Genomic DNA, 188,732 nt, shown 5'->3' with positions numbered 1-188,732 from the left:
GGGTCCGGCACCATGTCCGACGTGCCCGGGTCCGGCACCATGTCCGACGTGCCCGGGTCCGGCACCATGTCCGACGTGCCCGGGTCCGGCACCATGTCCGACGTGCCCGGGTCCGGCACCATGTCCGACGTGCCCGGGTCCGGCACCATGTCCGGCCTGGGCACCGGCCTGTCGTCCCCTGGCGGCTCTTCCGGCGGCGGTGGCGCCGGCGTTCCGGGCGGGATCGGGATCGGCGGGCCCATCGGTGACGCGCTGAGCGCCCTGGACCGGACGTTCACCGAGCTGGTCGGCTCGGACTCGCTGACGGTGCCGCTCGGGCTGCTGGCCGTCGGGCTGGCCGTGGTGCTCGGGGCCGGGCACGCGCTGATCCCCGGGCACGGCAAGACCATCATGGCCGCGTACCTGGCCGGGCGGCGCGGCCGGCCACGCGACGCGCTCGTCGTGGGGGCGACGGTGACGGCCACGCACACGGTCGGGGTGCTGGTGGTGGGGTTGCTGCTGACCGTGTTCACGGCGCTGGCCGGGGAGTCGGTGCTGTCCTGGCTGGGCGTGGCCAGTGGCGTCTTGATCGCCGTCATCGGCCTCCGCCTCCTCCTGAACGCCCGACGCGGCGCCCTCCACGGGCACGGACACGGACACGGGCACGGACACGGCCACGGACATGCGCACGACCACGAAAGCGACGATGATGGTGACGGCAGCGGCAGCAACGACTCTGGCAACGCCGGCAGGGCCAGGCGCGCCGGACTTGTCGGACTCGGCGTAGCAGGAGGCCTCGTCCCCAGCCCTTCAGCCCTGATCGTCCTCCTCGGCGCGATCGCCCTCGGCCGCACCTGGTTCGGCGTAGCGCTGGTGACCGCCTACGGCGTCGGCATGGCGGCGACGCTGACCATCACGGGCCTGCTCCTGGTCAAACTGGTGGACCGCCTGGAACAACGCGCCTCCGCCGGCCGCCGCCTGGCCGCCAGGGTGTCCGGCCTGGCCCCGCTCGGCACGGCCGCGATGGTCGTCCTCCTGGGCACGGGCCTCGCCCTCCGCTCGGCGATCGCCCTCTAGCACGACCGCCCACGCCACACTTATAGTCATGTCCATGACTACTCATGGGCATGACTAGTCCATGGCCCTCCGACACGCGGTCCTGGCGGCCCTGCTCGACGGCGAGTACAGCGGCTACCAACTCACCAAGATCTTCGATATCGGCGTCTCCAACTTCTGGTACGCCGCCCCACAGCAGCTCTACGCCGAGCTGACCAAGCTCGAGGCCGATGCCCTGGTGTCCGGCCGGGAGGTCGTCCAGCAGGGCCGCCCCAACAAGCGGGTGTTCAAGGTCACCGAAGCCGGCGTCGACGAGCTGGCGGCCTTCGCCGCGGCCCCGGCCAAGCCCCTGTTGATCCGTGAGGACCTGGCCGTCAAGGTCCACGCCATTGACGTGCTCGACCCCGCGCCGGTGATCGCACAACTCCAGGAACGGGCCGAGCAGGCCGCGGTCAAGATGGCGTTCTTCGAGCAGACCCTGGTACGCCTGCGCGGCGACCTGGATGAGGAGACGTTCCTGCGCGAGGGGGACCGCATCGGCCCCTACCTGTCCTGCCTGGCCGGCTGCCGGCTGGAGCGGGAGATGCGCGACTGGTGCCTGCAGACCGCGCGGACGCTGAGCGAGCGCGCCGCCCACGCCGGAAGGAAGACCGCATGACCTACAGCCGATACGTCGCGCTCGGCGACAGCCAGACCGAGGGCCTGGGCGACGGCGACGACGTCCGCGGCCACCGCGGCTGGGCCGACCGCTTCGCCGAGCAGCTGGCCCGCGCCAATCCCGATCTGCTCTACGCCAACCTCGCCGTCCGCGGCCGCCAGGCCGCCCAGATCCGGGACGAGCAGTTGCCGGTCGCTCTGGAGCTTCGCCCCGACCTGGCCACGGTCATGGCGGGCATGAACGACATCATCCGCCCCGGCTTCGACGCCGCTCAGGTGGCCGCTGTGCTGGAGGACATGTTCGTGGCTCTGACCGGCGCGGGAGCTCGGGTGGTCACGGTGACGTTCCCCGACATCGGCGCGATCGCGCCGCTGGCCAGGCCGCTCCGGCCCAGGGTGCTCGACCTCAATGCCCGCATTAGGGACGCCGCCGCACGCCATGGCGTCACGCTTGTGGACACGTTCCGGCTCGCCTACGTCACCGACGCGCGGATGTGGAGCCTCGACCGGCTGCATGCCAGTCCAGAGGGCCACGCCCGCTTCGCCGCCGGAGTCGCGCATGCCTTGGAGCTGCCGGGCAGTGACGACACGTGGACGGCTCCGCTCCCGGCGCTGGCCGCGCCACCGGCCTGGCGCGCGGCGGCGGTGGAAGCGCGGTGGCTGGCCACGTTCCTGGGGCCGTGGCTCGCCCGCCGTTTGCGCGGCCGCTCCTCAGGCGACGGCCGCACGGCCAAGCGCCCCCTGCTCACACCGGTGATCGTCGGCGATCAGTCGATCTCGGGCACGTCGGGATAGTCGTAGTCCGCATCGCCGTCGTCGGCCCGCCGAAGCTTGATGTCCTCGAGCCATGCCTGAGCGAAGCGCCGGACCTGTCTGATCTGCACCTCGTCGAGCCCGTAGGCTTCGAACTCCTCGCTCCCCATGAGATCGACGAACTCCAGCCGCATGGCCAGCTCATAGGGCGAGAAATGATCGTTGTGCGGCTTGGCCAGGCTCTCCAGCGCGTGGAAGGAGTAGAGATGGCTCACGGACTCGACGTCGATGATGTCGCGGGCGTAGCTGCGCTCGTGCAAGGCCCGCATCTTGAGCCCGATCGCGTCTTCCACACTCAGCACTCGCACCGTGCCGCACGTGACCGGAGGCTGTTGGAGGGCTTCCCGCAGCAGGTCGAATTCGCAACGCTCACTGGTCGCCGTGTCCTCGATCATCAGACGGCCCATCCGCGGTGTCACCTCGATGATCGACGTCTGCAGCGCCGCAGCGTGGAACGCGCCCGTGACGCCGCTGACCACATCGGGCAGCCCCATCTCCGTGGCGAAATCGAGGTCTCGGCTCAGCCGGTCCGTGAAGCCATGGGCCCGCATCGCATAGCCACCCGCGAGCGCCAACGCATAGCGCTCGCACACCGGCGACACCACGTCGAGCAGCCGCTCCTGGAAGGGCGGAAAGCGCATCAGCCGGACGTCTTCCTCCGGAGGAGGAGCTTGTTCTCCCAGGCCTGACGGTATCCCGGACCAAGCCCCTTTCTCAGCACCGGCCAGTCAGCGACGAGATGATCCGCGTTCAGGTAGGCCTCGTAGTCGCCCCGCCGGCCAGTGGTGATCACGGTGCGATACATCTCCATCCGGATCCCCCGCTTGGACAAGTCGAATTCGGTCAGTCCCGACCACACCAGGTGCTGCGGCAAGGCCACGACACCCTCGGCCGGGCCTTGGAGGTCGTCCAAGGAGTCAGGGATCTTGTCCTCCAGCCCTTCGTACCAAGAAGGAAGCGGCATGACGTCAAGTATGCCGACGACCACGCCGCGTGGAAGGCAGATCATGGCGCCCGGAGAGAAACTCCTGGAAGGCGATCTTGACCCCGATCACCGGCCGCCGCCACCTCTCCTCACGGTGGATGGCCCTGGCCATCTTGCGCGGCGACTTCTTGGCAAAGAACCAGTGCGCCCACGGCGACCCGGGCCGCGCCAGCCGTATCGCCCCCACCAGGAGCATCGGCGGCACGAACAACCCCGCCATCCCGGTCCAGATCTTGCCCTTGAGCAGCGTGATCACCGCCAGCGCCGAGTTCGCGACGATCAACGCGGTGGGGTTGACCCACGTGCCGTAGTCCCATATCAACGGGCGCAGACCGATGAGGAGCAGGCCGGTGACCGCGATGGCGATGAAGACCGCGTCGACCGACGTCCGCCCTTCCTCCTCCCAGTACACGTCGTGCAGGTGCAGGATCAACGCGAACTCGTCCAGCACCAGCGCCGAGCCGACGCCGAACACGCAGGCCGCGAGCACGTATCCCGTCTGGGACGCGGGCGAGACGATGAACCCCGTCACCCCGCCGATCAACATCAGGATGACACCGAACACGACGTGGTGGATGTGCATCTCCCCCACGTTCACGTTGCGGAACCAGCCCACCTTCGCCCTGATCAGGCGCACATTGATGCGGGTGGCGATGAACGCCACGATGAGCGTGACGAAGTAACAGAACAGCGGCAGCCGTCCCGTGTCGACGATGTTGTAGCGAAACCAATCCCCCATGACTTGTAAACGATGGTACGAGCCACTTGCCGGGATCGCGTCACGAGAGGAAGCCTCTCAACAGCGCGGCCGTGCCTTCCAGGTGTTCGGTCATCGCCCGGCGCGCCGCCTCGGGGTCGCCTGCGAGGATGGCGTCCACGATGGCCTGGTGCTGCAGGGCGGCGTGGTCCAGGTTGACCTGGAGCATCGGGATGGCGTTCAGCAGGTCGCTCACCCGCGACCGCGCGTCGGCGCAGGTGGTGGCCAGCAGGGTCGAGCCGGTCAGCTCGGCGATGGACAGGTGGAAGGCCGTGTCGAGACGACGGTAGTCCGTCAGCGAGGCCTCGTTCAGCTCCGACAACCTGCGGAGCAGCACGGCCCGCTTCTCGCTGGTCAGCTCGGAGGTGGCCAGGACCTGGGCCGCCCCGCACTCGACGGCCAGCCGGAACGTCAGGGCGTCGGAAAGGTCGTCCATGCCCATCTCCGCCAGGACCTGCCGCAGGTCGCCCGCGTCCGGTTTGGGCGGCTCGTACGTGACGAAGGCCCCTCCATACCGTCCCCGCCGCACGTCCAGGTAGCCCGCGTCCGACAGGGCACGGATCGCCTCGCGGAGGGTCACCCTGCTGATGCCGAGCTGGACGGCCAGCTCACGCTCGGGGGGAAGCTTGTCGCCCGGCGCCACCACGCCCAGCTTGATGGCCTGGAGCAGCCGTTCCACGGTCTCCTCGAAGGCGTTGCCCGCCCTGACCGGGCGCAACACCGTCATCAAACGCGCCGACTCGTCCAACGTGGCCTCAGGTCTTGACAAGCGATCCCGGCATGCACATCAATGGTCTGAGACTAGCCCAATCACCGGAAAGCGCGCCATGCCAGATGGGAGCGACGTCACGTGAGCAGCGAAGGGTTCCTGACCGCCGACGAGCTGCGTGACGAGGTGGCGGCCGGGCGGATCGACACCGTTCTGCTGGCGATCGCCGACATGCAGGGCCGGTTGCAGGGCAAGAGGTTGTCGGCGCGCTACTTTCTCGAAGAGGTGCTGCACCACGGCTCCGAGGGCTGCAACTACCTCCTCGCAGTGGACGTGGACATGAACACCGTCTCGGGCTACGCGATGTCGTCCTGGGAGCGCGGGTACGGCGACTTCGTGATGAAGCCCGACCTGGCCACGCTGCGCCGGGTGCCGTGGCAGGAGGGGACCGCGATGCTGATGGCGGACCTGGCGTGGGAGGACGGCGGCGACGTGACCGCCTCACCCCGCCAGATCCTGCGCAAGCAGCTGACCCGCCTGGCCGAGCGCGGCCTGGCCGCGTATGTGGGCACCGAGCTGGAGTTCGTCGTCTACGAGGACAGCTACGAGGACGCCTGGAAGCGCGCCTATCGCGACATGTCGCCCGCGAACCTCTACAACGTCGACTACTCCCTCCTCGGCACCGCCCGCATCGAGCCGCTCCTGCGCCGCATCCGGCTGAGCATGGAGGGCGCCGGCCTGTACGTCGAGTCCGCCAAGGGCGAGTGCAACCTGGGCCAGCACGAGATCGCCTTCCGCTACGACGAGGCGCTCAAGACCTGTGACAACCACGCCATCTACAAGAACGGCGCCAAGGAGATCGCCGCCCAGGAGGGCAAGTCGATCACCTTCATGGCCAAGCCGAACCAGCGCGAGGGCAATTCCTGCCACATCCACATCTCGCTGCGCACCGTGGACGGCGACCCGGTGATGGCGGGCGAAGGGCCGTTCGGGCTGTCGCCGCTCGGCGCCCGCTTCATCGCCGGCCAGCAGGCCTGCCTGCGCGAGCTCACCCTCCTGTACGCCCCCAACATCAACTCCTACAAGCGCTACGTCCCCGGCAGCTTCGCCCCCACGGCCGTCAAGTGGGGCGTCGACAACCGCACCTGCGCGCTGCGCCTCGTCGGCCACGGCCAGTCGCTGCGCGTGGAGAACCGGGTGCCGGGCGGCGACGTCAACCCGTACCTGGCGGTGTCCGCGCTGATCGCGGCCGGGCTGTACGGGATCGACAACGAGCTGCCGCTGGAGGATCCCTTCGAGGGCAACGCCTACGCCTCGGGCGCCGAGACCGTGCCGCACACGCTGCGCGACGCGCTCGCCCTGTTCGAGGGGTCGAAGCTGGCCCGCGTGGCGTTCGGCGAGGACGTGGTCGAGCACTACGCGAACAACGCGCGGGTGGAGCTGGCCGCGTTCGACGCGGCGGTGACGGATTGGGAGATGTTCCGTGGGTTCGAACGGATGTGAGCATGAAGATCGTTAATCCGGCGACCGAGGACGTGCTCGCCGAGGTCGAGATGGCCGACGCGGCCGAGGTCGACCGGGCGGTGGAGCGTGCCAGGAAGGCGTACCCGGCCTGGCGCGACGTGGCCCCCGGCGACCGGGCGCGGCTGCTGCGGCGCTTCGCCGACCTGGTGGGCGAGCACGGCGAGGAGCTGGCAGGGCTGGAGCTGGCCAACGCCGGGCACCCGATCGGGAGCGCCCGCTGGGAGGCCGGCGCCGTACGCGACGTCCTGCACTTCTACGCCGCCGCCCCCGAACGCAACCACGGCAAGCAGATCCCGGTGCCGGGCGGTGTGGACATCACGTTCCAGGAGCCCCTGGGCGTGGTGGGCGTCATCGTGCCGTGGAACTTCCCCATGCTGATCATGTCGTGGGGCGTGGCCCCCGCGCTGGCGGCCGGTAACACCGTGATCGTCAAGCCGGCGGAATGGACTCCGCTGTCGGCGCTGAGGCTGGCGGAGCTGGCCTTGGCGGCGGGCCTCCCCGAGGGGGTGCTCCAGGTTCTGCCTGGGGCAGGGGAGGTCACGGGGGCCCGGCTGGTCGAGCACCCGGACGTGGCCAAGATCGTGTTCACCGGCTCCACCGAGGTGGGCAAGGAGATCGCCGCCAAGGCGGCCACGCAGGTCAAGCGGGTGACGCTAGAGCTGGGCGGCAAATCAGCAAATATCATCTTCGCGGACGCCGACCTCGAGAAGGCCGCGAAGGCGGCTCCTTACGCGGTCTTCGACAACGCCGGCCAGGACTGCTGCGCGCGTTCCCGGCTGCTCGTCCAGGCCGACGTGTACGACGACTTCATGGCCCTGCTCGCGCCCGCCGTCCAGGCCATCAAGGTCGGCGACCCGCTCGACGAGAGCACCGAGATGGGCCCGCTGATCAGCGCCGAGCACCTGGAACGCGTCCGCGGCTTCGTCCAGGAGCCCTACCTCCAGGGAACGTGCCCGCAGGGCAAGGGCTACTGGTTCCCGGCGACCGTGCTCACCCCGGACGTCACCGACCGGGCGTTCACCGAGGAGATCTTCGGGCCTGTGGTCTCAGTGGCGCCGTTCAAGGACGAGGCCGACGCCGTCAGGATCGCCAACGACACCCCGTACGGGCTGAGCGGCTCCATCTGGACCCGCGACGTCGGGCGGGCGCTCCGGGTGGCCAGGGCGGTCGAATCGGGCGCGCTCTCGGTGAACTCCAACTCCTCGGTCCGCTACTGGACCCCCTTCGGCGGCTTCAAGCAGTCCGGACTCGGCAGGGAGCTCGGCCCGGACGCCCTGGCGGCGTTCACCGAGACCAAGAACGTCTTCATCTCCTGGGAGTGAAACAAGTGCAGCGGTTGCAGGATCGGGTGGCGGTCATCACCGGCGCGGGCAGCGGCATCGGGCTCGCCACGGCCCGCAGGTTCGCCGAGGAGGGCGCCAAGGTCGTCTGCGTGGACGTCGACGAGGAGGCGGGCGCCAAGGCCGCCAACGAGGTCGGCGGCCTCTTCATCAAGGCCGACGTGACCAGCGAGGACGACGTCGTCAGGATGTTCCAGACCGCCTACGACACCTACGGCAGCGTCGACATCGCCTTCAACAACGCCGGCATCTCGCCGCCCGACGACGACTCGATCCTGGAGACCGGCATCGACGCCTGGCGCCGCGTCCAGGAGGTCAACCTGACCAGCGTCTACCTGTGCTGCAAGCACGTCCTCCCGTACATGCGGCGGCAGGGCAAGGGCTCGATCATCAACACGGCGTCGTTCGTGGCCGTGATGGGGTCGGCGACGTCGCAGATCTCCTACACCGCCTCCAAGGGCGGCGTGCTGGCGATGTCGCGGGAGCTGGGCGTGCAGTTCGCCAGGGAGGGCATCAGGGTGAACGCCCTGTGCCCCGGGCCGGTCAACACGCCGTTGCTTCGGGAGTTGTTCGCCAAGGACCCGGAGCGGGCGCAGCGGCGGCTGGTGCACGTACCCGTGGGGCGCTTCGCCGAGGCGACGGAGATCGCGGCGGCGGTGGCGTTCCTGGCCAGTGACGACGCGTCGTTCATCACGGCCAGCGAGTTCCTGGTGGACGGCGGCATCTCCGGCGCCTACGTGACGCCGCTCTAGGAGGAAATCGTGCGTCCGGTCATCGGGATCACCTGTTACGTCGAGCCGGCGAAGTTCACGGTGTGGGCGGACATGACCGTCGCGCTGCTGCCGTACATGTACGTGGAGCAGGTCGTCCGCGCCGGCGGGCAGCCGGTCGTGCTGCCGCCGGCCGGCGATCCCGCGCCTGTCGTGGGGCGGCTCGACGGGCTCATCCTGGCGGGCGGGGGCGACATCGACCCGGCCCGCTACAGCCAGGAGCTGGGGGAAAAGGTCGGCTATGTTCGCAAATTTCGGGATGAGGCCGAGTTTGCGGTGCTGAATGCCGCTCTCGAGGCCGGTCTGCCGTACCTGGGGATCTGCCGCGGCCTCCAGGTGCTCAACGTCGCCCTCGGCGGCACCCTGCACCAGCACCTCCCGGACGTGGTCGGGCACGAGGGGCACTCCCTCGCGCCCGGCCGCTTCGGCCCGCTGCCCGTCGTGCCCGTGCCGGGCACGCGCCTGGCCAAGGCCCTCGGCACGGAGCCGGTGACAGTCCCGCACTACCACCACCAGGCCATCGACTGCCTCGCCCCGGGCCTCACGGTGTCCGCGACCGCCGAGGACGGCACGATCGAGGCGGTCGAGATGGACACGGAGTCGTTCACGATGGCCGTGCAGTGGCACCCGGAGGCGGCCGAGGACTGCGCGATCTTCGAAACCTTCGTGGCGGCCTGCCGCTAACCGACGGGCTTGAGCACGCTGTCGAGGACGACGACGCCCGCGCCGTACTTCTGGTCGAACGTGCGGCGCAGGTCGTCGGAGGCGAGCCAGGTCTCCACCTCGACCCGGTTGCGGGTGACGCTGGGCGCGGAGGAGATGAGGGCGTCGCCCAGCTCCTTCTCGACCTCCCGCTGGATCGCGTGCAACTCGGCCTCGGTACGCTCCGCGCCGCTGACGCACAACGCGCCGCCCCAGACCTCGCGGATCCACGCCTCGCGCCCCGCCAGGTCGCCGGTGAACCTGGGGTTGAGCACCTGCCCCCGCGCGTAGGCGTCGAGTTCCTCCGACGGGTCGGGCTTCGGCCCGATGGGCTCGATCCAGGCGCCTGCGAACTCCTTGGCCGTCCCCGCCCGCTTCATCGCCTTCTCCAGGGTCGCCTCCGTGGCCTTGGCGGGATCGACGGGCCGCCAGCCGCCCTCCGGCTCGGGGCACGGGGTGGTGAAGTCGGTCGTGGGAGGCTCTTCATACACGGGCGAGCCGGGCGGCTCCGTAAGGGTCAGCCGGGCGCCGTCCCAGGTGCCGACGACCCGGTACGAACCCCATTTCACGCCACCCTGCGACTCGTGCTCGACCTTGCTCCAGTCCCAGCCGACCACGTCGGGGCCACCGCACTGAGGCGGGAGGGACTCGGCCACCGCCCGGCACAGCTGAGGCCCGTGCCCGTGGCCTTCGAGCACCGTCAGGCTGGCTTCGTACCGAGGAGGCGGCGCCGGGGACGCGGCGCTCTCGGCGCCGCAGGACGTGATGGTCAGGGCCGCCGCGAGTCCGAGGGCCGCCATTCGCCTGTTCATGCCCCTTCAACGTCATCACCGCCCGAGCGGTTCACGGGCGTCCGAACGCGACAAGACCCCCGTAACGGCACTAGGCTTACGGGACATCACCCACGAAACCGTGCGGGAGAGCACCCTGACAGCCGGTCAGGGTCCCTGAAGGAGCAAGCCCTCCCCGCGAACCTCTCAAGGCAAAGGACCGCACGGACGAGGTGTCCTCTGGAAAGCAGGCCTGTGGGCCTCGCCGAAGGTGAAAGTCCGGCAAAACCCGGGCGAAGCTCTCAGGCATCGATGACAGAGGGGGAGGATGCTGGCATCCGATCCTGTCCTGAGGTGCGATAAATGTCCCGACCGACACCGCTACGAGACGTTCACGAGAGCCTCGGCGCCACGCTGACCGACTTCGCGGGGTGGCTCATGCCCCTCCGGTACGGCAGCGAGTCCGCGGAGCACAACGCCGTCCGGCAGGCGGCGGGGCTGTTCGACCTGTCGCACATGGGCGAGATCTTCCTGACGGGCCCGCAGGCCGGCCAGGCCCTGGACTATGCGCTGGTCGGGCATCTGTCAGCGCTGGAGCCCGGGCGGGCCAGATACACCATGATCGTGAACGAGCGTGGCGGGGTGCTCGACGACCTCATCGTCTACCGGCTCGGGGACGAAGAGTTCATGGTGGTGGCAAACGCCTCAAACTACGAAAAAGTCGGAAATGAGCTGAAAGAGCGCGCGAAGGCGTACAACGCCGTCGTGGACGACCGCTCCGACCAGTACGCGCTCATCGCCGTCCAGGGCCCGCGGGCGCAGGAGATCCTCGCCACGCTCACCGACGCCGACCTCGGCGGCCTCAAGTACTACGCGGGCCTGCCGGGCGTGGTGGACGGACGGCAGGCACTGATCGCCCGCACCGGTTACACCGGCGAGGACGGCTTCGAGCTCTTCGTCGCGAACGAGGATGCCGCGCCGCTGTGGCACGCCCTCATGGCGGCCGGCGAGCCGTACGGGCTCAAGCCCGCAGGCCTGTCCAGCCGCGACACGCTCCGCCTCGAGGCGGGCATGCCCCTGTACGGCAACGAACTCAGCGCCGAGCTCACCCCGTTCGACGCAGGGCTCGGCAGAGTGGTGAAATTCGACAAGCCCGGCGACTTCGTCGGCAGGACGGCGCTCGAGGCGGTCAAGGACGACCCGCCGCGGCGCCGCCTCGTCGGCCTGGTCGCGCGGGGCCGCCGGGTGCCGCGCCACGGTTACCCGGTTACCAAAGACGGCGCCGTCGTCGGCGAGGTCACCAGCGGTGCGCCTTCCCAGACTCTGGGCAAGCCCATTGCTATGGCTTACGTGGACACCGGCATCGAAGAAGGCCTGGCCGTGGACATCCGGGGCAGCCAAGAACCTATGGACCTGGTAGAGCTGCCCTTTTACAGGAGGAAGAAGTGAGCAACATCCCTGACGAGCTGAGCTACACCAAGGAGCACGAGTGGGTGGCCGGGCTCGATGACGGGCTGACCGTGACCGTCGGCATCACGGCCTTCGCCGCCGACGCCCTCGGTGACGTGGTCTACGTGCAGCTCCCTGAGGTCGGTTCGACCGTAGAGGGCGGCGACTCCGTCGGCGAGGTGGAGTCGACCAAGTCCGTGAGCGAGATCTACACGCCCGTCGCCGGCGAGATCGTCGAGATCAACCAGGCCGTCGTGGACGACCCGTCGGTCGTCAACAGCGACCCGTACGGCGAGGGCTGGATGTTCCGCGTCCGCATGGAAGGCGACGCGGAGGACCTGCTGTCCGCCGAGGAGTACAAGGCGCTCACCTCAGGCGAGTCCTGACCCATTTCGCCGGGGCCCGTTCCGCGGGCCCCGGCCTTGCATGAAAGGCGCCCATCAATGGCGATCAGCGTCTTCGACCTCTTCAAGATCGGTATCGGCCCGTCCAGCTCGCACACGGGCGGCCCGATGGCGGCCGCGCACAAGTTCGCCCGGGGGCTGCACGAGGACGGCCTGCTGCCGCGCGTGGCGCGCGTCCAGGCCATCCTGTACGGCTCACTCGGCCTCACCGGCAAGGGTCATGGCAGCGACAAGGCCGTCCTGCTGGGCCTGTCGGGCGAGAAGCCCGAACTCGTGGACGTGGACACCATCGACGACCGCCTGGCCGCGATGCGCGCCTCCGGCACCGTCAAGCTCTACGGCACCCATGAGGTCCCCTTCGTCGTCGGCGAGGACCTGATCTTCGAACGCAAGATCTCCCTCCCCGAACACCCGAACGGCATGCGCTTCACCGCCTACACCGCAGACGGCGACACGCTGCGGGAAAAGGTCTACTTCTCGGTCGGCGGCGGCTTCGTCGTGGACGAGAACGCCACCGGCGCCGACCGCATCAAGCCCGACGACACCGTGCTCCCCTACCCCTTCACCACAGGGGAAGAGCTCCTCAAACACTGCTCGAACACCGGCCTGTCGATCTCCGCCCTCATGCTGGAGAACGAGAAGGCCTTCGGCCGCACCGAGGAAGAGATCCGCACCGGAATCCTCAACCTGTGGAACGTCATGTCGGACTGCGTCCGCCGCGGCATCTCCAAAGAAGGCGTCCTGCCCGGCGGTCTCAAGGTCAAGCGCCGCGCCAACCAGCTCTACCGCCGCCTGCAGACCGAGCCGCCCGAGAAGGACCCGCTCCAGGCCATGGACTGGGTGACGCTCTTCGCCCTGGCGGTCAACGAAGAAAACGCCGCCGGCGGCCGCATCGTCACCGCCCCCACCAACGGCGCCGCCGGCATCATCCCGGCCGTCCTGACGTACTACACCCGCTTCGTCCCCCACGCCGACGACGACGGCGTAGTCCGCTTCCTCCTCACCGCCGCCGCCATCGGCGTCCTGTTCAAAGAGAACGCCTCGATCTCCGGGGCCGAGGTCGGCTGCCAGGGCGAGGTCGGCTCGGCCTGCTCGATGGCCTCCGCCGCCCTCACGGAGGTCATGGGCGGCACGCCCGAGCAGGTGGAGAACGCCGCCGAGATCGGCATCGAACACAACCTGGGCCTGACCTGCGACCCGATCGGCGGCCTGGTCCAGATCCCGTGCATCGAACGCAACGCGGTCGCCTCCAACAAGGCGATCACGGCGGCGAGAATCGCCTTGCGCGGCGATGGGAAGCACTTTGTGGCCCTGGACAAGGCGATCAAGACGATGAGGGACACCGGCCGGGACATGCTGGACAAGTACAAGGAGACGTCGCGAGGCGGCCTAGCCGTCAACGTGATCGAGTGCTGACCTGACCGATGGCACCCCGGCTAAGCGGTGGCCACCTCACTCCATCTTCATCCAGCGCAAACGCTCCAGCGTGCCCCTCCTGAAACCGTCAAACGACTCTTGAGGCGACAAGTCCATGGCGAGCCAGCCGCCGCGATTGAGCATGGAAACCTTGAGAACCTGTGAAGGCATGGATACCGTTCCGCTCCAGGAGGCCCGAGAGAGGCTCGGCGTTCTCGTCGCACAGGCCCACCATGCGCATCACCCGGTGACGATCACGCGTCATGGCCGTCCGGAGGCCGTACTGGTTTCGGCGTCAGATTACGCCGCACTCAAGGAGAAGCTGCAGCGGCTCCAAGATGAGGAGGACCGACGGGTTATCCGGGAGGGTATTGCGCGGATCGAGCGCGGCGAGCCCGACCCCGAAGGTACGGTCGTCATCACCGCCGACTCACGCGAAGAGCTGGAAGCCAAGCTGGCCGAATCGCTAGGACTGCATGCACCTCGGCCCTGACGGTGAAGTTTACGATCTACGACGACGAGGTACGTCTTCTCGTCATTAGCCTGAACAGTTGAACCACATGCGGGCCCCAACGGTCGAGATTAGGCCTGTTTGCGCAGGTACGGCGGGTGGTTCAAGCGGCGAATCTTCCCGACTTCGCCTCCTGTGAGTGACGGCTCCTCTACGATCGGTCATCGATGATGACAGGAGGCAAGCCGTGTTCCGCGAGCGCAAGCCGAGTGTCCGGCGGGTCCTTCCAGAGGGGCAGTACAACCCAGAGGTCGGGGAGGGAGTGCGGTGGCTCGACTATGAGCGGGCCGCCGAGATGGACGCCGCGTCCATGCCCGAGGGCGGGGCTTTCCAGGGCGCGACCACCTTAGAGCCTTTCGACGTGCCGGAGCCGGTGGACGTGCCCGAGCCTGTGGACGTGCCTCGCGCGGATCGGCCTGGCGATGCGCCGCCCCTTGTCGACCTGGGTCCGGCGCCCCTGGGTGAATGCCGTGTGTTGCCCGACGCTGAGTCCGGCATGGCGCCTGCGGCCGACTCCCGAGCCACCCCGTCGACCGACTCCCGAGCCACGCCACCTCCGGCCGACTCGCCCGCTGCGCCTCCGGCCAACCCTGGAGGCACCCATCCGGGCAACTCGCGAGCCACGTCTCTGGCCGAATCCCAGGTCGTGCCTCACCCTGCCGGGTCCCTCCCCGCACCTCCCGCCGGGCCGTGTGCGGCGCTCCCTGGTGAATCCCGTGCGATGCCGTTGAGCAACGGCGACGGCGTTGTCGCGACCTCCGGTCGGCGGTTCGACATTCTAGACGCGCCTGCCGAGCGGATCGTGGACGGCGACTGGTTCGAGCGGCCGCACCGGCCGCCCAGGCTCGCCGAGAGCCGCCCGTACGGTGTGCGGGGTGGGCTCGCACACCCGGATCCGCAGGTCGAGCGGGACCTGATTGAGGCGCTGCCGCTGGGCACCCGCTTCCCCGACCCCCGCGGCACCTGGATCCGGCTCATCAACAGCGGCGGGCCGGCCGACGACCCGTTCCGGGCCTCCAACGCGGCCGACTGCGCGCTGGCCGTGCTGTCCACGTGGCACGGGGAGCCCACCACGGCAGCCCCCAGGCTGCCCGAGTACGACAGGATCGGACGCCCGCTGCTGACCGGTGAGCACGACAGCCGGGCCAGGATCGAGCGGTGGGTGGGGCAGCGGCTGGAGTACGCGGGGCAGGGGCGGCACGCGTACCCGATGATCGCGCGGCGGCTGGCCGGGGCCGGGCACGGGGCCTGTGCCGTCATCGTGGTGCGTTGGCCGGGAGGTGGCACCCACGTCTGGAATGCGGTCAACGCGGACGGTGAGGTGATCTGGATCGACGCGCAGCGGGGGCACATGTCCGTCGAGCCGCCTTACACGACGGTGACCGGGGTGTTCTGCGTGATACTCGACCGCCAGGGGCGGCCGCGATGAACCTGGAGCAGGCTCGGGCTCTGGCTGAGGAGTACTTCAACGGGGTCCGGCCGCTGGGCGAGGCGCTGCCCGTGGGGATTTTCGGGTTCCACGACGGCTATGTCGCCTGGGTGCGGGAGCTCGATCCCGACGATCCCGGCACGTTGCCGGAGACCGTCGGCGGCGGGTGCATCGTGATCGACCGGGCCACGGGAGAGGTGGTGGCCCGGCCGCTGCTCGACCCGGAGACGGTCGCCGAGTTGTGGCCCGGTCCCGTCCCCAGATAAAGGAACCAGACAAAGGAAAGGGCCGGGCGCCGCCCCCATGAGACGCCCGACCCTTGGCGTGCGGGCTGCCGGGAACGAGATACCGGGGCAGCCCGCACCGCGTGTTCCCTCTATCCGCGTTTTTCGGATTTATTCGCGTTAGGGGCTCTTCGTCCGATCAGCCGGTGGCGAGCGCGCCGACGATCGAGGCCCGGGCCGCACGGCGGGCCGGGAGCACAGCGGCCACCACACCCGCCGCCCCCGACAACACCACGAACAACGCGATCTGCGGCACCGGCACCGACAACACGGCCCCGTCCAGCATCGCCATCACGGCGGCCCATCCGAACACGCCACCCAGCACGACCCCGACCAACGCCCCGATCAGCCCCAGCACCAGAGCCTCGATGAACAACATCCGGCGCAACTGCGGCCGGGTCAGCCCGAGCGCCCGCAGCAGCGCAGACTCCCTGGTGCGTTCATGGACCGACAACGACAGGGTGTTCGCGATCCCCAGCAACGAAATCAGGATCGCCAGCCCCAGCAAGCCGGTAACGATCAGGAGCAGCATGTCCAGCGTCTCTTCGAACTGGCCGCGTATCTCGGTCGAGCTCGCCAACTGGACGGTCGGGTGGGCGGCGACGGCCGCCTCCACCACCGCGCGCGCCCGCTCGGCCGGCACACCGTCGCGGATGTTGATCATCACACTGGAGTCGGGCAGCCGGTCGAAGTACGTGTCGAACGGCTGCTCGGCAACGGTGAGGGCGGGCAGTGTGGAGTTCTCGCCCTTCAACACGGCGACCACGCGCAACGGCACGGTCCCCGCCAGGTCGGTCTTGGCCCTTACGGTGCCGCCGACCGTCACGCCCAGCTCCTCGGCCGCGTAGTCGAGCAGCGCCACCTCACCGGTGGACATCCCGGTCGTGGACCCGGCGACGACCTCGGGGGTGACGGTCCCGTGGTAGGTGCCGATGTCGTAGCGCCGGTCCCCCACCTTGATCGGAGTCCTGCGGAACTGCAGCACGGAGGCCAGCTCCGGCTTGCCGCGCAGCTCCTCCGCCACCGACCGGGGCACACCGGCCTCGCGCCCCTGCGTGGCCAGCATGTAGTCGACGGGGAACTGCTCGTCGAGCTTGCTCCACACGCTCACCCGGGTGGAGGCGCTGAGCACCGACAGCAGCGTCATAAGCGTCACGCCAATGGTCAGCGCGACGGTCGTCGTGGCGGCCCGCGAGGGGTTGCGCGCGGAATTGTCCAGCGCCAGCCGCCCCGGCACGCCGAACAACCGGGCCGGGATCCAGCCCACCGCCGCGCTCAGCGGCTTGACCAGCACCGGCCCGAGGATCAGCACGGCGAGGAAGGTCAGAGCGCCGCCGGCCATCACGACGAACAGGGTGGGCGGCTCGCCAGGCCGCATCCCCCATACGCCGAAGCCGGTCGTCCCCATCCCGGCCAGCAGGAACAGCGCCGCGAAGAGCCAGCGCAGCACGCCGGTGCGGTACGTCTGCTCCTCCACCTGCGTGCGCAGCGCCGCGACGGGCGGCACCCGGGTGGCCGAACGGGCAGGCAGGAGCGCCGCGCACACCGTGACCACCAGGCCGACGGCCAGGCCGATGGCGATCGTGGCCGGCGCCAGCGTGACGGCCGCGTCGGTGGGCAGCGGAGCGTCGAGCGCGCCGAGGACCGCGAGCGTGAGAACGGCCAGGCCGTACCCGATGACCAGGCCGGACGCGGAGGCGATCAGACCGACCGCCACCGACTCCAGCAGGATCGAGCCGAACACCTGCCCCCGCGTGGCCCCGATGCACCGCAGCAGCGCCATCTCCCTGGTCCGCTGCGCGACGAGGATGCCGAACGTGTTGTAGATGACCAGCGCGGCCACCATCATCGCCACCGCGCCGAACAGCAGCAGCCCCACGGTCAGCGTCCGCATCTCGAACCCGGCCGCACTGGCCAGGTCGGCGGCCAGCTCATCGCCGGTCCTGACCACGGCGGCGCCGCCGGCGGCCGCCGCCACGAGCTGCTTCAGCCCGGCGGACGGGCCGGCGACATCGATCTCGCGGTACCCCTTCGCGCCGGTCATCCGCTGCGCGGTGGCCGCCGTGAAGCCGACGACGCCGGTGTACGCGAGTTCCTGGTCCACGCCGGGATCGAGCAGACCGACCAGCTTGAACCGGTGCTGACTCTGCGAGCCGTCGAGCACGGTGATCGTGTCGCCGATCTGGAGTTTCTGGGCCTTGGCGGTGTTCTCGTCGAGGACGGCCGCCTGGTCGTCGGTGCCGGGGCCCGAGCCGGAGACGATCGCGGTGCGATCCAGCGGCCCACGCACGATCGAGACGGCCGTGGTGGGCACGCTGCCCACGACCTTGCCGTCCTTGCCGAGCAGCGGCGCGGGCTCCCGGATCAGGCCCTGCGCCTCGGTGACGCCTTCGACGGCGCGTACGCGCTCCAAGATCTTCTCGGACAACACGCCGCCGGGGTCCTTCGGCAGGACGGCCACGTCGACCTTGGCGGCGTCGGCCGTGACCCGCTGGGAGAAGCCGGCCTGGATGGTGTCGTTCAGCACGAACGTGCCCGCGATGAACCCCACCCCCAGCATGATCGCCAGGGAGGTGAGCAACAACCGGAGCCGGTGCGCGCGCAGCCCGGCCAGTGCCGTCTTCAGCACCTCACCCCTCCAGTTTCACGAGCGTGTCCAGCACGGACTGCGGCGTCGGCGCGGCGAGCTCGGTGACGAGCTCGCCGTCGTGGAGAAAGACCACGCGGTCGGCGTACGCGGCCGCCACCGGGTCGTGCGTGACCATGACAATGGTCTGGCTCAGCTCGCGTACGGACGTGCGCAGGAAGGACAGGATCTCGGCGCCGCTGCGCGAGTCCAGGTTGCCCGTCGGCTCGTCGGCGAAGATCACCTGAGGCTTGCTGATCAGCGCCCTGGCCACGGCCACGCGCTGCTGCTGGCCGCCGGACAACTCGGTCGGCCGGTGCGACAGCCGGTCGCGCAGCCCGACCGTGTCGATCACGCGGTCGAACAGCGCCTGGTCGGCCTGGCGGGCGGAGATGTCGAGCGGCAGCCGGATGTTCTGCTCGGCGGTCAGCGTGGGCAGCAGGTTGAACGCCTGGAAGACGAAGCCGATCCGCTCGCGGCGCAGCAGCGTGAGCTGCCGGTCGGTCAGCCCGGTCAGCTCCACGTCACCGATGTGCACGGTGCCGGAGGTGGCGGTGTCGAGCCCCGCCAGGCAGTGCATGAGCGTGGACTTGCCGGAACCCGACGGGCCCATGATCGCGGTGAACGCCCCGGTCGCGAAGGTCACGTCGACCCCGCGCAGAGCGTGCACCTCGGCGTCGCCGTGACCGTACACCTTGGTCAAATTCGTGGCCACCACGGCAGGCGGGGCCTGGGTGAGCGTCACATTCACTCCTTGTCGCGGACCAGAACAACGCGAACCACGCTAGGAGTGGAAATTTCTTGATCCATGGGTCCTGAGGAGGGACTTCTTGTAGGACTCCAGACGACCCGGGTCAGACTTTCGGTCGATGGGACGGCACGATCAGGCCGCTCTCGTACGCGTACACCACCACCTGCGCCCGGTCCCGCAGGCCCAGCTTGGCCAGCACCCGCCCCAGATGCGTCTTCACCGTCGCCTCCGCCACCTCCAGGCGGCCCGCGATCTCCATGTTGGACAGGCCGCGCGCCACCATGAGCAGGACCTCCCGCTCACGGGGCGTGAGGTCGGCCGTCCTGGCCGGCTCCCCCGACGGCAGCTGCCCGGCGAACCGGTCCAGCATGCGCCGCAGGGTAGGCGGCGCCACCACGGCGTCGCCCGCGTGCACGTGCCTGATGGCGCTGACCAGGTCGTCCGGCGGCACGTCCTTCAGCAGGAAGCCGGCCGCGCCTGCTTTGACCGCCGCGAACGCGTACTCGTCCAGGTCGAACGTGGTCAGGATCAGCACCTTCGGCCCGTCGATCCGGCTGGTCGCCTCGACGCCGTCCATGGTGGGCATGCGCACGTCCATGAGCACGACGTCCACCTCGGTGGTCTTCAGCAGCTCCAGGGCCGCCGCCCCGTCGCCGGCCTCGGCCACCACCTCGATGTCCGGCTGTGCTCCGAGCACCATCCTGAAGCCGGCGCGCAACAGCTCCTGATCGTCGACCAGCATCACACGTATCACCAGGCCGCCTCCTCCTACGCCGCTTTGACCATGGGCAACCTGGCCAGCACCTCGAAGCCGCCGCCAGAGCGCGGGCCCGCCGACATCGCGCCACCGTACATGCCGACCCGTTCGCGCATGCCGATCAGCCCGTGGCCGTCGGAGCTGTGCGGGGCGGCGGCTCCCCTGCCGTCGTCGGTCACGCGGACGACCAGGTCGGGGGCGCCGTACTCGATCTCCACGATCGCCTGGACGTCCGGGCCGCCGTGTTTGAGCGCGTTGGTGAGGGCTTCCTGGACGATGCGGTAGATCGCGAGCTGCTGGCCCTCGGGCAGCTCTCTGGGCACGCCGGAGACCCGCAGCCTGGCGGGCACGGCCGAGCCGCATATCAGCTCCTCCAGCTGGGCCAGCCCCGGCTGGGGGGTGTAATCGGTGTCTCCGTGCTCGTTCTCGCGCAGCACGCCGACCAGCCTGCGCATCTCCGCGAGCGCCGCCCGGCCGGTCTTGGAGATGGTCCTGACGGCCTGGCGGGCCTGCTCGGGGTCGCTGTCCAGGGCGAAGCCCGCGCCGTCGGCCTGCACCACCATGACGCTGACGTTGTGGGCCACGACGTCGTGCAGCTCCCTGGCGATCCTGGCGCGCTCGGCCGCGGCGGCCATCCTGGCCTGCTGGTCCCGCTCGCGTTCGGCCCGCTCGGCGCGTTCCTCCAGGCCCTCCAGGTAACGGCGGCGGGTGTTGGCGTACAGGCCGGTCAGCCAGATCGTGACCACGAAGATCGAGCCGCTGAAGAACATCCCGAACGTCGGCGCGTCCCAGCTGACCAGCGCCATGAACATCCCCAGCTCCGCCACCAGGCCAGCGGCCAGCGCCCAGCGGAACGAGCACCGGTAGGCCACCGCCCACAGCGCGACCAGCACCGAGAGGTTGGCCGGCAGCAGGTCGACGTCCGCTAACCACTGGCCGAAGCAGACCAGCGAGATGGCCGCGAACGCCGCGAGCGGCCAGCCTGGCCACAGCAGCGGCACCAGCAGCAGCACCGACAACCCCACGTAGCTGGCCAATCCGACATATTGCCCACCGCCCGGCGACGTGTTGGTCGCGAACGGCACCGCGAGAATGGCGCACAGCGCGGCGAGAGGCGCGACCCGGAGGGCGCCCGCCAGCTTCTCATGGCGTCTGGACCACGCCCGTACCCTGCCGAACACATCCTCACGATACGTAACCCGGGCCCGCCATCGCTCCGCCTCCAGGCGGAAGTAGGAGTACGACCCAGGTCGCACACCAGCGAAGGTCTTACGCGGGTCTTACGGCCGTTTGGGCATTCTCTATACCGGGAGCGCCCCTCCAGCGGGCGAGTAAAGGGAGATCGTGATGGCGGATCATGATCGCGACGCTGGGTCGCGCGGTGAAGAGGAAGCACCGCGCGACCCTGCCCGGGAGGAGCCTGCGGCCCCCTCGAACGAGCGCGACACGGACGTGTACCCCAACCAGCAGCCCAACCTGAAGTACGGAGAGATCCCCCCGGGCCCCCAGGTGAGCCAGGACGACACGGCGGCCGCGCACACCATGCCCGGCTCAACCGGTTGGGATTCCTCCCGGCGCCCCGACGCCTCTTTCCGTGACTATCTCCGGCAGAAGCCGACCCAGATTGTCGGCGCCGGTCTGATCGGCCTGATCGTGGGCGCCCTGTTCGGCGGTACCGCAGTGGCGGTGGTGAGCAATCTGGGCGACCGGCACGACCGTCATGGCGTGTACATGCAATATCCCGACTTGGGGCCGAGACGCCTCGTGATCCCGGATCGGCTCGGAGAGGTCTGCCAGGAGACCGGGAACGGCGTCGTCTGCGAGGCGCCGTTCGGCCAGAGAATCCGGCCCAATACCGAGCCGACCAGCACCGGCTAGTCCGACCAAATCGCCTATTTCACGAAATACGGACAGCTCGAGGCGCAGGTCATTCGGAAAATTGTCGGTTGGCCTTCCTACGCTGTATCCATGCGGAACGCCGATCTCACTGCGGAAGAGCTGGCCCGAGTCGCGAGTCAGGCCAGGTCGATGACAGAGCTCCTGTCGCTGCTCGGCTTGAACAACTCTGGCGGCCGCCGCGCCGCACTCAAACGGAAGATTGCCGAGCTTGGGATCGATGCCAGTCATTTCCGGCGCTCATCCTATAGCAAATACACGCCCGAGATCCTGTCCGCTGCGGTGGCCGCTTCTACAAGCGTCAACGGGGTTCTCGAGCACTTGGGAATGACTCGCAGCGGTGGGGCGCATTCACATATCAGCCGCCGCATCAAGGCTCTAGGTCTCGACATCTCCCATTTCTCACACGTTAACGGGCATCGGCCGACACCCCATCAACAGTTCGATCGCGGCACTCTAGAAAAGGCGGCGGACGGTGCAAGGAGCATGCGGGAGATTCTGCGACGTCTTGACATGCCCGAGTCCGGGAGGTCGCGAGAAGAGATCCGCCGTCAACTTAAGGCGTTCAGGCTGCCGGAACCCTCCGGGTTTCAGCGCATCCGACTCCGCGAGGCGGACGTCAGATCGGCCGCCGAGGCGTCACGCTCGGTCGTGTCGATGATGCGCCTTCTCAATCTGCCGGTCACCGAGACCAACCGGCGACGTGTCCTGCGCTACATCGCCCGTTACCGCATCGACACGTCCCGCTTCGACCGCACGCTCACCAGTTCTCTTCTGATTCTGAGCAGACCGCGCAGCGACCCGCGCGCAATTTTGGTGGTACGACCTCCCGGCGCAGGCCGTACCCCAGGACGCGTCCTCCGACGTGCACTAAGCGATATCGGCGTGCCCGCTGCCTGTGAGAAGTGCGGAGTCGGTGACCTGTGGCAAGGAGCACCACTGACGCTCGAGGTCGACCACATCAACGGCAATCCCCTCGACAACCGCCAAGAAAACCTTCGCCTGCTGTGCCCGAACTGCCACTCGCAAACGGCGACATTTGCCGGGCGAAACAGAGGCCGCCGAAGTGCGTAGAGGTGCGGGCGGGGGGACTCGAACCCCCACGGTGTCTCCACCAACAAGACCTAAACCTGCCGCGTATGCCATTTCGCCACGCCCGCACAGCCCCGCCCAAAGCAGGCCTCACATAGTTTAGCGCTCCAGACGGGGCACAGGCGCCCCTGTGATGACGACACGGTTTCCCTGAGGACGCTCGTCAACGGTGTCCCGCGGCGGGGGTCAGGCCAGGCCCAGCTTCTTCTTCAGCGAAGCCACGTGCCCCGTGGCCTTCACGTTGTAGAGGGCCTGCTCGACCTTCCCCTCCCCGTCGATGACGAACGTCGAGCGAATGACGCCCACAACCTCCTTGCCGTACAACTTCTTCGTGCCGTACGCCCCGTACGCCTGATGGATGGCCAGGTCGGGGTCCGACAGCAGGGGAAAGGTCAGCGCGTCGCGCTCGGCGAACTTGGCGAGTTTCGCCGGCTTGTCCTTCGACACGCCGAGCACCACGAAACCCTCGTCCGTCAGCTGTGCCAGGTTGTCGCGGAAATCGCAGGCCTGCTTGGTGCAGCCGGGCGTCATCGCGGCAGGGTAGAAATAAAGGATCACTCGCTTGCCGCGGTAGGCGTCGAGCGAGACGGTGCCGCCGTCGGCAGTGGGGAGCGTGAATTCGGGCGCGGCGTCGCCGGGCGCGAGCTTGGTTGCGGTCTGCTGGGTATCGGTCACGGGGCCCTCCTCAGTTCCTCCCGCAAACCTACCGGTTACCGGCCCTGTCGCCGTGCCGTGCGGTGTGGGGACCTGACAGACTGATCAGGACCAGAACGGACGGAGCTCGCACGGCACGCGGAGCGGGCGCGGCCCCTCATACGGTCGAAAGGAGAGCCATGGCTGACACCGATCCCGACGAGTTGGAGCGGCGGATCGCGCGCACGCGCGCGGAGTTGGCTCAGACGGTCGACGCCATTGCCGACCGGGTGAGCCCCAAGCGGGTCGCCGAGCGCACGGTCGCCGACGTCAAGAGCAGGGCCGGGCATTTCGTGGCGTCCGTGGGCGATGCCCTGGGGGTGACGCAGAAGCCGGTCGAATACGCCGACACCGTTGAAGGGGTGTGGGAGGAGGAGCGGCCCAACCTGGCTCCGGTGCTGATCGGGGTGGGTGCGGCGCTGGTCGTGGGGGCCGCCATCGTGCTCTGGCGCCGCCGGCGCCGGCTCCGCTGACCAGACGGCTCCGCTGACCAGGCGGCGTCCCTGACCAGGCGGTACGGCACCCCTGACCTGACGGCGCCGCTCTTGGGAGGAAGGGCCGGGCTTCAGAGGAACGTCTGGCCTTCGCCCCTGTACGTGGGCACCGACTCCACGAGCGTGTCACCGTCCACGAGATGCAGGGTGTCGAAGCGCTCGCACAGCTCGCCCGCCTTGGCGTGCCTGAACCACACCCTGTCCCCGATCCGCAGATCCTGCGCCGCCTGGCCGAGCAGCGGCGTCTGCACCTCGCCCGCGCCCTCGTCGGGTGTGTACCGCAGGCCGGCGGGCAGGTACGGCTGCGGCAGCCGGCTCGGCCCCGCCGCCCCGGAAGCCACGTACCCGCCGCCGAGCACCGTCACCGTGTCCGGGCCAGGCCGGCGCACCACCGGCAGCGCGAACAGCGCGGCGGGGTGGCCTGTGAAGCGCCGGTAGAAGTCGAACAAGCGGGGATGGAACAGGCCGGAGCCGGCGGCGACCTCGGTGATCGCCTTCTCGCGTACGGTCCGCTCGATGGAGCCGGTGCCGCCGCCGTTCACAAATTCGAGGTCGGTGACCTGGCGGACGGCGTTCACGATGCGGCCGCGTCTCATGACGAGTTCCCTGGCCGACTGTGCCTGCATGAGGCGGATGGCGCGGGCGTACAAGGCCTTCCCCGGCGGGGCGTCGCCGACGCCGGCGATCTGGGCCTCGTACGCCAGCAGCCCGGTCAGCCGGAAGCCCGGTCGTTTGGCGACGATGGCGGCCAGGTCGGCGGCCTGCTCGGATTCGCGGATGGATGATCGCAGCGCGCCCGCCCGAAATTTCCCGCCGAAGGCGACATATCCGGCATCAAGGTCGATGCACACCCGGATCTCGGCCCGCGGCCGTGCCGACGCCACGGCCGCCTCGATGAAGTTCAGGTGAGCCGCGGAGTCGATGGTCACCGTGATGTGCCTGGCCGCCTGCGCGTCCCCGGCCAGCGCCGCCAGCGCGTGCCGGTCGGCCGTCGGATAGGCCACCAGGATGTCGGTGAAGCCGTGACCGGCCAGCCACAGCGCCTCGGGCAGCGTGAAGGCCATGATGCCGCGGAAGCCGTCCATGGCCAGGACACGTTCGAGCACGGCGCGGCTGCGTACCGACTTGCTGGCCACCCGGATCGGCTTGCCGCCCGCCCGCCGTACGAGATCCGCCGCGTTGGCGCGCATGGCCGCCAGGTCGAGGATCGCGAAGGGCGGCTCCAGAGCCGCTGTGGCGCGGTCGTAACGCTGGCGCTCGTCCATATGAGCAGGGTAACGGCATATGGGGCAAATGAATATGAGCCCAATTCATGTTCATCCGCTTCCCCGTAATGTTCGGGCAAATCGGCGGCGAGGGGCGGTCCAGGCCGTGCATGCCCCATGTACGTCTGTCGTTGTGATGACCACGCTTCAGCGGCAACGGCCCAGCGCCCCGGCGACCACGCAACCCACCGGGCTGCGCAGGGCAAGCCGGGCGCTCAGGCCGGCGCGGACCCTCCCGGGCGCCGTCGTCTCGCTCGCGCTGGCGGCCGGGCTGGGAGCGACCGCGGCGGAGGTGGTGTCGGCGCTGCTCGGCCACCCCCTCGGCTGGGTGCCCGTGAACGAGCTCGTCGAGCTCGCCGGCGACACCACGTGGCCGGAGGCGGCCACGGCCGCGCTGGCGACGGCGGTGGCGGGCGCGCTGATGGTGCTGCTCGCGATCGTGCCCGGCCGCTACAAGCTGGTGCCGGTGCAGACCTCGGATCCGCTGATCGTCATCGGCATCACCCGCTCCGGCCTGCGCCGTACCCTGCGCGCGGCCGCCCAGCAGGTGGCCGAGGTCGACAAGGCGCGGGTACGGCTGCGCAGAGGCACCATCGAGGTCACCGTCGTGACCCGGGCGGAGAGCTCGGGCTCGATGCTCAGGCAGGTCGGCACCGCGGTCGGCGATCGGCTGGCCGGCGTGGGCACGCTCGGCGCCGGCCAGGTCGTCGTCCGCCTGCGCAGGAAGGGCGGGTAATGCGCCAGTATCTCGGCAACCGCATCGGGCTGGGCATCGTCGGGGGCACGCTGCTGGGCCTGGGCGCCTACGCCTGGCTCCGCGGCCAGGACCGCCTCCTCGACCTCCCGCCGAACGCCAAGATCCTCCCGCCTCAGGCGTACCGCGCCCTGGCCGCCGAGCCCTGGCTGCTGTGGGCGCTGGCGCTGGCCCTGCTCCTGCTGTCCCTGGCCGCCCTCCGCTGGCTGCTGCTCTGCCTGGGCTGGGGCCGCCGCGGCACCCGCAACGGCACCGGCACGGCCATGCTGTACGTCGGGCTCAAGGCCGTCGAAGGGGTGGGCCGGGCATGGGTGCGGGTCGGTCAGGACGGCATGCGCATCGCCCTGTCGTGCCCGGCCACAGCCGATGTCGGGGCGGTGGCGAGCAAGCTGGACCAGGACATCGTCGGCAAGATCCGACGCGAGCTCCATGACGACGACGCCCCCACCCTCGTACGGCTGCACGTGCGCCGCCAGCGGTCCGCCGGCGCTAGGCCACCAGCACTGTGAGTGTGTGCCAGCCGGTCGCGCCGTCGGGGGCGGGCGGGGCCTGCTGCTCGGTCTGGGTATGTCCGGCGGCGTCGGTCGCCCGTACTTGGATCGTGTGCCGGCCAGGCGTGGCGTCCCAGTCGAGTGACCACTGCCGCCAGGTGTCGGGGCCGGGGACCTCGGCCAGCCGCGCCTGACGCCATTCGCCGCCGTCGACCCGCACCTCCACGGCGTCGATCCCCGTGTGCTGGGCCCACGCCACACCGGCGATCGTGGTACGCCCCGCCTTCAGCGAGGCCCCCGACGTGGGCACGTCGATGCGCGACTGGGTCTTGATGGGGCCCGTGGCCGACCACCCGCGGGGAGTCCAGTACGCCTGGTCCCTGTCGAACCTGGTCACCTTGAGGTCCACCACCCACTTGGTGGCCGACACGTACCCGTACAGTCCAGGCACCACCTGCCGTACCGGGAAGCCGTGGGCCACGGGGAGGGCCTCGCCGTTCATCGCCACCGCGAACAGCGCGTCGCGGCCGTCCATGACCACGTCGACCGGGGTGCCGCAGGTGAAGCCGTCGGCGGAGGTGGACAGCAGCATGTCGGCGTTCGCGTGCAGGCCGACCTGCCGCAGCACCTCGGCCATGCGGACGCCGAGCCAGCGGGCGTTGCCGACGAGGTCGCCGCCGACCTCGTTGGAGACGCAGGTGAGCGTGACGTCGGCCTCGGTGAGCGGCATCTTGAGAAGGTCGGCGTAGGTGATCTCGATGGGGCGGTCGACCATGCCGTGGATGCGGAGCGTCCAGTCGTTCGGATCGACTTGGGGGACGATCAGGGCCGTGTCGATCCTATAGAAATCCTGATTTTTCGTGATAAAGGGAGACAAACCGCTGATGCGGAAGTCCGCGCCTGCGGGGATGGGCTTGGCCGGAGTCGCCGGGGTGGGGAGCGCCAAGCGCACCCGGGCGGCGCTCACCGTCCGCCGATCGCCGACCTGCCACCCGAGCAGGGCGGACGCGCCGGCGACCACCGCACCACCGGCGACCCCGGTCAGCAGCCGCCGCCGATCGAACGCCGGCTCCGCCCCCGTCCGTGGCTCCTCATCCGTGGCGCCGTGATCGGTGACCTCGGCCGCCTGGTGGCCGCGTGCGCCTGCCGCCCGGCGTACCAGCCACGAGAGCGCCCACGCACCGGCCGCCACTCCCACCACGGTCGGCAGCGCGTCCAGGCCCCCGGCGCTGTCCGGCCGGGTCACGACCGCGAGCACCCCGACCACCCCGAACACGGCCAGCCCCGCGAAGCCGTAGGCGAGCCGCCGCAGGGCCAGCACCCCGATGGCGGCGGCGACCCCCGCGAGCACCACCAGCACCCCGCCGACGAGCACGGGCTTGTCGTAGAAACCGAACGTCTCTTTCGCGAACTCCACGACCGGGGCCGGCGACAGATCGACCGTGGCGTCGGCCACCGCGAGAACGGGAAACGCCTCCGGTCTGACGAACCCCGCCACGAGCAAGGCCGTCCCCAGGGCCACTCCCCCGGACACCCATCCCACCAAGGCTCCCGCCCAGGCGGGCGCCATCGAATTCCTCTGCACAATGCGACGCTACGCCGCCTGGCACCGCCGGGTTCTTACACGACGGTTACGAGGTCACGCACGATCGGCGCCAGCGCACGGAAGGCCCGCCCCCGGTGGCTGATGGCGTCCTTCTCCTCGGCGGACATCTCGGCCGTGGTGCGGTCGTGGCCGTCGGGTAGAAAGATCGGGTCGTAGCCGAACCCGTTGGACCCGCGCGGCGTGGTGACGAGACGGCCCTGGAGCGTGCCCTCGACCACGCGGGACTCACCGGACGGCAGAGCCAGCGCGGCGGCGCAGGCGAAGAAGGCGGTCAGCCGGTCCGCCGGCACGTCGGAGAGCTGCGCGAGCAGCAGGTCGAGATTGGCCTGATCGTCACCGTGCCGCCCCGACCAGCGGGCGGAGAAGACGCCGGGCATGCCGTTGAGCACGTCGACGCACAGCCCGGAGTCGTCGGCGACCGCCGGCAAGCCGGATCCCTGGGCGACGGCGTGCGCCTTGAGCAGGGCGTTTTCCTCGAACGTCACCCCGGTCTCGGCGACCTCACCGATCGAGGGGAACTCCTCGAGCCCCACGATCTCGAACCCGGACAGGATGCGCCGCAGCTCGGCGATCTTGCCCGCGTTGCGGGTGGCCAGCACGATCTTCATGACCCCAGCGTCTCCCGCTGGATCAGCGTGAGCTCCTCGCAGCCGACCACGGCGAGGTCCAGCAGCTGGTCGAGCGCGCCCCGGTCGAACGGGGAGCCCTCGGCGGTGCCCTGCACCTCTACGAAGCTGCCCTCCCCCGTCATGACGACGTTCATGTCGGTCTCGGCGGCGACGTCCTCGGTGTAGCAGAGGTCGAGCATCGGCACCGCGCCGACCACTCCGACCGAGACCGCCGAGACCGAGCCGATCAGCGGGTCCCCCGGGCACATGCGCCGCTCGCGCATCCAGGCGACCGCGTCGGCCAGCGCCACGTATGCACCGGTGATCGCGGCGGTCCTGGTGCCGCCGTCGGCCTGCAGGACGTCGCAGTCGAGCAGAATGGAGTTTTCCCCCAACGCCTTGTAATCGACGCAAGCGCGCAGCGAACGCCCGATCAACCGCGAAATCTCGTGAGTGCGTCCGCCGATTTTGCCGCGGACCGATTCGCGATCGTTACGAGTATTGGTCGCTCGCGGGAGCATGGCATATTCGGCCGTAACCCAGCCCTGCCCGCTGCCTCTCCGCCAGCGCGGCACGCTGTCCTGGACCGAAGCCGCGCACAACACCTTGGTGCCGCCGAATTCGACCAGCACCGAGCCTTCGGCATGGGCGAGCCAATGCCGGGTGATGGTGATCGGGCGAAGCTGGTCAGGGTTGCGGCCATCCTGTCTGGACATGCAGATCACCCTATCTCCGAGCCACAACGCTCTTGACCAAATGTGTCCGACACATGGATCCTTACGCAATGACAACGGGGGTGTTGCGGAACCCTGACTTCCTTCGCTTCCTCAGCTCGCATGTCGCCAACGAAGTTGGCGCGAATGTCTCCCGCGTGGCTCTCCCGCTGGTCGCGGTGTTCGTGCTGCACGCGGGTCCCGCGGAGGTCGGCCTGCTCGCCTCGCTGCAGACGGCCGCCTATCTGCTGATCGGCCTGCCCACGGGGGTGTGGGTCGACAGGATGCGCCGGCGCCGCGTGATGGTGGTCTCCGACCTGTCCAGGTTCGTGCTGCTCGGAAGCATTCCGGTGGCGGCCGAGCTGGGCGTGCTGACCATCGAGATGATGTTCGCGGTGGCGCTGCTCGCTGGCACGGCCCAGGTCTTCAACGACGTGGCGGACCAGACATATTTGCCCAAGCTGGTCAACAACCAGCAGCTCACCGACGGCAACGCGAAGCTGGAGGCCGTGCGCTCGGGGGCGGTCCTGGCCGGGCCCGCCCTGGGAGGCGCGCTGGTGCAGCTGTTCGGCGCGTCGCGCACGATGGTCGCCACCGCGCTGGCCTCGCTCGCGTCGGTGCTCGTGCTGTCCTCGATCAAGGCGCCGGACAAGCGGCCCGCGCACGCCGAGCACCCGCCCATGCTGCGCGGGATCGGCGAGGGGCTTGCCTACGTTTGGAACGATCGCTTACTGCGCATGTTCGTGGCGTCGTCGACGATCGGCAACCTCTGCGTCAGCGCGGTGCTGGGCCTGTCGGTGTTGTTCCTGGCCGAGGAGGTCGGGCTGGCGCCCGGCGTCATCGGCGTGCTGCTCATGTCGGGCGGGCTCGGCGGCCTGATCGGCGGCTTGAGCGGGGGCTGGTTGTCCAGGAAGTACGGCACGGCCCGCATGACCTGGCTGGCCGTCACGGTGGGCGCGCCTTTCAGCCTGCTGCTGCCGATGACTCAGGCCGACTGGCGGATGGTGTGCTTCGCGATCACCTCGATCATGTTGTCGTGGAGCGCTGCCCTGTCGAACGTGGGACAGATCACCTATCGGCAGACGGTGACCCCCGAGCACCTGCTGGGCCGGGTCAACGCCTCGGTGAGGTTCATGGTGTGGGGCGCCATGCCGCTGGGCGCGCTGCTCGGCGGCCTCGTCGCCCAGCAGATCGGCGTACGTCAAACGCTCTGGGTGTTCCTGGCGGGCAGGGTGCTGGCGTTCGTGCCGCTGCTGTTCTCCCCGCTGCCCCGCCTGCGTGACTTCGACGAGGTTCAGGCGAGGTCGTAGACCGCGCCGCTGCGGGCCAGCTCGAACGGGCCGTCGTAGCCGCCTCTGGAAGCGTCGTCGAGCACGGTGGCCTGGTCGTTCCAGGGGACGAGGTGGGTGAGCACGAGCCGGCCGACGTCGGCCTTGGCGGCGTGCTCGGCGGCCTGGCGGCCGGTCAGGTGCAGGTCGGCGGGCAGGCCCGGCTGCTCGACGAACGACGCCTCGCACAGCAGCAGGTCCGCGCCCGCGGCCAGCTTCACCAGCTCCTCGCACTCGCCGGTGTCGCCGGAGTAGGTCACGGCCTTGCCGCCGGCCGCGACGCGAAAGCCGTAAGCCTCGACCGGGTGGTTGACCAGGCCCGCGGTGAGGGTGAACGGTCCGATCTCGAACGAGCCGGGTTCGAGCGGCACGAAGTCGAACGCGGTCTCCAGGCCGGGCTCGTCCGGCATGCCGTACGCGGCCGACAGCCGGGCGGGGGCGGCGGCGGGCGCGTAGACGGGCACGGCCGGATACGGCGCGGCCGGCCCGTACGTCCGCGCCACGTGGTAGCCGCAGATGTCCAGGCAATGGTCGGCGTGCAGATGGGTCAGGCAGATCGCGTCCACCTCGTACAGGCCGATGTGGCGTTGCAGCGCGCCCAGCGACCCGCTGCCGAGGTCGAGCAACATCCTGAACCCGTCCTTCTCGAGGAGGTAGCAGGACGCTGGGCTGTCGGGCCCGGGAAAGCTGCCTGAGCATCCGACGATGGTCACCTTCATGTGGGCCTCCCGTTAAAGGTAGTACCCCCCACTGGTGCGACTTCGACCGCATCGATCTCCGGGCCCAGGAAGCGTCGCCCGAGCCGAGCGAAGAGCAGGGAGTCGCCGGTGGCGCGGAAGCGGTGCCGGGGGGTGGCCTCGCTTCCGGCCGCCAGTTCGCGGTCGTGCAGGATCCGGTAGACGTCCTTGGCCGTCTCGTCCGCGCTGGAGACCAGCGTGACCTCGTCACCGGCGACGTAGGAGATCGCGCCGGTGAGCAGGGGATAGTGGGTGCAGCCGAGGATGAGAGTGTCGCACCCGGCGGCCCTGACGGGCTCCAGGTAGTCGCGCACGACCTCGATGAGCTCGTCGCTCATCGTCTCGCCTCGTTCGACGTATTCCACCAGGCGCGGGGCGGCCACGCCGGTGAGCTGGACGTCGGGAGCCGCGGTGAAGGCGTCGTGATAGGCCATGGACTCGATGGTGGCCCGGGTGGCGATCACGCCGACTTTCCCGTTGCGGGTGGCGCGCACCGCCCGCCTGGTGGCGGGCTGGATCACCTCGACGACCGGCACGTCGTAGCGCTCGCGGGCGTCACGCAGCACGGCGGCGCTGGCGCTGTTGCACGCGATCACGAGCATCTTGACGTCGTGCTCGACGAGGTGGTCCATCACCTCCAGGGCGTAGGCGCGGACCTCCGCGATGCGTTTCGGCCCGTACGGCTGACGGGCCGTGTCGGCCACGTAAGTGATCGATTCGTGGGGCAACTGGTCGAGGATCGCTCGGGCGACCGTCAAGCCGCCGACCCCGCTGTCGAAGATCCCAATACTCGTGTCCGGCACGCTTCAGAGGGTAAGCGACCTGCCCTCCGAACACTGCGTAAGAATCCTCACAGTCCCTTCGGGCCTGTGAGGAACCTGCTGTGTCTATTGGCTCACTCGCTACGCTCGCTCACAGTCCCTTCGGGCCTGTGAGCAAGCTGCTGTGTCTATTGGCTCACTCGCTACGCTCGCTCACGGCAACACGTGGGCTTGAAGGGGTGTTGCGTTGCTCACATCAGCCCCTGCCGACGCGTGCGAGCTGACGCGCCTGAGCCACCAGGCGACCGGCGGAGTCGCGCACCTCGACCTCTTCGTCGAACCAGCCGTCGGAGATCAGCCGGCCGCTGCCGAGCAGGGTCAGCCAGCCGGGCGCGGGCAGCGCGCGCAGGTGCCAGGTGAGGTCCACGGTCGGCGCCCAGCCGCGCGCGCCCGCCGAGAACACCACGGGCGGCAGCGCGTCCACGGCCAGCGCCAGCACGTACGGGTCCGGGTCCTGCGGCTCGGCCATCCTGAAGTACGCCCGCGACTCGGGCCTGCCGGTGGGGTTGCCGGTCAGCCAGCCGATCGTGGGCGGGTCGAAGAGCAGCTCCATCTGGGCGCTCAGGGTCATACCCGATTCCGGCTTGGGGTCGGGGAGCTTGACGCAGTCCTCGAGGGCCGGCATGTCATGCGCTGATTTTTCGGCATAAATCGGCCCGACGTCATTCAACGTGGCCGTCGTGATCAGGCTCTCGATCTGCGCCACGCCATCCTGTACGAGCGTGGCCCGGGCGAAGGCGGCCGTCCTGCCCGCCTTCAGCGGCTCCACCTTGACCTGGGCGGGACCGGGCGCCGGCGCCTTGAGGAACTGCGCGGTCGTGCTCACCGGATGGTCGAACGGCGAGGCGTCCACCGCCGCGCGCAGGATCACCGCCATGAGGTAGCCGCCGTTGAGCGGGCCGCCGATGGCGTATCCGGGGTCGATGCACACGTCGTAGGTGCCGTCGTCAACCCTGATCGCCTGCGTGGCCTCGTCGAACTTGGTCATCCGCTCCCGCCTCAGCCTGGAACTATATTCTAGTAGCCCCATACTCTACGACATGCGTCTGCCAGCGCGCCTACCTGCGAAAACATAGTCGGGCTGAGAGAGTTTGATCATGGCAGTTGTCACCGAACTCATAGGCCAGTCCGTCTGGGACTGCCACGGGGTGTGGGTCGGTCACGTCGTCGACATCCGCATGATCAAGCACAAGGGCGAGCTCCAGCAGAGCCACACCGTCAACGGACTTGTCGTGTCCAGCCGGCGCGCGCCGCTCCTGCTCGGGCTCACCCGCACCCTCCACGGGCGCGTCCCCTGGCTCTCCCGGGTCCTGTCACGGGTGATCTACGCGGGGTGCACGTTCGTGCCGTGGTCGAGCGTCGCCGACTACGCGAGCGGCGAGGTGCATATCGATGTGCTCAGAAAGGAGCTCCCCAGAGTCTGATTTCGACTTCAGCACATTGCAAGCGGCTGACAAGCAACATCAGATAACTTCTCTGTGGCTAAAAGTCCACATTGTGAGTTGAGTGATGTCTGCGAATAATCCCCCTTACGGCCAGGATCCTGACCGGACTACGGCGTACAACTGGAACCAGGGGCAGCCGTACCCTCCGCAGCAGCCTTACCCCCAGCAGCCGTCCTACGGCGAACAGGGGGCTTATGGGCAGCAGGGCCATGACCAGCAGGGCGCCTACGGTCAGCAGGGCAACCCTGGTCAGCAGCCCTACGGCCAGCAACAGCCGGCCCATGGACAGCAGGCGTACGGTCAGCAGGCTTACGGGCAGCAGCAGCAGCCGTACGGGCAGCAGGCCCAGGGTGGCTGGCAGCAGGAGCAGATGCCGCAGGGCGGCTGGCAGCAGGAGCAGAGTTGGCAGCAGGGCCAGTACGCGCAGCCAGGATGGCAGCAGCAGGGGCCTGAAGGCTTCGGCCCGGCCGGGCCGGCCAAGAAGAGCCGCAAGGGCTGGCTGATCGCGGGCGCCGCGACCCTCGCGGTGGTCCTGCTCGGCGGCGGCGCGGTGTGGGCCGTGGGCGCCATCGGCGGCGGCGGCGCGCAGCCGAACGACGTCCTGCCCGCCAACTCCATCGCCTACGCCCGCCTCGACCTGGACCCGGCCGCGAACCAGAAGCTGGCGCTGTTCCAGCTCGCCAGGAAGTTCACGGTCACCAAGGACTCCTTCACCGGCGAGGACCCGCGTAAGGCGCTGTTCGACACCATCAACAAGGACTCCGACAGCAAGATCGACTTTGCCAAGGACGTCGACCCGTGGCTGGGCAGCAGGATCGGCTTCGCCGCCGTCCCCTCCGGCAAGCAGGAGCCCGACTTCGCGGTGGCCGTCCAGGTCAAGGACCAAGAGCAGGCCAAGGCCGGCATCGCCAAGCTGATGGACGGCGACAAGTACGGCATCTCCTTCCGCGACGACTACGCGCTCCTCACCGCCAACCAGGGGCTGGCCGACAAGTACGCCCAGGCCGAGGGCAGCCTGGCCGACAACGCGGAGTTCAGCGAGGACATGGGTGCGGTCGGCGAGCAGGGCGTGCTGTCCTTCTGGGCCGACATGGGCGGCCTGATCGACCTGGCCAAGAAGGAGCTCCCCGCCGACCAGCGGGCGGCGATCGACAAGATCAAGGACGCCAGGTTCGCCGGCGCCCTGCGCTTCGACAGCGCCTACGTCGAGCTCGCCGGTACGGTGCGCGGCGGCACGGGCATGCTGCCCCAGGGCGACCTGCCCAAGGCCAACCTGGGCACCCTGCCCGCCACCACGGCCGGCGCGCTGTCGATCTCCGGCCTGGACCAGGTCGTCACCAAGCAGTGGTCCGAGATCGAGAAGCAGGCCTCGGCGACCGGGGCCGCGGAGATCAAGCAGCTCATCGAGCAGGCCAAGACCCAGTTCGGCCTGGAGCTGCCGGCTGACCTCGCCACGGTCTTCGGCAAGAACTTCACGCTGGCGGTGGACAGCGAGGGCCTGAACAGCGACCAGATCAAGGGCGGCGTCCGCATCGCCACTGACCCGGCCAAGGCGCAGGCCATCCTCGACAAGATCCAGCAGGCGATGACCTCCAGCGGGCAGCCGGCTCCCCAGATCGCCAAGGTCGCCGGGGACGGGGTCTTCACGGTGGCGACGACCGACGAGTACGCCAAGAAGCTGGCCGAGGAGGGCACGCTGGGCGACTCGGAGACGTTCCAGACCGCGATCCCGAACGCGGGGGAGGCCACATCGGCGGTCTTCGTCGACCTCGACAAGCTGGAGAGCCTCTACCTCAAGACCATGCAGGGCGACGAGAAGGCCAACCTGCAGGTGCTGAGGGCCATCGGCATCAGCGGCACCCAGACCGACACCGAGGCGACGTTCTCGATGCGGGTCCTGTTCAACTAAGGGCATAACGAAAGGGCGGCCGGTCTCCTGACCGGCCGCCCTTTCGTGTTCCAGGCGCTCAGGCCCAGAGCTGGCCTTCGAGGCGTTCTTCCGCCTCGTCCAGGGTGCCCTCGTAGGCGCCCGTGGACAGGTATTTCCAGCCGCCGTCGGCCACCACGAACACGACGTCGGCACGCTCTCCCGCCTTGACCGCCTTCGCGGCCACCCCGAGCGCCGCATGCAGCGCGGCCCCTGTCGAGACGCCGGCGAAGATGCCCTCCGCGGCCAGCAGCTCGCGAGTGCGCCGCAGCGCGTCCGCGGAGCCGACCGAGAAGCGGGTGGTCAGCACGGACTCGTCGTAGAGCTCGGGGATGAACCCCTCGTCCACGTTACGCAGCCCGTAGACCAGCTCGCCGTAACGCGGCTCGGCGGCGACGATCTGCACGTCCGGCACCCGCTCGCGCAGGAACCGGCCCACTCCCATCAACGTCCCCGTCGTGCCGAGCCCGGCCACGAAGTGGGTGACGGTCGGCAGGTCCTCGAGGATCTCGGGGCCCGTGGTCTCGTAGTGCGAGCGCCAGTTGGCCGGGTTTCCGTATTGGTAGAGCATCACCCAGGAGGGGTTTTTTGCCGCCAGGTCCTTGGCCACGCGCACGGCCTCGTTCGAGCCGCCGGCCGCCGGAGAGGAGATGATCTCGGCGCCCCATATGCGCAGCAGCTGGCGCCGCTCCTCGGAGGTGTTCTCCGGCATGACGCAGATCAGCTTGTAGCCCTTGAGCTTGGCCGACATGGCGAGCGAGATGCCGGTGTTGCCGCTGGTGGGCTCCAGGATCGTGCAGCCGGGCGTGAGCAGGCCGTCCTTCTCGGCCTGCTCGACCATCCACAGTGCGGGCCGGTCCTTGATCGAGCCGGTCGGGTTGCGGTCCTCCAGCTTCGCCCAGATCCGTACGTCGGCGGACGGCGACAACCTCGGCAGGCCGACGAGCGGCGTGCGACCCACCGAGTCGATCAGCGATTCGAAACGCATGTCACCCGCCGGCGACGGCAGGAAGGACGGTCACCGTGTCACCGTCGGACACCGGCGTGCCGAGGCCGCCCAGGAAGCGCACGTCCTCGTCGTTGAGGTAGACGTTGACGAAGCGGCGCAGGCCGCCCTGGTCGACCAGGCGGTCCTTGATGCCCGGGTGGCGGGACTCCAGATTGGTGATCAGCTCGTCAAGGGTGGCGCCCTCGGCGCTCACGGCCTTCGCACCGTCGGTGTAGTTGCGCAGAATGGTCGGGATGCGAACCTCGATGGCCATCGCGGTCAGTCTCCTCATGTCATGTCGTCGTCCCATCGGCAGACAACGCCGACGGCTGAAAGGGGATTCCAGGCTCAGTGACGTCAGTGGCGACAGTCGTAGACGACGACAGCCGGAGTATGCGCGAAGAGGAAGCTCTGCACCGGCCGGACCATCATGGGAGAAACCTTACCTCTTCCTCGGTAATCACTCCGTCGAGGATCCGGTAGGAGCGGAACTCCGCCTTGTCGTCGTCCCTGGTGGAGACCAGGACGTAGTGCGCGTTGGGCTCGGAGGCGTAGGACACGTCGGTGCGTGACGGGTAGGCCTCGGTGGCGGTGTGGGAGTGGTAGATCACGACGGGTTCCTCGTCGCGGTCGTCCATCTCGCGCCACACGCGCAGCTGCTCCATCGAGTCGAAGCGGTAGAAGGTGGGCGAACGCTCGGCGTTCGCCATGGGGACGAACCGCTCGGGAACGCCGTTCTTGCCCGCGATCACACCGCACGCCTCGTCGGGGTGGTCGGCCCGGGCATGGGCGACGATCTTGTCCGCCAGTTCCTGCGAGATCGAGAGCATGCCCGGAAATTACCAGAGCGCTCGGACCAGGCTGTCCTGGAGGTAGGTCAACCAGTCATAGGTGACATAGGCCGGGTATCTGGGGTCGTCCTCGGACATCATGGCGATCTCATCGTGGATCTCCTCGGTCACCTCCAGCTTGGTGCCGAGGGTGAGCCGGATGTCGTTGAGCGCCCGCAGCCACGCCTGGGCCTGCTCGGGTGTCAGGTCGAAGCGCCCGGACGCGGCGCTGTCGAGCACGGTCTGCGCGTCGGCCCGTTTGCCGTCGCGCAGCGTGGCCTCGGTGTAGCGGCGGAACTCGGCCGCCTCTTTGTCGTCTTCGTACGCCGACGGGAACAGGCGCGCCAGCACCGGGTCCGACGGAGCCTCGGTCGAGCCGATGCCCAGCGCCCGCTCCAGCGGATCGTCGCTCGTCTGCCCAGGCGTCACGAGGCCGAGCGTCATCGACACGAGCGAGCGCAGCAGCGAGACCTCCGCGGCCTCGAAGCGCGCGACGACTCCGCCACCTTTGCCCGGCGAGAACCCCGAACTCACCCGCACCTCTTCACGTGTATCACTTGACCGAATCCGGCTGGAGCGTCGCCCACAGGCCGTAGGAGTGGAGAATCTGCACATCGCGTTCCATCTCTTCGCGCGTGCCGCTGGACACGACCGCCTTACCCTTGTGGTGTACGTCCAGCATGAGTTTCTCGGCCTTCTCCTTGGTGTAGCCGAAGACCGTTTGGAAGACGTAGGTCACGTAGGACATGAGGTTGACTGGGTCGTTCCAGACGATGGTTACCCATGGCAGATCGGGCCGGACGTCCGATGACGGACGCTCGACGGCGATTGGAGCGGTGCTACCCACATCCCCGAGTCTGCCCTATCTGGGCCGTAGTCTTCGAGTCGTGACAATGACCATGAGCACTGCGTTGCTCACAGATCACTATGAGCTGACGATGCTGCAGGCCGCGCTGCGAAGCGGGGCGGCCCACAGACGCGCGGTCTTCGAGGTGTTCGCCCGACACCTGCCGGGCGGGCGGCGCTACGGGGTTGTCGCCGGGACGGGACGTGTCCTGGACGAGCTCGAACACTATCGTTTTGGTGACAATGAACTCACCTACCTGCACGCGCGCCAGGTCGTGGACGACGCCACTCTGGCGTTTCTGGCTGATTACCGGTTTTCGGGCAACATCTACGGCTACCGCGAGGGTGACCTCTATTTCCCCGCCTCTCCCATCATGGTCGTGGAGGGCACCTTCGCCGAGGCTGTAGTGCTGGAGACGCTGATCCTGTCGATCCTCAATCACGACTGCGCGATCGCCTCCGCCGCCTCCCGCATGACCAACGCCGCGGGCAAGCGCCCGATCATCGAGATGGGCTCGCGGCGGACGCACGAGAGCGCGGCGGTGGCCGCCGCCCGGGCCGCGTATATCGCCGGGTTCGCCTCGACCTCCAACCTGATGGCCGGGCAGAAGTACGGCATCCCCACGGCCGGCACGGCGGCGCACGCCTTCACACTGCTGCACGACTCCGAGCGGGCGGCGTTCGAGGCCCAGATCGCCTCGCTCGGGCCGGAGACGACCCTGCTGGTGGACACCTACGACGTGCCGGAGGCGGTCCGCACGGCGGTGGAGCTGGCCGGGCCCAAGCTCGGCGCGGTCCGCATCGACTCCGGCGACCTGGCCGCCGCGGCGCAGGAGGTGCGCGAGCAACTCGACGCGCTCGGCGCCTTCAACACCCGCATTCTGGTCACCTCGGACCTGGACGAATACGCCATCGCCGCGCTCGCCGCCGCCCCGGTGGACGGGTACGGGGTGGGCACCTCGCTGGTGACCGGGTCAGGGGTGCCCACGGCGGCACTGGTGTACAAGCTGGTGGCGCGGGAGACGGCCGCGGGCAAGCTGGAGCCTGTGGCCAAGCGCTCGGTGGGCAAGCCGTCGCGGGGCGGGCGCAAGGAGGCGTATCGGGTGCTGGACTCCTCCGGCCATGCCGAGACCGAGCTGATCACCACTGGGGGCGTGGTCCCCGAGGGCGGCATTCCCCTGCTGCACGAGCTGGTGCGCGAGGGCGAGGTCGTCGGCGCGGAGCCCCTGTCCGCCGCCCGCGAACGCCACGCGCAGGCCGTCGCCACACTCCCGCTGGAGGCCCTCCACCTGGGCCGGGGGTACGCGGCGGTCCCCACGGAGTTCGCCTGACGTATCGTGCCACTATGGGCACCGCATTGATCATCGTCGATGTGCAGAACGACTTCTGCGAGGGTGGCAGCCTTCCCGTGGCCGGCGGGTCCGCGGTGGCGGCGGCGATCACCCGCCACGTGGCCGACCACGGCTACGACCATGTGGTCGCCACCCGCGACTACCACGTCTCCCCCGGCGACCACTTCTCGGAGTCGCCCGACTACCTTTCGAGCTGGCCGGCCCACTGCGTGGCCGGCACGCCGGGGGCGGACTTCCATCCGTCGTTCGACGTGTCGGCGGTGGAGGAGGTCTTCAGCAAGGGGACCTACGCGGCGGCGTACAGCGGGTTCGAGGGCGTGTCCGGCGACGAGGTGTCGCTCGTGGACTGGCTCAGGGAGCGCGGGGTGCGCGAGGTGGACGTCGTGGGCATCGCCACCGACCACTGCGTGCGCGCCACGGCCCTGGACGCGGTCAAGCACGGCCTGGCGGTGCGCGTCCTGCTGGACCTCACGGCCGGCGTCTCGCGCACCACGACGGAGGCGGCGATGGAGGAGCTGAAGAATGCCGGCGCCACCTTGCGGGGAGCGCCTGCCGTGGGCTGATCTCCTGCCGTCCATCACGCTGCGCAACGCTGCGGTGATGTGATATCAAGAGGGGCGGACGCTCTCCGCAGTCATGACGACACGGAGAGTGACACGTCTTCCTCGTCGTGGGAGGTTCTTCATGCTGGCCCTCTCCTTAGGAGCGGCCTGGCTGCTCCTCGGCCCGCTCAGCCTGTGGCTCCTCATCAAGGGCAGCGCCGCCGAGCGCATGCGCGCGATCGTCACGCTGGCGCTGCTGGAAGGCGGCACGATCGTGATGAGCCAGCTCGCTCAGGATTCCATCCCTGAGCACTCCGTGGTGTCCCACGACGTGTCACCGGCACCTGTCTGCGACGAACGCACCCCTGCCCCACGATCCGCCAGGGTCGGCAGGGCGCTCGTGCTGGCCTGGCCCGCCGTCCGCCGCGAATGCGAGACGGCCAAGGTCACCGTCCGCACCAAGGGGAGGCGGCTGCTGGTCTGGGTGCGTACGGCCCCGGGTCCAGGGGATCGCCGGACCGCCCTTCCCGTACGCGTCAAAGGCGACACGGCCCGCGTAACAGTCCCGTTGCCTGAAAAATCAGGCCATATCCCGGTTGATGGCCGCAGCGGCCGCCGGATCCCGGCACCGATGACGTAGCCATCTGGATGGAGCACTGCCATGCCGTACATCACCGCGGCCGACCGCACCGCGATCTTCTACAAGGACTGGGGCTCCGGCCAGCCGGTCGTGTTCAGCCACGGCTGGCCGCTCAACGCCGACGCCTGGGACAGCCAGTTGCGCCTGGTGGCCGAGAACGGCTACCGCGCCATCGCCCATGACCGCCGCGGCCACGGACGCTCCACACAGGCGTGGAGCGGCAACGACATGGACACCTACGCCGACGACCTGTTCAGTCTCCTGGAGACGCTGGACCTGCGCGGCGCGATCCTGGTCGGCCACTCGACGGGCGGCGGCGAGGTGGCGCGCTTCCTCGGCCGCCACGGCAGCTCCCGCGTCTCCAAGGCCGTGCTCCTGGGCGCCGTGCCGCCGCTGATGCTCAAGACGGACGCCAATCCCGGAGGGGTGCCCATCGAGGTCTTCGACGACATCCGCGCGGGCGTGCTGGCCGACCGCTCGCAGTTCTACAAGGACCTCAGCGCCCCCTTCTACGGCGCCAATCGGCCCGGCTCGACTGTCTCGCCGGGCACGCGGGAGGCGTTCTGGCTGATGAGCATGCAGTGCGGGCTGAAGGGCGCCTACGACTGCGTCAAGCAGTTCTCGGAGACGGACTTCACCGAGGACCTGCGGCGCATCGACGTGCCGACGCTGATCGCGCACGGCGACGACGACCAGATCGTGCCCATCGCGAACGCCGCCATCAAGTCGGCCGAGCTGGTCAAGGATGCCACGCTGAAGGTGTACGAAGGGGCTCCGCACGGCCTGACGGGCTCGTTCAACGACGACTTCAACGCCGATCTGCTGGCCTTCATCCAAAGCTGATCGATTGGGGCCGATCGGTTCGGCTAGGGTGGTCCGCCGTGACCGAACCGGACTTCCTGCGCGCCACCCGGGCGTCCTATGACGCCATGGCCGTCGACTACGCCGACTTCTTCCGTGACTCGCTGGCGGGCATGCCGCTGGACCGGGCGATGTTCGCCGCGTTCGCCGAGCTCGTACGGGACTCCGGGCCCGTGGCGGACGTCGGCTCCGGTCCGGGGTGGGTCACGGCGCACCTGCACGAGCTGGGGCTGGACGTCTTCGGCGTGGACCTGTCGCCGGAGATGGTGGCACTGGCCGGGCGGACATATCCCGGCCTGCGGTTCGAGGAGGGCTCGATGCTCGCCCTGGATCTGCCCGACGGGAAGCTGGGCGGTCTGGTGGCCTACTACTCGATCATTCACGTTCCGCTGGAGCGCGTGCCCGAGGTGTTCGCCGAGTTCCACCGGGTGCTGGCTCCAGGGGGTCACACGCTGGTGGCGTTCCAGGTCGGGGACGAGCCGGTGCACCGTACGGACGGGTTCGGCCACCCGATCTCGCTGGACTTCCACCGCCGGCAGCCGGACCAGATCGCCGAGCTGCTCTGCGCGGCGGGCTTCGTCGTGGATGCCCGTCTGCTCCGCGAGCCCCGGCCGGGCACCGCCTACGAGTTGACGCCGCAGGCCATGCTCCTGGCTCGCAAGCCTCTCGGTCTCTAGGGGTTCAGGGCGTGGCCACGGCCAGCCGCAGGGCGTCGTCGAACTTCGCGAAGACCTCGAACGCGTGCCGCAGCCCGGTGATCGACAGCACCCTGGCCATGACCCCATGAACCCCGCCGAGCAACAGCCTGGTCCCCCGGGCCTCGCAGCGCTGCATGACGCTGACGAGCTCGCTCATCCCCAGGGAGTCGCAGAACGCCACCCCGCCGAGGTCCAGGATCAGGAAGGGCTGCGGGGGCAGCTCCCAGATGCGTTGCAGGTGCTCGCGCAGCACGGGCACCGCGTTGACGTCGAGCTCGCCCTCGAGCCTCATGATGATGGCGTTTCTTGAGAGGCCTGAAGTCACACTGAGCGTCGGCTTCCGGTAGGCCTCAGATGACATTGGCGAAGTCCTTTGCACATCTCAAGACGAGCCAAGAGAGGTTGTTGCCGCTTCCACCAAGCTTCTAACAGAAGGCCACTGCTCTGTGTCCAAATGCATAGGCCGCGGCGGAAGCGGCCAGGCCGGACGCGCGCAGCGCCGGGGGGCGAAGCGCCGCGCGGGAAGGCGTACTCAGACCGCGAGGGTCAGGTACGCGAGAACCAGGACGGTGAGGATCACTACCAGGACGCTCGTGCCGCTGACCACCATGATGATGCGCGTCCGCCGGGCCATCCAGCGGATCGCGGCCACCACCAGGGTGATCATGGTCGCCACGATGAGGAGCGACCAGGTCTTGGTGTCGGTCGGAGGGGGCATTGCCACTGAGAGGTACAGAGCCAGATCTGTCATAAAGGTTTCCCTGGTGCGATGCGCTGTGACAGGAACCTTGCCTGTATTCAGAGAACTTCAGCATCCTTAACTGAAGTTTGTCTCTCTTTATGATTCCCTCGCTGAACCCAGGACATTCGCACACTGCCGCCAGAGATGCGTGGCTAGACTGAGGGCTCTTGTGCGCCCGATTCTCGCCAGTAGACCGTTCCGTTACGGCCTAGCTGCGAATTCTCCATCGACTCGGGCAGCCGAATAGGCGTTTACTAGAATTTTGTGAAGTTCACACGAATGAGGCCGACATGAGCGGTGACGACGTCGCGGGGACGGCGCTTGCGCACCGTCTGCGTGAGCTCCGCGAAAGCCACTGGCCTGATGTGCATGTCACGCAGGCCCAGCTGCGCGAGGCGTTCAAGATCAGCGTGCCGCTGATCTCCTCCTGGGAGTCGAGCTCGGTGATCAAGATCCCGCCGTTGCATCGGCTGGAGAAGTACGCCAGGTTCTTCGCGACCAAACGATCCGTCGACAACGGCAGGGCCCGCCTGCTCGACGAATCCGAGCTGACCCCGGACGAACGCGAGGAGCACAAGAAGTTGCTCGCCGAGCTGATCAAGCTCCGTCAGCAGGCGCTGCGGCAGCAGAGCGCAGGCGAGGTCTTCGAGCCGGACCTGGCCGAGGGCGCCCGCCGCCGCGGCCCGTGGCATTTCCCCAGGGGCGAGCCGATCACGATCATCTGCTCGCAGATCCCCGAAGAGGACCGCGCCAGGATCCCGAAGGCGGACCCCGACAACGCCGATTACGTCGCGCTCTACCGATACTCGGATCTGGACTCGTTATTCGAGTTGTGGGGTCACGTGCGCAGCGTGAACCCGCACAGCCGGGGGGTCGTGCGCACCATGGCCGATCTCCAATCCGACGACCTGACCACCCATGTCGTGCTCCTGGGCGGCGTGGACTACAACGCGGTCACCGAGTACACGCTCACGCGGATCGAGCTCCCCGTGCGGCAGATCCCCGACTGGGCGGGCGAGAAGGGACCCTATTTCGAAGTCGAGAGGGACGGGGACACGCAGCGGTATTATCCGGTCACGGTGGGTTCTGGCGATAGCCTGCGACTACAGGAGGACGTCGCCTTCTTCTACCGCGGCGTTAACCCCTTCAACGTCGAACGCACTTTGACCATATGCAACGGGATATACGCCAGAGGCGTGTACGGGGCGGTCCGGGCGCTGACCGACGCTCGATTCCACGACAGGAACGCCGGCTATCTGGAGTCGCGTTTCGGCGACGCGGAGTCGTACAGCATTCTGATGCGGGTCGGGGTTCAGGGCAGGGCCGTGATCACGCCTGACTGGACGATCGACGCGTTCCGGTTACACGAATGGCCGGAGCCCACCCATGGAGACTGAAATAGCAACGGTCAGGACGCAGCATCACCACGGCTCCCACAGACATCTGGTGGACGTGTACGGCGAGGGTCTCGCCGGCGCGAAGCCGGGAACCGTCGATGCCATCGTCGTCCCCACGATCCGGCATCCGACGTGGCTGAAACACGTCATTCGGCTCGCGAGCACGCTCGGCTGTCCCCTGGTGACGCTGCACAGCCGCCGCAAATGGAGCAAGCCGGAGCTCGCGGCCTTGTTGATGCCGAGTGACGTGCAGTTCATCGCGATCGACATCGGCAGTCCGGCCTCGCTCAACCTGCCGGACTTCCGGACGACGACGCTGCTGAAGAACACGCCGTTCGTCCGGGCGACCGACCTGAGCGCGAAGCGCAACATCGGGCTTCTGCTGGCCCGGCTGATGAGCTGGGAACGCATCGTCTTCCTGGATGACGACATCGAGGTAGGCAGTCATGAGGAGGTCGCGCGCGCGGCGGGTCTGCTCGACAAATACGACGCGGTGGGCATGCATATCGGTGGCTACCCGGATAATTCAGTGGTGTGCCACGCTCACCGGCTGGCCGGAGGGGATCAGGACTCGTTCGTGGGCGGCGGCGCCCTCGCCGTCGAGACGACGCGCAATCCGTCGTTCTTCCCCAACATTTACAACGAGGACTGGTTCTACCTCCTGGGTGAGACCTCGCTACGTCGGCTGGCGGTGACCGGGCAGGTGACGCAGCGCGAGTACGACCCTTTTGACCGTCCCATTCGCGCACGGGACCAAGAGCTCGGCGACGTGCTGGCGGAGGGCGTCTACTGGCTGCTGGACGGAGAGAAGAAGACGGGTTGGGCGGGCGCGACCGACCCGGCGTACTGGACCGGCTTCCTCGCCCAGCGCAAGGCGTTCATCAGCCACGTGCTGCGCCGAGTCAGGCGGCTCCCGGCGGGCTCGCTGAAGAACCGCCAGGCCATGGAGGCCTCGCTCGAAGCCGCGCTCGGCCGCCATCACCGCATCGATGAGGTGCTCTGCGTCTCCTATATCGAAGCCTGGAGGGAAGACCGCCGCCGATGGGCCGAGCACTTCGCCGGGACCCCGCAGCTGGACTCGACCGCTGACGCGATGAAATGGCTCGTGAAAGACAGTGAGCCGCAATTGCGCTGGTGGACATCCATGGCCTAGGCGCCGCTGATTCACCGGAGTGTCAACAGGGAATCTGTCCGTCCGTGGGGGCACCAGATATACGCAAAGCCGACCATACCGATCTCCGCAGGATAGTCCGGTCGCTCGGGCAGAAGACGTATTTCAGCGACCGGCTGGCCAGGCAAGAGGCCGGGCACGGGTTCCTGCTCGTCGCCTGGGAGCGGAACCTTGCGGTGGGCGACGTCTACGTGTGGCTGGCCCCCGCCGAGGAGCCGGAGTTACGCGCCCACTTACCGGGTGTGGCGCTGCTCACCCACCTGGAGGTCGTCGCCGGGCGCCGTAACGAGGGCATCGGGACGCAACTGCTGTGGGCGGCCGAGGACCGGCTCTTCGCCACCGGCCATGAACAGGTCGCCCTCGGCGTCCGGCTGGACAACCTCGCCGCGCGGCGGCTGTATCACCGCCGAGGGTATGTCGAATGGCCGCATGGGCAGGTGGCCACGACGGAGGTCGTGTATCACCCGGACGGCACGTACGAACGGCGGCCGGAGATGTGCCGCATCATGGTCAGGCAACTCGGCCGCAACCGCTTCCGCTGACGCGCCAGAAGCGGGCCGATCGCCCTGCGGGCAGGGCGATCGGCGCAAGTGCGCGAACCGGCTAACGGCGCTGGGTGGCCCAGCGGCGGATCGTGTCGATCCGCTCCTGGATCTGCTCGGCCGTGGCCTGGGCGATCGGCGGGCCGCCGCAGGAGCGTCGCAGCTCCGCATGGATGACCCCATGCGGCTGCCCCGTGCGATGGTTCCAGGCGCCCACCAGGCCGTTGAGCTCCCGCCGCAACTCGGCGATCTGCTCGTGCGGCGCCAGGGTCTCGCGCGGCTGCTCCTCCGGCTGCTGCTTGCGTTTGGCGGCCTGCTGGTCCGACTGCCGTTTGCGCAGAAGGGTCGCCACCTGGTCGGGCTCCAGCAGCCCGGGCAGGCCGATGAAGTCCTCCTCCTCGGCGGAGCCGACCTCCGCGCCGGTGCCGAACTCGCCGCCGTCGAACAGCACCCGGTCGAACGTGGCCGACGTCTCCATCGTCTCGAACGGCAGCTCGTCGCCAAGGACGTCCGGGTTGTCCTTTTTGCGGTTGGCCTGCTCCAGGAGGCTGTCGTCGAGGCCGTCCTCCGGAGGCCGCTTGTTGAGCACGTGGTCGCGCTCCACCTCCATCTCGTTGGCCAGCCCCATGAGCGTGGGCACCGAGGGGAGGAAGACCGAGGCCATCTCGCCGCGCTTGCGGGCACGCACGAAACGCCCCACCGCCTGGGCGAAGAAGAGTGGGGTCGAGGTCGAGGTGGCGTAGACGCCGACGCACAGGCGGGGGATGTCGACGCCTTCCGACACCATGCGCACGGCGACCAGCCAGCGGTCCTGCGACGCGCCGAACTCCTTGATCTTCTTCGACGCGCCGGGGTCGTCGGAGAGGACCACGGTGGCGCCCTCGCCGGTGATGTTGCGCAGGTGGCGGGCGTAGGCGCGGGCGGTCTCGTGATCGGTGGCGATGACCAGGCCGCCCGCGTCGGGCACGCCCCTGCGCACCTCGGTGAGGCGGCGGTCGGCGGCCTGCATGACCTGGCGGATCCAGTCGCCCTTGGGGTCGAGCGCGGCCCGCCACGCCTGCGAGAGCTGGTCCTTGGTGAGCGGCGTGCCGAGGGTCGCGGCGAGCTCGTCACCGGCGCGCGTGCGCCACTTCATCTCCCCGGAGTAGGCCAGGAAGATGACCGGCCGCACGACCCCGTCGTCGAGGGCGGGCCCGTAGCCGTAGGAGTAGTCGGCGACGCTGCGTTTGAGGCCCTCCCCGTCCTCCTCGTAGGCGACGAACGGGATCGGGTTGTCGTCGGACCTGAACGGCGTCCCCGTGAGCTGGACCCGGCGCGTCGCGGGCTCGAACGCCTCCTTCACGCCGTCGCCCCACGACTTGGCGTCGCCCGCGTGGTGGATCTCGTCGAAGATGATCAGCGTCTTACGCGCCTCGGTGCGCGCCCTGTGCAGGGCCGGGTGCATGGCGACCTGCGCGTACGTCACCGCGACGCCGGTGTAGTCGCGTGACGTCGTGCCCTGGCTGTTCTTGAACTCCGGATCGATGCCGATGCCGACCTTCCCGGCGGCGTCGGCCCACTGGCGCTTGAGGTGCTCGGTGGGGGTCACGATGGTGATCGCCCTGATCACCCCGCGGCTGAGCAACTCGCTGGCGATGCGCAGGGCGTAGGTCGTCTTGCCCGCCCCCGGCGTCGCCACGGTGAGGAAGTCACGTGGCTCGCGCCTGAAGTAGAGGTCGAAGGCCTCTTGCTGCCAGGCGCGCAGCTTGGGGGCGGTGCCCCACGCGGCGCGGTCTGGATAGGAAGGCGAAAGGTGGGACGCGGCGAAGGTGCTCACCGCATCACCTCTGGGGTTCGTGTGCTTCGCTCTCTCACAGTGACCCAAGACTAATCGGGCCCACCGACAAGACGTGCCGTGAGCCGTGGATTCTGGCCAAGGTCTTCCTCACGTGCTAGGCGGCTTGTCCAAGGCTGTTCATGACCGCGTCGAGGGCCTGTCTGCGTGCGGTTTCCTCGGGTTGGAGCAGCCCGACCAGCAGGACGGCCTTGTCGCCGCGAGTGACCAGCATCACTCTCATGAAGGCGGGCCGGTTGACCACATCCTGATATTCCGCCCGTAGCGCCCGGGTGTGGCCCCCGGGGATCTCCTTGTCCTCGACGATGTTCACGCGGTCGCCCTTGAGCAGGAGTCGCGAATACAGCTCCGCCGCCTGGGCCGTGGCCTCCTCGGCGTTCTCCAGGCGTCCGGGCACCGGCCTGGCCATGACCAGGCCCCCGTTCCCGTCCCTGACCACCGACGTGAACCCGGTCACCGGCGGCACCGCGCCCACGCTCCACCCCTGCGGCAACGTCGCCGTCACCCCGGCCAGCGTGTCGCTCAGCGTGCTCGTCTCCGCCTGCGGCTCGGTGATCCGCAACACCACCGCGGTCGCCCCGGTCACCAGCCCCGCCCCGGCTAACAGCGCGGCGAGCACGCCCGCCCACCGCCGCCACACGCGCGTGCCGGCGCGCCGGCGCGTCCCGGGGTCCACCGGGGTGCCGTAGAGCCGGGCGGACGGCGGCAGCGTGTCCCAGGGCGGCGCGGACAACGGCCCTCCGCCTTCCGCGCCTCGCCCCCAATCGTCACGTTCCAGGCCCCGTCCCCAGCCGCTGCCCGCGGGCGGCTCCGGGCTTCCGCCGGGGGGCCAGTCCGGACCGGAGTCGTACGCGGGGTCGCGTTCGGTGGCTCTGCGGATGCGGGGGTTCCACGGCTCGCCGAGGTCCTCGCTCTCCCCCGCGTCCAGGTCGAGCGGGTGCCGCTTCCGGGGACGCGGCTCCTCGTCGCGCGGGCTCCGGCGCGCCGGAGCCCCGCCCCCCTCGGGCTCCGTGTCCTCTGGAGGAGTACGGCGGTGCCTGGCCCCCGGCTGAGGCGGCCAGACACGGTGATCATCCTCCATGACACCTCCTTGTCCCGCTGTCCTATCACTCCTCGCCACGAGGATCCGGCGAACCGTGATCGGTGTGACGGAAGATGCGGAATTCAGCGGATGCGCCCGGCAAGCAGCGTGGCGGCCAGCCCGATGACCGCCATGAAGAGGCAGATGACGACGAACCCCGTGGCGATCTCGGCGGAGGTGTGCCCGATGAGGTTGACCAGCGCCCCGCCGACCCCGATCGCCAGCGCGGAGCCCAGCATGTCCGTCACCGACAGCGCCGCCGAGTTCGCCCCCTGCTCGTTCTCCGGCGACTGCTTGAGCGTCGTGACGCTGATCGTGGCCATGCCGAGCCCCATCCCGAACCCGGCCACGATCCACGCGGGCACCGCGACCCACCCGGTCATCCCCGGCAGGACGGACAGCACGGACAACAGGATGCCTCCGGTCACGCCCATCGCCCCGAGCCTGATCCTCCGGTACGGTTCCACGTCCCGCCGGCTCTGCAGGTAGGAACCCGCCGACCAGCCGAGCGCCCCCGTGGTCAGCGCGATCCCCGCCTCCCTCGCGTCGAACCCTCTCACTTCCTGCAGCGCCAGCGGGATGAAGGAGTTCACCCCGAAGAAGGCGGCGGAGAAGAACCCGCGCATCAGCACCGTCATGGGCAGCCCTCGGGCGAACCGCAGCGCGCCGGGCGGCAGCAGCCGGTAGAGACCGTAGATCAGCAGCCCCAGCCCGGCCAGCGTCTCGAGGGCGCCCGACACCGGAGCGAGGTGGAGCCGGTCCACCCCGTGCAGCAACGCCGCCGCCCCGCCGGCCGTCGCGGCCGCGGCCAGCGTCATCGCCAGCGGCCGCGAACGCGGACCGTCCCCAGGCGCGTCGTCGGAAGAGGCCGGTCTGCGCAACGCGGGAACGAGCATGAGCAGCGCGGGCACGATCAGCGGGATGATCCCGTAGAAGACGTACCGCCAGCCCCATTGCCCCGCCACGGATCCCGCGACGGCCGGGCCGACCATGGAGGGCACGACCCAGGCGGCCGAGACCGCGGCGAACGCCTTGGGCCGCATCTCGGCCGGATAGACCCGCGCGATCATCACGAACAGCGCCACGATCGAGGCCCCCGCGCCCAGCCCCTGGACGGCCCGCGCCGCCAGGAACATCATCGCCGACTGCGCGGCCCCCGCCAGCCCCATACCGGCCACGAACAGCATCAACCCCGCCACGAACGGCATCGGGTAACCGCGACGGTCCGCCCAGAGCCCGGCCACCACGTTCGCGAACAAGCTGGAGATCAGGAAGGCGGAGAAGCTCAGGCCGTAAAGGTCCAACGCGTCCAGCTCATGGGCCACGTCCGGCATGACCACCCCGACCGACATGCCCTCGAAGGCCACGAGCGTGACGACGAGCAGGATGCCGAGGGTGGCGGTGCGGTAGGCCGGGCCGAGGATCCGGGGAGGTTGGTGGGGAGCGTCGAGTGCTTTCGGTCCTGTCACCCCAACATCGTAATTTGTCGCACAATCTAAAGATCTGAGGTGTGACGGTAGGCCGCCCACATCTGATGCATCCTGTTCGCCTGCCCCCGCGTGAACTCCGCCATGCACCGGTCGTGGGCGTAGTCCATGAAGTTCCGCATGGGATCCAGCCCGGCCTGCGCGCAGGTGTCCTTGTTTGCCGGGCATTCTTCGGTCGGCTTGGCCTCCGCCGGGGTGTCGTCGATGCCGTCGCCGGGCTCCCGGCAGCCGTTCTCGAAGGTGTGGAACAGGCCGAGCCAGTGCCCGATCTCGTGGACGCCGGTGAAGCCCCGGTTGTAGTTGGTCATCGTCCCGCCGGGCAGGCCACGCCAGTCGATCACGACGCCGTCGAGCCGGGGCGCGTCGGCGTACCAGTAGGGGTAGCTGGCGAAGCCCAGCATCTGCTCACTGAGCTGGGCGATGTAGAGGTTGAGCGTGCCTGCCGAGCCCTGGTGCAGCGCGTTCTTCATCGCCTGCTCGTGGCCCACGGGATCGGCGAACCAGGTGGGGTTCGCCTTGACGGAGATGCCGTCGAGCCGGAAGCGCACGCCGGTGTCCACGCCGCCGAAGGCACCGCCGTACGCGGAGTTGAGCACCGCGATCTGGCTCCTGATCGCCCGGTCGGAGACCTTGCGTACGCCGCGGGTGAGGATGTGCACGCGGGTGGGCACGGTGATCGTCGTGGGCGGTGTAACCCCGGCCAGCCGCCGGCCGAGCTCGGCCAGGACCTTGGCCACGTCTCCCGGATGGGGCGAGCGCGGCCCGGGCGTGCTCGGGTGAGGAGATCCGGCGCAGACGTCGGCCCGGGCGGCACCGAGCTGAAGAGGTGGCGCGATGCCCACCGTGAGCAGGCATGCCAACGAGACGGCGGTCGCGCGCCGGGCCATGCGGTACCCCCATGACGGTATGAGCTGGTCTGGCTACAGACCGTAGCTCTACCTGGGAGGATTACCGCTCAGCAACACTCACTGTTTGTTGTCGCCCTGGTCGCCGCCGCCCACAGGCAGACCTTCGTAGATCTCCTTGCACTCCGGGCATACCGGATATTTCTTGGGATCACGACTGGGGACCCAGACCTTGCCGCACAGGGCGCGGATGGGCGTGCCCGTCACCATGCTCTCAGTGATCTTGTGCTTGTCCGCGTAGTGCGCGAACCGCTCGTGATCACCGTCGCCGTGCGACGTCTGCGGCGTGGTTTTCTGCTCTGGGAGGATCTTCGTGCTCACCTCACCGAGTTTATGCCCCGCCGCAACCGCCCCCCACATGGCAGTACGGCCCCCGCCGCGCGACGGAGGCCGTACGCGGTGATCAACCCATGTGGACCGGCTGGCCCTCGGACTTGCGGCCCGCCTTCACGAAGAGGGTCAGGGCGGCGGTGAGCACCGCGATGCCGGTGCTGACGAGGAAGGCCACGGACATGCCGTCCATGAACGAGTTGTGCACGGCGTCCACGATGGGCTGCCCCAGCCCGGGCGGCGCCGACCCGAACGCGGCCGCCTTCTCCAGCCCTGCCAGCTGTGCGGCCGGGATCGCCTGGGCCGCAGGGCCGAGGTGGCCGGGCAGCGTGGCGGAGATCTGGGCGGCCATCACGGCGCCCAGGACCGCGGTGCCGAGCGAGCCGCCGACCTGCATGGCCGACTGCTGCACCCCGCCGGCCACGCCGGTCAGCTCCACGGGAGCGTTGCCGACGATGATCTCCGTGGCGCCCACGAACACCGGCGACATGCCGAAGGCCAGCAGCAGGAACGGGATGCCGCTCTCGATGAACGACGCGTCGATGCTGAGCCTGGACATGAGGAACATCGAGGAGGCGGTGATCAGCAGACCGGCCGCCATCGTGAGCCTCGGCCCGAACCTGCCGAGCGCCATGCCCGCCAGCGGCGAGGCGAAGATCATGCCGGCGCTCATCGGCAACATGCGCAGGCCGGCCTCCAGCGGGGACAGGCGGTGCACGCCCTGGAAGAAGAAACCCAGGAAGAACATCGCGCCGAACATGGCGAAGGCGACCATCATCATCAGCACGGTGCCGATGGAGATCGAGGCGTTCCTGAACAGCGACAGCGGCACCAGCGGCTGGCGGGCCTTGCTCTGCCAGAAGATGAACGCCCCGATGAGCACCGCGAACACGGCCACGAAGGTCAGGGTCGTGCTGTCGCCCCAGCCCCACTCGGGGGCCTTGATGATCGTCCAGACCAGGGAGAACATCGCGCCGGACAGCAGCAGCACGCCCAGCCAGTCGATCCTGGCCAGCGTCTGAGCCCGGTTGTCCTTGATCAGGAGAATGCCCATGATCAGGGCGACGACGCCGACGGGCGCGTTGATGAAGAAGACGGTCTGCCAGCTCGCCTGCTCGACCAGCACGCCGCCCACAATGGGCCCGGCGGCGCTGGACAGGCCGATGATCGCGCCCCAGGCCCCCATCGCCTGGTTCAGCTTCTCACCGGGGAACGCGGTGCGCAGCAACGCCAGTGCGGCGGGCTGGAGCAGCGCGCCGAACAGGCCTTGCAACACCCGCAGGCCGATCAACGCGCCGACGGGCGTGACGCCGGGAATGACGTCGGCCAGTTCGGCGCTGAAGCCGATGCCCACCGAGGAGAGCGCGAAGCCCCCCACGCCGATGAGGAAGACCCGCTTGTGTCCGAACAGGTCGCCCAGCTTGCCCGCAGTGATCAGGAAGACCGCCAGGGCCAGCAGATAACCGCTGGTGACCCACTGCAGGTCGGACAGCGAGGCCTTGAGGTCGGCCTGGATGGACGGGTTGGCGATGCCCACGACCGTGCCGTCGAGCATCACCATGATGACACCCAGGCTGACGGCCAGCAGCACCAGCCACGGGTTGCCCCCTGCTCCTGTCTTCACAGAGCCAGGCGATGGCGGTGCCTCGACCGCCTTCGCGTTCGCCATGAAGTCCCCCTCAGTACACGTACGCCCACATCAGGGCATAGATCTCGTAAGCCTCGGGCAATCTATGTCAGTCGATGACAAATGACAAATGACTTTTAATCGGCGGCCGATGACTTATGGCACACTGTGACAGAATGGTATCGAGGGAGTGACTGCTGTGAGTCTTCGGGAACGCAAGAAGGAGAAGACACGCCTGGCGATCTTGGACGCCGCGCTCGACCTATTCCTCGAACAAGGATACGAGTCGACCACGGTGGAGCAGATCGCGGGGGTCGTCGACGTCTCCCCCCGCACCTTCTTCCGTTACTTCACCAGCAAAGATCACCTGGTGCTGTGGTTCCACGACCACGGTGAGGAGATCATGCTGGAGACCCTGGAGTCCCGCCCTCAGGACGAGCCCCCGTTCAACGCCCTCATGCACGCGCTGCGCGCGGTGCTGAGCGACATGCAGGGCTCAACGCCGGACGAGTCCGCGAGGTTCCTGAAACTGCGCCGGATCCTGGACGAGAATCCGCGCCTGATCGGCCAGTCGGTGGCCAGGGGCGCACAGACCGAGCGGCGTCTGGCGGAGCTGGTGGCGGCGCGCCGGGGCGCCGATCCCGACACCGACCAGCTGTCCCACCTGATCGTGGCGTTCGCCATGTCCACCTTGCGCGTGGGGTTCGAGTGCCCGCGCCGCGAAGGGACGCTGTCGGAGGTCACCGGCCGCATGGGCGAGACGATCGAGCTGGCCGAGCGCTCGCTCCAGCCGGGCTGGGACCTTCAGCGGCCCGGCTAGTTCATCGTGGGGTCGTCCGGGCACGTGGCCACGAAGGCCAGCTCGCCGGGCTGCCTGCGCAGCACGTGCCGCCAGAGCGAGCTGGGATCGGCGTGGAAGGTGTCGCCGGCCTCGGAGTCGACGACGTACCAAGCACCCTCGGCGATCTCGCTCTCCAGCTGACCCGAGGACCAGCCCGCGTAGCCGGCGAAGATGCGCATCTGCGCGATCTCGCCCTGCAGGATCTCGGGCGGAGCGTCCAGATCCACCGTGCCGAGCCGGGAGACGGCCGGGGTGCCCGCGTGCAGCCTGCGCCAGCCGAGCGGCTCTTCCCCGCTCGGGACCGCCGCCAGCGCCAGCGCGCTGTCGGTCTGCACGGGCCCGCCCTCGAAGAGCACCGGCGGCCCGGTGACCAGCGGGTCCCACACGGGGAGGACCTGGGTCACCGAGATGTCGCTCGGTCTGTTGAGCACCACACCCAGAGTGCCGCCGTCATGGTCGTGTTCGAGGACCAGCACGACGCTACGCCGAAAGTTGGGGTCGTCGAGAAGCGGGGTCGCCACCAACAAACCGCCGACGTAGATCGCTTCCGCCATACATCCATCATGAAGGGTCGAAGGGGGTTCGCGCTGCCCCAGTGCGCTCATGTTACCGTACGCGGTCAATTGGCCACTTGAGGTTGGGGCGGCGGCCGTCGATGTTTCGTCCGGCCCCTATGCGATGAATGCCCCGGCCCGGGCGGCGGCCAGCGTCCGCTGGACCGACCGTTCGGCGACCTCCGGGGTCACCGGCTCCCGCGTGACGACCAGGCGGTAGTAGAGCGGGGCCGAGACCGCCCGGATCACCTCCATGGCGTCGGTCCCCCTGGGGAGCTCGCCCCGCCGGACCGCCAACTCCACGGCGCCGGCCCATTCTTCGATGCGGCGCAGATAGAAGGCCCGCAAGGCGCCGGCCGCCTGGGGGTTGCTGGTGGCAGCGGCGATCATCGCCTGGAACGTGGCCCCGAGCCGCCCGTCGTTGACCGCCTCGCACACGGCGAGGGCGTTGGCCCGCAGGTCGGTCTCGACCGAGCCGGTGTCGGCGTGCGGCGTGGACTGGTCGGCCAGCTCGATCATGAGGTCGGTGACCAGGCCCGCCGGGCTCCCCCAGCGCCGGTAGACCGTCGTCTTGCCGACGCCCGCCCTGGCCGCCACCTGATCCATGGTGAGGCCGTGGAAGCCGTGCTCGACCAGCTCGTCCTGAGTGGCCTCGAGCACGGCAGCGCGCACGCGCGCCGTGCGGCCGCCTGGCCGCACGGTTCCCGCCGAGCGGGAAAGTTGTTCCATCAAGTCTCCTCGTTGGACTACGGCATGCCCAACTAACGGGACGGCTATCCCGTTAGTTGCAATGCGTGGGCGGCGTGGGCTGTTCCTGAGCTTTCGCCGCCGGCCGCGTCGTTCGCGGGGCTGTCTGCGCGCTGTGGCTCGAAGGAAGCGTTTGCCGCCGGCGCAATTCTAGGGCCGAGCGGCCGGAAAAATAGGGGCGAATGACTCGTTCGGCAATACCGAACCGCACTGCGCTAGTCTGCCGGTTGTGGGAGAGACGATTCAGTCGGTCGAACGGGCCGCCGCGATCCTGCGGCTGCTCGCCTCCGGTCCCCGCCAGCTCGGGGTGGCCGAGCTGGCCAGGGCGCTGGGCCTGCCGAAGGGCACGCTGCACGGCATCCTGCGCACGCTGGTCCGTGTCGGCTTCGTCGAGCAGGACCAGGCCACGGGGAAATACCGGCTCGGGGCCACGCTGCTGCATCTGGGCAGCAGCTACCTCGACGTCAACGAGCTGCGCACCCGAGCCATCAACTGGGCCGACGCGCTGGCCGGGCGGAGCAGGGAGAGCGCCTGGATCGGCACCCTGCACGAGGGCCACGTCCTGGTGATTCATCACGTGTTCCGGCCCGACGACAGCATGCAGACTCTGCAGGTGGGCACATATCTGCCGACCCACGCCAGCGCGCTGGGCAAGGTCCTGCTCGCCTACGACCCGTACGGCGAGGCCTTCGCACCGCCGCTGCAGCCGCATACCAAGAAGACCATCGTCGACCCCGGCCTCCTGGAGACGGAGCTGGAGCTGACCAGGACGCGCGGCTGGGCGGCCGAGATGGAGGAGCTGACCGAGGGCGAGGTGGCCATCGCCGCGCCCATCAAGGACTCGCGCGGCATCGTGGTGGGCGCCATCGGCATCCGCGGAGCGGTCGAGCGGCTGGCGCCGGAGGGGGGCTTGCACATGGACTACGTCTCATACGTCCGCGACGCGGCCCGCGCGATCACCCGCGATCTCACCCGCTGAGCAAAACAGTTGAACGCCCTCGGGCGACCGAATAATATTTCTCCTGTCGTTCGACATTGTCGAACCCGAACTTGCGAGGAACCGCCAGTGCCTCGACCGCATTACGTAGCCGCCATCGACCAGGGCACCACGTCCAGCCGCTGCATCGTCTTCGACCAGGCCGGCAACATCATCTCCGTCGCCCAGCGCGAGCACCGCCAGATCTTCCCCAAGCCCGGCTGGGTCGAGCACGATGCGGCCGAGATCTGGCAGGCCGTGCAAGGAGTGCTGGAGGAGGCCGTCGGCGGTCTGGACGGCCAGATCGCCGCGCTCGGCATCACCAACCAGCGCGAGACCACCGTGTTGTGGGACCGGGCGACGGGGCAGCCGGTGTGCCCGGCCATCGTCTGGCAGGACACGCGCACGGCGCCGCTGACCCATGCGCTGGCCGCGCACGAGCAGCTGTTCAAGGAGAAGGCCGGGCTGCCGCTGGCGACCTACTTCTCCGGTCCGAAGATCCGCTGGCTGCTCGACGAACACCCGGGGCTGCGGGAGCGGGCCGAGCGCGGCGAGGTGCTGTTCGGCACGATGGACAGCTGGCTGCTGTGGAACCTCACCGGCCGCCACCTCACCGACGTCACCAACGCCAGCCGTACGATGCTGATGAACATCCACACGCTGGCCTGGGACGACGAGCTCCTGGCCGCGCTGGGGGTGCCACGCGCGATGTTGCCGGAGATCCGCCCGTCCGCCGAGGTCTACGGCCGCACGCCGGGCGGCTTCCCGGTGGCCTCGGCGCTCGGCGACCAGCAGGCGGCGTTGTTCGGGCAGACCTGCTTCGCGCCGGGCGAGACCAAGAGCACCTATGGCTCCGGCAGCTTCCTGCTGATGAACACCGGCCACGAGCCGGTCGTCTCCAAACACGGCCTGCTGACCACGGTCGGCTACCAGATCGGCGACACCCCGGCCACCTACGCATTGGAGGGCGCGATCGCGGTCACCGGCTCCCTCGTGCAGTGGCTGCGTGACAACCTCGGCCTGATCTCCAGCGCCGCCGAGATCGAGACACTGGCCAAGACGGTGGACGACAACGGTGGCTGCTATTTCGTGCCGGCGTTCTCGGGGTTGTTCGCGCCGCACTGGCGCTCGGACGCGCGCGGCGTGATCGCGGGGCTGACGGGGTTCGTCACCAAGGGGCACCTCGCGCGGGCCGTGCTGGAGGCCACCGCGTGGCAGACCCGCGAGGTCGTGGACGCGATGAACGGCGACTCGGGTCTGGACCTGACGTCGCTGCGTGCCGACGGCGGCATGACCGCCAACAACCTGCTCATGCAGACGCTCGCGGATGTGCTGGCGGTGCCGGTGATCCGGCCCATGGTGTCCGAGACCACGGCGCTGGGCGCCGCCTACGCGGCGGGCCTCGCGACCGGCTACTGGCCGGACATCGACAGCCTGCGCGCCAACTGGCACAAGGCCGCCGAGTGGCGACCGGCGATCGACGAGGCCGGCCGCGATCGGGAATACCGCAACTGGAAAAAGGCCGTGGCCCGCACCCTCGACTGGGTGGAGCAGTAGGAGTATGGCGATGATGATCGCGATGGGGACCGAGCGCGCGCGGATCCGCGAGGAACTGTCCAGCGCCACCTTCGACCTGCTCGTGATCGGGGGCGGCATCCTGGGCACGTCGGTGACCTGGATGGCGGCCCAGGCCGGGCTCCGGGTGGCGATGGTGGACGCGGGCGACTTCGCCGGCGCCACCTCCAGCGCCTCCTCCAAACTCGTCCACGGCGGCCTGCGTTACCTGCAGACCGGCAACGTCCGGCTGGTCGCGGAAAACCACCGCGAGCGGCGTGCCCTGGCCGCCGACATCGCGCCCCACCTGGTCAAGCCGCTGACGTTCCTGGTGCCCATCTACAAGGGCGGGCCGCACGGGGCCGCCAAGCTGGGCGCGGGGGTGTTCCTCTACTCGGCGCTGTCGGTGTTCGGCGACGGCATGGGCAAGGTGATCACGCCGCAGCAGGCGGTCTCCAAGGTGCCCGCGCTGCGCACCGAGGGCCTGCGGGCCGCCGCCGTCTACGGCGACCACCAGATGAACGACAGCCGGGTCGCGGTCATGACCGTGCGGGCCGCGGTGGACGCCGGCGCGATCGTGCTCAACCACGCGGAGGTCGTGGATCTGCGTAAGACCGGCGGCACCGTGACCGGCGCCGAGTTGCGCGACCGGCTCGACGGCACCGAGTTCGGGGTGTCCGCACGGCTCGTTCTGAACGCCACCGGGCCGTGGGTGGACCACCTGCGGCGGATGGAGGACCCGGATGCGGCCCCGAGCATCCGGCTCTCCAAGGGCGCGCATCTGGTCCTGCGCCGCCACGAGCCGTGGAAGGCCGCGCTGACCACGCCGATCGACAAATACCGGGTGTCGTTCGCCATCCCGTGGGAGGACCATCTGCTGCTCGGCACGACCGACGAGGCCTACGAGGGCGACCCCGCCGAGGTGCGGCCCACCGAGGCCGACATCGCGCAGATCCTCGACGAGGCCGGGCATTCCGTACGCGAGGAGCAGCTCAAGCGCGAGGACATCACCTACGCCTTCGCGGGGCTGCGCGTGCTCCCCGGCGGCCCTGGCCAGGTGGCGTCGGCCAAGCGGGAGACCGTGCTGAGCAGGGGCAAGGGCGGCATGCTCTCGGTCGCGGGCGGCAAGTGGACGACCTACCGGCACATCGGCAGGCACGTGCTCGACACGCTCACCCACCTGCCGGGGCGGCCGCTGGGCGACGACCTGGCCGACATCCTGCCCGCCGTGCCGCTGCCCGGGCTGGCCAGCCCGGACGCGGTCGCGATGCGGCTGTGGACGGACCGGGAGCGGGGGGGCCGCATGGATCCGCTGGTGGCCAGACACCTGGCCTCGCACTACGGGTCGATCGCGTTCGACCTGGTCAGGCTCATCCGCGAGACACCCGCGCTGGGCGAGCGCATCCACCCGGACGGGCCTGACATCTGGGCCCAAGCGGTCTTCGCGCGCGACCACGAGTGGGCGGCCACGGTGGACGACGTCGTACGCCGCCGCACAACGCTCACCGTACGCGGCCTCGACACACCCGAGGTACGCACCAAGATTGCGCAGCTGCTCGGACAGGCACTGAAGCCCTAGACCCGCACCCCTGCTGCCGGAGAACGCGATGCATGTCCGCGCCGGGGCTGGTCGGCGCGATCGGGGGACCTGCACGGGGGCGGGCTGTGAGACCCGGGGGTGCGTCGCTAGCCGTCCAGCCAGGCATCGATGAGTCGCTCGGCCGTGGTCCACGCCCAGTCCCACAGCTCCGCTGGGGACTGACCGAGGGACGCGGTCACCAGCAGCCCGCCGAGGATCAGCACCATCACGATGAAGGCGGCCTTCGGCCCATGGTTACTCGCCGCCTTCCCGCTGCTCCTCTCACGTCTCTCGCGGCGGTGCCGGTCCGCATCGTCTTGCGCCCACTCCTTAAGGAAATCCTCGAACCGGCGTTGACCCCAACTGCCACTCATCCGCTCCCCTTCCCTCGGGTGACGCCATGGTTGTCACCCACTGCTTGTGTGACGCTACGGACCGTCAAATTGTTCGCGGCCGGTCCCGGCCGATGAGAGCGGCCCGTGCGCACCCGCCTGGAACAGCGAGAGCACGACTCCTGCCCCATACGCGGGGAAGGGGGTAGGCATGCGTACTCCCATGAACGAAGCCCTGATCCGCCACTTCCGCGACCTGCGCGACGGCAGCCACGGCCAGGCCATCTCGCGGGAGGACAAAGAGAGCCTGTTCGTCACGGCGATCGAACTGCTCGACCCGGTGGCGAAGACGGCGCTGGAGGAGCTCAACGCCGACCTGCTGCTCGGCACGGGCGAGGTGGTGGCCAGCGGGGTCACCAGGTCGAAGGAGGGCGGGCTCAACGCCATGTGGTCGCTGACGTGGCCCGAACAGCGCGCCTGCCACGTCCAGCCCATCGCGGTCGTCGCCCACTACGGCGCCGGATTCCACCACCCGCATCTACGGGGCAACACCGTCGGTGACTGGCCGATGAATATCTTCGACACCGCGGACGCCCAGGCGCAGATCGACACGCTCCGAGTGATCGCCGCCGGCGACGCCCATAACCTGGTCTTCCAGGAAAGCTACCGTCTCATGCCCGCCATCGCCCACCGAGCCGACGCGCCCTCCTGACAACCACCCACACCCGAGCACACCCCACGCCTGCCCCCCGCGCAGGCAGAGGCGTGCAGGCCCACGTTGTGAACCACGGACCCTGGTCAACTATTGGGCTCGCGTAGCGGCGGGCGACTTGTGAAGGGTCAGAGGCCGTTTCCTGGAGGGCCACCAGCCGACGTACGGCGGGTGGCAGACCACGGCACCGCGTAAGAGAAAATGGTGGTTATGCCTCGGTGAAGCCGCGGACGCGGCCGCCGGCGGATTCACGGACGGCCGCCGCGACCGCGCCCGCGACATCCGGGTGGAACACGCTGGGGACGATGTAGTTGGGCCCCAGCTCCTCCGGCGTGACGACCGCGGCCAGCGCGCCGGCCGCCGCCAGCAGCATCTCCTGTGTCACCCCACCGGCCTGCGCGTCCAGCAGCCCACGGAACACACCGGGGAAGGCCAGCACGTTGTTGATCTGGTTGGGGTAGTCGGACCGCCCGGTCGCCACCACGGCCGCGTGCTCGCGCGCGTCGTCGGGCGACACCTCGGGCTCCGGGTTGGCCAGCGCGAACACCACCGCGTCGTCGGCCATCGTCGCGATGTCGTCCCCGGTGAGGATCCCCGGCGCGGACACCCCGACGAACACGTCGGCCCCCTTGACCGCCCCCCGCAGGTCCCCGGCGTATCCCTCGGCGTTGGTGTGCTCGGCGATCCAGCGCAGCGACTCGTCGAGGTCGTCGCGCCCCTTGTGCACGGCGCCCAGGTAGTCGCACACGATCACGTTGCGCGCCCCCGCCGCCAGCAGCAGCCGCAGCACGGCGTTTCCGGCCGCGCCCGCGCCGGCCATGGTGATCTTGACGCCCTCGAGGCTCTTGTTGACGACGCGCAGCGCGTTGGTCAGCGCCGCCAGCACGCAGATCGCGGTCCCGTGCTGGTCGTCGTGGAAGACGGGGATGTCGAGCAGCTCGCGCAGCCGCCGCTCCACCTCGAAGCAGCGCGGCGCGCCGATGTCCTCCAGGTTGATGCCGCCGAACCCGGGCGCGATCACCTGGACGGTCCTGACGATCTCGTCCACGTCCTGCGTGTCCAGGCAGATCGGCCAGGCGTCGATGCCCGCGAACCGCTTGAACAGCGCCGCTTTGCCCTCCATGACCGGCAGCGCCGCCTCGGGCCCGATGTTGCCCAGTCCCAGCACGGCCGAGCCGTCCGTGACGACGGCCACGGTGTTGCGCTTGATGGTCAGACGCCGCGCGTCCTCCTTGTTGCGCGCGATCGCCATCGACACGCGTGCCACGCCCGGCGTGTAGGCCATCGACAGCTCGTCGCGGTTACGCAGCGGCACCTTCGACACCATCTCGATCTTGCCGCCGAGGTGCATGAGGAACGTGCGGTCGGACACCTTGTGAATGACCACGCCCTCGACGGCCTCGAGCTGGTCGACGATGGCCTGGGCGTGGTCGGTGTCCCTGGCGGCGCAGGTCACGTCGATGCGGAGCTTCTCGTGGCCGGCGGTGGTGACGTCGAGGGCGGTCACCACGCCCCCGGCGGTCTCTACGGCATGGGTGAGCTGGCTGACGGCCTTGCCGCCTGCGGGCACCTCGAGCCGCACGGTGATGGAATAGGACACACTCGGGACGGTCGCCACGTCAATCGCTCCTTCGGGACTGACCAAGAAGTCCTCCCATGTTAGGGGGAGTTAGGTCAATCCAATGCCTCGGCAGCGGTGACGATCAGGTCGACGCAGGTCGGAACGGGGATCGTGGTGCTGTCCACGACCAGATGATATTGACACGCGTCCGCTGGATCCGTGCGGTAGAAGTGGCGCCAATAGGCCATTCTGGCCCGGTCGTTGTCCTCGATGATCCGGCGCGCCTCGCGCTCGCTGACCTCGCCCAGCGTGGCCGTCTGCCGGATCCTGCGTTTGACCGGGGCGTCAAGCCTGACGTGCAGCGCACCGGGGTGCTCGGCGAGGACCACGGCGCCGGCCCGGCCCAGGAAGACGCCGCCCTGCGTGCGGGCGGTCTCCCTCATCATGCGCTCGGTACGGCGCACGAACTCCTCGGGCGCGAGCGGCATCACGCCCGGAACATACATGTCCACGCCGCCGAAGGTGACCGTCGGCAGCCGCATCGCCCCGGACAGGAGCCTGCCGAGGCCATGCTCGGCCCGGTCGTCGTGCGCGAGCGCCTCCTCCAGCGTGCAGCCGAGCTCCTGGGCGACGGCACTGGGAATGGCCCGGTCGACGAAAGGCACGCCGAGACGCTCGGCCACGGCCGGGCCGATCTGGCTCCCGGCCGTGCCGTATGTCGCCGATATAGTGACGACCCTCATATCCCCAGGTTAGAACAGAGCGCTCGCCAAAGCTCTACGTGCTTTCGCCAAAGATGGGTCGTCGGCGGGCAACGCGTCGAACAGGCCGAGCAAATGACGCCTCGCCTTGTCCCGCTCGTCGCCCGACGTGCGCTTGACCACGGCGATGACGCGCTCGAACGCCTCGTCCACCGAGCCTGACAACATCTCGAAGTCGGCGGCGAGCAGCTGCGCGTCGAGGTCGGCGGGGTCCTGCAGGCGCCGCTGGACGTCGGCGGGGTCGGCGGCCTCCGTGCGCTTGATCAGGCTGACGCCGGCCAGGCCCATCTTGGCGTCCTCGTCGCCGGGCGCGCGGGCCAGCAGCCGCTGGTAGGCCGCCTCCGCCGCGTCCAGGTCGCCGCTCTCGATCGCCTGCTCGGCAGCGGCCAGGTCGGGGTCGGAGGGCGGGCCCTCCGGCGCCTCCTGCTCTTCGGCCGCGGGCGGCCGGGCGCCGGGGTTGGCCTCGTAGAACTGCTCGACCGCGCCCATCAGCTCATCGAGCCAGCGACGCACCTCCTGCTCGGGCAGCACCTGCTGGAAGCCGGTCACGGCCTGCCCCTGGAAGATGGCCAGCACGGTCGGCACGGCCTGCACGCGCAGCGCCTGGGCGATCTGCGGGCTGGCGTCCACGTTGACCCTGGCCAGCACGGCCCGGCCGGCCAGGTCGCCGACGACCTTCTCCAGCACCGGGCTCAGCTGGGCGCTGCCGGGCGCCCTGGGAGACCAGAGGTCGAGGACGACCGGCAGCCTCATGGACCGGTCGATGACGTCGGTCGTGAACGTCTCCTCGGTCACGTCGACGATTGAGGCCGCCGCGCCCGTCTGGGGACCTGTCGCCTCCCGCCGGGCCTGCGCCTCCAGTGCCTGCTTGCGCGCGCCCAGATCTATCGCTCCGTAGAGCGACCCGGGCCTAGAGAAGTCCGCCATGCTCTTCATCTTGCCGCATGGATGGGCCTGCGAAGTCACCCGCCGCGACCCTGAGCGTACGCAACTGGTCGAACATTTGGTGGAGTTCGTTCTCGGCGTACATGCCAAGGCCGAATTCGGCGGCCATCAGGTCACGGGTGGCCCGTCGTACGACGTCCCTGCCCGCGGCGGTGATCTCGGCCAGCACGCCGCGTCCGTCCCGAGGGTTGGGCAGGCGGCAGACGAATCCGGATTTCTCCAGCCTGTCCACGGTGTTCGTCACGCTGGTGGGGTGGACCATGAGCCGTTCGCCGATCTTCGACAGCGGGAGCGCGCCTGTCCTGCTGAACGTCAACAGGACCAGCGCCTCGTATCGGGCGAACGTCAGGTCATAAGGCTTCAGCAGCGAGTCAAGTTGCGACAGCAGGATCTGATGCGCTCTCATGATCGACGTCACGGCCGCCATGGCGGCGGAGGGCCCGAAGTGCGCGCGCCAGCTCTCCGCAGCGCGGTCGATGGGGTCGAACGGCAGGTTGAGCGGCTTCGGCTGTGACACAACGCTACGGTAGCGCGCCGGTCGTCCCGGTTTCGTCCGGCTACCTGGAGCGACAGGCCTCCCCCGTTGACCAAGAATCCGGACGTCAATCATCACGCTCAGTTATGGTGCTCGTACGTATGGTGACGCGGAAACCAAGTTCATCAGCCTGTGGGGACCGGCCGGACTGATCGTTTCCGCCTTGCCGAGGGGCACGGGGGGTTGCTTGATGAAGTGCAACGGGACAACGGGTGCGTGAGCACGCGGGCGTTTCACGAGAGGAGCTGAAGCAGAGCGCGGCCGTGACGGTTGCCGTGCTCCTGGCTGTCGGCTTGGTCGCGGCGTGGAACGTCCTCATTCCAGGCGTGGACGCGTGGGAGAACATCGTGGCCGCGGTGATCGGCTCGCTCCGGTTGACCGGGCCCGTGGCCGCGGCGTTCGCCGCGTGGGTGGCATTGCGCAAGCGCCGGGCGTTGCGCGGCCGCTCCCTCACGACGTGGCGGGCGCTGAAGGCGCCGCTGGCGATCGTGGTGGTGGTGCTGGGGTCGTTCGGGGCGACCGTGCTGGTGCTGGCGATCAAGACGGTGCTGACCGACCAGGCGGGACGGCTGAGCCTGTCGGGGCTGGGCATGGGCATGGCGGGGCTGGCCTTGTACTCGGTGATCGGGTGGGTGGCCGGCTGGGTACTGCCCAGGACGTTCACGCCGCCGCTGGCCGGGCTGGGCTGCTACGGCGCGTTCTCGTGGCTGGCCGACGACCGGGGCTGGGCGGACAAGCTGGCGCCCGGCACCGGGGAGCCGTACGACCTGTTCCAGGGACTGAGCGGGGCGCCGTTCTTCGACCAGACGATCTGGCTGCTGGGCATCACGGCGGCGCTGCTGCTCGGGTGGGCGGCGCTGGTGACCAGGCAGGCGCTGGTGCTGGCGTGCGCGCTGCTGGCGGTGCTCGCGGCGGGGATGGGCGTGTCGCGCGTGCTGACGCAGACCAAGCCGGCCGCGGCGGAGGACATCGCGTACAGCTGCCAGGAGTGGCCGATCACGGTGTGCGTGCATCCGGGGATGCGGGCGGGGCTGACGGAGCTGGGGGCGGCGTTCACGCAGATCGCCTCGCGGCTGGCCGGAACGCCGGCGGCGTTCACGCGGGTGGAGCAGCGGCCGCTGGACGACGCGCTGAAGCCGTCCAGCGGGCTCGCGCCGATCCACGTGCCCGATCTTTCCACGGGGTTCGCCGAGGAGGCGGCGTACGAGTACATCGAGTCGCTGGCCGCCAAGTGCCCGGGGACGGTGGCGAACGGCTACCGGGAGATCGTGATGGCCTGGTTGCGCGGGGAACCGCTGCCCGGAGGGCCGCTGCCGGAGCACCAGTACGCGGCGTCGTGGTTCTCGTGGCTGAGCGAGCACCAGCGGCGGGAGTGGCTGCGGATGTTCTACAGCGACTTCCAGAACTGCGGGCTGTCGAGCACGCACTTCGGCGGCGGGCCAGCGCGGCCCCAGGTCGCGTCGCCATCGTCGATGCAGCCAGTGCCGGAGTCCACCCACGTGTATCCGGTGTATCCGGACCCCGAGGGCACGGTGGTGGAGCGCACGGTGCCCGGCCCCGGCACCGCGGTGAGGTGGGCGCCGCCCCATTCCTCCTCCCCATGGGCGCCCGGGCAGCCGTACACGAACGGTGGGCCGGCGCCTGGGCACGTCACCGCGAACGGCGGCACGGCGCGACCGTCCGGTCCGTCCACGTCGCTCGGCGTCACGCCCGTGGCGGCCGGATGGGCGACACCGGGCGCGCCGACCGCTGGGTGGGCATCGAGCCCGTCACACGGCGTCGGGCCACACGACGGGCACGGCGGCACGTCACGCGGGCAAGGCGGCAGCCCGCACACCGGGCCGGCCGGTGGCCCGCACGCCGGACAGAGCGGCAGCTCGCACACGGGACAGAGCGGCGGCCCGCAGACCGGGCAGAGCGGCCCGCAGACCGGACAGGCGGGCGGCCCGCACGGCAGGCCTGATGGTGGCGGTCGGGCGCTGAGCGGGCCGGCCGGTGGGTCCCAGGGTGGCGGACCTGGTGGCCTGGTGCTGAGCGGAGCGGCCGGCGGGTCGCAAGGCCGCGGGTGGCAGGCCGGCAGCGCGCAGACCGGCGCGTCGCACACCGCCGCATCGCACACCGCCGCATCGCACACCGCCGCATCGCACACCGCCGCATCGCACACCGCCGCGTCACACACCGCCGCGTCACACACCGGCGCGTCACACACCGGCGCGTCACACACCGGCGCGTCACACGCCGCCGCGTGGCAGGCCGGCGGGTCGCAGGCCAACTGGTCGCGGACGGCGTTCGAGGCCGGGTGGGCGCCCGGCATGTCCGGGGCCGGATGGGGACCCGCCGTGGTGGCGGAATCGGAGATGTCACCAAACGGCTGGCACTGATGATCGGCCAGCGGGTAGTCATGCGGACATGACGACTTCCCGTACGACGTCGCCCGAGGTCATTCCCGGGCGGCGCCGCAGGTGGCGATATGTGGCCGGATTCCTGGTCCTGGCGGTTCTGCTCGTGGTGGCCGGCCGCCTGGCCTGGACCTGGCTCAACCCGATGGGCGAGCAGACCATCGACCGCAGCCAGCCGGTGCTGCTGCAGTCGATCAAAGATCTGAGCCGGTTCGAGGCCGCGACGGGGAACTTCCAGGTGGTCGTGGACCTGGAGAAGGACGCGAACTTCCTGCCCGACGCGATCAAGGGCACCCGGACGTTGTTCGTCGGGGCAGGCGGCGTCGACGCGTACGTGGACTTCTCCGCGATGGCGACGAACGCGGTGACGGTCTCGCCGGACCGCACCGAGGCGACCGTACGGCTCCCGCGTGCCCAGCTGGAGAAGCCCAACCTGGACAACAGCCGCTCGTACGTGTTCGCGCAGCAACGCGGCCTGTTCGACCGCGTCCAGGACTTCCTGTCCGGCTCCCCCGGAGACCAGCGCGAACTTTACCTGCTCGCCGAGAAGAAGATCTCTGAGGCCGCGGTGGCGAGCGACCTGCGGACGAGGGCCGACACCAACACCAAGGCGATGCTCTCGGGCCTGCTCAAGTCGCTCGGCTTCACAAAGGTCACCGTCAAGTTCACCGACGAGCCCTAGGACGGGGCCCATCCCTAGGTCGCTCTCACGGCCGCCTTAGGCCACTGTGCGCGCGTCTAAGTACCTCCCTAGCGCCCTTACGTCCGGAGATAGGGCATACGCCCGATGTGCCGGTGAGGGCCTTAGGAGGAGCTTTAAGAGTGCAGACGAAAGGCAACGCACACAACACAGGAGCACTCGGATGAACCCCGAACTCGAATACACGATCATGCAGCACCGCGTCTCCGAACTTCGCCGGGCGGCCGCCGAGCACCGGCGCGTCCAGGAGGCCATGAAGGGCCCGCGGTCCGAGCGTCGTCACCGCTCGGTCTTCGGCAAGCTCCTCGCCTCATGACCACCCACAAGCAGCCCGGCCGCATCCTCCCTCGCGGCCGGGCTGAACAACCCCCGTAAGGGGGCGCTCGGCGACGTCGAGCACGCGTTACGGGGCCCCGGTCCATTCCTGGTCGGACCGGGGCATCGCGCTATTCAGACTCCAGAGCACTGTCACACGGTGATGACCATCTTGCCGCGCGCGTGGCCCTTCGCGAGCTCGCGGACGGCCTCAGGCGCCTCGCTCAGCGGGAACGTTTTGTCCACCACCGGCGCGATCTTGCCCTGCTCCGCCAGCTCGGCCAGCGTCTCGAGCAGCTCCGGCTTGGGGAAGGCGAAGACGACCAGCGGCCGCCGGTGGGTGAACGGGCCGAGCAGGACCGTACGGAGCTGCCGGTCCATCCCGGCCAGCCACCGGCCGCCCTCCTCCCCGCCGACGATGACGAACGTGCCGCGCGGGGTCAGCGCCCGTCGCAAGTGGGACAGCGAACGGTTGCCCGCCGTGTCGACGATGAGGTCATAGCGGCGCTCACCGTCCGCGAAGTCCTCCACCGTGTAGTCCACGACGTGGTCCGCGCCGATCGACCGGACGAGCTCCACCTTGGACGTGCTGCACACGCCGGTGACCTCCGCACCGAAGGCCTTGGCCAGTTGCACCGCGAACGTCCCCACGCCCCCGCCTGCCCCGATGACCAGGACCTGCTGCCCCGGCCGCACCTTCCCGGCGTCGCGCAGCGCCATCAGCGCGGTCATTCCGGACGTCGGCAGCGCCGCGGCCTGCTCGAACGTCAGGTTCTCCGGAATCGGCGCAAGCCTGTCCTGCGCCGTGCGGGCGAACTCGGCGAAGGCGCCGTCGCACGTGCCGAACACCCGATCGCCGGGCTTGAACCTGGTGACGGCGGCGCCGACCGCCTCGATCTCCCCCGCGACGTCGGTGCCGATCAGGGGAGCCCTGGGCTTGCGGAGGCCGATCGCTGGGCGCATGAGGTACGGCACGCCCTCCACGAGGTGCCAGACGCCCATGTCGACGCCGGCCGCGTGGACGCGTAACACCACCTCGTCATCGCCGGGCGCCGGCTTCTCCACGTCCCCGAGCCGGAGGACGTCGGCCGGGCCATATGTGTCGCGGATGACGGCCTTCATGTCATTTCTCCAGTTCAGCGTTCGGGTACTGGAACACGTCGTCGAGCGGCACGCCGAACACGTGGGCGATCTGGAAGGCCATCTCCAGGGACGGCGAGTAGCGGCCCTGCTCGATGGCGATGATGGTCTGCCTGGTCACCCCGACCCGATCGGCCAGCTCCGCCTGCGTCATCTCGCCGTGCGCGAACCGCAGCGCACGGATCGAGTTCGTGACCTTCGTGGGCTTCACCATGACGGGATCCCCCGCCGGTAGGCGACGATCTTGACGATCGAGCCGAGCACGGCCTGCAGGACGAACGCCAGGTAGAGCGTGTTGGCGATCCAGAAGTGGTCCCACTCGGCCATCGCCATCACGAGCGCCGCGATGCCGCCCGCGACAAGGAACGACTGGCCGGTGTACTCCCCGTACCGGTAGATCTCCCGGTCGCGCTGGTCCTTCTTGCCGACGTCACTGGGCGCGACCATGCTGACCACGATGACCAGCAGGATCGACGCCACGATCGCGGCGCCGATGCTCCACAACAACGGGGCCGCATAGGGCACTTCGGTGAGGGGGGTGGTGCGCGCCTGGCTCAGGATGATCGCGAGGTAAGCCCCGTAGCCGCAGACCGAGACCACCAGCATGACCCACGCGCGTCTCTCTTCGGATGCCATGCTTGGAATGTAAAGCAACATGGACACGATGTCTAGAATTTTTTACATCCGCGAGGTCGCGCACATGCTGAGGGTCGCACTCGGTGTCTCAGGACTTGGGGACGGTGATGAGGAGGGCGTCGCCCTGGCCGCCGCCGCCGCACAGACCCGCCGCGCCCAGGCCGCCGCCCCGGCGCTTCAGCTCGTACGCCAGCGTCAGCACGATCCGCGCGCCCGACGCGCCGATCGGATGACCCAGGGCGATGCCGCCGCCGTTGACGTTGACCTTCTCCAGCGGCACGTCCAGTTCCTTGGCCGACTGCAGGACCACGCTCGCGAACGCCTCGTTGATCTCGATCAGGTCGAGGTCCTCCGCTGTCACGCCCTGCTTGGCCATGGCCTGCTTGATGGCGTTGGCCGGCTGGGACTGGAGGGAGGCGTCCGGGCCTGCCACGTTGCCGTGCCTGCCGATCTCCGCCAGCCACTCCAGGCCGAGCTCCTCGGCCTTCGATTTGGACATGACGACCACGGCGCAGGCGCCATCGGAGATCTGGGAGGCCGAGCCCGCCGTGATCGTGCCGTCGGCGGCGAAGGCGGGGCGGAGCTTGGCGAGCGTCTCGGCCGTGGTGTCCCCGCGTACGCCCTCGTCCTCCTTGACGACCACGGGCTCCCCGCGCCGCTGCGGGATCTCCACCGGGACGATCTCGTCGTCGAAGAGACCGTTCTTGATCGCGGCGGCGGCGAGCTGATGGGAACGGGCCGACAGGGCGTCCTGCTCCTCGCGGCCGATGCCGAGCCTGGCGTTGTAGCGCTCGGTCGACTCCCCCATCGCGCACTGATCGAACGCGCAGAACAGGCCGTCGTGGGCCATCGAGTCGATCACCTCGGCGCCGCCGTACTTGACGCCCTTGCGCAGCCCGGGCAGCAGGTGGGGGGCGTTGGTCATGGACTCCATGCCGCCGGCCACCACGATGTCGAACTCGCCCGCGCGGATGAGCTGGTCGGCCAGGGCGATCGCGTCCAGGCCGGACAAGCAGACCTTGTTGATCGTGATCGAGGGCACGGTCATCGGGATGCCGGCTTTGACGGCGGCCTGGCGAGAGGGGATCTGGCCGGCGCCGGCCTGCAGGACCTGGCCCATGATGACGTACTCGACGGCCTCCGGCGCCACTCCGGCCCGCTCCAGGGCGGCCTTGATGGCGATGCCGCCCAGCTCGACGGCCGATTGGCCGGACAGCGCGCCGAGCAGCTTGCCGACGGGCGTGCGCGCTCCGGCGACGATAACGGACCTGGACATGACAACGGCCTCCTGTGCTCGCGCGTCGGCTTCTTTGACACGATACCCACGAGGAGAATGACGCTGGCTATGGAGGCGGGCCACACATGTTCATGCGGATCGACCACATCGGGATCGCCTGCCGCGATCTGGAGGAGAAGATCGCGTTCTTCTCGGAGACCTTCGAGCTCACCGTGGTGGCCAGGGAGGTCAACGAGGAGCAAGGAGTGAAGGAGGCCATGCTGCACATCGCCGACGGCGAAGGCGGGGGCTCCTACATTCAGCTTCTAGAGCCTCTCTCCGAAGACTCCCCTGTGGGAAAATTCCTCGCCAAGCGGGGCGAGGGAGTCCATCACGTTGCTTTCGGTGTACGTGACGTCACGGAAACCATGGATAAGATCCACGAGAAGGGTGTGAGGCTGCTGGACGAGCGTCCCCGGCACGGGTCGATGGGCTCGCAGATCGCCTTCCTGCATCCCAAGGATGTGGGGGGAATGCTGACGGAGTTGGTCCAGGCCGCCAACCACCCGTAAGCGCAGAAAAACGTTCATATGTAACTAGTCACGCAGAAAGTTGGACGGGGCTTCGCAGGCAGCACCAGCGGAGTACGCTTGACCTTCCCGGACATGGAGCCTGCCGCGAGGCACAGGTTCCTGGCTCGGATGCCCCGAACCCCCCGTCCGGCCCGTGTAGCCGTCTCGACAACCCAGGATCGAGCCTCCATGCAGTCCGACATCGACGCCCAGCTCAATAATTTCTTCGAAGACGCCCCAGCCCGCGAGTTCGACGTGGTGCTTCGTGGTTACGACCGGCATCAGGTCCACGATCATCTCAAAACTCTCGACCAAGAGCTGCGCCAGGCCCGTGAGCAACTCACCAGCCTGCAGCGCGATCTGTCCGACTCCCAGCGTCAGCTGCAGGAGCAGGAGCGCCCGACCTACTCCGGTCTCGGCGCCCGCATCGAGCAGCTGCTCCGCCTGGCCGAGGAGCAGGCCACGGAGCTGGTGCAGGCCGCCAGGTCCGAGGCCAACGAGATCAAGGCCGGCGCCAAGGTCGAGGCCGCCGACCTGCGTGCCGCCGCCGAGGCCGAGGCCGCCGAGAAGCGCGCCCAGGCCACACGTGAGACCGACGAGGTGCGCACCGCCGCCGACAGGGACGCCGAGGAGATCCGCTCGACCGCCCGCCGGGAGGCCGACGAGCTGACCAACACCACCGAGCGCGAGGCCGCCAAGCTGCGGGCCACGGCCGACCACGAGGTGGCGGAGAAGCGGGCCGACGCCGAGCGGGAGATCGCCAAGCTCCGCACGACCACCGAGCGCGAGGTCGCCCAGCTGCGGGCCTCCACCAAGCGCGAGCGCGACGAGGTCCTGACCACCGCCAAGCGGCAGGCCGACGAGATGCGCGCGCAGGCTCAGCGGGTGCTGGAGGAGTCGGAGGCCAAGCGGGCGCAGGACGAAGCGGAGTTCGAGATCCAGCTCGCCGCCCGCCGGGAGGAGGCCGAGCGCCAGGAGGCCGAGCGCCACGCCACCGCGCAGGCCCACACGCAGAAGCTGGTCGCCGAGGCCGAGCAGCGGGCCGCCACGGCCGAGTCGCGGGCCACGAAGGCCACCCAGCAGGCCGAGCAGACGCGCCGCGAGGCCGACCTGCACGCCAAGCAGCTCGTCGCCAACGCCCGCAAGAGCGCCGAGACCATCGTGGCCGACGCCAAGTCGAGCGCCGAGACGATCGTCACCGAGGCGAAGACCGAGGCCGACCGCACCCGCACGGCGATGCAGCGCCAGGTCGACGAGCTCACCCGCCAGCGCGACAGCATCACCAGCCACCTCGCCCAGCTGCGCCAGCTGCTCGGCGGCGCCGCCCTTCCGGGCATGGACCCCGAGCCCGCGGTCGCGGCGGCCCCGCCGAAGCCCGCGATCGCCGCGCCTGCGCCCGCGCCCGTGGTCGAGGCACCGGCCCCTGCGCCGGCGCCGGCTCCCAAGGTCGAGGCCAAGTCCGAGGACGACGCGGAGTGGTGGCAGGAGTAGTCATTCGCTTCACGGGGGCTGAGTGACGGCGGGAGAAGAGCCTGGCGATTCGATGGTCGCTAGGCTCTCTCTTTGTCTTTGATGTCGGGTCCGTACCCGTCATGCTTTGTCGCCGACGTTCTGGGGAGTCCTGTTGTCCACAGAAGCCGAGTCCACGGCCGCTGCCGAGCGGGACGCGCCCGAGGTCGAGCGTGACGCGTCCGAGGTCGAGCGTGACGCGTCCGAGGTCGAGCGTGACGCGTCCGAGGTCGAGCGTGACGCGTCCGAGGTCGAGAGGGCGCCCGAGGCGGAGAGCGCCCCCAAGGAGGCCTCGGAGGGGCAGGAGGACCTGACCGCGCAGCCGTACGGGATCCCCGGCAAGCCGCTGGCGCGCGGCCCGTTCCTGTTCGGGCTGGTCGGCGGGCTCGGGGTGCTGACGGCGATCGCGATCGGCCAGATGGTCGTCAACTCGCTGAGCACGATCATCCTCGTCGTGGTGGCGATGTTCCTGGCCGTCGGCCTCAACCCGGCCGTGGAGGCGCTGCAGCGCAAGGGCCTGGCCAGGCGGGGCGCGATCTCGATCGTGTTCGCCGGCGTCATCGTGGCGTTCGCGCTGTTCGGGCTGGCAGTGGTGCCGCCGGTGAGCCAGGAGCTGACGGAATTCGTCGCGGCGGTGCCCGGATACCTCAACGAGCTGCAGAACCATCCGACGCTGCGGCAGCTCGACGCCGAGTACAAGATCATCTCGCAGCTCACGACGTTCGTCACCGGCACGCTGGGGCCGTCGCTGGCCAGCGGGATCATGGGCGCGGGGCTGGTGGTGCTGGACAGCGTGTTCACGACCGTGACGTTGCTGGTCCTCATGCTCTACTTCCTCGGCTCGCTGCACACGATCAAGGACTACCTGCTCAAGCTGGTGCCGTCCTCGCGCCGGGTACGCACCCGCGCGATCAGCGAGCAGATCCTCACCGGCATCGGCGGCTACGTCGCGGGCAACGTGCTGATCTCGGTCATCGCGGGCGTGCTCACGTGGATCTTCCTGTCCATCGCCGGCGTCAAGTACGCGCTCGCGCTCGCCCTGGTCGTCGCGCTGACGGACCTGATCCCGCTGGTGGGGGCCACGATCGGCGCGGTGCTCGTGACCGCCGTGGCACTGCTGCAGTCGCTGCCCGCGGGCATCGCCTGTGCGATCTTCTTCGTGGTCTACCAGCAGGTCGAGAACTACCTCATCTACCCCAGGGTGATGAAGCGCTCGGTGGACGTGACACCGGCCGTGACGGTGATCGCCGCGTTGTTCGGCGGCGCGCTGCTGGGAATCGTCGGCGCGTTGCTGGCCATCCCGGTGGCCGCGGCGATCGCGCTGATCATCCGCGAAGTCGTCATCCCACGCCAGTCACAGGCCTGAGCGCTTCTCAGGCCGGGGCTCACAGCCGTACGCCGCCCAGCTCTGTTCTGAGGAATTCGGTCACCGCCGCGTTGAACGCCTCCGGCTGCTCGACCGCGCTCAGATGACCGGCCTTGGGGATGACTTCCAGGCGGCCGTTGCCGGGCACGGCCCGCGCCATCGCCTCGGCGTCGGCGGGTGGCGACAGCTCGTCCTCCTCACCCACGAGGATCAGGAGGGGGACCTTGAGCGCGCCCAGCGTGTCGAACGAGTCGGGCCGCGCCGCCATGGCCCGCTGCGCCCAGGCGACGGCGCCCGGAGGCGCGGACTGCACCAGCCCTTTGACGCGCCCGAACACCATGGCGCGCCGCTCCTTGGTCGTGGGCCCGATGAGCGTCGGCAGCACGTCGCTGACCAGCACGTCGTTCCCGTCGGACAGCACGGCTTGCGCGATGCGCTCCCTGTTGTCCCTCGCCGGAGCCGGGTCGGGGCTCGCCTTGGTGTCGGCCAGGATGGCGCCGAGCAGCCGGTCGGGGTGCCGCCGGCAGAACGCCATGGTCACGTAGCCGCCCATGGACAGCCCGCCGACCACCGCCCTGTCGATGCCCTCCTCGTCCAGCAGCCTGGCGACGTCGTCGGCCATGAGGTCGAGCGACGGCTCGTCCTCACCCAGCCGCGACCCGCCGAAACCGCGCAGGTCGGGGGTGATGACCCGGCAGACCTTGGCCAGCCCTTCCCGCTGGGCCAGCCACATCGCCGACGACAGCGGGAACGCGTGAAGCAGCACAAGCGGGAGTCCGGTCCCGGCCGATCTCGTGTAGAGCTGCACGGATCACACGGTAGCCGGGTTCGCGGCCGCGAGCACTCAATGTCATATGCCGATATACCCCCATAACGCGGACCGCTTTATCGGGGGCGCGGTCAGATGGCGGTGGCGCCGCCGTCGATGAACAGGACCTGGCCCGTCATGTACGCCGACGCCGCACTGGCCAGGAAGACCGCCGGCTGGGCCATCTCCTCCACGGTTCCCCAGCGCCGCATCGGCACGGAGCCGACCGTGGCCGCACTGGCCGCCTCGTCCTCCCAGAGATTGCGGTTGAGCTCCGTGGCCGTCCAGCCGGGGCACAGGGCGTTCACCCGTACGCCGGCCTGCGCCCATTCCACGGCGAGCGTCTTGGTGAGCGCCACCAGCCCCGCTTTGGCGGCGGCGTAGGGGGCGAGGAAGGGCGCGCCGAGCGCGGCCACCGACGCCACGTTGATGACCGACGCGCCGCCCCGCTCCAGCAGGTGCGGTGCGGCCGCGTGACAGACGACCATGGCGGAGTCCAGGTTGAGCCGCATGAGCTTGTCCCAGCCGGACAACCGCAGGTCCTTGAACTCGACCATGAAGTTCGAGCCGCCGGCGTTGTTGACCAGGATGTCGAGGTGGCCGAGCGCGTCGACGGCAGCCGCCACGGCGCCGGTGGCGGCGTCGCGGTCGGTGAGGTCGGCGGGGATGACGACGGCCCGCCGGCCCAGCGCCTCGATCTCCTTGCCGACCTCGGCGAGGCTCTCGGCGGATCGGGACACGAGCGCGACGTCGGCCCCCGCCTCGGCGTAGGCGAGTGCGATGGCCCGCCCGATCCCCTTCGACGCCCCGGTGACAAGGGCCTGCTTCCCACTCAGATCGAACGCGCCCACGCCGCCGCCTCCTCGGTATCCCGGCTAGAACCGAACAATATTCTAACCATGCCGGCGTGGGGAATGGGGCGGCGGGGGTGCGAGGGCCCCCCGCGCCCCCGCACCGCCACGTGCTCAGAAGAAGAAGCCGAAGAAGTCGTCCAGGCCGCTCTGGTCGATCCAGCGGGTGACCCGCGCGCCGGTCTCGGCGATCGTGCCCGTCCGCGTGTTCTCCGGTTCGATCTTCTCCGGCCGGAAGATCTGCTTCTCACCCTGGCCGGAGCCACCGGGCCGCAGCCGCGGCGGCGGACCGTCCGGGTACATCCGGCCGTCCCGGTAGACCGTGTAGGACTGGGTCGGCTGAATGGTGCCGTCGTTGCGGTAGACCTGCCCAGGCCGTGGCTGCATCGGCTGCCTGCTGTCCCTGGGCGGGGTCTGCCGCTGGGTGGCCCGGTGGCTGGTCGGCCGCTGCGCCGGACGCTGCCGCGCCCGCTGGATCCCGCTGGGGATCCGGCCGGCCCGCCTGTTGCGCGCCCTGGCCGCCTGCGCGGCACGCCTGGCCGCCCGCGCGTCGGCGGCCTTCCTCCTCGCCTCTCTTCTCGCCGCCGCCGCGGCCCGCCGCTGGGCTCTGGCCGTGGCCGCCTTCCTGGCCCTTTCCGCCGCCTTTCTCCTGGCCTCCGCCTGGAGGCGCCTCCTGGCCGCCGCGGCGGCACGCTTGCGCGCCGCTTCCGCGGCCCGCTTCCTGGCCGCCTCCGCGGCCCGCCTCCTGGCCTCGGCGGCAGCGCGCCGCCGGGCCGCCGCGATCGCGGCCCGCCTGGCCGCCGCCCGGGCCGCCGCGATGGCCGCCCGCCTGGCGGCGGCCATCGCCAGCCTCCTGGCGATGATCTGGGCCGCGATCCTCGCCGCGATGGCGGCGGCGAACCAGAACAGCTGACCGTCGGGGTCGGTCATGGTGACGGGGCTGTTGTTGGCGTAGGCATAGGCGTTGAGCTGCTGCGGCTCCGACTCCTCGATCACGGGGTCGACCGACAGGAATCGCCCGTGCTTGGGGTCGTACTCGCGGGCGCCCAGGTGGACGAGCCCGGTCGTCGGGTCCTGCGTGCCTCCGACGAACGCGCGCTGCCCGGGCCAGAACGCCGGTGGCGAGCCCCGGTTCTCACCGAAGGGGGTCAACCTGCGTACGGCCAGCTCGCCGGTCCCGGCGTTCACCGCCGCCTGGGCCGTGCCCTGGTGGTCGCCGGCCAGGAAATACACCTGGTTGTCCGGCGTGCGTACCGCGATGGCCTGGTCGTTGATGGTGTAGTAGCGGGTCTGCTCGACGGCGTCCTTGGCGAAGTCGAAGCGCAGCTCCATGTCGTCGATGTAGAGCGTGGCATCGGCCGGCGTCTTGCGAATAAGCCGGTCGCCGTCCGCGCTGTAGACGAACGACGTCGTCTTGCCCGCCTCCGTCACCGACTCCAGGTTGCCCTCGGCGTCCCAGACCAGGCTCTGGTCCGAGGTACCGATCTTGCGCCTGGTGGTGTTGCCGGCCGCGTCGTACTCGAACAGGTCCGACCCGACGCTCTGCAGCGCGTGCGGCTGCTTGGTGCCCGGCGCGGGGTAGGTGTAGTCGCGGACGGTCTGGCCCGCGCCGCCCCAGGCGTGCCTGGTCTCCTTGATCCGGTTGCCGGTGGAGTCGTAGGCGTAACCGACCGCGTACGGGGCCATGCCACCGATCTTGTCCGGCTGCGGGCTGCCGCTCGCGCAGTCGTCGATGGCCGTCCAGGCCGAGGTCAGGCGGCGCAGGTGATCATAGGTGAAGCACTGCGTGTCCTGGCCGCTCGCCCTGTCAGCGATCTTGGTGATGTTGCCGACGGCGTCGTAGGTGTAGGCGAGGTCGAGGTCGGTCGCTGCGGTGGCCTCCCGGTCCAGCCGCATGTTGGTCAGCCTGCGGGTGGTCTCGTCGTGGGTGTAGGTGAGCCAGGTCTTCCTGCCGCCGGTGCCCAGCTCGTACTGCAGGGTCTCGCCGAGTTTGGAGTAGCGGGTCGCGGTCACGTACGACGACAGGCCGGTGACCTTGGTCGGCTGGCTCTGCTCGTCGTAGGTGTAGACGACCGACTCTTCGGCCAGGCCGCCACCCGCCGGGAAGCTGACCGACTGGACCTGGTCGTCGAGCGTGTAACGGGTGTTGAGGATGTACGAGCCGGCCAGCTTGCCCTCCCGCTCGGGGATGGTGACCGTCTGGCGCAGCGTGCGGTAGTGGGAGTCGATGGCGTTGATCTCGGCCTTGTACGCCTGCCCGCCCACATAGCGGATGCTGGCGTTCATGTGGCCCTTGGCCAGCCCGTCGTACTTCCACTCGGCCAGCAGCGGCCCGGTCGCGGAGCCGTCACGCAGCTCCTTCTTGCGGCCCAGCTCGTCGTAGACGTACCACAGGGTCCTGCCGCGGGCATCGGTGGTGCTGACCAGCTCGTCCGCGTCGTTGTAGGTCATGGTGGTGACGCCCTTGTCGGGGTCCTCCGCCTTGATCTGCCGGCCGCGCAGGTCGTAGTGGTGGCGCCACACGTTGCCGGCGTGGTCGGTCACCGTGGACAGCCGTCCGGCGTGGTCGTAGGTGTACTTGGTGGACTCGTACTCGCCGGTCGGGGTGGCGCCCTTGTACTGGCGCAGCTCGATGAGCCGGTCCTCGGCGTCCCCGATGCGGGTGGTGGCGGTGCCGCCGGGCGGCGGCGTCACGTGGATCCGGTCGCCTTCCTGCACCGTGCTGACCCGGTACTTCTCCACGCCCTTCGCCTTGAGGATCTGAGCGTTGACGTCCCCGGTGCCGTCGAAGGCCGACACGACCTGGGTGGGCACGGCGGCGTCGGCGACCGCGAGCAGGTCGGTGGACGGGACACCGGTGGCGAAGTAGCCGGTGTTGGCCTTGCTCTGCTGGCCCTGCGAGTTGTGGAAGGTGTCGGTGATCGTGCGCCCGTCGCGCAGCGCCGGGTCCTGCGTCTGGTCGTCCCTGGGCGCGGGCTCCTGCGTCTGGCGCTCGCGCATCAGGCCGTCGTACAGCTCGTGGCTGGCGGAGTAGGTGCCGTCGGCGTTCAGCGTCTTGGTGGTGACGACGCTGGGCCCGTCGGTGCGGATCACGTAGGAATACTCGGTGCTGGGCGACTGGTTGGCGGCCTTGCTGCGGTCCGGCTGCCAGACCTTGGTCAGGCGGCCGAGCGCGTCGTACTCCAGGTCGATGCGGCGGTTGTTGGCGTCGACCTCGGCGACCGGCTCGCCCCAGGCCGGGTTGACCAGGGTGCGCTCGATGTGGCCGAGCTGGTTGGTCTGCGTGATCTCGGTCGGCGGCGCCCCCGCGGCGGGGGTGTAGGTGGTGGTGGACTTGGTGCCGACCGCGTCGGTCTCGCTGGTCTCGCGGCCGTAGACGTCATACGTGTGGGTGCTGTCGGTGATCGTCGCGCCGTCCCCGGAGACGAGTTGCTGGACCGAGGTCACGTCACCCTTGCTCGGGGCCTGGCCGAACGCCTGGCCGTCGTAGCCGACCTTCTCGTCGGAGATCACCTCACCGGCGGCCAGCGTGGACACGGCGGTGCCGCAGCTCGCTGACACCTTCTGGATGCGGCTGGTGTAGTCAAGCATCCAGCTGGCGTCGTTGCGGGCGTAGGTGTAGCGGACGCACTGGTCGTCGTCGGCAGTGGCCAGGTCGCCCTTCTCCTCGACCTGGGTGAGCAGGCCCTTGGCGTCGTACGCGCGCTCCTCGCCGGTACGCCGCCACGTGCCGCCGGCCATCGCGGTCCGGGTCACCATGGACTTCGGCTCGACCAGGTGCGCGACCTTGGTCACGCCCCCTTGCGTGGACTCGGCGGTCTTGAGCGACCACGGCTGCTCGACGGTCGCGGTCAGGATGGCGCCGCCGTCCCCGTCGTAGGTGATCTCCTCGCGCTCGAGCCCGGAGTACTGGTCGAGGTCGTCCACCGTGCCGCCCTCGGAGTCGGCCACCTGCGCGGTGCGCTTGGAGCCGTCGGCCTGCTTGTCGCCGTGCATGCCGCGGAAGTAGCGGAACTCGGTGAGCGTGCGCTTGGTGTCCTGCCCGTCGCCCTCGCGGACCCGCACCCGGCCGAAGCCCCGGAAGTCCGACCACGTGCGGTGCTCGGGCTTGACGAGGATGTTCTCGGCGTAGTGCCAGGCGGCGCCGTCCAGGTATTCGTAGCTGGTGACCACGCCGGGCGAGCCGGCGACGCGGTCCACCTCGATGGTCTGCGCGACCACGTACTTGTGGAACCAGTCGGTGACCTCCGGCTCGGCCGGCGGCGACCAGCGCTGCGGGAAGCACAGCCGGTTGTTCTTGTCGGCCGTCGGCACGTCGCCCGGCTTGCAGTCGGCGGGGGCGTAGTTCACGCGCAGCTCGCCGCCGGACTCGTTGTTGACGGCCTGGACGCGCCACTTGACCAGCGGGGCGCGGCCCTCATTGGCGTCCACCCTGTTGGGCAGCTGGACGCCGGCGAACGTGACCTTGGGCAGCGTGATCGTGCCGCCCACGTGGCCTGTCTGCTGGACTGAGGCCAGCCACAGTGAGGGGCTGAGGCCGTCGCCCGTCGCGGGGAACTGGTGGGTCAGTGTCCAGGAGTCCACCGGGTTGTACACGTCGGAGCCGTTGTTGATCTGGGTGGTGACCTTGGTCAGCCGCTTGCGGGTGAAAAACGTCGGCGCCAGCCGGTCGGTGCACGTCACGCCGGCGTTGCAGATCTGGTCGAACGGCACGTCCGGCCAGTGGCTCGCGGTCTCCTTCTTGAGCTGGTCGGGGGCGCAGGTGATGGTGCCGCTGGGCAGGCAGCGCTCGGCCACCTCGAACACCACGCGGGCCGCCGGGGCCTTGGTGAACAGCTCGTTCTGCAGGTAGCCGTAGTCGATGCGGGTGAGGTAGGCGCCGCGTACGTACGAGGTGCCCAGCTCGGGCTTCATGTTGCGGCCGTAGTAGTTGGTCTCGCGCTCGTACCAGTAGGTAGTGGCGTTGCCGTGGGTGTCGACGGAGTAGTCGAGGTTCCACCGGTAGGCCTGCTGGCACCAGGCGTTGGCCGGGGTGCTGGAGTAGCAGGGCTCGCCGCTGTTGTTGCCGAACACCGGCGCCGTCTGGACCGACTTGGTCTCCGGCTTGCCGCTCGCCCAGCCGGGCAGGCGGTTCAGGCCGAAGGTGTATTGGGTGCCGTCGGCGGTGGTGACGCGCCAGTACTCGCCGTTGTTGTCGCCGTTGGCGGCGCCGGTGAGGTATTCGATCCTGGTGCCATCATCGCGTTTCGGACGCCACTGCTTGGTCGTGGCGTCCTTGATCAGTTCGACGGCCGAGTTGCCGAGTGACAGGGTGGCGTTGTCCTGGTCCCAGCACAGGTCGCCGGTCTTCTTGCCGTCGATCATGCAGGATTTGTAGCGGCGCTCGATGTAGCCGCTGGGGTTGAGCTCGAAGCCTTCACCGGCCCAGGACGCCTGGTTGTTGGTGGAGACGGTGCGGCCGTCCACGCTCTGGGAGGAGTAGCCGAGGGAGATCTCCGGCTCGTCACCGCCCAGCGCGGGCGGCGTACGCAGGTCGTAGCCCCAGGTGAAGTCGCCGGTCTGGGTGCCGACGCTCCAGTCGGCGGAGGGGGCCAGCGAGGTGGCCGAGTGGTCGCCGGAGGGGCCGGAGGCGGCGGCCGTCAGGGCGTAGACGGCGCCGGTCTCGACCTCGGCGGTCAGCGTGCCGTCCTTGGGGTTGTTCTCGCTCTTCACCGGCTCCGGCTGCGGGCAGCCCGCGGTGGCGGTGGCGGCCTTGAGCCCGCACTCCGCCAGCTTGACCATCCGGAGGCGGGCGCCGTAATCGCCGCCGTAGGCGTAGCGGAAGCCGGAGTAGTCGATCTCCAGGCGGGTCTTCGCCGCCGCCTTGGCCACCGCGACGCCCTGGCCAGGCGACACGCGCATCGCCAGGCCGAGCCGGTCGGTGTCGAGCAGCTCCACGCTCACTGGGTCGGCCGCGGCCTTGGCCTCGCCCTTCTGCGGGGCCAGCCGGACGGGGAAGCCGTCCGCCAGGGTTGTGGCGGCGGCGCCGCCCAGCTCCGCCTTCCGCTGCTTGGGCCAGGTGATGCCTGGTGGCGCCTTCCACGCCTGTTTCTGCACGGGATCGGCGATCGGCGGCAGGACCGGCACCTTCGTGCCCTTGACGGGGGCTTCCTTCTGCGTCGAGGGGGCCGGGCGGGCGGCGGCCGAGGCGGGCATGGCGTACGCCAGGGGCACCACCAGGACGATCGAGAAGACGGCCGCCAGCCGGCGCGGCCAGGGGGATTCGGGCTTGGCTTCCCGGAAGCGGTTCCAGGACGAGTCGGGAAGGTCGGGTTCGTCGGGTTGATGAGGTCGGTTCCAACGGGATTCGGGCAGCTCTAACTCACTCGGCAGGTCCATGAACCTCTCCCAGTCGGGGGTGCTGGTCGGGAACTACTGGGCTGCTGTTACGGGGCCCGATGACCGGGCTCGATCATTGGGCCCGATTACTGGGCTGCTAGTTGGGCGATCTGCTCGGCGCTCAGTACGCCGTCGTAGGTGCGGACGTCGTCGACGGCGCCCGGCCAGTAGCCGGTGAGCAAGCCCGCGGACTTGGTACGGCCCACGTGCAGCGGGCCAGTGGCGCTCCATGTGCTGACGTGGCCGGTCACGGTCGTGGTGGACAGGCGGCCGTTGACATAGATGCGGAGTTCGCCGGCCAGTGGGTCGTACACGCCGGCCACGTGGGTCCACTCCAGCGGGTTCGGGATGGCGTCCGAGCGGGTCCGCACGAGGGTCGCCGCGTCGGTGTCGTCGGCCGCCATCCCGAACACCCACCGCCCCTGCGCGCTGTCGTAGCCCAGCTGGAACCCGGCGGCCCTCGTGCCCGTCTGGGCGACCGCGGCGGCGTCACCGGAAGGCAGGTAGTCGAGCTGGGTCCACAGGGCGACGGTGAACCCGGTCCCGGTGGACACGGCGGGCTTGGCCACCTCGGCGGCGCCGTTGACGCCGTCGAGCGCGAGTGCGCCGTCCAGCCAGCCGGCCGTCCACGAGGCGCCGCCCACCAGGGCGGCCGGCGTGGCCCGGCCGGAGGAGTCGGCGGCCGAGTAGCCGGACTGCTCATCCAGCTTCCAGTGGCCGACCAGCGTGGCGGCGCTGTTGACCAGGTCGGCGACCTCGTCGGCGAACATGGCCCGGCCGTAGACCCGCACGTCGTCGACGTCGCCCGGCCAGAACTCGGCCGCGGCTCCATTGACCTTGCCGCGGCCGATCGTGAGCGGGCCGGTGGCGTTCCACGGCTGGGTGAAGGCCACCGTGGACTCCAGGCGGCCGTTGACGTAGAGCGAGATCTGGCCGGCCGCCGCGTCGTAGACGCCGGTGAGGTGGGTCCACTCGTTCAGCCGCGGCGCGGCGGCCGACAGGGCGCGCACGGTCGCGGCGCCGTCCGCGTCGGCGGTGGTGCGGGTCAGGGCCCAGCGGTCGTCGGTCTTGGAGTACTGCAGCGCGAACGCCCCGGCCCTGCCGCCTTCCTGGGTGACGACCGTGGCGGAGCCGGTGGTGGCGGTCAGGCGGGCCCAGGCGGTGACGGTCACGTTGCGCGCGGTGTCGGCGACGGGACCGGCGGTCTGGGCATAGGCGTTGGCCAGCTTGAGTCCCGCACCGGTCTTGCCGGTCGTCCACGTGGCGCCGTACAGCGTGGCGGGGTTGGCGTTCGCGGCGTCGCCGGCCACTTGGCCCCCGCCCTCGTCCAGGGCCCAGTGGCCGCTCGGGGCCGTGCCCGCGTTGACGTTGAACACGTACGTGCGGATCGGGCCGAGCTGCCCCGCGTGGTCCTTGCTGCGCACCGACAGGACGTTGGGGCCGTCGTGGCGGGGCGTGAGCTGGATCGTGGCGGTGCCGTCAAGGCTGGGTGCGACCTGTGTGCCGGGCGTGGTGTCGAGCCCGTAGACGTAGGCCGCCACGTCGGTGACGCCGTTGGGGGCGAACGTGAACGCGCCCGCCAGGCCCACGCCGTCACTCCAGGTGTTCTCAACGTACTGGGACGAGGTGACCTGCGGCTCCTTGCCGGGCGCGGTGGCGTCCACGGTGGCCTCGCACCACGGGCCCCACGCACTGTCGGCCCTGCCGTCCTGCGCGCGCACCCGCCAGCGGATCAACGCGCCGTCGGCATACGCGCCCTGCGGGACGGTCGCGGAGAACGCGGTGCCGCTCGATCCCAGAGCCGTGACGTACTCGCCCAGCTTCACTCCTGCGGCCGACCACCACTCGAAGTGGCCCTTGACCGAATTGTCGGCGTCCTTCAGCCTGGCCCAGAGCTTCGGCGTGGTGGTGCTGATGATCGGCCGCGTGTCGCCCGAGCCGCACGCGCCGCCCGGGTCGGACCACGCGTCGGCGGCGAGGGGAGCGGTGGGGATGGAGTTGTACTCGATGACCAGGCTCGGGTTGTTCCTGAACTTCTTCCAGGCGTAGACGTCGGTCTCGCTGGTGGCATAGAGACCGATGGTCGCGGTGGGCCACTTCTTGGCGGCGGCGTCGGCGATCCACGACGTGACGTCGAACTCCACGCCGCCGGGCAGGCAGGCCGAGCCCCAGCCTTTGGCCACGTTCACCGTGGAGAGCAACCTGGTCTTGGCCGGCGGGTTGTTCCAGGTGGTGCTCTTGCTGATCGCGCCGGTCCCCCAGGCCTCCACCTTGCGGGCACTGCACGAGTACGACCAAGTCTCGTACGTGCGCAGTGTGGCCTTGATGATCTGCTTGCCGTGGATGGTGGAGCCGGTGGCCATCTGGAAGAACGAGCGATTCGTCTGGGTGGAGCTGATGTGGCCGACGCGGGCGACGTCGCTGGAGTTGAGGTAGTTGGAGTTGGGCCAGTTGCTCCAGACCGCCGTCCACGAGCCGCGGGCGGCCGAGAAGTACGGGTCCAGATAGACGGGGAACTTCGTCTTCGGGTCCGCCAGCATCCTCTGGTCCGGCTTGAGCCTCAGGTGCCTGCCTGAGACCTCCACGCCCATCGCGGCCTCGCGGGCCTCCGGGGAGCGGCCCTCCTTGAGCGCCTGCGGGCTCGTGATGCCCTCGGAGTCCCACATCTTGGGGGTGGGCGCGACGAAGATCGTGCCGCTCTTCGCGTCCACGGCCTCAAGGTTGCCCGCCTTGTCCGACTTCACCGACAGGCCGTGGGAGGAGAGCGGGAACGTCAGCTCGGTCAGGCTCGCCGCGGCGGCCCGCGACTTGACCACCAGGACGTGGGAGAAGCCGTCCACGTCCGCGGTGACCTGGAGGTCCACGCCCGGCATCACCTCGGGGTAGGTGGCGGTGTCGCCGTTGAGCGTCGGTACGGGCAGCGTGCCCGGCCAGCCGAGCTCCAAGGCCTTGGCGCCACGCGACAGCCGGGCGAGCCTGGCGTCGCCGCCGCCGGAGAACCTCAGCCCAACGGCCGCGGCGACCGGCTCCACCGCCCCGTCCGGGCGCCGGCGGAGCGTGGTGTCGACAGGGGTCCACCGGCCGTTCTGGCGGACGCGTACCGGGCGGACGTGCTGCTCCATGCTGTAGGTGCCGTCGGGCTTGGCGAAGACCTGGCGGGTCTCGCTCGTCAGCGCCGCCACCTCGACGGGCCGGTTGTCCCGCCGGGCCAGAGCCGCGGCGTCCCGCTCCGGCGAGACGACAGTGGCCGGCGGCGTGTCCGCGGCGGCGACCGGTGCTAAGGGGATCATCACGATCGGGAACGCCAACGCCGCCGCACTCAGAACACGCACAACCCGCATCTGTCCTCGCCCATGGTGAGCTGGGGTTACGCGCGGGACGGAGGACCGCCCGGCGTCTCCACGATCTTCGGTTGACGATCGGATTGTCACTCCGGTCACGGCAGCGGTCCAGAGTTTTGCGCATTCTGCTCAAAAAACCTTCAATGCCACCGATTTAGGTGGAAATATCCGTCAGACCGTCGTCGGGAGCGGCCACGCCGCCGGATTGACGCGCTTGACGATCTCGTTCAGCGCGATCCGCACGTACGGCTCCCCCACCCACAGGTGCTTGGCCCCGTCCACCCCGACGACCTCGGCCTGCGGCACCCGCGCGAACCGCCTGCGGGCCTCCTCAGGCCGCAGGTAGTCGTCGAACTCCGGAACCAGCGCCGTCAGCGGCCGCCCGAACCGCGCCCACGCGTCCAGATCGTCGTCGGTGGCCCTGTGCAGCGGCGGCGACAGCAGGATCGCGCCCTCGACCAGCGGGTCGTGGGCCCACTTGAGCGTCAGCTCGGTCCCGAACGACCAGCCGACCACCCAGACGTGCGGCAGGTCGTGGTATTCGGCGTATTCCAGCGCCGCCGCGACGTCGAACCGCTCCCCCTCACCCCCGTCGAACGTGCCCTCCGAGGTGCCGCGCTCCGACGAGGTGCCCCGGGTGTTGAAGCGCAACACGGCGAGGTCGGCGAGCGCCGGCAGGCGGTTGGCGGCCTTCTTGTAGACGTGGCTGTCCATGAAGCCGCCGTGAGTGGGCAGCGGGTGCAGGGTCACCAGCGTCGCCACGGGCGGCCGCTCCTCCGGCAGGACCAGCTCACCGACCAGGGTCAGGCCGTCACCCGTGTGCAACTCGATCGGCTCACGCCTGGCCGGCAGCACGCTCGCCGCACGAATTTCCACCTCTTGGGGTCCCTTTCAGTAGCGACTGCGGCCGGGGCCGCGGTCCAGTCTCTTGCGCCAGCATGCCTGATGCCAGTGGCGGCGCTCCTCGTCGCCTCCCGCCCAGTTGGGCCAGGCCACGAGATGCGGCTGGCCACGGCGGATCTCCTGGTCACAGCCGGGACAGCGGTAGTCCTTGGTCGAGGAGGCGCCGTTGAGCATGCGGACCTTCCACTCGCCGTCCGGCCATTCCTCCACCTTGTCCAGGCCGGTCGGGAAGCCGAAAGGGCGGGAGGACTCCCTGCGGCGGGCCCGTCGGGGGCTCATCCTGTGCCGTATGCAGACCGTTCGAACGCCATGCGTCCAGTTTTCCAGAGCCGCTAAGGTGGGTCGTCATGCGGCTGGTCATCGCGCGATGCAGCGTGGATTATGTTGGACGGCTCACGGCGCACTTGCCGATGGCGCCGAGACTCGTTCTGATCAAGGCGGACGGCAGCGTGAGCATTCACGCCGACGACCGCGCCTTCAAGCCGCTCAACTGGATGAACCCGCCGTGCAAGCTCAAGGAGGACGGCGATACCTGGACGGTCACCCATGGCAAGACCGGCGAGAAGCTGGTCCTGACCATGGCCGAGATCCTCCACGACTCCAGCCACGAGCTGGGCGTCGACCCAGGGCTGATCAAGGACGGTGTGGAGGCGCATCTGCAGGAGCTGCTCGCCGAGCACATCACGACGCTGGGCGAGGGATATTCGCTGATCCGGCGGGAGTACATGACGGCGATCGGGCCGGTGGACATCCTCTGCCGCGACGCGCTGGGCGCGACCGTGGCGGTGGAGATCAAGCGGCGCGGGGAGATCGACGGTGTGGAGCAGCTCACCAGATATCTCGAGCTTCTCAACCGGGACCCGCTGCTTGCCCCCGTCCGCGGCATCTTCGCCGCTCAGGAGATCAAACCCCAGGCGAAGGTGCTCGCTGTCGATCGCGGCATCGACTGCGTCACGCTCGACTACGACACCCTCCGCGGCATCGAACCCTCAAACCCTACTCTTTTTTGATTTTTTACGCGGTGACGTGGTCCGCCAAACGCCGTACTTTGGCTGAGGGCCCTCCAGGGGAACGGCCTCTGACCCTTCAGTGGTGACTCGCCGTTACGCGAGCCCATGGTCACCGGGTGCGGGGTTTACCTTGACCCGGAACTAGTAAGCATGGGCTTACCCGTCTATCGTGGCGCCATGAGCACGCTCACGTTCGACTCACTCGATCCGGCGACCGGCGCGGTCGTCGGCAGCCACCCCAACCAGGGGCCCGACGCCGTCCACGAGGCCGTCGGACGGGCCGATGAGGCGGCGGCTTGGTGGGCCGGGCTGGGTCATGAGGAGCGCCGACGCCGTCTGCTCGACTACAAGGCCGTGGTCACCCAGCATCTGCGAGAGCTCGCCACGCTGGTGCACCAGGAGACCGGCAAGCCGGTGGGCGACGCCACGCTGGAGATCGTGCTGGCGATCACTCATATCGACTGGGCGGCCCGCAACGCGCGGAAGGTGCTCGGCCGCCGCAGGGTCGCCACCGGGGTGATCGGGCTCAATCTGGCCGCCACGCTCGAATACCTGCCGCTGGGCGTCGTGGCCGTGATCGGCCCCTGGAACTACCCGGTCTTCACCCCCATGGGCTCCATCGCGTACGCGCTCGCGGCGGGCAACGCGGTCGTTTTCAAGCCGAGCGAGCTGACCCCCGGCGTGGGCGTGCGGCTGGCGGAGTTGTTCGCCGAGTCGGTGCCCGAGCACCCGGTGTTCCAGGCCGTCACCGGGCTGGGTGAGACGGGCGCGGCGCTGGCGGGCGATCCGCGGGTGCGGAAAGTGGCGTTCACCGGCTCGACCGCCACGGCCAAGCGGGTCATGGCGGCCTGCGCCGAGAACCTCACCCCGATCGTGGCCGAGTGCGGCGGCAAGGACGCGTTCATCGTGGACGCCGACGCCGACGTGGCAAGGGCCGCGGACGCCTGCCTGTGGGGCGCGATGTCCAACGCCGGGCAGACGTGCGTGGGCGTCGAACGGGTTTACGTGGTGGACGCGGTCTATGAAAGTTTCATGCGCGAGTTGTCCGGCCGAGTGGCGAAGGTGCGGGCTGGCGAGGACTACGGGCCGATCACGATGCCGGGCCAGGTCGACATTATCAAGCGGCACATCGACGACGCCGCCAAGTCGGGCAAGGTCGTCGCGGGTGGCCCCGCCTCCGTGCGTGCGCCGTACGTGGACCCGGTGATCGTCGAGGACGTGCCCGAGGACTCCCCCGCGGTCCGCGAGGAGACGTTCGGGCCGACGATCACCGTCCGCCGCACCCGCGACGCCCATGAGGCGCTGCAGCTGGCCAACGCCTCCGCCTATGGCCTGGGTGGGACGGTCTTCTCGAAGAACGTGCGCAGGGCCATGGAGCTGGCCCGCATGATGCGGAGCGGGATGACGGCCATCAACTCGGTCATCTCCTTCGCCGGCGTCCCGGCCCTGCCGTTCGGCGGCGTGGGCGATTCGGGGTTCGGGCGGATTCATGGAGCCGACGGTCTGCGCGAGTTCGCCAGGCCCAAAGCGATCTCCCGGCAGCGGTTCGCGATGCCCGGAATGAACCTGACATCGTTCGCGAGAGGGCCCGCCGAGCTTGACCGGCTGATCAGGCTCGTCACGTTCTTGCACGGCCGACGTAAAAGATAATCTTCTTACCCTTTCCCAAAACGGATCGATCCGTCCATAATTGTGTGCTCTGGGGGCCACGATCATGTTGGACGGGTGGACAGTGAACCGGTCTTACCGGGGAATGTCGGCTGAGCAAAGGCTGGCGGACAGACGGGAGCGGCTGATGACGGCCGCCTACACGCTATACGCGAAGCCGGGTTTCGCGGCGACGACCATCGAAAGGCTGTGTGCGGAGGCGCGGATCTCCAACCGCGCCTTCTACGAATGTTTCGGCAGCCAGGAGGAGCTGCTTCAGGCGGTCCACGAGCGGTGCGTGGAGGAAAGCCTGGCCGTCGTGACCAAAGCGGTGCAGGAAGCGCCGGACACGCTCGACGGAAGGGTCACGGCGGGGATTCGCGCCTATATCGAGTTCATCGCGGCCGACCGGCGCCGGGCCCTCATCATGCACGTGGAGGTGCGCAGGTCAGGAGACATCCTGACGACGTCTCGCCAGCGGGCCATAGAGGGCTTCGCCCGGCTCGTGCAGGAGGCCTCCGCCGATTTTCCCTCAGCCGAGCCGCTGAATCGGCGGCTCGTCGCGCTCGGTGTCGTTGGCGCGTTACAAGAGTTGCTCATCGAATGGCTGCTCACCGACGACCAGCCTCCGGTCGACGAACTCGTGGACACGGCCGTGCACATCTTCATCCGGAGCTTGAGTACCCCCGACACAGCCGGTTGATGCGCCGGGCGTTATCTGTCATACACGCAGCGGATAAATCTGCTTTCGATGTTGTTTTCAGTGTCATAGCTCACAGATGCGTACCACCCGTAATCTACATTTTGTCTAAGTCGGGAAAGAGCGGGCAACGGCTGATCGTCGCCCGCTCCGATATGTCATCTCAGGCCACCGCGGCCGCCGGAGCCTCCACATGCAGCACCCGATTCAGCCGGGTCACCGCCAGGATCCGCATGATCCGCGGTGGCACCCCCCGAAGAACAAGGCGACGTTGCACGCTCAGCGCGCGCCGATGCGCTCCCACAAGCACCCCGAGACCGGTCGCGTCGATCATCTCCAGCTTGGAGAGATCCAGGATCAGGTCGCCTTCACCGGAATCGAGGGACTGGTGCAGCCGCTCGCGCACCCCCGCCGACGTTCCGGCGTCGAGCCTGGCCCCGATCCGCACTACCTGAGCCCTCGGATTGCCACGGACGCGCATGCCACCTCCTCATTCACACGCACACAGAGTGACTACACCCCCACGTAAATACACCCGCCGAGGTGGACCCCTGCATGACACCTCTACCCACGCAGCGGCAATGACACGACCGCCGTGAGCAGGAACTCTCCGTCGCCCGTCGGATGGGCGGCCAGCTTGCCGCCCACGGCGGCCACCCGCTCCCCCATGCCCGTCAGGCCGGTCCCCAGGTCATCGGCCTGCCGCCGGGCCACGCCGTCGTTGCGTACGCGCAGCTCCGCCTCGTCCTCGGTGAAGCGGATGGTGATGTCGCAGAACGTCGCGGTGCTGTGCTTGAGCACGTTCGTGGCCGCCTCGCGCACCACGTAGGCGAAGACGGGGGCCACACCATCGGGCAGATCGCGGTAGGGCAGGTGCACCTCGCAGCGGACACCGGCCGCTTCGAGCACGCCCTTCACGCTGTTCAGCTCGGCGGCCAGGTCGAGCTCGCGGTAGCCGCGTACGGCCTCGCGCAGCTCGCGGAGCGCCGTCCTGGTCAACGCGTTGATCTCGGCCATCTCGGCCTTGGCCGCCGCCGGTTCGGCGTCGGACAGGCGGACGGCCAGCTCGGTCTTGACCGCTATGGCCGACAGCTGATGCCCCACGAGATCGTGCAGGTCCCTGGCGAAGCGCAGCCGCTCCTCGGCCAGCGCGAGCCGCGTGTGCGCCTCACGGCCCTCGTGGGCCTGCACGGCCAGCCTCCAGATCCACACCCACATCCGGCCGGACGGCGGGAGTATCACGCACCAGATCCCGTACAGCAGAACGTAGTAGATCAGTGTCCCGAGGACAGGAACGTCGAGGGCCATGACGCTCACCCCCGTCGCCACGCCGAGCATGCCCAGCGCGACGCACGCCACGAGCGTCCCGAGCGACTGGAGGAGGACCGTCCGTCTGGAGACCCCGAGCGTCGCGAGATACAGCCAGCACATGGGCGCGAACCCGAAGCCGAACGGGTCGGCTCCGCCCACGCCGGCCGCGATCAACGCGAGGACCGCCGCCCACGCCACCTGCTTGGTGGGATAGCGGCGGTCCAGCACGGCGTCGATGATGCGCCGGCCCAGCCAGGTGAAGCAGACCGTGGCGATCAGCGCGGGCACGAGACGCCACCACTGGAGCTTCCCTTCGCCGACGCCGGCGAGGACCCCGGCCGCGATGAGGAACCACATGAGGGCGAGGCCCAGAACCAGCGTCACCCAGGTGAGGCGCCGTGCCCGCGCGATCTCGTCCATCTACCGGGCGCGCAATACGTCGCCGAGCTTCACCCGGGCGCCCGTCCGCAGCACGGCCCGCTCGTACACCTTGGCGCCGAAGGCCAGCACCGCCACCACCGCCACGACCATGCCGGCCATGGAGAGCCCCACCTGCCACAGCGGCACCTCGGTCGCCGCCATCCGCACCGGCATGACCATCGAGGAGAACGGCGGCACGTACGACACGACCGTGGCCAGCGTGCCGGTGGGCTCGTTGGTGGCGTAGAAGGCCACGAAGTACGTCACCATGATCAGCATGGTCAGCGGCGTCATCACGGAGTTGACCTCCTCCTGACGCGAGACCAGCGAGGCGAACGCGGCCGCCAGCGTGGCGAAGAAGGCATACCCGAGCACGAACCAGACCAGCACCCCGGCCACCAGCCCTGGGACGCCGGGCGGGAAGTCGGAGGCGACCCCGGAGACAGTGGCCGCGCCGAGGCCGACGGCCAGGATCGTGACCAGGTTGATCAGGCCGAGCGCGCCCAGCCCGAGGATCTTGCCGCCGAGCAGCTGCCACGGCCGCAGCGTGGAGAGCAGGATCTCCACGATCCTGCTGCCCTTCTCCTCCACCACGCCCATGGCGACCATCATGGCCTGGCCGATGAGCATCATGAAGAGCACGATCACGAGCACGACCGCGATCCCGGTGCGCGCGGACTGGTAGCGGGTGTCGGCGCCCACGGACTCCATCTGCAGCGGCGGGATCGACACGCCGACCGAGCCGAGCCGCACCTCGCGGTTGACGCTCTGCAGGAGCACGACGACCTCGTCATCGATCTCGCCGTCCGTGAGCACCTTCGTGCCGTTGACCAGCACCGCGTCCACGTCCCCGTCGAGCACGGCACGCTTGGCCGCCGCCTCGTCCGGGAACGTGCGCCACTCGAACTTCGCCTCCGGCGCGGCCGCCTGCAGCGGCAGCTGCTGGGAGTTGACGGTGCCGAGGGTGTAGGAGTCGGGGCGGTCCAGCACCTTCGGCGCGAAGGACACCGCCGCCACCAGCACGGCCGTGATGATGAGGCCGATGACGAACGCCTTCGTGCGGATCTGCGTCACGACCTCGCGGCGGGCGACCAGCATCAGTCCGTTCACGTCACGGCCTCCTTGAAGATCTCGGTGAGAGTCGGCTGCTCGACGCCGAAGTGCTCGACGTGCCCGGCCTTGACGGCGCGGCGCAGGATCTCCTGGTCGTCGCCGTCCGCCATACGCAGGATGTGCCGGTCGCCGTTCACAGTTACCGTGCCCGGCAGGCCGTCCGCCCAGCCAGGGGTGGGGTCGCGGACGACCACGCGCAGCGTTCTGCCCTCGGCGGCCCGCAGGTCGCCCACCGTGCCGGTGGCGACCATCCGGCCGGCCGAGACGATGCCGACCGAGTCGCACAGCCGCTCGACGAGCTCCAGCTGGTGGCTGGAGAAGATCACCGGCACGCCTCCTCTGCACCGCTCTTGTAAGGCCGTGGCCAGCGCATCCACCGCGATCGGGTCGAGCCCGGAGAACGGCTCGTCCAGCACCAGCACCTCGGGGTCGTGCACCAGCGCCACGGCCAGCTGCACGCGCTGCTGGTTGCCCAGCGAGAGCGCCTGCACCGCATCGTTCCTGCGCTCAGCCACCCCGAGCCGCTCCAGCAGGTCGTCGGTGGCCTTCTTGGCGGCCTCCGCGCTCAGGCCGTGCAGGCGCCCGAAATACTCGATCTGCTCGGCCACCCGCATCTTCTGGTACAGGCCGCGCTCCTCCGGCATGTAGCCGAAGCGCCGCCGCCCGTCGTAGTCGAGCGGCTTGCCCTGCCAGCTCACCGCGCCGGAGTCGGCCTGGAGCACGCCCATGACGATGCGCATCGTCGTCGTCTTGCCTGCGCCGTTCGCGCCGACGAACCCGAACATCTCTCCCGGCCGCACGGCGAAGCTGATCCCATCCAGGGCGACCTTGCCGCCGGGGGCGTCGGGGCCGCCCGCGAAGCGCTTGCGCAGCTCGCTGATCTCGAGCATCAGGTCCTCTCCTTCGTCATGGATCCATGGTGGCGTTTGCGCGGTTCGCCCTGGTAGTCGCGGAAATCACGGGCCGGATGTGGATCTGGCGTCCGATCCGGATGACATTTGTCATGAGTACGCTGAAGCCATGACGCGCGCCGACAAGGACAAGCCGGTGGTCCTCTCCCGCATCTACACCCGCACCGGCGACGACGGCACCACTGCGCTGAGCGACATGAGCCGTGCTTCGAAGACCGATCCCCGGCTGGCCGCCTACGCCGACGTGGAGGAGGCCAACGCCCACCTGGGCGTTGCGATGTCGCACGGGACGCTGCCCGCCGATCTGGTGGAGGTCCTGGTCCGGATCCAGAACGAGCTGTTCGACCTGGGGGCCGACCTGGCCACGCCGGTCGTCGACGACCCGGAGTTCCCGCCGCTGCGGGTGGAGCAGCCGTACATCGACCGGCTGGAAGAGCAGTGCGACCGCTTCAACGCCGACCTCAAGCCGCTGCGCAGCTTCATCCTGCCCGGCGGGGATCCGGCCACCGCGGCGCTGCACGTGGCGCGGGTCACCGTCCGCAGGGCCGAGCGTTCGGCCTGGGCGGCGCTGCAGGTGCACGACGACATGAACGTGCTGACGGCGAAATACCTCAACCGCCTGTCGGACCTGCTGTTCATCGCGTGCCGAGTCGCGCACGCGGGCAACGAGATCCTCTGGAAGCCCGGAGGGACGCGCTAAGCCACATCCAAATACGCGCTGGGCGGTGCGGACTCGAGCCAGGCCAGGAAGCCCGTCAGCGCGTCCGCGCTCATCGCGAGCGACACATCCTGCGTGCTCCCCCCGAAGTCCACCGCATAGAGCCCGTCGCCGAGCTCGCGACGGGCGGATACAACAAGGCCGCGCCTCGCAATCGCGTGGCGCGGCCTCAGTCGGACGCCCAGGAGGGGAATCCAATGGAGCTCCCCGTCGGCATAGCGGGCCACCCCGCTGCGCCAGGCGCGGTCCCCTACGCGAAGGCGACAGGGTACGCTCCCGCGCGAGCGGACCAGCATGAGAGCGCGCAACACCACGAGGGCGGCGAGCAGCACCAGGAAAGTCACAACCGTCGCTACCATGCCGCCCCCTGAAACGTGTTCTGCTATACCTCTTCGCCTGCGGCGCGCAGCCGGGCCCTGGCTCGCTTGGCCTCGATTGCCGCGTCGGCGTCTTCCTGGTTGGCCTCGATCGAGGCCTGGGCCCGGTCGAGAGCGTCACGGGCAGCCGCGACGTCGACCTCGGAACCGAGCTCGGCCACCTCGGCGAGCACGGAGACCTCGTTGTCGGCCACGGAGATGAATCCGCCGTGGACCGCCGCCACGAGATCGCCCTCGCCTTCCCGCTTGACGCGCAGCACGCCGCCCTCGACGAGGACGCCGAGAACAGGTGCGTGTTGCGGCATAATACCGATCTCGCCGTCCACGGTCTTGGCAATCACCATGTCGGCCTCGCCCGACCAGATCTCACGCTCGGGTGAGACAACCCCTACGCGTAGCTTCGCCACTTTGTGTAGGTCCTTTCCGATCAGATGATGGCGCGGCTGCGAAACCGCGCCACCACCGTGGGGCGATTAGCGACGCTCGAGTTCCTTGGCCTTCGCGATGGCCTGGTCGATGCCGCCGACCATGAAGAACGCCTGCTCGGGCAGGTGGTCGTACTCACCCGCGCAGAGGCCCTTGAAGGAGGCGATGGTCTCGTCGAGCGGCACGGTCTCGCCCGGCTGGCCGGTGAAGGCCTCGGCCGCGTACATCGGGTGCGACAGGAAGCGCTCGATGCGGCGGGCCCGCTGGACGGTGACCTTGTCCTCCTCGGAGAGCTCGTCGATACCGAGGATCGCGATGATGTCCTGGAGCTCCCGGTACTTCTGCAGGATCCGCTTGGTCTCCTGGGCCACCCGGTAGTGCTCCTCGCCCACGATCTGGGGGTCGAGGATCCGGGAGGAGGAGTCGAGCGGGTCCACCGCCGGGTAGATGCCCTTCTCCGAGATCGGCCGGGACAGAACGGTCTGCGCGTCGAGGTGCGCGAACGCGTTGTGCGGGGCCGGGTCGGTGATGTCGTCCGCGGGCACGTAGATCGCCTGCATGGAGGTGATCGAGTGACCACGCGTCGAGGTGATGCGCTCCTGGAGCACACCCATCTCGTCGGCCAGCGTGGGCTGGTAACCCACGGCGGACGGCATACGGCCGAGCAGCGTGGAGACCTCGGAACCGGCCTGCGTGAAGCGGAAGATGTTGTCGATGAAGAGCAGCACGTCCTGCTTCTGCACGTCGCGGAAGTATTCCGCCATCGTCAGCGCCGACAGCGCGACCCGCAGACGCGTGCCCGGCGGCTCGTCCATCTGGCCGAAGACGAGGGCGGTGTCCTTGAGGACGTCCGCCTCCATCATCTCGAGCCAGAGGTCGTTGCCCTCACGGGTGCGCTCGCCCACACCGGCGAAGCACGAGGTGCCACCGAAGTTACGGGCGACGCGGCGGATCATCTCCTGGATCAGAACGGTCTTGCCGACGCCGGCGCCGCCGAACAGACCGATCTTCCCACCCTGCACGTAGGGGGTGAGCAGGTCGATGACCTTGATACCGGTGACCAGCAGCTCGGTGCGGGACTCGAGCTGGTCGAAGGCCGGGGACGGCCGGTGGATGCCCCAGCGCTCGTCGATCTTGAGCGATGCGGTCGGCACGTCGAGCGTCTCGCCCAGCGCGTTCCACACGTGGCCCTTGACGACGTCGCCGACCGGCACCGAGATCGGGTTGCCCGTGTCGGTCACGGCCTGGCCGCGGACCAGACCGTCGGTGGGCTGCATGGAGATGCAGCGGACGAGGTTGTCACCCAGGTGCTGGGCGACCTCGAGCGTCAGGGTCTTGGTCTCGCCGCCGAGGGCCACCCCGACCTTGAGCGCGTTATAGATGTCGGGCATCGCCTCGACGGGGAACTCCACGTCGACGACGGCGCCGGTGACACGTGCCACGCGGCCGGTGCCGGCCGCCGCGGCCTCTACAGTTTCAACAGCCTCTGCAGTCATTTCACTCTTTCCCCGCTGCGGCGTCAGCGAGCGCGTTGGCGCCACCGACGATCTCGCTGATTTCCTGGGTGATCTCGGCCTGGCGAGCCTGGTTCATCTGCTGGGTGAGCACCCGCATCAGCTCGTTGGCGTTGTCGGTCGCGGACTTCATCGCGCGCCGCCGCGCGGCCTCCTCAGAGGCCGCCGACTGCAGCAGCGCCGTGAAGATGCGCGACTCCACGTAGCGCGGCAGCAGCGACTCCAGCACGTCGCCCGCGGTCGGCTCGAACTCGAAGTACGGCGGGATCGCGGTGGACTCGCTCGGCTCGGTCTCCTCGACCTCCAGCGGCAGGACCCGCTTGACCACGACGTTCTGCGTGAGCATCGAGACGAACTCGGTCGAGACGATGTGGATCTCGTCGATCCCGTTGTCGTCCTTGAACGAGTCGATCAGCGTGTTGGCGATCTCCTTGGCGTCGGCGTAAGCCGGCTTGCGCGAGAACCCGACCCAGCTGCCGCCCATCTCCCGCTGGCGGAAGGTGTGCCAGGTGACACCCTTGCGCCCCGTGACGAACGGCACCACGGTCAGCCCGCGGCTCTCCAGCAGCCCGCGCAGGGCCTCGGCTTCGCGCAGCACATTGGCGTTGAAGCCGCCGCAGAACCCGCTGTCGCTGGTGACGATGAGGACGCCCGCTCTGGCGGGGTTGTCCTTCGCCACGGTCAGCGGATGGTCGACGCTGGCCGCGTTGCTGACGACGCCGGTGACGGCGCGAGTGATCTCACGCTCGTACGGCAGCGCCGCCTGCATCCGCTGCTGCGCCCTCACGATCCGTGAAGAGGCGATGAGCTCCTGGGCGCGCGTGATCTTCGCGGTCGACTTGACCGAGCTGATCCGCCGCCGCAGCAGCCTTAGCTGGGCACCCATGTCCTACTTCTTCTCCGCCGGACGGACGACCTTCTTGATCTTCTCCTGGCCGACCTCGCCGGCCTCGAGCGGCGCCACCGGCTCGTCCTTGACCAGCAGCTCACCCGAGGAGGTGGTGAAGCCCTTCTTGAACTCCGTGATGGCGTCCTTGAGAGCGGTCACCGTGTCGTCGGGCAGCTCCTTGGTCTCCCGGATGCCGTCGAGGATGCCCTTGTGCGAGGACTGCAGGTAGTCGAGGAACTCCGTCTCGAACCGGCGGACGTCCTCGACCGGCACCTCGTCGAGCTCGCCGGTGGTGCCGGACCACACCGACACGACCTGCTTCTCGACCGCGAACGGCGAGTATTGAGGCTGCTTGAGCAGCTCGACCAGGCGCTGGCCGCGGTCGAGCTGGGCGCGGGAGGCCGCGTCGAGGTCGGAGGCGAACGCGGCGAACGCCTCCAGGTCGCGATACTGGGACAGCGACAGCTTCAGCGTGCCCGCCACCTTGCGCATCGCCTTGACCTGCGCCGAGCCACCGACTCGGGAGACCGAGATACCGACGTTGATCGCCGGGCGTACGCCGGCGTTGAACAGGTCGGTCTCGAGGAAGCACTGCCCGTCGGTGATGGAGATGACGTTGGTCGGGATGAACGCCGACACGTCGTTGCCCTTGGTCTCGATGATCGGCAGGCCCGTCATCGAGCCGCCGCCCATGTCGTCCGACAGCTTGGCGCAGCGCTCCAGCAGCCTGGAGTGGAGGTAGAAGACGTCGCCGGGGAAGGCCTCGCGGCCCGGCGGGCGACGCAGCAGCAGGGACACGGCGCGGTAGGCGTCGGCCTGCTTGGTGAGGTCGTCGAAAATGATCAGAACGTGCTTGCCCTGGTACATCCAGTGCTGGCCGATGGCCGAGCCGGTGTAGGGGGCGAGGTATTTGTAGCCGGCCGGGTCGGAGGCCGGGGCGGCGACGATGGTGGTGTAATCCATCGCGCCTGCCTCCTCCAGGCGGGCCTTGACCTGCGCGATCGTCGAGCCCTTCTGGCCGATGGCGACGTAGACGCAGCGGACCTGCGCCTCGGGGTCGCCGGAGGCCCAGGCCTCGCGCTGGTTGAGGATGGTATCCACGGCGATCGCGGTCTTGCCGGTGCCACGGTCACCGATGATCAGCTGGCGCTGGCCGCGGCCGATCGGCGTCATGGCGTCGATCGCCTTGATGCCGGTCTGCAGCGGCTGCTTCACCGGCTGCCGCTGGACGACCGAGGGGGCCTGGAGCTCGAGGGCACGCGTGCCCTCGGACTCGATGGCGCCCTTGCCGTCGAGCGGGTTGCCGAGGGGGTCGACCACGCGGCCGAGGAAGTTGTCGCCGACGGGCACGGACAGGACCTCGCCCGTCCTGCGGACCGTCTGGCCCTCCTCGATGCCGCTGAACTCGCCCAGGACCACGACACCGATCTCGCGGGTGTCGAGGTTAAGTGCCAGGCCGCGCGTGCCGTTCTCGAACTCGAGCAGCTCGTTCGCCATCGCCGAGGGAAGGCCGGAGACATGGGCAATGCCGTCGCCGGCGTCGACGACGGTCCCGATCTCCTCGCGCGCGGCGCCTTCCGGTTCGTACGCCTGGACGAAGCGCTCAAGCGCGTCCCGGATCTCGTCCGGCCGGATCGTAAGCTCCGCCATCTCTACTCTGTCTCCCTATTCGCCTTAGCCGGCCAACCGGCGGCGGACTTCTTCGATTCGTCCCACAATGGTGGTGTCGATGATCTCGTCGCCGATGCGGACCGAGAACCCACCGAGCACTCGCTTGTCCACCTCGACATTCAGGTGCACGTCGCGGCCGTATGAGGTGCGCAGCCACGCCGTCAGGCGGCGCTTCTGCTCCTCGGTCAGCTCGACGGCGCTGCGCACCACCGCCACAAGGCGCTGGCGCTGCGCGGACACGAGCTGACCGACCTCTTCCAGGCCTGTTTCCAGGCTACGCCCTCGCGGGTGCGCAACCAGCTGCGAGATGAGGCGCAGGCTGGTCGGAGCGACCTTGTCGCCGAGCAGGTCGCGCAGCAGCTGCCGCTTGCCCTCCTCGGGCGCCGCCGGATCGGTCAGCGCGAGACGCAGGTCGGCATTGGCGGCGACGATGCGGCCGAAGCGGAAGAGCTCGTCCTCCACCTCGTCGAGCCTGGACTGGCTCTCGGCCTCCGCCGCCGCGGCGACGATGCCGAGCCGTTCGAGCACGTCGGGCAGGTCACCCGCGCGCGACCACTTGGCCGAGACCGCGGCCTCGACGGTGTCCAGCGTGGCCTGGGCGACCTTGCCGGTGAGCAGCGCGCCCACCGTGCCCGTCTTCTGCTCGGCGAACCTGGCAGGGTCGGACAGGGCCCGGCGCAGGCCGTGCTCACGGTCGAGCAGATCCGCGACCGCGAACAGCTCGTCGGAGAGCGCACCGAGGTCGGCACTGCCGGCGACGGCGTTGAACCGCTCCTCGACCTCGGCCAGCGACGTCCTGCTCAGACCACGCATCAGCGCACCGCCTGCGCGCTGCCGGCTTCCAGCTCGTCCAGGAACCGGTCCACGATGCGGCTCTGGCGGACCTCGTCCGTCAGAGACTCGCCGACGATGCGGCCGGCCAGGTCGGTCGACAGACGGCCGATCTCGGCGCGGAGCTGCGCGAACGCCGCCTGGCGGTCGGCCTCGATCTGCGCGTGCGCGGCCTCGACGAGGCGGCGGGCCTCGGCCTGCGCCTCCTCGCGGAGCTCGGCCTTGATCTGCGCGGCCTGCTCGCGAGCCTCCTCGCGCAGCCTGGCCGCGTCCCGACGGGCCTCCTCCAGCTGCTCGGCGTAACGCCGCTGCAGAGCCTGGGCCTCGGCCTGGGCTTCCTCAGCCCTCTTGATGCCGCCCTCGATCGCGTCGGTCCGCTCGGCCAGCGTCTTCTGGATACGCGGGATGAGCATCCTGCCAACGACGAAGAAGACGACGGCGAACGCGAAGATGCCGACGACGAGCTCGTACGTGTGCGGGATGAGCGGGTTGGAGGCGTGCTCTTCCGGCGCGGCGAGAAGCTTAGCTGCCATGTACGTCATGAGTGCAGCCTTTCGTCAGAAGGCGATCTATCAGATGGCCTGGAAGATGAACGGCGCGACCAGACCGATCAGGGCGAGGGCCTCGGTAAGAACGAAGCCGAGGAGCATGTTCTGGCGGATCAGGCCGTAGGCCTCGGGCTGGCGCGCAATGGCCTGCACGCCCTGACCGAAGATGATGCCGACGCCGATGCCGGGGCCGATGGCGGCGAGACCGTAACCGATGGCGGTGACGTTGCCGGAGACCTCAGCGAGAATGCCCATTGCTGTTATTCCTTTACTGGACGGCCGGCGACTCGGGTGTCACCGGTCATGGATATTCCGGTATGTGGTTCTCAGTGCTCCGCGTGCAGCGAGCCGCCGATGTACATCGCGGCCAGCATCGCGAACAGGAAGGCCTGCAGGAACTGGATGAACATCTCGAAGCCGGTGAGGATGATGGTCATGATCACACCGACGACACCCACGGGTGCGCCGAGCGGCGAGAGCTGCTCGAAGAGGAACCAGAAGCCGACCATGCTGAAGAACGCCAGCAGCATGTGGCCGGCGAACATGTTGGCGAACAGTCGGACCGCGTGCGTGAACGGCGCGATGATCAGGTTGGACAGGAACTCGATCGGCGACAGCAGCACGTAGATCGGCTTCGGCAGCCCCGGCGGGAACATCATGTTCTTGAAGTAGCCCCACGGCCCCTGGTGCTTCATGCCCAGGTAGACCTTGAGCACGTAGATCGAGAGCGCCAGCACGGCCGGGAAGGCGATGTGCGAGGCCACCGGGAACTGGAGCACCGGGATGACGCCCATGAGGTTCCAGACGAGGACCATGAAGAAGAGCGTCACCAGCAGGCCCATCCACCGGTCGGCGTCCTTGCCCAGGAAGGGCCGGGCGACCTGGTCGCGGACGAACATGTAGCCGTACTCGACGACGTTCTGCACACCCCTTGGGACGACCTTGGGGTTGGCGAAGGCTGCCCAGCACAGGCCGATCACGAACACCGCGCTCAGCAGCGCGAGCAGAACCGGCTTCGTGAACCATTCGACCCCGGGAATGATGGGCGGCAGGTTGAACAGCTCTTCAGGCGTAGGCGCCCCGAACTGGTCGGCTGGTGGAGCGAGGAGCGTCAGCGCACTCACGCGGCGTTCCCTTCAACGTCGTAGTAGTTCACAAGGGTTTCCTCAGCGAAGCGATCGCTGCGTCGGCTAGCGACCGAACTTCCGGTAGACCAGATAGCCACCGAGCACGACCCCCAGGACGACGCCTATGGGGAAGAACGCGGACATGTCCAACCAGCGGTCCAGCAACCAGCCGAGACCGCCGTAGAAGACCATCCCCGCGAGCAGATAGCTGGGGACCGACCACATGGCATCGGCGAAGTCGCGACCGTCTTCTTCCGGTCGGCGTTCCTGTGCGCTCATCGCGGCCCTGACGATAGCAGGCGAGTAGAGGACTAGTCATATCGGACCCTGCCCGTACACCAGCCTCATGAGTCGCCCTTTCCGGGGACTCGGGCCTCAGGGTCGACGTAAAGCATCTTGGTCTTCATGAAGGCGCGCACTTCGAAGCCGGTCCACACGAGCGTGCAGATCACGACCGACCAGGCGAACGCCAGCGTGTTCCAGACCGTGGTGTCGCGGAACGCGGTCAGCACGATCATGATGACGACGACCTTGACGAGATAGCTCACCATCGCCGCGATCGCCATCATCTGGGGAGACACCCGTGCGGCATAGGACACCGCTACCACACTGATGCTGAAGAAAACCCCGACCAGCAAGGTGCCGAGCGCGGCGCCCAGAGCTCCCTTGCCGCCTGCCATCAGGAGCGAGACAACCACGGCGACCACCCCGACCGTCAGGGTCGGAATCGCGGCGCTCTTGAGTACGCGCACGTCGTTGGCCTGCATTGGTGCTCCATCAGCGTGTTATCAAGCGAGCGTTTGCTACCCCCAGAGCATCTGCCTCTGAAGGCCCCTGCTCGTGAAAGATATCACAAGCTCACGGAAGACCGCTTTTACCTGCCGTTTCTAGTTCGCGATCAAGAACGACTAGGAAAGGCTGGAATGACCGGATTTCCCTCGGCCGACGCACGTTCGCGCGAAGGGCCGTCCCCCGGCGGCATCCGTCGTCTGACCTCGGGCTCCGGCGGAATCGGCGGCATGGGCCCGGTGGGCGGGCCGTCGTCGTCGGGCTGCTTGCCACGCGAGGCGGCGTGCGTGCCGCCTCTGCCCCGCCAGCGCGGCAGGGCCATCAGCACGAGCACGGCCAGGGCGAGCAGGATGACCACGGGGAACAGCAGCACCGGCACGCCGATCGTGGACATGCCCACGATGCCGAAGGCGAACAGGAACGCCCACGCGTACATGATCAGCACGGACCTGCGGTGCGAATGGCCGATGTCCATGAGCCGGTGGTGCAGGTGACCGCGGTCGGGCGCGAACGGCGACAGGCCACGTGAGGTGCGCCGCACCACGGCGGTGATCAGGTCGACCAGCGGCAGGATCAGCACGGCGGCCGGCAGGAGCAGCGGTAGCAGCACCGGCACCTTGTTCATGCCCTCGATGATCCCGGGGTCGACCGGCGTCACGGTGACGATGGAGGAGGCGAGCACGAGCCCGATCAGCATGGCCCCGGTGTCGCCCATGAAGATCTTCGCCGGGTGGAAGTTGTGCGGCAGGAACCCCAGGCAGGTGCCGATGAGGATGGCCGCGATGGCCGCCGTGGTGGTGATGCGGCCGCCGCTGATGTTCTCGGCGAGGAAGATCGAGTAGGCCCAGGTGGCCATGCCGGCGATGCAGACGATCCCGGCCGCCAGGCCGTCGAGCCCGTCGACGAAGTTGACCGCGTTGATGGTCACCACCACGACCATGATGGTGATCACGGTGCTGAGGGTGTAGTCAAGGCTGGTGGAGCCGCCCCAGTCCTGCGGCAGCGGGATGTAGAGCAGCCGAAGGTCGAAGAAGACCAGCACACCTGCCGCCGCGATCTGCCCGCCGAGCTTGATGAAGGCGTCCATGCCCCACCAGTCGTCCAGGAACCCGGTGATCGTGATCAGCCCGCCGGCCACGATCAGCGCCGTCACCGCGTCGGCCTCGGTGTGCGTCAGCGCCTTGCCCGTGTGCGTGAGCTGACTGGCCACCAGCAGGCCCACGACCAGGCCGCCGTACATCGCCAGACCGCCCAGTCTGGGCGTCGGCGTGGTGTGCACGTCACGCGCGCGAACCTCCGGCATGGCGCCGATGCGGATGGCGAAGCGGCGCACCAGCGGAACCAGCAGATAGGTCACGGCTGCCGAGATGAGCGCCATGAACAGGTATTCGCGCACGGACCTAGTTTCCCGGATGCTCCGGCCGACTGTGACCGGAAAACAACACAGACCAGCTTAATATTCGCTGAGATATGGCCGATGGATGGCCAGAAGCGCCGCAATTCTTTCCCTGACCTCGCCCGCGCTCCCCGGATGGCGCACGGCCCTGGTCACCAGCGTCCCCACCTCCTTGAGCTCTTGGGGCCCCATCCCCTGCGTGGTGACACACGGTGTGCCCACCCGGATACCTGACGTGATGGACGCCGGTTCGGGATCGTACGGGATCACGTTGCGGTTGAGTGTGATCCCCGCCGCCGCGCACCGCTGCTCCGCTTCGGCGCCTGACACTCCCATGTCACGCAGGTCGATCAGCGCCAGGTGCGTGTCCGTGCCGCCGGAGACGGCCCGCATCCCCTCCCCGGTCAGTGACTCGGCCAGGGCCCGGGCGTTCACGATCACTTTGTTGACGTAGTCGGCGAACTCCGGCCGCATCGCCTCCCCGAACGCCACCGCCTTGGCCGCCACCACGTGCATCAGCGGCCCGCCCTGGACGAACGGGAACACCGCCCGGTCGATCTTCTTGGCCAGTTCCTCCGTGCACAGGATGGCCCCGCCCCGCGGCCCCCGCAGCGCCTTGTGGGTGGTGAACGTCACGACATCCGCGTACGGCACCGCCGAGGGGATCGCGCCACCCGCCATCAACCCGATCGGATGCGCCACGTCGGCCATCAGCCACGCCCCCACCTCGTCGGCGATGCCGCGGAAGGCCCCGTAGTCGATCAGCCTGGGGTACGACGTCGCCCCACACACGATCAGCTTCGGCTGGTGCCGCAGCGCCAGATCCCTGACCTCGTCGTAGTCGATGAGTTCGGTGTCGCGGCGCACGCCGTACGACACGACGTCGAACCATCTTCCCGAAAAGTTCACCTTCGAGCCGTGGGTGAGGTGGCCGCCGTGCGGCAGCGCCATGGCCAGCATCGTGTCGCCGGGCTGCAGGAGCGCGGCGTAGGCGGCCAGGTTGGCGGAGGCGCCCGAGTGCGGCTGGACGTTGGCGTGCTCGGCGTTGAAGAGTTTCTTCGCGCGTTGGATCGCCAGCCGCTCGGCCCGGTCGACGACCTCGCAGCCGCCGTAGTAGCGGCGGCCTGGGTAGCCCTCGGCGTACTTGTTGGTGAGCGTGGAACCCAGGGCGGCCAGGACGGCGGGCGAGGTGAAGTTCTCGCTCGCGATCAGCTGGAGCCCGCCACGCACGCGGTCGAGCTCGTCGAGCAGCACCTGCGCGAGCTCGGGATCCTGCTTCTGCAACAGCCCGAAATCCGGGCCGTAATAGGGTGGCGTACCCATTTCCCCAATGTACGCCCTGATGTCCGGTTCGCCCACAAGGTGGGGTTACCCGGGGTAGCGCGGCATGACTGCCGAGGACGGCAGCCACTGTGGAGTGTCCGCCGCGCGGTCACTGATCGCCGTCAGCACCGCATGGCGGTAGGCCGCCAGCCTGGTGCGCCATTCGCGGATGTCCTGGACGTAGCGCTCGCCCACCGGCGCGTCCCATGTCTGGGGGCTCCTGGCCAGGCTGTAGGCCTTGTCGAGGGCCGTTTTGAGCGCATTCAGCTGGGGCATGACGGCGTTCCATGCGTCGACCAGCCGCTCGTACTCGGGATTGTAGCGATGAGCGCCCGGCGGGGTCGCCAGCGATCCGGTGGTCTCCTCCGGAGGTCGGGACTTGTTGGTCCAGGCCTCGGGGGCAGGTGGATCGACGTACATCAGGAGCTCCTTTCCGGCGTGCCGGGATCGACCGCACCCGGCGGGCCGTCCGGGCGGATGTCCTCAGGCGCCCACTCGCCTCTGCCGTACTCGCCGGGCGGGATCTGCACAGAGGGCATCTCCTGCGGCTGGATGTCGCGGTGGTTCTCGATCACCGTCCTGAGGGCTTCGGGGTTGAGTGGGGGGACGTCTATGGAGACCACGTCGCTGTCGTCGCTCGCCCACGCCTCGACCCCCGACCGGCTCTCGCCCTCGCCGCCTGCCTCGGCGACGGCCGCCACGCCGTGCCCACCCGCCGACGTCGCACCGTCGGCGTCGGCGCGCCGGTCACCGTATGCGTCGGCCACCGCGCCACCGTGCACGCCCTCCGGCCCACCGCTGTAGATGTCGTCCGGCATGGTGCCGTGAGTGCCGCTCGGCGTGGTGCCACCGGCATCGGGCCGCATGTCCGGTGTCGTGGTGCGGGGCTCATCGGCTGTCCCCGCGCCGGGGGCGTCGCCGGCGGCTCCCGTGTTCGCGCCGGCATCGCCGGCGGGTGGCGTGGGCGGGATCCGTACGCCGGTGTCGCTGTCCGACGAGGTGTCGCCCGGCGTCGCGCCGGTGCCGGGCGTCGTCCCGGTGCCGCCTGGTGTGCCATCGGCGTCCCCTGGCCGTGTGCCCGTGTCTCTGGGCGTGGTGTCCTTGCCCTCGGGCGTGGTGCCCGTGCCATCCGGCGTGGTGCCCTTGCCGTCGGGCGTGGTGCCCATGGCGGAGTCGCAGGCATCGTCGGCTTGCGAGGCCGAGGAGGGATCATCGATCGGCGTGATGCCCACCGAACCGTACCCGTCCGCCGGATAGGCGCCCGTCGTGCCGCCGCCTGTGCCGGGCGGCCCTGAGCCGCCTGCGCCCGATGTGGCCGTCGGGCCGGTGCCGTCCGAGGCAGATGATGTCGGCGGGAGGGTCACCTGGTCGCCAGCGGCCGTGGTCGGCCCGCCCGGGGCGATGGAGCCCGGGTCCCCGTCCGGGCGGATGTCGCGTTCGGCCCACTGGCCCTTGCCGTACTCACCCACCGGAACCTCCACCCCCGGCATGTCCAGGGGTGGGATGTCGCGGTGGTTCTCGATCACCGTCTTCAGCGCGTCCAGGTTGGGCGGGGTGGCGTCGGCGGAGACGACGTCGCTGCCGTCGTTGGCCCAGGCGTTGACGTTCGAGGCGGCGGTGGCGTCGGCCGGCATCTTCGGCATTTCGGCCGGCTGGACCTTGTCGGTGTTCTCCAGCAGGTCTTCTATCTGCTCGGCCGTGGGCGGGTCGAGCGGGATCTGCAGGACCTTGACGCCGTCCACCACCACGACGTGCGGCTTGGTGGCATCGGTGTCGTCGGGGTGGTCCTTGGCCGGGGTGTCCGCCGCGGCACCCGTGTCCGTCCCACCGCCGTCTGCCTCAGTCCCGCGCTCGCGCCGACTGTCCAGATCGTCATTCTTGGGCTGATCGGCGGGCTGTTCACCGGTATTTCCGCCAGTGCCGGCGTCCCCACCGGTGCCAGCGTCCCCGCCAGTGCCGACGTCCCCACCGGTGCCACCGTCCCCTCCAGTGCCTACGCCTCCGTCGCTCCTGGAGTCCACGTCAGCGCCGGTGTCCTTGCCCGTCCCCGTGTCCTTGCCGATCCCAGTGTCGTCGGCGTCGTCGCACGTCTTCCCGTCGGAGCCGGTCTCCCCATCCGAGCCCGTCCTGCCGTCGGTATCCGTCTTGCCGTCCGAACCCGTCTTACCGTCGGCATCGGTCTTGCCGTCCGAACCCGTCTTACCGTCGGCGTCCGTCTTCCCGTCCGACCCGGTCCTGGGTTCCTCGCCCGTTTTGACGTCATCGTCCTTGGGGGTCACCTCGTCGGGCTTCTCACCGGCTCGCGGATTTTCGTACCTGTCCTGCTCCCCGCGCACGTCCTTGGGCTCGTCGTCGTCCGTGGCCCCGCCCCCGGACCGAGGTGCGTCCCCTGTCCCCCGCGGCTCGTCGACCCGTTTCTCCAGGACCTCGAGCCGCTTGTTCACATCCCTGACCATCTCCTCGGCCGCGTCGGCGATCTGGACGGGACGGTGCGTGGTCTGGGCCGACAGCCCGGCCCGGTTCAACTCGAGCCTGACCCGATCCTCGGCCGTACGCATCTGCGTGGCCGCGTGTTTCACCTCGGACAGCAGATCACGGACCAGCTTGGGATCCATGCCGTCGAACTTGCCCATGAACCACTCCCCGGACCAATAGCCGCTCCGGGCCTCACCGTAATCTTGGGAGGAGCGCGGCCGCAGCCGGGATAAGCAGACGGTATACGTCTGCCTGCCGGGTCAACCGATCAGTCGTCAGTGGCGACGTAGCCGATGATGCCGCGAAGCTTCTCCACCGGGATCGCGCCGCGGCGCAACATCCTGGGCACGGCCGTGGTCAGGTCGAGGATGGTGGATGGCGTGTTGTCGGTGGTCTTGCCGCCGTCGAGGTAGACCGCGATCGACTCACCGAGCTGCTCCTCGGCCTCCTCAGCCGTGGTGGCGGCCGGGGCGCCGGAGCGGTTGGCGCTGGAGACCGCCATGGGCCCGGTCTCCTTGAGCAGCTCGAGCGCGACCGAGTCGAGCGGCATGCGCACGGCCACCGTGCCCTTGGTGTCCCCCAGGTCCCAGGAAAGGGCCCTGTTGGCCTTGCAGACGAGCGTGAGCGGCCCAGGCCAGAAGGCGTCTATCAGGTCCTGGCCATAGGCTCCCATGTCGTCTATGAGCGCTGTGGCGGCTCTGACGGTGCCGACGAGAACGGGCGGCGGCATGTCACGGCCGCGCCCCTTCGCGTCCAGCAGCGCGGTCACCGCCGACGGCGTGAACGCGTCGGCGCCGATGCCGTAGACGGTGTCGGTCGGCAGCACCACGAGCTCGCCCCTGCGCACGGCGGCGGCGGCCTCCTGCAGGCCCTCGGCCCGCTGCTCGGGGTCTGAGCAGTCAAAACGTCTTCCCACGGCAAGAATCCTATTCCTGGCCCAGCCTTGCGGTGACGAAACGATCTCTTCTCGTGAGGTCCTGGCGAAGCCGCACGTCGCGCCAGCCGTTGTCCTCGGGGAAAGTCAGATAGACGGCCCTGCCCTGCTCGTCGGCGTGCTCGACGGCGACCCAGCCACCGGGTCGCAGCAGGCGGCGGGCGGTGCGCTCGACCGCGCGCACCTCGCCGAGCCCGTCGTCGCCGGAGCCGTAGAGCGCCCGCGTGGGATCGTAGTCGCGCACCTCGGGGTCGCGCGGGATCCCGCCGGGCGGGATGTAGGGCGGGTTGGAGATCACCAGGTCGACCTTGCCGTTGAGCTCGGGCAGCGCCTCGGCGAGATCCTCGGGGTGGAGGTGCGTACGGCCCTGGCCGTGCTCGGAGATGTTGCGCTTGGCCCACGTGTACGCCGCGGGGTCGACCTCCACGGCGTGGACCTCGGCCAGCGCCACCTCCTGGGCGATCGAGAGCGCGATCGCGCCGGACCCGGTGCCGAGGTCGACCACGAGCGGAGCGGTCACGTCCATCTCGCGCAGTGTCTCGATCGCCCAGCCGGCCATCACCTCGGTCTCCGGCCGCGGCACGAACACGCCGGGCCCGACCGAGAGCTCCAGGTAGCGGAAGTAGGCGTGCCCGGTGATGTGCTGCAGCGGCTCCCGGGCCGCGCGCCTGGCCACGCCCTCCCAGAACAACGCGTCGAAGTCGCCGTCCTTGACCGTGTGGAGCTCGCTCCTGCGCACGCCGTGGACGAAGGCCGCGATCTCCTCCGCGTCGGTGCGCGGTGAGGGCACGCCTGCCTCGGCCAGTCGCGCGGTGGCGAGGGCGATCTCGTCCAGCAGAAATGTCATGAGTGTTGTGCGAGCTTCTCCGCCATCTCGGCGTCGATGAGGGCCTGCGTCACGGCATTGAGCTCGCCGTCGAGAACCTGGTCGAGGTTGTACGCCTTGAAGCCGACGCGGTGGTCGGAAATGCGGTTTTCCGGAAAGTTGTAGGTGCGGACGCGCTCCGATCTGTCGACCGTGCGCACCTGGGACTTGCGCTCCGCCTGCGCGGCGGCGTCGGCCTCCTCCTGCGCCATGACCAGCAGCCGGGCCCGCAGGATGCGCAGCGCCGACTCCTTGTTCTGCAGCTGGCTCTTCTCGTTCTGGCAGGAGACGACCACGCCGGTGGGCAGGTGGGTGATGCGGACCGCGGAGTCGGTGGTGTTGACGCTCTGGCCGCCGGGGCCGCTGGAGCGGTAAACGTCGATGCGCAGGTCGTTGGGGTCGATCTGGACGTCGACGTCCTCCGCCTCCGGGTAGACGAGCACGCCCGCGGCGCTGGTGTGGATGCGGCCCTGTGACTCGGTGACCGGCACCCGCTGCACGCGGTGCACGCCGCCTTCGAACTTGAGCCTGGACCACACGCCTTCGTCGCCCTTGGCCTTGATGCCGACCGTCACGTCCTTGTATCCGCCCAGGTCGGACGGCTGGGAGTCGATGACCTCGGTCTTCCAGCCGAGACGCTCGGCGTAGCGCAGGTACATCCGCAGCAGGTCGCCCGCGAACAGCGCGGACTCCTCGCCGCCCTCGCCCGCCTTGATCTCCATGATGATGTCCTTGTCATCGTTGGGATCACGCGGGATGAGCAGGTGTTTGAGCCGCTCCTCCAGCTGGGGGACGCGCCCTTCGAGCTCGGCGGCCTCCGCCGCGAACGACTCGTCCTCGCCGGCCAGCTCCTTGGCGGCGGTCAGGTCCTCGCGGACGGACTCCAGCTCGCGGTAGGTGCCGACGATCGGCGTGAGCTGGGAGTAGCGCCTGCCGAGGGTGCGGGCCTTGCTCTGGTCAGCGTGCACGGCGGGGTCGGCGAGCTGCAGCTCCAGCTCGGAATACTCCTTGAGCAACTCGTCGAGGTTCACCGTGCGTCCTTCAGTCGTTTCGGGTTCTTCACCAACAACGCCGACCCGGCGCTCGCGCGAGCGTCCGGGCCGGCGTGAGTGAAGCTACTTGCCCGTGGCCTTCTTGCCGAAGCGCTTCTCGAAGCGCGCCACCCGGCCGCCGGTGTCGAGGATCTTCTGCTTGCCGGTGTAGAACGGGTGGCAGGCAGAGCACACGTCGGCGTGGATCACGCCGTTCTTGGCGGTGCTGCGCGTGGTGAACGTGTTGCCGCAGGAGCAGGTCACCTGCGTCACGTTGTAGTCAGGGTGGATGTCGGGCTTCATCGCTGTCCTTTCGGGGCGCGGCCGCCGGGTCGCCTTCATGCATGGCGGGAACCGGAACCGCAAAATGGTCAGCTACCAGTGTGCCAGATCGTCCAACCATCCCAGGCCATCGGACATTCCCCGCGATCTACGCAGCAGAGGTCCGAATGTCACATTAGGCTCCCTGCCACCATCCCTCACTTTGGTAAGGATCCCAGGCATGAAGAGAAGGGTGCGATCGCTGCTCGCGATCGCCATGGGGGCCGCCGTTCTCCTCGCGGGCACCGGTGTGAGCGCCGCCGCCACGATGGCCGACGACTTCACGGGGGACGCCTCCGCGAGCGCGTCCATCCCGCTCCAGAACGACGTCGAAGGCGTCGTGACGCTCACGCTCAAGGAGCCGTCCAAGGTCTCCGGCGTCACCGGCTCCATCGAACCGCCGGGCAAGGCGGCGAAGACGGTGACGTTCGACTTCAGGACGGGCGACACCGCGGCGACGCAGAAGCTCACCGGCAAGTGGCCGATCAGCAAGGACGACCCGGCCGGCGAGTGGAAACTGAGCGTCGTCGTCACCCGCGACACCGGCGCCAACACCACGCCGTTCGTGGTCAAGGTCTCCGGCAAGCAGGGGATCACCGGCGCGAAGGTCAGCCCGAACCCCGTCCAGCTCGTCAAGGGCAAGGACGTCCAGGTCTCGGTGGAGGCGTCGGTGAAGGACGCGACGACGGTGTCGGCCAAGCTCGTCAGCGACGCGGGCGGCGAGTTCTACGACCTGGGCGACCTGGCGAAGGAAGCGGACGGACGCTACCGCGGGAGCACGTACTTCGCCGACGACAGCACCCCCGGCGACTGGACTCTCGAGGTGTACGCGCACAAGGGCGGGGAGACGCTCAAGGGCGTGGCGGCGTTCACGGTCGTGGCGCCCGAGGGCGGCGCGTCCAAGAAGGCCAAGTCGCGGGTCACGATCGCCGCGCCGAACAAGGTGACCAAGGGCAAGACGTTCAAGGTGTACGGCAAGGTCTACCGCGGCACGAAGGCGTACAAGGGCAAGATCGTGGAGGTGTACTTCAAGGCCAAGGGCACCAAGACGTACAAGCTCATGGGCTTCGCCAAGGCCACCTCGACCGGCAAGTACGCCAAAACGTACACGGCGAAGAAGGACGGATACTTCCGGGTCAGGGTGCCCGGCACGAAGACGACGCGGAGCTCGCTGTCGCCGCAGGAGTTCGTGGACGTCAGGTAACTAGCGGCCGAGATAGGTCAGCACGGCCAGCACACGCCGATGGTCCTCGGGCGCCGGCCCGAGGGCCAGCTTGGTGAAGATGCCGGAAATGTGCTTCTCCACCGCGCCTTCGGTGACGACGAGGCGGGCGGCGATGGCGGTGTTGGAGCGGCCCTCGGCCATCAGGGCGAGGACCTCGCGCTCGCGGGGGGAGAGCGTGTCGAGCGGGGCGCCGCGGCGCTGGCGGCTGAGCAACTGCACGACCACCTCGGGGTCGATGACAGTGCCGCCCGCCGCTACCTGCCGCACCGCCTCCAGGAACTCGGCCACGTCGGCCACCCGCTCCTTCAGCAGGTAGCCGACGGCCCTGCCGATGAGGTCGCCCGCGTAGCGCTCCTCGACATACTGCGACAGGACCAGGATGGGGAAGTCCGGGCGGGCCTGGCGGACCCGCAGCGCCGCCCGCAGGCCCTCGTCGGTGTGCGTGGGCGGCATGCGCACGTCGACGATCGCCAGGTCGGGGTCGTGCTCCAGCACCGCCGCCTCCAGCGCGGGCCCGTCGGAGACGCTCGCCACGGTCTCGATGCCACCGTCGGCGAGCAACCGGGCCAACCCTTCCCGCAGCAGTACGGAATCCTCGGCGATGACCACGCGCATGGCCACATGACTACCACTCGCAGGGCAGCTCCGCACGCACGATCGTGGGCCCGCCGATGGGGCTGTGCACGACAAGCACGCCATCGATGGTGGCCGCCCGGTCGGCCAGTCCCGACAGCCCGCCGCCGGGGGTGACGACGGCGCCGCCGACCCCGTTGTCCCACACGTCGACGATCACTCCGCGACGGTCCCTGAACACCGCCACCGACGCCTCCGTCGCGGCCGCGTGCTTGGCCATGTTGGCCAGCGACTCCGCGACGATGAAGTACGCGATGCTCTCCACCGCGGCCGGTGGCCGCTCCTCCAGCTCGACCGACACGTCCACGCGGATGGGCGCTCGCGCGGCCAGCCCGGACAGGGCCGCGTCCAGCCCGCGGTCGCTCAGGATGGCCGGATGGATGCCCCTGGCCAGGTTGCGCAGCTCGGCGATGGCGGCCTTGGTGCCCGCGTGCGCCTGCGCGATGAGCATCCTGGCCTCCTCGGGCTCGGCGTCGAACTTGGCCTGCGCCCGCCCCAGGTCCACCGCGACGGACAGCAGCCGCTGCTGCGCGCCGTCGTGCAGATCGCGCTCGATCCTGCGCCGCTCCGTCTCGGCCGCGTCGATGCCCCGGGCGCGGCTGGCCCGCAGCCGCTCCTCCTCGCTGCCGCCGAGCAGCACCACGGCGAGGGTCCCGTGCAGCCAGGCCATCCCCCGCACGAGGTACGCGGTCAGCACGAGCAGCACGACGCCGAAGAACGTGGCCACCCAGGCGGCCGTCCATTCCTCGATGAAGTAATCGCCTGCCCCCATCGCCTCATCGATCGCCAGGATGAAGGGCGCGAGCAGCAAACCGCCCGTGGCGATCCACAACGCGGCCGACGCCACCGCCTCCACCAGCCCGAGCGGCAGCAGCATCAGCAGATAGCCCAGGTCCTTCCAGGTCGCCGGATCCGTCACCAGCCAGCGGATGTGCGCGCCCAGCCCGCGCTCGGGACGGCTCCGGTACGGGTCGGGAATCCTGACCCCCAGCGCCGCTCCGAGCATCCTGCGCTCCAGCATCGCCCCGCCGCGCCACATCAGCATGGTCGCCATCGCGAGGGGCACGCCGACCCAGAGGACCGTGAGCGAGAGCGAGGTCGGCACCGCCAGCGATAACACGATGAACCAGCCGAGCCCGAACGCCACGCTGACCAGCAAGTACGGTGCCGCACGCCACGTCATCGGATCAACCAGGACCCCCAGCGGGCCCTTCGGCCCGAACGGCACGCGGTCTTTCAACGCCACCGATCGCATGCCCCAAGACTGCCCGCCGGAGCGGCGCGCGTGAATGTGGCTGCCGTCCGGCCCGAGGTAGGGCTACCCCCACCTCCGCCACACCAGCACCCCATACCCGTCCGCCCGCTCCGTACCAATGGAAAAGGGGCGGCAGGGAGAACCCCTGCCGCCCCTTTTCCTACAGGAGCCGCTAGTCGCGGTCGTTGCCCACCGTGGTCTTCTGGACCTGGAGGAGGAACTCCGCGTTGGACTTGGTGTCCTTCATCCGCTCCAGGAGCAGCTCAAGAGCCTGCTGCATGTCCAGCGCGTGCAGCACGCGCCGCAGCTTCCAGACGACCTGGAGCTCTTCCCTGACCATGAGGATCTCTTCCTTACGGGTGCCGGACGCGTCCACGTCCACCGCAGGGAAGATCCGCTTGTCAGCCAGGGACCGGTTGAGCTTGAGCTCCATGTTGCCGGTGCCCTTGAACTCCTCGAAGATGACCTCGTCCATCTTGGACCCGGTCTCGACCAGGGCCGTGGCGAGGATCGTCAGCGAGCCGCCGTTTTCGATGTTGCGGGCGGCGCCGAAGAAGCGCTTGGGCGGGTAGAGCGCCGTGGAGTCGACACCACCCGACAGGATGCGACCGGACGCCGGGGCCGCCAGGTTGTAGGCGCGGCCGAGGCGGGTGATCGAGTCGAGCAGGACGACCACGTCGTGGCCCAGCTCCACCAGGCGCTTGGCCCGCTCGATGGCGAGCTCGGCGACCGTGGTGTGGTCTTCGGCGGGACGGTCGAAGGTCGAGTGGATGACCTCGCCCTTGACCGACCGCTGCATGTCGGTGACCTCTTCAGGCCGCTCGTCCACGAGCACGACCATCAGGTGGCACTCGGGGTTGTTGCGGGTGATCGCGTTGGCGATGGCCTGCAGCACCATCGTCTTACCGGCCTTGGGCGGCGAGACGATGAGGCCACGCTGGCCCTTGCCGATCGGCGACACGAGGTCGATGATCCGCGTGGTCAGGATGTTGTGCTCGGTCTCCAGGCGCAGGCGCTCCTGCGGGTAGAGCGGCGTCAGCTTGTTGAAGTCCGGCCGGTTGCGGGCCTGCTCCGGGTCCATGCCGTTGACGGTGTCGAGGCGGACCAGGGCATTGAACTTCTCGCGCCGCTCGCCGTCGCGGGGCTGCCGGACGGCGCCGGTGATGACGTCGCCCTTGCGCAGGCCGTTGCGGCGGATCTGGGCGAGCGAGACGTAAACGTCGTTGCTGCCCGGCAGGTAGCCGCTGGTCCTGACGAACGCGTAGTTGTCGAGGATGTCCAGTATGCCGGCGATCGGGATGAGCACGTCGTCGTCGCTGACGACGGGCTCGCCGCTCTCGAAGCGGTCACGGCCTCGGCCGCGGTTGCGCTCCCTGAAGCGGCCCCTGCGACCGCGCCCGCCGCGGTCGTCCTCGTCGCCGCCACCGCGCTGGTCACCGCGCTGGTCGCCACGCTGGTCACCGCGCTGGTCACCGCGCTGGTCGCCGCGCTGGTCGCCACGCTGGTCGCCGCGCTGGTCACTGCGCAGCTCGCCACGCTGGTCACTGCGCTGGTCGCCACGGCCACCCGCGTCGGCGACGCGCTGGTCACCGCGGCCGATGCTCTCCGCACGACCGCCTTCACTGCGGTCGCTGCCGGAGCGCTCGCCGCGCTCACGACGCTCGCCGCGGGTGCGGCGCTCCCTGCGGCTCTCGCCACGCTCGCCGCGACCTTCGCCCTGCGCGGCCTCAACGGCCTGGGGCTGCTGCTCCACGACCGGCTCGGCCGGTGCGACGACAGGTTCGGGCGCCGCGGCCACGGGCTCCGGCGCGGCCGCAACGGGCTGCGGGGCGGGCTCTTCGGCGGTCTTGGCGCGGGAACGTTCCCTGCGCGCACGGGTGGGCCGCTCGGCGGCCGGGGCCGCCTCGGGCGTGGCCGCAGGCGCCTCGGCGGCGGCCGCGGGAGCCGGCGTGCCTTCTCCTGCGCCGCCACCCTGCTTCTCCTGGATGGCCGCGATGAGCTGGCTCTTCCGCATGCGCCCGGTCCCGCTGATGCCCAGCTCCGCCGCTATTTTCTGCAGCTCGGGCAGCACCTTGGCGGACAGGCCGGTGCCGGAGCGACGCGCACGCGGCTTGGCCGGAGCGCGAGTGGGGGTGTCGCCGGACGCCGGCTCTGCGCCTGATGCGTCGGAGAGGAGTTCGGTGGTGTCGCTCAACTAAAAGGTCCTTCCCAGGGGTCGGGCGCCGGTTTTGTTCTGCCGGGCGTCCCGGAGGTGCTTGCGATCCGGCGGGACAGACCGGGTCGGGGTGCACTTTGCGATCTTCGGCTGTCGCTGGAGACGGCCGCCACTCTTGGGGAGGGGCTGGTCCACGCCGCCAATGGGCCGTGGCGCGTGGCTGACACCCCCCAGATTGCTGTCGCCAACCAGATGTCGATGTGAATCGAACGCGCAGATCCCCGTCGTCGCCGCCTCGTTCAAGGCCAACCGGGTGTGGGCCAACCGGAGGCTATTGATTTCGGGGAGACAGCCGCGCCGCCCACGCCTCGCGACGTGAAGCGAGATGCAGCGATGTGTGGCTGACAAGCACGCACCCACCAAGGGGGCATCTGGTGCGGCTACCAGCCTAACATCACCAGCGCACACGGCTATTCCCTGAAGGTCTAAAGAGGCATCAGCGTGTCTCGGGGAACTGAACGTTCGCACCAACCGGGTCGACGTCCATTAGCTGGATGTGCCAGTCATTACCCACTTCTGGCGCGATCAAATCCTGCGTATCCGATGTCGAAAACGCAAGAACCGTGGGACCCGCTCCCGAAACGACCGCGGGCACGCCCACTGCACGGAGACGTTCTACCAGATCGGCGCTCGCCTGCATCGCAGGCGCGCGGTAATGCTGATGGAGTCGATCTTCTGTGGCGGCGAACAAGAGCTGTCGCTCCGGACGCTGGGTCAGCGCGGCTATCAGCAACGCGGCCCTGCCGGCGTTGAAGGAGGCGTCCTTGTGGGGCACGTCCTTCGGCAGCAACCCCCGCGCGGTCTCCGTGGCCAGCCGCGCCGACGGAATCAGGGCGACAGGGCGGATCAGCTCGTCGGGAGTTAGTTTCACCATACGTGGTGACCCGGTGTGGTCGAACCAGGCCACGGTCAATCCGCCGGCCAGGCACGGTGCCACGTTGTCCGGGTGCCCCTCGATCTCGGTGGCCAGCGCGAACACCTCGTCGTCGGGGAATTCGGCCCCCGACAGCGCGCGGGCGGCCAGGATCCCGGCGCAGACGGCCGCGGAGGACGAGCCCAGTCCCCGGGCGTGCGGGATGCTGTTGCGGCAGCGCAGGCGGATGCCCTCCGGCTGCGCGACCCCCATGCGGGCGAACGTCTCGCGCATCGTCTTGACGATCAGGTGTCCCTCGCCGAGATCGACCTCCCCCGCGCCCTCGCCCTCCACGGCGACGTGCACGCCGGGCTCCTCGGTGAGTGCCGCCTCGACCTCGTCGTACAGGCTCAGTGCCAGGCCGAGCGCGTCGAATCCCGGGCCCAGGTTCGCCGAGGTCGCGGGCACGCGGATGTCAACGGTCCTCATTCACGCAACTCCCTGTCCGCCCTCGTCAGGCGAGGTTGAGCGCCGCCGCGGCGGCGTGGACGTCGATGGGGATGACCACCGGCGCCGGCGCCCCCGAGATCGCCCAGTCCGGGTCCTTGAGTCCGTTGCCGGTGACCGTGCAGACGATGCGCTGCCCCGGCTCGACCAGCCCCTGCGCGTGCGCCTGCAGGAGACCCGCGACGCTGGCCGCCGAGGCCAGCTCCACGAACACGCCCTCCTCCTGCGCGAGCAGCTTGTACGCGGCCGCGATCTGCCGGTCGGTCACCGACTGGATCGCCCCGCCGGACTCGTCGCGGGCCGCCGTGGCCAGCCCCCAGGACGCCGGGTTGCCGATGCGGATCGCGGTGGCGATCGTGTGCGGGTGCGACACCGGCGCGCCCTCGACGATCGGCGCCGCACCGCTGGCCTGGAACCCGAACATACGAGGCCGCTTGGTCGCCACGCCGTCGGCGAAATATTCCTGGTAGCCCATCCAGTAGGCGGAGATGTTGCCGGCGTTGCCCACGGGGATGCAGTGGATGTCAGGGGCGTCGCCCAAGGTGTCCACGATCTCGAACGCGGCCGTCTTCTGTCCCTGCAGCCGGAACGGGTTGACCGAGTTGACCAGCGCGATCGGATAGCTGGAGGACAACTTGCGGGTCATCTCCAGGCAGTCGTCGAACGACCCCTCGACCTGCAGCAGCGTGGCGCCGTGCACGAGCGCCTGGGCCAGCTTGCCCATGGCGATCTTTCCCCGGGGCACCAGAACGGCGCACGTCAGCCCTGCGCGAACGGCATAGGCCGCCGCCGAGGCCGACGTGTTGCCGGTCGAGGCGCAGATGACCGCCTTGGCCCCCTCTTCGACCGCTTTGCTGATGGCCATGGTCATGCCGCGGTCCTTGAAGCTGCCGGTCGGGTTGGCCCCCTCGACCTTCAGGTAGACGTCGCACCCCGTCAGCGCCGACACGCGGTGCGCGGGCACCAGCGGCGTGCCGCCCTCAAGCAGCGTGATGACAGGCGTCTTCGGCGTGACGGGAAGACGCTCGCGGTATTCCTCGATGAGGCCACGCCACGACCTGCTCATTGATGACTCCCTACCTGCGGTGTTGGGCACCGAGTGTACGGGGTGCCGGCGCCCGGCACGGATCCGCGTCCACCGGTCGGACGTACCGGTTAGACAGGGCCACTATTCAGGACATTCTCAGCATCTCCCGATAAGGTGCTAGCCCAGGGGGTCACCATCATGAACGCGCGTCCTGCTCTGAGGCAGAACGACTATTCACCGCTGGCAACGCCGTCGCTCGGCGCCTGGTCGCCCGCCCTTTCCGTGAGCGTGGTGGTACCCGCGCACGGCGGGCAGGACAAGCTCGACCTGGTCCTGGCCGCGCTGGCGGCGCAGACGTACCCGGACCACCTGATGGAGGTCCTCGTCGTCGACGACGGCAGCCGGCCACCTATTCGGCTGCCCGAAATCCGGCCGGTCAACACCCGCATCGTTCCCGTACGGGACGGCTGGGGCATCTCCAGCGCCGTCAACACCGGCGCCAACGCCGCAGACGGCGAGATCATCCAGCGGCTCGACTCCGACATGGTGGCCTGCCGCGAGCACATCGAGGCCCTGGCCCGCTGGCACCACGTGACGGACTACCTGGTCTCGATCGGCATGAAGAGGTTCGTGGAGATGCCGCCGGTCACGCCGGAGGAGGTCTTCCAGGCGGGACATCTGGGAGAGCTGTTCGACCTGGACGGGGCCGCGCCCAGCTCCACCGAGGCGACGATCGCCAAGACCGACGGGCTGCGCAAGAGCCGCAATCCGTACCACGTGTGCACGGGGCCCACCCTCGCGCTTCCCCGGGAGGTCTTCCACGCCGTGGGCGGGCTCGACCCGACCGTGCTGCGGGGCGGGGACACCGAGTTCGCCTACCGGCTGGCCATGCACGGCGTCGTGTTCGTACCCGACCTGGACGCGCAGGCCGTGCATCTGGGGCTGCCCGCGCAGCACCGTGACCGGGAGCGGGCCGTGCGGGCCGTGGAGCCCTATCTGGCGCACCGGATCCCGCTGCGCAGGGACCTGCGCAAGGATCGGGGGCGGCGGTGGCTGGTGCCATACGTGGAGATCGTGCTCGACGTCACCGACACCTCCGAGTCCGTGGTGCGGCAGGCGGTGGCGGCGGCGCTGGACGGCAAGCTCCAGGACGTCGTGGTGACGCTAGTGGGGCCCTGGTCGCGGCTGGAGTCCGGGCGGCGGTCGGTGTTGTCGGATCCGTGCTTCGAGCTGCGGCTGATGCGTGACCTGTTCGCGCACGACGAACGCATCCGCCTGATCGACGAGGCCGCCCCCACGCCTGCGCCGACGCCGTTCCGCTATCGCGGGCCGGTGGAGGTGCCCCTGCACAAGGCGACGCTGGAGCGCATGATCGAGTCGGTCCAGAAGGATCTCGCGGGCGTCCTGATCGTGGATCTCCCCGAGGGGCGGACCGCGCGTCTGGAGCGTACGTCGGCGTTGGGCCGCGCCCTGTTGCTCGCCGGCCCTGGCGCCGATCTGGACGCCGTCATCGACACCACCCATGGGGTGCGTCATGAGCCCCCGGACCGCTACTGGCCCGCGCCCAAGCAGCCGGACCCGGTCACCATCCCGGCCCCGATGGCGGTGTCTGCGGAACCGGCGGAAAATACCCTCCTGCGCCGCCTGAAGTCAGCCCTCCGCCCCAACTGACCCCTCACGCCCACCGGCGGGTCAGGTGCGAAGGCGTCTGCCCAAGGTGCGTTTCATCGTGGAGACCAGGCCGCGCAGGCTTTTCTGGGTGCGGGTGACGGCGGAGAGCTGGCGGCGCAGTGCGCCGACCTCGCGGCGAAGCTCCACGGCCGTCTTGCGCCAGCGCCCGGCCTCCTCCCTCCACTTGGCCACCTGCTCGCGCAGCCGCTCTGCTTCTTTGGCCAGCCGGGCGGCCTCCGCGGCCAGCCGGGCGGCGTCGGCCTGGGCCTCCACCCGGGCCCGGTACGCGCTCCGCCGCCCGAGCGGCGAGGCCGCCTCGGTCGTGAACCCGTACGTCTCGGCCTCGACCCAGGCCACGCCGGACACCGCGTCCACCACGTCGTCCAGGTCCTCCCCCGGCTCGGCCACGATGCGGGCCCTGGCGAAGGCGGACAGACGTTCCAGGCGGCCCGCGACGACGCCTTGTGACGACTCGTCGAGCAGCACGTTCACCAGGCCGAGGCCTTCGTCGCGGGCCAGGTCGAGCAGGCGCGCCAGACTGTCCTCGCCGGGGATCCAGCCGGCCGGCAACCGCAGCACGAACGGCACGGCGGGGTCGACGTCCTCGGCGGCGGACAGGCGTACCCGGCCCTCGTGCCGGTAGTGACCGCGGACCAGCACCAGGTCGAGGTCCGGGTCGCGGAGCGGGGCGCGGCGCTCGTGCTGGAGATCGTCCCAAGGGCCGAGGAGGAGTACGGAAATGTCAGGCGTGGTGCCGGCGAGCAGGGCGTCCACCGTCGCCCGTACCGAGTCGTAGCCTGCCGTGCCGTCCACCACGACCGTGACGTACGGGACCTTCCACTGACGGCCGGGATGCCCCCGCAGCCAGCGGTAGGCCGGGATGCGGTCGGCCACCAACGCGTGGCTCACCCGGTCGATCGGCTGCTTGTCGCGCATCCGCATCGTCGGCCCGAGGTGGTAAGCGCGGGCCGCCGGCTCCGGTACGAAGACCGCACCCGCCTGACTCAGCCGGTAGCCCATCTCGGTGTCCTGGCCGAGGATCAGCTCCTCGTCCATCGGCCCCGCCGCCGCGACCAGCCGGGCGTTGACCGAGGTCGCGCCGCCCACATGCAGGCTGAACGGGCGCTGCGGGTTGTCGGTGAGCCCGTTCGTGCGCTCGACGAGGTCGACGATCCAAGCGTGCGGCTCGGCGGGCTCGAAGTGCTTGTCCAGATCGTCGGGCAGCCGGGCGGGCACCTCGGCGGAGGTGAACCTGATGTAGCCGGTGACGACCACGTACGGTGCCGCGTGGTGCCAGCGCATGTGCGCCTCGATCGCGCCGGGCGTGAGCACCACGTCGGAGTCGAGCCAGTGGATCACATCCCCCGTCGCCTCCGCCAGGCCGGCGTTGCGGGCGGCGGCCCTGCCCGGGTCCGCGCAGACGATCAGCCGGGTGCGGGCGGGACGGGCCTCCGTCAGGCGCAGCGGCGGCGTGCTGCCGTTGTCGACGACGATGACCTGGGTGAGCTCGGCCGGGTAGGTCTGCCTGGCCAGCCCGGCCAGCACCAGGTCGAGCTTGTCCTGCCCGCCGTAGGCCGGAATGATCACGCTGACCGTGAGCTCAGGGATGAATCCGTCCGGGGGCTGGAGCACGCGGTAGTCGTTGCCGCGCACCCGGGCAAGGCGTCCGCGCCCCGCGCGGCTCCCGGCGGCCTGGGCCTCGAGCTCGCCGGGCGTGCTCATCGAACCTCCCTGAGCGGGGTCACGCGGCTTCCATCAGCAGGCTCGGGCGGAAGCCGCGCCACTGGTTGGCGGCCACCTTGAGGAAGTGGGCCAGCGGTAACCGCCACGTGTGCTCGTCGCTGAGCCCTCTTCGCAGGACATAGCCCAGTCCGTGGGTACGGTAAATACGCGTTCCCACCCGTTGAGCCGCCTTCAGGAACTCGAGATCGACAGCCCGAGAAATCCCCGGAAATCCGCCAATTTCCCGAAATTTTGCCAAAGGCACCATGATCGTGCCTCCGGCCACGTGATCGGACCATACCTCGCTCGGATAGCTCGCTCCGCTGGCGAACGTCGTCCGCCTGATCGTGGTCCGCAGCGGCTCGAGGTAGAAGAACTCGGCCGTCGTGCCCACCACGTCGGCCCCCGTGTAGGTCAGGGCCATGAAGAGATCGGGGAGGTGCCGGGGGCCGTACCAGTCGTCGTCATCCCACTTGACCAGGTAGTCACCGCTCGCCAGGGCCGCCGCCCGGTTGAGCACCTCGCCGAACGGCACGGAGGCCTCCGCCTCCACCCATTTCACCGGCAGCGCGCACCTCTCGACGGCCGCCCGCACCTGCTCGAATGCCACCCCATGCAGCCCCAGCAGCACCTCGGCCGCGACGCCGCGCTGACGCTCCATTTGCGCCAGTGCCGCGCCGACAAGGCCAGGTCGTTTGGTCGACATGACGATGCTGATCTCGGGCGCCGGGGTGGGGTGGGCTAAGCGGCGCAGGAGGACGCTGTGCTCCTCGCGCCGCAGGTCGGCCAGGCACCGCATGGAGCCGTCGGGGGCGTGGTCGAGCCAGGCCCGGTCGGTGAGGAGGTCGGCGAGATCATCGGGCACCCAGGGGACGGCACGGTCGGCCGTCAGCGGGATGCCCGCGGCGGCCAGGCGCAGCAGGTCGTCCAGCGCGAGCTCCGGCACCTCGACCTCAGGCCACTCGATCTCCAGTCCGCGCAGCGCACGCAGGGCGGGCACGTCGGGCGGCGTGCCGTCGACCGCCCAGCCGTCGTCCGACCAGTGCAGGCGGGCCAGCCCCTTCTCCGGCGTACGCGCGAACCCGCAAGGGGTGACGGACATCGATGGGTGCTCCTCCACGGGGATCGGTCGGCGCCTACCTTACGCCGGTTTTACTGACCGGTAGACGCGGAGGGCACATTCGGCAGAACAGCCGTCGCAGGTCTGGGGGCCGATGATTCTCAGTCTTCCTCCAGGAACTTATGGCACGGTAGTGGCCGATGTTTATTAAGGTGTCAATAATCCCGACATGTCCGTGACGCCTCGGATGTCCTGAGGTGCGCGCCGACAAAGGCGTGATCTACGAAAGGTATGCGCGGATGCTTTCGCCCCGCCGACTGGCAGCGACCGGCGCACTCCTCTCGGCCCTGGTCGCCGGTGTGCTCGTCGTCCTCGTCCTCGCCGACCTGATCTCGCTGGGCGCGGCGGCGGCCGCGGCCGCGTTCCTGGTCGCGCTGGTGGCCCTCGCGTTCCTCGTGCTCATCGTGCGCCGGGTCGACGGCAAGGCCCACCGCATCGACCTGCGGATCAAGAAGTACGAGGCCGAGCTGGCCCGCACCACCACCGCGCTCAAGAACCTCGACACCAGGCTGGACCTGCTGGTGCGGGCCGTGGAGGATTCGGCCGCACGGCGTGCCGACGACCTCGGCGCGATCCTGGCCTCGCTCGGCGAGGACCGGGTCAACGCCATGGTGCGGGCGCGTGAGCTGGAGGAACTACGCGAAGAGGTCCGCGCGCTGGCCAAGGACGTCGCCGTATGACGAGCCGGGTCAGGCACAACGACTACGGCGTGCTGCGGCCGCCCGCGATCGGGGCGTGGCAGCCCTCGCTGACCGTCTCCGTGGTCATCCCCGCCTACAACTGCGCGGAGCCGCTGAGCCGCACGGTCGAGGCGCTGGCGCGGCAGACGTACCCGGCCGAGCTCGTCGAGGTGGTCGTCGCCGACGACGGCAGCGAGCCTCCGCTGGACGTGCCCGGAGCCCGGGTGGTCCGGGTGGCCGAGGGGTGGGGGCGCGGCGCGGCCCGGCAGACCGGGCAGCTCGCGGCCTCCGGGGCGGTGATCCACTGGCTGGACTCGGACATGTTGCTGGCCGAGGACCATCTCGAGGCGCACATGCGCTGGCACCACCTCATCGACTACGCGGTGGTGATCGGCGATACGCGGTTCGTGGAGACTCCGGGCGAGGAGGGCGTCCAGTCCGCGTACACGAGGAAGACGCTCGAGTCGACGCGGCGGCTCAAGGACGCCGGCTCCAGCGCGTACCTGCAGCACACGGGCGCGTCCAGCTCCGTGCGCGCCGACCTGCTGCGCGCGGCCGGAGGCGTGGACACCGGGCTGAACATGGCCGAGGACACCGAGCTGGGCTACCGGCTGGCGCAGGCTGGGGCCGTGTTCATCCCCGACGCCGAGGCCAGGGCGTGGCACGTCGGGCCCTCCACCGTGATGTTGCGGGAGAAGGAGGTACACCGGCACAACTGGTCGTACCTGGGCGATCTGATCCCCGATCTCCGCTGGCTGCGTAACCACCCGCGCCGCCACTGGCTCGTGCCGTACCTGCGGGTGGTCGTGACGGCCACGACGTACGAGCAGACGCGGGCGAGCGTGGACTCGGCACTCGCCGGGACCCTGACGGACGCCGCCGTCACACTCGTCGGCCCTTGGGGCAAGCTGACCGGCGAACGCCGGGCCAACCTCGACGACCCCCTGCTCGACCTGCGTCTTTTGCACAATTTGTACGCGCACGAGCCGCGCGTCGTGTTCGCGGAGAGCGTACCCAGCTCCGCCGCCCCCTCCCCCTTCCTGCTGCATCTCCCGACCGGATGGGTGCTGGGCGCCGACACGCTGGCCAAGCTGGTACGGCACGCCGACAAGGACCTGCTCGGGCTCGTGAGCGTGGCGCTGACGGAAGGTCAGCACGGCGTCGTCGCCGCCCGGCTGGAGCGCACGGCCGCCTTCTCCCGAGCCGCCCTCTTCGACGGCCGGCCCGATGACCTGGTGGACGAGATGTACGGGTCCGAGTGGGTCAGCGGGAGCGAGTACGACTTCGTGACCGCGGAGGACGCCGAGCCGCTGACCGGAGACGCGGCCAAGTGGCGGACGCTGGCGAGCCGGCGACAGGGGGAGATCAAGGCGCTGCAGGGCGAGGTGGCACGGCTGAAGGCCGAGGTCGAGCGGCTGTCGGCGGCCGCCACGCCCCAGCCTGCCGAAAGCGGTGGGCGAGGGCCGTTGAGCTCGCTGATCAGGCACCTGCGGAGCGCCGGATGATCCCCGAGTTGCTGGCGGAGTTGCGTGGGGCTCGCGTGTTCTTCGCCGGGATCGACGACGTCGACCCGATCTACACCGCCGCGGCCGGCGGGTCCTTGGAGGGCGGCCGGAGTGTGGTCGTCGATCTCGACCGGGATCTGCTGGAGCCGGCCGCTGTGCCCGAGCCGGTGCGGGAGGTCCTCGTCCTGGCCAGGACGCCGGCCGACCTGCGGCGCATCGCCACACTGCACAAGCTGCTGCCGCAGGCCGAGCGAGTGGTGGTGGCGGTGCTCGACACGCCTGCCTCCCATCCCGCGCCCGTGCCGACGCCGACGCCGGCGCACCGGTGGCGGTCGCTGACCGATCTGCGGGTGTACCAGCCCAAAAACCGGGTCTGGGTGGTGGACGCCCGTTTCTCCGCACCCACGCCCTCCGGTCGTACCGTGGCGGCCACGGCGCGGGCGTTCGCCGGGCATCGGCTGGACGTGATCACCGCGCCCGCGGCCGCGATCGCGGGTGTTGGGGCGGCCGACTGGCGGCCGGGCGACCCGAACGCGACGCCTACCGAGATCACGGGGCCCGTCCCCGAGCGGGTCGGCGCGCCGGGCAGCGACATGGTCCTGCGCACGATCGGCGGCCCCGGCCACCGTTCCACCCCGCTCCCGTCGGCCGGACGCGCCGACGGGACGCACGCCCATGGGTGGGACGCCACCGCACCAGCCGGCCAGGCGGCCCGCACAGACGCCGACGCCGTCGCACCGGCCGCGGGCACCAACGGCACCGCCCAGGCCAAAGCGGCGACCACGCCGACCGACGGTACGGTCGGGGCCAGAGGGGCCGAGCAGGTGGAATCGGCCCGATCGCCTGAGGACTCTGCCCCCGCCCAGCACGCCGAAGACTCCAGCCCGAACGGGCACGCCCGCGGCGCTGACACGCACGGCCACGCCCGCGGCGCTGACAGGGACGGCCACGCCCGCAGCATGGACACGCACAGCCACGCCCGCAGCAGCGACACGCAGGGCCACCCCAGCAGCATGGAAACGCACAGCCACGCCGGCAGCACCGACGACAGGCACGGCCACGGCCGAGGCGCGGACACCGACGGCCAGGCCCGAGGCGCGGACACGGACGGCCAGCGTCGGGGCGTGGACACCGACGGGCGGGCCCGAGGCGCGGACGCGGACGCGTGGGTGGAGGAGGCCGGGCTGGTCGAGTGGGCGGGGGATGAGACGCCCATCGAGCGGCCGACGATTCAGGCGGCCAGCTGGGAGCGCCTCGGCCGCCCCGGGATGGCCGATTCGCCGCTGGCCGATCCCGACGTGCTCGGCGAGCCCTCGATGATCCCCCCGGTGGACGAGCGCCTGGTCAACCCCATGGGTTTCGTGACGACCCCCTCCCGGGGCATGGCGTCCCTGGCCGAGCGGGACGGCCGGTGGTCCGTGGTGCTGGATGGGAAGGTCGTGACGTCGTTCGCCGAGTCCGGCGGCGTCACCGACGCGGACGTGGCCAGACTGCGCCAGATCCGCGGCGTCGAGGTGGACTGGCGGCACGCGCACAGCGGCCCGCTGGCCGCCATACGCGTCCTGGCCGGACTGTCCGCCGCCGGCGTGCCTCTGGTGGCGGCCACGGTGCCCCGCTGGGCCGGCGCGCTCGGCGAGGAGGTCATCGAGCTCATCGGGCGCCGCCCCGACCTCAGCGACGAGCTCCGGCGGGAGGAGCACAGCATCCGCCTGCGCCGCGCGGCCCTGCGTACCCACGGCGTGGCCGCCAGGTGGGAGCAGCTCGGCGCGCCCGCCCCCGCTCCCCCACTCACGTCGGTGCTGCTGGCGACCCGCCGTACCGACATGGTCGCCTTCGCCCTCGACCAGATCTCCCGCCAGCGTGACGTGCAGCTCGAGGTGATCCTGGCCCTGCACGGGGTGCCGAAGGGCCATCCGGACGTGGCGCCCGCGATCGCGGTGTACGAGGGCCCGCTCACCGTGTACGAGGCCGACCACCAGGCAGTGTTCGGGAAGGTGCTGAACGAGGCGGCCGCGAGGGCGTCGGGCTCGTTCCTGCTGAAGATGGACGACGACGACTGGTACGGCCCCGACTTCCTGTCCGATCTGCTGCTGGCGCACTCGTACTCGGGCGCGCAGGTGGTCGGCACGGTGCCGGAGTTCGTCTACCTGTCCTCCATCGACGTCACCGTGCACCGCAAGCAGATCACCGAGCAGATCACCAGCTTCATCGCCGGCGGCACGATCCTGGTGGAGCGCTCGGCGTTCCAGGCGGTGGGCGGGTTCCGGCCGTTGCGGCGCTCGGTGGACACCCAGTTCCAGGAGGCGCTGCAGGCGGCCGGCGGCCAGATCTACCGGACCCACGGGCTGGGTTACATCCTGCGCAGGGGCCCGGCGGCCAATCACACGTGGCAGGAGCCGATCGGCACGTTCCTGCAGCGCAACAGGCGGCAGTGGCGCGGCTTCCGCCCGAATGCCCTCATGGAGCTGGACGGAAGCCTGCGCCCATGATTCCTCGGATCCCCCACAACGACTTCGGCGTGCTCGCCCCTCCCGCCCTGGGCGCGTGGGAGCCGGCACTGACCGTGACGGTCGTCATCCCCGCCCACGACCGCCAGGAGACCCTGGACCTGACCCTGGCCGCCCTCGCGGCCCAGAGTTACCCCGAGCATCTCCTCGACGTCATCGTCGTGGACGACGGCAGCACCACCCCGCTCCGCCTCCCCGACCTCGCCCCGGCGAAAACGAAGCTGATCTCCAGCCCGCCGGGCGGCTGGGGCCGGGCGTGGGCCGGGCAGGCGGGCTTGGACGCCGCGACCGGCGAGGTGGTGTTCGTCCTGGACGCCGACATGGTGCCGCACCGCCGGCACGTGGAGGCTCAGCTCCGCTGGCACCACCTGGCCCCGTACGTGGTGGCGCTCGGCTGGATCGACTTCACCGCGCCCGGCGCGCTCCCCTCGCCCGAGCAGGTACGCACGGCCGTGGAGTCCGGCGCGGAGGACGCCCTCTTCCCGCTGTCCGCCCACCGGCACGACTGGGCCGAGAAGATCATTCACGATTACGACGGCCTCCGTAGCGCGCCCAGCTCGCTGGCGACCCGCATCCACGTGGGGGCAACGGTGTCGTACCCGGCGGCGCTGCTGCGCTCGATCGGCGGCATGGACACGGCGCTCGTCCTGGCGGAGGACACGGAGCTCGGCTACCGCCTCACCCAGGCGGGCGCGGTCTTCGTCCCCGACCCGGAGTCCCGGGCCTGGCACATCGGCCTGCCCACGGCGATGCGCGACTTCGCGGCGCTGAAGCGCTACAACGACCCATACGTCGCCGACCGCGTCCCCTACCGCCGCTACCTGCGCACCGACTCCGGCCGGCAGTGGCGGGTGCAGTATGTGGACGCCACGGTGCGGTCAGGCTCGTACGAGGACGTCCGGGCCACCGTCGACGCCCTGCTGGCGTCCTCGATCCCCGACGTCGGGGTCACGATCATCGGGCCGTGGCAATCCCTGACCGGGGACCGCCGCTTCCCGCTCCAGGACCCGGACCTCGATCTGCGCCTCGTCCACGCCACCTTCGAGCACGACCCGCGCGTCAGCCTGGCGGTGTCCCCGGCCGTCACCGGCGCCCCGTTCCGCCTCCAGGTGCCCGCCGGCTGGGTCGCGTCGGAGGACACGCTGGAGCGCCTGGTCGCGTACATGGAGGAGCAGGACTCGGGCAGGCTCTACATCGCCCTGGAGGAGACCGCGGAGGGTGTGACCGTGGCCCGTCTGGACCGCACGGCCGCCCTGTCGAGGGCCGCCCTGGTGGTCACCGGGGACGACGACGAGGACGATCTGATCGACGCCCTGTTCGGTGTGGAATGGGTGGACGGCGAGACCTGGGGCTTCAAACGCCGCCCGGCCGTCTACCCGCCGCGCAGGAAGCCGCTCTCTCCGGTGGCCAAGCTCACGGCCGCACACGAGAAGGAGATCGCCCTCTACCGCAAGCGGGTGGCCGCCCTCCGGGTCGAGATCGGGCAGCTGAAGCGGGAAGCAGGCAAGAACGGCAGGGACGCGGCTCGCTGGCGCGAGAAAGCCGAGGCCTGGCGCCGCGAGGCGGTCCGTCTGGCCCGCGAACAGAACCGCACCGTGCTCAGACGAGCCGTCCGCCGCGTCCGCAACCTGGCCTTCCCGGACGCCTGATAGCGGATCGCTTCGCAGGGCCTCGAAGCAACGGCGAGCAGGTGAGCAACTCTAGTCGTCGCCCTCTACGCGCATCACGCTGGCGACGGCGCGGACGATGTCCAGCTCCCGCAGCCCCTCCATCGTCGCCGACAGCGCCGCGTCGGTGGCGCGGTGGGTGACGATGACCAGCTGGGCGTCGTCACCATGCCCCTCCTGACGCACAGTCTGGATCGACACGTCGTGCTTGGCGAACAACTCCGCCACGCGCGCCAGCACACCGGGCTTGTCGGCCACATCGAGCGCCACGTGGCAACGCGTGACGGTCTCGCCCATGGGGTGCACGGCCAGGTCCGCGTACGTCGACTCCTCGGGCCCGCGGGTGCCGGCCAGGCGGTTGCGGCCGACGGCCACGATGTCGCCGAGCACGGCGGAGGCCGTGGGCGCGCCGCCGGCGCCCTTGCCGTAGAACATCAGCTGACCCGCCGACTCCGCCTCCACGAAGACCGCGTTGTACGCCTCCCGCACCCCGGCCAGCGGATGCGTCCGGGGGATCATGGCCGGGTGCACCCGCACCCCGAAGGAGCGGCTGTCGTCGGAGCGGGCGCAGATGGCCAGCAGCTTGATGACGTAGCCCATGGCCTTGGCCGAGGCCACGTCGGTGGCGGTGATCTCGGTGATGCCCTCCCGGTGCACGTCGGCGGCCGGCACGCGGCTGTGGAAGGCGAGACCGGCGAGGATGGCGGCCTTGGCGGCGGCGTCGAAGCCCTCGACGTCGGCCGTCGGGTCGGCCTCGGCGTAGCCGAGGGTCTGCGCCTCCTCCAGGGCGTCGGTGAACGACGCGCCCGTGGAGTCCATCTTGTCGAGGATGTAGTTGGTGGTGCCGTTGACAATGCCCAGCACCCGCTTGACGTGGTCGCCGGCGAGGGACTCGCGCAGCGGCCGCAGCAGCGGGATGGCCCCGGCGACGCTGGCCTCGAAGTAGAGGTCGCCGTTGCCCTTCCTGGCGGCCTCGTGCAGGGTGGTGCCGTCCTCGGCCAGCAGGGCCTTGTTGGCGGTCACCACGGACTTGCCCTTGGACAGGGCGGAGACGATCAGCGAGCGGGCGGGCTCGATGCCCCCGATGACCTCGACGACGATGTCCACGTCGTCGCGGGCGACCAGCGCCTCGGCGTCGGTGGTGAACAGCGCCGGGTCCACGTCCACGTCGCGTTTGCGGCCGAGGCGGCGCACGGCGACCCCGGCCAGCTCCAGCGGCGCCCCGACACGTGCCGCCAGGTCGCCGGCCTGCTCGTGCATGAGCCTGATCACCTGCGAGCCGACGACGCCGCAGCCCAGCAGAGCCACTTTCAGCGGTTTCACAGCTGCCCCCTCAGAAGGTCGTCCTCGGTCTCACCCTGCACGATCACCCGCGCGGCGCCGCCGGAGACGGCCACCACAGCGGGCTTGAGCAGGTAGTTGTAGTTGCTGGCCAGCGATCGGCAGTAGGCGCCGGTCGCGGCCACGGCGATCAGGTCGCCCGGCGCGAGGTCGGCGGGGAAGTGGCAGTCGCGCACGATGATGTCGCCGCTCTCGCAGTGCTTGCCGACGAGGCGGCTGAGCATGGGCTCGGCGGTGCTCTCACGGCTGGCCAGCACGGCGGTGTATTCGGCGCCGTAGAGCGCGGTGCGGACGTTGTCGCTCATGCCGCCGTCGACGCTGACGTAGGTGCGCAGCCCTTCGACGTCCTTGACGGTGCCGACCTCGTAGAGCGTGATGCCGCCTGGGCCGACGATGCCGCGGCCGGGCTCGACGGTGAGCCGGGGCACGGGCAGGCCCGCCTCCACACACACCTTGCTGACGATCTCGCGCAGCCCGTCGGCGAGCTCCTTGATGTCAGGCGCCTCGTCGCCTTCGACGTAGGCGATGCCGTAGCCGCCGCCGAGGTCCAGCTCGGGCAGGACCACGCCGTGCTCGTCCTTGATCTGCACGAGCAGCGCGGCCAGCCGCCGCGCGGCCACCTCGAACCCGCCCGTGTCGACGATCTGGGACCCGATGTGCGAGTGCAGGCCGACGAGCTCGAGCTGCGGGAGCGCGAGGATGCGGTGCACGGCCTCCGCCGCGGTCCCGGCGTTGAGCGACAGGCCGAACTTCTGGTCGTCGTGCGCCGTCGCGATGAACTCGTGCGTGTGCGCCTCGACTCCGGTGGTCACCCGGATCATCACCTTGGGCCGCTTGCCCTGCTGCTCGGCGAGGTAGCCGAGCCTGGCGATCTCGTCGAAGGAGTCGACCACGATGTGCCCGACCCCGGCCTCCAGCGCCCTGGACAGCTCGGCGACGGACTTGTTGTTGCCGTGCATGGTGATCCGCTCGGGCGGGAAGCCGACGCTGAGGGCCACCGCCAGCTCGCCGCCGCTGGCCACGTCGAGCCCGAGGCCCTCGTCGTCCAGCCAGCGGACGATCTCCTTGCACAGGAACGCCTTGCCGGCGTAATGCACCTCCGAGCCGGCGAACGCCGTGGCGTAGTCGCGCATGCGCGAGCGCACGTCGTCCTCGTCGAGGACGTAGAGCGGGGTGCCGTGGTCGCGGGCCAGGTCGCGGACGTCCACGCCGCCGACCGTGAGCGTGCCATCGGTCCGGGTCGACGTTCGCGGCCAGATCGCGGGATCGATCCGGTTGAGGTCGGCGGGCGCCTGCGGCGGGCGCTCGTGGGGCAGCATCTCGGCATGCCGGTCCCCGGCGGGATGGACGAATCGGCTCACCCGATCGAGGCTATCGGAACCGCACCTACGCCATGACCCGCTGCCCACGTATCGAGACGCGATCAAGAGGTGATAGAGGAGATTTTTACGATTTTTCGCCGTTTAGCCGGATATTTTGCAAAACGTCATAGCCGGTCCGGGCCCATCACCACTCCCCCGACGGCCTCCGCCAGCCGCACCCGCGCCGTGTGCACCGCCGTGACCGGCTCGTCCCCGCGGGGCACGGCGGGCGCGTGCTCGTGAGCGTCGTGGAAGGCCAGCGCCAACCGCACCAGGTAGGTCTCCCACCCCGGATCCCTGCTGACCGCCCGTCCGGGCAGCTCGGCCAGCACCCGCAACACCTGCCGATCGTACGGGTCGTCGAGCGCCTCGGGCCGGAACCCGGCCTCCGGCACCCCGAGCTCCCTGGCCCACCGCCGCACGGCGCGGGCCCGCACATGCGCGTACCGCACCACGAACCCCGGGTTGTCCCAGGTGCGCGGAAAGTCCGGCCACGTCGGCTCGGGGATCTCGACGGGCTCCATCGACTCCAGCAGCTCGCCGGGCACCGCGACGGTGATCCGCAGGAACCCGTTGCCCCGCACCTCCACGTCCGCGACCCCGGGCACCGCTCGCACCCGCTCGGCGAGCGCTTCCGCGGGCGCCCGCCGCCGCAGGGCCGCGGCGGAGAGGTAGACCGCCTCCCGCTCCCACGAACCGTCGGGCACGGGCGGCTCCCCCAGCGCGCCGGCCAGCTCCCGTACGGTCACACCGACGACTCTAGATGAGCGCGTGCGGCTCGGCGGAGCCGTATTCGACCAGGTGGGCGGCGCCCAGGAGCCAGCGGTCCTCGTCGCGCACCCGGACGTAGCCGAACCTGTCGGCGGAGAACACCTTGATCCCGTCCGTACGGCACTGCCGCATCAGGACCTCGTCCCAGTCGTCCGTCAGGTCGGCGAACCCCAGCTCACGCAGCGCGTTGCGGCGGGCCAGGAGGGTCGCGCCGGCGACCTCCGGGAGGTAGGCGTATTCGGCGTCGGGCTGCTTGAGCAGCGTGGCCTGCGGCTTGCGCAGGTGGGCGTAGAAGGCGCCCTTGCCGACGATGTCCGCGGTGCTGAACAGGAAGGCCCGGCGCAGGTCGGACAGGTAGTGCGGCCCGTACACGTCGCGCGGGTCCATGACCGCCACCAGGTCGGCCTCGCACAGGTCGAGCCCGGCGTTGAGCATCGCGCCCTCGCTCATCGAGGGATGCGGGCGGCGGTAGATCACGTCCAGATCCGGCAGCACGTCGCGGGCGCGCAACTCCGCCTCGGGCGGGCCGATGACGATCACCTGGGCCACGCCCGTCTGCTTGGCGACCTGCGCGAGACCGTGCTCCATCAGGAAGGGGTCCATGATCGGCAGCAGCACGGAGGTGTTGAGCGTGGCGCGGGCGCTGGGCAGGCCGATCGCCTCCAGCATCTCGTCGATCCGCTCGGTCATCGTGCCCATCTGGTACGCCCGCCGCAACGCCACGTGCGCCCGCCGCGAGTCCGGCTCGGTGCCGATGGACGTGCCGCAGGCGGCGATCTCGGCCAGCCGCCACTGCGGGGTCCCCGGCGGGCAGTCCGCCGCCGCCGGCCAGCGATAGGAGGTCAGCACGTCGGGGTAGGTCAGGTGGCCGGGCAGCAGCTGGTCGAGCGTGAGCACCCGGTCGATCCGCCCGCCCGCCAGCGGCAGCGGGTTGTGGATCCTGGGCTGGATCCCGAACTGCAGCCGCGGCCAGGCCACCGCCAGGTCGTTCGTGAACCGGTGCTCGAACAGCTGGGCGGTCGCGGCGTAGTCGCTCACGTCGCCCTGCGTGTGCCAGAAGACGGTGCGGATGCCGCGCTCGGCGCACCAGGCCAGCAGTGCCTTGATGCCCTCTCCCGGCTCGCCGATGATCTCCTGGGCCCACGGCCCCTGCGTGACCGACTCGACGACGAGCAGGTGGGGCACCTCGAGCGGGAGCACCCGGGCGAAGTCACGCGGCGTGAAGCCGGTGGTCTGGCGCCACTCGTAGCGCAGCAGCGCCTCGGCGTGCGGGTCGGCGATCACCGCGGCCGTCAGGTGCGGCCGCGTGTTGGGACCGGTCGGCACCCGGAACGGCTTGAGCTTGAACGAGGCGCCCCCGAGCGTCCTCGTGGAGGTCGTGGCCTGGAACGCGGCCCCCGGGCGCTCCTCGGTCTGCTTGAGGGGCGCGGGCGGCTTGCGCTTGGGAGCGGTGGGCCGTTTGACCGGCTTGGCGGCGCCCCGGAGGCCCCTGGCGAGCCGCACCGGGTTGCTCTTGCCGCTCTTGATGGCATCGCCGAGGCGGTTCCAGCGGGCGACCTTGATCGAGGACAGCTTCCAGTTGGCCACCTCGGCCTGGAAACGCTGCTCGGCCAGCTCCTTGCGGAGTTTGTCCGCGGCGGCCTGCTCGGCCGCGAGCCGTTCCTCGGTCTCGCTCAGCCGCTCGGCCAGCGCCTTGACCTCCTCGACGCTCCGCTCTGCCGCAGCCAGCCGGCCCTGGGCGGCGTCCAGCAGCCTGGCCAGCTCGGCCGCGCGCTCGGCCTGGGCGATGGCATCCCGCAGCGCCCGACGCGTGCTCTCAAGCTCAGTGCTCACCGGTCCTCCTTCGTCGGCCCGGCGACAGCTCGCTGCGTCTGATTGTGCGCTCGCTCCGCTCGCAAACCATGCCTCCGCTCCCTCAGCCCGGCAAAGGATACTCTTTTGGCGAAGCGTCTCGAAGGGATGAGATCCGGTGCAGTTCAACGTGCGACCCTATGTCTGCGGCGCTCTCGGCCGGATCGACACCGCCATACTCGGCAAGCTGACCGCCGCCGGCCCGCGCGTGCGCCCGGCGCTCCAGACGGCCGACGCGGCGTTGTTCAGCTCCACGCCGCTGCCGCCCTACCACCGCGTCGGTGACTCCTACGCGTTCGCGTGGGGCGAGCGCAGGCCGGCCGCGATCGAGGAGTGGATCGCGGTCGCGGAGACGTACGAGACCCCCGGCCTGATCGGCGACGCCGACAAGGTCACGTTGCACACGGGCGCGCTCGGGCTGGTGGACGTCTACTACGTCCGTCAGGGCGACGCGGTCTACTTCTCGTCGCTGATCCAGCCGCTGCTCAGCCTGGTGCCGATCGCGATCGACTGGGCGGCTTGGGCCTCGATCATCCAGGTGACGTTCCCGCTGGGCGAGGCGACCCCGTACACCGAGGTCAAGCGGCTGCCCGGGGCGAGCGCGCTGGTGTGGGAGCACGGCCGGGTGGCCACCGAGCGGCGGCTGCCGCGCTGGCTGCGCACGGAGCCGTACGAGTCGTGGATCAGCCCGCGCGAGATCGTCGAGCTGCTGGATCGCGTCTACGAGGACTACGACGGGCGCAAGCTGCTCGTGCCGGTCAGCGGCGGCTACGACTCCCGGCTGCTGGCGAGCGTGGCCAAAGCCAGGGGCGCGGACGTCGAGTCGTGGACGACGAGCCCGGACGACGGCACCGACACCGACATCGCCTTCGCCAGGGCGATCACCAAGGAGCTCGGCATCCCGCACCGGGTGATCACTCAGGACGCCGCCGACTACCCGCGGGACGCGATGGAGGTGGCCCGCAGGCTCGAATACCTGACGCCGCACCACGCTTGGTACGCGCCCTTCGCCAAGGAGGTGCACGGCGCGGGCCGGATCCTGGTCGACGGCCTGGCCGGCGGCCCGCTGCTGAAGAACTTCATGGTCAGCGGGGCCGCGCTGGAGGCCAGGACCCAGGCGGAGCGCTCGGCGGCAGTGCTGGGCTCGTTGTCGCTCGGCGCGCCCTCGCAGCCGTTCCTGTCCAAGGCGGCCGCGGAGTGGATGGAGGAGGCCGTGCGCGAGCAGTTCGCGGCCACCACCTCCATGCTCCACGGCCACCGGGCCGAGCTGCCGCTGTCAGTGCTGCACACCAGGACCGTGCGCGGCATCGCGCGCTCCGCGGTCAATCTGGTCGGCCCCGAGGCGTCGTTCGCGGCGCCGTTCATCCATCCGGACTTCTTCGACGCCGCGCTGTCGGTCGGGGTGGCGCGCAAGGACAAGGGCCGGTTCTACCGTGAGGTGCTGCACGCGGCCCATCCGCGGGTGGCCGCGCTGCCGTCCACGAACGTCGTCAAGCAGCCGCTCCAGCGGGTGCCGTTGCGGTCCACCGCGGCGCCTGCCCGAAATTATGCGCACGGCATGCTCGAGACTGTGGGCAACCGGGTTCCCGAGCTGGTGTCGGAGGAGCTGCACGAGCTGATCGCGGGTGGCCCCGACGCGCTGACCAGGTTCAACGGCTGGAATGACCGCTTCTGGGTGCGGGGATTGGTACTCTTCGGACTCTGGCTGAGCGACTTCGAGAACGACCTCACAGATCTGACGACACCGTTCTGAATGAACCGTGGGTAACAGGGCGATTACGTACGGATCTCGCGGGTATTAAACGTTGCACAGCAGAAGCGGGTTCCGGAAAGCCAACGGGCTGGTAGTGTTCGGCCCGTAAGCGCCGCACAAACGGGGCACCGGATCACAAATCCGGTCCCGTTCTAGGGCATGGAGTTCGCAGGGATGACGACTCCAGGCGGCGCGGTCACCAGATAAGAACGCCGGGGCAACCGGTGACTTCGTCCTGCCCACATCTCTTCCTGTGAGCGACATATGATCAACGCATCCCCAATGCCGGAGCCGATCTCTGAGGCGTTCGTCTCGGAAGACCCGGCCTGGTACAAGCGGGCGGTGTTCTACGAGGTTCTCGTCCGGGGGTTCAAGGACTCCAACGGCGACGGCACCGGCGATTTGCGCGGGCTGATCGAGAAACTCGGCTACCTGGAGTGGCTGGGTGTCGACTGCCTGTGGTTGCTGCCGCTGTACGAGTCGCCGCTACGCGACGGCGGCTACGACATCTCGGACTACATGAAGATCCTTCCGGACTTCGGGGATCTTGGGGATTTCGTCCAGCTGATCGAGAAAGCCCACGAGCGCGGCCTGCGGATCATCACCGACCTCGTGATGAACCACACCAGTGACAGACATCCCTGGTTCCAGGCGTCCCGGCACGACCCCGAGGGGCCGTACGGCGACTTCTACGTGTGGTCGGACCACCCCGGCGGCTATCCCGACGCACCGATCATCTTCATCGGCGCCGAGGAGTCCAACTGGACCTACGACCCGGTGCGCAAGCAGTACTACTGGCACCGTTTCTTCCACCACCAGCCGGACCTGAACTACGACAATCCGGCGGTGCAGGAGGCCATGCTGGAGGTGCTGCGGTTCTGGCTGGACCTGGGCATCGACGGGTTCCGGCTGGACGCGGTCCCCTACCTGTTCGAGCGGGAGGGCACCGCGTGCTCCGGCCTGCCGGAGACGCACTCCTACCTGAAGAAGATCCGCGCCGAGGTGGACCGGCTCTACCCGGACCGGGTGCTGCTGGCCGAGGCCAATGGCTGGCCTGAGGACGTCGTGGAGTATTTCGGCGACCCCACCACGGGTGGCGACGAATGCCACATGGCCTTCCACTTCCCGCTCATGCCGCGCATCTACATGGCGGTCAAGAAGGAGACCCGCGAGCCGATCTCCGAGATCATGTCGCGGACGCCGAAGCTGCCGGAGCACGCCCAGTGGGGCATCTTCCTGCGCAACCACGACGAGCTCACGCTCGAGACGGTGACCGAGGAAGAGCGCGACTACATGCACAACGAGTACGCCAAGGACCCGCGCATGCGGGCCTACCTGGGCATCCGCCGGCGCCTGGCCCCGCTGCTGGACAACGACAGGGACCGGATCGAGCTGTTCACCGCGCTGCTGCTGTCGCTGCCGGGCTCGCCGATCATCTACTACGGCGACGAGATCGGCATGGGCGACAACATCTGGCTGGAGGACCGGGACGCGGTCCGCACGCCGATGCAGTGGAGCCCCGACCGCAACGCGGGCTTCTCCACGGCCGACCCCGGGCGGCTCTACCTGCCGGCCGTCATGGACCCGATCTACGGCTACCAGGCGGTCAACGTGGAGGCCCAGCAGCGGCACGAGGGCTCGTTGCTCCAGTTCACCCGCAAGATGCTGGAGATCCGGCGCAGGCACTCGGTGTTCGGGGTCGGGGCGTACACGGAAATGTGGTCGTCGAACCCGTCCGTGCTCACGTACGTCCGCGAGGACCGCGACGACGTGATGTTGTGCGTGAACAACCTGTCGAAGTTCCCGCAGCCGGTGGAGCTGGACCTGCGCAGGTTCGAGGGCTTGATTCCGGTGGAGGCGCGCGGCGGGGTGCCGTTCCCGCCGATCGGCGAGCTGCCCTACCTGCTGACGCTGCCCGGCCACGGCTTCTACTGGTTCGCGCTCAAGCGCGCGGAGGCCGTCATGGGGGCCGTCGCCCCGTCCGTCAGCGCGAGGTGACCGGCACCTGGGCACAGGCCACGCGGCGCGCAGGAATGAGCACGACCGCGAGGGCCGTGCCCACGGCCGCCACGACGGCGACAGCCAGTGTCAGCGCCGACGGCGCGCGGCCGATGCCCGCTCCCACGCCGCTGGTATGGCCCTGCAGGTCGATCAGCCCCTTCACCACGGACATGCCCGCCGCGGCGCCCGCGCCGACGCCGAGCACGACCAGCAGGCCCGTGCCCATCACCAGCGTGGCCATGACCTGACGCGGCGTCAGGCCCATGGCCTTCAGCACGGCCAGGTCGAAGGCGTGGTCGCGCAGGCCGAGGGCGCTGGCGGTGAGCAGGTTGGCCAGGCCGATCAAGGTCAGCACGGCGATCAGCGCCACGATCACCACCCTGATGATCGACAGCCGGTCGGCCGGGTTGACCGCGGCCTGCACGTCCAGGCTCTCGGCCGACTCGGCCAGCAACCTGCCGCGCACCTCGCCCTGGTCGGCGCCGGGCTTCAGGGCGAGCGCGTAGAACTCGGGCGGCACCGCGTCCTTGGCCGCCAGGCTGTCGAGCCCCACCGAGAGCACCTCACCGTCCAGGTCGGGCTCGACGGTCCTGCCGACGATCCTGACGATCAGCGGCGTGCCGCCCACGGTCAGCCGCACCCGGTCGCCGATCTTGACACCGAGCAGGTCGAGCAGCCCCTGTCCGGCCACGGCCTCCCCCTGGCGGCCGTACATGCGGCCTTCGACCACGGGGAACGGGTAGGGCGTCGTGGAGCTGCCGATGGCCCGCACTCTGACCGAGCGGGCCTCGCCCGGCGCCAGGGCGTTGACGTCGGTGCCCGGGTAGACCGCGGCCACGTCCCTGTCCTGCTCGGCGATGCGCTTGGCGTCGGCCGGCTCCAGCTTGCCCGCCCTGACGTACAGAGAGGCGTGCTGGCCCACCTGCTCGGGATGGTCGGCGAAGTCGTCCAACGTGGCCCACACGCCCAGTCCGATCGTGGTCATCATCATCGGCACGGCCAGCCCGAACGCCGTCAGGAAGGCCGGCGTCCGCCGGGTGAAGGCGTCCCTGGTGCCGAGGACGAGGGCGGGCGGCAGGCGTACGAGGAGGGCGAGCCTGGCCAGCCGGGACAAGTGGCCCCGCGGCGGCGCGGCCGGCGCGGCGGGGATCGGCGGCGTGCGCCCGCCGCGCCAGGCGGGCAGGCCCACGGCGGCCAGCACCACCAGCGCCGTGCCACCGACGATGGCCAGCACGGGCACCGGCGCCACCGAGGTCGCGCCCAGGACCAGCGCCATCACGCCCCAGCCTGCGACCGCGCCGAGCGCGACGCCGAGCAGGCCGAGCGCGCCGTGCTCGACCAGCAGCAGCAGCGCGACCTGCCCCCTGGTGAAGCCCATGGACTTGAGTGTGGCCAGGTCGCGCAACTGGCCGAGCACCCGGCCGCCGGCCGCGTTGGCCAGCGCGAGCGCGGCCGCGACCAGCCCGACCACGCCGAACAGCGCCAGCAGCGTGCCGAGCAGCCGGTTGTCCAGCTCCATGGCGGCTCTGACCTCGCGCCAGGTGTAGACCCGCTGCAGCTCGTCCTCCAGCATGACGACCACCCGCTGGGAGACGACCTGGGTGGCGTCGGGGTCGGCCAGGCGCAGCCCGGTCACCCACTCACTGCGGCCGAGCATGGGCTCGACCCTGTCGAGCATGGCGGGCAGCACGTAGGCCAGACCGGGCGTCCACTGCGGGTAGAAGCCCTGCTCGGCGGAGTCGGCGATGCCACGGACGTAGAGGGTGTGGCGCTCGCCGCTGAGCGCGATGACCGTGAAGGGCGCGCCGACCCTGAGCCGCAGCGCGGTCGCGAACGACCGCTCGACGACCACGCCGTCGGGCTGCGCGGCGTCCAGCCACTTGCCCTCGGCCACCAGCGGGTGCGCCACCTGCGGCGGCGTGGCGGGCATCGCGCGCAGCGCGGCCGGCTCCTTCTTGCCGTCCTGCGCCACGGTCACCGGCGCCGACCGGTACGGGCCCGCGGTCTGCGAGACACCGTCGATGCCGTGCAGCGCCACCTGCGGGCTGTCCTTGGTGTAGAGCCAGACGTGGGCCCCGTCGGTCTGGGCGAACAGGCTCCGCCACGGGTTCGTGCCGTCCTCGAGCAGGGTCGCCGCGGTGATCAGCGCGGCCACGATCCCGGCCACGGCCAGCACGGTCAGCACCGCCTGGCCCTTCCTGGCCCGCAGGTCGGCCCTGATCCACCGGCTCCCCGCCAGCGAGGCGCTCATGACGCGCTCCGCCCGCCACGCGCCGGTCCGGGTGCGCGCAGGGAAGGGACGGGTGCCAAGGCGGCGGGGCGGGGTGGGCTCATCGGAGGTCGATCACCTCGCCGGCCGTGCCGGTGCGCCTGCGGGCGATGCGGCCGTCGTCGACGATCTCCCCGTCGAACAGCGAAACCAGCCGGTCGGCCAGGCTCGCCACGCGGGCGTCATGGGTGACCATGACGATCGTCTGGCCCTCTTTGTGCACCGCGCCGAGCAGACGCAGCACGTCGCGCGTGTTGCGGCTGTCGAGGTTGCCGGTCGGCTCGTCGGCCAGCAGCAGGCTGGGCTGGTTGGCCAGCGCCCTGGCCAGCGCCACCCGCTGCTGCTCGCCGCCGGACAGCTGGGCGGGCGCGGCGTCGGCGCGGTCGGTGAGGTTGAGCGCGGCGAGCAGGCTCTCCCTGCGCTCGCGGGCGACCTTCGGCGAGGCCCCAGCCAGCAGCGCGGGCAGCTCGACGTTGTCGCCCACGGTCATGTTGGCGACGAGGTTGAAGAACTGGAAGACGAACCCGATCTTCTTGCGCCGCAGCAACGCCCAGGCGCTCTCCGAGAGCGTGTCGGCGCGCTTGCCGTCGAGCCAGATCTCGCCGCTGGTCCTGGTGTCGAGCCCGCCCAGCATGTGGACGAGCGTGGACTTGCCCGACCCGGACGGCCCCATGATCGCGACGAACTCGCCCGGCTCCACCTGCAGGTCCACCCCGCGCACGGCAGGCACGGGCACCGCGCCGTCCTGGTAGATCTTGACCAGATTGACCGCTTTCAAGACCGAGCTCATGCCAGATCCTCCTGGCACCGCTCCAGCCAGTCAAGGTCGGCCTGCAGGTGCAGCATGGCCCCCTCGATGAGCAGCAGGGCCACTCGGTCCGTCGGCGCCGTGCGGGACAGCAGATCGTTGAGGTCACTCATGAGGCCCAGATAGTGGCGGCGCTGCCGGTTGATCAGCGCCATCCGGTCGGCGATGCCGGTGAGCGGGGCGAGCACGAGCTTCATGAAGAACTCGTCACGCACCCTGGGCCCCTCGGTGGGCTCGTCCACCCAGGTGGTGAGCAGGTCGCGGCCCTTGGCGGTCAGGTAGTAGACCTTCTTGTTGGGCCGGTTGGACTGCTCCACGTCCACGGCCCTGACCAGACCGTCCTTCTCCAGCCGGCCGAGCGTCACGTAGATCTGCCCGATGTTCGGCGATGGGTAGGCACTGCCGAAGGTCTGCTCAAGGGCCTGCTTGAGCTCATATCCGTGGGCCGGCTCTTTGGCCAGGAGCGCGAGCAGGTGAAGCCGCACGCCTCACCTCCCGCTGTGTTACGAATGCGTTACGCGGTTATCCGTTGACCTTCACATTACAGGTGTGCATAACATGAATGCATCTACCTAACACGTATGTAACCACTCTGAACACGGAGGAAACAGAGTGCAGCGCTCGCTTTCGCTCATGCTGGCCGTGCTCCTGACGGCCGGCGGCTGCGCGACGGCGGGCGAGGAGGGCGGCGGCGAGACGGATACGGGCGGAACCGGCCCCATCACGTTCGCCACCGGCCGCGACACCACGGCTTACCTGCAACCCCTGCTGGATCGCTGGAACCAGGCCCACCCGGCCGAGAAGGTGACGCTGCTGGAGCTGCCCGAGGCCGCCGACGAGCAACGGGCTCAGATGGTGGCCAACCTCCAGGCCCAGAGCAACCGCTACGACGTGCTGGGGCTCGACGTGGTGTGGACTGCCGAGTTCGCGGAGAACGGCTGGATCATCCCCCTGGAGCGCGGGTTGTTCCCGCTCGACAGGTTCCTGCCGCCGGTCGTGGAGACGGCGATCTACAAGGACAAGCTCTGGGCCGTCCCGTACACCAGCAACGCGGGACTGCTCTACTACCGAACCGACCTGGTCAAGAAGCCGCCACGGACGTGGGTGGAGCTCCGCGACCAGTCACGAGAAATTAGAAAAAAGCACGACATCGAAGGCTACGCCGGGCAGTTCCTGGCCTACGAGGGGCTGACCGTGAACTTCTCCGAGGCCGTGCAGTCAGCCGGCGGGCAGATTCTCAGCCGCGACGGCACAGAGGTGACTTTCGACGCGGCCAAGGGGGAGATCGCGCTGGACTTCCTGCTCCAGGGCCTGCGCGAAGGATGGATACCCAAGGCGTCGCTGAACTACAAGGAAGAGGAGTCGCGCCTGGCCTTCCAGGAGGGCGAGCTGGCCTTCGCCCGCAACTGGCCACACGCCTACGGCCCCGCCAAGGCGAAGCTGGGCGACAAGCTGGGCGTGACCCGGCTGCCCGGGCTCAACGGCCCAGGCTCCAGCACGCTGGGCGGCGCCAACCTGGCCATCAGCGCCTTCTCCAAGCACCAGCAGACCGCCCAGGAGTTCATCCGCTACTTCACGAGCCTGGAGAACGAGCGCCGCGTCCTCACCGAGGGGTCCTTCCCTCCCGTGTGGACCGAGCTCTACGACGATCCCGGCCTGATCAAACGCTTCCCGTACTTGCCGGTGCTCAAGGAGAGCATCCTCGCCGCCAAGGCACGTCCGGTCAGCGCCAACTACAACCAGTTGAGCCTGGTGATCGCGAGCTCGGTCGCCAAGGCCCTCAGCACCCCCACCCCCGAGTCCGCCGACGACGTCGCGGTCTCCATAAAGTCCGAACTCGAAGAGATCATCAGAACCCAGTGAGGCAGCCATGCGAAAAGCCAGAGCAGCAGCGATCCTGGCCGGGCTCGCGCTAGCCGTCGCCGCCTGCGGCAACGCGCCGACGACGACTCAGCCCACCGCAACGGGGTCCGCGCCAGCGACCGCCGGTGCCAAGACTCTTCAGGGCGTGAAGCTCGAGGTCGCCGCCAAGTGGACCGGCGCCGAGCAGAAGAACTTCGAGCAGGTGCTCAAGGCGTTCTCCGACAAGACAGGCGCCGAGGTCACCTACGCCTCCACCGGCGAGGACACCGGCGCCTTCCTCGGCCCGCGCATCCAGGCCGGCAGCCCGCCGGACGTGGCCATCCTGCCGCAGCCGGGTCTGGTGCAGCAGTACGTCGACCAGAAGGCGCTCAAGCCGCTCACCGACGCGGTCACCACCGAGATCGACACCAACTACACGCCGTACTGGAAGGAGCTCGGCTCGGTCGGCGGCCAGGTCTACGGCGTGCTGATCAAGGCCGCCCACAAGTCGCTGGTCTGGTACCGGTCGCAGGCGTTCGACGACGCCGGCGTGCAACCGGCGACGACCTGGGACGAGCTCGTCAAGAACTCTCAGGCCATCGCCGACTCCGGCACGCCGCCGTTCTCACTGTGCGGCGCCTCCGGCTGGACGCTGACCGACCTCTTCGAGAACGTCTACCTGTCCACCGCGGGCCCGGAGAACTACGACAAGCTCTCCAAGCACGAGATCCCGTGGACCGACCCGACTGTGACGACCGCGCTGGAGAAGATCCAGCAGATCGTCGGCAAGCAGGAGTTCCTGGTCGACGGCACCTCCGGCACGATGCAGACCGACTTCCCCACCTGCGTGAGCAAGGTCTACAGCAACAAGAAGGCCGCCATGGTGATCGAGGCCGACTTCGTGGCCGTCGAGGCGGTTCAGTCGGGCGCCAAGGTCGGCGACGAGGCGAAGTACTTCCCGTTCCCGAAGGCCGGTGACACCGCTCCGGTCGTGCTCGGCGGCGACGTCGCGGTGGCGATGAAGGACTCGCCCGGCGCCATGGCGCTGCTGCAGTTCCTGGCCTCCAAGGAGGGCGGCGAGATTTGGGCCAAGCTCCCCGGGTACCTGTCGCCCAACAAGAACGTCTCTCCGGACAACTACCCGGACGAGCTGACCAAGCAGCTCGGGCAGACCATCGTCTCGGCCGGCGACGCCGTTCGCTACGACATGTCCGACCTGGCACCCAGCGCGTTCGGCGGCACCGACGGCAAGGGCGAGTGGAAGGTCCTGCAGGACTTCGTCCGCAAGCCGACCGACATCAAGGGCGCCCAGGAAGCGCTCGAAGCCGAGGCCAAGAAGGCCTGGAAGTAAAGAGGTAAGGCCGTGACCGAACGGTTGAACGGCCCGAAGGCCCCGCCCGCGGAAACCGCGGGCGGGACCGCCACCGGACCGGCTGAAACCCCCCAAACGAAACAACGCCTCGGCCCCTCGCCGACGGTCGCGATCGCCTTCCTCCTCCCGGCAGCGCTGCTGCTGGGAATCTGGGTGGTCTACCCGATCGTCTACTCGCTCTTCCGCAGCCTGTTCGACGCGAACGGCACCGGATTCGTCGGACTGGGCAACTACACGACGATCTTCACCGACTCCGCCACGCTCACCACGATCCGCAACAACCTCATCTGGGTGGTCATCGCCCCGATCGTGGTCACCACGCTCGGCCTGATCTTCGCGGTGCTGACCGAGCGCATCAAGTGGGCGACGGCGTTCAAGCTGATCGTGTTCATGCCGATGGCGGTCTCGCTGATGGCCGCCGGCGTGATCTTCCGCCTGGTGTACGAGGAGAACCCGGACAAGGGCCTGGCCAACGCGGTGCTGACGACCGTGCACGACACGTTCTCCTCCTCGCAGGGCTACCCGGAGGCCCGTCCGCGGGAAGGCGACCAGTCCCAGGTCGCCGACCAGAACGGCGCGGTCGTCACCAAGCAGCCGGCACAGGCCGGCCAACCGGTGCTGATCCCGATCGTGGGCGTCAACCCGCAACTCGTCCCGTCCGGCGCGCAGCCGGCCAAGGCCCCCGCGGCAGGCGGCGGACTGTCGGGGACCGTCTGGCTCGATTTCACGCGGGGCGGCGGCGGCCAGAGCGGCGCGGTGGACCCCACCGAGAGAGGGCTGCCCGGCATGACCGTCGAGGCGGTCCAGAACGGCCAGGTCGCCGCTACCGCGACGACCGCCGACGACGGCTCCTTCCGCTTCGACGGCCTGCCCGCGGGCTCCTACACCGTGCGGCTGCCGCAGTCGAATTTCGAGGCCTCCTACGGCGGGCTGACCTGGCTCGGCCCGGCGCTGATCACCCCGGCGATCATCGGCGCGTTCGTGTGGGTGTGGGCCGGGTTCGCCATGGTCCTGCTCGCCGCCGGGCTGGCGGCGATCCCGAGGGACGCGCTGGAAGCGGCCCGCATCGACGGCGCCACGGAGTGGCAGGTGTTCCGCAAGATCACCGTGCCGCTGCTGTCGCCGGTGCTCCTCGTCGTCTTCGTGACGATGATCATCAATACCCTGAAGGTGTTCGACCTGGTGTTCATCATCGCGCCGGCCTCGGTCCAGCCGCAGGCGAACGTGGTCGCGCTGGAGATGTGGCGCGTGTCGTTCGGCGGCGGGAACAACCAGGGGCTGGGCAGCGCGCTCGCCATCCTCCTGCTGATTCTGGTCCTCCCCTTCATGATCATGAACATCCGCCGGTTCAGGAGGGAGAACACATGACAACGGCGACCGCCACCGCGCCGCAGGGGCTGGAGACGGGCGCGCCGCGCAGGGGTGTGCTGGGCAAGATCGTGGACCGTCTCGGCAGCGGCACCGTCCAGATCATCATGGTGCTGCTGGGCCTGTTCTGGCTGGTGCCGACGCTGGGCCTGCTGGTCGTCTCCATGCGCACCACGCAGGTCAACAATGCCGAGGGCTGGTGGACGGTCTTCACCAAGCCGGCCGAGCTGACCATCCAGAACTACCAGAACCTGCTGGGCAGCGGCTTCACGGCGTCCTTCTGGAACACCGTGCTGATCACGGTGCCGACCACGGTCCTGGTGATCGGCATCGCGGCGATGGCCGGATACGCGTTCGCGTGGATGGACTTCCCCGGGCGGGACGCGGCGTTCCTCGTCGTGGTCGGCCTGCTCATCGTGCCCATCCAGATCGCGCTGATCCCCGTCGCCTCGCTCTACGGAAACGCCGGCATCTTCGGCTCGATCCCGGGGGTGGTGCTGTTCCACGTGGCGTTCGGGCTCCCGTTCGCGATCTTCCTGCTGCGCAACTTCTTCGTCGGCATCCCGGCCTCGCTGCTGGAGGCGGCGCGCATGGACGGGGCCTCGGAGTGGAAGATCTTCGCCTCGGTGGTGTTCCCGCTGGGCAAGCCGGCGATCGCCTCGCTGGGCATCTTCCAGTTCCTGTGGGTGTGGAACGACATGCTCATCGCGCTGGTCTTCGCCAACACCGACAACCAGCCGATGACCAAGTATCTGCAGTCTCAGATGCGGCAGTTCGGGTCGAACGTTGACATCCTCTCGTCCGGCGCGTTCCTGTCGCTGATCATCCCGCTGATCATGTTCTTCGCGTTCCAGCGGTACTTCGTCCAGGGCATGATGGCCGGCTCGGTGAAGTGACGGCTTGCGGGCGCCTGCACAAGCGGGCGCCCGTAACGTCCGTTTTCGTCGTTCCGATGCATCGTCATGAAGCGTCTTCTCGCTCTCACCGCAGCAGCCTTCATCTCCCTTCCCCTCTCCCCCGCCCTCGCACACGACGGCGCACCCGGCGCGCCGGGTGCGGGTGACCCGTACTTCCCCGACCAGGGGAACGGCGGCTACGACGCCGGCCATTACGACCTCTCGCTGGACTATGACCCGTCGTCCGGACGCCTCATCGGCGTGGCCGGGATCACCGCCCGGGCCACGCAGGCGCTGAGCCGTTTCAATCTGGATCTCGTCAGCACTCTGGCGGTGCGGTCGGTGACGGTGGACGGCCGGCCCGCCGCCTTCACGCAGAGCGGCTCCGAGCTGGTGGTCACGCCGGCCAGGAGCCTCCCTTCAGGCCGCGGCTTCTCCGTCGTCGTCCGGTACGACGGCAAGGCCACGCACGTCGTCGACCCCGACGGCTCGCTGGACGGGTGGATCAAGACGAGCGACGGCGTCTTCAACGCCAACGAGCCCCAGGGCGCCATGACCTGGTACCCAGGCAACCACCACATGACCGACAAGGCGACCTATCGGTTCACGGTGACCGTGCCGAGCACCCGGGTGGCGGTGGCCAACGGGGACCTGGTGGCGAAGTGGTCGAAGAGCGAGCGCACCACGTCCGTGTGGGACTCCCGTGAGCCGATGGCCAGCTACCTGGCCACGGTGTCGATCGGCAAGTTCGAGTTCGCCGACACCAGGATCGGCGGTTACCGCGTCACCACCGCCGTGGACCCCAAGCTGGCCGGCGACGCGAAGGGCTTCCCCGAGCGGCACCCGCCGGTGCTCGACTACTTCAGCTCGATCTTCGGCCCGTACCCGTTCTCCTCGACCGGCGGGATCGTCGACCATGCCCCTGAGGTCGGCTACGCGCTGGAGACCCAGACGCGGCCCATCTACCCGCGGGTCCCCAGCGAGTCGCTGCTCGCGCACGAGCTGGCGCACCAGTGGTTCGGCAACTCCGTGACGCCGACGTTGTGGCGTGACATCTGGCTCAACGAGGGCTTCGCCACCTACGCGGAGTGGCTCTGGGCGGACAAGCTCGGCACCCGTACCGTGCAGGCCTCGTTCGACGCGGCCTACGCGACGGCGGCCGAGGACGAGTTCTGGCAGAGCCCGCCCGCCGACCCGGGCGGCCCGGAGAACCTCTTCCACGACCCCGTCTACGACCGCGGCGCGATGACGCTGCACATGCTGCGGCGCGAGGTCGGTGACGCGGCGTTCTTCGCGATCCTGCGCGCGTGGGCGAGCGACTACAAGTACGGCAACGCCGACACGGCCGCCTTCATCGCCCTGTCCGAGCGGGTGTCCGGCAAGCAGCTCGACGCTCTCTTCGAGGCCTGGCTCTTCAAACCCGGCAAGCCGGCGCTGTGATCATTCTGGTACGGCTTGAGAGCGACGTTTCGGCCTCAAGCCGTACCAGACCTAGATAAGCTCATCGCCCATGGCCGGTCGTCCACTGAACGAAGTCGTCGAAGCCGGATGGGCCACAGCGCTTGAGCCCGTCGCCGAGCAGATCTCCCTGATGGGCGAGTTCCTCCGCAAGGAGATCGCCGAGGGCAGGCAATACCTCCCCGCGGGGACCAACGTCCTGCGCGCGTTCAACCAGCCCTTCGACGAGGTCAAGGTGCTGATCGTGGGCCAGGACCCCTACCCGACGCCCGGCCACCCGGTCGGGCTGTCGTTCTCGGTGGCTGCGGACGTCCGGCCGCTGCCGGGCAGCCTGGTCAACATCTACAAGGAGATGGAGACCGACCTCGGCCTGCCGCGTCCCGCCAACGGCGACCTGACGCCGTGGGCGGAGCAGGGCGTGCTGCTGCTCAACAGGGTGCTCACCGTGATGCCCGGCAAGCCGGCCTCGCACCGGGGCAAGGGCTGGGAGCAGGTCACCGAGCAGGCCATCCGCGCGCTGGTGGCGCGGGCCAAGCCGATGGTGGCGATCCTGTGGGGCCGCGACGCGCGTAACCTCGCGCCGATGCTCGGCGACGTGCCGCGCATCGAGTCCGCCCATCCCTCCCCGTTGTCGGCGCGCAGCGGCTTCTTCGGCTCGCGGCCGTTCAGCCGGGCCAATGAGCTGCTCGCCCAGCAGGGCGCGGCGCCTGTGGAGTGGAAGCTGCCCTAGCTCAGCGGCTGAGTACGCGCCGCAGGACCCGCTCCAGCGTGGCGAGCGGGTCGAGGTCGGCGTCCGGGGAGCGCCAGGCCACATATCCGTCCGGCCGGACCAGGACGGCGCCGCCCCCGCTGACGCCGTACCTCTCCCGCCAGCAGCCCTCCGCGTCCTTCAGCTCGTCGCCGATCAGCAGCCGCGTGAGCTGCACCCCCAATCGCTCCTTGATCAGGCGTCCGGCGTCGATCCACGCCTGACCCCCTTCTTTGTCGGCCAGCAGGACGAAGCCGGAGCCGAACAGGTCGATGGTGGAGATGGGCTGGCCCTCCCAGTCGAGCACCACATGCGGGGCGCGGCTGCCTGGACGCCCATGCGGCACGCGGGGATCCTCCAGGATCGAGCCGTCGTCGCCGGGTTCGTCCAGAATCGCCGTGGAGTGGTAGCGGTATCCGATGAGGGCGCCGACCGGGTCCTCCAGGGGCTCGGGGTAGCCGACACGGGCCGCGGGAGGCATGCGTACGCCGAGGTTGGCGAGCTGGGCATCGGCCGTCAGCGTGCCGATGGGACGGCGCTCGGCGTCGTAGGTGTCGAGGAACCCGGGTCCGGCCTGCCCGGAGAGCACCAGCCAGAGCCGCCAGGCGATGTCGCAGCCGTCCTGGAGCGCCGTGCTGCCGCCCTGCCCGCCGGTGGGGGGCATGGTGTGGGCCGCGTCCCCGGCGAAGAACACCCGCCCGGCCCGGTAGGTGTCGGCCAGCACGTGCGCCATGGCGAAGGTCGTCTTGTCCAGGATGCGCACGTTCAGGTCGGGCCGGTCGGCGGCGATGCGGATCAGCTCGACGCAGCGCTCGTCGGGGAAGTCGGCCTCGCTCTCACCTTCCGCGAGGTTGACGCCGAGCACGTGCGCGCCCACGCCGGTGCCGGTCAGGATCACTCCGGTGAAGACCTCGTTCCGCAGGTACCACAAGGTGACCTCGCGGTCGCGGACCAGGCCGGACAGGTCGGCGTCGAACATGATCGAGCACGTCCGGCCCAGCTCCCCCTTGCCGGAGGCCGGCACGCCCAGGAGCCGGCGGAGCGGGCTCCGGTAGCCGTCGGCGGCCACGACGTAGTCGGCCCGCACCAGGCGCTCCTCACCGGCGGTGCGGATCAGCGCCGTCACCCCGGCCGCGTCCTGCTCCAGCGAACGCAACTCGGTGGAGAAACGCAGGTCGGCGCCGAGCTCCTCGGCCCTGTGGCGGAGCACGCGCTCGACCTCGGCCTGGGGCGCGCCGACCATCGCGGCCGGGGTGATGCCGGCCAGGAAGGCCAGCTCCTCACGCTCGTCGCTCATGATCATGTGCGGGTCCGGGTCTGCCAGGCTCTTGCCGATCGCGATGCGCATGTTGTCGCCGATGCCGGCCCAGATGTCGCTCAGGGCTTCTTCAACGCCGGGCACGGGGCGCAGCAGCTCGACGGCTCGCGGGCCGACGCCGAACGCCTTGGGCTGGACCGATGTGCTCGGGTGCCGTTCGACCAGCATGACCGGCACGTCGCGCCAGGCCAGGAGCAGCGCCGCGCTCAGCCCCGCATACCCGCCGCCGATCACGAGGACCGGCACTCGCTCATGCTCCATTGCTCTCCCCCTTCGGGAACGCGTACTATCGCGTTTGGCGGTCGAGCACACGATATGTCGCGTCGATGGAGAGAGTCAAGATATATCTCGACTTGGCTGAGGGGTCTTCCCCGGTGTGGTTGGCAGCAGGACTACTCCGAGAGGTGGCGTTCCAAGGACTCGACCTTGGAGGTCATGCCGTCCGTGATCCCCTGCCGCACGTCGGCCTTGAGCACCAGGCTCACCCGGGGAGCGACCTCCGCCACCGCCTCCACGGCCCGCTTGACCACGTCCATGACCTCGTCCCACTCACCCTCGATCGTGGTGAACATCGCGTCCGTCCGATTGGGCAGGCCGCTGGAGCGGACCACCTTGACGGCGCGGGCAACGGGCTCGGCGACACCCTCGCCGACGCCCAGCGGGGTGATGGAGAATGCGACGATCACGGTGTGCCCCTTGCGGCTATGGGTGCGGCTGGAAGGTCTCGATCTTAGCGAGCGACATGCGAAAAGCCACGACGCCTCCTAACGCCGTGGCCACCGCTGTGTCGGTCACACGTGGTCGTGCTCTTCTTCTTCCTCGCTGGGTCCCTCCGACGGCTCCACGCCGAGCACGGCCTCGCGGGGCTCGATCTCGGCGATATGGTCGACCAGCGCCAGCACGTGGTCCGGCTCGATCAGCCACTGCAATGCCGAGGCGCCGGTGTCGTCGGCGTTGACGAGCTCGGCCTGCTCCGTACGCTCCTCCTCGGTGAGGTCCGCGTCGGGGTGCCGGATCTCGGCCAGCGCCGCCGCCTGCAGTGCGTCGATGTCGAGCACCTCGACGGTCAGCTCGACCGTGAGGCGCAGGAACTTCGGTTCATCACTCATGGCGACGATCGTAGTCGTGTCGCCGTGGCCAGAAGCGCTCAGGACGACCACGCGTGGCGGGCCAGGAACCCGCGCTCGCCGGTGGCGTACTCCTGGAACGCCTGCCGCACCTCCTCCAGCTCAGGCACCGTCGTGCGGATGAGCGTGCCCTCTTTGTACTCCAGCTCGTAGCCCGGGGAGACCTGCAGGAAGTGGCGGCCGAAGTTCACCAGGGCCACGAACGGGTTCTGCGGGGACAACGTGGCCAGCACGTCGTGCACCAGGCCGAGGTCGGGATCGTGCACGATCATCCCGTCCCCGGTGTGCAGTTGCATGCCGTCGTAGACGCCCAGCGGCGCCACGTTGTGCACGAGGTCGCGTTGCGGGTCGTAGCAGACCAGGCCGTGCGCCCGCGCGATCGTGAACACCTGCGCGGACGTCTCGTCCATCGTGTCCAGATCCATCGTCACCAGCACGTGCCCCGGATAGACCGTGACCTCGCCGGGCAGCTCCTTGGCGACCTCGGGCACGTCCCCGGTCACCGGCTCGGTCCGCTTGACCGCCAGATAGGCGGCGCGGGCCTGGTCCCTGCTGATCGGCACCGGCTCGTCCCAGACCATCAACTCAACGCTCATCGGTCCATCTTCTCCGACCCGCATCGCGACCGTGCGCCGCAGGGGCCGGTCAGCAGGTGACTACCTGGGTTTTTCCGACTCTGGCACGAGTTCGGAGGTGCAGTGGGCGCAGCGCCGGGCCTCGGCGGGGATGTCGCTGAGGCACTCGGGGCACTGCTTGGTCGTGGCCGCCTTGTCGCGGTCGAACAGTCTGATCAGCTTGGTCATCGGGGCCACGATCAGCCAGTAGACGATGGCCGAGATGAGCAGGAAGCTGATCAGGTGGTTGAGGAAGTCACCATACATGAACCGGCTGCCGTTGATCGTGAAGGAGTAGTCGGCGAAGTTCGGCTGCCTGCCGCCGGAGACCGCGCCGATCAGCGGGGTGACCAGGTCGGTGACGAGCGCTTGCACCAGACCGCTGAAGGTGGCGCCGACGATCACGGCCACCGCCAGCTCCACGATGTTGCCGCGAAGTAAGAACTGCTTGAAACCGCTCATGACGCGCCACGTTGCCGGGAACCGGCCTCGCAAACTCCTGCCACGACGGCAGGACCGGCTCACCCTCGCTCAGCTGGAGTAACGACCTGGCGAGCGTGGGAAGGAAGAAGGAGGTTCGGCAATGCCCGGGTTGTCCGGCTGAGCGGGGGGACAGAACATGGGGAGAGACCGCAAGGGAGCCTCGATGATCGAGATCTGGCCGGGAGACCCCTATCCGCTCGGAGCCACCTATGACGGGGCCGGCACCAATTTCTCGCTCTACACCGAGGTCGCGGACCAGGTCGAGCTGTGCCTGTTCGACGAGGACAACGTGGAGTCGAGGGTGCCGCTCAGTGAGGTGGACGGCTTCATCTGGCATGGCTACCTGCCGGGCATCGGGCCTGGCCAGCGATATGGCTACCGGGTCCACGGGCCGTACGATCCGGCGCGCGGGATGCGGTGCAATCCGGCCAAGGTGCTGCTCGACCCCTACGCCATGGCCATCGAGGGCGGGGTGACCTGGAACGAGGCCGTGTACGGCTACCGCTTCGGCCACCCCGACACGCGCAACGACCTGGACTCGGCCCCGTACGTGCCGCGTTCGGTCGTGATCAACCCGTTCTTCGGCTGGGGCCACGACCGGCCGCCCGCCAGGCCGTACCACGACACCGTGATCTACGAGGCCCACGTGCGCGGGTTGTCGATCAGCCATCCCAAGATTCCCAAGCATCTGCGCGGCACGTACGCGGCCCTGCACCACCCCGAGATCCTCGACCATCTCACCAAGCTGGGCGTGACGGCGCTGGAGCTCATGCCGGTGCACCAGTTCGTCACCGACCACATCCTGGAGCAGCGCGGGCTGTCCAACTACTGGGGTTACAACTCGATCGGATTCTTCGCGCCGCACAACCGCTACTCCAGCCAGGGGCAGCGCGGCGGGCAGGTGCTGGAGTTCAAGGCCATGGTCAGAGGGCTGCACGAGGCGGGCATCGAGGTGATCCTGGACGTCGTCTACAACCACACCGCCGAGGGCAACCATCTGGGGCCGACACTGGGCTTCCGGGGGATCGACAACATCAACTATTACCGGCTGGTCAGCAACGACAAGCGGTACTACGTGGACACCACCGGCACGGGCAACAGCCTGCTCATGCGCTCCCCGCACGTGCTGCAGATGATCATGGACTCGCTGCGGTACTGGGTCATCGAGATGCACGTGGACGGGTTCCGCTTCGACCTGGCCTCGACGCTGGCCAGGGAGCTGCACGAGGTGGACCGGCTGAGCGCGTTCTTCGACCTGGTGCAGCAGGACCCCGTGTTGTCGCAGGTCAAGCTCATCGCCGAGCCGTGGGACGTCGGCCCCGGCGGCTATCAGGTCGGCAACTTCCCGTCCCGGTGGACCGAGTGGAACGGGCGCTACCGCGACACCATCCGCGACCTGTGGCGCGGGCAGGCGGCCACGCTGCCCGAGTTCGGGTCGCGCTTCACCGGCTCGAGCGATCTCTACCAGGACGACAGCCGCCGGCCCGCCGCCTCGATCAACTTCGTCACCTGCCACGACGGCTTCACCCTGCAGGACCTCGTCTCGTACAACAACAAGCACAACGAGGCCAACAAGGAGGGTAACCGCGACGGCACCGACGACAACAGGTCATGGAACTGCGGCGAGGAAGGCCCGGCGGGCATCGCCATCGAATCGCTGCGCGAGCAGCAGAAACGCAACTTCCTCACCACGCTGTTCCTGTCCCAGGGCGTGCCCATGCTCTCCCACGGCGACGAGCTGGGCCGCACGCAGCGGGGCAACAACAACGGCTACTGCCAGAACAACGAGCTGACCTGGGTCGACTGGTCGGACGTGCGGGAAAACTGGCTGCTGCTGGAGTTCACGCAGAGCCTGGCGGCGCTGCGGAAGAAACATCCGGTGTTCCGGCGCAGGAGGTTCTTCTACGGCAAGCCGGTCCGTGGCCAGAACGACATCGCCTGGCTCACCCCCTCCGGTGAGGAGATGACCGACAGCGACTGGACCGTCGGATACGCCAAGTCGCTGGCCGTCTTCCTCAACGGCGAGGCCATCACCGAGCCGGACCGGCGCGGCCGGCCGATCCGGGACGACTCGTTCCTGCTGCTGTTCAACGCCCACTACGACACGATCAAGTTCACGATCCCCGAGGACTATGGCGAGATGTGGCACACGGAGATCGACACCGCCATGCCGATCATGCTCGACGCGCGGATGTGTCGCGGCGGCGAGGCGATCGCGGTGCCCGGCCGCAGCGTACGGGTGCTGCGCCGTGTCTAAGCCGGTTTCCACCTACCGGGTGCAGCTGACCCCGGACTTCGGCTTCGCCCAGGTGGCCGAGATCGCCGGCTACCTGCGCGACCTCGGCGTGAGCCACGTCTACCTGTCGCCGATCCTGCAGTCCACGCCCGAGTCGCGGCACGGCTACGACGTCATCGACCACTCCAGGATCAGGGAGGAGTTCGGCGGGGCGAGCGGGTTCAGGGAGATGGCGCAGCAGCTGGCCGCCCAGGACCTGGGCGTGGTGGTGGACATCGTGCCGAACCACATGAACACGGTGAACGCCCAGTTCTGGTCGGTCTTAAAAAACGGACCGGACTCGCCGTACGCGAAGTGGTTCGACATCGAATGGGTGGACGGGAAGGTGGCGCTGCCGGTCCTCGGGGACGACACGCCGCCTGTGGTCGATGGCGACGTGCTGCGTTACCACGAGCACACCTTCCCCTATCCCGGGCACTACCGGCTGGTCGACTGGCGCGAAGGGCCCGGCTACCGGCGCTTCTTCGACGTGTCGACGCTGATCGGGCTGCGGGTGGAGGACCCGGCCGTGTTGTTCGCCACGCATGAGGTGATCTTCTGGCTGCTCGACGAGGGGCTGGTGGACGGGCTGCGCGTGGATCACCCGGACGGGCTTGCCGACCCGCGCGGCTACCTCGACCGGCTGCGGGCCCGGGCAGGCGAGACCTGGACGGTCGTCGAGAAGATCCTCATCGGCCCCGAGCTGCTGCCCGGCGACTGGGCCTGCGACGGCACCACCGGCTACGACGTGCTCAACCGGGTCAACGGCCTCTTCGTCGACCCGGCGGGCAAAGAGCCGCTCGTCCGGCTCTTCACCGAGCTGACCGGGCAGCCCGCCGAATACCGGCCGGTGATGGCCCAGGCCAAGCGGGAGGTCCTGGAGCTGTTCTTCGGTGCCGAGGTCAACCGGCTGGCCAGGGCCACCGGGTGCGCTCCCGACGCGGTGCGGGAGCTGCTCGCCGCGATGCCGGTCTACCGCGCGTACGTGGTGCCGGGCGAGCCGGCGCCGCCCGAGTCCGTCGAGATCGTCGAGCTGGCCGCCGAGGCCTGCTCCCCCGCCGTGCAACCGCTCGTCCGCCAGGTCCTGTACGGCTCCGCCGAGTCCATCGTGCGCTTCCAGCAGTCGTGCGGCCCGGTCATGGCCAAGGGGGTCGAGGACACGGCGCTCTATCGGTGGTATCCGCTGGCCTGCCTCAACGAGGTCGGCGGAGAGCCGGACGCGTTCGGGGTTTCCGTGGAGGACTTCCACGACTACTGCGCCGAGCTGCGGCCGTACACGATGACCACGCTGTCCACCCACGACACCAAGCGGTCGGAGGACGTGCGGGCCCGGCTGTCGGTGTTGTCGGAGCTACCGGAGGAGTGGGCCGCGGCGGTGGCGCAATGGTCGGCGACCGTGCGGTTCGATCCCCACCTGGACTATCTGGCCTGGCAGAACCTCATGGCGGCCTGGCCCATCTCGGCCGAGCGGTTCACGGACTACCTGCTCAAGGCGGCCCGCGAGGCAAAGACCGCCATTTCCTGGATAAATCCGGATCCGTCCTATGAGCGGGGATTGCGGGAGTTCGCCGAGGCCGCCGTCCGGCTGCCGATCGGGGAGTTCACCGAGCGGATCGAGCCCTTCGCGATGTCCAACTCGCTGGGCGCCAAGCTCGTGCAGCTCATGATGCCCGGGGTGCCCGACGTGTACCAGGGCAACGAGACGACCGACTTCTCACTGGTCGATCCGGACAACCGGCGGCCGGTGACGTACCCGCGCAAGCCCGAGACCTCGTGGGACGCGGCCAAGCTGCTGGTCACGACCCAGGCGCTGCGGCTGCGCCGACGGCTCGGGGGCGCGGCGGCGTACCTGCCGATGCGCGCGGAGGGGGAGGCGGCGGAGCATGTGATCGCCTTCGCCCGCGGGAACGATCATCACCCGCGGGCCGTCGCCGTGGCCACCCGGCTCCCGGTGCGCCTGGCCATGACCGGCTGGGGCGGCACGACGTTGACGTTGCCCGCGGGCACATGGCGGGACCTGCTCACCGGCGGCCTCCACACGGGCCGGATCCCACTCGCTCACCTGCTCGGTCAATACCCCGTCTCACTCCTGGAGAGACATGATCTTTGAGGTCTGGGCGCCGAACGCCACGTCAGTCGAGGTGATCGTCCTGGGCGGCCGGCGCCCGATGTCCCGCGGGGCGGACGGATGGTGGTCGGCCGAGGTGGAGGAGGCCGGGCACGGCGCCAGGTACGCCTTCATGGTGGACGGCGAGGGCCCGTACCCCGATCCGCGGACACGGCGGCAGCCGGACGGCGTCTTCGGGCCGAGCGCCGTGTACGACCACGCCCGCTTCACCTGGTCCGACCACGAATGGAAGGGCCGGGACCTGCGCGGGGCCGTGATCTACGAGCTGCACATCGGGACGTTCACGACCGAGGGGACGTTCCAGGCGGCCGTCGAGCGGCTCGAGCACCTCGTCGAGCTCTGCGTGGACTTCGTGGAGATCATGCCGGTCGCGCCTGTTCCAGGGGGGCGGAACTGGGGGTACGACGGCGTGGACTTGTACGCCGTGAACGAGACCTATGGGGGACCCGACGGGCTCAAGTCGTTCGTGGACGCCTGCCACCGGGCCGGGATCGGCGTGATCCTGGACGTCGTCTACAACCACCTCGGGCCGTCCGGGAACTTCCTGCACCCGTTCGGGCCGTACTTCGCCGGCTTCAAGGGGAGCTACTGGGGCGATGCCGTCAACCTGGACGGGCCCGGCTCCGACGAGGTGCGGCGATACTTCATCGGCAACGCGGTGCAGTGGCTGCGCGACTACCACATCGACGGGCTGCGACTGGACGCCGTGCACGCGCTGCACGACCGGCGCGCCACTCACCTGCTGGCCGAGCTGGCGGTGGAGGTCGACGCACTGGCCTGCGCGCTCGGCCGCCCGCTGACCCTGATCGCCGAGTCCGACCTCAACGACCCGCGCATGGTGCGACCTCTGGAGGCCGGCGGGCTGGGCATGACCGCGCAGTGGAACGACGACGTGCACCATGCCCTCCACTGCGCGGTGAGCGGTGAGCGCCACGGCTACTACGCGGACTTCACCGGCCTGCCCGCGCTGGCCAAGACGCTGATGGGCGGCGTGCTGCACGACGGGTCGTACTCGAGCTTCCGCGGGCGCGCGCACGGTCGTTCGTTCGCGGGCGTGCCCGGGCACCGGCTGGTGGCCTGCCTGCAGAACCACGACCAGATCGGCAACCGGCCGGCCGGCGACCGGCTGCCGATCCCGGCGCTCAAGCTCGGGGCAGGGCTGCTGCTCACCTCGCCGTTCACGCCGATGTTGTTCATGGGGGAAGAGTGGGGGGCGCGCACGCCGTTCCTGTTCTTCTCCGACCACCTGGAGCCCACGCTGCGCGAGAGCGAGGGAGAGCGGCGTGAGCGGGAGTTCGACGGGTTCGGGTACGTGTGGGAGGCGCCCGACCCGTCCGAGGAGGAGACGTTCCTGCGCTCGAAGCTGGACTGGAGCGAGGTGAAGGAGGAGGCGCACTGGTCGTTGCTGTGCTGGTACCGCGACCTGATCGCGCTGCGCAAGGCGCTTCCCGAACTGTCGGATCCGCGGCTGGAGCGGGTGCGGGTGGAGGTGGATCCGCTCGGGACGTGGCTGATCATGTGGCGGGGGGCGCTGGCGGTCTGCGTGAACTTCGCGCAGGAGTCGGTGACGGTGCCAGTGCCCGGGACAGTGCTGCTGGCCTCGGACGAGCCTGTCTCAGCGGGCGAGGACGGGCTACGACTTCCTGGCCAGTCTCTGGCGATCTGCCGTCCCGCGTCGCCGTGACCGTCACCGCGGCCGAAGCCTGCGTGCCACGTCCAGCCATGCGGTCACCTCAGCGGCGGTGAAGTGCCGGATGGCCCAATCCACCATGCGCAGGCTCATGTGTGCCCAGCAGAGGAGGGCCACCGTGTCGGGCACGTCCACGTGCAGGTCAGGGGCGCGGTGGGCGAGGTCGAACCGGAGCGTGAACAGGTCGAAGTCCGCGTTGCCGCGGGTGGCGCCGTCCCAGTCGATCACACCGGTGACCGCACCCGTCGCGTCCACCAGCACGTTCTCCGGGTGGAAGTCGGTGTGGACGAGGTCGTCACCCTCAAGGGTGTCAGGAAAGGCGCGGCCGATCTCCTCCACTTGATCGAGCAGGTGTCGTGTCCGGCTGTCGTAGGTGCGGAGCGATTCGTGCAAACAGAAGCCCGGCCCGTCCTCGCGTAGATGGAGCCGGAGTCCTGGGATGTCGGAACGCCCGGCCAGGATGCCGCGGCACCGCCGATTGATCTCGATCATGGACTGCACGATCGCCGCTGTTGGGGTTGACGCGGCGGAGCCGGGGAGCAGCTCCTGGACGACCACCGGAGGCTGGACCAGTTCGTACCTCGGCGCGGGGATGCCCGCGGCCCGCGCCACTGTCAACAGGTGGCTCACATCGGGACCACGGGTCAGCACCGATCGGTGGCCGTCGGGCCAGCGCACATAGGCCGCGCCGACCTGGCCGCCGGGGCAAGGCCCCTCGTAGACAAGAGGTATGGGGAGGTTACGCAGGTGCTGGTGAATGTCGAGGCGGGGCACTGGAGGGAGCGTCACAAGGTCCTCATGCGTCAGCTGTGGGCGCCTGGAGCGTCCATACGCTACCGGAGTGGCGCGCGTCGGCCCAAGAGCCGGTTCAGGTCAGCGCGGCGCGCACGTTATCCACAAGGGCGGCGCCTTCTGTCGCCCTTATCCACAGAATCCTGTTCGCCTCCACCGGCCCGGCCGCCATCTCCGATCCTGAGTGCCTCATCAACCCGACGGGATCCCATCACGATCACGGAGGCCACTCATGAAGATCATTCTCCCGTTGCCCCGCACGTTGACATCCCTGTTCGTCATCGCCATGGGGCATCTGCCGTTCGATCTCGGCTCGTTCGTGCCCTGGCGCGTCGGAGGACCGCATAAGAAGGCCGTAGTCAGCGCGATGGGCAGCCGATCCCTGACCGTGACCCACCATGCGACCCCGTGGAAACCGTCCGGCGCCGCACTCACCGACGACGACAGACGCCGCCTCCGCCGCACGAAGCAGCACATCGTCGTGTCGGCTACGGCACCGCCGCACAAGCTTCCCGTCCAGGTGCAGGCGGCACGAGCAGTCGCCCGGTCCCTGGCCCGCGAATGCGACGGCATCCTGATCGATCCTTTGCTCGGCTCCACCCTGCTCACCTGCGGCAGATGCGCCACCGAGCCGGCCGAATTCGGCCTCGGCGACGACTGGCTCGCCTGGGACGTCCAGGTCCACGACGACGCCACGTGCCCGCCCTGGGACCCGGCCGACACGGCCGTGTGCGACTGCCTGCGCGTCACCTCGCGCGGCCTGCGCCGCTTCGCCCTGCCCGAGATCACCCTCGACGGCGCGGCGTGCGCCCACAACCTGTGCGCGACCAACCTCCTCCGCACGGTCGCCCACCGCCTGGTCACGGACCACCTGGCCTACGTCACCACCCACCCGCACGCCGCCGAGCGTCATCTCGACGATTTCCTCCGCATCCAGCCATCGGACCAGCCAGACGGGACCGGCCTGCCCTTCGGCGTGCACCTGACTCCCTACAATGCCGAAACGGGCGAGCTGGGCCGCACCGGCAGCATCCGCCGCCTGAAGGTCGGCCCCGCTCCCGGCACGGGTCAGATCACCTGCCTCAAGGTCGGCCCACCGTCCGGGTTCACCGGCTCGCTCAACGACTGGCTCTGCGCCACCCAGGCCACCCACCACGCCACCCTGACCTCCGTCGACTGCCACTCCCCGGACCCGGCACGGGTCCTGGCGGCATAGAAGAGCTCAGCTGCCACGGCCTCAGGCATCGCGAGCCACCCACGCGCATGAGGCAGGATCGGGAGGCATGAAAACCTTGTATCCGCCCATCGACCCGTACGACTCTGGCCTGCTCGATGTAGGCGATGGCAACCAGATCTACTGGGAGGTTTGCGGCAACCCCGATGGCAAGCCCGCCGTCATGCTCCACGGAGGGCCGGGCGGCGGGTGCACCGCCAATCACCGTCGCCAGTGGAATCCGGAGCTCTACCGCATCGTGCTGTTCGACCAGCGCAACTGTGGGCGGAGTCTGCCACACGCCAGTGACCCGGCCACCGACCTCACGGCCAACACCACGTGGCACCTGGTGGCGGACATGGAGCGGCTGCGCGAGCACCTGGGCATAGAGCGATGGCAGGTGTTCGGGGGGTCGTGGGGCAGCGCGCTGGCGCTGGCGTACGCGCAGGCACATCCGGACCGGACGACCGAGCTCGTGTTGCGGGGAATCTTCACGTTGCGGCCGCAGGAGCTCCACTGGTTCTACCAGGAGGGGGCCTGCCATCTGTTTCCAGACCTGTGGGAGCGCTACGTCGCGCCGATCCCGGAGGCCGAGCGGGGCGATCTGATGGCGGCGTTCCGCAAGCGGCTGGAAGGGGAGGACGCGGACGCGAGGCTGGCGGCGGCCAAGGCGTGGGCGCAGTGGGAGGCGGGCACGATCACGTTGCTGCCGGATCCCGAGCTGGTCGCGGAGTTCGGGGAGGAGAAGATGGCGGTCTGTTTCGCCCGGATCGAGAACCACTACTTCCATCACGGCGGCTGGTTCACACCTGACCAGCTCATCAGGGAGGTCGACAAGATCCGGCACATTCCCGCCGTGATCGTGCAGGGCCGTTACGATGCGTGCACGCCGATGGCGACCGCGTGGGATCTGCACCAGGCGTGGCCGGAAGCGGAGTTCCACGTGGTGCACGACGCCGGGCACGCCTACATCGAGCCAGGCATCCTGGACCGGCTGATCGCGACGACGGACCGCTTCGCTGGGGTCCACGCGCATGGCGTACGGCGGCAGGCGGCCGATCCCCCGGCGTGACGAAGGTCAGGTGAGCAGCTTGTACGCCAGGGCGGCGTGCTGAGTCTCCAGCTCGGTCTGGGTGATGAGCCCGCGATCGAATGCCTCTGTGGTGGCATCGCGCTCGGCCACGTAGTACGCCGCCATGATCTCGCTGCGGAGCGGCGTGAAGCCACGCGCCACGCAGTCGGCGAAAATGGTGACCTTCTTGTCGACGACGTCCGCAGCCACCGTGCACGCCAGATCGTGCTCACGCAGCTGCTGAACCGCTTCACGAAGGGTGATCGGGCCCAGGGCCCCGTTGAAGTGGATGTCAAGAGTGATCTTCACTGTTTTGCGCCTCCGATGGTTTACAACGTTCGGATCGAGGCGGCGTATTCCCAGGTCAGAGCGGGTAAGAGGGCAGTCGTGATCGGTGAGCACGTGATCGTCGGCTATACCAGCGACGCGGGAGGACGGGAGGCTCTGGCCCTTGGCGCCGCGATCGCGCGGGTCACGGGCGGCGAGCTCACGGTCGCGACGATCTACCCGCCGGGCAGCCCGGGGCTGGCGGTCGAGGCGCAGGCCAACCTGGCGCACGCGGCAGAGGAGCTGGGTCCGACGCCGGCCGAGTACATCACGTACGAGAGCAGAGGCACCGGACGCGGGCTGTCGGTGCTGGCCAGCCGGATCAGGGCCGACCTGATCGTGGTCGGCTCGACGGACGGCGGGCAGCACGGCCGCATCGCCATCGGCGCCACCTCCGACCACCTGCTCCACCGGTCGTCGGAGGCGGTCATGCTGGCGCCCGACCAGTACGTGCCGTCCGACGTGCCCAGCCGCCTCACGCTGGCCTACGTGCACCGGCCGCAGTGTGACGCGGCGGTCGAGCGGATGGCGCAGGCGGCGCTGCGGCTGGGTGTGCCGCTCCGGCTGATCACCTTCGACCTGCGTACCGAGGATCAGGGCAAGCTCAGGGATGATCTCGCGTTGGCCGTGCGGCTGGCTTGGGAGAGCACGGGGATCGAGGCGGAGTCGGAGGTGGCCGAGGGGCACGACGTGGCCGCCGCGATGGCCGACGTCGAGTGGGTGCCCGGTGAGTTGCTGGTCTGTGCGGCGAGCGAGGACGCGCAGCCGCACCGGGTGTTTCTCGGCGAGCTGGCCATGAAGATGTTGCGGGCGTCGTCTTGCCCGGTCACCGTCCTGCCCCGGAGCTTCTCGTAAGCCGCAGCTCCGGCGCTGTCCGATGGCGGAGGTTACGGTCGTACGACCCTCTCGTACAGCTCCAGGTAACGGTCGGCCATGACCGACGGGGAGAAGCGGCGGCGGGCCTCGGCGCGGCACTCCTCGGGATCCAGCTCGTCCACCCGTAGCACCCACTCGGCCAGCTCCTCCTCGCTGTCGGCCAGGAAGCCGGTGCGGCCGTGGTCGATGATCTCGGGAAGGCAGCCGCGGCGTAGCCCGATGGGCGGCACCCCGAGGGCCAGCGCCTCGACGACGGCCGTGCCGCCGGGCTCGTCCCACTGGATGGGGAAGAGCGCGGCGCGGGCCGAGGCGTACAGGTAGTCCCTGGCCGGGCCGCCCACCGCGCCGACCCACCTGACCAGCTCCTCGTCGAGGTAGCGGGAGACCTGGTCGAGGTGGTAGCGCACGTCCGGGTGGCCGTACAGCGGGTGGTAGGGGTTCTGCGCCACGACGTCCAGCTCGGCCGGGGTGTTGCGGCCGCTTACGGGTCCGGCCAGCACCAGCGGAAGCCCCAGCTTCTGGCAGAGCCTGGCCGCCACATGCTGGCCCTTGAGCTGGCAGATCCGGCCCATCACCACGAAATGCTCCCCGCGCGCCGCCGGTACGTCACGGTCGGTGAGCGGGGTGGCCAGGTGGATCGCGCCGAGCGAGGCCGCGCGCAGGGCGTCGGGGGCGCGGGCGAGTTGTGACTCCGAGACGCCGTTGACGGCGATCGACGACGGGAACGCGCCGTAGAAGTCCGGATGTTTACGCAGGTCCCAGTGCAGGGTGTGGAGGACGGGAGGCCCGCCCAGGGCGGCCAGGATCGCCGGCCCGACCACCTCCAGGTGGTCGTGGACGAGGTCGATGTCGTCGCGGGCGCGCAGCTCGGCGACCAGCCGTGCCTGGTGCGCGTGGGCGATGCCCATGACCTGGTTGTACGGCTTCTGCAACTCCGTGAACTGCCCCTCGTCGTAGACGCTGATCAGCTCGTCCACGTCCAGCGTGCTCGTCCCCACGGAGGCCAGCACCACCTGGACGCCCCGCTCGCGCAGCGCGGGCACCAGCGTCGCCACCACGTTCTCGATCCCGCCGTAGCCAGGGGGCGGGACCGTGAGCCATGGCCCCGCGTTGATCAGGACTTTCATGCCACATCCTCCTCCAGGACGAGGGAGGCGAGCGGAGGTCGCTCCGCCACGGCCATGTCCACCAGATCGACGTCGCCGTCGAGCCCGAACTGCAGCAACGTGTGCGCCGGGGGCTCCGACGCCATCACCCGGCCCTGACGTTCCAGCCGGGACCAGGCGGTGAGCAGGATCTGCCCGGCCATCCGGCCGAGCGCGGCCATCGACTGGTGGGTGTGCGTACGGTGGCCCAGGTCCACCTGCGCCATCGCGTCCAGCCCGATGAACTCGTGCAGGTCGACGAGGAGCCCCAGCTCCACGCCGTACTCGGTGACGAACGGCACCTGTTCGAGCACCGCGCGCCGAGCGGCGTACTCTCCGCCGAGCGGCTGGCCGAATCCCGCGAGCTCCGGCCAGAACATGTTGATCAGCGGCCGGGCCACCAGCTCGGTGACGCGGCCGCCACCGCCCCGCTGGACGATGCCGTCCGCGCCGGTGTACGGCCGCTCGTAGGTGGCCTTGACGAAGTGGATATCGGCGTCCACCAACAGCGGTCCCACCAGGCCGGATATGTAATGCGCGCCGAAGCTGCGCAGGTCGGCGTCCACGAACACCACGAGGTCGCCGCTCGATTCGGCCAGTCCTTTCCACAGCGCTTCGCCCTTGCCCGTCAGCTGGGGCAGCTGCGGGAGCACCTCGTTCTGCGCGACCACGCGTGCGCCCGCCTCGCGGGCCCGGTCGGCGGTCGCGTCCGTGGAGTTCGAGTCGACCACGAGGATCTCGTCCACGAGCGGCGTGCGCTCGACGAGGTCGCGGCGGATGACAGTGACGATGTCGCCGACCGTGCTCTCCTCGTCGCGAGCAGGCAGGACGACGCTCACCGTGGTGGTTCCCTTGGCCAGCATTAAGGCGTCTACGGGCCACTCGGCTGCGGTGCTCGAGTGGGGGCCGTACCACTCCTGAACCCTGGACAAGGCTCGCACATCTGTTTCCATGCAGTCAGCCCCGTTCTCATGCGGTCACGACCTCTGCCCGATCTATACGTCCTTGAACATGTTTGTTTGGTCGCGACCGAATGTGGCATATGCGAGGTTGTGTCCCCAATGACCCGCGTCGGCATCATAGGTGCCGGAAATGTCGCCGCTCGCCATGCAGACGTCCTGTCCGGATTCCCCGATGTCACGATCGCTGGAGTCGCCGACACGGATCCCCACAGGGCCGAGGCTCTGGCCTCCAAGCATGGTTCCCCCGCCTATGGCGGCCATGCAGACCTGCTCAGTGCCGGCGGTCTGGATGCGGTCTATGTCTGTGTTCCTCCTTTCGCGCACGGTAACCCGGAACGCGATGTCTTGTCGTGTGATCTCCCTCTCTTTGTAGAAAAACCGCTATCACTAGATCTAGAAACCGCAGAATTTATCGCGTCCGAAATAGCGCGGAAATCCCTGCCGTCCGCGGTCGGCCACCACTGGCGCTACCTCGGCATCGTCGAGCAGGCCCACGACCTGCTGGACGGCCGCCCCGTACGCCTCGCGCTCGGCCACTGGCTCGACAAGATCCCCCCGGTCGCCTGGTGGCTCAACCGCAGCATGTCCGGCGGCCAGATCATCGAGCAGGCCGTCCACGTGCTGGACCTGGCCCGGGTTCTGGTGGGCGAGGTCGCGATGGTGCATGCCGTCCCCGAGGACAACACCCATGACGGCGAGGTGGACCGGGCCACGGCCGCGGTGATGCGCTTCTCCGGCGGTGCGGCCGGCCTGCTGGCCACCTCCTGCCTGCTCACCCAGAAGCACCGCGTGGGGCTGGAGATCTGCGCCGACGGCATCGCGCTGGAGCTGAGCGAGACGCGGCTGCTGGTCGACGGGCAGCGCGTCATCGAGGACGACGGGCAGGCCAAGACCCGGGTGGACCGGGAGTTCATCGACGCCGTCCAAGGCAAGGACGCGGACGTGCGCGTGCCGTACCGTGAGGCTCTGCGGACCCATCGCCTGGCGCTGGCGCTCGCCCGGTCCGCCGCGGAACGGAGGCCGGTGATGCTTGATGAGTAAGGTGCTCAGCATTGAGGCGCCCGGGGAGGTGGCGCTGGTCGAGGAGAAGCTGTCCGGCATCCACGAGGGCGGGTTCAGGGTGGCGACCACGCACAGCGGCGTCTCGGCCGGGACCGAGCTGACCTTCGTCAAGGGCACGAACCCCTCCCTGACCTCCACCTGGGACCACGCGCTCGGGTTGTTCACCGAGGGCACGCCCTCGGTCGCCTATCCGGTGCGCGGCATCGGCTACATGCAGGTCGGCCTGGTGGTGGAGACCCGTACGCGGGCCGTGAGCGAGGGCGCGCTGGTGGCGATGTGCTACGGGCACCGCACGGACTATGTGGCGGACCCGATGGAGGACAGATTCGTCGAGCTGCCCGACGACCTCGACCCGCTGCTCGGCATCTACGTCGCCCACATGGGCCCGATCTGCGCCAACGGCCTGCTGCACGCGGCACACGACCTGCACGGCCCCGCCGTGCGGCACCTGGGCGACGGCGTACGCGGCCGCCGGGTGGTGGTCGTGGGCGCGGGCGTGGTCGGCCTGCTGACCGCCTGCTTCGCCAGGGCCTGCGACGCGGCCGAGGTCGTGGTCGTGGACGAGACCCCGGCCAGGCTGGCGGTCGCCGAGGCGCTCGGCTCGCACGTGATGGCCGCCGACGACGACCCCGCTGTGGATCTGAAGCGCCGCTGGCGGCACGGTCCGGGCGACCGGGGCGCCGACGTGGTGTTCCAGTGCCGCGGCCAGCCCCGGGCCCTGGCGCTCGCCCTGCGGCTGCTGCGGCCGCAGGGCACGCTGATCGACCTGGCCTTCTATACGCAGGGCGCGCAGGAGGTGCGGCTCGGCGAGGAGTTCCACCACAACGGGCTGACGGTGCGCTGCGCCCAGATCGGCAGGGTGCCGCGCGGGCTGGCGCACGCCTGGGACAGGGAGCGGCTCTCACACGAGACGATCAACCTGCTCAGGCGGCACGGCGGAGTGCTACGCCGGCACCTGATCACTGACGTGGTCGGCTTTCCCGAAGCTCCCCAGTTCCTCACCGATCTCGCCGCCGGCCGCCGCCACACCGTCCAGGCCGTGCTCTGCGACGACGTCGAGGAGGAGGGCGGCTGACCAGCTGAAGTCGTGGCAGCCGTGGCCGCGCAGGGTGAACGGGTCGAAATACTCGCGGAAGCCTGACCTGGCCACCATGGTGATCATGCCGTCGGCAAGCGGGCCGGCGAGGTCGGGGCGGCGGTCCTTGAGCCCCTGCCAGACCAGCCAGCAGAGGTTGATCCAGCTCGGGCCCCGCCAGTAGCGCACCGGGTCGAACTCCGGCGCCGACGGGGAGAAGCTGGGCAGCACTCCGTCCTTCAAGGCGAAGCGGTCCAGCGCGGTCGCGATCAGCCTGTCGGCGATCTCGCCCGGCAGTCCGGACAGCATGAGCGGCGTCAGCCCGGCGGCGCTGGCCGAGTGGATGAGGTGTCCGGCGTTCACGTCGCGGGGCTGGAAGAGCTCGCCGTCGTAGAGGTGCTCGACCATGGCCGCGGTGATGGCCTCCGCCTCGCGCTCGTGCGGCTCGGGGTCCAGACCGCACACCTCGGCGATCTTGGCGAGCGTCTGCTCGGCCACGCCGTACGCGGTGTTGAACAGCGGGTCCTCGATGTGGAACGCGCCAGGCCGGCGGTAGCCGGAGTCGCGGTAGGCCTTGGCGAGGGCGACATAGCGCTCGTAGTCGCGGTCGGTCGGCCGCTCCTCGGCGCTGACGGTGTCGATGTCCCTGCGGACGAACCCGGTGGGGCGGTCCTGCACACCCTGGAGCGGCAGGTCCCAGGCCGGGCTGTTGTCCATGCCCGACTCCCAGGGATGCACGATCGAGATCAGGCCCTCGGGTGAGCGCCTGGCCGCCCGCAGGAAGTCCTGCTGGGCCACCAGCCGCGGGTAGATCCGGCGCAGGAAGGCCGGGTCCGGCTCGGCCAGGTGCGTCTTCCACGCGGCCAGCGCGTGGACCGGCGGCTGAATGATGCCGGAGGTCGCGGTCCCTGACGGCGCGCGGGTCTGCCAGAAGTCGGGGCCCGGGAAGTAGGCCCCGTCGGGCACCTTCGGGTTGAACACGATGTGCGGCACCCGCCCGTCACGCCACTGGGCGCCGAACAGGCTCAGCAGCTCCGACCTGGCCCTTCTCGGGGCCCAGTGGGCGTGGCCGATCGCGATGAAGGCCGAGTCCCAGCTCCACTGATGGGGGTAGAGCCGGCGGGAGGGAACCGAGTAGCTGCCGTCCCAGTTCGCCACCAGGACACGTATCGCCTCGCGCAGCATCAGAGGAACTTCCTGACGAAGGCCGCGGTCTCCGGCAGGACGATCTCCGGCTCGCCGCGCAGGCGGCATTCGAGCGCCAGGTAGCCGTCGTAGCCGAAGGCGTCGAGCGTGGCCAGCTGCGCGCCCCAGTCCAGGTGACCGGTGCCCGGCTGGTTCCTGTTGGACTCGCTGATCTGCATGTGCGCGAGGTAGGGGGCGGCCTCGGCCAGCGCGCGGCAGGGGTCGTCCTCCTCGATGTTCATGTGGTAGGTGTCGCCGACGACCCTGATCGAGTCCATGGCGCAGTAGGAGACCGCATCGGCCAGCGTGTTGACCATGTGGTTCTCGTAGCGGTTGAGCGGCTCCAGCATGATCAGCACGCCGTTGCGCTGTGCGTGCTCGCCCAGGATGCCCAGCGCCTCGGCCAGCACCTCGCGGTCCTCCTCGGGACTGCGCGGCGGCACGAACGGCGGCAGCCGCAGGGAGAACTGGCCCCACGAGGCCGGCGTCATGACGCCGATGCCGCCGAGCTCAGCGATCACCGTGAGCTGGGAGCGCAGCTGCTGGATGGCGTCCTTGCGCTTGGCCGGGTCGAAGTCGCCGATGAAGTGCGGCATGTCCACGCAGACCGTCGGCATGACGACGCCGTCGGCCAAGGCCCGCTTGAGCTCGGTGAGCCGGCCCGCGAAGTGGAAATCCCCCTTACCGCGCAGCTCGATGGCGTCGAACCCGGCGTCAACCGCGAACGCGAACTTCTCCTGCAGCGTGCGGCCGGGCAGAAGCTGCTCCTGTACGGCGAGCTTCACTGTTCACTCCTCGAATTGGAAGACGAGCTGGAGCACTTCGGACTGATGCTTGTCGATCAGGTCGAAAGCCTCGGCGGCCCGATCGACGGGCACGACGTGGCTGATGAGCTCGGTGACGTCGACCTCGCCCCGGTGCACGAGCTCCATGAACGTGAGCTGCAGGCGCTCGACGTCCCACCGGTGCGCCAGCCACGAGGCGACCCCGCCGATCTGGGAGGCGACGAGCTGGACCTGGTTGTGGTGGAACTCTTCGCCGAGCCGCAACCCGATGCCGTCGCCCTGGTAGAACCCGGCGGCCACAACCCGTCCGCCCTTGCGCACGGTCCTGATGGCCTCGTGCAGGCCGAGGTGGCTGCCGCTCAGCTCGATGACGGTGTCGGCGCCCTCGACGCGCTTGCGCATGAACTCGGCGACCGAGCCCGAGGCGACGTCGAACGTCTCGGCCGCGCCGAACTTCCTGGCCAGCTCGAGCCGGTCGGGGATGGCGTCGGCGGCGACCACCCTGGCGCCGCTGAGCACGGCCAGGCGAGTGGCGAGCAGCCCGATGACGCCCTGGCCGAAGATCGCGATCTGGTCACCCAGGTGCACGTCGGCGGCGTGCACCGCGTTGAGCGCGATGGCGCCCACGCGGGCGAAGACGCCGGTCAGCGGGTCGGCACCGGGCGGCAGCACGTGGCCGACCAGCTTCTCCGCCGGGACGACGGCCTCGGCACGGTGGCCCCAGATGCCCCACACGAGAGCGCCGACAGGGGGATCGGCGACATCGGGCGCCGCCTCCACCACCTCGCCGACCTCCTGGTATCCCCAGCCGCTCAGCGGGTAGGCATGGGTCTGACCCTCGACGAACAGCCGGCGCTCGGTGTCCCACTTGCGGCTGAGATAAGGGTTCGTCCCGCGATAGGCGGTGAGTTCCGTGCCTGCCGAGACTCCGGAGTAGAGCGTTCTCACGCGTACGGAGCCCGGAACGAGATCGGCGGGCGACTCCAGGCCGACGCGGACTTGGCCTGGCTCTTCAAAGGTGATGACGCGCATTCCCCAACACTTACGCTTAATGATCAATCAAAAGACAAAGCTTTATTGCTTGTTTGCACACGATACTTGCGCCCGTAACACACTTAAGTCTACGTCTTCCCCGGGAGGCTGCTGTTGCAATTGGGGTTTCTGACCGCGTGTCTTGTGGAAAGTGACCTTACCGACGTCGCCGGAGTGGGCCGTTCAGCAGGGCTTCGAGGCACCGGAAGTGGCTGGTCGCCTCACTTCGGATGGCGGACGTCACATTCAGGTAGATCGTTTTGACCGAGGCTGAATGTGCTCTAGTCCAGGGCATCTTCGCCGAAACCGGACCAGCGCTTTCCTCGATCGCATCCTACGAGAAGTACGGGCATGACCAGGAAGGTCCGGGCGTGGAGATCGTCATTGAGAACTGCCTGATGAAGAGCTGGCACCACGATGGCCGCAACCGTACATTTCCGGATATAGCCCCCTCTTGACCACGGACACCACACCGTGTGGAGCGGAGGCACGGAGAGGGTACAGCCCGGTCTCGGTATCGCCTCCCGCACGTTGCGCCATCTGATCCCGGGGTAAGGGCGGGCATATCCCCAACCAGAGGAGCGCGCCATGCCGAAGAAGGTAACCGCCGTCCTCTCCGTCGCACTGCTGACGGCCGCCACGCTGACGGCCTGCGGTGACGGCGGCGGCGAGCAGCCGACCACAGCCAACAAGATCACGGTCTGGACCGAGGAGAACCTCGAGGACCGGATGGCTGTGCAGAAGCAGATCGTCACCGAGTTCACCCAGAAGACCGGCGTCCAGGTGGAGCTGGTCGCCATGGCCGAGGACCAGTTCAGCCAGGCGATCACGGCCGCCGCCGCCGCGGATGACCTGCCCGACGTGATCGGCGCGCTGCCCCTGTCCGCGGTCCGCGAGCTGGAGACCAACGAGCTGCTCGACACCGAGACGCCGGGCAGGGTCGTGGACCAGCTCGGCAGGGACTCCTTCTCCCCGCGGGCCCTGGAGCTCAACACCTCAGGTGGCCAGTTGCTCGCGGTGCCCAGCGACGGGTGGGCGCAGCTGATCCTCTACCGCAAGGACCTGTTCGACAAGGCCGGGCTGCAGCCGCCGGACACGTACGAGGCGCTGCAGGCGGCGGCTCAGAAGCTCAACACGGGCGGCGTCGCGGGCATCACGCTGGCGATCGCGCCGAAGGACTCGTTCACCGCGCAGAGCTTCGAGCACGTGGCACAGGCGAACGGGTGCCAGCTGGTCGACAATTCCGGAAATGTCGCCCTGGACTCGCCAGCCTGCGTCCGGGCCTTCGAGTTCTACTCCAACCTGGCCAAGAACTACTCGGTCAAGGGCAAGCAGGACGTCGACACCACCCGGGCCACGTACTTCTCGGGCAAGGCGGCCATGATGATCTGGTCGTCGTTCATCCTGGACGAGATGGCGGGGCTGAGGAAGGACGCGCTGCCGAGCTGCCAGGAGTGCCGCGAGGACCCCGAGTGGCTGGCCGAGAACACCGGCGTGGTGACGGCGCTGAAGGGACCGGACGGGAGCGCACCCGCCCAGTACGGCGAGATCGTCTCGTGGGCGATCACCCGTGACGCGGCCAAGGACCCGGCGTCCAAGTTCGTCGCGTACATGATGAACGAGGGTTACGAGCGCTGGATCGGTATGGCGCCCGAGGGCAAGTTCCCCACCCGGACCACCTTCGCCGAGCAGTGGAACAAGCTGCCCGCCGGGGTCGACTCCAAGAAGCCGCTGGCCGACATCTACCCGGCCGACGTGCTGGAGTCCCTGCGCAAGAGCCCGGACACGTTCGCCCGCTGGGGCATCCCGCAGGGGCAGGGCAAGCTGGTCGGTGCCACCATGGGCGAGCTGCCGGTGCCCAAGGCGCTGAGCGGGGTCGTCGACGGGTCCCTCACCCCCCAGGCCGCGGCCGCCCAGGCCAAGGCGGACGTGGAGACGATCAAGCGCGGGATCCGGCAGTGACGACGACGCGCGTGAGGCCCGCGGCGGCGCCTGGTAAACCCAAAGGCCGGACGCTTCGGCAGCAGGAGGGCCGCGCCGGGCTCGTCCTGATCTCGCCGACGCTGATCATCACGCTGGTCGTGGTGGTGGTGCCGCTGCTGTGGGCGATCATGCTGGCGTTCCAGGACGCGCGGCTGATCAACATCCGGCGGGTGGGGATTTTCGGCAACTACACGCTGGAGAACTTCACGTACGTGATCTCCGAGCCCGGCTTCTGGACGTCCCTGGTCAACACCCTCGTCTACACGGTCGCGGGAACGGCGTTGTCGATCGTGATCGGGCTGGTGGCGGCGCTGGCGCTGCGGGACAGGTTCGCCGGCCGGACCCTGGTCAGGGCCTCGATCCTGATCCCGTACGTGGCGCCGGTCGTGGCGGTGGCGTTCCTGTGGGAGACGATGCTCAACCCGCAGTACGGCATCGTCAACACCTGGCTGCGCGAGCCCATCGCCTTCCTCACCCAGGCCAACGGCGAGTTCCTGGGCATCCAGGTGCCCGTGGCGCTGCTGACGGTGATCGCGTTCGAGGCCTGGCGGTATTTCCCGTTCGCGTTCCTGTTCATCCTGGCCAGGCTGCAAGCACTGCCCGCCGAGCTGGACGAGGCCGCGGTGGTGGACGGGGCCACGCCCACCCAGCGCTTCCGGTACGTGATCCTGCCGCAGCTGTGGCGCATCATCGCGTTGCTGTCGGTGCTGCGGTTCGTGTTCACGTTCACCAAGTTCGACGACGTCTACCTGTTGACCGGCGGCGGGGCCGGCACCGAGGTCGTCAGCGTGCGGGTCTACAACTTCCTGACCGCCCGCGACGACATCGGCGCCTCGGCCGCGCAGGCGATCGTGCTGGCGGTCGTGCTCGTCGTGTTCCTCGTCGTCTACCTGCGATTCTTCGGCGGGGGTGAGCGCGATGAGCAGGGATAACGTCGAACGGGTCCTCTTCAGGTATCTGAAGCCGCTGGTGATCCTGGTGCTCTTCCTCGTCACCGCGTTTCCGTTCTTCTACATGGTGATGTTGTCGGTCCGCGACATCCAGGAGCTCATCCTGGATCCCGGCTCGCTCTGGCCGGCCAGCTTCACCCTCGACACCTACGTGAACGTCCTGACCAGGCAGGGCTTCCTGACGTTCATGCGCAACAGCGCGATCATCGCGGTCGCGTCGGTGGCGTTCACGCTGCTGATCTCGATCCCGGGCGCATACGCGGTGGCGCGGCTGCGCTTCTTCGGGCGGCGGCAGGTGCACTTCCTGTTCCTGGCGGTGTACCTGTTCCCGGCGATCGTGCTGGCCATCCCGCTGTTCGTGCTCTTCACGATGCTCGGGCTCCGAGGATCCCTGATCGGCCTGATCCTCGTGTATATCGCGCAAACGGTGCCTGTCACGGTATACATGCTCCGCAACTACTTCGAGACCGTGCCGCAGAGCGTGGAGGAAGCGGCCGCGATCGACGGGTGCACGAGACTGTCGACCATCTGGCGGGTGGTGCTGCCGCTCTCCAAGCCCGCGCTGATGGCCACCGGCCTCTACGCCTTCATGATCGCATGGAACGAGTTCCTGTTCGCCCTGCTCTTCCTGGTGGAGCGGCGGGACAGCTGGACCGTTTCCCTGGGGCTTTCGCAGCTCGCGGGAAGCATCGAGATCCCGACGACGGTCCTGATGGCCGGGTCGGTGGTGCTCACGCTGCCGATCGTGATCGTGTTCTTCGCCAGCGAGCGCCTGCTGACGGAAGGGCTGACGGCAGGAGCCGAGAAGGGATGAACCATGCTGACGGCAGGGCAGATCCTCCAGCTCATCCGCAATGGCACCTGCCGTACACGCAAGGAACTCATCGAGTACACCGGCCTGTCCCGGTCGACGATCACTGACCGGGTGGACCGGCTCATCGACGCCGGATACATCCACGAGTCCGGCGTCGGGGCCTCCGGGGGCGGGCGACCGCCCTCGGTGCTCGAGGTGGACGCGACCAAGCGGCTGATGCTGGTCGCCGACCTGGGCGCCACACACGTCCGGGCGGCGCTGACCGACCTGGCCGCCCGGCCGCTGGCCGAGGAGAGCACCGAGATGCGCATCGACCGCGGGCCCGAGGCCGTGCTGTCGTGGGTGCGGCAGGCCTTCCAGCGCATGCTGGACCGGCACGGCCGGCCCGCCGCCGAGGTGTGCGGCATCGGGCTGGACCTGCCGGGCTCGGTGGATCACACCAACGGGCGGGTGATCAGGTCGTTCCTCATGCCGGGGTGGGACGACCATCCGGTGGGCGCGGCCATCGGGGCGGAGTACGACGTGCCGATCCTGGTGGAGAACGACGCCAACGCGATGGCCCTGGGCGAGTGGTGGTCGTCCTGGCGGGAGACCGAATCGCTGATCCTCATCAAGGTCTCGACCGGGATAGGCACCGGCATCATCCTCGAAGGCCAGATTTATCGCGGCGTCGAGGAAGCCGCCGGAAACATCGGTCATGTACGCATCCGCGAGAGCGACGACCGGGTCTGCACCTGCGGCTCGCGCGGCTGCGTCGCCTCACTGGCCAGCGGCCACGCCCTCGCCACCGACCTGGGCCAGGAGTTCAGCCGCGACGTGGTCCGGCTCGTGCAGGCCGGCGATCCCACGGCCATCGCCCGCACCCAGGAGGCGGGGCGGACCTTGGGAATCGTGCTGGCCACCGCTGTCAGCCTGCTCAACCCCGGCGTGCTGGTGCTGGCCGGGGACATGGCGGAGACCAGGGAGCACTACCTGACCGGGATCAGGGAGATCGTCTACCGGCGCAGCCTGCCGTACACGACCAGGAACCTGGAGATCGTCACCTCATCGCTGGGCGACCGGGCAGGGATCGTGGGCATGGCGGTGATCGTCATGGAGCACGTGCTCTCCCCCGCGTCCGTGGACGCCGCGCTGGCCGAGCCGGTCAGCTGACCTCTCAGCCGCCGAGGTCGCGGCGCAACCGCTCGGGCGCCTCGACGAGCGAGGGGCCGTACCAGGTGAGCAGCCGCCCGCTGACCAGGGCGCACGCCAGGCCGGGGAAACACTCGGGGCCGTCGGTCGCGGAGAACGCGTAGGGCTCGTCGGGCAGGACCACGAGCTCGGGCCGGTGCTCCATCAGCTCCGGCAGGGGGATCTTGGGGTAACGGTCGGCGTGGCCTGCGTACAGGTTGTCGACGCCGAGGCGTTTGAGGACGTCCCCGGTGAAGGTGTCGCGGCCGACGGCCATCCACGGACGCCGCCAGATGGGGATGATCGCCGTCCTTCTCGGGCCATCCGCCGTGGCCGTCCGCCACGCCGCTTCGGCCGCGTCCAGCCAGGCCGGGCGGCCGGTACGGCACGCGTACGTGAACATCCGGTCCAGCGAGACGAACGCCTCGTCCAGAGTCTCGATCTTGGTGACCCAGACGGCGATGCCGGCCGCGCGCAGGGCCTCGAGGTCGGCCGGGCGGTTCTCCTCGGCGTTGGCCAGGACGACGTCGGGCCTGAGTTTCCCGATGGCCTCCAGGTCGGGGTTCTTGGTACCCCTGACCCTGGCCACGTCGAGGTCGGCCGGGTGCGAGCACCAGTCGGTGGCCCCCACCAACGCCTCCGGCACGGTCGCCGCCACCGACTCGGTCAGCGACGGCACCAGCGACACGATCCGCCGCACCGTCTCCGGAACGGCCACCGCCCTACCGAGGTCATCCATATCCACACCCTAGATCTATGGATAAGGGCGGCCTGATGTCGGTATAGATCCGTAGAATCACCCGAAAGATCATCACCATGTGATCGGGGGGATGCGGTGCAGCGAGAGTCACGCGGCTTCGATCCGGACACGCCCAACGTTGCCCGGCTCTACGACTACTTTCTCGGAGGCAAGGACCACTTCCCTGTGGACAGGGAGGCGGCGGAGCAGATCTTGAGAGTGGCGCCGGAAGTGCGGGCCGCCGCCCGCGCGAACCGGGCGTTCCTCACCCGCGCCGTGCGTCACCTCGCCGCGGCCGGGGTACGGCAGTTCCTCGACATCGGCACGGGGCTGCCGCGGCGGGAGAACGTGCACCAGATCGCCGGCGACGGCTCCCAGGTCGTCTACGCCGACGTGGACCCCGTGGTCATGGTGCACGCGCGGGCGTTGCTGGCCGGCCAGGGCGGCACGACGGTGGTCCAGGGCGACCTCCGCAAGCCCGGCGACATCCTGGACGATCCCGAGGTCGCGCGGGCGATCGACTTCGGCCGTCCCGTGGGCGTGCTGCTGGCGGCGGTCATGCATTTCGTCACCGACTCCGAGCGGCCGCAGGAGATCATCGCGACCCTGCGCGAGGCCGTGGCGCCCGGCAGCTACCTCGTCCTGTCCCACGGCACCAGCGACGCCCGCGCCGCCGCCGTGAGCACGACGACCGCGGTCTACCGGAGGGCCAGCGCGCCGCTCACACTGCGTGGCAGGAAGCAGATCATGGAGCTCTTCGACGGGTTCGAGCTGGTGGACCCCGGCCTGGTCTGGTTGCCCGAGTGGCATCCCGAGCCGGGCGACACCGTCGACTTCACCGACGGGCCTGAGTCGTCACTGATCCTGTGCGGCGTGGGCCGGAAGGGCTGAGGCGTGGAGGTCGGGCTGGCGGTGCCGCAGTACGGCAGGTTCGCCGCGCTGCGCAGCGTGCTCGACGTGGCGCGGGCGGCCGAGGAGATGGGGTTCGCCGGGCTGTGGGCCGGCGACCGGCTGATGACGCCGCTGCGGCCGAAGGACCGCTATCCGGGCGGAGGGGGCATCCCGGAGGCGCATCGGGTGTTCCTGGACCCGTTCGCGGTGTTGTCGGTGGCCGCCTCGGCGACCTCCACCGTGCGGCTGGGCACCAGCGCGCTGAACGCCTGCTGGTATCCGCCGCCCGTCCTGGCCCGCTCCCTCGCCACGGTCGACCACCTCAGCGGCGGCCGGCTCGCCGCCGGCCTCGGGCTCGGCTGGTCCTCCGACGAGTACGCCGCCAACGGCGTGCCGTGGAAAGACCGGGCGAAGCGGTACGAGGCCACCCTGGACGCACTGGAGGCGATCTGGGGCACGGACCCGGTCTCGTACGAGCACGAGCTGTGGACGATCGTGCCCAGCCACATCGAGCCCAAGCCGGCCCACCGCCTGCCGCTCTACCTGGCCGGTTTCTCCGAGCCCGCGCTACGCCGCATCGGCCGCCGGGCCGACGGCTGGCTGACCGGCCCGCTGCCCATCCCCATGCTCACGGCGATGTGGCGGACGGTGTGCGAGAGTGCCGAGCAGGCCGGCCGCGACCCAGGGACGCTGCGCATGGTCATGCGCTGCAACCCCGTCGTGACCGACCAGGGCCGCCCGCCGAGGAGCGGCACCGTGGCCGAGCTCGCGGCCTATTTGGCCACCGCGGCGGAGGCCGGGGTCCACGAGCTGATCCTGGACCTCCAGCTCACCGCCACGAGCGACCAGCACTTGCTGGAGCTGGCCGCGGACATCAGATCCCGCCTGTGAGGCCTACTTGAGTGCCTTGAGCGCGCTGTCGTAGTCCGGCTCCTGCGCGATCTCCGGCACCAGCTCGGAGTAGATCACCTTGTTGTCGCCGTCGAGCACCACGACCGCCCGCGCGGCCAGCCCCGCCATCGGCCCGGACTCCAGCGCCACGCCGTAGTCGGTCAGGAACTCGCGGCCGCGCATGAGCGACAACATGGTCACGTTGTCGAGCCCCTCCGCGCCGCAGAACCGCTTCTGCGCGAACGGCAGGTCGGCGGACACGCAGAGCACCTCGACGCCGGGGTGCTCGGCGGCCACCTGGTTGAAGCGCCGCACCGAGGCCGCGCAGACGCCGGTGTCGACGCTCGGGAAGATGTTGAGCACCTTGGTCGCCTGGCCGAAGTCCTCCAGAGAGCGCTCCGCCAGATCGTTGCCCACCAGGCGGAACGCGGGCGCGCTGTCGCCGGCCTGCGGGAAGGTGCCGCCCACGGTGATGGGGTTGCCCCTGAGGGTGACGTCGGACATGAAAGCCTCCTCGTTAGCGATGTGCTCGACCCGAAGCCTATCCATGGCAGGATCACGCCCAGTCGTTGCGGGCGGCGTGCCAGCCGAGCTGGGCGCGCGTGCGCACCCCCGCCAGATCCATCAGCGCCCGCAGCCGCCGCTGGAGCGTGCGCAGCGACAGGTCCAGCTGTCCCGCCACCGCCTCGTCGGTCAGCCCCGACAGCAGCAGCCCGAGGATCTTCCTGTCCAGCTCGGTGACCGAGGACTCCCGCTGCTCGTCGATCGCTCCCGCGGCGTCCAGGAGCAAGGGGTACGCCTGCTGCCACACCGCGTCGAACAGGGCCTCCACGGCGGCCAGCAGCCCGCTGCGGTGCAGGAGCACGGCGGCGGGCTCCCCGCCGGGCTCGGTGGTCAGCGGCACCAGGGCGAGCTCGCTGTCGGCCATCATCAGCTTGATGGGCAGCTTGTCCGTCACTCTGACCTGCACGCCCCTGCGGAGGGAGTCGATCGTCTCGGCCACCGCCCCGGGACCGGCCATGACCTCGCGCTCCACCACGACGAGATACTCCACCCCGCGATCCACGGCCTGGTTCTCGGCCGGGTTGGCCCCCGGGGGCACCGCCACGAAGGGCGCTGTGGAGAACGAGCGCACCCGCTTCCTCGCCGCCGCCTGGATCTGCAGGAAGCGCTGCCGTACCGCCTCCACGCCCGTCACCACCTCGATGAGGTCGCCGGCGGCGCGGTCGGTGGCGGCCATCCGGTGCTGCTCGGCCAGCGCCGCGATCGCCAGCTCCGCCGTCCGGAGCTCCTCCCTGCGCGCTGTCAGCAGGCCGCCGAGCGCAACCGCGGGTGGTGCGGCGACGTACCGGAGGGACGGGTCCGGCAAGCGCGAGACCAGGCCCCGGCCGATCAGTGTGACGACGTCCTTCTCCACGGAGGCGAGCGGCCGGTCGAGAGCGGCGGCGAGGTCGGGCAGGGCGCGCGGCCCGTCGATGAGGAAGCGGTAGACCGCGTCCTCGCCCACGGTGAGGCCCAGCGCCTCGAGCACGCTTTCCGTCTCCCTCTGCTCGCTGGAAACGCCCATCAGTATGGGAGAGAAGGTAGGGCCGAAGGCGACAAATGCCCCTTCGGCCCCGAATCGTGACTGCACGGTTATTTAGCTCACGACCGCCCGGATGATCTCCTGGCTCACCGTGTTGCCCTTGGTGTCCGCTGCGGTGGCCTTGAGCGACAGCGAGCCGCCCCGCACGACGGTGGACCACCCGCCCGCGCCGTCCGGCACGAGCTTGGCCGGCTGCCAGGAGGCGCCGTCGTCGTAGGAGACCGACAGCGTGGCCTTCGTGGCCTTGCTCGCTCCGTCCAGCCACTCCTGTGTGGTCGCCGACAAGCCGATCTTGACGAGCGGTCCGGCCGCCTTGACGTCGTAGTCCAGCTGCATCATGGGGATGTCGGTGCGGTAGTCGCTGCCGGCCGGAGGCTTGGCCGAGACGAAGCCCCACTCGGTGTGGGTGCGCGTGGACGTGCGCCAGCGCTGCGCGTCCCGGTTCACCTCGAGCGTGGCTCGATACGCCGTCGCCTCGTCGGGCAGGCCCTCGAAGACCGCCAGCGCGCGTCCCATCGACTTCTTGATCAGCTTGCCACCCTGGTAGAGCGCGATCGACATGGTGGCGTACTCGTCTCCGCCGCCGCCCGAATGCCCGGGCGTGCCGTCGCTCAGCGGTGGGATGTTGAGCTGCATGCCGCCGGAGTTCTCACGGAACGGCCCCCAGTACTCCGTGCCCAGCCTGGGCCGCACCACGGGCGCGAACCATTCGTGCGTGACCCTCTGCTCCGGCCGGTAGACCTGAGGTTCCTGGCGCATCTCCCAGTCGTCACCCCCGCCGATGAAGTGGTTCTCGTACCACCGGTAGCCGCTGCCGGTCGTCACCCATTCGGTGCGCTCGGCGGGGAAGTGCTCGCGCTCCATGAACCCGATGGCCGGGCCCCAGCCGTCCTGGAGGTTGTAGCGGAAGCCGCCGCCCTCCTGTCCGGTGGTGGCGCCGTGGTAGACGCCCCGCACCTGTGCCAGGTGTCGCGGACGGTAGGTCAGCTCCCGATCGGGGACGCCGCCCTTGTGCAGGTCCACCAGGTCGTACAGGTAGGAGGCATAGCGCTTCTGCGTGACCACGACCGTCTTGCCCACCAGCCCGGCGGCGCTGTCGCGCGGGATCAGCACGACCGGGATGGGCAACGCCTCGCCGTACCACTCGTAGAGCAGTCCCGGCTCGTTGTTCGCGACGACCAGGAGCTTCGCGCCCGCCGCGATCGCCTGCTCGGCCCGCTCCTCCGCACTCACCTCGGCGCTGCGCGTGACGATGACGGCCTTGCCCTTGGCGTCGACGCCCGCGTAGTCCTGCGCCGCGCCCTTTCCGGCGGCGACCGTCGTGAGCGTCGTGCGGCCGTCGGTGAGCGTGCTGCCGCCCTGCACGGTCGTGATCAGCGAGCCGATGGTCAGCGAGGGCTCGCCCATCCGCCAGCGGGTCAGGTAGTCGAACGAGCCCTTGGTCACCTTCTCGGTCGGGGAGACGTAGACGCTCTCGTACCAGATGGGCAAGATGTAGCCGAGCCTGACCGGACTCATGTCGGGGATCGTCCTGAGGAAGTCGAGCTGCATCTGCCGGCGTTCGCCCGGCTCGGGGGTGGTGACGCTCGTCTTCCTGGCCCGGCTCGCGTTGAGTACGACCTCCCTGTCCCGGTCGAGTGTGATCTCCGGATTGGTGAGCAGCGCCATGCCGCGGGCGTCGGCCCGCTCGCCCGCCACCTCGAGCAGCGAGAAGGCCGTGTACGTGGAGGGCGGCAGGCGCAGCGGGCGCTCGCCGTCCACCGCGTAGACCATCATGGTGCCGTCGAAATCGGCCAGCCCGACGTGTCCCGAGGCGGGCCGGCCGCCCCTGTCGCGCAGCTTGAGCGTCAGGTCGTACAGCTCGCGCTCCTTGGCCGCGCCGAACGACGTGCGGACGACGGTCTGCCCCGAGGTTGCGGTCACCAGGCCGGAGACATTCGTGCCGGCGTCGAGCTTCGCCGGGTCGATGGTGAGCGTGGCCTCGGCGGTGCCGTGCGCGGGGACGGTGAGCTTCGCCGGGGACAGGCCGGCCGCGTCGGAGCCGGTGACGGCCAGGTCGAGGGTGATCTCGGCGTCGCCGTCGTTGCGGTAGGCGATCGTCCTGGCCGTCTTGGGGTCCTCGGCGGCGTGCGGCCAGTCGTAGAAGGCGGTGGGCAGCGAGCCCGTCCCGGTGACCGCCGCGCCGAGGGCCGCGGCCACGTCGAGCCGCCCGGTCCCCTGCTCGAACGGCGTGTACGGCAGCGCCTTCGCCGAGCTCATCAGGGCGTCCTTGACCTGCTGCCCGGTCCAGTCCGGATGCCGCTGGGCCAGGATGGCCGCCGCGCCCGCGACGTGCGGGGTGGCCATGGAGGTGCCGTCCAGCTGCCAGTACGGCCCGCTCGCCTCGTCGTTGTACGACGAATGCGCCGCGTTGATCCCCACGCCGGGAGCGGAGATATCCGGCTTGAGGCCGTACGTCCGGTCCAGCGGCCCCATGCTGGAGAAGGCGGCCCGTTCGTCTGCCTTGTCCACCGCGCCCACGGTCAGCGCCGAGGCCGCGGAGCCGGGCGTGCCGATCGTGCCCGCGCCGTAGCTGTTGCCCGCCGCGATCACGAACAGCGTGCCGTGCTGCTTCGACAGATTGTCCACCGCCTGGGCCATCGGGTCGGCTCCGCCGTCGGGCACGTCACTGCCCAGGCTCATGCTGACGACCTTCGCCCGGGCCGCGGCCCACTCCATGCCCGCGATGATCCACGAGTCCTGGCCATAGCCGTTGTCCGCGAGCACCTTGCCGATGAGCAGGTCCGCAGCGGGGGCGACGCCCTTGTTCGCGCCGTCCGAGGCGGCGCCGGTGCCCGCGACCGTGGAGGCGACGTGGGTGCCGTGGCCGTTGACGTCCTTGACCTCCTCGCCGGGCACGAAGCTGGCGGACTCCGTGATGCGGCCCTGGAGGTCGGGATGGGTGCCGTCGACGCCGGTGTCGAGCACGGCGACCTTGACGCCCTTGCCGTCGTAGCCGGCGGCCCATGCCTGCGGGGCGCCGACCTGCGGCACGCTCTCCTTCAGCGAGACCCTGGCCTTGCCGTCGAGCCAGACCTTGGCGATGCCGCCCGATCTGGCCGCGGGGGCGTCGATCGTGTTCCAGAACGGGCGCGGATCGGCCCCGACCTGAAGCGCCGCGCCCTTGACGCTGGGCAGCGGCCTGATCACCTCGGCGCCGGTCGTCGAGCGGGGCGTGGGGCCCGAGTAGGTGACGATCAGCGGCGGCGTGCCCTGGTAGCCCATGGCCGCCAGGCCCGCGACGTCGAACAACCGCCCGTCGAGCCGCTCGGCCGCGATCAGCGGCACGGCCTCGTCGGGCAGCACGTAGACCTTCCCGTCGGTCTGGAGGACCTGGACGCCGCCCTGCGCGCCGTCCGGCCGGTCCACGGTGACGGTGTCCCGGCCGCCCGGGCCGTCCACGTAATGGACCCGGTCGCCGGTGATGAGGGTGATCTCCGTCTCTTGGGGCGCGGGCTCCCGGGGTGTCGGCTCCCGGGAGTCCGCGTGCGCGGCCGTCGGTGCGGCTAACGCCGTCGCCGCGAGCGCCGCGGCGGCCAGCGTTCTGGCGGGGAAAGTGAGGGGCATGCGGTGGATTCCACTCCTCCCGCCATGCCCCGGGGAAGGTCATTCACGTGGCGGGAACCCGCCCTGGCGGGAGCCCGTCAGACGTTGCGGCGGTACTGGCCTCCCGCTTCGAACAGGGCGTCGGTGATCTGACCGAGCGAGCAGTGGCGGGCGGCCTCCATCAGCACCTCGAACGCGTTGCCGTCCGACATCGCCACCTCGCGCAGCCGTGCCAGCTGTGCGGGGGTCTCCGAGAGGTTGCGCTCGTGGAAGGCCTGGAGCCGGTCGAGCTGCGAGCGCTTCTCCTCCTCGGTGCCCCTGGCCAGCTCCAGCGTGTGCGGCGCCGGTTCGTCGAGCTCCTTCGTGAACGTGTTCACGCCGATGATCGGCAGCGAGCCGTCGTGCTTGCGCATCTCGTACAGCATGGACTCGTCCTGGATCTTGCCGCGCTGGTAGCCGGTCTCCATCGCGCCCAGCACACCGCCCCTGTCCGACAGGCGCTCGAACTCGGTGAGCACCGCCTCCTCCACCAGGTCCGTCAGCTCCTCGATGATGAACGAGCCCTGCAGCGGGTTCTCGTTCCTGGCCAGGCCCCATTCGCGGTTGATGATGAGCTGGATCGCCATGGCGCGGCGGACCGAGTCGGCCGTCGGGGTGGTGACGGCCTCGTCGAAGGCGTTGGTGTGCAGGCTGTTGCAGTTGTCGTAGATGGCGATCAGGGCCTGCAGGGTGGTGCGGATGTCGTTGAAGTTCATCTCCTGGGCGTGCAGGGACCGGCCCGAGGTCTGGATGTGGTACTTCAGCTTCTGCGAACGCTCGGCGGCGCCGTAGCGCTCCCGCATGGCCACCGCCCAGATGCGGCGGGCCACCCGCCCGAGCACGCTGTACTCGGGGTCCATGCCGTTGGAGAAGAAGAACGACAGGTTCGGCGCGAAGTCGTCGATGTTCATGCCGCGGGCCAGATACGCCTCCACGTACGTGAACCCGTTGGCCAGGGTGAAGGCGAGCTGGCTGATCGGGTTGGCGCCGGCCTCGGCGATGTGGTAGCCGGAGATCGAGACCGAGTAGAAGTTACGCACGCCGTTCCGGATGAACCACTCCTGGATGTCGGCCATCATCCGCAGGCTGAACTCGGTGGAGAAGATGCAGGTGTTCTGGCCCTGGTCCTCCTTGAGGATGTCGGCCTGGACGGTGCCGCGGACGGTGGCCAGCGTGCGGGCCCGGAGCTCCGCGGCCTCCTCAGGCGTGGGCTCCCGGCCGTCGTGCTCACCGCGGAAACGATCGAGTGCCTGGTCGATGGCGGTGTTGAGGTAGAAGGCCAGGATCGTGGGCGCGGGGCCGTTGATCGTCATGGACACCGACGTGTTGGGCGCCGACAGATCGAACCCGTCGTAGAGCACCTTCATGTCGTCGAGGGTCGCGATCGATACCCCGGAGGTGCCGACTTTTCCGTAAATGTCGGGACGGGGGTCGGGGTCGTGGCCATACAACGTCACCGAGTCGAACGCCGTCGACAGCCGGGTCGCCGGCTGGCCCCGCGACAGCAGCTTGAAGCGGCGGTTGGTGCGGAACGGGTCGCCCTCGCCCGCGAACATCCTGGTCGGATCCTCGTCCTCACGCTTGAACGAGAACACGCCGGCCGTGAACGGGAACGTTCCTGGAAGGTTCTCGCTCCGCAGGAAACGCAGCAGGTCGCCGTGGTCGGTGTAGCGGGGCAGGGCCACGCGGGGCACGCGGTTGCCCGAGAGCGTCTCGCGCCAGAGCGGGGTGTGGATCTCGCGGTCGCGTACCTTCACGACCAGCTCGTCGGCGGTGTAGCGCTCCTTGACGGCCGGCCAGGTGTCGATCAGGGTGCGGCACTCGTCGGTGAGCTCGTGGTCGGCCCGGGCGTGCAGGTCCTTGAGCCGGTCGTCGCTCATGAGCTGCTGGACGGCGGCCAGCTGCTGGCGACGGCGCGCCACCTCCGCCTGGGCCAGGGTCTCGGCGTGGTAGGCGCGGACGGCCTCGGCGATCTCGGCCAGGTAGCGGGACCTGGCGGGCGGCACGATCGCCGCCGAGACCTGCGAGGTGCGCCCGGACACCTGCGGCAGCAGGCCGGGGCCCGCGTCCTCCAGCAGGAGACCCTTGAGGTGGTGGTAGAGGGCCGTGACGCCGGCGTCGTTGTAGCGGGCGGCGATGGTGCCGAAGACGGGCATGTCCTCGGGCCTGGCGCCGAACGCCTCGCGGTTGCGTACGAGCTGGCGGCGCACGTCGCGCAGGGCGTCCTCCGCGCCGCGCCGCTCGTACTTGTTGATCACGACGGCCTCGGCGAAGTCCAGCATGTCGATCTTCTCGAGCTGGGAGGCCGCGCCGAACTCGGGGGTCATCACGTAAATGGGCACGTCCACGTGGGGAACGATGCCGGCGTCGCCCTGGCCGATGCCCGGCGTCTCGACGATCACCAGGTCGTAGCCGGCCGCCCGGCAGGCGTTGATCACCTCATCGAGGCAGGCGGGCACCTCATTGGCGGCGCCCCTGGTGGCGAGGGAGCGGAAGTAGACCTGGGGGCCCAGGCTGTTCATGCGGATGCGGTCGCCGAGCAGCGCCCCGCCGCCGCGCCTGCGGGTGGGGTCGATGGCGATGACGGCGATGCGCAGCTTGTCGTCGTTGTCGACGCGGAACCTGCGGACGAGCTCGTCGGTGAGCGAGGACTTGCCCGAGCCGCCCGTGCCCGTGATGCCCAGCACTGGCGCGCGCTTGTCCGCCGTCAGCCCCTCGATCCCCCGGCCGCTCTCGATGAGCGTGATCGCCCGGGCCAGCGCCGCCTGGTCGCCGGCGACCACCGCCTCCGCCGCGGGCGGGTCGCCCAGCTCGACGTCGCAGTCCTCGATCAGCTTGTTGATCATGCCGGGCAGGCCGTACCGCTGGCCGTCCTCGGGCGAGAAGATGCGGGTGACGCCGCGCTCGTGCAGCAGCTCGATCTCCTCGGGCACGATCACGCCCCCGCCGCCGCCATAGACCTTCACGTGCCCCGCGCCGCGCTCACGCAGCAGCTCCACCAGGTAGGTGAAGAACTCGACGTGCCCGCCCTGGTAGGAGCTGATCGCCACACCCTGGACGTCCTCCTGGATGGCGGCCGTGACGATCTCCTCGACCGAGCGGTTGTGCCCGAGGTGGATCACCTCGGCGCCCTGCGACTGGAGAATGCGCCGCATGATGTTGATCGCCGCGTCGTGCCCGTCGAACAGGGCCGCGGCGGTCACGAAACGGACGGGGTGTACCGGGACGTGCACGCCTGATCACTCCTTCGTGAGGGCTCTCTCTTCGAAGATACTAGGACGTCCTACTATTTCCCAAGGACGTCCGGGGTAGGGGACCCGCCGAGGAGGTGACGCCGGATGCGCGCACTGACGTTTGCGCCAGGCCACAAGGGAACGCTCGACGTGCGAGACGTGCCCGATCCCGAGCCCGGCAAGGGCGAGTTGCTCGTCCAAGGGCTCGCGCTGGGCATCTGCGGGACCGACCGGGAGCTGGCGGATGCCGAGTACGGCTGGCCGCCGCCGGGCGAGGAGCGAATGATCATCGGGCACGAGTCGCTCGGCCGGGTGCTGGAAGTGCCGGAAGGCTCCGCGTTCTCCCCCGGCGACCTGGTGGTCGGCGTCGTACGCCGGCCCGATCCCGTGCCGTGCGGGGCATGCCGGCGCGGCGAATTCGACATGTGCCGCAATGGCCGCTACACCGAGCGCGGCATCAAGGAGCTCGACGGGTACGCCAGCGAGCGCTGGACCATCGAGGCCGCGTACGCGGTGCGCCTGGACCCGTCGCTGGAGCGTGTCGGCATGCTGATGGAGCCGGCGTCGATCGTGGCCAAGGCGTGGGAGCAGATCGAGCGGATCGGCTCTCGAGCCTGGTTCGAACCGCGCACGCTGCTCGTGACCGGGGCGGGGCCGATCGGGCTGCTGGCCGCGCTGATAGGGCAGCAGCGGGGGCTGGAGGTGCACGTGCTCGACCGGGTTCCGGAAGGGCTCAAGTCGCAGCTGGTGAACGATCTGGGCGGGACGTACCACTCGGCGTCGTCGCTGGCGGCGTTCGCCTCTGACAAACCGGACATCATCATCGAGTGCACCGGGGTGGGGCAGCTCGTCATGGACGCCATGATCACCACGGCGCCGGCGGGCATCCTCTGCTTGTGCGGCCTCTCGCCCGGCGGCCGTACGCACCGGGTGGACGCCGGTGTCATCAACCGGGACATCGTGCTGGAGAACGACGTGGTCTTCGGCACCGTCAACGCCAACCAGCGGCACTACAGGGATGCGGCCGCGGCGCTGGCCAAGGCGGATCCTGGCTGGTTGGAGCGGCTCATCACGCGGCGGGTGCCGCTGGAGCACGCCCTGGACGCCTTCGAGCCCGGAGGAGACGACGTCAAGGTCGTCATCGATCTCGCCTCGTAGCCCGGCGACACTCCCATCGCCTCCCCGTGTAAGACCCCAGCCGGGTGGCTCAGGTGGGGTCGTAGGGCTTGCGCCGGGTGGGGGTGGAGTGCCGGGTGGCCGCATGCCCCGAGCCGGCCGTGAGGCGGGCCTTGGAGGATCGGCCAGGTTGGGTGGACTGCGTGGCGGCGCGTGTCTTGGCGGCGCCCGCCAGCGCCTTCGACGCTCCCACCGACGCCTTCTCGCGAGGCTTGTCCTCATCCGGCAGAGAGAGCATGCCGTGGGACGAGGGGCGGGTCGCCGGCTTCTCCGTGCGCCGGCCGGTTGGCGCGTTCCATGGCCGGAGCCAGGTGAGGCGGCGGTGCGTACCGCGGCGGCGGCCGGTGACGCGTAAGGAGAGCACGATGGTCATGAGCACCATGGCGGCCAGCAGCGCGGGCGGCGTGCCTAACACGTCCAGTGGCGAACCCGGCGCGGGTTCGGCCCGCGGCGTCGAGATGAAGGGCCGCTCCGTGGCGCGGATCTCGTCAGGCCTCTCGGCGGCAGCGGCCTTGACCAGCCGTGGCACGCCGTACCCGACCACCTTGTCGGCCTCCCGGGTCTTGCGCTTGAGCCAGACGCGGTCGACGTTGGCCTCGATCGTGTGGATCTTCTTGCCCTCGACGCGCTCCACGACCCCGACGTGGTCGATGCCCTTGTAGCTCTTGCCGCCGCGCCAGTCGAAGAAGACAAGGGCGCCGGGCTCGGGCTGCTGCGTCCAGGCGCCCTGCTTGATGAACCAGGCGGCGTGCGACGGCGTCCAGGCGAACTCGCCGACATATTGGGTCAGGCCCGCCTTGTCGGCCGCCCAGGCCAGGAACATGTCACACCATGGCGCATTGCGGTACTGGGTGTCTTGGACGCGATCCGCGTACCACTGGCCGAACTTGGTGAACTGGCCGCCTTTCTCCTTATAGCCGAGTTCCTGCTGTACCGTTTCCAGCAGCTCGTCAGCGATCGGGTCCAGGGTGACTCCTCCCAGAAAACCGGCAAATCACGATGGACTGTAATAGCGCCGTCAAGAAATTGCGCAGCTGACCGGGAAAGTGTCTTGAAATGAGTTGAAATATCGGCTAAGT

The 188,732-nt window shown here is 69.4% G+C and carries 175 protein-coding genes, 1 tRNA gene, 1 pseudogene and 2 riboswitches; of the genes and pseudogenes, 74 read left to right on the top strand and 103 right to left on the bottom strand.

Annotated features, from left to right (window positions below):
- From ACTWQA_RS23700 to ACTWQA_RS23690, 3 genes are all read left to right on the top strand, one after another.
- A partial coding sequence (locus ACTWQA_RS23700) for a nickel/cobalt transporter (RefSeq protein ID WP_443161307.1) occupies positions 1-1,056 on the top strand: 1,056 nt, incomplete at its 5' end.
- 61 nt (positions 1,057-1,117) lie between these two features.
- Entirely contained in the window at positions 1,118-1,693 is a 576-nt protein-coding gene (locus ACTWQA_RS23695) for a PadR family transcriptional regulator (RefSeq protein WP_443161306.1), read from the top strand.
- A complete protein-coding gene (locus ACTWQA_RS23690; protein ID WP_443161305.1) occupies positions 1,690-2,487 on the top strand; it encodes an SGNH/GDSL hydrolase family protein in 798 nt (265 codons plus the stop codon). Before ACTWQA_RS23695 ends, ACTWQA_RS23690 begins: the two co-directional genes overlap by 4 nt.
- Here ACTWQA_RS23690 and ACTWQA_RS23685 read toward each other — a convergent pair.
- From ACTWQA_RS23685 to ACTWQA_RS23670, 4 genes are read right to left on the bottom strand one after another with little or no spacing between them, the layout of a single operon-like run.
- A complete protein-coding gene (locus ACTWQA_RS23685; protein WP_443161304.1) occupies positions 2,460-3,110 on the bottom strand; it encodes a nucleotidyl transferase AbiEii/AbiGii toxin family protein in 651 nt (216 codons plus the stop codon). The genes ACTWQA_RS23690 and ACTWQA_RS23685 overlap by 28 nt on opposite strands.
- 35 nt (positions 3,111-3,145) lie before the next feature.
- Positions 3,146-3,469: a hypothetical protein gene (locus tag ACTWQA_RS23680; RefSeq protein WP_443161303.1), complete on the bottom strand. Its 324-nt coding sequence runs from the start codon at positions 3,467-3,469 to the stop codon at positions 3,146-3,148.
- Between the two features lie 4 nt (positions 3,470-3,473).
- Positions 3,474-4,229, bottom strand: coding sequence for a hypothetical protein (locus tag ACTWQA_RS23675; protein WP_305918290.1), 756 nt, complete (start codon positions 4,227-4,229; stop codon positions 3,474-3,476).
- 40 nt (positions 4,230-4,269) lie between these two features.
- On the bottom strand, positions 4,270-4,974 hold the full coding sequence (locus ACTWQA_RS23670; protein ID WP_443161302.1) for a FadR/GntR family transcriptional regulator: 705 nt from the start codon (positions 4,972-4,974) through the stop codon (positions 4,270-4,272).
- Positions 4,975-5,097: 123 nt separating this feature from the next.
- On the opposite strand from ACTWQA_RS23670, the gene ACTWQA_RS23665 reads away from it, so the two are divergent.
- From ACTWQA_RS23665 to ACTWQA_RS23650, 4 genes are read left to right on the top strand one after another with little or no spacing between them, the layout of a single operon-like run.
- Positions 5,098-6,459: a glutamine synthetase family protein gene (locus ACTWQA_RS23665; RefSeq protein WP_443161301.1), complete on the top strand. Its 1,362-nt coding sequence runs from the start codon at positions 5,098-5,100 to the stop codon at positions 6,457-6,459.
- A gap of 2 nt (positions 6,460-6,461) precedes the next feature.
- A complete protein-coding gene (locus ACTWQA_RS23660) occupies positions 6,462-7,802 on the top strand; it encodes an aldehyde dehydrogenase family protein (RefSeq protein ID WP_443161300.1) in 1,341 nt (446 codons plus the stop codon).
- 5 nt (positions 7,803-7,807) lie between these two features.
- Positions 7,808-8,572, top strand: coding sequence for a 3-oxoacyl-ACP reductase (locus ACTWQA_RS23655; protein ID WP_305918294.1), 765 nt, complete (start codon positions 7,808-7,810; stop codon positions 8,570-8,572).
- A gap of 9 nt (positions 8,573-8,581) precedes the next feature.
- Positions 8,582-9,274 carry a gamma-glutamyl-gamma-aminobutyrate hydrolase family protein gene (locus ACTWQA_RS23650; RefSeq protein WP_443161299.1) on the top strand — a complete coding sequence of 231 codons (693 nt, stop codon included), beginning with the start codon at positions 8,582-8,584 and terminating at the stop codon, positions 9,272-9,274.
- Here ACTWQA_RS23650 and ACTWQA_RS23645 read toward each other — a convergent pair.
- Complete coding sequence (locus ACTWQA_RS23645; protein WP_443161298.1) at positions 9,271-10,104, bottom strand: hypothetical protein; 834 nt, start codon at positions 10,102-10,104, stop codon at positions 9,271-9,273. The two genes, ACTWQA_RS23650 and ACTWQA_RS23645, sit on opposite strands and share 4 nt — an antisense overlap.
- A gap of 93 nt (positions 10,105-10,197) precedes the next feature.
- A riboswitch (glycine riboswitch) is annotated at positions 10,198-10,295 on the top strand.
- Positions 10,296-10,391: riboswitch (glycine riboswitch) on the top strand. It abuts the riboswitch before it with no gap.
- Between the two features lie 34 nt (positions 10,392-10,425).
- On the opposite strand from ACTWQA_RS23645, the gene gcvT reads away from it, so the two are divergent.
- The 6 genes from gcvT (at position 10,426) to ACTWQA_RS23615 (ending at position 15,537) form a co-directional block, all read left to right on the top strand.
- A complete protein-coding gene (gene gcvT, locus ACTWQA_RS23640) occupies positions 10,426-11,511 on the top strand; it encodes a glycine cleavage system aminomethyltransferase GcvT (RefSeq protein WP_443161297.1) in 1,086 nt (361 codons plus the stop codon).
- Positions 11,508-11,897 (top strand): glycine cleavage system protein GcvH, encoded by a 390-nt coding sequence (gene gcvH, locus ACTWQA_RS23635; protein WP_305918297.1) that lies wholly within the window; start codon positions 11,508-11,510, stop codon positions 11,895-11,897. Before gcvT ends, gcvH begins: the two co-directional genes overlap by 4 nt.
- A 57-nt stretch (positions 11,898-11,954) precedes the next feature.
- Entirely contained in the window at positions 11,955-13,331 is a 1,377-nt protein-coding gene (locus ACTWQA_RS23630; protein ID WP_443161296.1) for an L-serine ammonia-lyase, read from the top strand.
- A 115-nt stretch (positions 13,332-13,446) separates the two neighbouring features.
- Positions 13,447-13,824 (top strand): type II toxin-antitoxin system Phd/YefM family antitoxin, encoded by a 378-nt coding sequence (locus ACTWQA_RS23625; protein ID WP_443161295.1) that lies wholly within the window; start codon positions 13,447-13,449, stop codon positions 13,822-13,824.
- 205 nt (positions 13,825-14,029) lie between these two features.
- The gene (locus ACTWQA_RS23620; protein ID WP_443161294.1) at positions 14,030-15,271 is read left to right on the top strand and encodes a toxin glutamine deamidase domain-containing protein; all 1,242 of its coding nucleotides are present in this window, start codon (positions 14,030-14,032) and stop codon (positions 15,269-15,271) included.
- On the top strand, positions 15,268-15,537 hold the full coding sequence (locus tag ACTWQA_RS23615; RefSeq protein WP_305918302.1) for a hypothetical protein: 270 nt from the start codon (positions 15,268-15,270) through the stop codon (positions 15,535-15,537). Before ACTWQA_RS23620 ends, ACTWQA_RS23615 begins: the two co-directional genes overlap by 4 nt.
- A 157-nt stretch (positions 15,538-15,694) precedes the next feature.
- On the opposite strand, the gene ACTWQA_RS23610 is transcribed toward ACTWQA_RS23615, so the two are convergent.
- The 4 genes from ACTWQA_RS23610 to ACTWQA_RS23595 all read right to left on the bottom strand — a co-directional run bounded on the left by ACTWQA_RS23610 (position 15,695) and on the right by ACTWQA_RS23595 (position 20,945).
- The gene (locus ACTWQA_RS23610) at positions 15,695-18,184 is read right to left on the bottom strand and encodes an ABC transporter permease (RefSeq protein WP_443161293.1); all 2,490 of its coding nucleotides are present in this window, start codon (positions 18,182-18,184) and stop codon (positions 15,695-15,697) included.
- 1 nt (position 18,185) lies between these two features.
- Complete coding sequence (locus ACTWQA_RS23605; protein ID WP_443161292.1) at positions 18,186-18,926, bottom strand: ABC transporter ATP-binding protein; 741 nt, start codon at positions 18,924-18,926, stop codon at positions 18,186-18,188.
- Between the two features lie 109 nt (positions 18,927-19,035).
- Positions 19,036-19,686 (bottom strand): response regulator transcription factor, encoded by a 651-nt coding sequence (locus ACTWQA_RS23600; RefSeq protein ID WP_443161291.1) that lies wholly within the window; start codon positions 19,684-19,686, stop codon positions 19,036-19,038.
- Between the two features lie 14 nt (positions 19,687-19,700).
- Positions 19,701-20,945, bottom strand: coding sequence for a sensor histidine kinase (locus tag ACTWQA_RS23595; RefSeq protein WP_443161290.1), 1,245 nt, complete (start codon positions 20,943-20,945; stop codon positions 19,701-19,703).
- Between the two features lie 88 nt (positions 20,946-21,033).
- On the opposite strand from ACTWQA_RS23595, the gene ACTWQA_RS23590 reads away from it, so the two are divergent.
- Both ACTWQA_RS23590 and ACTWQA_RS23585 read left to right on the top strand, forming a co-directional pair.
- Positions 21,034-21,567, top strand: coding sequence for a hypothetical protein (locus ACTWQA_RS23590; RefSeq protein WP_443161289.1), 534 nt, complete (start codon positions 21,034-21,036; stop codon positions 21,565-21,567).
- Between the two features lie 90 nt (positions 21,568-21,657).
- Entirely contained in the window at positions 21,658-22,659 is a 1,002-nt protein-coding gene (locus ACTWQA_RS23585) for an HNH endonuclease signature motif containing protein (protein ID WP_443161288.1), read from the top strand.
- A gap of 3 nt (positions 22,660-22,662) precedes the next feature.
- Here the strand turns inward: ACTWQA_RS23585 and ACTWQA_RS23580 are convergent.
- Both ACTWQA_RS23580 and bcp read right to left on the bottom strand, forming a co-directional pair.
- Positions 22,663-22,745 (bottom strand) — tRNA-Leu (locus tag ACTWQA_RS23580).
- Positions 22,746-22,863: 118 nt separating this feature from the next.
- Positions 22,864-23,352 (bottom strand): thioredoxin-dependent thiol peroxidase, encoded by a 489-nt coding sequence (gene bcp / locus ACTWQA_RS23575; RefSeq protein WP_443161287.1) that lies wholly within the window; start codon positions 23,350-23,352, stop codon positions 22,864-22,866.
- A gap of 158 nt (positions 23,353-23,510) precedes the next feature.
- Here bcp and ACTWQA_RS23570 point away from each other — a divergent pair, with 158 nt between their 5' ends.
- Entirely contained in the window at positions 23,511-23,843 is a 333-nt protein-coding gene (locus tag ACTWQA_RS23570) for a DUF3618 domain-containing protein (RefSeq protein ID WP_305918310.1), read from the top strand.
- A gap of 92 nt (positions 23,844-23,935) precedes the next feature.
- Here the strand turns inward: ACTWQA_RS23570 and ACTWQA_RS23565 are convergent, their stop codons facing one another.
- Positions 23,936-25,129, bottom strand: coding sequence for an amino acid deaminase/aldolase (locus ACTWQA_RS23565; RefSeq protein ID WP_443161286.1), 1,194 nt, complete (start codon positions 25,127-25,129; stop codon positions 23,936-23,938).
- Positions 25,130-25,265: 136 nt separating this feature from the next.
- Here ACTWQA_RS23565 and ACTWQA_RS23560 point away from each other — a divergent pair, with 136 nt between their 5' ends.
- Together ACTWQA_RS23560 and ACTWQA_RS23555 are read left to right on the top strand one after the other, a co-directional pair.
- Positions 25,266-25,865 (top strand): DUF6286 domain-containing protein, encoded by a 600-nt coding sequence (locus tag ACTWQA_RS23560; protein WP_443161285.1) that lies wholly within the window; start codon positions 25,266-25,268, stop codon positions 25,863-25,865.
- On the top strand, positions 25,865-26,392 hold the full coding sequence (locus tag ACTWQA_RS23555; RefSeq protein ID WP_443161284.1) for a hypothetical protein: 528 nt from the start codon (positions 25,865-25,867) through the stop codon (positions 26,390-26,392). The genes ACTWQA_RS23560 and ACTWQA_RS23555 overlap by 1 nt, the downstream gene beginning before the upstream one ends.
- Here ACTWQA_RS23555 and ACTWQA_RS23550 read toward each other — a convergent pair.
- Genes ACTWQA_RS23550 through rph form a run of 3 tightly spaced genes read right to left on the bottom strand, consistent with a single transcriptional unit; the run spans position 26,373 to position 29,304 of the window.
- Positions 26,373-27,959: a molybdopterin-dependent oxidoreductase gene (locus ACTWQA_RS23550; RefSeq protein WP_443161283.1), complete on the bottom strand. Its 1,587-nt coding sequence runs from the start codon at positions 27,957-27,959 to the stop codon at positions 26,373-26,375. The two genes, ACTWQA_RS23555 and ACTWQA_RS23550, sit on opposite strands and share 20 nt — an antisense overlap.
- Before the next feature lie 35 nt (positions 27,960-27,994).
- Positions 27,995-28,588: an XTP/dITP diphosphatase gene (locus tag ACTWQA_RS23545; protein WP_443161282.1), complete on the bottom strand. Its 594-nt coding sequence runs from the start codon at positions 28,586-28,588 to the stop codon at positions 27,995-27,997.
- A complete protein-coding gene (gene rph / locus ACTWQA_RS23540; protein ID WP_443161281.1) occupies positions 28,585-29,304 on the bottom strand; it encodes a ribonuclease PH in 720 nt (239 codons plus the stop codon). Before rph ends, ACTWQA_RS23545 begins: the two co-directional genes overlap by 4 nt.
- A gap of 53 nt (positions 29,305-29,357) precedes the next feature.
- Between rph and ACTWQA_RS23535 the strand changes: the two genes are divergently transcribed.
- Positions 29,358-30,611: an MFS transporter gene (locus tag ACTWQA_RS23535; protein ID WP_443161280.1), complete on the top strand. Its 1,254-nt coding sequence runs from the start codon at positions 29,358-29,360 to the stop codon at positions 30,609-30,611.
- Here the strand turns inward: ACTWQA_RS23535 and ACTWQA_RS23530 are convergent.
- The 3 genes from ACTWQA_RS23530 to ACTWQA_RS23520 form a co-directional block, all read right to left on the bottom strand.
- Positions 30,596-31,348 carry an MBL fold metallo-hydrolase gene (locus ACTWQA_RS23530; protein WP_443161279.1) on the bottom strand — a complete coding sequence of 251 codons (753 nt, stop codon included), beginning with the start codon at positions 31,346-31,348 and terminating at the stop codon, positions 30,596-30,598. The two genes, ACTWQA_RS23535 and ACTWQA_RS23530, sit on opposite strands and share 16 nt — an antisense overlap.
- On the bottom strand, positions 31,345-32,169 hold the full coding sequence (gene murI, locus ACTWQA_RS23525; RefSeq protein WP_305918317.1) for a glutamate racemase: 825 nt from the start codon (positions 32,167-32,169) through the stop codon (positions 31,345-31,347). The genes ACTWQA_RS23530 and murI overlap by 4 nt, the downstream gene beginning before the upstream one ends.
- A gap of 214 nt (positions 32,170-32,383) precedes the next feature.
- Positions 32,384-33,175 (bottom strand): thioesterase family protein, encoded by a 792-nt coding sequence (locus ACTWQA_RS23520; protein WP_443161278.1) that lies wholly within the window; start codon positions 33,173-33,175, stop codon positions 32,384-32,386.
- A gap of 109 nt (positions 33,176-33,284) precedes the next feature.
- Between ACTWQA_RS23520 and ACTWQA_RS23515 the strand changes: the two genes are divergently transcribed.
- Together ACTWQA_RS23515 and ACTWQA_RS23510 are read left to right on the top strand one after the other, a co-directional pair.
- Complete coding sequence (locus ACTWQA_RS23515) at positions 33,285-33,611, top strand: hypothetical protein (RefSeq protein ID WP_443161277.1); 327 nt, start codon at positions 33,285-33,287, stop codon at positions 33,609-33,611.
- A gap of 85 nt (positions 33,612-33,696) precedes the next feature.
- Positions 33,697-35,541: a DUF3352 domain-containing protein gene (locus ACTWQA_RS23510; protein ID WP_443161276.1), complete on the top strand. Its 1,845-nt coding sequence runs from the start codon at positions 33,697-33,699 to the stop codon at positions 35,539-35,541.
- Positions 35,542-35,599: 58 nt separating this feature from the next.
- On the opposite strand, the gene ACTWQA_RS23505 is transcribed toward ACTWQA_RS23510, so the two are convergent.
- From ACTWQA_RS23505 to clpS, 5 genes are all read right to left on the bottom strand, one after another.
- Positions 35,600-36,547, bottom strand: a complete 948-nt coding sequence (locus ACTWQA_RS23505) for a PLP-dependent cysteine synthase family protein (RefSeq protein WP_443161275.1) — start codon at positions 36,545-36,547, stop codon at positions 35,600-35,602.
- Between the two features lies 1 nt (position 36,548).
- Entirely contained in the window at positions 36,549-36,821 is a 273-nt protein-coding gene (locus ACTWQA_RS23500) for a MoaD/ThiS family protein (protein WP_138673133.1), read from the bottom strand.
- Between the two features lie 154 nt (positions 36,822-36,975).
- Positions 36,976-37,377, bottom strand: coding sequence for a Mov34/MPN/PAD-1 family protein (locus ACTWQA_RS23495; protein WP_443161274.1), 402 nt, complete (start codon positions 37,375-37,377; stop codon positions 36,976-36,978).
- 9 nt (positions 37,378-37,386) lie between these two features.
- Entirely contained in the window at positions 37,387-37,911 is a 525-nt protein-coding gene (locus tag ACTWQA_RS23490; protein ID WP_443161273.1) for a DUF2017 domain-containing protein, read from the bottom strand.
- 19 nt (positions 37,912-37,930) lie between these two features.
- On the bottom strand, positions 37,931-38,224 hold the full coding sequence (gene clpS, locus ACTWQA_RS23485) for an ATP-dependent Clp protease adapter ClpS (RefSeq protein ID WP_090935661.1): 294 nt from the start codon (positions 38,222-38,224) through the stop codon (positions 37,931-37,933).
- Between the two features lie 46 nt (positions 38,225-38,270).
- Between clpS and ACTWQA_RS23480 the strand changes: the two genes are divergently transcribed.
- The 5 genes from ACTWQA_RS23480 to ACTWQA_RS23460 all read left to right on the top strand — a co-directional run bounded on the left by ACTWQA_RS23480 (position 38,271) and on the right by ACTWQA_RS23460 (position 42,295).
- A complete protein-coding gene (locus ACTWQA_RS23480; RefSeq protein ID WP_443161272.1) occupies positions 38,271-39,554 on the top strand; it encodes a nicotinate phosphoribosyltransferase in 1,284 nt (427 codons plus the stop codon).
- A 14-nt stretch (positions 39,555-39,568) separates the two neighbouring features.
- Entirely contained in the window at positions 39,569-40,138 is a 570-nt protein-coding gene (locus ACTWQA_RS23475) for an isochorismatase family protein (protein ID WP_443161271.1), read from the top strand.
- Between the two features lie 121 nt (positions 40,139-40,259).
- Positions 40,260-40,757, top strand: a complete 498-nt coding sequence (locus ACTWQA_RS23470; protein WP_443161270.1) for a hypothetical protein — start codon at positions 40,260-40,262, stop codon at positions 40,755-40,757.
- A 21-nt stretch (positions 40,758-40,778) separates the two neighbouring features.
- Positions 40,779-41,600, top strand: coding sequence for an alpha/beta fold hydrolase (locus ACTWQA_RS23465; protein ID WP_443161269.1), 822 nt, complete (start codon positions 40,779-40,781; stop codon positions 41,598-41,600).
- Positions 41,601-41,638: 38 nt separating this feature from the next.
- Complete coding sequence (locus ACTWQA_RS23460) at positions 41,639-42,295, top strand: class I SAM-dependent methyltransferase (protein ID WP_443161268.1); 657 nt, start codon at positions 41,639-41,641, stop codon at positions 42,293-42,295.
- Positions 42,296-42,299: 4 nt separating this feature from the next.
- Here the strand turns inward: ACTWQA_RS23460 and ACTWQA_RS23455 are convergent, their stop codons facing one another.
- Positions 42,300-42,677 carry an STAS domain-containing protein gene (locus ACTWQA_RS23455; protein WP_443161267.1) on the bottom strand — a complete coding sequence of 126 codons (378 nt, stop codon included), beginning with the start codon at positions 42,675-42,677 and terminating at the stop codon, positions 42,300-42,302.
- Positions 42,678-42,848: 171 nt separating this feature from the next.
- Complete coding sequence (locus ACTWQA_RS23450) at positions 42,849-43,067, bottom strand: hypothetical protein (RefSeq protein ID WP_443161266.1); 219 nt, start codon at positions 43,065-43,067, stop codon at positions 42,849-42,851.
- Positions 43,068-43,348: 281 nt separating this feature from the next.
- On the opposite strand from ACTWQA_RS23450, the gene ACTWQA_RS23445 reads away from it, so the two are divergent.
- Genes ACTWQA_RS23445 through ACTWQA_RS23435 form a run of 3 tightly spaced genes read left to right on the top strand, consistent with a single transcriptional unit; the run spans position 43,349 to position 46,168 of the window.
- Entirely contained in the window at positions 43,349-44,455 is a 1,107-nt protein-coding gene (locus tag ACTWQA_RS23445) for a helix-turn-helix domain-containing protein (protein WP_443161265.1), read from the top strand.
- A gap of 49 nt (positions 44,456-44,504) precedes the next feature.
- On the top strand, positions 44,505-45,608 hold the full coding sequence (locus ACTWQA_RS23440) for a hypothetical protein (protein WP_443161264.1): 1,104 nt from the start codon (positions 44,505-44,507) through the stop codon (positions 45,606-45,608).
- A gap of 44 nt (positions 45,609-45,652) precedes the next feature.
- On the top strand, positions 45,653-46,168 hold the full coding sequence (locus tag ACTWQA_RS23435; RefSeq protein WP_327584885.1) for a GNAT family N-acetyltransferase: 516 nt from the start codon (positions 45,653-45,655) through the stop codon (positions 46,166-46,168).
- Between the two features lie 61 nt (positions 46,169-46,229).
- Here ACTWQA_RS23435 and ACTWQA_RS23430 read toward each other — a convergent pair whose 3' ends face one another.
- The 6 genes from ACTWQA_RS23430 to ACTWQA_RS23405 all read right to left on the bottom strand — a co-directional run bounded on the left by ACTWQA_RS23430 (position 46,230) and on the right by ACTWQA_RS23405 (position 53,429).
- Positions 46,230-47,984, bottom strand: coding sequence for a DEAD/DEAH box helicase (locus ACTWQA_RS23430; RefSeq protein ID WP_443161263.1), 1,755 nt, complete (start codon positions 47,982-47,984; stop codon positions 46,230-46,232).
- Positions 47,985-48,099: 115 nt separating this feature from the next.
- Complete coding sequence (locus ACTWQA_RS23425; protein WP_443161262.1) at positions 48,100-49,083, bottom strand: hypothetical protein; 984 nt, start codon at positions 49,081-49,083, stop codon at positions 48,100-48,102.
- An 83-nt stretch (positions 49,084-49,166) separates the two neighbouring features.
- Entirely contained in the window at positions 49,167-50,552 is a 1,386-nt protein-coding gene (locus tag ACTWQA_RS23420; protein WP_443161261.1) for an MFS transporter, read from the bottom strand.
- Positions 50,553-50,578: 26 nt separating this feature from the next.
- Complete coding sequence (locus tag ACTWQA_RS23415; RefSeq protein WP_443161260.1) at positions 50,579-51,457, bottom strand: zinc metalloprotease; 879 nt, start codon at positions 51,455-51,457, stop codon at positions 50,579-50,581.
- 78 nt (positions 51,458-51,535) lie between these two features.
- Positions 51,536-51,796 (bottom strand): DUF3039 domain-containing protein, encoded by a 261-nt coding sequence (locus tag ACTWQA_RS23410; RefSeq protein ID WP_327584890.1) that lies wholly within the window; start codon positions 51,794-51,796, stop codon positions 51,536-51,538.
- An 82-nt stretch (positions 51,797-51,878) separates the two neighbouring features.
- The gene (locus ACTWQA_RS23405; protein WP_443161259.1) at positions 51,879-53,429 is read right to left on the bottom strand and encodes an MFS transporter; all 1,551 of its coding nucleotides are present in this window, start codon (positions 53,427-53,429) and stop codon (positions 51,879-51,881) included.
- Between the two features lie 202 nt (positions 53,430-53,631).
- Here ACTWQA_RS23405 and ACTWQA_RS23400 point away from each other — a divergent pair, with 202 nt between their 5' ends.
- Positions 53,632-54,252, top strand: a complete 621-nt coding sequence (locus tag ACTWQA_RS23400) for a TetR/AcrR family transcriptional regulator (RefSeq protein WP_443161258.1) — start codon at positions 53,632-53,634, stop codon at positions 54,250-54,252.
- Here ACTWQA_RS23400 and ACTWQA_RS23395 read toward each other — a convergent pair.
- Positions 54,249-54,827, bottom strand: coding sequence for a YqgE/AlgH family protein (locus ACTWQA_RS23395; protein WP_443161257.1), 579 nt, complete (start codon positions 54,825-54,827; stop codon positions 54,249-54,251). The two genes, ACTWQA_RS23400 and ACTWQA_RS23395, sit on opposite strands and share 4 nt — an antisense overlap.
- Before the next feature lie 117 nt (positions 54,828-54,944).
- A complete protein-coding gene (locus tag ACTWQA_RS23390; protein ID WP_327584894.1) occupies positions 54,945-55,556 on the bottom strand; it encodes a TetR/AcrR family transcriptional regulator in 612 nt (203 codons plus the stop codon).
- A 247-nt stretch (positions 55,557-55,803) separates the two neighbouring features.
- Here ACTWQA_RS23390 and ACTWQA_RS23385 point away from each other — a divergent pair, with 247 nt between their 5' ends.
- The 3 genes from ACTWQA_RS23385 to ACTWQA_RS23375 all read left to right on the top strand — a co-directional run bounded on the left by ACTWQA_RS23385 (position 55,804) and on the right by ACTWQA_RS23375 (position 59,683).
- Entirely contained in the window at positions 55,804-56,553 is a 750-nt protein-coding gene (locus ACTWQA_RS23385; protein WP_443161256.1) for an IclR family transcriptional regulator, read from the top strand.
- An 87-nt stretch (positions 56,554-56,640) separates the two neighbouring features.
- Complete coding sequence (gene glpK, locus ACTWQA_RS23380) at positions 56,641-58,107, top strand: glycerol kinase GlpK (RefSeq protein ID WP_443161255.1); 1,467 nt, start codon at positions 56,641-56,643, stop codon at positions 58,105-58,107.
- 10 nt (positions 58,108-58,117) lie between these two features.
- Entirely contained in the window at positions 58,118-59,683 is a 1,566-nt protein-coding gene (locus ACTWQA_RS23375) for an FAD-dependent oxidoreductase (RefSeq protein WP_443161254.1), read from the top strand.
- Between the two features lie 107 nt (positions 59,684-59,790).
- On the opposite strand, the gene ACTWQA_RS23370 is transcribed toward ACTWQA_RS23375, so the two are convergent.
- Positions 59,791-60,057 (bottom strand): hypothetical protein, encoded by a 267-nt coding sequence (locus ACTWQA_RS23370; RefSeq protein WP_443161253.1) that lies wholly within the window; start codon positions 60,055-60,057, stop codon positions 59,791-59,793.
- A 169-nt stretch (positions 60,058-60,226) separates the two neighbouring features.
- Here ACTWQA_RS23370 and ACTWQA_RS23365 point away from each other — a divergent pair, with 169 nt between their 5' ends.
- Positions 60,227-60,727: a hypothetical protein gene (locus ACTWQA_RS23365; RefSeq protein ID WP_443161252.1), complete on the top strand. Its 501-nt coding sequence runs from the start codon at positions 60,227-60,229 to the stop codon at positions 60,725-60,727.
- A gap of 208 nt (positions 60,728-60,935) precedes the next feature.
- Here ACTWQA_RS23365 and ACTWQA_RS23360 read toward each other — a convergent pair whose 3' ends face one another.
- Genes ACTWQA_RS23360 through ACTWQA_RS23345 form a run of 4 tightly spaced genes read right to left on the bottom strand, consistent with a single transcriptional unit; the run spans position 60,936 to position 64,511 of the window.
- On the bottom strand, positions 60,936-62,345 hold the full coding sequence (locus tag ACTWQA_RS23360) for an NAD-dependent malic enzyme (protein ID WP_305918348.1): 1,410 nt from the start codon (positions 62,343-62,345) through the stop codon (positions 60,936-60,938).
- Between the two features lie 56 nt (positions 62,346-62,401).
- Positions 62,402-63,031: a cytidylate kinase-like family protein gene (locus ACTWQA_RS23355; protein WP_327584903.1), complete on the bottom strand. Its 630-nt coding sequence runs from the start codon at positions 63,029-63,031 to the stop codon at positions 62,402-62,404.
- Positions 63,032-63,040: 9 nt separating this feature from the next.
- Positions 63,041-63,976, bottom strand: a complete 936-nt coding sequence (locus ACTWQA_RS23350; protein ID WP_443161251.1) for a tetratricopeptide repeat protein — start codon at positions 63,974-63,976, stop codon at positions 63,041-63,043.
- Positions 63,960-64,511 carry a MarR family winged helix-turn-helix transcriptional regulator gene (locus ACTWQA_RS23345; RefSeq protein WP_305918351.1) on the bottom strand — a complete coding sequence of 184 codons (552 nt, stop codon included), beginning with the start codon at positions 64,509-64,511 and terminating at the stop codon, positions 63,960-63,962. The genes ACTWQA_RS23350 and ACTWQA_RS23345 overlap by 17 nt, the downstream gene beginning before the upstream one ends.
- A 230-nt stretch (positions 64,512-64,741) precedes the next feature.
- Here ACTWQA_RS23345 and ACTWQA_RS23340 point away from each other — a divergent pair, with 230 nt between their 5' ends.
- From ACTWQA_RS23340 to ACTWQA_RS23330, 3 genes are all read left to right on the top strand, one after another.
- Positions 64,742-66,910 (top strand): hypothetical protein, encoded by a 2,169-nt coding sequence (locus ACTWQA_RS23340; RefSeq protein WP_443161250.1) that lies wholly within the window; start codon positions 64,742-64,744, stop codon positions 66,908-66,910.
- 28 nt (positions 66,911-66,938) lie between these two features.
- Positions 66,939-67,610 carry a DUF4230 domain-containing protein gene (locus ACTWQA_RS23335; protein ID WP_305918353.1) on the top strand — a complete coding sequence of 224 codons (672 nt, stop codon included), beginning with the start codon at positions 66,939-66,941 and terminating at the stop codon, positions 67,608-67,610.
- Between the two features lie 181 nt (positions 67,611-67,791).
- On the top strand, positions 67,792-67,944 hold the full coding sequence (locus ACTWQA_RS23330) for a hypothetical protein (protein ID WP_443161249.1): 153 nt from the start codon (positions 67,792-67,794) through the stop codon (positions 67,942-67,944).
- Positions 67,945-68,096: 152 nt separating this feature from the next.
- Here ACTWQA_RS23330 and ACTWQA_RS23325 read toward each other — a convergent pair whose 3' ends face one another.
- The 4 genes from ACTWQA_RS23325 to ACTWQA_RS23310 form a co-directional block, all read right to left on the bottom strand.
- Complete coding sequence (locus ACTWQA_RS23325) at positions 68,097-69,065, bottom strand: NAD(P)-dependent alcohol dehydrogenase (RefSeq protein ID WP_443161248.1); 969 nt, start codon at positions 69,063-69,065, stop codon at positions 68,097-68,099.
- 1 nt (position 69,066) lies between these two features.
- Entirely contained in the window at positions 69,067-69,297 is a 231-nt protein-coding gene (locus ACTWQA_RS23320) for a helix-turn-helix transcriptional regulator (RefSeq protein ID WP_305918356.1), read from the bottom strand.
- Complete coding sequence (locus ACTWQA_RS23315; protein ID WP_443161247.1) at positions 69,291-69,719, bottom strand: hypothetical protein; 429 nt, start codon at positions 69,717-69,719, stop codon at positions 69,291-69,293. Before ACTWQA_RS23315 ends, ACTWQA_RS23320 begins: the two co-directional genes overlap by 7 nt.
- Positions 69,720-69,807: 88 nt before the next feature.
- The gene (locus ACTWQA_RS23310; protein ID WP_443161246.1) at positions 69,808-70,995 is read right to left on the bottom strand and encodes an acetyl-CoA C-acetyltransferase; all 1,188 of its coding nucleotides are present in this window, start codon (positions 70,993-70,995) and stop codon (positions 69,808-69,810) included.
- Between the two features lie 86 nt (positions 70,996-71,081).
- Between ACTWQA_RS23310 and mce the strand changes: the two genes are divergently transcribed.
- From mce to ACTWQA_RS23295, 3 genes are all read left to right on the top strand, one after another.
- Positions 71,082-71,507 (top strand): methylmalonyl-CoA epimerase, encoded by a 426-nt coding sequence (gene mce / locus ACTWQA_RS23305; protein ID WP_305918359.1) that lies wholly within the window; start codon positions 71,082-71,084, stop codon positions 71,505-71,507.
- Positions 71,508-71,696: 189 nt separating this feature from the next.
- Positions 71,697-72,998: a DivIVA domain-containing protein gene (locus ACTWQA_RS23300; RefSeq protein ID WP_443161245.1), complete on the top strand. Its 1,302-nt coding sequence runs from the start codon at positions 71,697-71,699 to the stop codon at positions 72,996-72,998.
- A 133-nt stretch (positions 72,999-73,131) separates the two neighbouring features.
- Positions 73,132-74,382, top strand: a complete 1,251-nt coding sequence (locus tag ACTWQA_RS23295; protein WP_443161244.1) for an AI-2E family transporter — start codon at positions 73,132-73,134, stop codon at positions 74,380-74,382.
- Positions 74,383-74,401: 19 nt separating this feature from the next.
- Here ACTWQA_RS23295 and ACTWQA_RS23290 read toward each other — a convergent pair whose 3' ends face one another.
- From ACTWQA_RS23290 to ACTWQA_RS23265, 6 genes are all read right to left on the bottom strand, one after another.
- Positions 74,402-75,190 (bottom strand): alpha/beta fold hydrolase, encoded by a 789-nt coding sequence (locus ACTWQA_RS23290; protein ID WP_443161243.1) that lies wholly within the window; start codon positions 75,188-75,190, stop codon positions 74,402-74,404.
- A gap of 92 nt (positions 75,191-75,282) precedes the next feature.
- On the bottom strand, positions 75,283-76,041 hold the full coding sequence (locus tag ACTWQA_RS23285; protein ID WP_443161242.1) for an SDR family NAD(P)-dependent oxidoreductase: 759 nt from the start codon (positions 76,039-76,041) through the stop codon (positions 75,283-75,285).
- A gap of 114 nt (positions 76,042-76,155) precedes the next feature.
- Entirely contained in the window at positions 76,156-82,419 is a 6,264-nt protein-coding gene (locus ACTWQA_RS23280) for an RHS repeat domain-containing protein (RefSeq protein WP_443161241.1), read from the bottom strand.
- A gap of 86 nt (positions 82,420-82,505) precedes the next feature.
- Entirely contained in the window at positions 82,506-85,760 is a 3,255-nt protein-coding gene (locus tag ACTWQA_RS23275) for a LamG-like jellyroll fold domain-containing protein (RefSeq protein ID WP_443161240.1), read from the bottom strand.
- Between the two features lie 171 nt (positions 85,761-85,931).
- Positions 85,932-86,636: an alpha/beta hydrolase gene (locus ACTWQA_RS23270; protein ID WP_443161239.1), complete on the bottom strand. Its 705-nt coding sequence runs from the start codon at positions 86,634-86,636 to the stop codon at positions 85,932-85,934.
- A 15-nt stretch (positions 86,637-86,651) separates the two neighbouring features.
- Positions 86,652-86,942: an ATP/GTP-binding protein gene (locus ACTWQA_RS23265; RefSeq protein WP_443161238.1), complete on the bottom strand. Its 291-nt coding sequence runs from the start codon at positions 86,940-86,942 to the stop codon at positions 86,652-86,654.
- Positions 86,943-87,010: 68 nt separating this feature from the next.
- Between ACTWQA_RS23265 and nucS the strand changes: the two genes are divergently transcribed.
- From nucS to ACTWQA_RS23250, 3 genes are all read left to right on the top strand, one after another.
- Entirely contained in the window at positions 87,011-87,673 is a 663-nt protein-coding gene (nucS, locus tag ACTWQA_RS23260; protein WP_327584921.1) for an endonuclease NucS, read from the top strand.
- A gap of 177 nt (positions 87,674-87,850) precedes the next feature.
- Positions 87,851-89,323, top strand: coding sequence for an aldehyde dehydrogenase family protein (locus tag ACTWQA_RS23255; RefSeq protein ID WP_443161237.1), 1,473 nt, complete (start codon positions 87,851-87,853; stop codon positions 89,321-89,323).
- A 145-nt stretch (positions 89,324-89,468) separates the two neighbouring features.
- Positions 89,469-90,023: a TetR/AcrR family transcriptional regulator gene (locus ACTWQA_RS23250; protein ID WP_305918370.1), complete on the top strand. Its 555-nt coding sequence runs from the start codon at positions 89,469-89,471 to the stop codon at positions 90,021-90,023.
- Positions 90,024-90,183: 160 nt separating this feature from the next.
- Here ACTWQA_RS23250 and ACTWQA_RS23245 read toward each other — a convergent pair whose 3' ends face one another.
- The 4 genes from ACTWQA_RS23245 to ACTWQA_RS23230 form a co-directional block, all read right to left on the bottom strand.
- Positions 90,184-90,501 (bottom strand): STAS domain-containing protein, encoded by a 318-nt coding sequence (locus tag ACTWQA_RS23245; protein WP_443161236.1) that lies wholly within the window; start codon positions 90,499-90,501, stop codon positions 90,184-90,186.
- An 83-nt stretch (positions 90,502-90,584) separates the two neighbouring features.
- On the bottom strand, positions 90,585-91,751 hold the full coding sequence (locus tag ACTWQA_RS23240) for a sensor histidine kinase (protein WP_443161235.1): 1,167 nt from the start codon (positions 91,749-91,751) through the stop codon (positions 90,585-90,587).
- Positions 91,752-92,861: an ABC transporter permease gene (locus ACTWQA_RS23235; protein ID WP_443161234.1), complete on the bottom strand. Its 1,110-nt coding sequence runs from the start codon at positions 92,859-92,861 to the stop codon at positions 91,752-91,754.
- Positions 92,858-93,754: an ABC transporter ATP-binding protein gene (locus tag ACTWQA_RS23230; RefSeq protein ID WP_443161233.1), complete on the bottom strand. Its 897-nt coding sequence runs from the start codon at positions 93,752-93,754 to the stop codon at positions 92,858-92,860. The genes ACTWQA_RS23235 and ACTWQA_RS23230 overlap by 4 nt, the downstream gene beginning before the upstream one ends.
- Before the next feature lie 130 nt (positions 93,755-93,884).
- On the opposite strand from ACTWQA_RS23230, the gene ACTWQA_RS23225 reads away from it, so the two are divergent.
- Complete coding sequence (locus ACTWQA_RS23225; RefSeq protein ID WP_443161232.1) at positions 93,885-94,475, top strand: cob(I)yrinic acid a,c-diamide adenosyltransferase; 591 nt, start codon at positions 93,885-93,887, stop codon at positions 94,473-94,475.
- Here the strand turns inward: ACTWQA_RS23225 and ACTWQA_RS23220 are convergent.
- From ACTWQA_RS23220 to rpmE, 19 genes are all read right to left on the bottom strand, one after another.
- Positions 94,472-94,852, bottom strand: coding sequence for a DUF2550 family protein (locus tag ACTWQA_RS23220; RefSeq protein ID WP_443161231.1), 381 nt, complete (start codon positions 94,850-94,852; stop codon positions 94,472-94,474). The two genes, ACTWQA_RS23225 and ACTWQA_RS23220, sit on opposite strands and share 4 nt — an antisense overlap.
- Before the next feature lie 23 nt (positions 94,853-94,875).
- Positions 94,876-95,277 (bottom strand): F0F1 ATP synthase subunit epsilon, encoded by a 402-nt coding sequence (locus ACTWQA_RS23215; protein WP_138666580.1) that lies wholly within the window; start codon positions 95,275-95,277, stop codon positions 94,876-94,878.
- A gap of 66 nt (positions 95,278-95,343) precedes the next feature.
- Positions 95,344-96,792 (bottom strand): F0F1 ATP synthase subunit beta, encoded by a 1,449-nt coding sequence (gene atpD / locus ACTWQA_RS23210; protein WP_443161230.1) that lies wholly within the window; start codon positions 96,790-96,792, stop codon positions 95,344-95,346.
- A gap of 1 nt (position 96,793) precedes the next feature.
- On the bottom strand, positions 96,794-97,696 hold the full coding sequence (locus ACTWQA_RS23205; protein WP_443161229.1) for a F0F1 ATP synthase subunit gamma: 903 nt from the start codon (positions 97,694-97,696) through the stop codon (positions 96,794-96,796).
- Positions 97,697-97,699: 3 nt separating this feature from the next.
- Entirely contained in the window at positions 97,700-99,349 is a 1,650-nt protein-coding gene (atpA, locus tag ACTWQA_RS23200; RefSeq protein ID WP_443161228.1) for a F0F1 ATP synthase subunit alpha, read from the bottom strand.
- 24 nt (positions 99,350-99,373) lie between these two features.
- Entirely contained in the window at positions 99,374-100,183 is an 810-nt protein-coding gene (locus ACTWQA_RS23195) for a F0F1 ATP synthase subunit delta (RefSeq protein ID WP_443161227.1), read from the bottom strand.
- Positions 100,183-100,743, bottom strand: a complete 561-nt coding sequence (locus tag ACTWQA_RS23190; protein ID WP_443161226.1) for a F0F1 ATP synthase subunit B — start codon at positions 100,741-100,743, stop codon at positions 100,183-100,185. Before ACTWQA_RS23190 ends, ACTWQA_RS23195 begins: the two co-directional genes overlap by 1 nt.
- Positions 100,744-100,773: 30 nt before the next feature.
- A complete protein-coding gene (gene atpE / locus ACTWQA_RS23185; RefSeq protein WP_443161225.1) occupies positions 100,774-101,004 on the bottom strand; it encodes an ATP synthase F0 subunit C in 231 nt (76 codons plus the stop codon).
- A gap of 71 nt (positions 101,005-101,075) precedes the next feature.
- The gene (gene atpB, locus ACTWQA_RS23180) at positions 101,076-101,873 is read right to left on the bottom strand and encodes a F0F1 ATP synthase subunit A (RefSeq protein WP_443161224.1); all 798 of its coding nucleotides are present in this window, start codon (positions 101,871-101,873) and stop codon (positions 101,076-101,078) included.
- Between the two features lie 66 nt (positions 101,874-101,939).
- Positions 101,940-102,155, bottom strand: coding sequence for an AtpZ/AtpI family protein (locus ACTWQA_RS23175; RefSeq protein ID WP_305918384.1), 216 nt, complete (start codon positions 102,153-102,155; stop codon positions 101,940-101,942).
- Positions 102,156-102,220: 65 nt separating this feature from the next.
- Positions 102,221-102,643 carry a hypothetical protein gene (locus ACTWQA_RS23170; RefSeq protein ID WP_327584936.1) on the bottom strand — a complete coding sequence of 141 codons (423 nt, stop codon included), beginning with the start codon at positions 102,641-102,643 and terminating at the stop codon, positions 102,221-102,223.
- A gap of 131 nt (positions 102,644-102,774) precedes the next feature.
- Positions 102,775-104,061: a glycosyltransferase family 4 protein gene (locus ACTWQA_RS23165; RefSeq protein ID WP_443161223.1), complete on the bottom strand. Its 1,287-nt coding sequence runs from the start codon at positions 104,059-104,061 to the stop codon at positions 102,775-102,777.
- Positions 104,062-104,118: 57 nt separating this feature from the next.
- Positions 104,119-105,384: a serine hydroxymethyltransferase gene (gene glyA, locus ACTWQA_RS23160; protein ID WP_443161222.1), complete on the bottom strand. Its 1,266-nt coding sequence runs from the start codon at positions 105,382-105,384 to the stop codon at positions 104,119-104,121.
- 45 nt (positions 105,385-105,429) lie between these two features.
- Positions 105,430-105,804, bottom strand: coding sequence for a hypothetical protein (locus ACTWQA_RS23155; RefSeq protein WP_327584938.1), 375 nt, complete (start codon positions 105,802-105,804; stop codon positions 105,430-105,432).
- Positions 105,804-108,017 carry a hypothetical protein gene (locus ACTWQA_RS23150; RefSeq protein ID WP_443161221.1) on the bottom strand — a complete coding sequence of 738 codons (2,214 nt, stop codon included), beginning with the start codon at positions 108,015-108,017 and terminating at the stop codon, positions 105,804-105,806. The genes ACTWQA_RS23155 and ACTWQA_RS23150 overlap by 1 nt, the downstream gene beginning before the upstream one ends.
- A 110-nt stretch (positions 108,018-108,127) precedes the next feature.
- The gene (locus ACTWQA_RS23145) at positions 108,128-108,775 is read right to left on the bottom strand and encodes an L-threonylcarbamoyladenylate synthase (protein WP_305918390.1); all 648 of its coding nucleotides are present in this window, start codon (positions 108,773-108,775) and stop codon (positions 108,128-108,130) included.
- Positions 108,776-108,785: 10 nt separating this feature from the next.
- Positions 108,786-109,640: a peptide chain release factor N(5)-glutamine methyltransferase gene (gene prmC / locus ACTWQA_RS23140; protein WP_305918391.1), complete on the bottom strand. Its 855-nt coding sequence runs from the start codon at positions 109,638-109,640 to the stop codon at positions 108,786-108,788.
- Positions 109,637-110,689: a peptide chain release factor 1 gene (gene prfA / locus ACTWQA_RS23135; protein WP_305918392.1), complete on the bottom strand. Its 1,053-nt coding sequence runs from the start codon at positions 110,687-110,689 to the stop codon at positions 109,637-109,639. The genes prmC and prfA overlap by 4 nt, the downstream gene beginning before the upstream one ends.
- A gap of 84 nt (positions 110,690-110,773) precedes the next feature.
- Positions 110,774-110,992, bottom strand: a complete 219-nt coding sequence (gene rpmE / locus ACTWQA_RS23130; protein ID WP_305918393.1) for a 50S ribosomal protein L31 — start codon at positions 110,990-110,992, stop codon at positions 110,774-110,776.
- 199 nt (positions 110,993-111,191) lie between these two features.
- On the opposite strand from rpmE, the gene ACTWQA_RS23125 reads away from it, so the two are divergent.
- Positions 111,192-112,214, top strand: coding sequence for a hypothetical protein (locus tag ACTWQA_RS23125; RefSeq protein WP_305918394.1), 1,023 nt, complete (start codon positions 111,192-111,194; stop codon positions 112,212-112,214).
- Here the strand turns inward: ACTWQA_RS23125 and ACTWQA_RS23120 are convergent, their stop codons facing one another.
- The 5 genes from ACTWQA_RS23120 to thrC form a co-directional block, all read right to left on the bottom strand.
- A complete protein-coding gene (locus ACTWQA_RS23120; RefSeq protein WP_443161220.1) occupies positions 112,215-112,850 on the bottom strand; it encodes a response regulator in 636 nt (211 codons plus the stop codon).
- Positions 112,851-112,860: 10 nt separating this feature from the next.
- Positions 112,861-114,123 carry a sensor histidine kinase gene (locus ACTWQA_RS23115; RefSeq protein ID WP_443161219.1) on the bottom strand — a complete coding sequence of 421 codons (1,263 nt, stop codon included), beginning with the start codon at positions 114,121-114,123 and terminating at the stop codon, positions 112,861-112,863.
- Between the two features lie 172 nt (positions 114,124-114,295).
- A complete protein-coding gene (rho, locus tag ACTWQA_RS23110) occupies positions 114,296-116,317 on the bottom strand; it encodes a transcription termination factor Rho (RefSeq protein WP_443161218.1) in 2,022 nt (673 codons plus the stop codon).
- Between the two features lie 457 nt (positions 116,318-116,774).
- Complete coding sequence (thrB, locus tag ACTWQA_RS23105) at positions 116,775-117,680, bottom strand: homoserine kinase (RefSeq protein WP_443161217.1); 906 nt, start codon at positions 117,678-117,680, stop codon at positions 116,775-116,777.
- Between the two features lie 25 nt (positions 117,681-117,705).
- A complete protein-coding gene (gene thrC / locus ACTWQA_RS23100) occupies positions 117,706-118,764 on the bottom strand; it encodes a threonine synthase (protein ID WP_327584946.1) in 1,059 nt (352 codons plus the stop codon).
- Positions 118,765-118,923: 159 nt separating this feature from the next.
- Between thrC and ACTWQA_RS23095 the strand changes: the two genes are divergently transcribed.
- On the top strand, positions 118,924-120,396 hold the full coding sequence (locus ACTWQA_RS23095; RefSeq protein ID WP_443161216.1) for a glycosyltransferase: 1,473 nt from the start codon (positions 118,924-118,926) through the stop codon (positions 120,394-120,396).
- 21 nt (positions 120,397-120,417) lie between these two features.
- On the opposite strand, the gene ACTWQA_RS23090 is transcribed toward ACTWQA_RS23095, so the two are convergent.
- Complete coding sequence (locus ACTWQA_RS23090) at positions 120,418-122,118, bottom strand: glycosyltransferase family 2 protein (RefSeq protein WP_443161215.1); 1,701 nt, start codon at positions 122,116-122,118, stop codon at positions 120,418-120,420.
- A 19-nt stretch (positions 122,119-122,137) separates the two neighbouring features.
- Entirely contained in the window at positions 122,138-123,220 is a 1,083-nt protein-coding gene (locus tag ACTWQA_RS23085) for a glycosyltransferase family 2 protein (RefSeq protein ID WP_443161214.1), read from the bottom strand.
- Positions 123,221-123,477: 257 nt separating this feature from the next.
- Here ACTWQA_RS23085 and ACTWQA_RS23080 point away from each other — a divergent pair, with 257 nt between their 5' ends.
- The 4 genes from ACTWQA_RS23080 to ACTWQA_RS23065 are packed head-to-tail and all read left to right on the top strand — an operon-like array spanning position 123,478 to position 129,579.
- Positions 123,478-123,918 carry a hypothetical protein gene (locus ACTWQA_RS23080; protein ID WP_327584950.1) on the top strand — a complete coding sequence of 147 codons (441 nt, stop codon included), beginning with the start codon at positions 123,478-123,480 and terminating at the stop codon, positions 123,916-123,918.
- On the top strand, positions 123,915-125,423 hold the full coding sequence (locus tag ACTWQA_RS23075; RefSeq protein ID WP_443161213.1) for a glycosyltransferase: 1,509 nt from the start codon (positions 123,915-123,917) through the stop codon (positions 125,421-125,423). Before ACTWQA_RS23080 ends, ACTWQA_RS23075 begins: the two co-directional genes overlap by 4 nt.
- The gene (locus tag ACTWQA_RS23070; protein WP_443161212.1) at positions 125,420-127,912 is read left to right on the top strand and encodes a glycosyltransferase; all 2,493 of its coding nucleotides are present in this window, start codon (positions 125,420-125,422) and stop codon (positions 127,910-127,912) included. Before ACTWQA_RS23075 ends, ACTWQA_RS23070 begins: the two co-directional genes overlap by 4 nt.
- Positions 127,909-129,579 (top strand): glycosyltransferase, encoded by a 1,671-nt coding sequence (locus ACTWQA_RS23065; RefSeq protein ID WP_443161211.1) that lies wholly within the window; start codon positions 127,909-127,911, stop codon positions 129,577-129,579. The genes ACTWQA_RS23070 and ACTWQA_RS23065 overlap by 4 nt, the downstream gene beginning before the upstream one ends.
- A gap of 51 nt (positions 129,580-129,630) precedes the next feature.
- Here the strand turns inward: ACTWQA_RS23065 and ACTWQA_RS23060 are convergent, their stop codons facing one another.
- The 4 genes from ACTWQA_RS23060 to ACTWQA_RS23045 form a co-directional block, all read right to left on the bottom strand.
- Positions 129,631-130,920: a homoserine dehydrogenase gene (locus tag ACTWQA_RS23060; protein WP_443161210.1), complete on the bottom strand. Its 1,290-nt coding sequence runs from the start codon at positions 130,918-130,920 to the stop codon at positions 129,631-129,633.
- Complete coding sequence (lysA, locus tag ACTWQA_RS23055; protein WP_443161209.1) at positions 130,917-132,299, bottom strand: diaminopimelate decarboxylase; 1,383 nt, start codon at positions 132,297-132,299, stop codon at positions 130,917-130,919. The genes ACTWQA_RS23060 and lysA overlap by 4 nt, the downstream gene beginning before the upstream one ends.
- Positions 132,300-132,424: 125 nt before the next feature.
- Positions 132,425-133,048, bottom strand: coding sequence for an anticodon-binding protein (locus tag ACTWQA_RS23050; RefSeq protein ID WP_443161208.1), 624 nt, complete (start codon positions 133,046-133,048; stop codon positions 132,425-132,427).
- 10 nt (positions 133,049-133,058) lie between these two features.
- Complete coding sequence (locus ACTWQA_RS23045) at positions 133,059-134,903, bottom strand: hypothetical protein (protein ID WP_443161207.1); 1,845 nt, start codon at positions 134,901-134,903, stop codon at positions 133,059-133,061.
- Positions 134,904-135,039: 136 nt separating this feature from the next.
- Here ACTWQA_RS23045 and ACTWQA_RS23040 point away from each other — a divergent pair, with 136 nt between their 5' ends.
- Together ACTWQA_RS23040 and treS are read left to right on the top strand one after the other, a co-directional pair.
- Complete coding sequence (locus ACTWQA_RS23040) at positions 135,040-136,674, top strand: asparagine synthetase B family protein (protein ID WP_443161206.1); 1,635 nt, start codon at positions 135,040-135,042, stop codon at positions 136,672-136,674.
- Between the two features lie 282 nt (positions 136,675-136,956).
- Positions 136,957-138,672: a maltose alpha-D-glucosyltransferase gene (treS, locus tag ACTWQA_RS23035; protein ID WP_443161205.1), complete on the top strand. Its 1,716-nt coding sequence runs from the start codon at positions 136,957-136,959 to the stop codon at positions 138,670-138,672.
- Here the strand turns inward: treS and ACTWQA_RS23030 are convergent.
- From ACTWQA_RS23030 to ACTWQA_RS23020, 3 genes are all read right to left on the bottom strand, one after another.
- Positions 138,659-140,926 (bottom strand): FtsX-like permease family protein, encoded by a 2,268-nt coding sequence (locus ACTWQA_RS23030; protein WP_443161204.1) that lies wholly within the window; start codon positions 140,924-140,926, stop codon positions 138,659-138,661. The two genes, treS and ACTWQA_RS23030, sit on opposite strands and share 14 nt — an antisense overlap.
- A 79-nt stretch (positions 140,927-141,005) precedes the next feature.
- Positions 141,006-141,734: an ABC transporter ATP-binding protein gene (locus ACTWQA_RS23025; RefSeq protein ID WP_443161203.1), complete on the bottom strand. Its 729-nt coding sequence runs from the start codon at positions 141,732-141,734 to the stop codon at positions 141,006-141,008.
- On the bottom strand, positions 141,731-142,237 hold the full coding sequence (locus ACTWQA_RS23020) for a PadR family transcriptional regulator (RefSeq protein WP_443161202.1): 507 nt from the start codon (positions 142,235-142,237) through the stop codon (positions 141,731-141,733). The genes ACTWQA_RS23025 and ACTWQA_RS23020 overlap by 4 nt, the downstream gene beginning before the upstream one ends.
- Before the next feature lie 127 nt (positions 142,238-142,364).
- On the opposite strand from ACTWQA_RS23020, the gene ACTWQA_RS23015 reads away from it, so the two are divergent.
- The 6 genes from ACTWQA_RS23015 to ACTWQA_RS22990 all read left to right on the top strand — a co-directional run bounded on the left by ACTWQA_RS23015 (position 142,365) and on the right by ACTWQA_RS22990 (position 149,418).
- Entirely contained in the window at positions 142,365-143,615 is a 1,251-nt protein-coding gene (locus ACTWQA_RS23015; RefSeq protein WP_443161201.1) for an ABC transporter substrate-binding protein, read from the top strand.
- 7 nt (positions 143,616-143,622) lie between these two features.
- Positions 143,623-144,945 (top strand): ABC transporter substrate-binding protein, encoded by a 1,323-nt coding sequence (locus tag ACTWQA_RS23010; protein WP_443161200.1) that lies wholly within the window; start codon positions 143,623-143,625, stop codon positions 144,943-144,945.
- Positions 144,946-144,957: 12 nt separating this feature from the next.
- Positions 144,958-146,334 (top strand): ABC transporter permease subunit, encoded by a 1,377-nt coding sequence (locus ACTWQA_RS23005; RefSeq protein ID WP_443161199.1) that lies wholly within the window; start codon positions 144,958-144,960, stop codon positions 146,332-146,334.
- Entirely contained in the window at positions 146,331-147,230 is a 900-nt protein-coding gene (locus ACTWQA_RS23000; protein ID WP_443161198.1) for a carbohydrate ABC transporter permease, read from the top strand. Before ACTWQA_RS23005 ends, ACTWQA_RS23000 begins: the two co-directional genes overlap by 4 nt.
- 66 nt (positions 147,231-147,296) lie before the next feature.
- Positions 147,297-148,670 carry a M1 family metallopeptidase gene (locus ACTWQA_RS22995; RefSeq protein ID WP_443161197.1) on the top strand — a complete coding sequence of 458 codons (1,374 nt, stop codon included), beginning with the start codon at positions 147,297-147,299 and terminating at the stop codon, positions 148,668-148,670.
- A gap of 70 nt (positions 148,671-148,740) precedes the next feature.
- On the top strand, positions 148,741-149,418 hold the full coding sequence (locus ACTWQA_RS22990; RefSeq protein ID WP_305918421.1) for a uracil-DNA glycosylase: 678 nt from the start codon (positions 148,741-148,743) through the stop codon (positions 149,416-149,418).
- A gap of 1 nt (position 149,419) precedes the next feature.
- On the opposite strand, the gene ACTWQA_RS22985 is transcribed toward ACTWQA_RS22990, so the two are convergent.
- From ACTWQA_RS22985 to mscL, 5 genes are all read right to left on the bottom strand, one after another.
- Positions 149,420-151,015 (bottom strand): FAD-dependent monooxygenase, encoded by a 1,596-nt coding sequence (locus ACTWQA_RS22985; RefSeq protein WP_443161196.1) that lies wholly within the window; start codon positions 151,013-151,015, stop codon positions 149,420-149,422.
- Positions 151,016-151,146: 131 nt separating this feature from the next.
- Positions 151,147-151,440 (bottom strand): MTH1187 family thiamine-binding protein, encoded by a 294-nt coding sequence (locus ACTWQA_RS22980; RefSeq protein ID WP_327584968.1) that lies wholly within the window; start codon positions 151,438-151,440, stop codon positions 151,147-151,149.
- 105 nt (positions 151,441-151,545) lie between these two features.
- Positions 151,546-151,863: a hypothetical protein gene (locus ACTWQA_RS22975; RefSeq protein ID WP_305918424.1), complete on the bottom strand. Its 318-nt coding sequence runs from the start codon at positions 151,861-151,863 to the stop codon at positions 151,546-151,548.
- Between the two features lie 38 nt (positions 151,864-151,901).
- Positions 151,902-152,477, bottom strand: a complete 576-nt coding sequence (locus tag ACTWQA_RS22970; protein WP_443161195.1) for a hypothetical protein — start codon at positions 152,475-152,477, stop codon at positions 151,902-151,904.
- A gap of 60 nt (positions 152,478-152,537) precedes the next feature.
- Positions 152,538-152,957, bottom strand: coding sequence for a large conductance mechanosensitive channel protein MscL (gene mscL, locus ACTWQA_RS22965; protein WP_443161194.1), 420 nt, complete (start codon positions 152,955-152,957; stop codon positions 152,538-152,540).
- A gap of 184 nt (positions 152,958-153,141) precedes the next feature.
- Here mscL and glgX point away from each other — a divergent pair, with 184 nt between their 5' ends.
- From glgX to treZ, 3 genes are read left to right on the top strand one after another with little or no spacing between them, the layout of a single operon-like run.
- The gene (glgX, locus tag ACTWQA_RS22960) at positions 153,142-155,235 is read left to right on the top strand and encodes a glycogen debranching protein GlgX (RefSeq protein ID WP_443161193.1); all 2,094 of its coding nucleotides are present in this window, start codon (positions 153,142-153,144) and stop codon (positions 155,233-155,235) included.
- Positions 155,228-157,363, top strand: coding sequence for a malto-oligosyltrehalose synthase (gene treY / locus ACTWQA_RS22955; protein WP_443161192.1), 2,136 nt, complete (start codon positions 155,228-155,230; stop codon positions 157,361-157,363). Before glgX ends, treY begins: the two co-directional genes overlap by 8 nt.
- Positions 157,353-159,065, top strand: a complete 1,713-nt coding sequence (treZ, locus tag ACTWQA_RS22950; RefSeq protein ID WP_443161191.1) for a malto-oligosyltrehalose trehalohydrolase — start codon at positions 157,353-157,355, stop codon at positions 159,063-159,065. The genes treY and treZ overlap by 11 nt, the downstream gene beginning before the upstream one ends.
- 3 nt (positions 159,066-159,068) lie before the next feature.
- Here the strand turns inward: treZ and ACTWQA_RS22945 are convergent, their stop codons facing one another.
- Complete coding sequence (locus tag ACTWQA_RS22945) at positions 159,069-159,860, bottom strand: phosphotransferase family protein (RefSeq protein WP_443161190.1); 792 nt, start codon at positions 159,858-159,860, stop codon at positions 159,069-159,071.
- A gap of 235 nt (positions 159,861-160,095) precedes the next feature.
- Between ACTWQA_RS22945 and ACTWQA_RS22940 the strand changes: the two genes are divergently transcribed.
- Positions 160,096-161,079 carry a hypothetical protein gene (locus ACTWQA_RS22940; protein ID WP_443161189.1) on the top strand — a complete coding sequence of 328 codons (984 nt, stop codon included), beginning with the start codon at positions 160,096-160,098 and terminating at the stop codon, positions 161,077-161,079.
- 67 nt (positions 161,080-161,146) lie between these two features.
- Positions 161,147-162,148 (top strand): prolyl aminopeptidase, encoded by a 1,002-nt coding sequence (gene pip / locus ACTWQA_RS22935; RefSeq protein ID WP_443161188.1) that lies wholly within the window; start codon positions 161,147-161,149, stop codon positions 162,146-162,148.
- Between the two features lie 6 nt (positions 162,149-162,154).
- Here the strand turns inward: pip and ACTWQA_RS22930 are convergent, their stop codons facing one another.
- Positions 162,155-162,457 (bottom strand): hypothetical protein, encoded by a 303-nt coding sequence (locus tag ACTWQA_RS22930; protein WP_443161187.1) that lies wholly within the window; start codon positions 162,455-162,457, stop codon positions 162,155-162,157.
- A gap of 78 nt (positions 162,458-162,535) precedes the next feature.
- On the opposite strand from ACTWQA_RS22930, the gene ACTWQA_RS22925 reads away from it, so the two are divergent.
- Complete coding sequence (locus tag ACTWQA_RS22925) at positions 162,536-163,330, top strand: universal stress protein (RefSeq protein ID WP_327584978.1); 795 nt, start codon at positions 162,536-162,538, stop codon at positions 163,328-163,330.
- A 32-nt stretch (positions 163,331-163,362) separates the two neighbouring features.
- Here the strand turns inward: ACTWQA_RS22925 and ACTWQA_RS22920 are convergent, their stop codons facing one another.
- Positions 163,363-164,478 (bottom strand): glycosyltransferase, encoded by a 1,116-nt coding sequence (locus ACTWQA_RS22920; protein ID WP_443161186.1) that lies wholly within the window; start codon positions 164,476-164,478, stop codon positions 163,363-163,365.
- The gene (locus ACTWQA_RS22915; RefSeq protein ID WP_443161185.1) at positions 164,475-165,449 is read right to left on the bottom strand and encodes a glucosyl-3-phosphoglycerate synthase; all 975 of its coding nucleotides are present in this window, start codon (positions 165,447-165,449) and stop codon (positions 164,475-164,477) included. Before ACTWQA_RS22915 ends, ACTWQA_RS22920 begins: the two co-directional genes overlap by 4 nt.
- A 66-nt stretch (positions 165,450-165,515) precedes the next feature.
- On the opposite strand from ACTWQA_RS22915, the gene ACTWQA_RS22910 reads away from it, so the two are divergent.
- Positions 165,516-166,499 carry a Gfo/Idh/MocA family protein gene (locus ACTWQA_RS22910; RefSeq protein WP_443161184.1) on the top strand — a complete coding sequence of 328 codons (984 nt, stop codon included), beginning with the start codon at positions 165,516-165,518 and terminating at the stop codon, positions 166,497-166,499.
- Positions 166,492-167,595, top strand: coding sequence for a zinc-dependent alcohol dehydrogenase (locus tag ACTWQA_RS22905; RefSeq protein WP_443161183.1), 1,104 nt, complete (start codon positions 166,492-166,494; stop codon positions 167,593-167,595). The genes ACTWQA_RS22910 and ACTWQA_RS22905 overlap by 8 nt, the downstream gene beginning before the upstream one ends.
- Before the next feature lie 9 nt (positions 167,596-167,604).
- Here the strand turns inward: ACTWQA_RS22905 and ACTWQA_RS22900 are convergent.
- From ACTWQA_RS22900 to ACTWQA_RS22890, 3 genes and pseudogenes are all read right to left on the bottom strand, one after another.
- A pseudogene (locus ACTWQA_RS22900) lies at positions 167,605-168,780 on the bottom strand (MGH1-like glycoside hydrolase domain-containing protein); the annotation flags it as partial.
- Entirely contained in the window at positions 168,780-169,565 is a 786-nt protein-coding gene (locus tag ACTWQA_RS22895) for a sugar phosphate isomerase/epimerase family protein (RefSeq protein WP_305918438.1), read from the bottom strand. The gene ACTWQA_RS22895 and the pseudogene ACTWQA_RS22900, both read right to left, overlap by 1 nt.
- A 3-nt stretch (positions 169,566-169,568) precedes the next feature.
- Positions 169,569-170,597 carry a zinc-binding dehydrogenase gene (locus ACTWQA_RS22890; protein WP_443161182.1) on the bottom strand — a complete coding sequence of 343 codons (1,029 nt, stop codon included), beginning with the start codon at positions 170,595-170,597 and terminating at the stop codon, positions 169,569-169,571.
- 260 nt (positions 170,598-170,857) lie between these two features.
- Here ACTWQA_RS22890 and ACTWQA_RS22885 point away from each other — a divergent pair, with 260 nt between their 5' ends.
- The 5 genes from ACTWQA_RS22885 (at position 170,858) to ACTWQA_RS22865 (ending at position 175,496) form a co-directional block, all read left to right on the top strand.
- A complete protein-coding gene (locus ACTWQA_RS22885) occupies positions 170,858-171,055 on the top strand; it encodes a hypothetical protein (protein ID WP_443161181.1) in 198 nt (65 codons plus the stop codon).
- Positions 171,056-171,185: 130 nt separating this feature from the next.
- Entirely contained in the window at positions 171,186-172,559 is a 1,374-nt protein-coding gene (locus tag ACTWQA_RS22880) for an ABC transporter substrate-binding protein (RefSeq protein ID WP_443161180.1), read from the top strand.
- Positions 172,556-173,512 carry a carbohydrate ABC transporter permease gene (locus ACTWQA_RS22875; RefSeq protein WP_443161179.1) on the top strand — a complete coding sequence of 319 codons (957 nt, stop codon included), beginning with the start codon at positions 172,556-172,558 and terminating at the stop codon, positions 173,510-173,512. Before ACTWQA_RS22880 ends, ACTWQA_RS22875 begins: the two co-directional genes overlap by 4 nt.
- The gene (locus ACTWQA_RS22870) at positions 173,499-174,344 is read left to right on the top strand and encodes a carbohydrate ABC transporter permease (protein ID WP_443161178.1); all 846 of its coding nucleotides are present in this window, start codon (positions 173,499-173,501) and stop codon (positions 174,342-174,344) included. The genes ACTWQA_RS22875 and ACTWQA_RS22870 overlap by 14 nt, the downstream gene beginning before the upstream one ends.
- Before the next feature lie 3 nt (positions 174,345-174,347).
- Positions 174,348-175,496, top strand: coding sequence for an ROK family transcriptional regulator (locus ACTWQA_RS22865; protein ID WP_443161177.1), 1,149 nt, complete (start codon positions 174,348-174,350; stop codon positions 175,494-175,496).
- Between the two features lie 4 nt (positions 175,497-175,500).
- Here ACTWQA_RS22865 and ACTWQA_RS22860 read toward each other — a convergent pair whose 3' ends face one another.
- Positions 175,501-176,253 carry a helical backbone metal receptor gene (locus tag ACTWQA_RS22860; protein WP_443161176.1) on the bottom strand — a complete coding sequence of 251 codons (753 nt, stop codon included), beginning with the start codon at positions 176,251-176,253 and terminating at the stop codon, positions 175,501-175,503.
- A 96-nt stretch (positions 176,254-176,349) separates the two neighbouring features.
- On the opposite strand from ACTWQA_RS22860, the gene ACTWQA_RS22855 reads away from it, so the two are divergent.
- Together ACTWQA_RS22855 and ACTWQA_RS22850 are read left to right on the top strand one after the other, a co-directional pair.
- A complete protein-coding gene (locus ACTWQA_RS22855; protein ID WP_443161175.1) occupies positions 176,350-177,144 on the top strand; it encodes an SAM-dependent methyltransferase in 795 nt (264 codons plus the stop codon).
- Positions 177,145-177,147: 3 nt separating this feature from the next.
- Positions 177,148-178,035, top strand: coding sequence for a TIGR03619 family F420-dependent LLM class oxidoreductase (locus ACTWQA_RS22850; RefSeq protein ID WP_443161174.1), 888 nt, complete (start codon positions 177,148-177,150; stop codon positions 178,033-178,035).
- 3 nt (positions 178,036-178,038) lie between these two features.
- Here the strand turns inward: ACTWQA_RS22850 and tpx are convergent, their stop codons facing one another.
- The 4 genes from tpx to icmF form a co-directional block, all read right to left on the bottom strand.
- On the bottom strand, positions 178,039-178,539 hold the full coding sequence (tpx, locus tag ACTWQA_RS22845; protein WP_443161173.1) for a thiol peroxidase: 501 nt from the start codon (positions 178,537-178,539) through the stop codon (positions 178,039-178,041).
- A gap of 52 nt (positions 178,540-178,591) precedes the next feature.
- Positions 178,592-179,566, bottom strand: a complete 975-nt coding sequence (locus ACTWQA_RS22840; RefSeq protein ID WP_443161172.1) for a hypothetical protein — start codon at positions 179,564-179,566, stop codon at positions 178,592-178,594.
- A 108-nt stretch (positions 179,567-179,674) separates the two neighbouring features.
- Positions 179,675-183,226: a S8 family serine peptidase gene (locus ACTWQA_RS22835; protein WP_443161171.1), complete on the bottom strand. Its 3,552-nt coding sequence runs from the start codon at positions 183,224-183,226 to the stop codon at positions 179,675-179,677.
- A 77-nt stretch (positions 183,227-183,303) separates the two neighbouring features.
- Entirely contained in the window at positions 183,304-186,477 is a 3,174-nt protein-coding gene (icmF, locus tag ACTWQA_RS22830; RefSeq protein ID WP_443161170.1) for a fused isobutyryl-CoA mutase/GTPase IcmF, read from the bottom strand.
- A gap of 105 nt (positions 186,478-186,582) precedes the next feature.
- Here icmF and ACTWQA_RS22825 point away from each other — a divergent pair, with 105 nt between their 5' ends.
- Complete coding sequence (locus tag ACTWQA_RS22825; protein ID WP_443161169.1) at positions 186,583-187,635, top strand: glucose 1-dehydrogenase; 1,053 nt, start codon at positions 186,583-186,585, stop codon at positions 187,633-187,635.
- Between the two features lie 49 nt (positions 187,636-187,684).
- On the opposite strand, the gene ACTWQA_RS22820 is transcribed toward ACTWQA_RS22825, so the two are convergent.
- On the bottom strand, positions 187,685-188,596 hold the full coding sequence (locus tag ACTWQA_RS22820) for a CHAP domain-containing protein (RefSeq protein ID WP_443161310.1): 912 nt from the start codon (positions 188,594-188,596) through the stop codon (positions 187,685-187,687).
- Positions 188,597-188,732: the final 136 nt, after the last annotated feature.

Origin of the sequence: Nonomuraea sp. 10N515B (genome assembly GCF_052245915.1) — a bacterium.
Classification (GTDB): domain Bacteria; phylum Actinomycetota; class Actinomycetes; order Streptosporangiales; family Streptosporangiaceae; genus Nonomuraea.
This window is presented reverse-complemented; position numbering and strand designations above follow the sequence as displayed.

Bases quoted from the DNA above. Each gene is read 5' to 3' on its own strand.
- ACTWQA_RS23365 (WP_443161252.1), top strand. From the start codon at position 60,227: ATGCGTACTCCCATGAACGAAGCCCTGATCCGCCACTTCCGCGACCTG.
- thrC (WP_327584946.1), bottom strand. From the start codon at position 118,764: ATGAGCAGGTCGTGGCGTGGCCTCATCGAGGAATACCGCGAGCGTCTT.
- mce (WP_305918359.1), top strand. From the start codon at position 71,082: ATGTTCATGCGGATCGACCACATCGGGATCGCCTGCCGCGATCTGGAG.
- rpmE (WP_305918393.1), bottom strand. From the start codon at position 110,992: ATGAAGCCCGACATCCACCCTGACTACAACGTGACGCAGGTGACCTGC.
- ACTWQA_RS22985 (WP_443161196.1), bottom strand. From the start codon at position 151,015: ATGGAGCATGAGCGAGTGCCGGTCCTCGTGATCGGCGGCGGGTATGCG.
- glgX (WP_443161193.1), top strand. From the start codon at position 153,142: ATGATCGAGATCTGGCCGGGAGACCCCTATCCGCTCGGAGCCACCTAT.
- ACTWQA_RS22995 (WP_443161197.1), top strand. From the start codon at position 147,297: ATGAAGCGTCTTCTCGCTCTCACCGCAGCAGCCTTCATCTCCCTTCCC.
- rph (WP_443161281.1), bottom strand. From the start codon at position 29,304: ATGTCCAGACAGGATGGCCGCAACCCTGACCAGCTTCGCCCGATCACC.
- ACTWQA_RS23455 (WP_443161267.1), bottom strand. From the start codon at position 42,677: ATGTCATCTGAGGCCTACCGGAAGCCGACGCTCAGTGTGACTTCAGGC.
- ACTWQA_RS22915 (WP_443161185.1), bottom strand. From the start codon at position 165,449: ATGGAAACAGATGTGCGAGCCTTGTCCAGGGTTCAGGAGTGGTACGGC.
- ACTWQA_RS23190 (WP_443161226.1), bottom strand. From the start codon at position 100,743: ATGACGTACATGGCAGCTAAGCTTCTCGCCGCGCCGGAAGAGCACGCC.
- ACTWQA_RS23025 (WP_443161203.1), bottom strand. From the start codon at position 141,734: ATGAGCTCGGTCTTGAAAGCGGTCAATCTGGTCAAGATCTACCAGGAC.
- ACTWQA_RS23560 (WP_443161285.1), top strand. From the start codon at position 25,266: ATGACCACGCTTCAGCGGCAACGGCCCAGCGCCCCGGCGACCACGCAA.
- ACTWQA_RS23070 (WP_443161212.1), top strand. From the start codon at position 125,420: ATGATCCCCGAGTTGCTGGCGGAGTTGCGTGGGGCTCGCGTGTTCTTC.
- ACTWQA_RS22890 (WP_443161182.1), bottom strand. From the start codon at position 170,597: ATGCGCGTCATCACCTTTGAAGAGCCAGGCCAAGTCCGCGTCGGCCTG.
- ACTWQA_RS22920 (WP_443161186.1), bottom strand. From the start codon at position 164,478: ATGAAAGTCCTGATCAACGCGGGGCCATGGCTCACGGTCCCGCCCCCT.
- ACTWQA_RS23500 (WP_138673133.1), bottom strand. From the start codon at position 36,821: ATGGCCATCGAGGTTCGCATCCCGACCATTCTGCGCAACTACACCGAC.
- ACTWQA_RS23355 (WP_327584903.1), bottom strand. From the start codon at position 63,031: ATGAGGGTCGTCACTATATCGGCGACATACGGCACGGCCGGGAGCCAG.
- atpD (WP_443161230.1), bottom strand. From the start codon at position 96,792: ATGACTGCAGAGGCTGTTGAAACTGTAGAGGCCGCGGCGGCCGGCACC.
- ACTWQA_RS23505 (WP_443161275.1), bottom strand. From the start codon at position 36,547: ATGCGTTTCGAATCGCTGATCGACTCGGTGGGTCGCACGCCGCTCGTC.
- pip (WP_443161188.1), top strand. From the start codon at position 161,147: ATGAAAACCTTGTATCCGCCCATCGACCCGTACGACTCTGGCCTGCTC.
- ACTWQA_RS23425 (WP_443161262.1), bottom strand. From the start codon at position 49,083: ATGGAGGATGATCACCGTGTCTGGCCGCCTCAGCCGGGGGCCAGGCAC.
- ACTWQA_RS22970 (WP_443161195.1), bottom strand. From the start codon at position 152,477: ATGAGCGTTGAGTTGATGGTCTGGGACGAGCCGGTGCCGATCAGCAGG.
- atpE (WP_443161225.1), bottom strand. From the start codon at position 101,004: ATGGGCATTCTCGCTGAGGTCTCCGGCAACGTCACCGCCATCGGTTAC.
- ACTWQA_RS23230 (WP_443161233.1), bottom strand. From the start codon at position 93,754: ATGCTCGAGATCAGCGAGCTGCGCAAGCGCTTCGCGGGCGGCCCCGAC.
- ACTWQA_RS22990 (WP_305918421.1), top strand. From the start codon at position 148,741: ATGGCCGGTCGTCCACTGAACGAAGTCGTCGAAGCCGGATGGGCCACA.
- ACTWQA_RS23645 (WP_443161298.1), bottom strand. From the start codon at position 10,104: ATGAACAGGCGAATGGCGGCCCTCGGACTCGCGGCGGCCCTGACCATC.
- ACTWQA_RS23520 (WP_443161278.1), bottom strand. From the start codon at position 33,175: ATGACCAAGTTCGACGAGGCCACGCAGGCGATCAGGGTTGACGACGGC.
- ACTWQA_RS23630 (WP_443161296.1), top strand. From the start codon at position 11,955: ATGGCGATCAGCGTCTTCGACCTCTTCAAGATCGGTATCGGCCCGTCC.
- ACTWQA_RS23570 (WP_305918310.1), top strand. From the start codon at position 23,511: ATGGCTGACACCGATCCCGACGAGTTGGAGCGGCGGATCGCGCGCACG.
- ACTWQA_RS23615 (WP_305918302.1), top strand. From the start codon at position 15,268: ATGAACCTGGAGCAGGCTCGGGCTCTGGCTGAGGAGTACTTCAACGGG.
- ACTWQA_RS23370 (WP_443161253.1), bottom strand. From the start codon at position 60,057: ATGAGTGGCAGTTGGGGTCAACGCCGGTTCGAGGATTTCCTTAAGGAG.
- ACTWQA_RS23660 (WP_443161300.1), top strand. From the start codon at position 6,462: ATGAAGATCGTTAATCCGGCGACCGAGGACGTGCTCGCCGAGGTCGAG.
- ACTWQA_RS23545 (WP_443161282.1), bottom strand. From the start codon at position 28,588: ATGAAGATCGTGCTGGCCACCCGCAACGCGGGCAAGATCGCCGAGCTG.
- ACTWQA_RS23535 (WP_443161280.1), top strand. From the start codon at position 29,358: ATGGATCCTTACGCAATGACAACGGGGGTGTTGCGGAACCCTGACTTC.
- ACTWQA_RS23125 (WP_305918394.1), top strand. From the start codon at position 111,192: ATGAAGAGAAGGGTGCGATCGCTGCTCGCGATCGCCATGGGGGCCGCC.
- ACTWQA_RS23265 (WP_443161238.1), bottom strand. From the start codon at position 86,942: ATGAGCCCCCGACGGGCCCGCCGCAGGGAGTCCTCCCGCCCTTTCGGC.
- ACTWQA_RS23480 (WP_443161272.1), top strand. From the start codon at position 38,271: ATGACCATGAGCACTGCGTTGCTCACAGATCACTATGAGCTGACGATG.
- ACTWQA_RS23255 (WP_443161237.1), top strand. From the start codon at position 87,851: ATGAGCACGCTCACGTTCGACTCACTCGATCCGGCGACCGGCGCGGTC.
- nucS (WP_327584921.1), top strand. From the start codon at position 87,011: ATGCGGCTGGTCATCGCGCGATGCAGCGTGGATTATGTTGGACGGCTC.
- ACTWQA_RS23250 (WP_305918370.1), top strand. From the start codon at position 89,469: ATGACGGCCGCCTACACGCTATACGCGAAGCCGGGTTTCGCGGCGACG.
- ACTWQA_RS23475 (WP_443161271.1), top strand. From the start codon at position 39,569: ATGGGCACCGCATTGATCATCGTCGATGTGCAGAACGACTTCTGCGAG.
- tpx (WP_443161173.1), bottom strand. From the start codon at position 178,539: ATGTCCGACGTCACCCTCAGGGGCAACCCCATCACCGTGGGCGGCACC.
- ACTWQA_RS23195 (WP_443161227.1), bottom strand. From the start codon at position 100,183: ATGCGTGGTCTGAGCAGGACGTCGCTGGCCGAGGTCGAGGAGCGGTTC.
- ACTWQA_RS23330 (WP_443161249.1), top strand. From the start codon at position 67,792: ATGAACCCCGAACTCGAATACACGATCATGCAGCACCGCGTCTCCGAA.
- ACTWQA_RS23075 (WP_443161213.1), top strand. From the start codon at position 123,915: ATGACGAGCCGGGTCAGGCACAACGACTACGGCGTGCTGCGGCCGCCC.
- ACTWQA_RS23280 (WP_443161241.1), bottom strand. From the start codon at position 82,419: ATGGACCTGCCGAGTGAGTTAGAGCTGCCCGAATCCCGTTGGAACCGA.
- ACTWQA_RS23470 (WP_443161270.1), top strand. From the start codon at position 40,260: ATGCTGGCCCTCTCCTTAGGAGCGGCCTGGCTGCTCCTCGGCCCGCTC.
- ACTWQA_RS23175 (WP_305918384.1), bottom strand. From the start codon at position 102,155: ATGAGCGCACAGGAACGCCGACCGGAAGAAGACGGTCGCGACTTCGCC.
- ACTWQA_RS23585 (WP_443161288.1), top strand. From the start codon at position 21,658: ATGCGGAACGCCGATCTCACTGCGGAAGAGCTGGCCCGAGTCGCGAGT.
- ACTWQA_RS23675 (WP_305918290.1), bottom strand. From the start codon at position 4,229: ATGGGGGATTGGTTTCGCTACAACATCGTCGACACGGGACGGCTGCCG.
- prmC (WP_305918391.1), bottom strand. From the start codon at position 109,640: ATGACATTTCTGCTGGACGAGATCGCCCTCGCCACCGCGCGACTGGCC.
- ACTWQA_RS23335 (WP_305918353.1), top strand. From the start codon at position 66,939: ATGACGACTTCCCGTACGACGTCGCCCGAGGTCATTCCCGGGCGGCGC.
- ACTWQA_RS23465 (WP_443161269.1), top strand. From the start codon at position 40,779: ATGCCGTACATCACCGCGGCCGACCGCACCGCGATCTTCTACAAGGAC.
- ACTWQA_RS23000 (WP_443161198.1), top strand. From the start codon at position 146,331: ATGACAACGGCGACCGCCACCGCGCCGCAGGGGCTGGAGACGGGCGCG.
- ACTWQA_RS23115 (WP_443161219.1), bottom strand. From the start codon at position 114,123: ATGCGATCGGTGGCGTTGAAAGACCGCGTGCCGTTCGGGCCGAAGGGC.
- ACTWQA_RS23690 (WP_443161305.1), top strand. From the start codon at position 1,690: ATGACCTACAGCCGATACGTCGCGCTCGGCGACAGCCAGACCGAGGGC.
- ACTWQA_RS23325 (WP_443161248.1), bottom strand. From the start codon at position 69,065: ATGAAGGCCGTCATCCGCGACACATATGGCCCGGCCGACGTCCTCCGG.
- ACTWQA_RS23275 (WP_443161240.1), bottom strand. From the start codon at position 85,760: ATGCGGGTTGTGCGTGTTCTGAGTGCGGCGGCGTTGGCGTTCCCGATC.
- ACTWQA_RS23445 (WP_443161265.1), top strand. From the start codon at position 43,349: ATGAGCGGTGACGACGTCGCGGGGACGGCGCTTGCGCACCGTCTGCGT.
- ACTWQA_RS23095 (WP_443161216.1), top strand. From the start codon at position 118,924: ATGAACGCGCGTCCTGCTCTGAGGCAGAACGACTATTCACCGCTGGCA.
- ACTWQA_RS23670 (WP_443161302.1), bottom strand. From the start codon at position 4,974: ATGACGGTGTTGCGCCCGGTCAGGGCGGGCAACGCCTTCGAGGAGACC.
- ACTWQA_RS23120 (WP_443161220.1), bottom strand. From the start codon at position 112,850: ATGCGCGTGGTCATCGCCGAGGATTCCGTACTGCTGCGGGAAGGGTTG.
- ACTWQA_RS23350 (WP_443161251.1), bottom strand. From the start codon at position 63,976: ATGGCGGACTTCTCTAGGCCCGGGTCGCTCTACGGAGCGATAGATCTG.
- ACTWQA_RS22940 (WP_443161189.1), top strand. From the start codon at position 160,096: ATGAAGATCATTCTCCCGTTGCCCCGCACGTTGACATCCCTGTTCGTC.
- ACTWQA_RS23150 (WP_443161221.1), bottom strand. From the start codon at position 108,017: ATGGGCAAGTTCGACGGCATGGATCCCAAGCTGGTCCGTGATCTGCTG.
- ACTWQA_RS23315 (WP_443161247.1), bottom strand. From the start codon at position 69,719: ATGGCATCCGAAGAGAGACGCGCGTGGGTCATGCTGGTGGTCTCGGTC.
- ACTWQA_RS23555 (WP_443161284.1), top strand. From the start codon at position 25,865: ATGCGCCAGTATCTCGGCAACCGCATCGGGCTGGGCATCGTCGGGGGC.
- glyA (WP_443161222.1), bottom strand. From the start codon at position 105,384: ATGGGTACGCCACCCTATTACGGCCCGGATTTCGGGCTGTTGCAGAAG.
- ACTWQA_RS23530 (WP_443161279.1), bottom strand. From the start codon at position 31,348: ATGAAGGTGACCATCGTCGGATGCTCAGGCAGCTTTCCCGGGCCCGAC.
- ACTWQA_RS23495 (WP_443161274.1), bottom strand. From the start codon at position 37,377: ATGCTCTCGATCTCGCAGGAACTGGCGGACAAGATCGTCGCCCATGCC.
- ACTWQA_RS23090 (WP_443161215.1), bottom strand. From the start codon at position 122,118: ATGAGCACGCCCGGCGAGCTCGAGGCCCAGGCCGCCGGGAGCCGCGCG.
- ACTWQA_RS23515 (WP_443161277.1), top strand. From the start codon at position 33,285: ATGGCAGTTGTCACCGAACTCATAGGCCAGTCCGTCTGGGACTGCCAC.
- ACTWQA_RS23395 (WP_443161257.1), bottom strand. From the start codon at position 54,827: ATGGCGGAAGCGATCTACGTCGGCGGTTTGTTGGTGGCGACCCCGCTT.
- ACTWQA_RS23510 (WP_443161276.1), top strand. From the start codon at position 33,697: ATGTCTGCGAATAATCCCCCTTACGGCCAGGATCCTGACCGGACTACG.
- thrB (WP_443161217.1), bottom strand. From the start codon at position 117,680: ATGAGGACCGTTGACATCCGCGTGCCCGCGACCTCGGCGAACCTGGGC.
- ACTWQA_RS23415 (WP_443161260.1), bottom strand. From the start codon at position 51,457: ATGGCCCGGCGCGCGACCGCCGTCTCGTTGGCATGCCTGCTCACGGTG.
- ACTWQA_RS22825 (WP_443161169.1), top strand. From the start codon at position 186,583: ATGCGCGCACTGACGTTTGCGCCAGGCCACAAGGGAACGCTCGACGTG.
- ACTWQA_RS23375 (WP_443161254.1), top strand. From the start codon at position 58,118: ATGATGATCGCGATGGGGACCGAGCGCGCGCGGATCCGCGAGGAACTG.
- ACTWQA_RS22905 (WP_443161183.1), top strand. From the start codon at position 166,492: ATGAGTAAGGTGCTCAGCATTGAGGCGCCCGGGGAGGTGGCGCTGGTC.
- ACTWQA_RS23625 (WP_443161295.1), top strand. From the start codon at position 13,447: ATGGCGAGCCAGCCGCCGCGATTGAGCATGGAAACCTTGAGAACCTGT.
- ACTWQA_RS23240 (WP_443161235.1), bottom strand. From the start codon at position 91,751: ATGGACGAGATCGCGCGGGCACGGCGCCTCACCTGGGTGACGCTGGTT.
- treS (WP_443161205.1), top strand. From the start codon at position 136,957: ATGCCGGAGCCGATCTCTGAGGCGTTCGTCTCGGAAGACCCGGCCTGG.
- ACTWQA_RS23565 (WP_443161286.1), bottom strand. From the start codon at position 25,129: ATGGACGAGCGCCAGCGTTACGACCGCGCCACAGCGGCTCTGGAGCCG.
- ACTWQA_RS22860 (WP_443161176.1), bottom strand. From the start codon at position 176,253: ATGGATGACCTCGGTAGGGCGGTGGCCGTTCCGGAGACGGTGCGGCGG.
- mscL (WP_443161194.1), bottom strand. From the start codon at position 152,957: ATGAGCGGTTTCAAGCAGTTCTTACTTCGCGGCAACATCGTGGAGCTG.
- ACTWQA_RS22865 (WP_443161177.1), top strand. From the start codon at position 174,348: ATGCTGACGGCAGGGCAGATCCTCCAGCTCATCCGCAATGGCACCTGC.
- ACTWQA_RS22975 (WP_305918424.1), bottom strand. From the start codon at position 151,863: ATGAGTGATGAACCGAAGTTCCTGCGCCTCACGGTCGAGCTGACCGTC.
- ACTWQA_RS23205 (WP_443161229.1), bottom strand. From the start codon at position 97,696: ATGGGTGCCCAGCTAAGGCTGCTGCGGCGGCGGATCAGCTCGGTCAAG.
- atpA (WP_443161228.1), bottom strand. From the start codon at position 99,349: ATGGCGGAGCTTACGATCCGGCCGGACGAGATCCGGGACGCGCTTGAG.
- ACTWQA_RS23390 (WP_327584894.1), bottom strand. From the start codon at position 55,556: ATGGAACAACTTTCCCGCTCGGCGGGAACCGTGCGGCCAGGCGGCCGC.
- ACTWQA_RS22880 (WP_443161180.1), top strand. From the start codon at position 171,186: ATGCCGAAGAAGGTAACCGCCGTCCTCTCCGTCGCACTGCTGACGGCC.
- ACTWQA_RS23680 (WP_443161303.1), bottom strand. From the start codon at position 3,469: ATGCCGCTTCCTTCTTGGTACGAAGGGCTGGAGGACAAGATCCCTGAC.
- ACTWQA_RS23300 (WP_443161245.1), top strand. From the start codon at position 71,697: ATGCAGTCCGACATCGACGCCCAGCTCAATAATTTCTTCGAAGACGCC.
- ACTWQA_RS23310 (WP_443161246.1), bottom strand. From the start codon at position 70,995: ATGTCCAGGTCCGTTATCGTCGCCGGAGCGCGCACGCCCGTCGGCAAG.
- ACTWQA_RS23245 (WP_443161236.1), bottom strand. From the start codon at position 90,501: ATGCGCGTCCGTGGCAATCCGAGGGCTCAGGTAGTGCGGATCGGGGCC.
- ACTWQA_RS23320 (WP_305918356.1), bottom strand. From the start codon at position 69,297: ATGGTGAAGCCCACGAAGGTCACGAACTCGATCCGTGCGCTGCGGTTC.
- ACTWQA_RS23155 (WP_327584938.1), bottom strand. From the start codon at position 105,804: ATGTACGTCGATCCACCTGCCCCCGAGGCCTGGACCAACAAGTCCCGA.
- ACTWQA_RS23010 (WP_443161200.1), top strand. From the start codon at position 143,623: ATGCGAAAAGCCAGAGCAGCAGCGATCCTGGCCGGGCTCGCGCTAGCC.
- ACTWQA_RS23080 (WP_327584950.1), top strand. From the start codon at position 123,478: ATGCTTTCGCCCCGCCGACTGGCAGCGACCGGCGCACTCCTCTCGGCC.
- ACTWQA_RS23450 (WP_443161266.1), bottom strand. From the start codon at position 43,067: ATGACAGATCTGGCTCTGTACCTCTCAGTGGCAATGCCCCCTCCGACC.
- treZ (WP_443161191.1), top strand. From the start codon at position 157,353: ATGATCTTTGAGGTCTGGGCGCCGAACGCCACGTCAGTCGAGGTGATC.
- gcvT (WP_443161297.1), top strand. From the start codon at position 10,426: ATGTCCCGACCGACACCGCTACGAGACGTTCACGAGAGCCTCGGCGCC.
- ACTWQA_RS23225 (WP_443161232.1), top strand. From the start codon at position 93,885: ATGACGCGCGCCGACAAGGACAAGCCGGTGGTCCTCTCCCGCATCTAC.
- ACTWQA_RS23030 (WP_443161204.1), bottom strand. From the start codon at position 140,926: ATGAGCGCCTCGCTGGCGGGGAGCCGGTGGATCAGGGCCGACCTGCGG.
- ACTWQA_RS23065 (WP_443161211.1), top strand. From the start codon at position 127,909: ATGATTCCTCGGATCCCCCACAACGACTTCGGCGTGCTCGCCCCTCCC.
- ACTWQA_RS23695 (WP_443161306.1), top strand. From the start codon at position 1,118: ATGGCCCTCCGACACGCGGTCCTGGCGGCCCTGCTCGACGGCGAGTAC.
- ACTWQA_RS23220 (WP_443161231.1), bottom strand. From the start codon at position 94,852: ATGGTAGCGACGGTTGTGACTTTCCTGGTGCTGCTCGCCGCCCTCGTG.
- ACTWQA_RS23085 (WP_443161214.1), bottom strand. From the start codon at position 123,220: ATGTCCGTCACCCCTTGCGGGTTCGCGCGTACGCCGGAGAAGGGGCTG.
- ACTWQA_RS22870 (WP_443161178.1), top strand. From the start codon at position 173,499: ATGAGCAGGGATAACGTCGAACGGGTCCTCTTCAGGTATCTGAAGCCG.
- ACTWQA_RS23170 (WP_327584936.1), bottom strand. From the start codon at position 102,643: ATGCAGGCCAACGACGTGCGCGTACTCAAGAGCGCCGCGATTCCGACC.
- ACTWQA_RS22835 (WP_443161171.1), bottom strand. From the start codon at position 183,226: ATGCCCCTCACTTTCCCCGCCAGAACGCTGGCCGCCGCGGCGCTCGCG.